Annotated in this window: 218 protein-coding genes, 2 tRNA genes and 1 riboswitch (2 of these 221 cut by a window edge); of the genes, 106 read left to right on the top strand and 114 right to left on the bottom strand. The window is 59.2% G+C overall.

The window, feature by feature from the left end:
• The 3 genes in view from VL130_RS17215 to fabI are tightly spaced (each overlapping or abutting the next) and all read left to right on the top strand, a layout consistent with a single transcriptional unit that may run on beyond the window.
• Positions 1-834, top strand: the 3' portion of a protein-coding gene (locus VL130_RS17215; protein ID WP_325364802.1) for a bifunctional enoyl-CoA hydratase/phosphate acetyltransferase. Its footprint begins 156 nt before the window's first position; the window shows 834 of its 990 coding nt (coding positions 157-990); its start codon lies beyond the left edge, outside the window; it ends in the stop codon at positions 832-834.
• Positions 831-1,946, top strand: coding sequence for an acetate kinase (locus tag VL130_RS17210; RefSeq protein WP_325364800.1), 1,116 nt, complete (start codon positions 831-833; stop codon positions 1,944-1,946). Before VL130_RS17215 ends, VL130_RS17210 begins: the two co-directional genes overlap by 4 nt.
• A complete protein-coding gene (fabI, locus tag VL130_RS17205; protein WP_325364798.1) occupies positions 1,943-2,701 on the top strand; it encodes an enoyl-ACP reductase FabI in 759 nt (252 codons plus the stop codon). Before VL130_RS17210 ends, fabI begins: the two co-directional genes overlap by 4 nt.
• 129 nt (positions 2,702-2,830) lie before the next feature.
• Here the strand turns inward: fabI and VL130_RS17200 are convergent, their stop codons facing one another.
• On the bottom strand, positions 2,831-3,307 hold the full coding sequence (locus VL130_RS17200; protein WP_325364796.1) for a hypothetical protein: 477 nt from the start codon (positions 3,305-3,307) through the stop codon (positions 2,831-2,833).
• A gap of 573 nt (positions 3,308-3,880) precedes the next feature.
• Positions 3,881-4,783 (bottom strand): universal stress protein, encoded by a 903-nt coding sequence (locus VL130_RS17195; protein WP_325364794.1) that lies wholly within the window; start codon positions 4,781-4,783, stop codon positions 3,881-3,883.
• 141 nt (positions 4,784-4,924) lie between these two features.
• On the opposite strand from VL130_RS17195, the gene VL130_RS17190 reads away from it, so the two are divergent.
• On the top strand, positions 4,925-5,824 hold the full coding sequence (locus VL130_RS17190) for a universal stress protein (RefSeq protein ID WP_325364792.1): 900 nt from the start codon (positions 4,925-4,927) through the stop codon (positions 5,822-5,824).
• A gap of 125 nt (positions 5,825-5,949) precedes the next feature.
• Here the strand turns inward: VL130_RS17190 and VL130_RS17185 are convergent, their stop codons facing one another.
• Positions 5,950-6,354 carry a cytochrome c family protein gene (locus tag VL130_RS17185; RefSeq protein ID WP_325364790.1) on the bottom strand — a complete coding sequence of 135 codons (405 nt, stop codon included), beginning with the start codon at positions 6,352-6,354 and terminating at the stop codon, positions 5,950-5,952.
• Positions 6,355-6,548: 194 nt separating this feature from the next.
• Here VL130_RS17185 and VL130_RS17180 point away from each other — a divergent pair, with 194 nt between their 5' ends.
• Positions 6,549-7,565, top strand: a complete 1,017-nt coding sequence (locus VL130_RS17180; protein WP_325364788.1) for an alcohol dehydrogenase catalytic domain-containing protein — start codon at positions 6,549-6,551, stop codon at positions 7,563-7,565.
• On the opposite strand, the gene VL130_RS17175 is transcribed toward VL130_RS17180, so the two are convergent.
• The 4 genes from VL130_RS17175 to VL130_RS17160 all read right to left on the bottom strand — a co-directional run bounded on the left by VL130_RS17175 (position 7,492) and on the right by VL130_RS17160 (position 11,985).
• Positions 7,492-10,023 carry a cation-translocating P-type ATPase gene (locus VL130_RS17175; RefSeq protein WP_325364786.1) on the bottom strand — a complete coding sequence of 844 codons (2,532 nt, stop codon included), beginning with the start codon at positions 10,021-10,023 and terminating at the stop codon, positions 7,492-7,494. The two genes, VL130_RS17180 and VL130_RS17175, sit on opposite strands and share 74 nt — an antisense overlap.
• A gap of 107 nt (positions 10,024-10,130) precedes the next feature.
• Positions 10,131-10,478 carry a carboxymuconolactone decarboxylase family protein gene (locus VL130_RS17170; protein ID WP_325364784.1) on the bottom strand — a complete coding sequence of 116 codons (348 nt, stop codon included), beginning with the start codon at positions 10,476-10,478 and terminating at the stop codon, positions 10,131-10,133.
• 11 nt (positions 10,479-10,489) lie between these two features.
• A complete protein-coding gene (locus tag VL130_RS17165; RefSeq protein WP_325364782.1) occupies positions 10,490-10,693 on the bottom strand; it encodes a DUF2892 domain-containing protein in 204 nt (67 codons plus the stop codon).
• 2 nt (positions 10,694-10,695) lie between these two features.
• Entirely contained in the window at positions 10,696-11,985 is a 1,290-nt protein-coding gene (locus tag VL130_RS17160; protein ID WP_325364780.1) for an FAD/NAD(P)-binding oxidoreductase, read from the bottom strand.
• Positions 11,986-12,214: 229 nt separating this feature from the next.
• Between VL130_RS17160 and VL130_RS17155 the strand changes: the two genes are divergently transcribed.
• The 6 genes from VL130_RS17155 to VL130_RS17130 all read left to right on the top strand — a co-directional run bounded on the left by VL130_RS17155 (position 12,215) and on the right by VL130_RS17130 (position 19,168).
• A complete protein-coding gene (locus VL130_RS17155; RefSeq protein ID WP_325364779.1) occupies positions 12,215-12,541 on the top strand; it encodes a rhodanese-like domain-containing protein in 327 nt (108 codons plus the stop codon).
• A 21-nt stretch (positions 12,542-12,562) separates the two neighbouring features.
• Positions 12,563-13,618, top strand: coding sequence for an efflux RND transporter periplasmic adaptor subunit (locus tag VL130_RS17150; RefSeq protein ID WP_325364776.1), 1,056 nt, complete (start codon positions 12,563-12,565; stop codon positions 13,616-13,618).
• Positions 13,615-16,935 (top strand): efflux RND transporter permease subunit, encoded by a 3,321-nt coding sequence (locus VL130_RS17145; RefSeq protein ID WP_325364774.1) that lies wholly within the window; start codon positions 13,615-13,617, stop codon positions 16,933-16,935. Before VL130_RS17150 ends, VL130_RS17145 begins: the two co-directional genes overlap by 4 nt.
• Entirely contained in the window at positions 16,932-17,246 is a 315-nt protein-coding gene (locus tag VL130_RS17140; RefSeq protein ID WP_325364772.1) for a metalloregulator ArsR/SmtB family transcription factor, read from the top strand. The genes VL130_RS17145 and VL130_RS17140 overlap by 4 nt, the downstream gene beginning before the upstream one ends.
• A 283-nt stretch (positions 17,247-17,529) precedes the next feature.
• Positions 17,530-18,045: an Hsp20/alpha crystallin family protein gene (locus tag VL130_RS17135; protein ID WP_325364770.1), complete on the top strand. Its 516-nt coding sequence runs from the start codon at positions 17,530-17,532 to the stop codon at positions 18,043-18,045.
• Between the two features lie 214 nt (positions 18,046-18,259).
• Positions 18,260-19,168, top strand: a complete 909-nt coding sequence (locus VL130_RS17130) for a CHAD domain-containing protein (protein WP_325364768.1) — start codon at positions 18,260-18,262, stop codon at positions 19,166-19,168.
• Between the two features lie 112 nt (positions 19,169-19,280).
• Here the strand turns inward: VL130_RS17130 and VL130_RS17125 are convergent, their stop codons facing one another.
• The 5 genes from VL130_RS17125 to VL130_RS17105 form a co-directional block, all read right to left on the bottom strand.
• A complete protein-coding gene (locus tag VL130_RS17125; RefSeq protein WP_325364766.1) occupies positions 19,281-20,183 on the bottom strand; it encodes a carbamate kinase in 903 nt (300 codons plus the stop codon).
• Positions 20,184-20,186: 3 nt separating this feature from the next.
• On the bottom strand, positions 20,187-21,323 hold the full coding sequence (gene aguA / locus VL130_RS17120) for an agmatine deiminase (RefSeq protein WP_325364764.1): 1,137 nt from the start codon (positions 21,321-21,323) through the stop codon (positions 20,187-20,189).
• 3 nt (positions 21,324-21,326) lie between these two features.
• Complete coding sequence (locus tag VL130_RS17115; RefSeq protein ID WP_325364762.1) at positions 21,327-22,751, bottom strand: APC family permease; 1,425 nt, start codon at positions 22,749-22,751, stop codon at positions 21,327-21,329.
• Positions 22,752-22,764: 13 nt separating this feature from the next.
• The gene (ptcA, locus tag VL130_RS17110) at positions 22,765-23,829 is read right to left on the bottom strand and encodes a putrescine carbamoyltransferase (protein WP_325364760.1); all 1,065 of its coding nucleotides are present in this window, start codon (positions 23,827-23,829) and stop codon (positions 22,765-22,767) included.
• A 194-nt stretch (positions 23,830-24,023) separates the two neighbouring features.
• Complete coding sequence (locus tag VL130_RS17105) at positions 24,024-24,635, bottom strand: hypothetical protein (protein WP_325364758.1); 612 nt, start codon at positions 24,633-24,635, stop codon at positions 24,024-24,026.
• A 150-nt stretch (positions 24,636-24,785) separates the two neighbouring features.
• Between VL130_RS17105 and VL130_RS17100 the strand changes: the two genes are divergently transcribed.
• The 4 genes from VL130_RS17100 (at position 24,786) to VL130_RS17085 (ending at position 28,169) form a co-directional block, all read left to right on the top strand.
• Positions 24,786-26,381, top strand: a complete 1,596-nt coding sequence (locus VL130_RS17100) for a PAS domain S-box protein (RefSeq protein WP_325364756.1) — start codon at positions 24,786-24,788, stop codon at positions 26,379-26,381.
• The gene (gene fixJ, locus VL130_RS17095) at positions 26,378-27,010 is read left to right on the top strand and encodes a response regulator FixJ (RefSeq protein ID WP_325364754.1); all 633 of its coding nucleotides are present in this window, start codon (positions 26,378-26,380) and stop codon (positions 27,008-27,010) included. Before VL130_RS17100 ends, fixJ begins: the two co-directional genes overlap by 4 nt.
• A gap of 44 nt (positions 27,011-27,054) precedes the next feature.
• Positions 27,055-27,423, top strand: a complete 369-nt coding sequence (locus VL130_RS17090) for a hypothetical protein (protein ID WP_325364752.1) — start codon at positions 27,055-27,057, stop codon at positions 27,421-27,423.
• An 83-nt stretch (positions 27,424-27,506) separates the two neighbouring features.
• Complete coding sequence (locus tag VL130_RS17085) at positions 27,507-28,169, top strand: helix-turn-helix domain-containing protein (RefSeq protein WP_325364750.1); 663 nt, start codon at positions 27,507-27,509, stop codon at positions 28,167-28,169.
• A 204-nt stretch (positions 28,170-28,373) separates the two neighbouring features.
• Here the strand turns inward: VL130_RS17085 and VL130_RS17080 are convergent, their stop codons facing one another.
• Positions 28,374-29,024, bottom strand: coding sequence for a BON domain-containing protein (locus VL130_RS17080; protein WP_325364748.1), 651 nt, complete (start codon positions 29,022-29,024; stop codon positions 28,374-28,376).
• A gap of 116 nt (positions 29,025-29,140) precedes the next feature.
• Here VL130_RS17080 and VL130_RS17075 point away from each other — a divergent pair, with 116 nt between their 5' ends.
• Positions 29,141-29,611, top strand: a complete 471-nt coding sequence (locus VL130_RS17075; protein WP_325364746.1) for an NUDIX domain-containing protein — start codon at positions 29,141-29,143, stop codon at positions 29,609-29,611.
• 28 nt (positions 29,612-29,639) lie between these two features.
• On the opposite strand, the gene VL130_RS17070 is transcribed toward VL130_RS17075, so the two are convergent.
• Both VL130_RS17070 and VL130_RS17065 read right to left on the bottom strand, forming a co-directional pair.
• Positions 29,640-30,572: a L,D-transpeptidase family protein gene (locus tag VL130_RS17070; RefSeq protein ID WP_325364744.1), complete on the bottom strand. Its 933-nt coding sequence runs from the start codon at positions 30,570-30,572 to the stop codon at positions 29,640-29,642.
• 59 nt (positions 30,573-30,631) lie between these two features.
• Positions 30,632-31,183 carry a DUF882 domain-containing protein gene (locus tag VL130_RS17065; RefSeq protein ID WP_325364742.1) on the bottom strand — a complete coding sequence of 184 codons (552 nt, stop codon included), beginning with the start codon at positions 31,181-31,183 and terminating at the stop codon, positions 30,632-30,634.
• A gap of 103 nt (positions 31,184-31,286) precedes the next feature.
• On the opposite strand from VL130_RS17065, the gene mgtA reads away from it, so the two are divergent.
• Positions 31,287-33,950, top strand: coding sequence for a magnesium-translocating P-type ATPase (mgtA, locus tag VL130_RS17060; RefSeq protein WP_325364740.1), 2,664 nt, complete (start codon positions 31,287-31,289; stop codon positions 33,948-33,950).
• Positions 33,951-34,199: 249 nt separating this feature from the next.
• Here mgtA and VL130_RS17055 read toward each other — a convergent pair whose 3' ends face one another.
• The 4 genes from VL130_RS17055 to VL130_RS17040 form a co-directional block, all read right to left on the bottom strand.
• Complete coding sequence (locus VL130_RS17055; RefSeq protein WP_325364738.1) at positions 34,200-34,862, bottom strand: DUF6629 family protein; 663 nt, start codon at positions 34,860-34,862, stop codon at positions 34,200-34,202.
• Between the two features lie 205 nt (positions 34,863-35,067).
• A complete protein-coding gene (locus tag VL130_RS17050; RefSeq protein ID WP_325364736.1) occupies positions 35,068-35,424 on the bottom strand; it encodes a ChaB family protein in 357 nt (118 codons plus the stop codon).
• Positions 35,425-35,573: 149 nt separating this feature from the next.
• Positions 35,574-36,446, bottom strand: coding sequence for a universal stress protein (locus VL130_RS17045; RefSeq protein WP_325364734.1), 873 nt, complete (start codon positions 36,444-36,446; stop codon positions 35,574-35,576).
• A 122-nt stretch (positions 36,447-36,568) separates the two neighbouring features.
• On the bottom strand, positions 36,569-37,462 hold the full coding sequence (locus VL130_RS17040; RefSeq protein WP_325364733.1) for a universal stress protein: 894 nt from the start codon (positions 37,460-37,462) through the stop codon (positions 36,569-36,571).
• 192 nt (positions 37,463-37,654) lie between these two features.
• On the opposite strand from VL130_RS17040, the gene VL130_RS17035 reads away from it, so the two are divergent.
• Both VL130_RS17035 and VL130_RS17030 read left to right on the top strand, forming a co-directional pair.
• Positions 37,655-37,930: a metal-sensitive transcriptional regulator gene (locus tag VL130_RS17035; RefSeq protein ID WP_325364731.1), complete on the top strand. Its 276-nt coding sequence runs from the start codon at positions 37,655-37,657 to the stop codon at positions 37,928-37,930.
• Between the two features lie 36 nt (positions 37,931-37,966).
• Positions 37,967-40,393: a copper-transporting P-type ATPase gene (locus VL130_RS17030; RefSeq protein ID WP_414636323.1), complete on the top strand. Its 2,427-nt coding sequence runs from the start codon at positions 37,967-37,969 to the stop codon at positions 40,391-40,393.
• On the opposite strand, the gene VL130_RS17025 is transcribed toward VL130_RS17030, so the two are convergent.
• From VL130_RS17025 to VL130_RS17015, 3 genes are all read right to left on the bottom strand, one after another.
• On the bottom strand, positions 40,388-40,591 hold the full coding sequence (locus tag VL130_RS17025; protein WP_325364884.1) for a DUF4266 domain-containing protein: 204 nt from the start codon (positions 40,589-40,591) through the stop codon (positions 40,388-40,390). The genes VL130_RS17030 and VL130_RS17025 overlap by 6 nt on opposite strands.
• A gap of 341 nt (positions 40,592-40,932) precedes the next feature.
• On the bottom strand, positions 40,933-42,672 hold the full coding sequence (locus tag VL130_RS17020; protein WP_325364727.1) for a SulP family inorganic anion transporter: 1,740 nt from the start codon (positions 42,670-42,672) through the stop codon (positions 40,933-40,935).
• 390 nt (positions 42,673-43,062) lie between these two features.
• The gene (locus VL130_RS17015; protein ID WP_325364725.1) at positions 43,063-43,326 is read right to left on the bottom strand and encodes a helix-turn-helix transcriptional regulator; all 264 of its coding nucleotides are present in this window, start codon (positions 43,324-43,326) and stop codon (positions 43,063-43,065) included.
• Between the two features lie 555 nt (positions 43,327-43,881).
• Between VL130_RS17015 and VL130_RS17010 the strand changes: the two genes are divergently transcribed.
• Together VL130_RS17010 and VL130_RS17005 are read left to right on the top strand one after the other, a co-directional pair.
• Complete coding sequence (locus VL130_RS17010) at positions 43,882-44,118, top strand: alkylphosphonate utilization protein (RefSeq protein WP_325364724.1); 237 nt, start codon at positions 43,882-43,884, stop codon at positions 44,116-44,118.
• 21 nt (positions 44,119-44,139) lie between these two features.
• Entirely contained in the window at positions 44,140-44,889 is a 750-nt protein-coding gene (locus VL130_RS17005; RefSeq protein WP_325364722.1) for a YoaK family protein, read from the top strand.
• Positions 44,890-45,001: 112 nt separating this feature from the next.
• Here the strand turns inward: VL130_RS17005 and VL130_RS17000 are convergent, their stop codons facing one another.
• The 8 genes from VL130_RS17000 to VL130_RS16965 all read right to left on the bottom strand — a co-directional run bounded on the left by VL130_RS17000 (position 45,002) and on the right by VL130_RS16965 (position 52,225).
• Complete coding sequence (locus VL130_RS17000; RefSeq protein ID WP_325364720.1) at positions 45,002-45,760, bottom strand: fused MFS/spermidine synthase; 759 nt, start codon at positions 45,758-45,760, stop codon at positions 45,002-45,004.
• 118 nt (positions 45,761-45,878) lie between these two features.
• Positions 45,879-46,223 (bottom strand): hypothetical protein, encoded by a 345-nt coding sequence (locus VL130_RS16995; RefSeq protein ID WP_325364718.1) that lies wholly within the window; start codon positions 46,221-46,223, stop codon positions 45,879-45,881.
• Positions 46,220-47,773, bottom strand: coding sequence for an IS66 family transposase (tnpC, locus tag VL130_RS16990; protein ID WP_325364716.1), 1,554 nt, complete (start codon positions 47,771-47,773; stop codon positions 46,220-46,222). The genes VL130_RS16995 and tnpC overlap by 4 nt, the downstream gene beginning before the upstream one ends.
• A 72-nt stretch (positions 47,774-47,845) precedes the next feature.
• The gene (gene tnpB / locus VL130_RS16985; RefSeq protein ID WP_325364714.1) at positions 47,846-48,193 is read right to left on the bottom strand and encodes an IS66 family insertion sequence element accessory protein TnpB; all 348 of its coding nucleotides are present in this window, start codon (positions 48,191-48,193) and stop codon (positions 47,846-47,848) included.
• Entirely contained in the window at positions 48,190-48,567 is a 378-nt protein-coding gene (tnpA, locus tag VL130_RS16980; protein WP_325364712.1) for an IS66-like element accessory protein TnpA, read from the bottom strand. Before tnpA ends, tnpB begins: the two co-directional genes overlap by 4 nt.
• Positions 48,568-48,729: 162 nt before the next feature.
• Positions 48,730-49,566: a hypothetical protein gene (locus VL130_RS16975; RefSeq protein WP_325364710.1), complete on the bottom strand. Its 837-nt coding sequence runs from the start codon at positions 49,564-49,566 to the stop codon at positions 48,730-48,732.
• 8 nt (positions 49,567-49,574) lie between these two features.
• Positions 49,575-51,854 (bottom strand): NADP-dependent malic enzyme, encoded by a 2,280-nt coding sequence (locus tag VL130_RS16970; RefSeq protein WP_325364708.1) that lies wholly within the window; start codon positions 51,852-51,854, stop codon positions 49,575-49,577.
• Positions 51,855-51,913: 59 nt separating this feature from the next.
• A complete protein-coding gene (locus tag VL130_RS16965) occupies positions 51,914-52,225 on the bottom strand; it encodes a helix-turn-helix domain-containing protein (RefSeq protein ID WP_325364706.1) in 312 nt (103 codons plus the stop codon).
• Positions 52,226-52,371: 146 nt separating this feature from the next.
• Between VL130_RS16965 and VL130_RS16960 the strand changes: the two genes are divergently transcribed.
• Entirely contained in the window at positions 52,372-52,641 is a 270-nt protein-coding gene (locus tag VL130_RS16960; protein WP_325364704.1) for a hypothetical protein, read from the top strand.
• A 201-nt stretch (positions 52,642-52,842) separates the two neighbouring features.
• Positions 52,843-53,202 carry a DUF983 domain-containing protein gene (locus VL130_RS16955; protein ID WP_325364702.1) on the top strand — a complete coding sequence of 120 codons (360 nt, stop codon included), beginning with the start codon at positions 52,843-52,845 and terminating at the stop codon, positions 53,200-53,202.
• Positions 53,203-53,371: 169 nt separating this feature from the next.
• Here the strand turns inward: VL130_RS16955 and VL130_RS16950 are convergent, their stop codons facing one another.
• Together VL130_RS16950 and VL130_RS16945 are read right to left on the bottom strand one after the other, a co-directional pair.
• Positions 53,372-53,884 carry an A24 family peptidase gene (locus VL130_RS16950; protein ID WP_325364700.1) on the bottom strand — a complete coding sequence of 171 codons (513 nt, stop codon included), beginning with the start codon at positions 53,882-53,884 and terminating at the stop codon, positions 53,372-53,374.
• Positions 53,871-54,689: a tetratricopeptide repeat protein gene (locus VL130_RS16945; RefSeq protein ID WP_325364698.1), complete on the bottom strand. Its 819-nt coding sequence runs from the start codon at positions 54,687-54,689 to the stop codon at positions 53,871-53,873. Before VL130_RS16945 ends, VL130_RS16950 begins: the two co-directional genes overlap by 14 nt.
• A 592-nt stretch (positions 54,690-55,281) precedes the next feature.
• On the opposite strand from VL130_RS16945, the gene VL130_RS16940 reads away from it, so the two are divergent.
• The 5 genes from VL130_RS16940 (at position 55,282) to VL130_RS16920 (ending at position 60,864) form a co-directional block, all read left to right on the top strand.
• A complete protein-coding gene (locus tag VL130_RS16940; RefSeq protein ID WP_325364696.1) occupies positions 55,282-56,313 on the top strand; it encodes a cyanophycinase in 1,032 nt (343 codons plus the stop codon).
• The gene (locus tag VL130_RS16935) at positions 56,310-57,866 is read left to right on the top strand and encodes a D-aminoacylase (RefSeq protein WP_325364694.1); all 1,557 of its coding nucleotides are present in this window, start codon (positions 56,310-56,312) and stop codon (positions 57,864-57,866) included. The genes VL130_RS16940 and VL130_RS16935 overlap by 4 nt, the downstream gene beginning before the upstream one ends.
• Complete coding sequence (alr, locus tag VL130_RS16930; protein ID WP_325364692.1) at positions 57,866-59,158, top strand: alanine racemase; 1,293 nt, start codon at positions 57,866-57,868, stop codon at positions 59,156-59,158. Before VL130_RS16935 ends, alr begins: the two co-directional genes overlap by 1 nt.
• A 615-nt stretch (positions 59,159-59,773) precedes the next feature.
• Positions 59,774-60,175, top strand: a complete 402-nt coding sequence (locus tag VL130_RS16925) for a hypothetical protein (protein ID WP_325364690.1) — start codon at positions 59,774-59,776, stop codon at positions 60,173-60,175.
• Positions 60,172-60,864 (top strand): relaxase/mobilization nuclease domain-containing protein, encoded by a 693-nt coding sequence (locus tag VL130_RS16920; protein ID WP_325364687.1) that lies wholly within the window; start codon positions 60,172-60,174, stop codon positions 60,862-60,864. Before VL130_RS16925 ends, VL130_RS16920 begins: the two co-directional genes overlap by 4 nt.
• 534 nt (positions 60,865-61,398) lie before the next feature.
• On the opposite strand, the gene VL130_RS16915 is transcribed toward VL130_RS16920, so the two are convergent.
• On the bottom strand, positions 61,399-64,047 hold the full coding sequence (locus VL130_RS16915) for a TIM-barrel domain-containing protein (RefSeq protein WP_325364685.1): 2,649 nt from the start codon (positions 64,045-64,047) through the stop codon (positions 61,399-61,401).
• 92 nt (positions 64,048-64,139) lie between these two features.
• Positions 64,140-66,611 (bottom strand): beta-galactosidase GalA, encoded by a 2,472-nt coding sequence (gene galA / locus VL130_RS16910; RefSeq protein ID WP_325364683.1) that lies wholly within the window; start codon positions 66,609-66,611, stop codon positions 64,140-64,142.
• 295 nt (positions 66,612-66,906) lie between these two features.
• Between galA and VL130_RS16905 the strand changes: the two genes are divergently transcribed.
• The 4 genes from VL130_RS16905 to VL130_RS16895 all read left to right on the top strand — a co-directional run bounded on the left by VL130_RS16905 (position 66,907) and on the right by VL130_RS16895 (position 70,195).
• Positions 66,907-67,284: a hypothetical protein gene (locus tag VL130_RS16905; RefSeq protein ID WP_325364681.1), complete on the top strand. Its 378-nt coding sequence runs from the start codon at positions 66,907-66,909 to the stop codon at positions 67,282-67,284.
• A gap of 380 nt (positions 67,285-67,664) precedes the next feature.
• Positions 67,665-69,122, top strand: a complete 1,458-nt coding sequence (locus tag VL130_RS16900) for a cobaltochelatase CobT-related protein (protein WP_325364679.1) — start codon at positions 67,665-67,667, stop codon at positions 69,120-69,122.
• Positions 69,123-69,275: 153 nt separating this feature from the next.
• A complete protein-coding gene (locus VL130_RS19575) occupies positions 69,276-69,629 on the top strand; it encodes an FG-GAP repeat protein (RefSeq protein WP_414636310.1) in 354 nt (117 codons plus the stop codon).
• Positions 69,590-70,195, top strand: a complete 606-nt coding sequence (locus tag VL130_RS16895; protein WP_325364882.1) for an AraC family transcriptional regulator — start codon at positions 69,590-69,592, stop codon at positions 70,193-70,195. Before VL130_RS19575 ends, VL130_RS16895 begins: the two co-directional genes overlap by 40 nt.
• 231 nt (positions 70,196-70,426) lie before the next feature.
• On the opposite strand, the gene VL130_RS16890 is transcribed toward VL130_RS16895, so the two are convergent.
• The 3 genes from VL130_RS16890 to VL130_RS16880 form a co-directional block, all read right to left on the bottom strand.
• Entirely contained in the window at positions 70,427-71,461 is a 1,035-nt protein-coding gene (locus VL130_RS16890) for a response regulator (RefSeq protein WP_325364677.1), read from the bottom strand.
• Complete coding sequence (locus VL130_RS16885) at positions 71,365-71,862, bottom strand: histidine kinase dimerization/phospho-acceptor domain-containing protein (protein ID WP_325364675.1); 498 nt, start codon at positions 71,860-71,862, stop codon at positions 71,365-71,367. The genes VL130_RS16890 and VL130_RS16885 overlap by 97 nt, the downstream gene beginning before the upstream one ends.
• 1,140 nt (positions 71,863-73,002) lie before the next feature.
• A tRNA-Arg gene (locus VL130_RS16880) sits at positions 73,003-73,079 on the bottom strand.
• Positions 73,080-73,265: 186 nt separating this feature from the next.
• Here VL130_RS16880 and VL130_RS16875 point away from each other — a divergent pair.
• Both VL130_RS16875 and VL130_RS16870 read left to right on the top strand, forming a co-directional pair.
• On the top strand, positions 73,266-75,008 hold the full coding sequence (locus VL130_RS16875; RefSeq protein WP_325364673.1) for a gamma-glutamyltransferase family protein: 1,743 nt from the start codon (positions 73,266-73,268) through the stop codon (positions 75,006-75,008).
• Positions 75,005-75,679 carry an NAD-dependent deacylase gene (locus VL130_RS16870; protein ID WP_325364671.1) on the top strand — a complete coding sequence of 225 codons (675 nt, stop codon included), beginning with the start codon at positions 75,005-75,007 and terminating at the stop codon, positions 75,677-75,679. The genes VL130_RS16875 and VL130_RS16870 overlap by 4 nt, the downstream gene beginning before the upstream one ends.
• Here the strand turns inward: VL130_RS16870 and VL130_RS16865 are convergent.
• Positions 75,672-76,202: a hypothetical protein gene (locus VL130_RS16865; RefSeq protein ID WP_325364669.1), complete on the bottom strand. Its 531-nt coding sequence runs from the start codon at positions 76,200-76,202 to the stop codon at positions 75,672-75,674. The two genes, VL130_RS16870 and VL130_RS16865, sit on opposite strands and share 8 nt — an antisense overlap.
• A gap of 24 nt (positions 76,203-76,226) precedes the next feature.
• Positions 76,227-77,720: a HAMP domain-containing sensor histidine kinase gene (locus VL130_RS16860; RefSeq protein WP_325364667.1), complete on the bottom strand. Its 1,494-nt coding sequence runs from the start codon at positions 77,718-77,720 to the stop codon at positions 76,227-76,229.
• A gap of 250 nt (positions 77,721-77,970) precedes the next feature.
• Here VL130_RS16860 and rpmH point away from each other — a divergent pair, with 250 nt between their 5' ends.
• The 7 genes from rpmH (at position 77,971) to VL130_RS16825 (ending at position 83,545) form a co-directional block, all read left to right on the top strand.
• On the top strand, positions 77,971-78,111 hold the full coding sequence (rpmH, locus tag VL130_RS16855) for a 50S ribosomal protein L34 (RefSeq protein ID WP_018080783.1): 141 nt from the start codon (positions 77,971-77,973) through the stop codon (positions 78,109-78,111).
• 129 nt (positions 78,112-78,240) lie between these two features.
• Positions 78,241-78,615: a ribonuclease P protein component gene (gene rnpA / locus VL130_RS16850; protein WP_325364663.1), complete on the top strand. Its 375-nt coding sequence runs from the start codon at positions 78,241-78,243 to the stop codon at positions 78,613-78,615.
• Positions 78,612-80,474, top strand: coding sequence for a membrane protein insertase YidC (gene yidC, locus VL130_RS16845; RefSeq protein WP_325364661.1), 1,863 nt, complete (start codon positions 78,612-78,614; stop codon positions 80,472-80,474). Before rnpA ends, yidC begins: the two co-directional genes overlap by 4 nt.
• Positions 80,471-81,124, top strand: coding sequence for a ribosome biogenesis GTP-binding protein YihA/YsxC (gene yihA / locus VL130_RS16840; protein WP_325364659.1), 654 nt, complete (start codon positions 80,471-80,473; stop codon positions 81,122-81,124). The genes yidC and yihA overlap by 4 nt, the downstream gene beginning before the upstream one ends.
• A gap of 61 nt (positions 81,125-81,185) precedes the next feature.
• Positions 81,186-81,788: a hypothetical protein gene (locus VL130_RS16835; RefSeq protein ID WP_325364657.1), complete on the top strand. Its 603-nt coding sequence runs from the start codon at positions 81,186-81,188 to the stop codon at positions 81,786-81,788.
• Between the two features lie 48 nt (positions 81,789-81,836).
• A complete protein-coding gene (argB, locus tag VL130_RS16830; protein WP_325364655.1) occupies positions 81,837-82,778 on the top strand; it encodes an acetylglutamate kinase in 942 nt (313 codons plus the stop codon).
• Between the two features lie 122 nt (positions 82,779-82,900).
• Positions 82,901-83,545, top strand: coding sequence for a pyrimidine 5'-nucleotidase (locus VL130_RS16825; protein WP_325364653.1), 645 nt, complete (start codon positions 82,901-82,903; stop codon positions 83,543-83,545).
• Here VL130_RS16825 and VL130_RS16820 read toward each other — a convergent pair.
• The gene (locus VL130_RS16820) at positions 83,542-84,033 is read right to left on the bottom strand and encodes a hypothetical protein (RefSeq protein WP_325364651.1); all 492 of its coding nucleotides are present in this window, start codon (positions 84,031-84,033) and stop codon (positions 83,542-83,544) included. The genes VL130_RS16825 and VL130_RS16820 overlap by 4 nt on opposite strands.
• A gap of 208 nt (positions 84,034-84,241) precedes the next feature.
• Between VL130_RS16820 and dapD the strand changes: the two genes are divergently transcribed.
• Together dapD and VL130_RS16810 are read left to right on the top strand one after the other, a co-directional pair.
• Complete coding sequence (gene dapD, locus VL130_RS16815; protein WP_325364649.1) at positions 84,242-85,105, top strand: 2,3,4,5-tetrahydropyridine-2,6-dicarboxylate N-succinyltransferase; 864 nt, start codon at positions 84,242-84,244, stop codon at positions 85,103-85,105.
• Between the two features lie 74 nt (positions 85,106-85,179).
• Positions 85,180-85,254 (top strand) — tRNA-Glu (locus VL130_RS16810).
• A gap of 50 nt (positions 85,255-85,304) precedes the next feature.
• Here VL130_RS16810 and clpB read toward each other — a convergent pair.
• Complete coding sequence (clpB, locus tag VL130_RS16805; protein ID WP_325364647.1) at positions 85,305-87,887, bottom strand: ATP-dependent chaperone ClpB; 2,583 nt, start codon at positions 87,885-87,887, stop codon at positions 85,305-85,307.
• A 162-nt stretch (positions 87,888-88,049) separates the two neighbouring features.
• Between clpB and VL130_RS16800 the strand changes: the two genes are divergently transcribed.
• Genes VL130_RS16800 through VL130_RS16785 form a run of 4 tightly spaced genes read left to right on the top strand, consistent with a single transcriptional unit; the run spans position 88,050 to position 91,580 of the window.
• Positions 88,050-88,322 (top strand): hypothetical protein, encoded by a 273-nt coding sequence (locus VL130_RS16800; RefSeq protein WP_325364645.1) that lies wholly within the window; start codon positions 88,050-88,052, stop codon positions 88,320-88,322.
• A complete protein-coding gene (locus VL130_RS16795) occupies positions 88,319-89,167 on the top strand; it encodes an SDR family oxidoreductase (RefSeq protein WP_325364643.1) in 849 nt (282 codons plus the stop codon). The genes VL130_RS16800 and VL130_RS16795 overlap by 4 nt, the downstream gene beginning before the upstream one ends.
• A 28-nt stretch (positions 89,168-89,195) precedes the next feature.
• Positions 89,196-89,996, top strand: a complete 801-nt coding sequence (locus VL130_RS16790; protein WP_325364641.1) for an SDR family oxidoreductase — start codon at positions 89,196-89,198, stop codon at positions 89,994-89,996.
• Positions 89,997-89,999: 3 nt separating this feature from the next.
• Positions 90,000-91,580 (top strand): GMC family oxidoreductase, encoded by a 1,581-nt coding sequence (locus VL130_RS16785; RefSeq protein ID WP_325364639.1) that lies wholly within the window; start codon positions 90,000-90,002, stop codon positions 91,578-91,580.
• Here VL130_RS16785 and VL130_RS16780 read toward each other — a convergent pair.
• Positions 91,577-92,335, bottom strand: a complete 759-nt coding sequence (locus VL130_RS16780) for an alpha/beta hydrolase (RefSeq protein ID WP_325364637.1) — start codon at positions 92,333-92,335, stop codon at positions 91,577-91,579. The genes VL130_RS16785 and VL130_RS16780 overlap by 4 nt on opposite strands.
• Positions 92,336-92,506: 171 nt before the next feature.
• Here VL130_RS16780 and VL130_RS16775 point away from each other — a divergent pair, with 171 nt between their 5' ends.
• The 3 genes from VL130_RS16775 (at position 92,507) to VL130_RS16765 (ending at position 94,893) form a co-directional block, all read left to right on the top strand.
• A complete protein-coding gene (locus VL130_RS16775) occupies positions 92,507-93,667 on the top strand; it encodes a glycosyltransferase family 4 protein (protein ID WP_325364635.1) in 1,161 nt (386 codons plus the stop codon).
• A gap of 142 nt (positions 93,668-93,809) precedes the next feature.
• Positions 93,810-94,331 (top strand): translation initiation factor IF-3, encoded by a 522-nt coding sequence (gene infC / locus VL130_RS16770; RefSeq protein WP_026172629.1) that lies wholly within the window; start codon positions 93,810-93,812, stop codon positions 94,329-94,331.
• Positions 94,332-94,542: 211 nt separating this feature from the next.
• Positions 94,543-94,893 (top strand): cupin domain-containing protein, encoded by a 351-nt coding sequence (locus tag VL130_RS16765; RefSeq protein ID WP_325364633.1) that lies wholly within the window; start codon positions 94,543-94,545, stop codon positions 94,891-94,893.
• On the opposite strand, the gene VL130_RS16760 is transcribed toward VL130_RS16765, so the two are convergent.
• The 3 genes from VL130_RS16760 to VL130_RS16750 form a co-directional block, all read right to left on the bottom strand.
• Positions 94,880-95,773: a DMT family transporter gene (locus tag VL130_RS16760; RefSeq protein WP_325364631.1), complete on the bottom strand. Its 894-nt coding sequence runs from the start codon at positions 95,771-95,773 to the stop codon at positions 94,880-94,882. The two genes, VL130_RS16765 and VL130_RS16760, sit on opposite strands and share 14 nt — an antisense overlap.
• Before the next feature lie 171 nt (positions 95,774-95,944).
• Positions 95,945-96,502 (bottom strand): hypothetical protein, encoded by a 558-nt coding sequence (locus VL130_RS16755; RefSeq protein WP_325364629.1) that lies wholly within the window; start codon positions 96,500-96,502, stop codon positions 95,945-95,947.
• A complete protein-coding gene (locus VL130_RS16750; RefSeq protein WP_325364627.1) occupies positions 96,499-97,233 on the bottom strand; it encodes a hypothetical protein in 735 nt (244 codons plus the stop codon). The genes VL130_RS16755 and VL130_RS16750 overlap by 4 nt, the downstream gene beginning before the upstream one ends.
• Before the next feature lie 344 nt (positions 97,234-97,577).
• Between VL130_RS16750 and carB the strand changes: the two genes are divergently transcribed.
• Entirely contained in the window at positions 97,578-100,880 is a 3,303-nt protein-coding gene (gene carB / locus VL130_RS16745; RefSeq protein ID WP_325364624.1) for a carbamoyl-phosphate synthase large subunit, read from the top strand.
• A gap of 58 nt (positions 100,881-100,938) precedes the next feature.
• Here carB and VL130_RS16740 read toward each other — a convergent pair whose 3' ends face one another.
• Positions 100,939-102,417 carry a DUF1593 domain-containing protein gene (locus VL130_RS16740; RefSeq protein ID WP_325364622.1) on the bottom strand — a complete coding sequence of 493 codons (1,479 nt, stop codon included), beginning with the start codon at positions 102,415-102,417 and terminating at the stop codon, positions 100,939-100,941.
• Positions 102,418-102,584: 167 nt separating this feature from the next.
• Between VL130_RS16740 and VL130_RS16735 the strand changes: the two genes are divergently transcribed.
• From VL130_RS16735 to VL130_RS16720, 4 genes are all read left to right on the top strand, one after another.
• On the top strand, positions 102,585-103,181 hold the full coding sequence (locus VL130_RS16735) for a hypothetical protein (RefSeq protein ID WP_325364620.1): 597 nt from the start codon (positions 102,585-102,587) through the stop codon (positions 103,179-103,181).
• A 178-nt stretch (positions 103,182-103,359) separates the two neighbouring features.
• The gene (locus VL130_RS16730) at positions 103,360-105,675 is read left to right on the top strand and encodes a DUF6311 domain-containing protein (RefSeq protein WP_325364618.1); all 2,316 of its coding nucleotides are present in this window, start codon (positions 103,360-103,362) and stop codon (positions 105,673-105,675) included.
• Between the two features lie 220 nt (positions 105,676-105,895).
• Positions 105,896-106,369 (top strand): transcription elongation factor GreA, encoded by a 474-nt coding sequence (gene greA / locus VL130_RS16725; RefSeq protein ID WP_325364616.1) that lies wholly within the window; start codon positions 105,896-105,898, stop codon positions 106,367-106,369.
• 155 nt (positions 106,370-106,524) lie between these two features.
• Positions 106,525-107,511 carry a mitochondrial fission ELM1 family protein gene (locus tag VL130_RS16720; protein ID WP_325364614.1) on the top strand — a complete coding sequence of 329 codons (987 nt, stop codon included), beginning with the start codon at positions 106,525-106,527 and terminating at the stop codon, positions 107,509-107,511.
• Positions 107,512-107,561: 50 nt separating this feature from the next.
• Here VL130_RS16720 and VL130_RS16715 read toward each other — a convergent pair whose 3' ends face one another.
• On the bottom strand, positions 107,562-107,822 hold the full coding sequence (locus VL130_RS16715; protein WP_325364612.1) for a GlsB/YeaQ/YmgE family stress response membrane protein: 261 nt from the start codon (positions 107,820-107,822) through the stop codon (positions 107,562-107,564).
• 236 nt (positions 107,823-108,058) lie between these two features.
• Between VL130_RS16715 and trxB the strand changes: the two genes are divergently transcribed.
• From trxB to VL130_RS16700, 3 genes are all read left to right on the top strand, one after another.
• Positions 108,059-109,105, top strand: coding sequence for a thioredoxin-disulfide reductase (trxB, locus tag VL130_RS16710; RefSeq protein WP_325364610.1), 1,047 nt, complete (start codon positions 108,059-108,061; stop codon positions 109,103-109,105).
• 143 nt (positions 109,106-109,248) lie between these two features.
• A complete protein-coding gene (locus VL130_RS16705) occupies positions 109,249-109,731 on the top strand; it encodes an Hsp20 family protein (protein ID WP_325364608.1) in 483 nt (160 codons plus the stop codon).
• Between the two features lie 268 nt (positions 109,732-109,999).
• Positions 110,000-110,794: a MipA/OmpV family protein gene (locus VL130_RS16700; protein WP_325364606.1), complete on the top strand. Its 795-nt coding sequence runs from the start codon at positions 110,000-110,002 to the stop codon at positions 110,792-110,794.
• On the opposite strand, the gene VL130_RS16695 is transcribed toward VL130_RS16700, so the two are convergent.
• The 7 genes from VL130_RS16695 to prfA form a co-directional block, all read right to left on the bottom strand.
• The gene (locus VL130_RS16695) at positions 110,791-112,044 is read right to left on the bottom strand and encodes a pentapeptide repeat-containing protein (RefSeq protein WP_325364603.1); all 1,254 of its coding nucleotides are present in this window, start codon (positions 112,042-112,044) and stop codon (positions 110,791-110,793) included. The two genes, VL130_RS16700 and VL130_RS16695, sit on opposite strands and share 4 nt — an antisense overlap.
• Positions 112,045-112,106: 62 nt before the next feature.
• On the bottom strand, positions 112,107-112,724 hold the full coding sequence (locus tag VL130_RS16690) for a bifunctional diaminohydroxyphosphoribosylaminopyrimidine deaminase/5-amino-6-(5-phosphoribosylamino)uracil reductase RibD (RefSeq protein WP_325364601.1): 618 nt from the start codon (positions 112,722-112,724) through the stop codon (positions 112,107-112,109).
• Position 112,725: 1 nt separating this feature from the next.
• A complete protein-coding gene (gpmA, locus tag VL130_RS16685) occupies positions 112,726-113,439 on the bottom strand; it encodes a 2,3-diphosphoglycerate-dependent phosphoglycerate mutase (protein WP_325364599.1) in 714 nt (237 codons plus the stop codon).
• A gap of 45 nt (positions 113,440-113,484) precedes the next feature.
• Positions 113,485-114,288, bottom strand: a complete 804-nt coding sequence (locus VL130_RS16680) for an MOSC domain-containing protein (protein ID WP_325364596.1) — start codon at positions 114,286-114,288, stop codon at positions 113,485-113,487.
• A complete protein-coding gene (locus tag VL130_RS16675; protein WP_325364594.1) occupies positions 114,285-114,491 on the bottom strand; it encodes a hypothetical protein in 207 nt (68 codons plus the stop codon). The genes VL130_RS16680 and VL130_RS16675 overlap by 4 nt, the downstream gene beginning before the upstream one ends.
• Positions 114,491-115,066: a hypothetical protein gene (locus VL130_RS16670; protein ID WP_325364592.1), complete on the bottom strand. Its 576-nt coding sequence runs from the start codon at positions 115,064-115,066 to the stop codon at positions 114,491-114,493. The genes VL130_RS16675 and VL130_RS16670 overlap by 1 nt, the downstream gene beginning before the upstream one ends.
• A 30-nt stretch (positions 115,067-115,096) precedes the next feature.
• Positions 115,097-116,170 (bottom strand): peptide chain release factor 1, encoded by a 1,074-nt coding sequence (prfA, locus tag VL130_RS16665; RefSeq protein ID WP_325364878.1) that lies wholly within the window; start codon positions 116,168-116,170, stop codon positions 115,097-115,099.
• A gap of 351 nt (positions 116,171-116,521) precedes the next feature.
• Here prfA and VL130_RS16660 point away from each other — a divergent pair, with 351 nt between their 5' ends.
• Complete coding sequence (locus tag VL130_RS16660; RefSeq protein WP_325364590.1) at positions 116,522-118,759, top strand: putative bifunctional diguanylate cyclase/phosphodiesterase; 2,238 nt, start codon at positions 116,522-116,524, stop codon at positions 118,757-118,759.
• Between the two features lie 77 nt (positions 118,760-118,836).
• Here the strand turns inward: VL130_RS16660 and VL130_RS16655 are convergent, their stop codons facing one another.
• Positions 118,837-120,108 (bottom strand): DNA-directed DNA polymerase, encoded by a 1,272-nt coding sequence (locus tag VL130_RS16655; RefSeq protein ID WP_325364588.1) that lies wholly within the window; start codon positions 120,106-120,108, stop codon positions 118,837-118,839.
• A 124-nt stretch (positions 120,109-120,232) separates the two neighbouring features.
• Here VL130_RS16655 and VL130_RS16650 point away from each other — a divergent pair, with 124 nt between their 5' ends.
• The 9 genes from VL130_RS16650 (at position 120,233) to VL130_RS16610 (ending at position 130,275) form a co-directional block, all read left to right on the top strand.
• Complete coding sequence (locus VL130_RS16650) at positions 120,233-121,573, top strand: MFS transporter (protein ID WP_325364586.1); 1,341 nt, start codon at positions 120,233-120,235, stop codon at positions 121,571-121,573.
• Complete coding sequence (locus VL130_RS16645) at positions 121,566-122,225, top strand: DUF3885 domain-containing protein (protein ID WP_325364584.1); 660 nt, start codon at positions 121,566-121,568, stop codon at positions 122,223-122,225. Before VL130_RS16650 ends, VL130_RS16645 begins: the two co-directional genes overlap by 8 nt.
• A gap of 173 nt (positions 122,226-122,398) precedes the next feature.
• Entirely contained in the window at positions 122,399-122,596 is a 198-nt protein-coding gene (rpmI, locus tag VL130_RS16640; RefSeq protein ID WP_325364582.1) for a 50S ribosomal protein L35, read from the top strand.
• Between the two features lie 15 nt (positions 122,597-122,611).
• Positions 122,612-122,971: a 50S ribosomal protein L20 gene (gene rplT / locus VL130_RS16635; protein ID WP_325364580.1), complete on the top strand. Its 360-nt coding sequence runs from the start codon at positions 122,612-122,614 to the stop codon at positions 122,969-122,971.
• A gap of 129 nt (positions 122,972-123,100) precedes the next feature.
• Positions 123,101-124,174: a phenylalanine--tRNA ligase subunit alpha gene (gene pheS, locus VL130_RS16630; protein WP_325364578.1), complete on the top strand. Its 1,074-nt coding sequence runs from the start codon at positions 123,101-123,103 to the stop codon at positions 124,172-124,174.
• Between the two features lie 51 nt (positions 124,175-124,225).
• Entirely contained in the window at positions 124,226-126,625 is a 2,400-nt protein-coding gene (gene pheT, locus VL130_RS16625) for a phenylalanine--tRNA ligase subunit beta (protein WP_325364576.1), read from the top strand.
• A gap of 203 nt (positions 126,626-126,828) precedes the next feature.
• On the top strand, positions 126,829-128,574 hold the full coding sequence (locus VL130_RS16620) for a DUF1800 domain-containing protein (protein ID WP_325364574.1): 1,746 nt from the start codon (positions 126,829-126,831) through the stop codon (positions 128,572-128,574).
• Positions 128,575-128,583: 9 nt separating this feature from the next.
• The gene (locus VL130_RS16615) at positions 128,584-130,002 is read left to right on the top strand and encodes a DUF1501 domain-containing protein (RefSeq protein WP_325364572.1); all 1,419 of its coding nucleotides are present in this window, start codon (positions 128,584-128,586) and stop codon (positions 130,000-130,002) included.
• 57 nt (positions 130,003-130,059) lie between these two features.
• Positions 130,060-130,275 (top strand): flagellar basal body rod C-terminal domain-containing protein, encoded by a 216-nt coding sequence (locus tag VL130_RS16610; RefSeq protein ID WP_325364570.1) that lies wholly within the window; start codon positions 130,060-130,062, stop codon positions 130,273-130,275.
• Between the two features lie 100 nt (positions 130,276-130,375).
• Here the strand turns inward: VL130_RS16610 and VL130_RS16605 are convergent, their stop codons facing one another.
• Positions 130,376-131,089 (bottom strand): DUF1013 domain-containing protein, encoded by a 714-nt coding sequence (locus VL130_RS16605; RefSeq protein WP_325364568.1) that lies wholly within the window; start codon positions 131,087-131,089, stop codon positions 130,376-130,378.
• A gap of 172 nt (positions 131,090-131,261) precedes the next feature.
• On the opposite strand from VL130_RS16605, the gene VL130_RS16600 reads away from it, so the two are divergent.
• Together VL130_RS16600 and VL130_RS16595 are read left to right on the top strand one after the other, a co-directional pair.
• On the top strand, positions 131,262-131,861 hold the full coding sequence (locus VL130_RS16600) for a DUF6348 family protein (protein ID WP_325364566.1): 600 nt from the start codon (positions 131,262-131,264) through the stop codon (positions 131,859-131,861).
• A gap of 79 nt (positions 131,862-131,940) precedes the next feature.
• A complete protein-coding gene (locus tag VL130_RS16595) occupies positions 131,941-132,420 on the top strand; it encodes a VOC family protein (protein WP_325364564.1) in 480 nt (159 codons plus the stop codon).
• Between the two features lie 183 nt (positions 132,421-132,603).
• Here VL130_RS16595 and VL130_RS16590 read toward each other — a convergent pair whose 3' ends face one another.
• The gene (locus tag VL130_RS16590) at positions 132,604-133,596 is read right to left on the bottom strand and encodes an NAD(P)H-quinone oxidoreductase (protein ID WP_414636321.1); all 993 of its coding nucleotides are present in this window, start codon (positions 133,594-133,596) and stop codon (positions 132,604-132,606) included.
• Positions 133,597-133,707: 111 nt separating this feature from the next.
• On the opposite strand from VL130_RS16590, the gene VL130_RS16585 reads away from it, so the two are divergent.
• The 4 genes from VL130_RS16585 to hisN all read left to right on the top strand — a co-directional run bounded on the left by VL130_RS16585 (position 133,708) and on the right by hisN (position 136,283).
• A complete protein-coding gene (locus VL130_RS16585; RefSeq protein ID WP_325364560.1) occupies positions 133,708-133,923 on the top strand; it encodes a DUF1192 domain-containing protein in 216 nt (71 codons plus the stop codon).
• Between the two features lie 161 nt (positions 133,924-134,084).
• Complete coding sequence (locus VL130_RS16580) at positions 134,085-134,612, top strand: DUF1465 family protein (protein WP_325364558.1); 528 nt, start codon at positions 134,085-134,087, stop codon at positions 134,610-134,612.
• Positions 134,613-134,801: 189 nt separating this feature from the next.
• Positions 134,802-135,185, top strand: coding sequence for a helix-turn-helix transcriptional regulator (locus VL130_RS16575; RefSeq protein ID WP_325364556.1), 384 nt, complete (start codon positions 134,802-134,804; stop codon positions 135,183-135,185).
• Between the two features lie 270 nt (positions 135,186-135,455).
• A complete protein-coding gene (hisN, locus tag VL130_RS16570; RefSeq protein ID WP_325364554.1) occupies positions 135,456-136,283 on the top strand; it encodes a histidinol-phosphatase in 828 nt (275 codons plus the stop codon).
• Between the two features lie 64 nt (positions 136,284-136,347).
• Here the strand turns inward: hisN and VL130_RS16565 are convergent, their stop codons facing one another.
• The 5 genes from VL130_RS16565 to VL130_RS16545 all read right to left on the bottom strand — a co-directional run bounded on the left by VL130_RS16565 (position 136,348) and on the right by VL130_RS16545 (position 140,211).
• Positions 136,348-137,508 carry an alpha/beta hydrolase gene (locus VL130_RS16565; protein ID WP_325364552.1) on the bottom strand — a complete coding sequence of 387 codons (1,161 nt, stop codon included), beginning with the start codon at positions 137,506-137,508 and terminating at the stop codon, positions 136,348-136,350.
• A 16-nt stretch (positions 137,509-137,524) separates the two neighbouring features.
• Positions 137,525-138,463, bottom strand: a complete 939-nt coding sequence (locus VL130_RS16560; protein ID WP_325364550.1) for a methyltransferase — start codon at positions 138,461-138,463, stop codon at positions 137,525-137,527.
• Between the two features lie 93 nt (positions 138,464-138,556).
• Positions 138,557-139,042: a bacterioferritin gene (gene bfr, locus VL130_RS16555; RefSeq protein WP_325364548.1), complete on the bottom strand. Its 486-nt coding sequence runs from the start codon at positions 139,040-139,042 to the stop codon at positions 138,557-138,559.
• A 142-nt stretch (positions 139,043-139,184) separates the two neighbouring features.
• Complete coding sequence (locus VL130_RS16550) at positions 139,185-139,370, bottom strand: (2Fe-2S)-binding protein (RefSeq protein WP_325364546.1); 186 nt, start codon at positions 139,368-139,370, stop codon at positions 139,185-139,187.
• A gap of 127 nt (positions 139,371-139,497) precedes the next feature.
• Positions 139,498-140,211 carry a glycine zipper 2TM domain-containing protein gene (locus VL130_RS16545; RefSeq protein WP_325364544.1) on the bottom strand — a complete coding sequence of 238 codons (714 nt, stop codon included), beginning with the start codon at positions 140,209-140,211 and terminating at the stop codon, positions 139,498-139,500.
• Positions 140,212-140,404: 193 nt separating this feature from the next.
• Between VL130_RS16545 and thiE the strand changes: the two genes are divergently transcribed.
• Complete coding sequence (thiE, locus tag VL130_RS16540) at positions 140,405-141,046, top strand: thiamine phosphate synthase (RefSeq protein WP_325364542.1); 642 nt, start codon at positions 140,405-140,407, stop codon at positions 141,044-141,046.
• Positions 141,047-141,200: 154 nt separating this feature from the next.
• Here the strand turns inward: thiE and VL130_RS16535 are convergent, their stop codons facing one another.
• Positions 141,201-141,911 (bottom strand): hypothetical protein, encoded by a 711-nt coding sequence (locus tag VL130_RS16535; protein WP_325364540.1) that lies wholly within the window; start codon positions 141,909-141,911, stop codon positions 141,201-141,203.
• Between the two features lie 62 nt (positions 141,912-141,973).
• Positions 141,974-144,292, bottom strand: a complete 2,319-nt coding sequence (metE, locus tag VL130_RS16530; protein ID WP_325364538.1) for a 5-methyltetrahydropteroyltriglutamate--homocysteine S-methyltransferase — start codon at positions 144,290-144,292, stop codon at positions 141,974-141,976.
• A gap of 100 nt (positions 144,293-144,392) precedes the next feature.
• Positions 144,393-144,588, bottom strand: a riboswitch (cobalamin riboswitch).
• A 164-nt stretch (positions 144,589-144,752) separates the two neighbouring features.
• Here metE and efp point away from each other — a divergent pair.
• The 3 genes from efp (at position 144,753) to VL130_RS16515 (ending at position 147,253) form a co-directional block, all read left to right on the top strand.
• A complete protein-coding gene (gene efp, locus VL130_RS16525; RefSeq protein ID WP_325364536.1) occupies positions 144,753-145,319 on the top strand; it encodes an elongation factor P in 567 nt (188 codons plus the stop codon).
• Positions 145,320-145,418: 99 nt separating this feature from the next.
• Positions 145,419-146,222 (top strand): inositol monophosphatase family protein, encoded by an 804-nt coding sequence (locus VL130_RS16520; protein WP_325364533.1) that lies wholly within the window; start codon positions 145,419-145,421, stop codon positions 146,220-146,222.
• Between the two features lie 86 nt (positions 146,223-146,308).
• Positions 146,309-147,253, top strand: a complete 945-nt coding sequence (locus tag VL130_RS16515) for an SMP-30/gluconolactonase/LRE family protein (protein WP_325364531.1) — start codon at positions 146,309-146,311, stop codon at positions 147,251-147,253.
• On the opposite strand, the gene VL130_RS16510 is transcribed toward VL130_RS16515, so the two are convergent.
• Complete coding sequence (locus VL130_RS16510; protein ID WP_325364529.1) at positions 147,250-148,083, bottom strand: LysR family transcriptional regulator; 834 nt, start codon at positions 148,081-148,083, stop codon at positions 147,250-147,252. The two genes, VL130_RS16515 and VL130_RS16510, sit on opposite strands and share 4 nt — an antisense overlap.
• Before the next feature lie 99 nt (positions 148,084-148,182).
• Here VL130_RS16510 and VL130_RS16505 point away from each other — a divergent pair, with 99 nt between their 5' ends.
• Positions 148,183-149,154: a zinc-dependent alcohol dehydrogenase family protein gene (locus VL130_RS16505; protein WP_325364527.1), complete on the top strand. Its 972-nt coding sequence runs from the start codon at positions 148,183-148,185 to the stop codon at positions 149,152-149,154.
• Positions 149,155-149,181: 27 nt separating this feature from the next.
• Here the strand turns inward: VL130_RS16505 and VL130_RS16500 are convergent, their stop codons facing one another.
• The 5 genes from VL130_RS16500 to VL130_RS16480 all read right to left on the bottom strand — a co-directional run bounded on the left by VL130_RS16500 (position 149,182) and on the right by VL130_RS16480 (position 153,263).
• On the bottom strand, positions 149,182-149,616 hold the full coding sequence (locus VL130_RS16500; RefSeq protein WP_325364525.1) for an SRPBCC domain-containing protein: 435 nt from the start codon (positions 149,614-149,616) through the stop codon (positions 149,182-149,184).
• The gene (locus tag VL130_RS16495) at positions 149,609-149,944 is read right to left on the bottom strand and encodes a metalloregulator ArsR/SmtB family transcription factor (protein ID WP_325364523.1); all 336 of its coding nucleotides are present in this window, start codon (positions 149,942-149,944) and stop codon (positions 149,609-149,611) included. The genes VL130_RS16500 and VL130_RS16495 overlap by 8 nt, the downstream gene beginning before the upstream one ends.
• A gap of 70 nt (positions 149,945-150,014) precedes the next feature.
• Complete coding sequence (locus VL130_RS16490; protein ID WP_325364521.1) at positions 150,015-150,359, bottom strand: VOC family protein; 345 nt, start codon at positions 150,357-150,359, stop codon at positions 150,015-150,017.
• Positions 150,360-150,395: 36 nt separating this feature from the next.
• Positions 150,396-151,406, bottom strand: a complete 1,011-nt coding sequence (locus VL130_RS16485) for a hypothetical protein (RefSeq protein WP_325364519.1) — start codon at positions 151,404-151,406, stop codon at positions 150,396-150,398.
• Positions 151,407-153,263, bottom strand: coding sequence for an ABC transporter transmembrane domain-containing protein (locus tag VL130_RS16480; protein ID WP_325364517.1), 1,857 nt, complete (start codon positions 153,261-153,263; stop codon positions 151,407-151,409).
• A 131-nt stretch (positions 153,264-153,394) separates the two neighbouring features.
• Between VL130_RS16480 and rpmE the strand changes: the two genes are divergently transcribed.
• Complete coding sequence (gene rpmE, locus VL130_RS16475; protein ID WP_325364515.1) at positions 153,395-153,619, top strand: 50S ribosomal protein L31; 225 nt, start codon at positions 153,395-153,397, stop codon at positions 153,617-153,619.
• 87 nt (positions 153,620-153,706) lie between these two features.
• Here the strand turns inward: rpmE and VL130_RS16470 are convergent, their stop codons facing one another.
• Positions 153,707-154,894 (bottom strand): glycoside hydrolase family 27 protein, encoded by a 1,188-nt coding sequence (locus tag VL130_RS16470; RefSeq protein WP_325364514.1) that lies wholly within the window; start codon positions 154,892-154,894, stop codon positions 153,707-153,709.
• Positions 154,895-155,289: 395 nt separating this feature from the next.
• Here VL130_RS16470 and VL130_RS16465 point away from each other — a divergent pair, with 395 nt between their 5' ends.
• The 3 genes from VL130_RS16465 to pncB all read left to right on the top strand — a co-directional run bounded on the left by VL130_RS16465 (position 155,290) and on the right by pncB (position 159,173).
• Positions 155,290-156,165 (top strand): UTP--glucose-1-phosphate uridylyltransferase, encoded by an 876-nt coding sequence (locus VL130_RS16465; protein ID WP_325364512.1) that lies wholly within the window; start codon positions 155,290-155,292, stop codon positions 156,163-156,165.
• Positions 156,166-156,263: 98 nt separating this feature from the next.
• The gene (locus VL130_RS16460) at positions 156,264-157,766 is read left to right on the top strand and encodes a phosphomannomutase/phosphoglucomutase (protein WP_325364510.1); all 1,503 of its coding nucleotides are present in this window, start codon (positions 156,264-156,266) and stop codon (positions 157,764-157,766) included.
• 102 nt (positions 157,767-157,868) lie between these two features.
• A complete protein-coding gene (gene pncB, locus VL130_RS16455) occupies positions 157,869-159,173 on the top strand; it encodes a nicotinate phosphoribosyltransferase (RefSeq protein ID WP_325364508.1) in 1,305 nt (434 codons plus the stop codon).
• Between the two features lie 22 nt (positions 159,174-159,195).
• On the opposite strand, the gene VL130_RS16450 is transcribed toward pncB, so the two are convergent.
• Positions 159,196-159,507, bottom strand: coding sequence for a type II toxin-antitoxin system RelE/ParE family toxin (locus tag VL130_RS16450; protein WP_325364506.1), 312 nt, complete (start codon positions 159,505-159,507; stop codon positions 159,196-159,198).
• A complete protein-coding gene (locus tag VL130_RS16445) occupies positions 159,504-159,773 on the bottom strand; it encodes an antitoxin (RefSeq protein WP_325364504.1) in 270 nt (89 codons plus the stop codon). Before VL130_RS16445 ends, VL130_RS16450 begins: the two co-directional genes overlap by 4 nt.
• A gap of 160 nt (positions 159,774-159,933) precedes the next feature.
• Between VL130_RS16445 and VL130_RS16440 the strand changes: the two genes are divergently transcribed.
• A complete protein-coding gene (locus VL130_RS16440; RefSeq protein WP_325364502.1) occupies positions 159,934-160,857 on the top strand; it encodes a VOC family protein in 924 nt (307 codons plus the stop codon).
• 18 nt (positions 160,858-160,875) lie between these two features.
• Entirely contained in the window at positions 160,876-162,036 is a 1,161-nt protein-coding gene (locus tag VL130_RS16435) for a Gfo/Idh/MocA family oxidoreductase (protein WP_325364500.1), read from the top strand.
• Here the strand turns inward: VL130_RS16435 and VL130_RS16430 are convergent.
• Positions 162,031-162,795 (bottom strand): RNA methyltransferase, encoded by a 765-nt coding sequence (locus VL130_RS16430; RefSeq protein ID WP_325364498.1) that lies wholly within the window; start codon positions 162,793-162,795, stop codon positions 162,031-162,033. The two genes, VL130_RS16435 and VL130_RS16430, sit on opposite strands and share 6 nt — an antisense overlap.
• Positions 162,796-163,028: 233 nt before the next feature.
• Between VL130_RS16430 and VL130_RS16425 the strand changes: the two genes are divergently transcribed.
• From VL130_RS16425 to VL130_RS16415, 3 genes are all read left to right on the top strand, one after another.
• Positions 163,029-164,429, top strand: coding sequence for a glutamine synthetase family protein (locus VL130_RS16425; RefSeq protein ID WP_325364876.1), 1,401 nt, complete (start codon positions 163,029-163,031; stop codon positions 164,427-164,429).
• A gap of 84 nt (positions 164,430-164,513) precedes the next feature.
• Positions 164,514-165,800, top strand: a complete 1,287-nt coding sequence (locus VL130_RS16420; RefSeq protein WP_325364496.1) for an FAD-binding oxidoreductase — start codon at positions 164,514-164,516, stop codon at positions 165,798-165,800.
• A 159-nt stretch (positions 165,801-165,959) separates the two neighbouring features.
• Positions 165,960-166,985, top strand: coding sequence for a methyl-accepting chemotaxis protein (locus VL130_RS16415; protein WP_325364494.1), 1,026 nt, complete (start codon positions 165,960-165,962; stop codon positions 166,983-166,985).
• A gap of 20 nt (positions 166,986-167,005) precedes the next feature.
• On the opposite strand, the gene VL130_RS16410 is transcribed toward VL130_RS16415, so the two are convergent.
• The 13 genes from VL130_RS16410 to VL130_RS16350 form a co-directional block, all read right to left on the bottom strand.
• A complete protein-coding gene (locus VL130_RS16410) occupies positions 167,006-167,737 on the bottom strand; it encodes a site-2 protease family protein (protein WP_325364491.1) in 732 nt (243 codons plus the stop codon).
• A 56-nt stretch (positions 167,738-167,793) separates the two neighbouring features.
• On the bottom strand, positions 167,794-169,200 hold the full coding sequence (locus tag VL130_RS16405) for an aspartate aminotransferase family protein (RefSeq protein WP_325364489.1): 1,407 nt from the start codon (positions 169,198-169,200) through the stop codon (positions 167,794-167,796).
• 119 nt (positions 169,201-169,319) lie between these two features.
• A complete protein-coding gene (locus VL130_RS16400; protein ID WP_325364487.1) occupies positions 169,320-170,087 on the bottom strand; it encodes a gamma-glutamyl-gamma-aminobutyrate hydrolase family protein in 768 nt (255 codons plus the stop codon).
• Between the two features lie 89 nt (positions 170,088-170,176).
• The gene (locus VL130_RS16395) at positions 170,177-171,292 is read right to left on the bottom strand and encodes an ABC transporter ATP-binding protein (protein WP_325364485.1); all 1,116 of its coding nucleotides are present in this window, start codon (positions 171,290-171,292) and stop codon (positions 170,177-170,179) included.
• 8 nt (positions 171,293-171,300) lie between these two features.
• Positions 171,301-172,179 (bottom strand): ABC transporter permease, encoded by an 879-nt coding sequence (locus VL130_RS16390; protein WP_325364483.1) that lies wholly within the window; start codon positions 172,177-172,179, stop codon positions 171,301-171,303.
• On the bottom strand, positions 172,176-173,084 hold the full coding sequence (locus VL130_RS16385; protein ID WP_325364481.1) for an ABC transporter permease: 909 nt from the start codon (positions 173,082-173,084) through the stop codon (positions 172,176-172,178). The genes VL130_RS16390 and VL130_RS16385 overlap by 4 nt, the downstream gene beginning before the upstream one ends.
• 67 nt (positions 173,085-173,151) lie before the next feature.
• On the bottom strand, positions 173,152-174,264 hold the full coding sequence (locus VL130_RS16380) for a spermidine/putrescine ABC transporter substrate-binding protein (protein WP_325364479.1): 1,113 nt from the start codon (positions 174,262-174,264) through the stop codon (positions 173,152-173,154).
• 157 nt (positions 174,265-174,421) lie between these two features.
• A complete protein-coding gene (locus VL130_RS16375) occupies positions 174,422-175,489 on the bottom strand; it encodes a spermidine/putrescine ABC transporter substrate-binding protein (protein WP_325364477.1) in 1,068 nt (355 codons plus the stop codon).
• A gap of 9 nt (positions 175,490-175,498) precedes the next feature.
• Entirely contained in the window at positions 175,499-176,941 is a 1,443-nt protein-coding gene (locus VL130_RS16370; RefSeq protein ID WP_325364475.1) for a glutamine synthetase family protein, read from the bottom strand.
• Positions 176,938-178,272 carry an aspartate aminotransferase family protein gene (locus tag VL130_RS16365; protein WP_325364472.1) on the bottom strand — a complete coding sequence of 445 codons (1,335 nt, stop codon included), beginning with the start codon at positions 178,270-178,272 and terminating at the stop codon, positions 176,938-176,940. Before VL130_RS16365 ends, VL130_RS16370 begins: the two co-directional genes overlap by 4 nt.
• Before the next feature lie 138 nt (positions 178,273-178,410).
• Positions 178,411-179,862, bottom strand: a complete 1,452-nt coding sequence (locus VL130_RS16360) for an NAD-dependent succinate-semialdehyde dehydrogenase (protein WP_325364470.1) — start codon at positions 179,860-179,862, stop codon at positions 178,411-178,413.
• A 3-nt stretch (positions 179,863-179,865) separates the two neighbouring features.
• Positions 179,866-181,383, bottom strand: coding sequence for an aldehyde dehydrogenase (locus VL130_RS16355; RefSeq protein ID WP_325364468.1), 1,518 nt, complete (start codon positions 181,381-181,383; stop codon positions 179,866-179,868).
• A gap of 169 nt (positions 181,384-181,552) precedes the next feature.
• Positions 181,553-182,272 (bottom strand): GntR family transcriptional regulator, encoded by a 720-nt coding sequence (locus tag VL130_RS16350; protein WP_325364466.1) that lies wholly within the window; start codon positions 182,270-182,272, stop codon positions 181,553-181,555.
• 153 nt (positions 182,273-182,425) lie between these two features.
• Between VL130_RS16350 and VL130_RS16345 the strand changes: the two genes are divergently transcribed.
• Positions 182,426-183,754 carry an aspartate aminotransferase family protein gene (locus VL130_RS16345; RefSeq protein WP_325364464.1) on the top strand — a complete coding sequence of 443 codons (1,329 nt, stop codon included), beginning with the start codon at positions 182,426-182,428 and terminating at the stop codon, positions 183,752-183,754.
• Here VL130_RS16345 and VL130_RS16340 read toward each other — a convergent pair.
• Positions 183,751-184,029: a hypothetical protein gene (locus tag VL130_RS16340; protein WP_325364462.1), complete on the bottom strand. Its 279-nt coding sequence runs from the start codon at positions 184,027-184,029 to the stop codon at positions 183,751-183,753. The genes VL130_RS16345 and VL130_RS16340 overlap by 4 nt on opposite strands.
• 136 nt (positions 184,030-184,165) lie before the next feature.
• Between VL130_RS16340 and VL130_RS16335 the strand changes: the two genes are divergently transcribed.
• Complete coding sequence (locus VL130_RS16335) at positions 184,166-184,735, top strand: hypothetical protein (RefSeq protein ID WP_325364460.1); 570 nt, start codon at positions 184,166-184,168, stop codon at positions 184,733-184,735.
• A 40-nt stretch (positions 184,736-184,775) separates the two neighbouring features.
• Here VL130_RS16335 and VL130_RS16330 read toward each other — a convergent pair whose 3' ends face one another.
• The 3 genes from VL130_RS16330 to VL130_RS16320 form a co-directional block, all read right to left on the bottom strand.
• Entirely contained in the window at positions 184,776-184,976 is a 201-nt protein-coding gene (locus VL130_RS16330) for a DUF3126 family protein (protein ID WP_325364458.1), read from the bottom strand.
• 194 nt (positions 184,977-185,170) lie between these two features.
• Entirely contained in the window at positions 185,171-185,998 is an 828-nt protein-coding gene (gene cysE / locus VL130_RS16325; protein ID WP_325364456.1) for a serine O-acetyltransferase, read from the bottom strand.
• Positions 185,999-186,019: 21 nt separating this feature from the next.
• The gene (locus tag VL130_RS16320) at positions 186,020-186,649 is read right to left on the bottom strand and encodes an NUDIX hydrolase (protein WP_325364454.1); all 630 of its coding nucleotides are present in this window, start codon (positions 186,647-186,649) and stop codon (positions 186,020-186,022) included.
• A gap of 49 nt (positions 186,650-186,698) precedes the next feature.
• Here VL130_RS16320 and VL130_RS16315 point away from each other — a divergent pair, with 49 nt between their 5' ends.
• Positions 186,699-187,319, top strand: a complete 621-nt coding sequence (locus tag VL130_RS16315; RefSeq protein ID WP_325364452.1) for a nitroreductase — start codon at positions 186,699-186,701, stop codon at positions 187,317-187,319.
• On the opposite strand, the gene VL130_RS16310 is transcribed toward VL130_RS16315, so the two are convergent.
• The gene (locus VL130_RS16310; RefSeq protein WP_325364450.1) at positions 187,316-187,750 is read right to left on the bottom strand and encodes a hypothetical protein; all 435 of its coding nucleotides are present in this window, start codon (positions 187,748-187,750) and stop codon (positions 187,316-187,318) included. The two genes, VL130_RS16315 and VL130_RS16310, sit on opposite strands and share 4 nt — an antisense overlap.
• A 6-nt stretch (positions 187,751-187,756) precedes the next feature.
• Positions 187,757-188,218, bottom strand: coding sequence for a preQ(1) synthase (queF, locus tag VL130_RS16305; RefSeq protein WP_325364874.1), 462 nt, complete (start codon positions 188,216-188,218; stop codon positions 187,757-187,759).
• An 86-nt stretch (positions 188,219-188,304) separates the two neighbouring features.
• On the opposite strand from queF, the gene VL130_RS16300 reads away from it, so the two are divergent.
• Complete coding sequence (locus VL130_RS16300; RefSeq protein WP_325364448.1) at positions 188,305-189,261, top strand: nitronate monooxygenase family protein; 957 nt, start codon at positions 188,305-188,307, stop codon at positions 189,259-189,261.
• A 130-nt stretch (positions 189,262-189,391) separates the two neighbouring features.
• On the opposite strand, the gene metC is transcribed toward VL130_RS16300, so the two are convergent.
• The 3 genes from metC to VL130_RS16285 form a co-directional block, all read right to left on the bottom strand.
• Positions 189,392-190,570, bottom strand: a complete 1,179-nt coding sequence (metC, locus tag VL130_RS16295; protein ID WP_325364446.1) for a cystathionine beta-lyase — start codon at positions 190,568-190,570, stop codon at positions 189,392-189,394.
• Between the two features lie 144 nt (positions 190,571-190,714).
• A complete protein-coding gene (locus tag VL130_RS16290) occupies positions 190,715-192,934 on the bottom strand; it encodes a 3-hydroxyacyl-CoA dehydrogenase NAD-binding domain-containing protein (RefSeq protein WP_325364444.1) in 2,220 nt (739 codons plus the stop codon).
• Positions 192,935-192,955: 21 nt separating this feature from the next.
• Complete coding sequence (locus VL130_RS16285) at positions 192,956-194,173, bottom strand: acetyl-CoA C-acetyltransferase (RefSeq protein WP_325364442.1); 1,218 nt, start codon at positions 194,171-194,173, stop codon at positions 192,956-192,958.
• Between the two features lie 202 nt (positions 194,174-194,375).
• On the opposite strand from VL130_RS16285, the gene dgoD reads away from it, so the two are divergent.
• The 4 genes from dgoD (at position 194,376) to VL130_RS16265 (ending at position 198,211) form a co-directional block, all read left to right on the top strand.
• Positions 194,376-195,557, top strand: coding sequence for a galactonate dehydratase (gene dgoD, locus VL130_RS16280; RefSeq protein WP_325364440.1), 1,182 nt, complete (start codon positions 194,376-194,378; stop codon positions 195,555-195,557).
• Between the two features lie 118 nt (positions 195,558-195,675).
• Positions 195,676-196,536 (top strand): SMP-30/gluconolactonase/LRE family protein, encoded by an 861-nt coding sequence (locus tag VL130_RS16275; RefSeq protein ID WP_325364438.1) that lies wholly within the window; start codon positions 195,676-195,678, stop codon positions 196,534-196,536.
• Positions 196,537-196,670: 134 nt separating this feature from the next.
• On the top strand, positions 196,671-197,573 hold the full coding sequence (locus tag VL130_RS16270; RefSeq protein WP_325364436.1) for a 2-dehydro-3-deoxygalactonokinase: 903 nt from the start codon (positions 196,671-196,673) through the stop codon (positions 197,571-197,573).
• Positions 197,570-198,211, top strand: coding sequence for a 2-dehydro-3-deoxy-6-phosphogalactonate aldolase (locus tag VL130_RS16265; RefSeq protein ID WP_325364434.1), 642 nt, complete (start codon positions 197,570-197,572; stop codon positions 198,209-198,211). The genes VL130_RS16270 and VL130_RS16265 overlap by 4 nt, the downstream gene beginning before the upstream one ends.
• Positions 198,212-198,264: 53 nt before the next feature.
• On the opposite strand, the gene VL130_RS16260 is transcribed toward VL130_RS16265, so the two are convergent.
• The 3 genes from VL130_RS16260 to VL130_RS16250 all read right to left on the bottom strand — a co-directional run bounded on the left by VL130_RS16260 (position 198,265) and on the right by VL130_RS16250 (position 202,950).
• On the bottom strand, positions 198,265-199,854 hold the full coding sequence (locus VL130_RS16260) for a TadE/TadG family type IV pilus assembly protein (protein WP_325364432.1): 1,590 nt from the start codon (positions 199,852-199,854) through the stop codon (positions 198,265-198,267).
• A gap of 147 nt (positions 199,855-200,001) precedes the next feature.
• Positions 200,002-202,389: a membrane-bound PQQ-dependent dehydrogenase, glucose/quinate/shikimate family gene (locus VL130_RS16255; protein ID WP_325364430.1), complete on the bottom strand. Its 2,388-nt coding sequence runs from the start codon at positions 202,387-202,389 to the stop codon at positions 200,002-200,004.
• 132 nt (positions 202,390-202,521) lie between these two features.
• Complete coding sequence (locus VL130_RS16250) at positions 202,522-202,950, bottom strand: helix-turn-helix domain-containing protein (protein WP_325364428.1); 429 nt, start codon at positions 202,948-202,950, stop codon at positions 202,522-202,524.
• Positions 202,951-203,050: 100 nt separating this feature from the next.
• On the opposite strand from VL130_RS16250, the gene VL130_RS16245 reads away from it, so the two are divergent.
• Positions 203,051-203,911, top strand: a complete 861-nt coding sequence (locus VL130_RS16245) for an SDR family oxidoreductase (protein WP_325364426.1) — start codon at positions 203,051-203,053, stop codon at positions 203,909-203,911.
• Between the two features lie 103 nt (positions 203,912-204,014).
• A complete protein-coding gene (locus VL130_RS16240; RefSeq protein ID WP_325364424.1) occupies positions 204,015-204,527 on the top strand; it encodes a GNAT family N-acetyltransferase in 513 nt (170 codons plus the stop codon).
• Here VL130_RS16240 and VL130_RS16235 read toward each other — a convergent pair.
• The 7 genes from VL130_RS16235 to VL130_RS16205 all read right to left on the bottom strand — a co-directional run bounded on the left by VL130_RS16235 (position 204,524) and on the right by VL130_RS16205 (position 209,034).
• The gene (locus VL130_RS16235; protein WP_325364422.1) at positions 204,524-205,396 is read right to left on the bottom strand and encodes a LysR family transcriptional regulator; all 873 of its coding nucleotides are present in this window, start codon (positions 205,394-205,396) and stop codon (positions 204,524-204,526) included. The two genes, VL130_RS16240 and VL130_RS16235, sit on opposite strands and share 4 nt — an antisense overlap.
• Before the next feature lie 9 nt (positions 205,397-205,405).
• Complete coding sequence (locus tag VL130_RS16230) at positions 205,406-206,407, bottom strand: YeiH family protein (RefSeq protein ID WP_325364421.1); 1,002 nt, start codon at positions 206,405-206,407, stop codon at positions 205,406-205,408.
• A gap of 94 nt (positions 206,408-206,501) precedes the next feature.
• The gene (locus VL130_RS16225) at positions 206,502-206,948 is read right to left on the bottom strand and encodes an NUDIX domain-containing protein (RefSeq protein WP_325364419.1); all 447 of its coding nucleotides are present in this window, start codon (positions 206,946-206,948) and stop codon (positions 206,502-206,504) included.
• Positions 206,935-207,945 (bottom strand): hypothetical protein, encoded by a 1,011-nt coding sequence (locus VL130_RS16220; RefSeq protein ID WP_325364417.1) that lies wholly within the window; start codon positions 207,943-207,945, stop codon positions 206,935-206,937. The genes VL130_RS16225 and VL130_RS16220 overlap by 14 nt, the downstream gene beginning before the upstream one ends.
• A gap of 36 nt (positions 207,946-207,981) precedes the next feature.
• Positions 207,982-208,311, bottom strand: coding sequence for a 2Fe-2S iron-sulfur cluster-binding protein (locus tag VL130_RS16215; RefSeq protein ID WP_325364415.1), 330 nt, complete (start codon positions 208,309-208,311; stop codon positions 207,982-207,984).
• A 103-nt stretch (positions 208,312-208,414) separates the two neighbouring features.
• Positions 208,415-208,768 carry an Hpt domain-containing protein gene (locus VL130_RS16210; protein WP_325364413.1) on the bottom strand — a complete coding sequence of 118 codons (354 nt, stop codon included), beginning with the start codon at positions 208,766-208,768 and terminating at the stop codon, positions 208,415-208,417.
• A gap of 71 nt (positions 208,769-208,839) precedes the next feature.
• Complete coding sequence (locus VL130_RS16205; RefSeq protein WP_325364411.1) at positions 208,840-209,034, bottom strand: hypothetical protein; 195 nt, start codon at positions 209,032-209,034, stop codon at positions 208,840-208,842.
• Positions 209,035-209,240: 206 nt separating this feature from the next.
• On the opposite strand from VL130_RS16205, the gene VL130_RS16200 reads away from it, so the two are divergent.
• On the top strand, positions 209,241-210,200 hold the full coding sequence (locus tag VL130_RS16200; RefSeq protein WP_325364409.1) for a class 1 fructose-bisphosphatase: 960 nt from the start codon (positions 209,241-209,243) through the stop codon (positions 210,198-210,200).
• Here VL130_RS16200 and VL130_RS16195 read toward each other — a convergent pair.
• Positions 210,197-212,545 carry a glycoside hydrolase family 127 protein gene (locus VL130_RS16195; protein ID WP_325364407.1) on the bottom strand — a complete coding sequence of 783 codons (2,349 nt, stop codon included), beginning with the start codon at positions 212,543-212,545 and terminating at the stop codon, positions 210,197-210,199. The two genes, VL130_RS16200 and VL130_RS16195, sit on opposite strands and share 4 nt — an antisense overlap.
• Before the next feature lie 101 nt (positions 212,546-212,646).
• Positions 212,647-213,312: a hypothetical protein gene (locus tag VL130_RS16190; RefSeq protein WP_325364405.1), complete on the bottom strand. Its 666-nt coding sequence runs from the start codon at positions 213,310-213,312 to the stop codon at positions 212,647-212,649.
• Positions 213,313-213,512: 200 nt separating this feature from the next.
• On the opposite strand from VL130_RS16190, the gene VL130_RS16185 reads away from it, so the two are divergent.
• Complete coding sequence (locus VL130_RS16185) at positions 213,513-214,331, top strand: IclR family transcriptional regulator (RefSeq protein WP_325364403.1); 819 nt, start codon at positions 213,513-213,515, stop codon at positions 214,329-214,331.
• Here VL130_RS16185 and VL130_RS16180 read toward each other — a convergent pair.
• The 3 genes from VL130_RS16180 to VL130_RS16170 form a co-directional block, all read right to left on the bottom strand.
• Positions 214,328-216,466 carry a malate synthase G gene (locus VL130_RS16180; RefSeq protein ID WP_325364401.1) on the bottom strand — a complete coding sequence of 713 codons (2,139 nt, stop codon included), beginning with the start codon at positions 216,464-216,466 and terminating at the stop codon, positions 214,328-214,330. The genes VL130_RS16185 and VL130_RS16180 overlap by 4 nt on opposite strands.
• Positions 216,467-216,603: 137 nt before the next feature.
• A complete protein-coding gene (locus VL130_RS16175) occupies positions 216,604-217,365 on the bottom strand; it encodes an SDR family NAD(P)-dependent oxidoreductase (RefSeq protein WP_325364399.1) in 762 nt (253 codons plus the stop codon).
• A 9-nt stretch (positions 217,366-217,374) separates the two neighbouring features.
• Positions 217,375-218,175 carry an IclR family transcriptional regulator gene (locus VL130_RS16170; protein ID WP_325364397.1) on the bottom strand — a complete coding sequence of 267 codons (801 nt, stop codon included), beginning with the start codon at positions 218,173-218,175 and terminating at the stop codon, positions 217,375-217,377.
• A gap of 122 nt (positions 218,176-218,297) precedes the next feature.
• Here VL130_RS16170 and rhmD point away from each other — a divergent pair, with 122 nt between their 5' ends.
• The 6 genes from rhmD to VL130_RS16140 all read left to right on the top strand — a co-directional run bounded on the left by rhmD (position 218,298) and on the right by VL130_RS16140 (position 224,508).
• Complete coding sequence (gene rhmD / locus VL130_RS16165; protein ID WP_325364395.1) at positions 218,298-219,497, top strand: L-rhamnonate dehydratase; 1,200 nt, start codon at positions 218,298-218,300, stop codon at positions 219,495-219,497.
• Positions 219,498-219,597: 100 nt separating this feature from the next.
• Complete coding sequence (locus VL130_RS16160; protein WP_325364393.1) at positions 219,598-220,470, top strand: fumarylacetoacetate hydrolase family protein; 873 nt, start codon at positions 219,598-219,600, stop codon at positions 220,468-220,470.
• A gap of 1 nt (position 220,471) precedes the next feature.
• Positions 220,472-221,215: an SDR family NAD(P)-dependent oxidoreductase gene (locus VL130_RS16155; protein ID WP_325364391.1), complete on the top strand. Its 744-nt coding sequence runs from the start codon at positions 220,472-220,474 to the stop codon at positions 221,213-221,215.
• 12 nt (positions 221,216-221,227) lie between these two features.
• On the top strand, positions 221,228-222,115 hold the full coding sequence (locus VL130_RS16150; protein WP_325364389.1) for an amidohydrolase family protein: 888 nt from the start codon (positions 221,228-221,230) through the stop codon (positions 222,113-222,115).
• A gap of 19 nt (positions 222,116-222,134) precedes the next feature.
• Positions 222,135-223,208 carry an L-rhamnose/proton symporter RhaT gene (gene rhaT / locus VL130_RS16145; RefSeq protein ID WP_325364387.1) on the top strand — a complete coding sequence of 358 codons (1,074 nt, stop codon included), beginning with the start codon at positions 222,135-222,137 and terminating at the stop codon, positions 223,206-223,208.
• 205 nt (positions 223,209-223,413) lie between these two features.
• Positions 223,414-224,508 (top strand): PHB depolymerase family esterase, encoded by a 1,095-nt coding sequence (locus tag VL130_RS16140; protein WP_325364385.1) that lies wholly within the window; start codon positions 223,414-223,416, stop codon positions 224,506-224,508.
• On the opposite strand, the gene VL130_RS16135 is transcribed toward VL130_RS16140, so the two are convergent.
• The 3 genes in view from VL130_RS16135 to VL130_RS16125 are tightly spaced (each overlapping or abutting the next) and all read right to left on the bottom strand, a layout consistent with a single transcriptional unit that may run on beyond the window.
• Entirely contained in the window at positions 224,475-226,022 is a 1,548-nt protein-coding gene (locus tag VL130_RS16135) for a glycerol-3-phosphate dehydrogenase/oxidase (protein WP_325364383.1), read from the bottom strand. The two genes, VL130_RS16140 and VL130_RS16135, sit on opposite strands and share 34 nt — an antisense overlap.
• Entirely contained in the window at positions 226,019-227,515 is a 1,497-nt protein-coding gene (gene glpK / locus VL130_RS16130; protein ID WP_325364381.1) for a glycerol kinase GlpK, read from the bottom strand. Before glpK ends, VL130_RS16135 begins: the two co-directional genes overlap by 4 nt.
• On the bottom strand, positions 227,512-228,056 hold the final stretch of the coding sequence (locus tag VL130_RS16125) for a carboxylesterase/lipase family protein (protein ID WP_325364379.1). Its footprint extends 1,138 nt past the window's final position; 545 of the gene's 1,683 nt are visible here — the last part of the coding sequence; its start codon lies beyond the right edge, outside the window; the stop codon is at positions 227,512-227,514. Before VL130_RS16125 ends, glpK begins: the two co-directional genes overlap by 4 nt.

Raw genomic sequence — 228,056 nt, 5'->3', positions numbered from 1 at the left:
GCCACGGCAGACGCCGAGGCCACCGGGCTGATCGCGCCCATACTGATTGGCCCGAAAGAGCGCATTCAAAAAATTGCACAGGACGCCCGCATCGATATATCCGGCTGGCCGCTGATCGATGTGGAGCACAGCCATGCGGCCGCGGAAGCCGGCGTGGCGATGGCGGCCCGTGGTCAGGTCGATGCCCTGATGAAGGGATCCTTGCATAGTGACGAACTGCTGACGGCGGTCGTGGCGAAGACCTCTGGCCTGCGCACCGAAAGGCGGGTATCGCACGCCTATATTCTTGATATCCCGATGTATCATAAGCCTCTGATCATCACGGACGCAGCCGTCAATATCGCGCCCAATCTCGACGAAAAGGCCGACATCTGCCGTAACGCCATCAGCCTGTGGCACAGCCTGTTCGGTAACGACCGCCTGCCAAAGGTGGCGCTGCTGTCGGCGGTAGAAACCGTGATGAGCGCCTTACCCTCGACTATCGACGCCGCCGCCCTTTGCAAGATGGCCGATCGCGGCCAGATCACCGGGGCTATTCTTGACGGTCCCCTCGCCTTCGACAATATCATCAGCCTCGAAGCCGCCGCCGATAAGGCGCTTGTGTCTCCGGTTGCGGGTGATGCCGACATCATCGTTGTGCCCAATATTGAAGCCGGCAATGCCCTGGCCAAGGAGCTGATCTACCTCGGTCATGCGCAGGCCGCAGGTATCGGGCTTGGCGCGCGGGTGCCGATCATCCTGACCAGTCGGGCCGACTCGCTGCGGACGCGTCGGCTGTCCTGCGTGGTGGCGCAATATCTGGTCGATGCCCGTCAAAAAGGCCGCTTGAAATGAATGACGCCCTGCTCGTCCTCAATGCCGGTTCTTCGAGCCTGAAATTCCGCCTGTTCGGTTTAACGCCCGACCTGCCCGTCATCGCGGGTGGCAAGGTGAGCGATATCGGTGGCCGGCCGGTCTTTCAGGCACATGGAACCGGCGACGGGACGGCCGCTCTGCCGCTTCAAGCGGACGCCGGCGAAGCCCTGGCCTATGTCCTTGGCTGGCTGAAGACCCATGCCGGACAATGGACGCTACGCGCCTGCGTTCACCGGATCGTGCATGGCGGGCCGGATTTCGTCAGAGCGACCGAACTGGATCGTCGAACGGTCGATGAACTGCGCCAATTCAACAGTCTGGTGCCCCAGCATCAGGCGCACAACCTGTCGGCCATTGAGGCTCTTTGGGCGGAGGCGCCGCGACTGCGCCAGTTCGGCTGTTTCGACACAGCCTTTCACGCCCGTATCGATCCGCTTCACCGAGCGTTTGCCCTGCCGGCCGACTTGCGCAACAAAGATATCAGACGCTACGGGTTTCACGGTCTTTCCTATGCCTGGATTGCCCACCGGCTGAAATGCGACCATTCCGCCCTTTCCAGGGGGAGGGTCGTCGCCGCGCATCTGGGTAACGGGGCCAGCCTGTGCGCGATGAAAAATGGCCAGAGCATCGACACTACCATGGGCCTGACAGCGCTTGATGGCCTGCCCATGGGTACGCGCTGTGGCGCGCTCGATCCCGGCGTCGTGCTTTATATGCAACGAAATCTGAACATGACGCCGGAAGACGTCGAAGAGGTGCTTTACAACCAGTCCGGCCTCAAGGGCCTGTCCGGTATCAGCAATGACATCAAGACCTTGTTGGCAAGCCCCCTGCCCGGCGCCGCCTTCGCGCTCGACTATTTTGCCCTGAAAACCGCGCAGCAAATCGCCGCCATGGCCATCAGCCTGGGCGGTATGGACGGACTAGTCTTTACCGGCGGCATCGGAGAAAACGCCGCCCCGATACGTGACAAGATCCTCCACCATCTCGCTTGCCTGCCAACTTTTGAAACCCTCATCATCGCCGCCAATGAGGAGCGCCAAATGGCGCTTGAGATCATGGCGGCCTTCTATCAGGAGACTGTCTCATGACTGACGCCCCCAAGGGTCTGGTTATCGGCATTGCCAACGAAGACTCTATCGCCTGGGCCTGCGCAAAGGCTTTTCATGACCAAGGCGCCCAATTGATCCTCACCTATCAGGGGGAAGAGACCCGGCGCGCGGTTGAAGCCCTCGGCGCCCGGATTGGCATCACAGGTTTCTATCCGCTCGATGTCACCGACACTCAGCAGATGGATGCTGTTTTCACGGCGATCTCGGTGGAATTCGGCCATCTGGATTTTCTGCTGCACTCCATCGCCTACGCCCCGGCGGCCGACCTTCTTGGCGAACTGACCAATGCCTCTGCCAGCGGATTTGCCACGGCTATGGACGTGTCATGCCACTCTCTCATTCGGTTAGCGAAGCGTGCAAAACCGTTGATGACGAAGGGCGGGTCGATCCTCACCATGAGCTACTACGGTGCTGAGAAAGTCATGCCGCATTATAATCTGATGGGGCCTGTCAAGGCGGCCCTGGAATCCAGTGTTCGTTATCTTGCGTGGGAACTGGGTACGTGCGAAATTCGCGTCAACGCCCTGTCGCCCGGTCCGGTCCGAAGTCGGGTTTCTCCCCATCCCGGACGGTTTGATGAGATTATGCAGGAAGACGTGTTCCGCACGCCCCTGCACCGGGCCATCACCTTGCAACAGATCGGCGATGTCGCCGCCTTCATGGTGTCGCCGAAGGCCTCCGGCATCAACGGACAGGTCATTCATGTCGACAACGGCTACACCGCAACCGGCTAACACCGTTCCGAACACCATAGTAAAACGAAAGCGTTTTGATCCCGGTCAGACCCCCTGTTTCTGCCTCATGCGATCATGTCGCCTACCCTTAAAAACAAAGGAGGCTCTGATGCCCGCAGATACCGCCTGTTATAAAAGACAAATCATCTGCTGGTGACCGTCCCGGCTCCGACATCCCGTGTATAGAAAGCCAGCGGCAACGAGCCAGGTCGCGAGTTGCTGGTCTGTAGCGCCATGATCCGCATGGACGATAAAACAAATATCATGCACGCGCAGCCAGTCGAGCAGGCCCTGAATCGCTTCAGGCACATACGGTGCATATTCGACGTCCCGTCGACATGCCGGCGCCAGGTGCGGACCGAAATAGCAGTCGAAATCAGGAGACGACGGCGTCGCGTTCAGGGCCATAAAGCCTAAAGACTCTCCTTCGACCGTCGCCACCGACCACATCCATCCCGTGTCGTCGCCTGCCCTTCCGTCCACGGCACGATAGGCATCTGGCAATATCGCATCGCCCCCCTGGCCCGTATGGACCAGTTCCAGCCGCAGGTTCGTGGTTTGGATGAATATCGGTACTGGCTTCATCGAAAGAGCGTCCGGCTTCAACCGTTGCACCGCGATACTATGAGAGCGTACCTCAATGGGGACAAAGCAAAGGGTCATTGTAAACCTCTCCATCAAGACATTTTGTCAATCAGTGGCGTGATCACAGATGTATTTCTGCTCCGGGGTCAGCTCCAAACGATCGTCGGTCTTTGGGCGTCTGCGGGCTTTCCTTTCCGTTGTCTGCTGGGCTGCCGGTGCGTCACTGTTCGCAGGCCGACAAGTGACGGTTAATTCGCAACCATCCCCTCCGACCTCACGCTCGAAAATCAAATCCTTCGGTGTCTGGCCTGGCATAGTGGCCTCCTCTGTTTATCGTAAAGGCTTTGTAAATCGTTGCTATATGTCCGGGTTTGACCGTGATCAAAGCCGACAGACAATATCGAAGAAATCCGCGCGGCGAGGATGAAACAACCTGGCTAATTCGAAGCGTGGTCGGCAGTAGATCGCATCGATAATCGTCATGACACAGCGTACGGAACCATATGCTGCGCGCGACACATCGCCGTTCGTCACCAGCCTATGGCTGAGGCGGATTGAAGCACGGGTATGCCTCCCGAACTCATTTGCCATCCTTTAATGTGACAGCAAAAGGGGAAGATGAGAGTGTTGAAGGACATGGCGCGTCGCCCCGCCCAGAACGGCTTCTTCCAAGTGCCCCCGACCATAGCCCCCCATGATCAGGAGCCCGGCCCCGAGTCCGCTACTCTTTTCAAGCAACCGCGCACCAACCCCTTCACCATCGCGTGGGATATGTACACATTTGGCGAACACTTCGTGGCTTTCCAGGTAACTTGTGAGATCGGCCTCGTGGCTTTGGGCTGGATAGCCGCCATCTTCTTCTGCCATAAACACGTAGACGTCCTTCGCCCGTAAGAGAAACGGCAGTCCATCCCGCATGGCTCTTGCTGCCGACAGACTCCCGTCCCATGCCAGGACAACGGTCTGCGGAAATCCGCTAGCCGACAACACAGCACCGGGAAGCCGCGGCAACAGAAGAAGTGGCCGTGCTGTTTTGTAGAGCGCCGCCCGGATCGTCTCCTGATCACCATCGCTGCTATTGTCAAAGCCGGCGATGATCAGATCGACCGTACGTCCCTCGGCATTCAGGCATTCGGCAGGCGCACCGACGCGGGCACGAAAAACAACCGTGGTGCGACTGGCGTCGGGATGCGCTCCCTCATCTTCCTGGATCACGGTCATCGCATTCTTCCCGGCCCATTCCCGCGACAGCTCTATCGCTGAACTGTACAGGTCGCGTGCGCCCTTCTCCAGGATATCGACAGATGTCGCACCGCCATAGGTAGCAAACCCATAGCCCCCGATCCCGAGGGTTTCCGCCGCCAGTATCGGCGGCTCGGCAATATGCAGGATGCGCAGGCGGGCGTGACCTTCCCGAGCCAGGGTGAAGGCGGTGCTGAGTGCATTGAGGTCGTAGCGCTCGCCACTGAACACACACAGAATGGACTTGATAGACATAGTACAGCTCCCTGCATGGCCCTTGCCAATAGCTTCCCAGGATACTGCCAAAATGGACAGGACAGTTTGACCGCGATCAAACAGACATGCCATCAAAAGATATAGGCTTTGATCAGCCATTCAGGCCAAGGAATGTCTTCCATGTCGATCAAATCGATTCTTTGCGTCTATGGCGGCGCGTTGTTCGAGCAGAATGCCCTTTGCACCGCCCTGTCGCTGGCGGACCATTTCAAGGCGGAAGCGCGGTTTCTGCACATTTCCATTCCGCCTGATGTTTATCCGGAACTCTACGGCATGACGCTTTACGGGCAGGCCGTCACCGGCGATGCCGGGGGACTGGAATCGATCGCCGAAGCCAATGAAGAGCAGCGAAACATCGCCCAGACAAGGGTTATAGCGGCTGCCAAGGCGGGGAATATTGCCTTTAGTCGCGAGGATTGCCTCGATGGCGCAACCGGCGCGGCCATCGCCGTCTTCTGTCCTGTTACCGCCCGCACCCGACACTGCCTTCCACCCGTCGGCCGACTGGCCGATCTGATAGTCATAGGACGCGAAACATCCAGATTCGCTGGCGATCTCGAAACGGTGATGTGCGGCTTGTTCGACACCGGTCGCCCCGTCCTCGTTATTCCACATGCCGACGATCACCCCACCCCACTCTGTTTAACGCGTAAGGTCGCCGTCGCCTGGGATGGCAGCCTGCCAGCGGCGCGGGCGCTTTATCATGCCCTGCCATTGCTGCGCCAAGCTGACCAGGTCCAGATTATCTGTGTCCGCCCAACAAACGCAGGAACTGAATTCGAACCGGAGGGTGGCCTGGCGCACTGGCTCGATTTACATGAGCTGACAGCACACATTCACCGCGTCGAGCGGTATGAGCGTACGAGCGGCGAGGCCATTCTGAGCGATGCAACGGCCTTCGGCGCCGACTGGCTGGTCATGGGCGCATACGGTCACAATCATATTGGAGAAATGATTCTGGGTGGCGCGACCAATCACATTCTCAAGCACAGTGACATGCCTGTCTTCCTGGCACACTGAGGCCAGCTAAGAAGCCTTGCCGCCCAGGCGGTGTCCAGATGTCGCGCCGCGTGGCGGAGCTTTGTTCTATCATACCCAGATAACTCGCGCACACAGGCTTGAACCCGCTTTGTCTTCGCCGGAGATCAAGGCTTCGCATGTAGGGTTTTGAGATAGGCGATGACGCCTGCCCGGTTCTTTGTCCCTTTGATCATGAAAGGCATACCTGTACCGGGACGCACATGATGCGGATTGGTCAGGAAGCGATCAAGGGCAGACGGGGTCCACACATCCCCATCGTCATAGGCTTTCACCAGGGCGGGAGAATAGTTAAATCCGTCGACAGACCCGACGCGACGCCCCACCACACCGAATAAGGCAGGGCCGATGTCGTTGATCATGTGCTGGCTGTTGTCATGACACAAGCTGCATTTGCTCGTGTAGATTTGTGCCCCCAGCGCCACCCGGCTTGCGCTGACTGGCTTAGCCGCCAACGCCGGTGATGCCAGCAGCACACCAGCCAACGCCGCAACTGTCAGTACATGGTTCATGGCGGCTCTCCAGTTTTTTCTCAGGTTCGCCAAAGCATAACAGCCACTTTACATAAGTGATTTGACGTCGATCAAATGCCTGCTGCCACCTTCCGCCTACCCTGAAGCCAAATGGAGCCGAAAAGATGCGTGCCATGCAGCTATCAGGAACAGGGCCTCTACATGACAGATCGCTTGAACGCGTGGAGGTCCCCGTGCCCGTGCCAGCCCCCGGCGAGGTCCGTCTGCGTGTCCTCGTCTGCGGAGTCTGCCATACCGAACTGGACGAGATCGAGGGCCGAACGCCCCCACCCCACTTGCCGGTCATTCCCGGGCATCAGGTCATCGGGCGCATAGATGCCATCGGTCACGGAGTTGAAGGGCTATCCATCGGTGATCGGGTCGGCGTCGCGTGGATATTCCACGCGTGCGGCCGCTGCCGCCATTGCGTCAAAGGCGAAGAAAACCTCTGCGCCAATTTCCAGGCCACCGGCCGCGACGTCAATGGCGGCTATGCTGAACAAATGGTCGTCTCCGCCCAATTCATTCATGCCATTCCGCAGGGCTTCAGCGACGTCGAAGCCGCGCCCCTGCTCTGTGCCGGCGCGGTCGGCTTTCGCGCTCTGCGCCTGACAGGCCTGATCGACGGCGAACAGGCCGATCCGGCCCTCGGTTTTAGCGGTTTCGGCGCCTCGGCGCATCTGGTCCTGCAACTGGCTCGCCTGCGCCTGCCATCATGCCGCTTTTACGTCTTCGCCCGCAGCGCCGAAGAACGCGCCTTTGCTCTAGACCTCGGCGCCGACTGGGCGGGCAGCTTCGATGACACGCCGCCTTATCCGCTGGACGCCATCATCGACACGACGCCGGCCTGGCGCCCGGCGGTTTCCGTGCTGCGCCATCTCGCACCCGGCGGCCGGCTGGTCATCAACGCCATTCGCAAGGAAGAGGCTGACAAGGCTGCGTTGCTGGAACTCGATTATGCCCGTGACCTGTGGCTGGAGAAACAGGTCCGCAGCGTGTCCAATGTCACCCGCGAAGATGTCCGCGAATGTCTCCTATGGGCGGCCGAAGCGGATCTCCACCCGCAGGTCGAGGTTTATGACCTCGAAGACGCCAATCAGGCCTTGCTGGATCTCAAGCAAAAGCCGGTACGCGGCGCTAAGGTTTTGCGTGTCGCCGCGGATACCACTGCCCCGTCAGCCATTTTAGTCCCTCCAGCGCCACGAGCATGACGGGTCCGGCGAACAGGGCCAGGGCGATCATTGGCAAGGACGGCGCTTCGAAACTGAAGAGATGGCGGGCGAACGGCAGGCTTAAGCCCACGGTCAGGATCACCGCCACGGCAAGGAAGACAAGAACCAGCGCCCGGTTTGGTCGGCTTACCGCCGCCAGAATGGAGACCGCACGCGAGCGATTGACCAGCACCAGGCTGAGAATGACCGCGACCAGGGCCACGAAGGTCACGGCCCTCACCGCATCAACCGGCAGTCCGGCCCACAAGGCAAAAAACAGCACAAGCACGACCACACCCAGGGCGAGCCCGCCCTGCATCACGCCACGGCTGATAAAGGCGAAGGAAAACATCGGCCGTTCCGGATCACGCGGCGGGCGGCGCATGACGTCGTCCTCCTCGGTTTCCGCCTCGAAGACGAGCGTACAGACCGGATCGATGATCATTTCGAGAAAAGCGATATGCACCGGCCCCAGCAGGATCGGGAGGCCAAAGATCAGCGGCAGCAGCGCCAGGCCGGCAATCGGCACATGAACCGCCAGGATAAAGGTCACCGCCTTGTGCAGGTTGTCATAGATGCGCCGTCCCAGCCGGATCGCCTTGACGATCGAGCCGAAGTCATCGTCAAGCAGTACGATCGCCGCGGCTTCCCGCGCCACATCCGTACCACGCTGCCCCATGGCGATGCCGATATGCGCCGCCTTGAGCGTGGGGGCATCATTGACGCCATCGCCGGTCATCGCCACCACCTCGCCCTGCGCCTTCAGCGCCTCCACAATGCGCAGTTTCTGTTGCGGCATGATGCGGGCAAAAACGGTCGTGTGCTCGATCCGGCGGCTGAGATCGACATCCCCCATCGCCGCCAGTTCGTCGCCGGTCATCACATCGGTGGCATCGATCCCGGCCTGGGCCGCGATGGCCCGCGCCGTCACCGGATAATCACCGGTGATCATCACCACGCGGATACCCGCCGTCCGGCATTCCGCCACGGCCGCCGGCACAGAGGGTCTCAGGGTATCGGCCAGCCCTACCAGGCCGAGAAATTCAAACGCGAAGCCGCGCTGATCCTTAGTCTGTAACGGTCGCGCCGCGCCCGCCCGCGCTACCCCCAGAACGCGTAGCCCTTCCGCCGCCATGGCGTCGGCGTCACGCAAGAGCCGCGCATGGTTGTCTTTGTCCAGCCGGCAAAGTCCGGCGATTGCTTCGGGCGCGCCCTTGCCGGCGACCACCAGATCTTCGCCCTCCTCTGCCTGCCAGACATTGGTCATGGCCAGCAGATCCGGATGCAGGCCAAAAGTCTGAACCAGTTGTACATCGCCACCGCCCGGACGAAACTTATGCAGCGCCTTTTCCATCGGATCGAACGGCTCACGCGCGCTGGCCAGGACGCTGAAATGCGCGAGATCGTGAAAGGCCGGCGGCAGCGCCCCTTCAGAGGCATTGAAAATCGCGCCATCAGCCCGCCGCAGTTCGGCCACCCGCATGATGTTCTCGGTCAGGGTGCCGGTCTTGTCCGTGCAGAGGACCGTGGCCGCGCCCAATGTCTCGATGGCCGCCGCCCGACGAGTCAGCACCCGGGCGCGGGAAATCCGCCAGGCGCCCATCGCCATGAAGATGGTGACGACAACGGGAAACTCTTCGGGCAGCATCGACATGCCAACGGCGATGCCCGCCAGCAGCGCCTCCAGCCAGGTGCCGCGAAACAGGCCGTAAAGAATCATGACCGCCAGGCTGATTGCGCCGCCACCGATGGCGAAGATGCGCACAAGCCGGCCCATTTCACGTTTCAGCCTGGGTGGCTCCGTCGTGAGTTCGCCCAGGCTCTGGCCGATGCGCCCGATCTGGCTGCGCGGCCCGGTGGCGATCACCTCGGCCAAACCAGCGCCACCCACCACCATCGAACCGGAATAGACATAGGGCAGGTCATCACCGCCCGGCGGCGCAAAGGCGCCCCCAGCGGCCGAGGCCACCTTCCTTACCGGCACAGATTCGCCGGTGAGCAGGGATTCGTCGGTTTGCAGGCTCTGGCACTCGACCACGCGGCCATCGGCCGGCACCCGGTCGCCTTCGTTGAGTACCAGCAGGTCGCCGGCCACCACGTCCCGGCCGGCGATCCTTAGTCGCTCGCCATCACGGATCACCAGAGCACGCGGACTGGTCAGATCGCGCAGCGCCTCAAGCACTCGCTCGGTGCGCGCCTCCTGCACCACGGTGATCACCACCGAAAAGAGGGCGAGCACCATCAGAATGATGGCTTCGCTCAGATCACCAAGGAAGAGATAGATCACACCGCCAGCGATCAGCAAGGCCAGCATCGGTTCGCGGATGACCTCCAGTGCGATCCGAAAAGGGGTGCGTCTGGCCTGACGCGGCAGTTCATTCGGCCCGTCCCGTTGCAGCCGCGCCTGTGCCTCGGCCGCACTCAGACCGGAGTTTGTCTCGTCTGTCGGCCTCGACATGGCGTCTCCTGATAAAATACCGGCGCGGCACTCTTTAGTTCTGTGGTATAATTACACAGGAATTGCCTTGATCTGGATCATACGACTTCAGACTAAGACTGACAATCTCAAGCTGGTCCGGCAAACTGTTCATAAGCCATCATGGCATCAGCGGCATACATCAGCGAAGGGCCGCCGCCCATATAGATGGCCATACCCAGGCACTCCTCGACCTCGGCCTTTGTCGCGCCAAGCCGCACCAGCGCCTCCATATGAAAGCCGATGCAGCCGTCGCAGCGGGTGGCGATGCCAATGGCCAGCGCGATCAGTTCCTTGGTCTTTTTATCGAGCGCGCCATCCTTGCCGGCGGCCTGGGCCATGGCGGAAAACCCGCTCATCGTGTCGGGAATATCCTTGCGCAGGGTCTTGATGTTGGCGGAAATGCGTTTGGTGATGTCAGGATAGGACTTGGTCATGGCATACTCGTTTACTTGAAGCTGACGCCCGGCTTGACGCCCAGCTTCTTGAAGATCATGGCGGCCGGGCAGAAACCGGTAAAGGCTGCCTGGAACATGTTGGCGCCGGCAAAGGCGGTCAGCCAATACCACAGCGGGTTGACGAAGTAGCCAAGTGCCAGACTCGTCAGGACGACGAAACCGGCAAAGGCCATAACGGCTTTATCGAGAGTCATGATTATTCACCTTTCAGCTTGTGGGCGCCCATCAGATCGAGCGCCATTTTCTCGAAAAACATTTCACTTTTGCCGGCCCTGACCTTGCCCAGGAAGTAGCTTTCGAACGCCGCCTTCGCCATGTGAACCCACTTGCCATGCGCCGACCAGTTGATGTTGCGCGGCGGGATCTGCGGCTGGGCGAAGAAAGCCACGCCGCCATCGCCGAAATCGGCCAGGCAGATGGCGTTCCACGTGGCCTCATGCGTTGGCGGCTTACCGGCCAGAATGTCCTTCAGATTATGGGCAATCGCCGTACACATGGATTCGATCATGAAGCCGGTCTTGGGGACGCCTACCGGCACGGCGGTCTTTCCCATGGGCGGAATAGCGACGCAGACACCGAGGCCGAAAACATTAGGGAATGTCGGGTTCTGCTGGTGCTTGTCGATCAGGATGAAGCCGCGCGGATTGGTCAGGCCCTCGATGCCCTTGACGGCATCGACGCCACGAAACGCGGGCAGCATCATGGAAAAGCCGAACGGCAGGTCATGGTCGGCCTTGTGCGCGCCGTCCTCCGTCAGTTCTTCAACGAACATATGCCCCGCTTCAACCTTCGACACCTTGGCATTGGTGATCCACTTGATATGGCGGTTGCGCATCTCGGATTCGAGCAGGCCCTTGGTATCACCGACGCCATCGAGGCCGAGATGGCCAATATAAGGCTCGGAGGTCACGAAGGTCATGGCCACCCGATCGCGTACCTTGCGTTTACGCAGTTCGGTATCAACGATCATGGCAAATTCGTAGGCCGGGCCAAAACACGACGCCCCCTGTACCGCACCGATCACGACAGGTTTCGGATCGGCGGCCAGAGCATCAAATGCCTTCGCCGTTTCGACAGCGTGATCGACATGACAGACCGACGAGGTAAAGCCGTTTGGCCCTAACCCCTCGATTTCATCAAAGGCTAGCTCAGGCCCGGTGGCGATGACCAGATAGTCATAGACCAGCTCCATATTGTCGTTCAGGATCAACTGGTTCTTGCCCGGCTCGACAGCCTTTGCCCCCATGCTGTGAAAGACAATCCCCTTCTTCTTGAAGACGGGCGCCAGCTTGACCTCGATGGCCTCGCGGGTACGCCAGCTTACCGCCACCCACGGATTTGACGGTACGAAATGATAGGTGTCGCCTTTATTGACGACGACCACTTCGGCCTTTTCGCCGACCGCTTCCTTGATTTCAAACGCGGCGATCGAGCCGCCCAGACCGGCGCCCAATATGACAATGCGAGGTATCTTCCCGGTATTCATAAGCCCTTATCCTTCATTTTTTCGGCCTTCGTCTGGCCAGCCCATAATCCTAGGATCAAAATAGCGGGTGCGATTTGATCCACGTCAACCCGGAGGTCCCTGATTGATGCCATTTCTTGACCGGGACGCCGCGAAATGCGGTGAAAGGCCTTGATTGTATATTTTAATTACCTTATATTCGATTTATCGAAAATACAAATGTTTTTTAAAACCCACTGGAGTCACTCCCATGTTCAGTCAGTTTACCGTCAAAAATCTTACACCGGCCGAAGTGAGTGAGGGACTCAGCCGCGGTGAGATCGTGCTTGTCGATGTCCGCGAGTTGGACGAGCACAATGCCGAGCGCATCAAGGGCGCGGTCAGTGTTCCCTTGTCACGGCTGGAAACCGCAAAACTGCCCGATGCCGACGGCAAGCGGATCGTCATGCACTGCGCCGGTGGTGTACGTTCAGCAAGGCCCGTGACATTGTGCCGCAAGCGCGGCCTGACAGTCGACCATCACCTGGCGGGCGGTATCGCCGCGTGGAAGGCCCACGGCCTGCCGACCATACGATAATATATAAAAGGGGTGCGCCACATGCTTCGATCAGGCCAAATACTGCGGACAGGACTGTCCATTATTGCCATATCCATTGCCGTGTCAGGCATGGGGCTGGCCTCGTGCGGCCGGAAGGAACCCGCTCCGGCGGTGACCGCCTACAAAGGCCCGACCCTGCACATTACCGCCCAGACGATCGACGATGTGAAGCCGCTGGCCGCCACCCTGACCACGCGCCAGACCGGCGAGGCGACGGCGCGCGTCTCCGGCATCCTGACCAGCCTGAAGGTGCGCGAAGGCGACACGGTAAAGCAGGGTCAGGTGATCGGTTTCGTGCAGGACCAGAGGCTGAACCTGCAAACCGGCGCCTATGATCAGGCCGCCGTGGCCGCCGAGGCTCAGGCCAACCTGGCGCGCGCCGCCCTGAAACGCACCCAGACCCTGTTTGACAAGGGCATATACGCCCAGGCGAAGCTTGATCAGGACAAGGCGGCAGCCGATGCCGCCGCAGCCAATGCCCGCGCCGCCCGCGCCCAGACCTCCGCCAGCGGCGAGGCGGCGCGGCAGGGCGCCATCCTGGCCCCGGCCAGCGGCCGCATCATCCACGCCACCGTGCCGGTCGGATCGGTCGTCATGGCCGGCCAATCCGTCGCCACCGTAACGGCCGGCGCCCGCGTGGTGCGCATCGAGCTACCGGAAGCCCAGGCCACGGCGCTCAGCCTTGGCCAGAATGTGCTTCTGGACGCCAATGGTGTGCGTAGCGCAGGCGTCATCAACGAAATCTATCCATCCGTCACCGCCGGACAGGTGGTGGCCGATGTCGCGCCCCAGGGGCTGGAAAACGCCGTGATCGGCCAGAAGGTCACCGCCTATGTCGGCGTCGGTCGGCGCAGCGCGATCGTCCTGCCACGCGCTTATGTCACGACGCGCTATGGCCTCGACTACGTCCGCCTGATGCAAAAAGACGGCACGGTCATGGAAACCACGGTCCAGACGGCTCCGACCGGAGATCCACAAAACCTCGAAATCCTCGGCGGCCTGAACAGCGGCGATGCCGTCGCCCCCTATGGCGCTTCTTCGGGAGCGGCCCAATGAGCGACGCAAAGCTGGGCCTTTCCGGCCGCCTGACCAAGGCCACCCTGACCTCGCCGCTGACGCCGCTGTTCCTGATCGTCGCCATTCTTGTGGGCCTGCTCGCGGTCATGTCGATCCCGCGTGAGGAAGAGCCGCAGATCAGCGTGCCGATGATCGACATCAGCGTCGGGGCGCCCGGGCTGAAGGCCGTCGACGCGGCGCAACTGGTGGCCAAGCCGCTGGAAACCATCGTCAAGAGCGTCAATGATGTCGACCATGTCTACAGCTTCATCGATGACGACCGCGTGCTGGTCACGGCCCGCTTCAAGGTCGGCACCGATCCGGACAACGCCGCTATCCGCATCCGCGAGAAGCTGGACGCCAATATGGACCGCCTGCCGGTCGGCATCGCCGCGCCGCTGGTGCAGACGCGCGGCATCAATGACGTGCCGGCCATGATCATCACCCTGTCACCCAAACCCGGCAGCGGCGACGCCTTAAGTGACACGGCCCTGTATAATCTGTCCGCCCGCCTGCGGGTCGAACTGGCCAAGGTCGATAATGTCGGCCTGACCTTCATCGTCGGCGGCCGCCCGGAAGAAATCCGCATCGAGCCTGACGCCGCCGCCATGAGCGCGCGCGGCATTTCGCTGGACACCCTGATGAGCGGCGTCAAGGCCGCCAATACCAGCTTTCCGGCTGGCAGCATCCGCCAGGCCGGGCAGGCTGTGACGGTCGGCGCCGGCCAGACCCTGCAGACGGCCACGGATGTCGGCCTGATCACCCTGCCCTCGGTGACGGGCCAGAATGTCCTTGTCCGCGATGTGGCGACCGTCATCCAGGCGCCGCGCGAGGACCAGTCCCATGTCTTTCGCTATGCCCGCCTGAAGGACGGCTCCTGGGGGCAGTCGCCGGCCGTCTCCCTGGCCATCGCCAAGCGCAAGGGCGCCAATGCGGTGGTGCTGTCCCATGCCGTACATGCCCGTGTCGAGGCCCTGCAGGGAACGCTGATCCCCGCTAATGTGCAGGTCTCGATCACGCGCGACTATGGCGAGAGCGCCAATGAAAAGGCCAATGAACTGCTGTTTCACTTGGGGCTGGCCACGGTCTCCATCGTCATCCTGATTGGCTTTACCATCGGCTGGCGCGAGGCGGCCGTTACCGCGGTGGTTATCCCGACCACGATCCTGCTCACCATGTTCGCCTCAAACCTGATGGGCTATACGATCAATCGCGTCAGCCTGTTCGCCCTGATTTTCTCGATCGGCATACTGGTCGATGATGCCATCGTCATGATCGAGAACATTTCGCGGCACTGGGGCATGAATGACGGCAGGACGCGGCCCCAGGCGACCATCGACGCCGTGGCCGAGGTCGGCAATCCGACCGTGATCGCCACCCTGACCGTCGTGGCCGCCCTGCTGCCCATGCTGTTCGTCTCTGGCCTGATGGGCCCCTACATGGCGCCGATTCCGGTCAATGCCTCGGCGGCGATGATCTTCTCCTTCTTTGTCGCCGTCATCCTGGCGCCGTGGCTGATGATCCGCTTTGCCCGCAAGGCCCTGAAAGCCGGCGAACACGGCCATTCGCATGATAATGAAGGCTTTATCGGCGCCATTTATCGCCGCGTCGCCGGGGCCATCATCAAGGATAAAAAAAACGCCGGCCGTTTCCTGGCGGCGGTCGGCATTGCCACGCTCCTCGCCTGTTCCGCCTTCTATTTCAAAGCCGTGACGGTCAAGCTCCTGCCGTTTGACAACAAGTCCGAGCTTCAGGTCATCGCCGACCTGCCGCGCGGCACATCGCTTGAAACCACCCAGCGCATCCTTAACCAGGCGGCGCAGATCACCACGCAACTGAAAGAAGTCGAGGCCATCGATTCCTATGCTGGCACGGCCACGCCCTTCAATTTCAACGGTCTGGTGCGCCATTACTATTTCCGCAACCTACCGGAACAGGGCGATCTCAATGTCCTGCTGGCGCCCAAGGGTGAGCGTTCGCGTGCCAGCCATGCGATCGCGCTAGACCTGCGTCAGCGCCTGAAAGCCATCCCCCTGCCGGCCAATGGCGTGCTGAAGGTTGTTGAAGCCCCGCCAGGCCCGCCGGTCATGGCCACCCTGCTGGCCGAAATCTACGGCCCCGACGCCGCCACGCGCCGCGCTGTCGCGGAAAAGGTCAAGGCGATCTACAAGTCCATCCCCTATATCGTCGATGTCGATGACAGCTATGGCGTGGCCGCGCCGCGCCTGGATATCGTCGCCGACCGGCAGCGGCTTGAAGCGCTCAATGTCTCGGACGGTCAGGTCTACGCCTCCTTGGGCGCCCTGATGAACGGACAGGTGCTCGGCTATTCCAACCGCGGCGATGGCCGCGATCCGCTGGAAATATCCCTGCGCCTGCCGCAATCGCAGCGCACCTATGACCAGGCCCTGCAATCCATGCCCGTAGCGACCTCGGTATCAGCCGCCGGCACGCGCCTGGTGTCGCTCGGCGAAGTCACCACCGCGAAACAGGGCCTGACCTCGCCACATATCTTCCGCCGTGACGGCCGCGACGCCGACATGATCCTGGGTGAAATGGCCGGGCAGTATGAGGCGCCGATCTACGGCATTCTGGCGGTGGACAAGGCCATTAAAAATGCCGACTGGGGCAGCATTATGCGCTCAGAGGCCGCGCAGGCTCCCCGCACGAGCGGGGGCGGGCTTTCGCCCTTGCCAAATTCCAAGGAATTTGGAGTACCGGCCATTCGGCTCAACGGCCAGCCGACGGATGAAAGCCACGCCACGGTCCTGTGGGACGGCGAATGGGAAATCACCTGGGTCACCTTCCGCGACATGGGCGCCGCCTTCGGCGTGGCCCTGCTGGGCATCTATGTACTGGTCGTTGGTCAGTTCAAGAGCTTCAAGCTGCCCCTGGTCATCCTGACGCCGGTGCCCCTGACCCTGATCGGCATTGTCATCGGCCACATCCTGTTTCGCGCCCCCTTCACGGCAACGTCCATGATCGGGTTTATCGCCCTGGCCGGGATCATTGTGCGCAACTCGATCCTGCTGGTCGATTTCATCCGCCATGCCGACAAGCATGACGCGAATGGCCAACCCCGCCGCCTGCAGGATATCCTGCTCGACGCCGGCGCCACGCGCTTCAAGCCGATCCTGCTGACGGCCCTGGCCGCAATGATCGGCGCGGCCGTGATCCTGACTGACCCGATCTTCCAGGGCCTGGCCATTTCGCTGCTGTTCGGACTTTTATCCTCAACCCTTTTGACTGTTCTGGTTATTCCCGCCATCTATGTCGTCATGCGTGGCGATTCGGACAGCAGAGACAAGACATCATGAGAAAAGACCTGTCACCGATGATATTGGCCGCAAATGCCCAGAAGGCGACACGTCTGCTGAAGCTGATGGCCAGCGAACAACGCCTGCTGATCCTGTGCAAACTGGGCGAAGGCGAGCAAAGCGCCGGCGAACTAACCGAACTGGTCGGCCTCAGCCAAAGCGCAGCCTCTCAGCATCTGCAAAAGATGAAAGCCGAAGGCCTGGTCGATACCCGGCGCGACGCCCAGACGATCTATTACCGGCTTGCGGACGATGCCGCAGGACAGGTCATAGACCTGCTCTGTAAAATCTATGGCGCCAAGGTGCAATAACGCAGCTGCACAGTAATCAGACGCCAGCATCGGTTCGCGGATGACCTCCAGAGCGATCCGTAAAGGCGTGCGCCGGGCCTGGCGCGGTACGCCTCTATGACTGTCTCCCGGACGAATGGCCTTGATCCGGACCAAAGCGATAATGGCAAATAATCTGGCGCTTGACGCCGATCAAATCTCCATCGCCCGATACGACCTAAGCTACTCTGCGCATTACCTGAAATTTAAAACCCAATCCCTGACGCTTGTAGATTTAGATTCAAAATCGAAAGGAGAGTAACTCATGTCCAATCAATCCCTTACCCCCTCCCGCAAGGAAGCTGTAGCCGTTAGCCGCGGCGACAATCCCATTCGCGGTCTTCAGAACGACGTCAACCGTCTGTTTAACGAGTTCTTCGGCGATCTCGCGTTTCCCGCCTGGGACCGCTTCCTGGGAGACCGGTTTGCCGCTACTTTTGCGATGAAGGCGCCGGCCATCGACCTGCGCGAAAGTGATAAAGCCTATACCCTCGTCGCCGAAGTCCCAGGTATGCAGGTCAAGGATATACAAATCTCGACTTCGGACGGCTGCCTCACGCTCGCCGGCGAGAGGAATGAGGAAAAGGAAACGCATGACAAAGGCTATATTCGTCAAGAATGCAGCTATGGCAGCTTCAGGCGTGTCGTCCCGATGCCTGCGGATGCCGATATCGATGCGGTGAAGGCCGAGATGAAGAACGGCTTGCTGACCCTCACGATCGCCAAAAAAGCGCCGGATACAACGAAGACCCGCAAGATCGACATTCGAGAAGTCGCATAGGCTAAGCGGTGCCGCCGCGTTTCGACCGCGCCCGCATATTGGCCACCCAAGCGTCTTGATGATAACCGCCTCGCTCTGAGAGTAATGCCTGGTTTCGTGTTGCCAATGGCGTAATTCTTGCCCGCTTTTGATCCGGATCAAGGCATGTCGCCCGTGGGACTATTCATATATAATAATCACAAGCATGTGCATTCAGCCGGCAAAGGCAAGAGTGATGAAAAGACCGAAAGAACCTACAGGACTGGCATCTCTCCTCGATGGAGCGTTCCAGCGCCAGGTCAATCTAATCCTGGCGACCAGCGTATCGGGCGAGTCCGCTGTCCATACGGTACGCGTGTGCACAAAGAAAATCCGGGCTTATCTTCACCTCCTGAAAAAGCCGCTGGGCAAGGTCCGTTTCGACACAACCAATCTTGTTTTTCGTGATGCTTCGCGAACCTTGCGAACATATCGCGAGACAGAGGTTTTGTACGAGACGATATCCTATGTCGAAGGACTACATGACCGAGACTTCACCCCGGGCAATGCTGAAAGGCTTCGTTTGGATTTGCGGCTTGGCGAGCCCCAGTCGGGCCTCGATGAGGCATTGGCGAGCATACACAACGACGTCCATGCCGAGCGCGAAGCTTTGCCCATTGCCACCCTGAACGTCAAATGGTCTTACATTGCGTCTGCTCTGAAGCGCACCTATCACCGCAATAAGAACGCCTTCGCCAACGCCGTTCGCCAACCCAATAGCGTCAATCTGCATGAATGGCGAAAACAGGCAAAAAGGCTGGAATACCAGATTGCGATACTGCAACCTATCTGGCCGAAGGATATTGACAGATTGAAACACGAGCTTGCCCAACTCACCGATACCCTCGGGCATATTCATGATCTCTCGATACTTAAAAAGCGCCTGGCCGCTCTTGATGAGGCTGGAAGTACCGAAGCGACGAAGCGGGCAAGACACCTGATCCGGAATCATCGGCGCAAACTGCTCCGTGACGTCTTTGACAAAGGGCACTCAATTTGTGCCAAGCCGGCATCTGAGTTTGAGACCGATCTCAACCGCCACTGGGAAGATCAAAAAGGGTTACGCGCCCCCCTGGTCCCGGTCCCGACGAAAATGGACGCATGACGGTAAAGTTTAGCCGGATTTTCGGCTACACCGTCCTCTCCCTGATCTGCCCCCCTAAATGCCTGTGGGTGACGCTAATCTCCTATTTTGTCCTGGCGTCAGAAAAACGCGGTCAAATCTCGATCCGGGTTCCGGCGAACCCGGCGATTACCCTGGCTGCGTCCTGAAGATTGCCGATGAAAGCCGGTTTGCCGGTATTTGAGACAAACTGGCAGGCGGCCTCTACCTTGGGGGCCATAGACCCTTCGGCGAAGGTCAGCCCCCTGAGCTCGGCCACCGTGGCCACCGGAACCAATTTTGGGTTCGGCGTCTCCCAGTTTTGGTAAAGCCCGTCCACGTCCGTCAAAATGACGAGACGATCGGCCGATAGCCTTTGTGCCAGGAGACAGGCCGCCCGATCCTTATCAATAACCGCTTCGATTCCCGTGACGTAACCGGCGTCGTCCCGTTGAACCGGCACACCGCCCCCGCCGCAACAGATCGTCAGGACGCCGGCGGCGACCAGGCGCTCGATGACCGGCAGTTCCAAAATCTCCACAGGCATTGGGGATGCAACAACGCGCCTGATTTTGCGGCCATCAGCGGCGAAAGCCCATCCGTGCCTTGCCTCCAGTCCGGCGCCCTCGTTCGCCTCGTAAACCGGCCCAATCGGTTTGTTCGGGCGGGCGAACGCGGCGTCGGAGGGATCGACCACGACCTGCGTCACCATCGCCGCGATCTGGCGATCTGGCATAACCGATCGCAGCGACTGAGCGATGATATAGCCGATCATGCCTTGAGACTCCGCCCCAAGGACATCAAGGGGATAGGGTGGAACCGCCTTATAGAGGTCCGCCTCCAGCGCCAGCAGGCCGACTTGCGGGCCGTTGCCATGGACAAGGGCAATTTCGTGACCCGCACAGCCTTCGGCCAGACCCAGGGCCGCAGTGGTCATGTTGGCGCGCTGGTTGTTCGCGCTCATGATTTCACCGCGCTTCAGCAGCGCGTTCCCCCCGATGGCGATCACCAGGCGCACGCTTCAGCTTCCCGCCGATTGCAGGCCTGCATGACTTTTATGTGTGAATGCAGATGGTTGTTGCTGCGTGATGCAATGGATATTGCCGCCGCCCAGCAGAATTTCGCGGCCGGGAACCGCGATAATTTGTCGTGTCGGGAAGAGGTCTCCCAAGGTCGCTTGCGCCTCCGCGTCCATCGGATCATCGAATGCGGGCATGACGACCACACCATTCCCGATGTAGAAATTTACATAGGAGGCCGCCAGCCTGTCACCCACCATCCGCGGCAGCGTTCCCTCAACGGGGGCGACGCCGGCTGCTTCTTCCGCCGAAATCAGGACAGGTGCGGGCTGGTGCAGTTTGTGGACCACCAGTTTGCGGCCGCGCGCATCGCGCATCTGGCCAAGACGCGCCAGCGCCTCCGCCGAAATGGCGTATTGAGGATCATTACGGTCTTCGGTCCAGGTCAGGACGACCTCACCCGGCGCGACAAAGCGGCAGAAATTATCGATATGTCCTTTTGTCTCGTCGCGGTAGACGCCCGCCTTTAGCCACAAAACGGTATCGCAGCCGAGATAATCGCGCAGATTGGCTTCGATCTGTCCCCGTGTCAGGTCGGGATTGCGATCGTGATTGAGCAGACATTCCTCGGTGACCAGAACGGCGCCCTCGCCGTCCACATCGACCGATCCGCCCTCCAGAATAAAATCCGGGGCATATCGGTCGACCCGTTCAAGCTCGATCACCTTTTCCCCGACCAGATCGTCCTGATCCCACGGGAAATAGAGACCGTCATCCAATCCGCCCCAGGCATTGAACTTCCAGTCGACACCGCGGACCTGCCCCTTTTCGTTGATAAGGAAGGTTGGGCCGCAATCACGTATCCAACTGTCATTATTTGTCATTTCAACCAGACGGATCGCCGGATCAAGCATCTGGCGCGCCACGAGATATTGCCCGGGCGAGACACAGACGGACACCGGTTCGCCCTGAGTGATGGCCTTGGCCACCGCGGCAAAGGCATGTTGAGCCGGTTTCGCCCCGTCCCGCCAGTTGTCGGAGCGCTCGGGCCATAGCATCCAGCAACCCACATGTGGTTCCCATTCGGCCGGCATATGGAATCCGTCCGCCCGCGGGGTTGAGGTGAGACGTCGCGACATGAGCTAATCTTTCTTTTTTGAGCGGCTGAGCGCGCCACGGACCAGGATTTCACCCACCACAATTGTCACGACTACGCCACCAATGATGGACAGGGCATAGTTCAGATCAAAGGCGCCCGGCTTGTAGATGAGAAAGACGATGCTTTGGGCAATGAAAGCCATGCAGATGAGGCTAAGCGTAACGGCAACCGCGTAGCCGCCCGGAACCCTGTAGGGTCGCGCCAGGTCGGGCTCGGTCCGGCGCAGTTTTAGAAACGAGCCGAACAGCAGGAAATAGGGGAGAAGAAAGACGACGGATGAAAAGGCGAAAGTCGACCAGAACAGGTCTTCAGCCGATTTAGCGAGGAACCCGTACAGCAGCAGGACCAGTGTCCCAATCAGGCCGCCCAGAACGGCTGAACTGGTCGGCGTCTTGAACTTGGGGTGCAGCCTGGAGAAAATAGCCGGCAGGTCCCCACGGTTTGCCGCCTCCGCCGCCGAGCGGTTTGCGCCAATCGTCCAGGTCGCCATATTGGCGATCAGTGTATAAAGCGCCATGCCGCCGAGCAAAGCGACGAAGGCCGTCCCGACCGGTGAACCACCGAACAGCCGGCGGAAGGTATCGACCAGGCCATCGATCAGACCAATGTCCTTCGTCGGCAAGGCGAGCAGAATGCCGACCGTTGCGAAGATATAGAAGAAAGAGATCAAAAGGCCGGAGATGAGTATCGACTTGGGGACATTGTGGGCGGGGTCTTTCATTTCTTCGCCGGCGCCAGACATCAGCTCGAAGCCAAGAAAATTGTAGAGAACGACCGGCAGGAAGGCGAGGCTCACGCCCCAGTTGGGCGCCATGGCCCGCAGTGTGAACGGATTGGCGACGCCATGCGCCAGGGCATAGGTGATCCCGCCGATACCTATGGCCAGCATGATCACGACCTTGAACACCGCGCCGAGATTGGGCACCCATTTACCGACCTGAAGGGTAACAATATTGATGCCGACGGTCAGCCAGGTCAGTCCCAGCGTGATGGCCATCTTTGTCAGAAGGCTCATATCCGGGTATATCAACTGGGCCAGAATGCCGGCGAACAGAATATAGACCGACGGCATCCACAAAGCGACATTGACCCACCAGAGCCAGGCTGTCCGTCCGGCCCAGAGCGGACCGAAAGCGCGACGTACCCACGAATAGATGCCGCCTTCCTGGGGCAGCGCGCTGCCCATTTCTGCCGTGATCAGTCCGTAGGGTATGAAGAAGAGGACGAGTGTGAAAACCCACCAGAAGATCGACTGAACCCCGATCGATGCCGAAGCCGCCAGTTGGTCGATCACCAGGATCGCGCAGACGGTAAAAAGGGTCATATCCAGGCCGCGCAAGACCTTGGTGAAGCGCGGAATGATCTTAGCGGGTGCCTTGACGGCATTTGGTTGAGCTATATCGGTCATGAGGTATCTCCGCTTAACGGCTGAGGAAATCAGCAATCCGACCGGCGTGCCACGACATAAGCTCGGGCGAGGCGCGTTTCAGGCCGGGAAGGACAAAATGGACAAGCAGGGCTTTTTCCGTGTGCAGCCGGTTTTCGGCCTGGTCGAAAGCAATCGACCGCGGGCCATCCAGGACCGCATCGGTCACCTCGACGCCTCGCGAAGCCGGCAGGCAGTGCATGAATTTCGCATGCGACGGGGCTTTGGCGAGCAAGGCGTCATTGACCTGATATTTCGGCATGAAGGCCTGGGTACGGTCGGGGATTTCAGCCTCCTGCCCCACCCACCACCACAGGTCGGTGTAGATGAAATCGGCTTCGCGCACGGCCTCGACAACGTCGTCGGTCACCGTCACCGATCCGCCCGAGGCCGCGGCATTTACCCGCGCTATGGCCTGCCACGCTTCTGGCGCCTGATAAGGCTGCGGGGCCGCATGGGTAAAATGCATACCCATCTGGGTGCAGATCATCATCAGGGAAGAGCAAACATTCGTGGCGTCACCGACAAAGGTGACGCGCAGGTCGGTCATCGGCTTGCCGGGTACGCTGTGTTCCAGCATCGTGAAGACATCGCAAACGACCTGAGTCGGATGATTATAGTCCGTGAGACCGTTGATGACGGGAACCGTGGAATAGGCGGCCAGATCCAATACGGTCTTGTGCTTCAGGGTGCGCGCCTCAATCACGTCGACCATGCTTGAAATAACTTTGGCGGTGTCTTTCAGGCTTTCTCTTACGCCAAGATGAATTTCACCGGGACGCAGGAACAGGGCATGACCGCCCAGTTTCGTCATCGCCACTTCAAACGACACGCGTGTGCGGGTGGAAGGCTCCTCGAATATCATCCCCAGAGAAGCCCCTGCCAGAAGTTTCGGACAGGCACCGACCTTGTCGGCTTCCTTAAGCAACCGGATCAGGTCAAGTATCCGCAGCAGTTCGTCTTTGGAAAAATCCTGCGTGTCCAGGAAGTGTCGCAAGGGCTGCATGTCCCCAAGCGCGTGTATCACTCGCTCTGGCTCAAGATCTGAAATGCTATCCATAAGGTCAATCCTGTGACGGAGGCGGTAACAGCCGCGAATGTCCTGATTGTATTAGAGACGTTCTGGCTTTTCGGATTTGATCTGTGTCAACACCACAGTTTTCCGGAGGCTTCTCCGGGATTGGCGGGTCTAGTGACAGGCGTGCGCCAGCAGCACGGTTATAATTGCCCTTTGAACGGGACACTGACGGCTGCCTATCGGGGCAAGGCCTTACCTGTCTGACTGCCAGCGAAATCCAGGACGAGGACCGCCATGGCGACGGGGAAGGTGATCAGCCATAGGGCGCCAACCCAGATGAGTACCGGCCAGGCCAGTTGCGCCACAAGAAACGGCGCCAGTACGCCATTGGCGACGAGCCACCATCGACTCCGTTGGCTGGCAACCGCCGGGGCAGCCAGTAGCGTCGACACGCTCATAAATGTATAGCCGAGAAGATCCAGACCGGTCGTGAACTGGTGTTGTTCGCAGCAGGCAAGAAAGGCAACACTATCCCCCTCCCCGTTCAGGTCGTGCGGAATAACGACACCGAGCTGCGTGATGTAAACGATGCTGACGAGCACGGCATACATGACCGCCAGCGCCAACGCCGACAGGCTGAATACCGACCGGGCGGGCGGAGCTGCGACATGAACGGCCACCATGGTAAAAACAAACAATGGCGCGAGGACAAGCGAAGGCGCAAAGATAAATATGCGATCCCATGGGTCATGAAGGATACCCAAGACTTGCAGCACCTGCGGAACACCGTAGGCAAGGCTGGCCAGGCACGCGCCCGCCGCTGCCCATACGCCAAATCGGTTACTCATCAGCGATCTCCTGCCAAAGATTTGCGACTCCATTTAACGGTCGTGCGTCTCGCCGCCTTGATTTCGCGCAAATTCAGGGAAACTTGACCACCCTGCGGCTCAAGATGTGGCAATAACCCGCGTTGACTTATTTCACTTTATCAGCGCTCAATGAAATTCGCCCCAAAAGCGAGTGTTACTTGCTGCCACAACTTCACTCCGGCGGATGGTTTCTACGTGAAAGATGTCTTTGATCATTTGCGCCAGCGTAGAGCGCATTTTTATGATGGTATTCTCGTCGGCCGGTATACGGGATGGCCGAGCTATGGCTTTGCCGTCCTCAGCAGCGCCGCCGCATTCGGTATCCGTCAGGGACTTGGACATTTGGTCGGTGATCGAGCGGCCTTCGCCATCTTCGTACCCGGCATTCTCGCCAGCGCGATTGTCGGCGGATTCGGTCCCGGGCTGACAGCCGCGGCGCTTTCGATTATTCTGGCGCTGCAACTCAGCAACCATGCGGACACACTCACCCAGAGTATCGGCGTTATCGCGATCTATGCTGTTATCGGCGGTCTGATTGCCTGGATGGGGGAGATGCTTCATCGCATGCGACATGATGCGGTGATGACCGAAGAAAAGCTCGATCGGCGTGATGAGCAGATCCGAGCCATTTTCCGAACCATTCCGGACGCCGCCATTGTGATCGATGATGCGGGCCTCATCATCTCCTTCAATACGGCCGCCGAACGGCAATTCGGCTACTCTGAAACAGATGTGCTCGGCCAAAATGTCAAACTACTCATGCCGCAGCCTTATCAGGGGGAACACGATGCCTATCTCCTCCGGTACAAGAACACAGGGGAGAAACGCATTATCGGAAAAGGCCGCGTTGTGGCGGCCCAACGCCGCGACGGATCGACCTTTCCGATATTGTTGTCCGTTGGCGAGGTCCGGTCGGGCGGCACGGTGTATTTCACGGGCTTTATCCGCGACCTGACCGAGCGCGCCGATGTGGAGGCTCAACTGGAGCAACTGCATGGGGAACTGGCGCGACTGTCCCGAATCAACGAACTCGGAGAAATGGCTTCAACACTGGCGCATGAACTGAATCAACCACTGTCATCAATAGCCAACTACGTGCAAGGGTGTGTCCGCATGTTGCGGGACTCTACCGACGAAACGATTGTCAACGTCCGCAATGCGCTTGAAGAAGCCGCGAAACAATCGTTGCGGGCCGGAAAGATTATCCATCACTTGCGTGAGTCAGCGACGCACGGCACTACGGAGATGAAGCGTGAAAGCCTGCGTTCGATCATTGAAGAGGCGGCCGCCCTCGCTCTCACCGGCTGGCGCGAAAAAGGCATCAAGGCTGTATTTGACTACCAGGCTGATTCCGATGCCGTATTCGTCGATCGCGTGCAAATCCAGCAGGTTCTCATCAATCTGATGCGCAATGCCGGCGAAGCCATGGGCCAGTCGATGCGCCGGGAACTCACCCTGTCCACAGTGCTTGTTGATGAGCGCACTGTCGCCGTAGAGATTGCCGACACCGGACCGGGCATAAGTGACGAGGTCGCGCAACATTTGTTCCAGCCGTTCGTCAGTGGCAAGCCCGGCGGCATGGGGATCGGCCTTGCCATTTCCAAACGTATCATTGAAGCTCATTACGGCCAGATCAATGTCGGCGGCAATACCAATGGCGGCGCCACTTTCCGCTTCACGCTGCCCTTGGTGAACGATAAAATCGACGATGAGGGTGAGACATGAGCATGGATCGCATTATTCACATTGTCGATGACGAAGCGCCGGTCAGGGCTTCACTGGCTTTCCTGTTGATGTCGGCGGGCTTCGCCGTGCGGGCCCATGACAGCGGCCGCGCATTTCTCGCTGCATTATCGGATACTTCGGGCGTTTGCCTCGTGACGGATCTTCGTATGCCGGAGATGAACGGCGTCGAACTGTTGGAAGCCCTGACTCGACGCGGGCACAAGGTCCCCGCGATCGTTGTGACCGGCCACGGCGACGTGCCCATGGCGGTGGCCGCAATGAAGGCCGGCGCCATTGATTTTATTGAGAAGCCTTTTGCTGACGACGTGATTATCGACGCCATCCATCGGGCCTGCGCAACGGCAGACGTCCAGGAAAACGTTGATAATGACAAGGCAGAAACCTACGAGCGTCTCAAATATCTCACCGCCAGGGAACAGGAGATCCTGGTTGGCATCGTGACCGGTTTGCCCAACAAGACGATCGCCTATGATCTCGAAATCAGCCCTCGCACCGTCGAAGTGCATCGCGCCAATATCATGAGTAAAATGCAGGCCAAAAGCCTGCCGGAACTGGTGCGCATGACGCTCCTCATCGACCTGGCACGCGACACGTCCGGTGGCAATTGATCCCGGTCAATTTAATCCGGCATCATCTGATTTAAGTTCGAGGCATGAAACCTTCCCCTTCCGATTTCGCGCCAGGTGTACTTGTTATCGCCCCGGACCCCGACTTGAAACATTCGCTTGCCTTCATGCTGAAGGCAGAGGGTTTCTCCGTTGAAACCGGAGTCACATGGCCGTCCGAATACCGCGCCAATCGGCCCGATGCCATCGTCATTGATCATGCCGCCTTTCCAAAAGGCTATTCCGGCGATGAAGAACTGACCGCTCTTGGCAGAAAAGTCGTGATCTTGGCCGGTCGGAACCGGTTGTTGCCGCCGCTGCCGGAGGCAACTGTTGTTCGCAAACCCCTCCTCGACCGTGCCCTCATCGATACGCTTCGCGCACTCGTGCCGGAGCAACCGGAACGGTCTAAGTAGAATCCCGTACGGATAAAACCGAATACCGAGCTTAGAGTTTTACGGGCATTGATGTCTTAACGCTTGTTAACGGAGAGACATCAATGTTTGACGCAGTTCCTGCCTACAGCCCCGTCCCCCTCCATCGCCATCCGGCGACTTCCGTCGAAATCGGCGGCCGCCTCGACCACCTGCTGAGTGGTCCTATGGCCGTCTTTAATCCCGGCGCCGAAATTTACGCCGAGGGCGACAAGTCCGGTGCGCTTTATCAAGTCGCCTTCGGGGTCGTCCGCATTTACCGCCTGCTGGCCGATGGCCGTCGTCAAATCTGCGCCTTTCAGATGCCCGGCGAAATTTTCGGTTTCGAGTCGGGCGCCGCGCGTCACTTTTTCGCGGATGCCGTCAATCTCGTGGGACTTCGCGTCCTGCGTCCCGGCAGTGAAGCCGAATTGTCCCATGAACTTTTCAAGCTGGCCTTGAGTTCTCTCAATCGTGCACACGATCACTTGCTGACTGTCGGCCGCAATGATGCCGCTGGCCGGGTCGCCGCCTTCCTTATTGAAATGGCCAGTCGCCAGGACTCGCGCGACCATGACGTCATTGACCTGCCAATGTCGCGCGCTGACATGGCCGACTATCTCGGGCTGACAATCGAGACGGTTTCACGCGTCCTCACCAAGCTCAAAGCAGCTCGCATTATCCGTCTGGAGACGTCGCGCCATCTCGATGTGTTGCGCTGGGACATTCTGGAAGACATGACCGCCTAGGGGGCTAGTCGGCTGAAAGCCGCGGTTGGGGTTACGTTTTGGGCTGCGCTTGCGCTGGCCGCCACCGCCGGCATCGGACACCTGTTTGGGGCAGCGGTATGATCGCCCAGCCAGAGTAGAAGTTGAAATAAAAAGCATGGGGCCGAAAAAATCGAGCAGCGGGCACAGTTTAGGTGCGCCCGCTTCTCGAGTGTTTTCGCTACTTCAGGTGAACATCAAATGATCTTCAACGGCGCGGACGCCCGGCGCCGACCAGGCCGCGCGTTCTGCGGCATTGCGTTCGGCCCAGTCGTGGACCTTACCTTCGAGCTTGATCTTGCCGCCATCGACGACATTGACGTGGATCCCAGCGGCCTCAACAGAGGCGGAACGCTTCAGGGCATCTTCAATGCGCTTTTTTACATCCGCGACCGATACCTGGGGCGTGAGTTCGATGCTGTTGGTCACACCGATAACGCCGGCCAGCCGCCGAACCGCATCTTCGGCTTCGGTGCGCTGGAACTGCCATTCCAGCTTGCCTGTCAGGGTGACCCAACCCTTTTGCACCTTCACCTGCACGGCATCGTTCGGAACGAACGTGTTCCAGTTGATGATATTAAGCGCGCGCTTCGCGATGTTTTCGTCAGAATTAAGGGGGTCACCAAACGGACGCACCTCGATTTCCTCGGCGATGCCATGCACCCCCTTTATATGTTGAACGGCTTTTTCAACCAGTATCTTCTGGCCATAGGTCGTGACATGCCCCGTCAGGGTGACGATGCCGCGGTCTACAGCGACCCCAATGTGTGCCGCGTTGACGCCCGGTTCGAAGTCCAGCTGGTCGATAATATTCTGTCTCAGGTCCTTGTCAGACATGACGATCTCCTTGTCTTGCGAAGCGGACCATCCGCCTCGTCGTTTGGCGGCAACACTTTGCGCCGCCTGTCCGCGACGACATTGACGCAGGTCAAATCGAATGATCATGATGCGACATGGCCATCCTGAGCGCAGGCATAATTCTTTTTGAAACGGGCAATAAAGGCCTTCGGGTGCTGCTCGTTCATCCCGGCGGACCATTCTGGTCAAAGCGGGACTTGGGTGCGTGGTCGATCCCGAAGGGCGAATATACGAGCGGCGAACCCGCCGAAGACGCCGCTCGCCGTGAACTGGCCGAAGAAATCGGACTCGTATTGACAACGCCCCTGACGTCCCTCGGTGAAGCCAGGCAGCCGTCAGGCAAGCGTATCACAGCGTTCGCGGCTGAGGCGGCATTCGACATTGCCACACTCCGCAGTAACCGCTTCGAAATGGAATGGCCCCCTAAGTCTGGACACAAGCAAAGTTTTCCGGAGATTGATCGAGCGGCCTGGTTTTCGACTGCCGACGCCCGCCGGCACATAATCCCCGGACAGGCGATTTTCCTCGACCGTCTCGCAGCATTGCTTCCCTTGGGACTGTCTTGAGCAAGCGTTTCCTGCGCGTTGGTTCCCTTTAGAAAGCCTTCACCGCCCCAGACCAGGTCCCGACAATGACGGGAATACCGTCATGCACCAAAAGCGCCGCCTTCGCCGCGACCCAATCAATGCGAACGCCCTGCAGTTCCATTCTCAGAAGGGTGGCTTCCATTCCTCCTGTATCTATAGGCGCAGGGGCGCGGTATCGCACAACGTCACGCGCCTGGGCCTGAGTGGGGGTCACTTCCATGTACAGGCTGTCACCGACCCATCCGAACTTGACCGGCGTATCGACGATAGTGACAGGCGTGCCCACCCCGACCAGGTTGAACAGGACCGCGATGTCTTCCGGGTACATTCGCATGCAGCCATGACTGGAGGGTTTGCCAATGCTGGACGGCGCGTTGGTGCCATGAATGGCGTACCCTGCCCAACCCAGGCTGAGCGCGTATTGGCCAAGCGGATTGTTCGGTCCGGCAGGCACAATCGCTGGAAGTTTCGGATCTTCGGCGCGGATCGACGCGGGCGGCGTCCAGGTCGGGTTCTTGCGTTTCAGAACTATCTCGGTCGTGCCCGTCGGTGTGAGCCAGCCCTCTTTCCCGATGCTGATCGGGAAGGTCGTTACGTTTCCGTCCGGTCCATAATAAAATAGGCGCAGTTCCGCCAGATTAATCACAACACCTGCGTGCGGCGCCGCCGGCAGAATATGAGACTGCGGGATAGAGAGCTGTTGACCAACCACCAATTTTGCGGACGTTACCGCCGGATTTGCAGCCAGCAATTCAACAACGCCGATATCAAAATGGCGAGCAACGGCGCTTACACTGTCACCCTTTTGCACGGTGTAGTTTTGAGCGATGCCAATAAGATCACCATCAGGCATCGCGGCTTCGGCGTTACAGACGCTGAAAATGACGAGACAGGCGAGACAAAGAGGACGGATGTAGCGGCTAAGGGGCGTATGAGACATGCCCCCCTTTTAGGCAGTCGGGGCCCGCCTACCTTGATCTGCATCAAATCAATGCGAACCTAGCTCCAGTAGCGCACGCCACCGGTATCCATATGGATGAAGTCCGAAGCGGGATAATAGCCCACCCCGCCAGCCCTGAGACTGACCGCGGCTGCATGGAGGTGCGCAAGGTCCTTGCCAGGCAGGCTGAGATCCATGGCGCGCCCCTCCATATGCAGACTATGCTTGGCGACGCCATCGGAACGCTCATGCAGCATTTCATTCGTCGCGGGCGAACGGTAACCGCAAATGATGTTGAAGGCTCCCGGCGTTTCGACCTTCGTCTGCAAGGCGTAAAGCTGGTCGAGCAGACCGGGGGCAATGTCATGAACCGCGCCTGTCCGCCAGTCGCGCATGAAATGGTTGAGTTCGGCGAGCGCGTCAGGCTGATATTGCCCGCCTTCGAAATAGGCCAGGCTTATATTTTCGCCCGTATGTGTATGGTAGAAGGCGAGCTGTCTCGTGGCGTCCTTGCTAACAGGCGCCGAAGGATCGCCAGCGCGTGCGACAAGAGGTGCGGCGGCAAGCGTCCCGATAGCTGAGGCAATAAGGTGACGGCGGGAAATCATCATTCGCCTTACCCGTTAAAGGGTCTTTTGGGCAAAAAGAAGTCTGAACTTACGCCAGTTTGATCAGGCTCAATTGCAATGGCTCCGGTTTGCGCAAGCTGCGCTAATGAACCATCCATTGAAGCCCTCCGCTCTGTCCCTGCATACCATTTCGGCTGCGAGTAACAATTCGCCCACCACGCCGCCATTCTGGTCGCAGGCGGCTGGGGATGTGTTGCAGTCATTAACGTCCAGCGTTCGCGGCCTGCCCGCAGACGTCGCCGCCGCTCGTTTGAAAACCGTTGGACCGAACCATCTGAAACCTGCCCGCCGAACCTCGCCCTTCGGCCTTTTCCTACGTCAGGTGCGCAGCCCCCTGGTCCTGATCCTGATCGTCGCGGCGATGATTTCGGCGGCCGTCGGGCAAGGGCATGAAGCCTTCATCATCGTGCTTATCGTATTGGCCAGTTGTATCCTCGGCTTCACCCAGGAGTATGGCGCTTCGCGCGCCGTGCAAGCCCTGCAAAAAAGGCTATCCCATAAAGTCGAAGTCCTTCGTGACGGGGTCGCCGTGACAATAGCGGCCGACGACGTGGTACCAGGCGATGTGGTGCGGCTGGCAGCCGGCGCCCTTATACCCGCCGACGGCCTGATCCTCGAAGCCTGCGACTTCAACGTCACCGAAGCCGTTTTGACGGGCGAACCCTTCCCTGTCCTGAAGTCTGCGACTATTTCGGCGCCTGGAGCCACGATGGCGGCGCGCACCAATGCCGTTTTCGCAGGCACCTCAGTCCGCAGCGGTACGGCCCTGGCTGTCATGGTCGCTACCGGCACGCGGACGGAATTTGCGCGCATCGCCGAAGCCGTCGAGAGAAAAATACCGGAGACGGACTTCGCACGCGGCATCCGCCAATTCGGTGCGCTGATGACCCAGATCATGCTGGTGATGGTCCTGGTTGTCTTCGCCGCCAATCTGTTCCTGCATCGGCCATTCATCGACTCTTTGCTGTTTTCACTGGCGCTCGCCGTCGGCATTACGCCAGAGCTCCTGCCGGCCATCATCAGTGTCACGCTGGCGCGAGGGGCACGGCGAATGGCGAAAGATGGCGTGATCGTCCGCCGCCTGGAAGCCATCGAAAACCTGGGCAGCATGGACGTGTTGTGCACGGACAAGACCGGCACCTTGACCCAAGGGGTCATCAGGCTCGATGCGGCGTTCGATGCGTCCGGTCGCCCTTCCACCTCTGTTCTGCATCTGGCGCGGCTTAATGCCGGTTTGCAGACGGGTTTGAAGAATGCCCTCGATGACGCGATCCTCGCGGCTCCGATTTCCAGCGATGAAAACGCTGATTGCGTCAAGATGGGGGAGGTTCCCTACGATTTTTCACGAAAACGCCTGTCGGTCCTGGTTCGGGAACACGGCGCCACCAGCGGCGATGTGTTAATCTGTAAAGGCGCCGTGCAACCCGTACTGGGGGCCTGTACGCATTTCCAGGCGGGCGCTGGTCTCAGATTGCTGGAGCAGGCCGATCGTGATGCCATCGACGCACGGTTTCGGTCCTGGAGCGCGCAGGGGTTCCGCGTTCTGGCCGTGGCGTCTCGCGAGATGACCGGCATCACGCTTGATGGCCCTGCAACCGAGACTGCCATGACGCTGGCCGGTTTTCTTCTGTTTCTCGACCCACCCAAGGCGGGAATCAAGGAAACTCTGGTTTCGCTGGCGAACCGGGGCATCCATATCAAGATGATTACCGGCGATAACCGCTATGTCGCCTGTCATCTGGCCGGGGCAATCGGCTTCAAGGCGCCGGCTGTTATGACGGGCGCCGATCTCAGCCAGATGACGCGCGAAGCCCTGTTCGCGGCGGCGCCCCGCACCGACATCTTTGCCGAAATCGACCCCAACCAGAAGGAGCGCATAGTCGCCGCCCTGCGACAGGCCGGCCATGTGGTGGGTTATCTCGGCGATGGCATCAATGATGCCCCCGCCTTGCATGAGGCCGACATCGGCATCTCTGTCGACACGGCCGTCGAGGTCGCGCGGGAAGCGGCCGATATCATCCTTCTAAAGCAGGACCTCGGGGTTCTGCTGACGGGTGTCAACGACGGGCGCAAAACCTTCGTCAATACCCTCAAATATATCTCGATCACCACCAGCGCCAATTTCGGCAATATGATCAGCATGGCTGTGGCGTCGCTCTTCCTGCCCTTCCTCCCTCTTCTGGCGAAACAAATCCTTCTGAACAATTTTCTCTCCGATGTGCCGTCCATGGCCATCGCCACCGACACGGTGGAGAGCAGCGTTACGCGATCCCCCAAGCGTTGGGACATCGGCTATATCCGTCGTTTTATGGTCTGCTTCGGGCTGATCAGTTCGGCGTTCGACCTGGTCACCTTTGTGTTTCTGCTTCATATTGCAAATACCTCGGCGAGCCGCTTTCAGACCGGCTGGTTTGTGGAATCCCTGATTACCGAACTGGCTATTGTTTTCGTTGTCCGGACGCGGCAACCAATCTGGAGAAGCCATCCCGGCGCCTGGCTGACACGGCTAACGGCCGGCGTCGCCGTTCTCGCTGCGGCTCTGCCTTTCACACCGGCGGCGGCCTGGTTCGGTCTCGTGCCCCTGCCGCTTCCTGTCATGGCCGGCCTTGGTCTGATCACCCTGCTATATCTGGCCACGACCGAAGCCGCCAAGCACTGGTTCTTCGCCTACCAACAGCATCATCCCACCCGTCGGATGGGAATGCGTGGCGGGCATATCCAAACACATATTCGCAAGAGCCTGCCATGACATCACCGGACATTTGCCCCGCTCCCACCCATTGCAGGCGCGGCACAAACGGATGCCCTCCATGGTTTGAGCGAGCAAACCGATCAGACAGTCCGGGGGCTGGCTTTCTTTCCATAGCTGCATATCCGCGATGATTTCGATGGCTGTGGCCGATTGCGGGACACGCGGTTTGGTTCCGACCTGCGGTGCCGGTGGCCGTGGAACCAGTGCGTTCACACCTTCCGCGGCGGAGGCCTCCATCAAAGTGCCCTAAGCCTGGCTCTCCCGCCTAGCCGTTCTCGTCGGTTCGTCCTGCCTGACATAGAGGTAGATCAGGCTACTGATGAGCGCAGCAAAAAAGCACCAGACGGACGGAAAATTGAGTTGAAAAAAGCTGAGAGCGACGCCGAATCCTATGACATTGGCGATTCCGATCCATCGTAGATGCTCGTCACTCGCAATAAAGAACGCCCCACACGTCGCCACCAGATAAACAGCAATCATGCCCGGCCAGATGCCGGCGGGATTGCCATAGACGAGGCATTGATTGTCCACGTGGACAGTAAAACCGTAAAATCCCATGACCGTCAGGGTGTAGACCGCTGCGACAAGCCCAAGACCTAGCATCAGGCGCATCGCCCTCATGCGCGAACATCGCGGTTCAATCAGGATTAGACTTAAAGGGATAAGGATTGGCCAGGATACACCGACAAAAAAGGCATAGGCTTGGGTGAGGCCGTGAACCAGCGCGCCATTGGGTGCGAGGGGCAAGGCAAGCCAAAGGGCACCCTCAATGGCCTGCTGAATTCCGAACAACAATGGGATACTGGCAAAAAGGCGTTCCCGTGGACGATGAACGGTGCGCAGGGCTAAAAAGCCGACGCCTGACACCAAAGCACTGGCAGCGAAACTAACCGGGGCCGAAAAGCACATAGGTCGCTTCCTGTCTAAAGCTTGCCTTCGTTATGTAAACGCACGGCTTTGCTCTTTTACCGGAAGACCCCCCGCTCCGATTGATTTCAATCAAACGACCCAACTTCTAAAGCGCGATAAGGCAATCCATCATTAGCGAGCCAACCGAAAGGTGTTCATGATCGGCGCTTAAAACGCGGATCTACTGGTGAAAATCAGAAACAGGTCAGTTCGCCGTACGGCGCACCCATGTGCCTTCGCGTTGAACGTAGAGACGACGGACTGCCGCCCATGCGGCGCGTTTGGCCGCCTCGTCGTGACGCACCGTAAATGAACGACGCAAGGGCATGACATGGTGTGCCCAGGTGTGATTATAGATTTCTCGATATAGAGTCTGGATGTATAGGGGAAGGCTGTGACGAATCTCGTCGGGCAGGTCTTCGTTTGCCGTGTATGCCACGGTTTTCGCTGGTGATGCACGTGCCCGAGCCGACCCCGCCAGAATACAAATGATGCTGAGTTCGCGGTCTTCGCCACTGGCGATGCACTCAAATTCAATGGGCTGAGAAATCGTTTCGGTCACAATCAGTCTCCCTGAAATGTCTCAACAAAAATCGTTGCAATCGAGGCAGGACAAATAGCTCCCGCTCCAGATCGGTCCGACACTGACTTTCCAGCCAGGCGCCTCGCCATCAGGAGCCGAAAGTGTCGCTTCCACCATATTTGATCCCTTCACCGTGACAACAGGAGCGGGAGACGGGCATGTTTAAGTACGTGGTCCGTCGCACCACCCAGAAACATTTCGCCCAGGTGCCCGGAGCCATAGGCGCCCATAACCAGCAGATCGGCGCCAAGACGAGCGGCTTGCGTTAGCAAAACTGCGCCAACGTTTTGGACATTTCTCGGCAATCGAAGCCTTTCCGCTGAAATGGAATGGCTATGCAGGTAGGCCACCATATCGGAAGTTGAAGATTCGCCCGGAATCTCCGCCCCTTCCTCGACACACAGCAGATAAACGGCATTGGCGTGCTGCATCAACGGAAGCGCGTCGCGTATCGCTCGCGCGGCCGCGACACTGCCATCCCAGGCCAAAGCCACCGTTCCGGGATGCCCCGATGAGGCAAAGGGGCGTTCGAGATTGTGCGGGACAACGAGAACGGGCCGCCCGGCGTGGAACAATACAGAGAAAACAACCTCGAATTCGCCTGTTGGGCGGTTATCGCCCGCAACCACAATCATATCGGCTGTACGGCTTTGCGCAGGGAGCAAATCACTGGCGCCGCCAATCAAAGTCTGAAACCGCGCCTGTAATGGCGGCATATCTGGCGAGCCGTCTATATGCAGCTTGATTGCGTACCGCGCGGCATAATCGGCCGCATAGGCCTGGGCGGCTTCGCTCAGGTGCCGCGCATCCTTTTCAAGCACGTCCAATCCAGAGGCTGCCACGCCATAATCAGTGATCGCCTCATAGAGAATGGGCGGGTCCGCCAGATGCAGGATACGCAGAACCGCAGTATGCGCCCGCGTCAATGTAAAGGCCGCCTCCAGGGCGCCAAGCTCACTGGCCTCGCCGCTGAACACGCACAGCAGGGTTTTGATCGACATGACCTCGCTCCGGTATTTAGGTATTGAGGTAAGCTATGCCAGACTGTCACGTCCGACATTGACCTGGGTCAAATGGCTTGTGCAACAGACAGACGGCGCAGGCCTGCCCCGACGCTCCAGGTTTAATGCGCCAACAGAAGCGGCAGGTTCGCGTGCTTCAACACGTAATCAGTTACGCCGCCCAACAGCATTTCGCTGATATGACCGCGACCGTACGCTCCCATCACCAGCATATCGGCTTTGAGACGCGTCGCTTCCTGCAGCAGAATTTCGCCGACCTTTCGCTTGTCGCGCTCGACGAACAGAAACTCGGCGTCAATGCAGTGGCTGCGCAGGTAGGTTATCAGGTCTGATCTCACCTGTTCGTCAACCGCCCCATCGTCAGACATTACCCTTACGACGAAAATGTTCGTAGCATGCAGCATATGTGCCACCGCTTCGCGTAGAGCCTTGCCGCTGGGCACGCTACCATCCCACGCGAACATGATTGTCTGGCAATATCCCTCGGTTCGCACGGCGGACGCTGGCTGGCGGGGCACCGCCAGTACAGGCCGATCCGCATTGAATAAACCCGTCAAAATAACACTAAGGTCTCCCTCGGGCCGGTTGTCGTAGTCGGTGACGATGAGATCGGCGGTAGAAGCCTCACGTGGCAAATTATCGCGTACATCCCCTGTGACCGCCCGAAAGAAAGCCTGGGCCTGCCCCATTGTGACCTGCGTCCCTTCACTCAGCAAAGGGACATTCTGATGATGGCAATATGCCTCGGCATAGGTTTTCGCCGCCTGCGTCAGGGCCTTCGTCTCCTGATCCACGCGCTCAACCGTCGCAAGGTCACCGTACACCAAACCACTGTAGATGCCGATGCCTGTCACGTCGGACACAACAGGCGGCTCAACGAGATGCAATATTCGCAAAGTGGCCCGGCTCGTGTGCGTGATGGCGAGCGCCGCAGTCAGGGCGTTCAATTCGTAAGCCTCACCGCCGAATATATTGAGAATGGACTTGATGGACATGGGTTGCCTCCTGTGATTGACCACAAATATCTGGAAACAAAACCGTCGCCTTGACCATGATCAAATCAAGTTTTCGATTGGCTCGCCGGTTGCGCATACGTGCACAGGTGATGATTTTTGGACCAGGTGGGAACCGCGCTTGCAATATACCCCCATAGGGTATATTCCGACAACATGTCCAATGAGGTCACTATGACTGAACATCCATCACATGCCGGGCAACTCGCCCGCTTAAACCGGGCCGCAGGTCAGATCGAAGGCATCAAGCGCATGATCGGCGAAGGTCAGTATTGCGTCGATATACTCACCCAGCTTCGCGCTGTGCGCAGCGCTATCAAGACCATCGAGCTTGGCGTGCTGGAAACGCACATGAAATCCTGCCTCGCCAAATCCTGCGCGTGCGGCGACGAGACGACACGCGACAAGCAACTCGCCGAAATCATGGTTCTTCTCAAGAAGTACGAATAGGAGGCAACGATGTCGCACGAACACGCAACCGGCTCCATGCCAGAGGCCGGCAAGGCTTCGGGCTGCCAGCACGGCAAGTCGGAGACGGCGGCCGGAAAACATTATACCTGCCCGATGCACGCTGAGGTCAGACGAGACGGGCCTGGATCATGCCCGATTTGTCACATGACTCTCGTGCCCATCGAGAGCGAGACGAAAGCCACAGGCACTAATAAAGAAACGGAATCCGATGTTTCCGCCTCGTGTTGCCATTCAAAAACGGACGCGGCCATGGTTCGGGAAAATGACCATGAAGGTCACAGCCATCGCGCTCATCATGACAAGGCTCATGTCGGGCCGCCGCCTGTGCCCAAGGCGGGTGAAGCCGTCATCTATACCTGCCCCATGCACCCGCAAATCCGTCAGGAGGGGCCAGGTTCGTGCCCCATCTGCGGCATGGCGCTGGAACCTGAACTTATAACCCTCGAAGAGCCGGAAAATCACGAACTGAAGGATATGTCGCGCCGGCTTTGGATCGCGACGGCTCTGAGTGTGCCTGTCGCCATCCTCGCCATGGGAGCGCACATCGGCCTTTCAAAGTATGTATCCGAACCGGCATCGCTGGGGATTCAAATGATCCTGGCAACGCCTGTCGCCCTCGGTTGCGGCTGGCCCTTTCTCGTTCGCGGTTGGGACTCGCTGAAAACACGCCACTTCAACATGTTTACCCTGATCGCCCTCGGCGTTCTGGTGGCCTGGGCCTACTCTGTTGTGGCCGTTTTTGCGCCTGGGCTTTTCCCTCATCCTATGGGGGCCGGATCAATGACCATGCGGCCGGATGTCTATTTCGAAGCCGCCGCCGTCATCACCACCCTTGTTCTCGTCGGCCAGGTGCTTGAACTTAAGGCACGGGCGCAGACCGGCAATGCGATACGGGCGCTATTGAAGCTGGCCCCCGCCACGGCGCATCGGCTGAACGGCCAGGACGAAGAAACTATACCGCTCGAACAGGTGAAGATCGGCGATCTATTGCGCGTTCGACCCGGTGAGAAAATCCCGACGGACGGCGAGGTGACCGAAGGCACGAGTCACGTCGATGAATCCATGCTGACCGGCGAAGCCATGCCAGCCACGAAAGGCCCCGGCGACAAGGTCACGGGCGCCACCGTCAATCAGTCGGGCGGCTTTGTTATGAAGGCCACCCGCGTCGGCAACGACACCCTGCTGGCCCAGATCGTCAACCGCGTCGGCCAGGCGCAGCGCTCGCGCGCGCCAATTCAGCGCGTTGCTGATATCGTGTCCGGATACTTCGTGCCGGCTGTGATCGCGGTCTCGCTTGTAACCTTTATCGCCTGGATTGTCTTTGGGCCAGAACCGAAGCTCGGCTACGCGATTTTGAACGCCATTGCCGTGCTGATCATTGCCTGCCCGTGCGCGCTGGGGTTAGCTACGCCCATGTCGATCATGGCCGGCACGGGCCGTGCCGCAAAAGAGGGCATTCTGGTGCGGGACGCAGCCGTGCTTGAAGCTTTTGAAAGCGTCGATACGCTGGTATTCGACAAGACCGGCACCCTGACGGAAGGCCGCCCCAAACTGATCGACGTGAAGACCATCGGCGGGTTCGATCCTGACAGGCTGTTGTCACTGGCAGCTTCCCTGGAAGCGGTCAGCGAGCATCCGATCGCTGATGCCATCGTCAAGGGCGCGAAGGCAAAAGGTGTGCCTGCCTTTGCCGTTGCGAATTTCAAAGCACCTTCGGGTAAAGGGGTTACGGGGTTTATTGACCGGACCGAGGTGTCACTTGGGAATGTGGCTTTCATCAGCGATGATGGTACGCTCGCGGCACTCGCCCAGCCCTATCGTGACAAAGGACAGACCGCCATCTACGCATCCGTCGATGGTAAGCCTGTCGGGGTCATTGTCGTCGCTGATCCGATAAAGCCATCGACCGTCGCGGCCCTTAAAGCTTTGAAGGGCGAGACTCTGCGCCTCGTGATGCTGACAGGCGACAACGCAATCACCGCGAAAGCGGTAGCGAAAGATTTAGGCATAGACGAGGTTGAGGCCGATGTTCTGCCGGATGGCAAGGCTGACGTCATCGAGCGCCTGATCAAGGAAGGTCGCAAGGTGGCAATGGCCGGCGATGGCGTCAATGACGCCCCTGCCCTTGCCGCGGCGACCGTGGGCATCGCTATGGGCAACGGAACCGACATCGCCATGGAGAGCGCGGGCATCACCCTGATCAAGGGTGACCTCGACGGAATCGTTCGGGCGCGCGCCCTGAGCCGCGCCGTCATGCGCAACATCAAGCAGAACCTGGTCTTCGCTTTCGCCTACAATCTGATTGGCGTGCCGATTGCCGCAGGCGTCCTCTATCCGGCGTTTGGTCTTCTTCTCTCGCCCATAATCGCGTCAGCCGCTATGGCCTTCAGTTCCGTTTCCGTTATCGCCAACAGCCTGCGAATCCGGAACGTAAAGCTATGACAATGTATGCCGCAAGCGGCCAGTCATAGTGAGCGGCTGCCGGCTTGGACGATGTGCGCATCCACGATCTCCGTCATTCGTTCGCCCGTGGCGCCTTGGCCTTGGGCGAAGGCCTGCCAATGGTCGGGAAGCTACTTCTTTACTGAAATAAATGTGGTCATCGGCGGCGGCGATGTGGGGATGGGTGTTCAGCGCCATCGCCTTGGTCGCCAGCAGGTCGCGGTCCCAGAGCTTGGCGCCAAGCGAGGCGCATCCGGCAAGGGAGGCAATTGCGGACAGGGCAAGCAGTGCGCCCGCCAGACGGACAAATCGGAGGCTATTTCTCATGGAGCCATACCTCCACCTGACGGCCATATTCTGCGGTCTGGGCGGGAAAGAAGCCTTTGTGGACGTAACGCACCATGCCATCCCGATCGATCAGAACAGATGTCGGCATATCCTTGACATGTTAGGCCGTCGCGATTTCACCCTTAGGGTCGTAAACAACGGCAAGATCGCTGCCCTGCCCCAACTTAACGGACACAAGGCGAACGCGTAAGCTACGCGTTGCCGGGATGCACTTTTTGCCGAGCAACAGCATGCGCGACATCGACAGCCTCGCGGAGTTCGTCACAAAAAATGGCCATGGAAGCGTCGACCCCACGCGTTTCAAGGGCTCGGCGGACATCTGCCGCAGCCCCGGAAATCACGACAGCCACCTTACGACCGTGCGCATTGCGGACGACGCCGGCAATCGAATTGGCGGCGGTCGTATCGATGAAGGGCACGGCTGAGAAATCCAGGATAAAGGCCTTGTGGCGGTCGGCGATACCGTCAAGCACGGCGCTGACTGCGCCGGCGGCGCCGAAGAAGAAGGCGCCTGTGATCCGGTAGATTACGACAGCAGGATCTTTCGCCAAACTCGCGTCGTAAGGGACGCGTTCGTCGTCCGTGTCGTCCGCCAAATCATCCGGCACCGGCGGCACATGTGCCTCGACGCTCGTTGCGGTTGACATGCGGTGAATGAATAGTAAGGCGCCCAGCGTAAAGCCAACGACGATCGCTTCGCTTAAGGATCGGAATACCGTGAGGCCTATTGTTACCAGCAGGACGATGGCATCCCCCCTGGACGTGCGGATGAGGGTAATGATTTCGTGCTTTTCCGCCATATTCCAAGCCACCACGGTCAGGACGCCGGCAAGTGCTGCCAGCGGAATATAGCGGGCGAGCGGTGCCGCGACGAGCATGGCCAGGAGGATGAACAGGGCGTGCAAAATGCCGGAGACCGGACCGCGCGCGCCGGAGCGGACATTGGTTGCTGTCCGGGCGATAGTTCCGGTTACAGGGATACCACCGAACAAGGCAGAGCCGATATTGCCGATGCCTTGGGCGACCAGTTCCATATTGGAACGGTGACGTCTGCCGGTCATGCCGTCTGCGACCATTGCCGAAAGCAAGGATTCAATGGCGCCCAAAAGCGTGAAACTGACGGCATCGGGCAAAACGGCTTGCAATTTTGCAAGTGATATATGCGGCAGAATGGGCATCGGCAGCGAACTCGGGATGCCCCCGAAACGCGTGCCGATGGTCTCCACCGGAAGCTTTAACAAGAAGGCTACAAGGGCACCAAGGCCGACGGCGATCAGCATGCCCGGCCAGGACGGCCGCCATCGTTTTAAGCCGGAGATCGTGACGATGGTGCCTAGCGAAATGCCTACGGCGTAGGGGTTGACAGAGGATATGGCGGCGCCGATCGCCGCAAGTTTTGGGATAAAACTGGGTGGTTCCTTTCCCGCCAGGGTGAGCCCCAGCAGATCATGAACCTGTCCGGCCAGCAGGATGACGGCGATCCCGGAAATGAAACCGACGGTCACGGGGTAGGGGATGAACTTTATATAGCTGCCCAGGCGCAGCAGACCGAGCAGGATAAGGAAGGCGCCTGCCATCAAGGTGGCGAGGAAAAGACCATCCAGGCCATGCCGGCTGATCGTTGTTGCCACGATAACCGTGAAGGCTGCTGCCGGTCCGCCGATTTGAAAACGGCTTCCCCCCAAACAAGAGATCAGGAAGCCGCCGACCACTGCGGTAAACAGACCGCGCTCGGGCGTTGTGCCCGAGGCGATAGCCAAGGCCATCGACAGCGGCAGGGCCACGATGGCGACTGTCAGCCCTGACATGACGTCGGCCCGAAAATCCCTTATTCGGTAGCCTTCGCGTAGGATAGTAATGAGCTTGGGCGTGAAGAGCTCCCAGAACGTCGGGCCCCGCGCCACCGGAAACTTAGCTACTGGACGTTCCATTGTGCCTGCACCCCGTTCTCATAACGCGGATTTGTCGGCTCGCCAGCAATCGATCCCAAGGAAGGCCGGTCGAATCCGATCAGCCTTCGCCTTCTGCACGAAGCCATAAAACTCAGGTATAAATTAGTCATAGTTAAGGATCAAGCGTCATGCCTGCTGGATGGCGCGTCTATCCTGTCGGCGGTCGTATTCGTGATGGCGTGTTTTGTCATCAACATCCTAACCGCCAGTATCTGATTTCAAAAGACGTCACCCCATGCAGAGGTACCCGCCGTGTGAATGAGGGGGCAGTCGGAACGCTTTGACTTGGTGTGTCCATGAGATGAGAGGCGCTCCTTACCCCGGAGCTTATTGTGCGACCTACGGCAGGGCGCGACGTCTGGAACTTATCTAAAGGGGCGAATCGTCGGCCAGTTTAAGTCGTACGCCACGTCCGCCATTTTGGCTTTGCGCGTTGTCATTGATCAATTCAACTCCACGCCGGTTAAGGGCTTCAACGACTTTGGTCAGCGACTCGACAACGCCACGAACATTTCCGTCGCTGGATTCCATACGTTGGATGGTCGCAATGGACACCCCGGAGATCTCGGCAAGCTCCCGCTGATCAATTCCCAAAAGTGCGCGAGCGGCTCGCAGTTGTGCCGAGGTCATCATGTGGAATAAGCCCTTAAGATTAGGCTCATGCGTAGACCATCACCCTTGAAAGTTCAATTATCAATCTGGGCAATCCATATTGCATCGCGGTTGTGGTGACAGGTGGCCGTGCCGGACAAGCGTTTCGCAGTTTTACTTACGGGAAGGTCACAGGATATAGCCTATCCCCAAAGGTCTGGCAATTGGGCTGGTCGGGATGAGGAAGATACTGGACAGGTGATGTTTTAAACATTACTAAGGCTGGGTTGATTTGCAATAATGACATTCTATATATCTACATGGCGTTTAGCACTATGGATTGGCTACGGCTCGGCGGTTTTCCCGCTTTTGATCTCTGCCTTTTCCATTCGGGGCCTTGTATGTCAGCGCCGTGTCATCGATCTGGTCCGTCCGCCAAGTGCGTATTGTATGGCCAACCACAGAGGGCATCGCAAATTAAACTCCGACGCGGGTTCTGACAGCCCTAATGATCATTTCGTAACTTAAACGGAAACTGAGAGACCGGTAACATTGCCCAATTGGCAAGTTGCTGGAAAACTTTTAAGGACATTCTACATGGCAAATGAAGACAGTGAGTTCGTTGTAAAAGATTCAAACGGAACCCGTTTGAATGACGGCGACAGCGTCACCCTGATCAAAGATTTAAAGGTTAAGGGTTCAGGCGGAGTCACGCTCAAACGCGGCACGCTGATAAGGAACATCCGACTGACCGAAGATGAAGCGCAAATTGAGTGCAACGCCGATAAAGTCAAAGGTTTGGTGTTGCGCACTGAATTTCTGAAAAAGGCTTGATGCCGAAGGAGAGACGCAAAGATGTTGGTCGGCCAAGGAAGTGCGCGAAATTTCGCCAGTGATCAATGGCTGGCCTGCACGCTTGCGGGCGTTGCGGGTGCGCTGAATGCGGCTGCCTTCAACGCCTTGGGCTTTTTTTCCGCCAATATGACCGGCAACGTCTCCGCCCTATCCGATCATCTTGCCATGGGGCAGATCGGATCTGCGTCTGTCTACGCAGCTATCGTTGTCGCTTTCGTTTTCGGCGCGTTCTGCTCGACATTGTTAATCAGTCGCGGCCATCACAGCGGTTTTACAGGTATTTACGCCTTGGTCATTCTGGTGGAAAGCGTTGGGATGGCCATCCTCGGCGGCACCCAGGTTTGGCTTAATCCGGAGTTGCGCAATGCTTTTATGATCTTTGGGCTTGCCTACCTTATGGGGTTGCAAAATGCCGTCGTCACGAGGATCTCCGATGCACGCGTTCGCACGACGCACGTATCTGGAATGGCTACCGATATTGGCATTGAAATGGGTCTTTTGATCGATGCGGCGGTGAAACCCAGGTCGGCGGCAGAAACGGCGGCCATTGGCGCGCGCCTCAGGTTGCATTTACAGACCATCATCGCGTTCCTGGTGGGCGGATTGGCGGGCGTTGCTCTTTATCACTTCATAGGTGGTGGAGTTTTCTGGATTGCCGCAGGAGTCCTGGGCGTTATTTCGGTGCATGGCCTTCACAAAGCCAGGCATGTGAGCCCCCCCCCTGCGCCGCCAGAGGCCAACGATCTTTAGCGCTTAGAGATGTGAAGCTTCGATCAGCGCCTTGTGGCGCGAACATTGAGCATTTCAGCAATTGATCGACATAATGGCGCGGGCAGAAGCCCAATATTCCCGAACAAACATATTAATAATCGGAGGCGTAGAATGACTCGAAAGTTTCAAATTGCGGAATATCTACCCCGTTAAGTTCTTTGATTTCAAGTCGCAGGCGATCATTCTGGGCATCATCGATAATTTTTAAAAGACTTTTCCGCGCAACGACTATGTAATTGCCACAGTCTTCGATGAAAGCAATCAGGCAATTGCCATAGAACGTCTCTGATATCCTCTCCAATATGCGATAGAGTCTGTGATCGCTTTGAATGAGGTTGATGACAACTATTCCATCCACCCGGAGCGCCTCATAGCAATTCTCGTAGAATTCCCACGAGCACAAATCTTCCGGTAAGCCTTTGGAAGTGAAAGCGTCCAGTAGAATGACGTCTTTGGTTTCCCTGACCAAGGGCAGGTAAGAACGCGCATCTGCCTGGACGATCTGGAAGCGTTCACTATTTTGGGGGATATAAAACTTATCCCTGAGGGCAATCACGTCGTGAGATATTTCTATAGTCTTAATTCGGGCATCTGGGAATCTAACATGACAGTGTTTTGAGAGTGATCCGCCCCCCAGGCCGACAATAAGTATATTCTGAGGATTTGAGTTGAACAGCTTGAACGCCATCATTGCCTGAACATATGAAAAGCAAAGCTTGAACGGTTCATCGATCGCCATCATCGATTGAATATGAAATCCATCAAAATGCAGGCAGAGGTATTTTCCATTATCCAGAGTGAAGACGTCGCCTTCGGCGCCATCGATGACCGCAAGATCAATTTTACTCAATTTTGCTTCCTTTCATTGACCTTAAAGTAGCTCTTCAAAACCTGAAACAAAAAGCGTTCAGCCAAATTCAGAGATACAGCTTTTCGACGCTGCCGTTTTACTGTAAGCGTCCGGTGAGCTAGCTAGGATTGGGGCTCGTTCTATTTATCACCAGCCAGGCACCTTCAATTCCTTGTGCCTTTGCGAGTGTTAGGCCGTATTTCATGCCATTGAACAGGATAGCCGCGATTAAGGTGGCACAAGCGAGTGCAATAAGACCTTGCGTCCATTTTATTTGGAATCCGGCAATGATCGTGCCTGAGTTCACGCCGAAATAAATAACGGTGCAGTAGAAGGCTATTTCTAGTGCGTCGTTCCAAAAAATTGACCATAGGGCGAGGTATAGTGCGGCTGATCCGGCGGCCACGATCAGAGAATATTTCAAATAAACTCGAGCAGCGAAAGCCGCTTCAGATAATTTCATGTGACACCGTGGCTATTATACCGTCGAACCCACGGCAGCAGGTCTTCAAGCCGCTCCGTAGCTGTGCTGCCGACCCGACTGATAACTTCCATCAGATATCGCTCCGGTTCAAGCCCATTCAGCTTTGCCGTCTCGATGAGCGTAAGGATATTGGCGGTGCGCTCGCCACCGGCATTGGAGCCGGCGAACAACCAGTTGTTGCGGCCGACCGCGATTGGGCGGATGGCGCGTTCCGCGGCATTGTTGTCTATCTCGACCGTACCGTCATCGAGATAGACCTCCAGCGCCACCCAGCGGGATAAGGCATAGCGCATCGCTTCCGCCAGGGTTTGCTTCTGCGGGATGCGCTTAAGGGTATCCTTGATCCAGACATGCAAAGCATCGACAACTGGCCGGGCATGTTCCTGTCGGATTGCCCTGCGTTCGTCCGGCAGCATGCCTTTGACGCGGGCCTCGATATCGTACAGCGCCCCGATGCGGGCAAGCGCCTCTTCAGCCAGCGGCGACGACTTGATCTTGACGACGTCGTGGATCTTGCGGCGGACGTGCGCCCAGCAAGCCGCTTCAGTGATGCGGTTGCCGTAGAGTTTCTTGTAACCGGCGTAGCCGTCTGCATGGAGCACGCCGCTGAAGGTAGAGAGATGGGCCTTGGGATGATCCCCCTTGCGGTCTGGGCTGAAGGCATAGGCGACCGCAGGCGGCGCCTGATCCTGATAGCCGCGGCCATCTCGCACATAGACCCAAAGGCGGCCGGTTTTCGTGCTGCCCTTGCCTGGTTCCAGCACCGATACCGGCGTGTCATCGCTGTGTATCCGATCCCCAGAGAACACATGGGCTTTGATCTGTTCGACCAATGGCGTTAGCAGGTGCGAAGCCTGTCCCACCCAGTCGGCCAGGGTCGAGCGGGAGATGTCGACGCCTTCACGTGCGTAGATCTCCGACTGGCGATAGAGCGGCAGGTGATCATCAAACTTCGCGACCAGAACATGAGCAAGCAATCCAGCACCGGCCTTGCCGCGCGTAATTGGTAGTGGCGGCATCTCACCCGTCAGGGTCTTGTCGCAACCCTTGCAGATCAGCCGCTTCTCGATATGCCGAACCACCTTGAACGAGGCCGGCACATAGTCGAGCACCTCGTGCACGCTGTCAGGCGCCTTGAGGAAAGCAAAACCCCCACAGTCGGGGCAGGTGCATGGCGCCTCGTAGATCTTGTCTTCCCGTGGCAAGTGATCAGGCAAAGGTTGGCGCGAAGGTTTGTCCTTCGCGGCGCTATCTCTCATACGCGGCGGCAGAGCGACCAGTGCCTCCGCGCGGTTGGCTTCCAGATCCTCCAGCATCAGCTCAAGCTGTTCGGCCTTCTCTGATGATGGACCGTATTTGCCATGGCGCAGGAGGGTCAACTGCGCTCGCAAAAGATCGATGATCGAGTCCCGCTTGACGATTTCGGCGCGGAGTTCCGCCTGGCCTTCGTCCAGTTGCAGGGCCTGCGCGGCGATGATTGCCCTCAGGGTTTCTACGTCTGTAATGTCAGCCAGAGCCTGCGCATCCATGGCGGTCAGACTAGCTGATTTGCTCGTCTTTTGCCAGACCAACTCGCTTAAAACGCATATAAAATAAGGCTTCTAGCCTGTTCGTGAAGGTGCTGATGTCCATGCCGGCCGTCGCCAGTCCATACCTTCGATCAGCATCCCCAGTTGCGCTGACGTGAGCCGAGCCACACCATCCGTGACGGATGGCCACGGGAAGCGACCACGCTCAAGCACTTTGTAAAAGAGGCAATATCCCTGTCCGTCCCACCAGAGAATCTTCAGTCTATCACCCCGCTTGCCCCGGAAGGCAAAGACGGCGCCTGAGTTCGGCACCTGACGGATTACCGTTTCTGCCTGGCTGATCAAACCCTCAATGCCTTTGCGCATGTCTGTCACCCCACACGCCAGGTAGACACGCACATTGCCGGCCGGCCCAATCATGCGACCTCTACGCACGCAATCAACGACGCCAGGCTACTGCGCTCAAGATCAGCAGGCACTTTGAGGACCCGGCCATTGCGCAGCGCGATCTCGACCGTCGCCGATCGCTTTGGCGTTCTTGCCGTATGAAGCACGTCGGTGGAGGCGCCATCCGTCAGTGACACAGGTACGAAGCTCGTTACCGGTACTGGCGCCTTGGGCTCCAAAAGCTCCTTACGCCACCGCCGTATTTGCTGGGGAAGAATATCGTATCGGCGAGCCACCTCGCTGATCTTCACACCAAACGCATCGGCTTCAGCCAGGACCTGATATTTCTCCTCATCCGACCAGCGTCTGCGCCGCTCGCCACCCGTTATAATCTCCATCCGCGCCATGATCGCCAAGCTCCGTAGATATCCCCGAAGATAGCTCCGGATTTATCTCCGGAACTTCGCTTAATTCGACCGCGACACAAAATCAGCCGATCGGACGCTTACGTTTTACTTGGGTCGAAACAATTGTGTTCCCAAATTAAGCTCCCGATAAATGTCTCCGCATTATTCGGCGAAACTGTCGTTCCTGAAAAAGGTCTCAAACGTCTCGAAATGAGGGATGGACAGGTTCTTTTTTGTTTTCACTACCAGGCGACGGATGTCGATCTGAACATCGTCAAACAGACGGCGCGCACTCTTGCTGGCAATCACGATGTAGTTTCCACAATTCTCGGCGTAGCCGATCAGGCAATTGCCATCGAACACAGTGGAAATGCGATTGAGCTGGGTATTAAAGCGAAGATCTTCGCGGTGAAGATTTGCGACCAGAAGGCCATCTTCTTCCAGCGCATAATAGCAGTCGTTATAGAACTGGAGGGAGCATAAATTATCGGGTAAACCGTCGGAGGTGAAGCCGTCTAACAGTAGGACATCCGCAACTTCGTGTTGGTTCGGCATATATACGGCTGCGTCTGTCTTAATCACCTTAAAGCGCTCGCCGTCGTCGGGAATGTGAAATTCCTGCCGCAAGGCCAAGACCTCTTCAGAAATTTCGAGTGTCGTCGTGCGCGCCTTTGGGAAGCGCTTATGGCAGTATTTTGAGAGAGAGCCGCCACCAAGACCGACAATCAGGATATGGTGAGGATGAGGCTTAAAGAGCTTGAATCCCATCATGGCCTGAGTGTAGGACAGGTATAGTTTGTAGGGCTCTCTAAGGGACATAAGTGACTGGATGTTCAGGCCGTCAAAATGCAGGCACAGGGCTTCAGGTGTCGCAACCGTGAACGTGTCGCCATTTTTTTTTGACAAAACGTAGTCATTGTCCTGGTCGCCACCCATACTCAATATTTCCTTTTTAACTGCCCAAAGCACTAACCGGCTCAAGAAAGAATCTTCGCGCATTCTTGGCCTCATACCGCACCTTGATACGCATCATTTGCCGCGAAGGTGGCCATCGTCAGAATTTTGGAAACCGAGTCGGAAAGCTGACAAATCTGGACGGAGCGTGACAGCCCCAGTAACAGCGGGCCAACGACGGTAGCGCCGCCCAATGACTCGACCATTTTGGTAGCAATGGACGCCGAGTGGATGGCCGGCATGATCAAAATATTCGCCGGCGCCGTGAGTCGAATAAACGGGTAGTTGGCCCACAAGCTGGCATCTAATGCCACATCTGGTGGCATTTCCCCCTCAAATTCAAAATCGACGCCATGTGCCTGAAGAAGCGCTACGGCCTCGCTAACCCTGTCCGAGTGCTCGCCGGATGGATTTCCAAACGTCGAATAGCTCAGGAAGGCAACCCGCGGCGTATGCCCCATTCGCCGCACCGTCGTTGCGGCTTCAATGGCGATATCACAAAGGTCCTCAGGGCTCGGTAATTCGCTGACTGTCGTATCCGCCACAAAGACGGTGCGGCCTTTGGCGAGGACGATTGACAGGCCCATGACACGGCCGCCGGGCGCCGGATCAACAACCCTGAGAATGTCACTCAGAGCTTGATCGAAGCTCCGCGTCACACCTGTCACCATGCCATCCGCATGGCCGGATATAAGCATGGCTGCGGCGAAAGAATTGCGATCAAGGTTGATGAGGCGTTCGACATCACGCTTCAGGTAACCCTGTCGACCCAACCGGCCATATAAAAGCGCGGCATAGGTATCGCGCCGGTCTGACAAGCGTGCATTGATGATTTCAATACCCTCTTCAGCGGGGTCGATACCGGCGGCGCGCATGTTGGCTTCAACGAGGTTTTCCCGGCCGCACAGGATTGGCGTACCAAGGCCCTGCAATTTGAACGCATGAGCGGCGCGAATAACGCGCATGTCTTCACCTTCAGCGAAAACAATGCGCTTCATTGGCCTGGACCGAACTGACGAAATAATAGTTTGCAGGAAGCCGGCCGACGGGTCCAGACGCTGTTCCAGCCTCTTACGATATGCGTCCATATCCTCGATCGGCGTGCGGGCTACGCCCGTATCCATAGCGGCCTGCGCAACAAACGGCGGCACATACCAAATCAATCGGGGATCGAACGGGGACGGGATTATATAGTCGCGTCCAAACTTCAGATGCCTGCCCTGGTAGGCGGCCGCCACCTCGTCAGGCACGTCTTCACGCGCTAACTGAGCCACAGCTCTGGCGGCAGCCAATTTCATTTCATGGTTGACCCGGCGCGCACGGACATCAAGGGCGCCTCGGAAAATGTAGGGAAACCCAAGGACGTTGTTGACCTGATTGGGATAGTCAGCCCTTCCCGTTGCCATGATGGCATCGCTGCGAACCTTCAGGACGTCTTCCGGCGATATCTCAGGATCAGGGTTGGCCATAGCGAAAATAATGGGGTCGGGCGCCATGGAAGCGACCATTTCCGCAGTTAAAACGCCCTTAGCGGACAAGCCGAGAAAGACATCCGCGCCCACCATCGCTTCAGCCAGGGTTCGTTTGTCAGTATTCGTAGCGTGGACGGCTTTCCATTGATCCATGTCGATGGTCCGGCCAGCATAAACGACTCCGTGAATGTCGACGACAGTCGTATTCTCTGATTTCACGCCCAGCGATTTCATTAATCCGAGGGACGACAGGCCCGCCGCGCCCGCGCCACACAAAACAAGCTTGATGTCTTCAATCCGTTTGCCCGTGACTTCGAGGGCATTCAGGAGACCGGCCGAGGCGATAATGGCCGTCCCGTGCTGATCGTCGTGGAAGACCGGCACGTCGGCCAAATCCTGAAGGGCCGCCTCGATTATGAAGCACTCGGGACTCTTGATATCCTCAAGATTCACCCCGCCAAACGTCGCGGTAATGTTCTTGACTACGGTAATAAATTCATCGGGGTTCTGCGTGGACACCTCAATGTCAAAGGCATCAATATCGGCAAACCGCTTAAACAGAACAGCCTTGCCCTCCATCACCGGCTTTGAAGCCAGAGCGCCAAGATTCCCCAGACCCAGGATAGCCGTTCCGTTAGAAATGACGGCAACCATGTTCCCTTTGGAGGTGTAGTCATAAGCTGCGTCCGGGTTCTCGGCGATCTTTAGCACTGGCACGGCAACACCTGGCGAGTAGGCCAGAGCCAGATCGCGCTGTGTCGCCATCGGCTTGGTCGGTTGAACCGCGATTTTACCCGGTGCGGGCAGTCGATGAAGATCCAGGGCCTCCTGATCGGTGAATGTGTGCTTGCGGTCCGGCATATTGTTTTAGTCTTTTCGATTGTGTCTTTGCAGCAGCCTACGGCTGGCCTGTGTTGCGCTTAGTTGACGACGGAACTCTGTGATCCTGGGGCCAAACTGTTTTCGGGCATCATCAAATGCACATCCTGGACTTTTAAGCGCACACCACGCCCGCCTCGTTCGCTTCGTTGGTTTTCATCAAGCAATTCAATGCCTGCTCTGTTTAAAGCCTCAACGACCCGGGTCAGGGACTCAACCACCCCGCGCACATTACCCTCGCTGGATTCCATTCGCTGGATCGTGGCAATCGATACACCCGACAGTTCCGCCAGGTCCTTTTGATCAATACCCAGCATGGCTCGGGCGGCTCGTAGCTGCGCTGAAGTTATCACCGGCTCACCTCATTTTTAAACTGGACATATGATGTTTAAAACATTATAAATGATATTTCAATAGCTAAACATGTCGCTTGAGTCGCTATAGGCATAGCCACTTGCCACCGCGCCGATGTTTAGGCCTCAGTGCAGGAAGGTAGTTGGTGGAAAGCAAAATTCTTCAGTTGCCGATTGAGGCGAATATAAGGGCGTTGCAGCGCTTCCAGCGCACGGGGCATTTTCCGACCGACACGCACAGAAACGAGATATATTCGTCGATTATGGCAGATTCAGATTTGCTGGATGCCGAAATTGCCCGAATTAACCTGCATCTCGAAGTTAAGTTCGACGAGAGAACCAAGGAAGTTGTTCAGCATCTGGAATCCGTCGCCAAAACCCTTCGCCAACTGGCTGATACCGCGAACAAAATCTGAATGTCATAACTAACGGGGATTGTCGTCACTTCAGGACGTTAAGTTGAAAGCCGTGAAGCGACAGGAAACAATCTGCTACGGATCAAAATTAAATGGGATGGGGGATATCCAAATGTCGCGCAGTTACCACCGACTGAATTTTCAGCCTCAGCGCCTTGCCCGTACAGACGGGCTCAGCCCACGTCATCGGGCCAAGACACAATGACCGATCCAGCGAAACCAGATGTCAGCTTCCTGAACGCGGCCATGGGGCGTTGCCCGGTCTGCGGCAAAGGCAAACTATTCAAGTCCTACCTTAAGGTTGCGGACTCCTGCAAGTCGTGCGGACAAAACTTTAAGTCTGCGGATACGGGCGACGGTCCGGTTGTGTTCGTTATTCTCATCGCTGGATTTATCGCGTGCGCGGGCCTGTTAGTAAGCTTTTTGAGCTGGAACTGGGCCATAACAACATTATTGATCGTATGGCCGGCAACCGCAGCCATTGTTAGCCTGGCTCTCATGCCTGTATTGAAAGCCCTGATGATAGCGTCTCAGCTAAAACACGAGGTCCGAGATCAATAGCCCCTTCAAGGCCGTCTCCTGACGATCAATCCGTTTTATCCTGTAGGGCGGCGTGCTTGTAACACTATGGATAGATGATGCTATGCGCGTCATCAGAGACGTCAGTTGGAGTTGATTACGGCCTCGCCTTCCCCAATCTTCTGGATACGGAAGCATCAAGGATCAGAGCTTATCCTCCCGTAATGGTAAAACCCATAACCGCTCCCCATGTGACGCTTATTCCACCAATCGCAATGGCAACGCCATAGGGCACGTCACGGCCCATCTCTCTGCCCTGCAGGGCTAGCATGGCCTGAGACAGATAGGGACGGACGAACATATTGATAACAGCGACCAGCCCGCCGCTGATTGCGGTTGCCAGGGCCAGGAGCAGCAGGTGGTCCAGGCCGGCGAACAGGGCGACCGCCGCGAACAGCTTGACGTCGCCCGCCCCCATGATCCGGAACAGGTAAAGGATATAGCCGACGACAAATGACAGGACGCCCGCGCCCAGTGCCGGCCAGAGCCCGGCGCCGCGCGCCAGCACCAGCACCAGCACCAGCCAGACGACATAGAGACAAAGGACAGCGATGACGGCCTGGTTCGGGATTCGCAGGGACATGACATCCGTACAGGCCGCCCAGATCAGGACGCCCGTCAGAACCGCCAGAATACCGTAACGCAGAACATCAGCGAGCGGCATTCGATCCGCCTTCATTGTGCGCCGAAAGCGCCCGCACGATCTTCAGATTGTCGGAAGCGACGGCATAATATTCGCTTTTCAGCGCCAGCGCCTTGTTCAGCAACTGTTCGGCGTTCGCATAGTCGCCGCGCATGGCGGCGGCGAAACCGGCATTGTTCAGCAGGGCCGCCTGATCACTCGCCGTGCCGCCGGCAATCGCCCGGTCATAATCCCCGCCCATGGCCAGAGCCAGGCGCAGATTGGTCCGCGCCTCGACCAGATCCGGTTTCTTGCGCAGGGCCGCCACGAAATCCGTCACCGCCAGATCGCGCTGATGTTGCAACAGGCGGGAATAGCCGCGGTTATTGAGCACGATGGCCGCGCCACCCGAAGTGGTCATGGCCTGTTCGTAGGCGGCATTGGCCTCGGCCCACTGGCCCCGGCCATCATAGGCGCTAGCCAGCGCGTTCCACGCCCGCCAGGCCGCCGGATTGGCCGCCACCGCCGCCTGCAGGACCGAAACGGCCTTGTCGGATTCCCCTGTGAGCGAAAGGGCAATGCCCTTGCCTTCAAGGGCGGCACCCCTGGTTTCCGGCGCGCTTTCTGCTGCGGCGAAGGCGTCCAGCGCGGCCTGAAAATGGCCTTGCGTCAGGTTGAGATTGCCGTCCAGCAGGTTGAGGCGCGGGTCTTTTATGCCCGCCAGGAGACCCTGATTGAGATAGCGGCCGGCATCGAGCAGGCGCTGTTCGTCAATGGCGCGCTGAATATCAGCCAGGGCCGCCGGACTGAGGGCCTGCGCTTTCGCTTCCCGCTTGAATATGGCCATTCCAGCAAAATTTTTTTCTAGCCATGCGGTCGGGGAACCATCAATTCAGGCGGTTCAGTTACTGGGGCGGTTTAATTCTCATGATCCGAAAGTCTTTATGGCCTCCCTCCGGTATGTCTTTAATATTATTCTGTATCTCCCTGACTGCGGAGGCCAGATTTAAACTGACGACCTTCAGGTTATGAGCCTGAGATAATTTTTCATAACCTCATGAATTTAAATATCATTTTGGCTGCAAAAAAAATAGTTGTGTTAAATCTTGTGCTAGAAATGAGAAGTTATTCCGCCCGGGCCAAGCGTGCTCAAACGTAGCAAACGCTAGCTAGATGACCGCAATACCCCCCTTTATTCAATTGCCAGATTTGGGACCATTGGCTGACGACGGACAATTCGGATTACAAAGACCTGGCTCATCAGGGCGGCTCCGCAACAGGCGGAGAATTTTGAGGCAACCGAATCAAAATGTCCATTTACGTGGCCATTTCGACTATATTTTGCAACATTATGCCTTTTTTAGCAGATAATTTGTTTCATGCTGGAATGATGTGTGTAAGTAAATAGCACTATTGATAAAATTTGATGGAGCCGAGACATGATGAAACGTCACACCCGGATTCTGATGGCGATTGTCGCCTGTTTCGCTGCCAGTTTCATAGGAACGCTCACAGCACAGGCGAGGCCCACCGGCTATAAGCATTATGAACTGGGCGATTTGAGAGCGCCGACTCCGGATCCGGTATCTGGCGGCCTGCTCCTCATGGGCGGTGGCGACCGAAACATCGATGCCATGAAGTGGTTTTTCGCCAAGGCCGGGCATGGTCACATCGTTATCCTGAGCGCGGCTTACGGTCCCGAAATCGGCAAGGAATTCAAGCGCGAGGTCGGCGGCATCCTTTCCGCGGAAACCTTCGTGTTCAAAACTCGCAACGCGGCCTACGATCCGAAAGTCATTGACGCCCTTAAGCGCGCGGATGGCATCTTCATCTCGGGCGGCGACCAGTCGGACTATGTCAAAATGTGGCGCGGTACGCCGGTCGCCGAAATTATGGACGCACATGTCTTGGCCGGAAAGCCGCTCGCCGGCACCAGCGCGGGTCTCGCGATGTTGGGTGAATGGCTCTATGGCTGCATGGACAGCACCAGCCTGACTTCACCTGAAGGTCTGGCTGATCCTTTTAGCGCCCGTAACACGATCGAAGGCGATTTCCTCCACCTCGCCCTGCTCAAGGGTGTGCTGACCGACAGCCATTTCAAGGAGCGCGACAGACTGGGCAGACTGTTTGCCTTTCTGGCCAAGGCGCAACTCGGCCGGCCGGCCGACGCCACCCCGTTATTGGGCCTGGGCGTCGACGAAAGTGCAGCCCTCGCCGTCGAGCCGGACGGTTCGGCGCGCATCTACGCCACTGAGGCAGACGGTGGCGCCTGGCTGGTGGATGGTGCCTCATTGCGAGTAGCCAACAAGTCCGGTCCGCTGGAAGTGCCCCGCATCCATGTTATCGGCATTGGGCATCAATCCATACTTCATCTGCCGGACGGCAAGGTCGAGCGCCCGTCTTTTGATCGCTACTACTCTGTCAGCGGTGGGAAGATGGTTCTTTCGAGCGACGAGGCCGTAGCACCATGATGACCTTGCCTTTGCTCGTCTTTTCGCGTCCCGCCATGCTGAGAGGGTCCGGGCTCGCCGCCGCGGTACTTCTTTTGTTAGGCAACCCCGCAGCGGCCTCTACCCTAATTACAGGCGCCATGGTCTATGACGGTTCCGGCGCCCCTGCCAGGCAGGAATCTGTGAGGGTTGAGAATGATCGCATAGTCGCGATCGGTAAACTGCGCCCCCATAAGGGGGAAACCGTGATCGAGGCGAAGGGGCTGGCACTGGCGCCTGGCTTCATCGACAGCCACAGCCATCATGATCGCGGCGATTACGCCAATCGCGCCATGCCACAGTTATTGGCGGAAGGCGTCACGACGATTGTTATCGGTCAGGACGGCGAGAGTTCGGGCGCTTTTGCCGACATATCGAAGCAATTCACGGCGCGCCCTGCGGCGGTGAACGTGGCGGCCTATACCGGCCATGGGTATCTCCGCTCTCAGGTGATGGGCCAGGACTACAAAAGAGTGGCCACCGTGTCAGAGATACAGGCAATGCAGCGCCTGCTTGACGTGGACATGAAGGCCGGATCTCTCGGGCTGTCGACAGGTCTGGAATATGATCCCGGCATTTACTCAAACCACGATGAAGTGGTGGCACTGGCCCAAACGGCGGCCGACGACGGGGGCCGCTATATCAGCCATATGCGCAGCGAAGACACGGGTTTCGACGCGGCGCTTGATGAGTTCCTCGACATAGGCGCAAAGACGGGTATCCCCGTCCAGATTTCCCATCTCAAGCTGGGAATCGTCGATCGCTGGGGCGACGCCAAGGCCGTGCTGGCCAAGCTCGACGCCGCGCGCGCGGGCGGCATCAAGGTCACGGCCGACGTCTATCCCTACGAATATTGGCAGTCGACCCTGACGGTCTTGTTTCCCAAGCGCGATTTCACCGATCTTTCGGCAGCGCGCTTCGCCCTGACCCACCTCACAACGCCTGAGGGCATGCGGCTTGGTGTCTACGCACCCGACCCGTCATTGGTGGGTCATACGATCGCCGAGATCTCGGCGCAGCGACACGAGGAGCCTGCCGCCACCTACCTCTGGCTGATCCAGACCGCTGAAGCCTGGAGATCGGCGCACCCCGGCATAGAACCTGTCGAAGCGGTGATAGGCACCGCGATGGCCCCGGAAGATGTCGCTGACTTCATCGCCTGGCCTTACAGCAATCTCTGTTCGGACGGGATGATCGTTTCGCGCCATCCGCGCGGCGCCGGCGCCTTTGCCAAGATGCTGCGGGTTTATGTTCGAGAGCAGCACCGGCTCACCTTGCCCGAGGCGATCCGCAAGATGACCTCGCTGGCGGCGGAGAATGTGGGCCTGAAGGGACGCGGCCTGATCCGTCCGGGCTACAAGGCCGATCTGGTGCTGTTCGATCCCGATCAGATCGCAGACCGGGCCACGGTGGAGGCTCCGGGTGCCCTGGCCGTCGGCGTTTCCGATGTGATGGTGAATGGTGTGCTGGTTTACCGCAAGGCTCAGCCCACGGGCAACTATCCCGGAGAATTTCTTAAGCGGGAGGGGAAATGATGCAGAGACGATCCTTTCTGGCGGGGGCGGCTGGCCTCACTGCGCTAACGGCGGTGCGGACCGCTGCCGCCCCGGTTCTCACTGCCAACAATTCTGGCCTGACCCTGAAACAGGCCAGACGCCGGAACGGCTGGATTGAAATCGACGCCGAGGCGTTCGAGGCCAATATCGACACGGTTAGCGGCTTGCTCGGTCAGGTGCGCCTTTGCGCCGTCATGAAGGCGGATGCCTATGGCAACGGTATCGCGCTTTTGATGCCATCCATTATCAAGAAGCGGATCAGCGATGTCGCCATCACGTCCAATGATGAGGCCCGGGTCGCCCGCGAACTCGGCTATCGCGGCCGTCTGATCCGGGTGCGCACGGCAACACCTGACGAGATGGAGGATGGACTGCCCTTCGCCATTGAAGAGCTGATCGGCAATTTTGATTCCGCCGCCTTCCTTCAGGCCCTGGCGAAAAGGCAGACCGGGCAAGCCAGTCTTCCGATACACCTGGCTCTCAACAGCGGCGGCATGTCGCGAAACGGCATTGAGCTTTCCACGGACTATGGCCAGAGGGATGCACGGACTGTCATCTCATGCGACAAACTTCGGATAGCGGGCGCCATGACGCACTATCCCAGTGAGGACGCCGCCGACATTCTTGGCCAATTGCAACAGTATCATGCAGATCTGGCCTGGCTGAACGCTCAGGGCGTGAAGTCCGGCAAGCTGACACGCCACACGGCGAACAGCTTTGCGACCCTGGAGCATCGGGACACATGGCTGGACATGGTGCGCGTCGGCGGGCTTCTCTACGGCGATCCCGGTTCTGTAAAGACAAATGCCTACCTCCCCACCATGACGATCAAGTCCCGGGTTGCCGCGATCAACCATTATCCGGCCGGCCAGACGGTCAACTATGACCGCACCTATCGGCTGGAACGGGAAAGTTGGCTCGCCAATATTCCGCTCGGTTACTCGGACGGCTACCGGCGCGGTTTCAGCCATGCCAACAGGGCCGAATTTCCTGCCGAAGGTCGAAACCATACCGAGGTGCTGATCGGCGGCAGGCGCTTCCCCGTCGTTGGCCGTGTGACAATGAATACCCTGATGGTCGATGTGACCGACAGCCCGAACCTGGTGCATCAGGCTGACGAAGTCGTGCTTTTCGGCGTGCAAGGCGGCGAGCGCATCACCCAGGCTGAATTCGAAGCCAATGGTTCCGCCTATGGCCCTGAGATGCTGGGCATACTGGGGGCCGCCCTGCCCCGCGTGCTTGCCAAAGACGACACACGACCGGCGGCTTGATAGACTGAACACGACGTCATTGAGATTTAGCCTTGGCGATGCAGGCTTGAACCGCGAGGCCGTCTTGCCGTAATCGGTAAAGCGCTCCTTGCCTTATTGTATGATTTTTTCGAGACCAAGATAAGGACCAGCTGGTCTGGACGGTTCCTCCGCAAACCCAACACCTGTAATGAGGATTTGGGAACAAAAAAGCCCCCCGAAGGGAGGCTATTTAATCTCTTGAATGGCGCACTCTGTGCTACTTCCATCGAACGATCCAAAACTAACCAACGGGGGCATACAACCCGGCCAACATGCCAATTATTCTGAACTTTTTCAAGTACTTTCCCAGTGGAACATCGTTTTGAGGGACTGCCCATCCCAGCCAGCCAATATGGAAATTGATACGGCAGTAGCGTCAAAAGACTGCGGAGTCAGAAAGCGACAGAAAGCAGGTTCGTGAGGGAGGCGTATATGAGAAAAACGCCATATAATTCCTCACCAGCTTCAATCCAGCCAATATTCCAGTTCGCCGCTGAGGGTGGCGCTCCGATGGTTTCCGGCGACTTTCCCCCACGGGCTGATGCTCATGCGATCAATATCCCTGCCTCAGATAGGAGGCGGATTGATAGGCGAATGGGCGAAGACGAAAATGGTGTTGCGCCGAAGCAAGTCCTTTATCCGACTTCAATTAGGATCACCGAAACCGAAAAAGAATGGATCGACGCGGCGCGCGGTGATCTTTCGATCTCGGATTATTTCCGGTCGCTTGTCCAGGTTGCCTATAGTGTGTCTCCTGATATGCGAAAGCGGCGACGCCGCGAGCCTGTGAAGAACCAGGCCGAGTTAGCTCATGCTCTAGCTTTGCTTGGCCAGTCACGCCTTTTCTCAAACCTGGCCCAGGCTACCGAACACCTGAACAAAGGCACGTGGTTTCCGGACATGGATACGGAAGCATTGATACGGCAGGAGTTGGAAGAAATGCGCAAGCTACGTCACCATCTCTTGGCCGCTCTCGGCAAGGAAACCACTCCATGATCCTGAAAGGTTCACAGCGTGGCGGATGTCGTCAACTTGGTTTGCACCTACTCAAAACTGAAGAAAATGAGCATGTGGAAATCCATGAGATTTCTGGTTTCGTGTCCGATGATCTCCTCGGAGCGATGGATGAAATTGATGCAATATCTAAGGGCACGCGTTGCAAACAACCCCTATTCTCTGTTTCTTTGAGTCCGCCTCAGTCTGAAAACGTCCGGGTCGGCGTTTTCGAACATGCTATCGCAATGATCGAAGAACGGATGGGTTTACAAGGACAGCCCCGTGTAATTGTTTTCCACGAAAAGGAAGGACGCAGGCACGCGCATGCCGTATGGAGTCGGATCGATCCCGAAAAGATGACGGCAGTAAATCTTCCATTTTTTAAGACGAACCTCAAGGATATCGCGAAACAACTTTTCTTGGAAAATGGCTGGAAAATGCCGCAAGGCTACGTTGACTCAAAGCTGCGCGACCCGCGCAATTTCTCCCTCGCCGAATGGCAGGAGTCAAAACGCACCGGCGTTGATCCTCGCGACGTCAAAGTTGCAATCCGCATCTGCTATAATCAAAGCGACGATCTGAACTCATTTGCGCGAGCGCTTGAGGAAAGAGGACTATTTCTTGCGCAGGGCGACAGCCGGGCATTTGTAGCATTGGGTAACCTCGCAACTCGCCACGACAACCTATGACTGCGTGATCATAGGCGGGGGACTGAGATTGCCGCCGAAGAGCCTGCTACTGTTCGAGGCCGTTGTGAACGCTGTACACAAAGGGGCGCCGGACGCTACGATTGCGTTCAACACCCGTCCTGAAGATACAGCAGACGTCGCAGCCCGATGGATCAAGGAAACCTGACGCTCGAACGTGAGAAGGGTGGCGTCTACAAACTCAAGGTTGGAAGCGCCGCCTCTTTTCCGTCTGCTACGATGCGTTCCTTGCCATTAACCTGCCGTCCAGCCTCCAAATTACTTATAGCAATGCCCTAGACGAATTGCCGATGCGTCTACAAGACTTTGCCTGTGAGCCCAAAAACGACCTTTCCCCGCCGATTGCAAAGCAAGCCCGAAAGCGGACATAGGTGATACAGCGCGTCCTACTTCGCACGACGGATAAAATTTTTGGAGCAATGTCGCGTTCTTTATCGCGTGTTATTTCTCGCTCGGTCTGAAGAGTTTTAGGGAGGAAGTGGCGGTGACGTGCAACATAAATTTATGTTTATAGGGTCAGGTCAAGAGAAGGCTCTTTGACCGGCCAAGATAGTCGATCGAGCGCTGGTGCTGGTGCCACAACGAAGCCTTCCCCGGCGTGGTTATTGTGAAATTGAAACGACGGGAGGCTGACATACCGTCGTACCGTCCCATGCGAGTACCTATTCTCAATCCCTTGCCGTAGTTTTCCCACGTCATCTCGATCAGGCTGTAGCGTCCCTTTTCGTAGCCATAATCGAGCCCTGCATCCTCGTAGAGCGTGAAATGGCCGTCTTGTCCCGAAAAGACATGCAGGTCGATCTCTTTGTCAGTCACCTCCGCCGTAGACTGGATCACGGCCCCCATCGGCAAGATCGTACCCGCTTTGACATGCACGGGAATTCTATCGACCGGTGCCGGTACGTCGTGTGTCTTCCCACCCTCGCGGTGTTCACCAGTCCAGAAATCGTACCAGCCGCCTGGGTTTTCCGGCAGGTAGACGGGCCAGCTAGTCACGCCCTCAGCTAGAACCGGTGCGACATGCAAGGCACGCCCAAACATGTAGGCGTGGCTTTCCTCAAGTGCCCTGGCATCATGGCGGAAATCAAAGACCAGGGGGCGCATGATAGGGACGCCTGTGCGCCACGTCTCACCGGCCGCGCTGTAAATATACGGAAGGAGACGGTAGCGCAGTTCAAGATATTTACGTGACACGGACTCGACGGTGCCTCCGTAGCGCCAAAACTCGGTTTTGGTCTGATAGCCGTGCACCCGCTGAAGCGGCAGGAAGGTACAGTACTGAAACCAGCGCAGGAAACGTTCGTGATAGGCAAGGTCGGTGTATTGTCCTTCCCCCGGACGAAAGAACCCACCCCCGTCCACCGTCCAGTAAGGATAGCCGGCGGCCGCCATGTTCAGGCCGGCAGGTATTTGACGTTTAAGGGTCTCCCAGTCGTTACCGATGTCGCCCGACCATGTCGCGGCGGCATACCGCTGCTGGCCGATTGCAGCTGAACGGGTCAGGATCATCACGCGCCGATCAGGTGAGAATTGCCTCTGGCTGTCATAAACGGCCTGGGTTATCTGGAGGGGATAGACGTTACGCACGCGCTCACCGGCGCCTGCGGCGGTCATACGCCCTTCTAGGTCATCGTTTTCTGGCTCGGTTGCATCCTGCCACCAGGCGTCGATACCCAGGGTGGCGAGGCGCTTGTTTTGGTTTACAGTATAAAACGCGGATGCGTTCGGATTGAAGAAATCGACCCATTCGGTACCCGGAATAATATACCCCTTTTCAGCGGCCTCTTTGCCCAATTGCGTACTGTTAGGCAGCTTGGCCCATACCGACACCATTAGGCGGGCATTAAGCGCATGCAGATCCTTCACCATACCGGCCGGGTCAGGGTACTGATCCTCGTCGAACCGCATGGCGTTCCAGCCATACTTGCCCCAATACTGCCAGTCTTGAACCATTACATCCATTGGCAGGTTGCGGCGGCGGAATTCGCGCGCGGTGTCCAGAATTTCCGCCTGGGAGCTGAAGCGCTCACGACAATGGATATAACCATAGGCCCAAATCGGAAACATAGGGGTTTCACCGCATAGCTGACGGTAGCCGGCCATGATTTGATCCGCCTCAGGCCCTGCAATGACCACATAGTCGAGCGCCATTGCCACTGGTGAACGCCATTTTGTACGGTCTTGCGCCGCGTCCCAATACAGCACCGGCGCATCCTTATCGTTGGCGAAGACGCTAACACTGTGCTCCCCGGCCAGCAGATGTTTCAGGAAGCTTGTTGTCGGTGGAAGCCATTGGCTGTTGAAGTCCACGCAGGGTACGCCATCGATTTCGACGTAATGGCGCGAGGCCATCTTGCGCCCGATGTCCATTAAAAAGGCAAAGTCGCCGTCTTTTTCCGTAGTGAATTTTCCCTCAAACGCCGCGCCCATGCGTGTTATTCGGGCATTGCCGGCGGTCGTGGTGACATCGACGCTTTCAGATTTCGTCTGAGTGTTTACCTTTTCCAGAACCAGCTTCCGGGTTGGCATATTGAACTCACTCATACCCGGATTATTCCAAAGCAGGCCATAACCTTTGTTGGAAATTACGAATGGCAAGCTGATTTGTGTATTGACCTGAGTCAGTCGCCGGGGCAACCTCCGGATGTTCAGGGCGCCGTCCTGGAAGCAGCCGGTGCCGAAAATACGCTCATCCCCGCCGGAGTCAAAAGATTGCGATACGGCAAAAGCGGAGCCATCGCTCAGTTCGACACTTTCAATGGTTCGTCCGCCCACAGTTTCACTTAATAGCAGGTTGCCTTTCTTATCGAAGATTCGAACCTGGCCATTTTGCGTATCTACGTCGCAGACCGCATGGGCGATTTCAAGGCGAACTGAAGTCCCGCGCCGGGTAAGATGAACGTTGACCACAGGCATTCGCGGCAGAAGTATCTGGCTTTCAAAGGTGTGTGCACCGGTGTCCAGCCCACTGGACAAGGGCGCCAAGAACACTCGAAAGGCACGATCATTCATCGCGGTGACTCTGAGAATGCCCTGAGGGGTTTCAAGCAGAATGTCCGGCTGCCGGACCTTCGTCGGGGAAGCTTTCGCAGGCGTTGTTGCTGCAAAGCCTATAGCCGCGCCGCCGAGCAATACTTTCCTGCGTGAAAATTCAGGTTTTCCCATTGACTCATCTCCCATGAAACGCCTCAATCTGGTTAATTAGCGAGATCGGCATACCAGACCTCCGACAAAGCTAAATCTGCCGGAGAATTGGCTCAGGACCGCGTCAGTTGCGACCGCGGGATCGGTCCGGCCTTGACCGGGATCGACAGGTCCGCCGGCTTCAATCCGGGCGCCGTGGCGTGCAGCTTGAGCGTTCCGGTCTGTGCCTCGATCGACTGCACGATGACTTGGCCCAGGCCGTTGAACAGCGAACGGCGGTTGCCTTTTTCCGGCTCAAGCGAGATAGGATCGCCGTTACCGAGGCCGATGATGGCGCCACCCGAAATCTCATAAGTGATCATGTGGTTGGCCAAAGGCACCATGCGGCCTTTGGCGTCCACGGCCTCAACCATGACCGGCTGGGCGTCGCGGCCATCGGCAGTCAGCGCCGGGCGATCCTGCGTCAACCGCAGTGCCACCGGCTCGCCGGTGGTCTCATTGATGACTGTCGACACCACCTTTGCGCCATTGTAGGCGCGGGCTTCGATACGGCCGGCCGCATAGGGCACGGTCCAGCGGTTCATGTCGTATTTATCGGTCTTCTGCCGGCCGGCTGATTTGCCGTTGACGAACAGTTCCACTTCTTCGGCATTGGTGCAGGCCATGACCATGATGGGCTTGCCTTCACTGCCGGCCCAGTTCCAGTGCGGCACGAGACCGAGCACGGGCTTGTCCTTGATCCATTGTGCGCGGTGGATGTGGACGGCGGTCTTGTCGAATCCACACAGGTCCATGATGCCGAAATAGGAACTGTTTGACGGCCAATTGAACGGCTTCGGCTCGCCGTGGTAATCAAACCCGGTCCAGACAAAGGTGCCGGCGACGAAATCGCGCGTGTCGATCTGCTTCCAGGCGTCGCGGTGCGTCTCGCCCCAGCCGGCCGCTTCGTCGTCATAGCTGGCGAGGACTTGCGTCTTTTTATCTGTCACGAACGCACCGCGCGTCATGAGGGCGGAGCTGTCCTCCGATGAGAACACTGGCTTGTCCGGATGCGCCGCGTGGAAGGGATCATACTGGCCCTGTTGATAATTGATGCCAACGACATCGACAGCGTGCGACACGTTGAGCGGGGTGAACAGGCCGCCGCTCATTGCTGCGGTGACCGGCCGCGTGGTGTCGAGCGACTTAACCACAGAACTCATGCGCCGGACCATTTGATAGCCGGCCGGGGTACCCTGCATCGGCTCCTCGTTGAACACCGACCAAAGAAAAACGCTGGGGTGATTGCGGTCGCGCCGCACCAGCCATTCAAGCTGGGCCATGTAGTCCGGCGAGGCGTTGAAATTGCGGTTCTCGGCCATGACAAGGAAGCCATGGCGGTCGCATGCCTCCATCAGTTCCTTGCTTTGCGCATTGTGCGAGAAGCGGATGGCGTTGCAGCCAAGCGATTTCAGGCGGCGCAGGCGGAAGTCGTTCACACCGTCCGGTACGGCGGTTCCGACGCCGGCATGATCCTGGTGCAGACACACGCCCTTGAGTTTCACCGGCTGGTCGTTGAGGAAAAAGCCTTTTTGCGCATCAAAACGCTGAGTACGGAAGCCGGCATGGGTTGCAACCTGATCAAGCACGGCATCGGTCACGCTCCTGAGCGATGTCGTAACCTGATAAAGATGCGGCGTCTCCACGCTCCACAATTGCGGATTGGCAAACGGGATATCGTAGTTGACCACGGTTGAACTGAGCGGCGCGACACTGACCTGCTTGGTCACGCCGGGACGCCCGCCGGCCGGCGATTTTTCGTCGCCTATGTTGGTGTGAACACGGACCGTCTCGGTCTTGTCGCCGGAATTGTAGATCGTGACCTCGACCGGCACATGCCAGCCCTTCTCGTCCTTTACCGGATGAGCGAAGACGCCGTCAGTCTTGATATGCACCGGATTACGCTTGACGATCCAGGCGTCGCGATAAAGCCCACCGCCTTCGTACCACCAGCCTTCCATGGCGTCGGCATCGACGCGCACCACCAGCGAATTAAGCTGATCGCCATAGGTGGCGTAGGGCGTCAGGTCGATATAGATCGAGTTATAGCCGCTCCAGTTGCGGTTGACGAGCGTACCGTTGAACCACACGGTGGCGAAGGTGGCGACGCCGTCCAGTTGCAGTTCGATATGCTTGCCGTCGTCCTGCGGCTCGAAGCGCAGCACGTTGCGATACCAGGCCACGCCGCGGCGGCGGTAGCCCTGATCGACATTGCCGCTCTCCTCGATCGGCTGGAAGCTGACAAAGTCGTGCGGCAGGATGACTGGCTGCCAGGCGCTGTCGTCGAACTTGGGCGAAGCCGCGCCGCGCGCCGCGCCGGCCTTGGCCGCATCATAGGTCGCGTCATGTCCGATGATCGGCGGGAAGGGAATGTCGCCGGCAAAGAAGCGCCAGCCCTTGTTAAGCAACAGTACCTGGCGAGGCGAGGCAACGGGAGCGGCAACGGCCGGAGACGTTGTCGCGGCGACGGCGCGCGACACAAAACCCGGAGTCGATGCGGCCAGACCGAGCGCGCTCGCGCCCTTGAATAATTCGCGGCGGTTCATGCTTATATCCCTGATGATATTTTCTTTTATTAGTGCAATAGCCTGCAGAGGCGCGCAAGGAGAAAGTGCATGGTTCGGAATGACAGGAGTTAACCAAACACCCCATCCCGTCTGCCGTTTAAGCTATAAGCTAGTTTCATCGAGTTGACGCTGGACATCGTGTGGTATCCCCTTGGGTGCGACTAACACTGAATACGGCCTGAAGGCCTCATTTTCACCACCAATATTGCGGAGACTTTCAACGTGGCGGCTCGAATCCAATCAGACATGTGCCACATCAATGGCACCACCGTGCATGACGAAAGTCCAGATGCCATTTGGCGGCATCAAAGCATCCGGTTACGCCTTCGTCCTGGTGATCCTTTTGCCGATCCGGTTCATCGGCATTGGAGGCCTTAACGAAACCGAAGGCGGCCGCATGATGATGGCCTTGTCGGCACCGCTCCTCGTACTGCCTTTACTTGCAGGGCGCCTGGCACGACATTACGCGCCTGCCACCATATGTGGGGCCGGTCTTTTGTTGTCGGCCATCGGCCTGTTGTGGCTTAGCTACGTGCCCGTTGAGTCCGGCCCGGTCGCCGCTCTTGCGCCCATTCTATCAACTCACATGCCTCTCGACTTGCGGCATACCTCCGCGCTCGTCGGCAAACTAAGGCGTCGGCTACGTGACTAGGTGAACGCCAATGGCTTCACGCAACCCAAGGGTGTCAATGCAGCTTCGCCTCGAATAAGATGGCCCGGCGACCGTCTCGACTTTGGCCTGGGCGGACGGCATGCGCCCACTATCGATGGCACAACCATGGCCTCCCTCGAAGCCGCAGGGCGACTAAGTGGCGAATGCTTTCTGCCCAATCCGGTTTCTGCTTCGGCTTGTGTTTCGGCTTCGCCTCAGCGCCCGATGCGGACATCTCATTGATGATTGCATGGCACGCCCGAAACCGGACATCGACGTCGGTCAACGTCAAAGGTGACCAGGTCTTGGCATGCTGACAAGCGCAGGGCCACCGGCTCAAGCTTTAGTTGATCTCCACGGCGGGAGTGGTATCAATAAGCATGGGGTTTTGGGATGTCATTTTAGGAAAACGGCGGCGTGCAGCTTCAACAGCGGTGCCGTACAAACGTTATACCAACGTATTTGATCGAGAAGTCGCCGCCAAAGACCTTGATAGCGTGATCGGTTCTCTATCGAATCCAGCCGAAATCGCACTTAAGGAAGCCTGGGCGCATTTTGAAACTGGTCTTACAGGATGGAAAGCGAGCACACAAATCCTCGCTCTAAACCACACTGGCGTCATTCGATCGAGCGTGCCTCTTCACGTCCTTGAAGATTGCTGTTTTGTTCTCTTGATTGATCAATCGGGATCGATGCGTGGGCAAAACATGTTGCTCGCGACGGCTGCCGCCGATTGTCTTCAAGACTTCGCGCGTAATCTCGGCTGCACGGTTGAGGTTCTGGGTTTCACCACTACCACCTGGAAAGGTGGCCGATCACGCCAGAAATGGCTCAATCGTGGCCGTGTCCCATCGCCGGGTCGACTTTGCGACCTGCTCCATGTTATTTATCTCGATGCTAACAGCCACATGAGTGGTACGGGTTCTTGGGCCTTCCGTCCCATGCTCCGCCCGGATCTGCCAAAAGAAAATATTGATGGGGAAGCCGTCGAATGGGCACGGGATCGTTTAAAACGCCTGACGCAGAGCCGAAAGTTTTTGATTATCATTTCAGATGGTGCACCGGTCGATGACTCCACGCTGATGGAGAACGGTTCGGATTATTTGTTGCGGCATCTTAGGTCTGTTGTCGGCGAAATCGAGGCCGAAGGTGAGATACGCTTGTCGGCCATCGGGATTGGTCACGATGTCACCTCTTATTATAGCGATGGGATTACCGCCGAATATCTTACGCTTTCCGCGTTCGGCATAAAGGTTGAGCCGTTACTTCTCGTGCGCGAAGCCCCGAATGCGTCGATGGGTAGCTGGGATCAAAACCAGACCTACCCTACCTCACTTTATCGGGCAACCAATGTTGAGATGACTGCTATCTTCGACGCTGACCAAACTAGCCGTCAAACCTGGCCACCAAAGGACTTCGCAATGCAAAGCGAAGCGGATCGCCAGCGCCGGGTCCGTACCGGTGAATTGCTTGATCAAGGTCTGCTGCATAGTGCCGACGACCTCTATCACGCGGCCTTTGTATACCAGCATGGTGACAATGAAGCAGATTATTTGAAGGCCCATGTCCTAGCAACAGCTGCTGTTGCACGTGGGAAAGCCGCTGCGAAGTGGATTGCAGCCGCGACACTTGACCGTTATCTCCTTGCTATCGGTCGACCTCAGGTCTTCGGCACGCAGTACATGACGCCCAAAGACAAAGCCACTACGCAAGAACCATATGATCGTACCGCGATCTCGGACGCATTAAGAGCTGCAATGGGCGTACCATCACTCAACTTGCAAACTCAAACGCTGATCCAGATGAAGAATGCCGAGCCGGCTAAAAAACCTGAATGATGGCACCTGTGCGCCCAATCCGGACATTTTAGCCATTATCCGCCCGATCCAAAGCGGACGTGCAGCCAATTTACTTTGAGGGCAAATCATACAGCGGTTGCCATCCTTGTAATCTTACGTAGTAATCATTTAGGCGATACCGCGAGGAACGATATGAATTTGTTGGCAGCAACTCTTATCTCGGCGAATGTCATACTTGCCATTTACGGAAATGACTCGATTCCTGAGTTTATTTCCAACGACGCAGAAGCTGCTTTAACTCCATGGTTCGCAAAACATCCTAGCTATCATTTGCTTGTTGACGATGATTGTCGGTGCGACGACGATCTCAAAGCGATAAGGTCACACTCGATAGGAGCTTGGAAAGCTCAATCAGATTACCATCCTTATTTCACAGTCGGTGACTTCAATGGTGATGGCCAAGCCGATTTGGCCGTTGGCGTCGCAGAGCGAAACCAAGGTGGGTACTGCTTTGGCATCCGGTCAGAACGTCGGCTATGCTCGTAGGTCGGTTGGCGTTCGGCTCGCCGGACGCAAACCTTCTGGTTTCTCTTCTGCCGCGCCTGATACATGTACGGGGAGAGGAGCGTTTCGCGGCACTGGTGAACTTCGTCAGAAGCGAGGCCCAGCATGATCGACCAGCGCGGGATATGGTTCTTCAACGCCTGCTGGAGGTTCTCCTCATCGAGGCACTGCGCTCGTCTCCCGGCATCGACGTGTCGTCCGGTTTGATGCGGGGACTAGCCGACGACCGACTAGCCGTTGCAATCCGACGCATGCATGCGGATCCACGACAACATTGGACCATTGAACAACTGGCCCGCGAAGCAGGACTCTCCCGATCGGTATTTTTCGAACGCTTCAAGAAGCTCGTAGGCATCACGCCGATGGAATACCTTTCGGACTGGAGGATCGCACTGGCGAAGAACATCTTGCAGCGTGGCATGGGCGGCCTGGAGGCGATCGCCGATCGTGTCGGGTATAGCTCCGCTAGCGCTTTCAGCGTGGCGTTCGCGCGCAGCGCCGGAATGCCGCCAATGCAATATGCACGTCAAAGTAGCGCGAAAGCGTGAACACTGAGTGCAGTGTGGAAAAGGCTCGAATGTCCGTTTCGGGCCACAACCCGATTTCGTCTTCGCGCCCAAACGAGACATTCAGCTGTGGGAGATAAAAAAACCAGAAGCGGACATACAGCCGCTAGGCAGTCGCTTTGATCGGCTGCGCAGGATCGGTCTGATGCTCGGATGCCTGCCGGCCGACATCATGACTTATGGCAAGGACGAAACCGCCCCTGCACTTAACGGCTAGACCGTCAAGTTGTTAACTGGCAGGGCGCTCATGGCCGGAAAGGCAATCTTGTCAATTGCAAACAGATAACCGGACAATTCACCCACCCAGCGTTGTGAGCCTATAAGGTCATAGTTGCCGGCCGTCCGCACGAGGGCGGTGCTGAAGTCGGTCAGGCTCTGGAATCCGTACGCGCCGCCCGAGCCGCTCAGATTGTGGGCAAGGAACTTGATCGAGTCGAAGTCCTCGCGCTCCAAGGCGTCGGTCATGGCGGCTATATTGCTGCGACAATCGATAAGGTATTTAGGCGCTAGGAGGGTCAACTTGGCATTAATGGCGGGCGAAAGCCGGTCTCGGCGGACCCGCTCGTCTGACGACATGTGCAGTTCCGGTAGATTCTGCTTGATGGCGTTCAGCAACACATCTTGCTTGATCGGCTTGGTCAGGAAGGATGTGCAACCGGCGGCCAGGCACATTTCGCGGTCTCCTTTCAGCGCCGACGCCGTTAGCGCCAAGATCGGAATGGGCGGGCGCTCATTGTCCTTTTCCCACTGCCTTATCCATCGCGTCGCCGTCAGCCCGTCCATCACTGGCATCTGCCGATCCATTAGGACGAGATCGTAGTCACCAGTTTCGAACATGTCGCAGGCGATGGCACCAGTGCTGGCAATATCGACAACATAGGGCGTGTGTTCGAGATAGGCGATGGTGATGACGCAGTTGTCGGGACTGTCTTCGGCCAGCAGGATACGCAGCGGCGGCAGTTGCGCATCGGCGGCGCTGTCGATCTGCGGCGTGACGGGTCGGTTGTTGATCGGCCAAATTTCCAGCGGTGCCGTAAAGGCAAAGACACTGCCCCGGCCCAGCTCGCTTTCGACCCAGATACGGCCGCCCATCAGCTCGACCAGACGCTTGCAAATGGTCAGGCCAAGGCCGGAACCGCCGAAGCGCCGCGTCATCGATGAGTCCGCCTGGGTGAAGCGTTCGAACACTTTGCCGAGCTTGTGTTTGACGATGCCGATGCCAGTGTCAGTGATGGCAAAGCGCAGCACGGTCTGCGATGACGATGTCTCGTCGAGATCGACATAGAGAGAGAGACGCTGCCCGACGCGGTGAACTTGATAGCGTTGCCGATGAGATTTAGCAACACTTGGCGCAAGCGCGTCGGATCGCCGATCAAGTCTCCTGGCACATTGGGTGCAATGTCAAAAATGAGCGCCAAGCCTTTTTCCTGCGCCCGCGCCGACACCATCTCCATAACCTTTTCAAGATGGCCCACCAAGGTGAAGCCTGTGCGTTCGAGTTCCAGTTGCTCCGCCTCGACCTTTGACAAGTCGAGAATATCGTTGATCAGGTTGAGCAGATTGTCGCCGGCTCGCTGGAAAATCTGGACGTACTTTTCCTGCTCCTCGTTGAGCGGTGTCTTTGCCAGTAGGTCAGCGATAGAGGCCATTCGCATGCGCCGAATTGCTGGCGGATGGGAGCCCGAAGAGTTCGCTGGGGGTGGCGCCGCCGCCGCCGAGACTGGCGTACCCAGCATCATGATGGCCATGCTAATTCGCGCAGGCCTACCATCTCGGAAGGCGGCACTCGCAGCGATCCAGTCGGCAAAACCATCGTTTACCGACTCCGCTGGCCTACGGGAATGGTTACTCGGCGAAGACGTCGAAGCTCGAACGGCGAAAGTAGATTGGCCGACAGCCGATACATCCGCTTTGTGGCGACGGTTTCGCGGTGAGGTCACCGGTGCAAGTGCTCCAGCCTGGAAGATTCTAAACTACAGGCGTCTACTAAAGCTCGAGGATGGGCAAGCGCGACCTGCCAGCGGTGTTTACCGCGTGGAACTTGACTCTGCGACTGAACTGGCGTGGATCGTGTCACCCGATTTTCAACGGATCGCACCTCTGCGGCGATCCATCCTCGACAAAACCTCTGCCTTGTATCGCGCCACCTTTATCGACGATGATGAACGAGCGTATGTCGAGAGGTTAGGGCCAGGAAAACCCGATTGGGATGTTGAGCTCTGAGAGTTCCGTCTTCACTATGAGCGAAATTTCATCAAACCGTGAAAATGGATTTTTCGGGTTGGAGTAGTACTTCGAGCACAGAATAAATTGCAAAATGGCTTTCAGTTGAGCTATCGGCGGTCCATGCGCGCCCGTTGCTGCTAAAACGAGAATGCCGCTATGGATGTCCGCTTTTTGCCGCGTCAGAACGAAAGCCGATGTCGCCTAAGGGCCAAATGCGGAAATTAGGGTCTGCAAGGGCGCCCCGTAGGCGGCACCTATAGGCGCATGTGCAACGCCACGAAGGGGCAACTGGATCGCTTTTTCTGATTTCGAACGGACTCGGCAGTCAACCCGAAAATTATCCACAGATTTCACCACACCCCGCTACCCCCGTACAAACCCTCGTACAGTAAATTTTCCGAACGAAATGGGAAAATTTCCGAACAAAATATGCACGCGCTTAGGGCGTTCACCGCCAACGAGCCAGGACCGAAACGCCCGCTTTTAACTTATTTTACAAGAGTTTGTAGACGTTCATGCAATAAAAAAGCCTCCCCGAAGGGAGGCTATTTAGTCTTTTGAAGTGGCGCACTCGGAGCGATTCGAACGCCCGACCCTCAGATTCGTAGTCTGATGCTCTATCCAGCTGAGCTACGAGTGCGCATCTATTCAAAGCCTTCAGAGCGAACCCTCCGGCAAGGCGCGGACATTTAGTTGAGCTTCACGGCAAAGGCAAGGCCGGATCGGCACTTTTTCCACCGAATTGATGATTTTTTGTTGATCGCCCTGCCAGTGACGCTTCATACCCCTATATAGTGCCGGTAAATACTGCCCGTTGGAGTGCCCCATGCGACCCGTCCCCCTGAAATCGTTCCTAATCGCAGGCCTGGGGTTGATCCTGACGGGCTGCGCTACCCTCCCCGCGAACGATACATCGCATATCGAACCGATCATCGTCGCCGCAGAACCGGAAGCAGCCCAGGCCGGCATGGATATACTCAAGCGCGGCGGAACGGCCGCCGACGCCGCCGTGGCGGTCCAGACCGTTCTGGGACTGGTCGAGCCGCAAAGCTCCGGCCTCGGCGGCGGCGCCTTCATGCTTTACTACGACGCCAAAACCGGCCAGATCAGCGACTATAACGGCCGTGAAACGGCGCCCGCCGCCGCCACACCTGATCTCTTTATGGGCGCAGACGGTAAACCACTCGCCTTCAAGGATGCTGTTGTTTCCGGCCGCGCCACGGGGGTGCCGGGCGCCATGTTCCTGCTCGACCAGGCGCAGAAGGACCACGGCAACCAGGACTGGGCCAGCCTGTTCGTGCCCGCCACCACACTAGCCGATAACGGCTTCACCATCACAAACCGCCTCGGCAATTATCTGCAAAATGCCGATTTTGCCGAAAAGCACACACCCGATTTCATCGCCTATCTGGGTGACGGTCAGGGCGGCTATCGCAAAACCGGCGACATCGTCAAAAACCCGGCCTATGCCGAGACCCTGCGCGCCTTCGCCCACCAGCGCAGCGAGGTTTTCCGCAAGGGGCCGATCGCCGAAGCCATCATCGCCAGGACGCACGAAGCCCCCCTGCCTGGCGGCATGGCCCTGGGCGATCTGTCGGCCTACAGGGTCAAGGTCACCACCACCGCGCCCTATGCCACGGTGGGCGGTTATGCCGGCAAACCGGTCTGCATCACCTATCACATCTATATCGTCTGCTCGAATAATGTGCCTTCCGGCGGCATCGCCCTGTTGCAGGGCCTGAAAATCGCCGAGGCCCAGCCCCTGGCCGAATGGGGCGTGCATGATCCGCGCGCCTGGCAGGTCGTTATCGAGGCCGAGCGTCTGATGTATGCCGACCGCGACCAATATGAGGCCGATACCGCGCTGTTTAACTCGCAGCAGGACGCCTATCTGAACCCCGATTACCTCAAGGGCCGTTCGGCGCTGATCCATATCGGCACCGTCAATGTGGCCCCAAAAGCCGGTGACCTGGCCATGAAAGTGGCGATGGACAAGACGCTGGAACCCGGCGGCACCACGCATTTCGTGATCCGCGATAGTTACGGCAATGTGCTGAGCATGACGACGACGGTCGAGAGCTTTTTCGGCACCGGCCGGATGGTCGGCGGCTTCTTCCTCAATAACCAGCTCACCGACTTCTCGTTCAGCCCGCAAACGATCGATGGCCTACCGGTGGCCAATAGCGTGGCCCCCGGCAAGCACCCGCGCTCGTCGATGTCACCGGTGATCGTGTTTGATTCCACCGGCAAAAAGGTTATCGCCGCGGTCGGTTCGCCTGGCGGTTCGGCGATCCTGGCCTATAATTTGAAAACCCTGATCGGGATTCTGGACTGGAAGCTGTCGATGCAGGACGCCATCAATCTGCCCATCGTGGTGGCGCGCGGCGACATGATCCGCATCGAGCAGACCCGCATGGAACCAACGGTTTGGGACGGCCTGACAGCGATGGGCTATAAACTGTCGCCACTGGCTGGCGAGGAATCGGGCCTGAACGGCATCCTGCTCCAGCCGGACGGATCATTCGATGGCGGTAGTGATCCGCGCCGCGAAGGCGTGGTCGTAAAATGAAGATTGTCGTCCTGACCGGTGCGGGCATTTCGGCGGAATCGGGCGTACCGACCTTCCGCGCGTCGGATGGCCTGTGGTGCGGCCACCGCGTCGAGGCCGTGGCGACGCCGGAGGGCTTCGCAGCCAATCCGGCCCTGGTGCAGGAGTTTTACAATCAGCGCCGCCGGCAACTGGCCGAAGTTCAGCCCAACGCCGCTCACCATGCGCTGGCCCGGCTGGCGGCGAACCCGGCGCATGAGGTGCTGGTGGTGACGCAGAATGTCGATGACCTGCACGACCGCGCCCATGTAGCCGCCGACGCCGCACCGCCGCTCCATATGCACGGCGAACTGCTGAAAGCGCGCCATGTGGTCACCGGCGCTGTGCAGGACTGGCATACGGATATCCCGGTCGAATCGGACCTGCGTCCGCATATTGTCTGGTTTGGCGAGATGCCCTTAGAAATGGACAGGGTCGAGCGGGCGTTGGAAGCCTGCGACCTGTTCCTCTCCATCGGCACATCGGGCAATGTCTATCCGGCGGCGGGCTTTGTCTCTGCCGCCAAACACGCCGGCGCCCATACAGTGGAACTCAATCTGGAGCCGTCACTCGGTCACAGCCTGTTCGATGAGAAGATTTTAGGCCCCGCCACGCAGGTGGTGCCCGACTATATCGAGCGTCTGCTCAGTTAACCGTCAGCGACTGGCAGCCGAGGCTTTCAAAGCGCATCAGCAGATCGGCCAGAGCAGTGATCGGCGCGGTGCCGAAATCGACCGTCACCTGCGTCGAATCCACCTTCAGCGAATGGATGCAGGCCGAGAATCGCGTGTCCGGATCAAACGTGGTCTCTTCCGGATCGAACCAGGTCTCGAACCATTCGGCGAAATCGCCGGCCAGCAAGGTACGGTCATTGGAAGCTATGGTGATGTCGTTCCACACCAGCCGGTTGATCGTTATCTCCATATTGCCGAGCGACACTTCGACCGGATCGAAGGTGACCTCCTCCTCGGCCGCCAGTTCGACAATATGACCGTCATCGTCATTCGAAGCGAAATCGGCGCAGAAATAGTTACGGTAGTATTCGCTGTCGCCCGAAATCTGTAGCTTGACCTCGGCCGCCCCCTTGTCGAACAGGGCCGCCTGTTTATCGACAAAATCGGCGAACTGGCCGACATAGCTGTCACGCGCCAGTTCCAGCAATTCCTCAAATTCCACGATCTACTCCGTTAAGGCTGCTTTTTAGGGCTTTAGGGGCAGACGCACTTCAAACGTCGTGCCGTCCGCGTCGCTGCTGACCAGACGGACATCGCCGCCGTGCAGTTGCGCCAGTTCACGGCCAATGGCAAGGCCAAGCCCGGAACCGCCCGGCGTGGTGCTGGAGGTAAACGGCTGGAACAGTTTCTCGCGCAGTTTTTCGGGGATGCCGGGGCCGTTGTCCGAGACGATCAGCAGGACTTCCTCGCTGGTCTTGATCGCCGTCAGGGTGACGCGACCGCGCACCTTGCGGTTGGGCTGCAATTCGATCGCCTGGCGAGCATTGCGCATCAGATTGACCAGCATCCGGTGCAGTTGCTCAGGGTCAACCTCCAGATTGAAGCCCTTGGCGACCTTGGAGATAAACCGCACGCCTTCCGGCGCCAGTCCGGCATCCTCGGCAGCCGCTTCAGCCAGTTCTTTCAGCCGGACAATCTGTATCTGCGGCGTCTGCTCGTCGGACTTGCCATAGGTCAGGACATTCTGCGCCAGCGATACGGCGCGATCGAGCGCCCGTTCGAGACGCGGCAGCGCCTTGGCGACGGTCGGATCAGCCGAATTGGCCAGCCGGTCCGAGGCCATCTGCGCCGCCGTCAGCATGTTGCGCAGGTCGTGATTGATCTTGGAAACGGCCTGCCCCAGCGCCGCCAGCCGGGCGCGCGAGCGCAGGGCCAGACGCACCTCATCCTGCATCGAGGCCATTTCACGCTCGATCTGGCCGATTTCATCCGGACGATCCGAAGGCTTATGCCTGGCGGTGGCGTCTTCGGGATTGGATTTGAAACGGACAATGCCCTTGGTCAGCTGGCGGATCGGCCGCACGATAAACACCGACAGACCGATAAAGACCAGGAAGCCGGCGAGGAACGAAATGCTGAGCGATACCCGCAACATGCTGCCGAGGCTGGACTTGAGATAGGTCTTAAGCGGTTCCGCCCGGACGACGATTTCGATCTCCTGGCCGCCACGCACCTTGGGCTGGGCCACCACATGGATCAGCCGGTCGGGCTGGCCCATGAAAGTATTCCACGGCGCCCACAGATAAAGGATGTCGTGGATCAGGTTCTTGTGCGACTGGCGCAGGTCCAGCACCTCATCGGGCACGCCGACCTTGGAATCGTAGAGCCGGAAGCTTTCGCCGTTGATCTCAACCGCCAGATAGAGCACGCCGGCGCTGCGGCGAAGCTGGTTGGAAACCTCCTTGGAAACGGCATTATTTTGCGCCACGTCGATCGACTGCGACACCAGTTCGGCCTGACGTACCTTGTCGAGCAGCCAGCGCTCATGATCCGACGCCAGTGACGGGATGACGATCACCGCTTCGACAATGGCGATAAAGACGACGGTGAATATAAGGAGCTGCCCGGACAGGCTGAGCACGAAATCGCGGGCGAGATTGAAGCCGATCAGGCCATATTTCACGGAAAAACTGGCGATGACACGCGCCGCATGGCTCAGGCGTTCGGCGTAGAATCCCACGCGCCTTTCCGGCCGGCGAGGCTTCTCCGGTCGCAGGTAGTTTCCGCCTGATTTGCCCTGATCGAACACGTAAACCTTTGATCCTGATATGGCTTCGTTGTATATATAGCAGAATTCCGGCGCGATAGCCGCATTTTAGCCAAATCGCCCCAAATATTATTGACAAGGCTCCGTGGCTGGACTATCCACGCGCCTCTTTACGCAATTCCGGCTCTTTTACAGTGCCCGCCTAAACCAATCGGAGTCCCCCATGGGAACGAAACGTACCTATCAGCCGAGCCGCCTCGTGCGCAAGCGCCGCCACGGCTACCGCACCCGCATGGCCACCAAGAACGGCCAGAAGATCGTCGCCCGCCGCCGCGCCAAGGGCCGCAAGCGCCTGACGGCTTAATCGCGTCCTCGCACTGCTGAATTTTAAGAAGAGTCCTTAAGCCGCTTAAGGACTCTTCTTGTATTTCCGGCATGGCTCATCATCTATTGCGCTCAGGCAGCGCAGCGGTAGCGCAACAAACAAGCATCCATGATCCCTCGCCTCAAAGTCCGCGCAGAATTCTTAGCCGCCGCCAAGGCCGCCTGGCAGGCGCGTCCCGGCGTGGTCGTGCAGGCGAGGCCGCGTGATGACGACGCGATCAAGGTCGGCTTCACCGCCACCAAAAAGATTGGCAACGCCGTGGTGCGCAACCGCGCCAAGCGCCGCCTGCGCGAAGCCGCCGAGGCGATGATCCCGCAATTTGGCAAGCCCGGACATGACTATGTGCTGATCGCCCGCGCCGATACGGTTTCGCGCGATTGGCAGGCTTTACTTGACGATGTTAAAGCGGCCCTGATAAGGCTTGCCCGCCCCAAGGCCGAGAAAACTGTAGAATCTTCCCAGGAAACAAAGACCGTTCGATGAATAAAGATACCGACAACCGGAATATGATCTATTTCCTGATCGTCAGCATGGCTTTGCTGGCCTTCTATCAGTTCTTCGTCTTCGGACCGCAACAGAAGAAACGCGAAGCCGCACAGGCCGTGGCCGCCGCTTCCGCCTCTTCCAGCGCCGCCGCCAGTCTGCCAATGGGCGGGGTCTCGACCGCGCTCACCCGCGAACAGGCCCTGGCCGCCTCGCCGCGCGTGATCATCAATACGCCGTCGCTCAAGGGCAGCATCTCTCTCAAGGGCGCGCTGATCGATGATCTTTATCTGATCAAGTACGATCAGACCGTCGATAAGAAAAATGATCCGGTCGAGTTGCTGACGCCCGCCGGCGCTAAGAACGCCTACTATGTGCAATCGGCCTACTTCGCCCAGAACGTCCCCGGAATGCCGGATAACAACACCGTCTGGACCCAGACGGGCGGCAGCGTGCTCAGCCCCGGCCAGCCGGTCGTGCTCAGCTATGTCAACGGCACCGGCCTGACCTTCACGCGCACCCTGAGCATCGACGCCAACTACATGATCACCGCAGACGACGCGGTGACCAATACCGGTAGCACGCCCGTCAGCTTCCAGCCCTTCTCGGTCGTCATGCGCAGCGGCATGCCCGAACATGCCGGCAAGGAGGCCGTGGTCCATGAAGGCGCCATCGCCACCTATTCCAAGATCATGGACAAGCCGAAACCTGGCGATTACCGCACGGCCTCCCTGAAATATAAGGACATGGCCAAGCCCAAGGGCGGCAAGGCGCTTGAAAGCCAGGATTCGATCGGCGGCTGGTATGGTATAACCGATAAATACTGGATGGCGGCCGTCATCCCCAGCCAGGCCCAGGCTGTTTCCTACACCGCAAAGGCGATCGTCACCGATGGTGTGCCCGTCTTCCGCAGCGGCTATGTCGACGCCCCGGTGACCCTGGCGGCCGGCACAACCTGGAAATCGCAATCGCACGTCTTCGCCGGCGCCAAGCAGAACACCCAGCTCCAGATCTACGAAGACAGTCTGCACATCCCGCGCTTCCACTGGGCGGTTGACTGGGGCATGCTCAGCGTCATCACCTATCCGATGTACTGGCTGCTCGACAAACTTTACAGCCTGATTGGCAATTTCGGCCTCGCCATCCTGTCGCTGACCGTTATCGTCAAGCTGGTCTTCTATCCGCTGGCTCATAAGTCCTATGAGTCGATGACCAAGATGAAGCAGGTGCAGGAACGCCTGAAGCCGAAGCTGGACGCCATCAAGAAACGCTATGAGGGCGACGCTCAGAAGACGCAGGAAGCGACCATGGCCCTCTACCAGGAGGAAAAGGTCAATCCGATGGCAGGCCTCGGTGGCTGCCTGCCCATGTTGCTGCAACTGCCGGTCTTCTGGGGCCTGTATAAGGTGCTGATGCTGGCCATCGAAATGCGTCACGCGCCCTTCTTTGGCTGGATCAACGATCTTTCGGCCCGCGACAGCACCACAATCTTCAATCTGTTCGGCGCCCTGCCTTACGACCCCGCCACTGTGCCGATGATTGGCACCATGCTCAATGGCCCACTGCATATCGGCGTCATCGCTATCCTCTATGGCTGCTCGATGTGGCTGAGCCAGCAGATGACCCCGATGACCGGCGTCGATCCGATGCAGAAGAAAATGATGAGCTTTATGCCGATCATGCTGACCTTCTTCATGACCCAAGTCGCCGTTGGCCTGATCATCTACTGGATCTGGAGCAATATCCTGACCATTCTCCAGCAATATTCCATCATGCACCGCCTCAAGGTCTCGAACCCGATCGATACCGGATTCCAGAAGCTGAATGCGCTGATGAACAAAGGCAAAAAAGCCGCGTGACCGAATCTGAAGCCGAACAATACGCCGCTGAGATCGAGGCCGCGCGGGTGCTTTTCGCCCGCCCGGTTTCTTTCGTCATGGGCGCTGTAAGCGTCGATCAGTTGCCCTCCGCCGAACTGCCGGAAGTGGCCTTCGCCGGCCGCTCCAATGTCGGCAAGTCATCACTGATCAACGCGCTGGTTGGGCAGAATCATTTGGCGCGCGCCTCCAATGAACCCGGTCGGACACGCGAACTGAATTTCTTCCTGCTCAACGACGCCCTGCACATGGTGGATCTGCCGGGGTATGGCTGGGCGCGCGCTTCCAAGGTGGCGGTCAAGAAGTTCCAGAACCTCGGCCGTGATTATCTGCGCGGCCGGCCGAACCTCAAGCGCGCCTATTTGCTGATCGACGCCCGCCACGGCCTGAAAGAGGTCGATAACGAGCCGATGGATGCGCTCGACAAGGCCGCCGTCAGCTATCAGATCGTGCTCACCAAGGCCGACAAGATCAAACCTGCTGAACGGGCCAGGGTGATCGAAGCGACGCAAGCCGGCATCAGGAAACGCCCGGCCGCCCACCCGATCGTGCTGGCCACCTCGTCGGAAACCGGCCTCGGCATTCCGGAATTGCGCCTCGAAATCATGCAGACCTGCGGCGTGACCTTGTAAGGCCGTCATAATTGCGGACGCTGCCAGACGTGATAATCTCACGTCTGAAAGAGGTGCCGTCATGGGTCTGGAAGCCGAAAGCGAAGTGCGGGTCGGGCACGAAAGCCACCACGCTCATGCCCTGCTGGAAAGCCGAGACCTGATTCTGCGTGGCGCGTTTCGCAAAACCTTACCCATCGCCGAACTGAAAGACCTGCGTGTGGTCAATCATGAACTGCTGTTCGAACACAGCGGCCTGCCCTATGCTCTGGCGCTGCCGGAAGGCCAGGCGGTGAAATGGCTGGAAAAGCTGACCACCGCCCCGCCCTTGCTGGCACAGAAACTCGGTGTCGATGCCGCTCACAAGGCGCTGGTCTGGGGCCATACCGAGGACGCCGCCCTCAACAAAGCCCTGCTGAACGCCGTCACCACCGATCCGATGCAGGCGGCCTTGTCGATCGCGGTGGCGCGAAAACCGACCGAACTCACTGCCGCCCTGTCCGAACTGATCCAGCACCTGCCTCACGCTCCGATCTGGATCGTCTATCCCAAGGGCGCGCAATCCACCCTGCCGGAATCGGCTGTGCGCAGCCACATGCGGGCGCTGAACTGGATCGACAGCAAGACCTGCGCCGTCTCCGACACGCTCACCGCCACGCGGTTTTCTCAGCGGAAATCGGCGTAACCTGAAAAAATTCATGACAGCGACATACATATCCGCTAATGCGCGCGCATGATTATTCAGACCGAGATCGACTCCTCCGAGGAACGTGGCTGGGCCACCGCGAAGCAACTCGCCGAGGCCCTGCCCTATATTCAGATCTATGACCGTGAGATCGTGACGATCAAATACGGCGGCCACGCTATGGGCGAAGCCGAAACGGCGAAGATTTTCGCCTCGGATATCGTGCTGCTCAAGCTGCTCGGCATCCACCCGGTCGTGGTGCATGGTGGCGGACCGCAGATTTCGGCCATGCTCGGCCGCGCCGGTGTCAAGTCGACCTTTATCGACGGTCTGCGCGTAACCGATGACGCCACGATGGAGATCGCCGAAATGGTGCTCTCCGGCGCGGTCAATAAGGAAATCGCCAACTGGATCACCCAGGCGGGACGCGAAGCCGATGTGCGCGGCGTCGGCCTTTCGGGCAAGGACGCCGGCCTGATCACGGTCGAGAAGGCCACCCGGATCAAACGCGATCCGGATTCGATGATTGAACAGGTCGTCGATCTCGGTTTCGTTGGCGAGCCGAAAAACGTCGATGACAAGCTGTTGCGCACCCTGATCGACGATCCGAACCACGATTACGTACCGGTGATCGCCCCGATCGGCGTGTCGGATGACGGCCATACCTTCAATATCAACGCCGATACCGTAGCCGGCGCCGTCGCCGGCAAGCTCAACGCCAAACGCATGTTGCTGCTGACCGATATCGCCGGTGTCATGGACGAAAACAAGAACCTGATCCGTCAGATGACAATTTCCGAAGCGCGTAGCCTGATCGCCTCCGGCGTCGCCAATGGCGGCATGATCCCCAAGCTGGAAACGGCGATCATGGCGGTCGAGTCCGGTGTCGAGGCCGTGGTTATTCTCGATGGCCGCCGCCCGCACGCCATGCTGGTCGAACTATTCACCGAACATGGCGCCGGTACGCTTATTCAGGCCGATCCAGCCTGATTATCTCCTTTTCTTATACCTCCCCAACGTGTTGGGGAGGGGAACCGCTCGACACCGGGAAACGGTTAGATGCGGTGGTGGGGTTTCTTGCTTTTCCGGCCATCCCCACCTAGACAAAGTTCATGCAACCAGAACTCGCCCATATTGATACCTGGATCTTCGATCTCGACCAGACGCTCTATCCGCATGAAGCGAACATCATGTCGCAGGTCGAGGCGAAGATGGCCGCTTTCATGATCCGCGAGACCGGCCTGCCGCCAGCGGAGGCCGCACGCTTACGCGATCAATATCTCCATGAACACGGCACCACCCTCGCCGGACTGGTCGCCTATCACAATATCGATCCCTACATCTTCCTCAACGAGGTGCATGATGTCTCTCTCGACACCCTGGCGCCAGATCCAGACCTGAACGGCATGATCCACGCCCTGCCCGGTCGCAAACTGGTCTTCACCAATGGCGACGAGCGCCACGCCATCCGACTGCTCGATCACATGGGCATGGCGGAACTGTTTCACGGTGTCTTCCATCTCGAACACGCCGAATGGATTCCCAAGCCTGCCCTGAAAACCTTCGAGAAAATGATGGCCGTCCATGCGGTAAAACCCGAAATGTCAGCCTTCTTCGAGGACAGTCCGAAAAATCTGAAACCGGCCCATGAACTCGGCATGAAGACGATCCTCGTCGGCCCCAAAGCGCTCGACAACAGCGACAGCCACGTCGATTTCCGCAGCCCGTCGCTGAAGGCTTTTTTGACGCAGCCTTAACCGCAGTCTGTCCGGCTGTGGCCACCGCTCTTATCTTCCCAAACACCTTCAAGGCTCATCGCATCATCGACAAGGTTTATGTAGTAGGTAATGCGATCCAGATCGCGCCAGCCAAAACCCTCCGGCAGATTATCGCGGGATATGAGCGTAAAATTATCGATCACAACCCCGACCTTGCCATCTTCATCAAATTCATAGCCTGAGAAGGTGTAACGGCGATTAAACTGGCCCTCACCGTATGGCAGGCTGGTCGACATGAAACCGGTAAACCGCCCGTTGCCATCCATATCAAACTTAAGCGCGCTGGTGGTGTCATGAAGCCCCCCTTCAGCGCCGTCAAAAGCGAAGCGATCGTCACACTCCCACGTCACGTTGCCTAAAAATTTGAACTTTTTCTCCGTCAGTTCATCGGCTGCGGCGATACGAATATTCATCGCAAAGGCGATAAAGATAATGACAGAGATCAGTTTTGTCAGGAATTTCAACATCAAGCGCCCCACAACCGTTATATTAACTTCACCTTATTCACATTTACGCCGCGGTAAATGGGTATATGCACGTTAACAGCAATTGTAATTTTGAAAGTCTCTTAAGCCACCCCAGAGGAGACCAGGTGCGCAATCGCGGCAATTAAGGCTTGATCCTCCCGTCATTGCCCCTTATGCCCTGAGCCGAATTTAACATAAGGGTTCCGCCATGTCCGACCTCGCCGCCTTCAAGGATGATATCGAAGCCGCCTGGGAGGTCCGCGACACCCTGTCTCCGTCTTATCATGGTCGTTTCCGCGAAGCGGTTCTGGGCGCCATCGACCTGATCGACAGCGGCCGTTTCCGCGTCGCTGAGAAAAAAGACGGTCAGTGGATTACGCATGACTGGCTGAAAAAAGCCGTGTTGCTGTCCTTCCGCCTCAATGGCAACGAACTTATGCACACCGGCCGCGGCCTGTTTGAGCAGGCACCGATCGGTCCCTTCTGGGACAAGGTGCCGAACAAGTTCGCCAAGTGGAACGCAACGGACTTCACCGAGGCCGGCTTCCGTGCCGTGCCGGGCGCCATTGTCCGCGCCGGCGCCTTTATCGGCAAAAACGTCGTGCTCATGCCGTCCTTCGTCAATATAGGTGCCTATGTCGATGAAGGCACCATGGTCGATGCCTGGGCCACGGTCGGCTCGTGCGCCCAGATCGGCAAGAACGTCCACCTGTCCGGCGGCGTCGGCATCGGTGGCGTGCTGGAGCCGTTGCAGGCCTCGCCGACCATTATCGAGGACAATTGCTTCATCGGCGCCCGCTCGGAAGTGGTCGAAGGCTGTATTATCCGCGAAGGCTCCGTGCTCGGCATGGGTGTCTTTATCGGCAAGTCGACCCGCATCGTTGACCGCGCCACCGGCGAAGTCACCTATGGCGAAGTACCGCCCTATTCGGTGGTCGTGGCCGGTTCGATGCCGTCCTCCAATGCCGCTGCCAATACCGCTGCACCAAATCTTTACTGCGCGGTTATCGTCAAGCGCGTCGATGCTCAGACGCGTTCCAAAACCGGCATCAACGAACTGCTGCGCGACTAATTCGCCTGTGTAAAACGGCTGACAAGACTTGACCGATTCACACGGATCGGTCAAAGAACCGCCTCTGCCGATGCGGTCCCTTCGTCTATCGGTTAGGACGTCAGGTTTTCAACCTGAAGAGAGGGGTTCGACTCCCCTAGGGACTGCCAGCAGACCTCCGTAAACATATGGGGTTTGGGGTCCATGACCCCAAACCCCATTAATTCACGGTGGGCTTGCCGATCCTCAGCGCCTCGCCATCGAAGCCGACATGGATGACATCGCCATCCGTTACCTCGCCGCTGAGGATCTTGCGGGCAATCTCATCGACCAGCAGCTTCTGGATCACCCGCTTCAACGGCCGCGCGCCATAGGCCGGATCATAGCCCTTGTCCGCCAGGTAGTTCAGCGCGGCATCGTCGATGCTGAGCGTCATTTCCCGGTCGGCCATCAGCTTTTCCAGGCCCTTGAGCTGGATGCGCACGATGTCGTGCATGTGCGCCTTGTCAAGGCGATGGAACAGGATCATCTCGTCGATCCGGTTGAGGAATTCCGGCCTGAAATGCTTGCGCACGGCATTGAGCACCAAGGGCCGGATGACCTCGATATCGCCGCCTTCCTCCATGCTGACCAGCACATCGGAACCGAGGTTCGAGGTCATGACGATCAGGGTATTGCGGAAATCGACCACACGTCCCTGCCCGTCGGTCAGGCGGCCATCATCGAGCACCTGTAACAGGATATTGAACACGTCCGGGTGCGCCTTTTCGACCTCATCGAACAGTACAACCTGATAGGGCCTGCGGCGGACAGCCTCGGTCAACGCGCCGCCCTCGTCATAACCGACATAGCCCGGAGGGGCGCCGATCATGCGCGAAACGGAGTGCTTTTCCATATATTCCGACATATCAAGCCGAGTAATCGCCGTCTCGTCATCGAACAGGAATTCGGCCAATGCCTTGTTCAGTTCGGTCTTGCCGACGCCCGTAGGCCCCAGAAACAGGAACGAACCGATCGGACGATTCGGGTCTTTCAGGCCCGCCCGCGCCCGGCGCACAGCATCCGCCACAGCGGACAGGGCTTCATCCTGCCCGACCACGCGTTTGCGCAGCACGTCTTCCATGCGCAGCAGCTTGTCGCGCTCGCCTTCCAGCATCTTGTCGACCGGAATACCAGTCCAGCGTGACACGACCTGGGCGATCTGCGCCGAATCGACCACTTCCGGCGTCAGCGGCGAAACCTCGTCCTGTGATGCCTGCTCGGCCCGTTCCAGTGCTTTTTCCAGCGCCGGAATGATGCCGTACATGATCTCGGAAGCCTTTTGCAGGTCGCCGGCGCGCTGGGCATTGGCCAGATCGATGCGGGCGCGCTCCAATGCTTCGCGGGAACGCGCGGCCGAGCCAACCTTGTCCTTCTCCGACTTCCAGCGTGTGGTCAGGGCCAGGGACTTTTCTTCCAGGTCTTCCAGTTCTTCGGAAAGTTTTTCGAGGCGCGTCTTCGAGCCGGCGTCGGTTTCCTTTTGCAGGGCCTCACGTTCGATCTTCAACTGCACGATCCGGCGGTCGAGTTCATCCAGTTCTTCCGGCTTGGAATCAACCGCCATGCGCACCCGCGATGCCGCCTCATCGATCAGGTCGATGGCCTTGTCGGGCAGGAAACGGTCGGCGATATAGCGGTTCGAGAGCGTCGCTGCCGAAACGATGGCCGAGTCGGAAATGCGCACGCCGTGGTGGACCTCGTACTTTTCCTTCAACCCACGAAGGATCGAGATGGTGTCCTCCACGGTCGGCTCGGTGACGAACACCGGCTGGAAACGCCGGGCGAGCGCCGCGTCCTTCTCGACATGCTTGCGGTATTCATCCAGCGTGGTGGCGCCGACGCAGTGCAGTTCGCCGCGCGCCAGGGCCGGCTTGAGCAGGTTGGACGCGTCCATCGCGCCGTCGCCCTTACCGGCGCCGACAAGCGTGTGCATCTCGTCTATGAACAGTACGATCTGGCCCTCGGCCTGCGTCACTTCATTGAGTACGGCCTTCAGGCGTTCCTCGAACTCACCGCGATATTTCGCGCCGGCGATCAGCGATCCCATGTCGAGCGAATAGAGTTTCTTGTCTTTCAGTGATTCCGGCACGTCACCATTGATGATGCGCTGCGCAAGGCCTTCGACGATGGCCGTCTTGCCGACGCCGGGTTCACCGATCAGGACCGGATTGTTCTTGGTGCGGCGCGCCAGCACCTGAATGGTGCGGCGGATTTCTTCATCGCGGCCAATAACCGGATCGATCTTGCCGTCGAGCGCGGCCTGGGTCAGGTCGCGGGCATATTTCTTGAGCGCGTCAAAGCCGGCTTCAGCCGAAGCGCTGTCGGCTGGCTTGCCCTTGCGGAAGGCGGCCTGCGCATCTTTCAGCTTTCCGAGCGAAATGCCGGCCGCTTTCAGGGCTTCGGCGCCTTCCTTGTTGTCGGCGGCGGCGACCAGCAGGCGATCGGCGGTGACAAAGCTGTCGCCGGCCTTGTTGGCGTCGTTTTCGGCGTCATTGAAAAGCTTGGCGGTTTCATTGGCCATATAGAGCTGCGCACCGCCGGTCACCGAGGGCAACTTGCTCAAGCCCAGGTCAACCGAGGCGGCGAAGGCATCGGCGCGACCGCCGGCAAGCTGGATCAACTGGCTGGACAGCGAGTCCTTGTCCTCGGTCAGCGCTTTGAGCACATGCACCGGGCTGAAATACTGGTGGTTGCGGGCTTGGGCGATACCTTGCGCGCTCTGGATAAGCTTTTGAGTTTTCTCGGAATATTTTTCGATATTCATTGTGGTTGGTTCCCCATTTCGGCGGATTGAGTGTCCGGCCGCCCCTCAAAAGGCGACAGCCTGATGGTTCCGATATGGTGTGGTATCGGCATCACACAAGAGGGTATCTTATACAATAAAAGGGGCTGGCGCCGCTCCGTTGAATTGCCTATAAAAGCCGCCATGAACGCCAAGATATTCTATCCCGCCGCCGCCCTGATCGCGTTGCTCATGATCGCGCTGAGCTTCGTCTGGCCACAGGGTCAGGGTACGCGTTCGCCGGGGCCGTTTGGTCATGCCATCGAGACACCGGATTATTACCGCATGGTGCGTGAACGCGATGCCCGCCGCCATAAGCAGGCCGTGGAACGGGCACAGCGTGAGAAACTCACCGCCGCTCATCAGGCCGCCGCGTCCGCCACCTCGGCGTCCGTTTTCGCTACCGACGCCCCTTGAACGAAAAGCTGCTGATCTTTGGCTATGGTTTTATCGGCGCCGCCTTCGCTGATGCCGCCCGCGCCGCCGGTTACGATATCGCCGCCACCGCGCGCACAGCCGAAAAACGCGACACCCTGACCGCACAGGGCCTTACAGCAATCGATCCGGCCGATCACGCCGCGTTGGCAGAAGCCTATGCTTCCGCAAACGCCGTCCTGATCACGCCCGCCCCCGATGATGCCGGCTGCCCGGCCTTTGCGGCGCTTTCACCCGCACCGGCGCAAAAGTGGATGGGTTATCTCTCCACCACCGGCGTCTATGGCGACCGCAATGGCGGCTGGGTGTTCGAGGATTCATCTCTGGAACCGACCTCCGCCGAAGGCCGCCGTCGCGTATTCGCCGAAAGCCAATGGCTAAGTGCCGGCGCGCAGGTGTTTCGCCTCCCCGGCCTCTATGGCCCCGGCCGCAATGTCATCGAGCGGCTGATCGACGGCACCGCGCGACGCATCCATAAGCCCGGCCATGTCTTCTCTCGTCTGCACCATGACGATTGCGCCACCGCCCTGATGGCCAGCCTGAAACAGCCGCGCCCCGGCGGCATCTATAATCTCTGCGATGATGAACCCGTCTCGGCCGATACGGTGCTGGAATACGCGGCTGAGCTATGCGGCCTTCCCCTGCCGCCGGTGATCGCTTGGGATGATCCAGCTTTGAGCGGCAAGATGCAGCGCTTCTACAATGATAACAAACGCGTCTCCAATGCCCGCGCCAAGGCCGAATTGGACTGGCGGCCGCGTTATCCAACCTACCGCGAAGGCCTGAGCGCCATCCTCACCTCTGTACAAGCCGGTAAAAAGGCATAGCGTCAAACAACGACTCAGGGAGCGTTTCATGCCGGCAAAAACATACCTGATCACCGGCGCCTCTTCCGGTATCGGCGCGCAGTTCGCCCGGTCCTATGCGGCGCGCGGCTGCAATCTGGTTCTGGTGGCGCGCCGTCTCGACCGGCTGGAGGCGCTGGCGGCTGAATTGCGCGAACGTCACGGCATAGAGGTTCTGCCTTTTGCCGCCGATCTCGGCAAACGCGAATCCGTGCAGGAACTGCTGATCTATCTGAAACTGTCCGGGATCAGTCCCGACGGCCTGGTCAATAATGCCGGCTATTCGCTGGCCCATACCTTCGCCGCCACGACAGCACAGCAACAGCTTGACTTTATAGAGGTCTGCGTCACTACCCCGACGCTTTTGGTGCGCGAACTGCTCGATCACATGCTGTCTCAAGGCTATGGCCGGATCATCAATGTCTCCTCCATGGTCGCCTTCTCGCCCGGCGCATCGGGCCATACCCTCTATCCGGCCGCCAAAGCCTACATGTTGAAATTCTCGCGTTCGCTCGCCGCCGAAGTGGCCGATAAGGGCATTAACGTCACCGCCCTCTGCCCCGGTTCGACCGAATCCGAATTTCAGCACTCAAATGGCATGGACGCGGTGCTGAAAACCAACCCCGCCCGTTTTGTCCAGACCGCCGAAGCCGTGGTCGAGGCCGCCATCCGCGCCAATGAAGCCGGGCGCGAGGTCATCGTCACCGGCCTGTTCAACAAGATCGCCGTCGCCGCCATGACGCTTTTACCCGATGGTCTGATCACCCCGCTGATCCGCTGGGGCGCCAAGAAATATCAATTAAAAGAGTAGCCTATGCCTCAAGCGACCGCTGCGACCGAATCCCGGCATTACGACCTGATCATCATCGGCTCCGGCGCGGGCGGCGGCACCCTGGCCTATGCCCTGGCCAATACCGGCAAGAAAATCCTGATCCTCGAACGCGGCCAGGAACTGCCGGTTGAGCCGCAGAACTGGGATTCAAAAGCTGTCTTCATCGACCACCGCTACCGCACCAAGGAACAATGGCTCGACAAGGCCAACAAGCCTTTCACGCCCAATACAAACTATTGGGTCGGCGGCAACACCACCTTCTATGGCGCCGCCCTGATGCGCATGAAAAAACGCGACTTCGAGTCGGTCGAACACTCGGATGGCCTGTCGCCGGCCTGGCCGCTCTCCTACGCCGACTTCGCGCCGTGGTATGACAAGGCCGAGGCCCTGTGGCGCGTTCATGGCGAGCGCGGCATCGACCCCAATGATCAACCGGACGATCCGCCCTTCCCATACCCACCGCTGATGGACGACCCCGGCGTCGCCAAACTCAAACAGCATTTTCAGGATATCGGCTGGCATCCCTCGCCCTTGCCGCTGGGTATCAACCGCGACGACGCCAATCCCCTGACCTCGCATTGCGTCCGCTGCACCACCTGCGGCGGTTATCCCTGCCTGCTCAAGGCCAAGAGCGATGCCCGCAGCATCGTCATCGATCCGATCCGTAACCTGCCGAACGTGACGATTCTGACTGGCCATAAGGTCAAGCGCATCGAAGCGCACGGCAAATCAGTCACCGGTGTGGTGACAGAAAACGAAAGCGGCACCCTGCAAACCTTCGCCGCCGACCTCTATGCCCTGTCAGCCGGCGCCGCCAACAGCGCCGCCATCCTGCTGCAATCGGAAAGTGCGTCGCACCCCAATGGCCTCGCCAACAGTTCCGGACTGGTGGGGCGTAACTATATGTTCCACACCACCTCGGCGGTCATTTCGATCATGGCCGACCATTTCGATTCGACCTTCCCCAAGACCTTCGCGGTCAATGATTTCTATTTCGGCGCGCCCGATTATCCCTACCCGATGGGCCAGATCCAGTTACTGGAATATATGTCCGGCCAGACCCTTGAAGGCCAGATATCAGATATCATCCCGCCGGCCCTGCTTCCCGATTTCCTGACCAACGACCTCGCCCGCCATATGGTCGCCTTCCTGACCATGACAGAGGACCTGCCACGCGAGGAGAACCGTGTCACCGTCACTGAAACCGGCCAGATCAAACTGACCTACACGCCGAACAACCTGCCGGCCCACCTGAAACTGACGCAAAAGCTCGAACACGCTCTGAAGAGCTTTTCCCTGCGCCAGCACACGCTGTTTGAGCCGCACTTCCAGATCGATTCCTTGCTGCCGCTTTACGGCACGGCGCACCAGTGCGGCACACTTCGCTTCGGTCGCGATCCCTCGACCAGTGTGCTCGACATCAACTGCAAGGCGCACGATCTCGACAACCTCTATGTCGTCGACACGTCCTTCTTCGTCTCCAGTTCGTCAGTCAACCCGACCCTGACTGCGGTGGCGAATGCGCTCAGGGTTGGAGAGCATTTGAAGGAACGGATGGTCTAGTCGCGCAACTCCGCCACCATATCGACCAACAGGTCCAAATCCTGCGGTCGTGACAGACGATGGTCACCATCCTTGATCAAATGGATATGCGCATCCGGCGTCGTGACCGTTTCCAGCAGGCGCAGGCCATGTTGCCAGGGCACCACGTCATCCTTCATCCCGTGCAGGATACGCACCGGCCCCTCAAACGGGATCGCCGCGTTCAATACCTCGTGATCCGCCGCCTCAGCGAAAAAGGCCTGCGACAACGGCACCGGCCGATCATAGCCCGGCATCATATGGACGCCGGACACCTCAAGCTGGCGACGTTCCTTCGGCGACAATGACGGCAGCATCAGGGCCGTGGCGAAATCGGCCGCTGGCGCCAGAAAGCCCGCCGCCTTGATGCGATCCGGCCGCGCCTTGATCAGCAGCGATAGTATATGCCCGCCCATAGAGGAACCGACCGCCACCACAGGGCCTTGCGTCAGATGATCGAGAACCGCCAGCGCATTGCCAAGCCAGCGCCCGACGCGCGCTTCATTGAAATCACCACCGGTTTCCCCATGCGCGAAATAGTCGAAACACAGGCAATCCCAGCCGCGCGCCCTGGCCTCTTCGGTCAGGCGCGTGATCTTGCTGCCGGTCATATCGGACAGAAAGCCACCCAGCCACAGGACGGTCGGCCCCTCGCCCCGGACGCGCCGATAAGCGAGGTGGTCGCCCTGCGGTGTATCCAGCCATTCGGCAGGCTCTTGAACAGAAGGTATATCCATGCGCATTGCCTACTCTATATTTTACGTTTTCCGCCTCTCATCTTCAATTTGCGAACCAAATTGAAGATGAGAGACTTTGGTGATTTAAAAGACGTATTGCCACTTTTTCGCTGGAATTTGCGTTATGATAAAATGGCTTAACCGCGCCGTATCCCTCCCGCAAGAGTCTTGATGCCCAAATCCACCTTCTCAGCCAGCGTTTTGCAGGTCGTCCCCGAACTCGATACCGGTGGCGTCGAGCAGACCGTGGTCGATATCAGCGAGGCGATCATCGCGGCCGGCGGGCGCTCGATCGTCGCCACGAAGGGTGGGCGGTTGGAAGACAGACTGCTGAAAAAAGGCGCCACGGTCATTCACCTGCCAGTCCACAGCAAGAACCCGTTCGTGCAGTGGCAGAATTACCAGGCGCTCCGCCGCCTGATCCGGCGTGAAAGCATCGATATCGTTCACGTCCGTTCGCGGGCGCCGGCCATGGCCGCCATCAAGGCTGCGAAAGCCGAGGGCGTCCGCAGCGTCGCCACCTATGCCGGCATCTATAACGCCAAATCGGCCCTGAAACGCTGGTACAACAGCCAGATGACCCGCGCCGACACGATCATCGCCAATTCGGATTTCACCCGCGCCCATATCCTGAAAGCCTATCCGAAGGTCTCGCCGGAAAAGGTGATCGACATCCCGCGCGGCATCGATATGAAGCGTTTCGATTCCGAGGCCTTCGATGTCCGCAAGATCATGAAACTTGAACAGGAATGGGGTGTGCTGTCCGGCGACGGCCGTATCCGTTTTCTGCTGGCCGGCCGCCTGACCAAGTGGAAAGGCCAGGCGCTGATCGTCGAGGCCGCCAATATGCTGCGCCATGAGGATATCGACAATTTCCTGATCGTCATGGTCGGCGATGACCAGGGCCGTAGCGACTATACCAAGGCGCTCAGGGACAGCATCCACAAATACGGCCTTGAGGAACGGGTCAAACTTGTCGGCCATTGCGCCGACATGCCCTCGGCCTATACCGCCTGTCATTATGCGCTGGCCCCTTCGCTCGAACCGGAAGCTTTCGGCCGTACCGCCGTCGAGCCGCAAGCCATGCAACGTCCGCCGCTGGCCTCCGACCATGGCGCCACGGTCGAGACCGTTCTCCCCGGTGAGACGGGCTGGCTGGTCAAGCCGGGTGACGCCCATGCCTGGGCCGACGCCATGAAGGCCGCCATCGCCTTGCCGGAACACGATCGATTCGAGATGGGCCACCTTGGTCGTGAACACGTCAAAGACCAGTACAGCCTGCCTTTGATGTGCGAACGCACCCTTGATGTTTACCGCACATTGCTTACATAGACACTTGCGCGGCTCAAATCCCGAAATATAAGCGGCTATTTAACCTTTCCGGTGCATAGGGGATTGAAACCAACCCCTTGTTTCGTCATAATCCGCGCAATTCGTATCAATAGACTCAGGAGAACGACCTATTCGTCGCCCAATCCAAACCCCGCCTCCCAAAGACGGCCCCCGAATCAATCAGGACATCAAAGTCCCTCGCGTCCTGTTAATCGACGCCGCCGGCGAGAAGCAAGGCATCATGCCGACCTCCTCCGCCCTGGAAGCCGCTGAAGAAGCCGGTCTGGACCTCGTCGAAGTGTCTCCCACCGCTGACCCGCCTGTCTGCAAGATCCTCGATTACGGCAAGTACCGTTTCCAGGAACAGAAGAAAAAGGCCGAGGCGCGCAAGAAGCAGAAGGTCGTCGAAATCAAGGAAATCAAGCTTCGCCCCAATATCGATATCCACGATTATGAGGTGAAGGCCAAGGCGATGACGCGCTTCTTCGAAGAAGGCGACAAGGTCAAGGTAACGCTCCGCTTCCGCGGCCGTGAAATGGCGCACCCCGAACTGGGCATGAAACTGCTCAACAAGGTGAAAGCTGATTTCGAGCCTACCACCAAGGTCGAATACGAACCGAGGATGGAAGGCAAGCAGATGATCATGATTTTAGCGCCCAAATAGGCACCTGATCCTTCACAAGAAGCCCCGCCCGCGCGGGGCTTTTTTGTGGTATCTTTCTTGTACCTCCCCGACTTGTTCGGGGTTTGGCGTCAGCGAAAGTACAGCTTTCGCAAGCCATGGAACCGACGCGCTCTTGTGCGTTGGTGGTGGGGTATCTTACTTACTTTGCAGACCAGCCTTACTTTGCAGACCAGCCATTGAAAGACCCGCCATGACCCGCTTCCTCAAATTTGACCGTTCGACGGTCACACCGGAACACGAGCGTCCCAAACCAGAGCGCTTGATCAACGGCGACCCGCAGTTCACCTCCTGGCTGCTGGAAACCACACCGGACGAAAAAACCTATGCCGGTTACTGGGCCGCTACGCCGGGCACATGGCGCGTCAGTTACGACGAATGGGAATATTGCACCATCCTTGAAGGCCACGCCATCGTCACCGAAGACGGACAACCGCCGGTAACGCTGAAAGCCGGCGATCATATCGTCTTTCGCAATGGCTATCAGGGTCAGTGGCAGGTCATCGAACCGGTGCTGAAAACCTTTGTGATCATTCTGCCGTAACCTGCCGCCTTTTCAGCAGGGTGGACGGCGAGAACCCAGTGATCAGGGCGGTGCCGGTAATGATCAGGATACCGCCGATTACGCTGATCCAGCCGACGTGCTCATGCAGAATCAGGCTGCCCCACAGCACCCCGAAAACCGGCACGAGGAAGGTCACGGTCGTAGCCGGAGCGGCGCCGATCTCGTCGATCAGTTTGAAATAGAGCACATAGGCGATGCCACTGCACACGATGCCGAGCATCAGCACGCAAATCACCACCCAGATATTCGGCACAGATAGCGCCGGAAAGAATGGCGTGGCCGGCGCCACCATCAGGGTCGCGGCCCACATGCTGCCATGCGCATTTGCAAAGGCGTCGACGCTTTTCGCCACCTTGGAATAGAGTGCGGCGACAGCGTAACAGGCCGCCGCGACCAGACCGGCGCCGACACCCAACAAGGCCGTCGGCGACAACTGCCCACCATCAAGTCCGACCAGCACGGCCACGCCCGTAATCCCCAGCGCCAGCCCGGCGAGGGTCTTGAGTGACAGGGGGTTGCGCAGCCAGATCGCCCCAAACACCGCGCCCCAGATCGGCGTCGTAGCGTTCAGCACCGACATCAGCGAGGCCGGCAGGCTTTTGGCCGCCCAGGCGAACAGCAGGAAGGGCACCGCCGTATTGAACAGGCCGAGGATGACGAAATGCTTCCAGTCGGATTTTAGATCGAGCTTTTTCTTCCACAACAACGCCAACGCGAGCAGGAACACCGCCGCCAATGCCACGCGCAACTGGATTAGCAGGACCGGCCCCAGCACCGGCGCCGCGATGCGCATGAACAGGAACGATCCACCCCAGATCGCCGCCAGTCCGATCAGTTTGGCAAGGCTGGATAGAGGCATGATGGAGCTCCTTAAAGGCTATCGCTTCGATATGCCATGAAATAGGAAGCGCCTCTCTCCGTTTCTTGCGATCAGCGTTGGTTTGTCAGGATTGCTGCGCCATTTGGCGGTTTTGTTACGCCAAGGCCACATCTTGCAGGCCATGAGACCTGAGCAACCTGATAGCCCCGCCTAACGCAGCGCCAATGGTTGAGCAAAGCGATGTTCGCCAGGCAGGTCGAGCGTTTGCAAATCCTGGCTGACCACGGTCCGGCCCGCCACCTTGATTTGCAGCGACAGGCTGCACGTGCCCGAACCGGCCGACACCAGCTTTGACTCGCTGATCGTCAGTTCGACGCCCTTGAAATTGCCCGCCAGACTCAAACCGATATCGAGGGCAAAGCTTTTTTCACTGCCGAGATCGACCGTGACCGCCGGCTGCATATCGCGTTCTATGCTGTGCGCGCCCAGTTTCAGAATCACCGGTTTGCCCGTCGCCTTATCGGCATTGCGGCAGGCGCGGATATCACGGGCGGTACACCAGCCATCGGCGAGCAGGGCCAGCGGGTCGAAATGCAGACAGGCCATGACCGCGCGGATGATCGCGCCGCGCAGAATGGGCGTTGCCATCACAAGGTTACGCAACACACGATCCTTATCGATCGCCCCGGCCAGCTGCTTTTCGATATCGACGCGCGTTGGACCATCAAGCAGGTCGTCAAGCCATAGGGCCTCTGCTGTCAGGGTCATTGGCCGCCCTCCTTGCCGACGATCAGCGGACCGTTTGCATTCAGACGGCCAGGGCCATATTCGAGACGCGCCGTGACCTTGGGTACGCGTTCATAACCGTATTCCGGCCGGCTGCGCCTGCCGCGTAAGGTCAGGATGAGGCCGATTCCAAACACCACGATGCTCAACAACGCCCACAAAAGGCCGGGCCGCCGAAGATAGGCCAATGATGGCAACTGTATACGCGGCAATAAAGCAGACGCCGCAGGAGTTTCCGAAGCGGCTACAAATTCCGTTATTTCAATCGGCGCCTCTGATACGCTGGAAGCGGAAGCCACGTCCGGCGACGCCTGTTGCGGTTGCGTGGTTTCCGCAACCACGGGGGTCTCGGTTTCGACCGGCGCAACCGCGCCCGCCGGCGCTTCCGGCTTCACCGACGGACCAACCGCTACGTTCAGAGCCAGTTGTCCGCCTGCCGCGAGAGGCTCCCCCGCCGCCGGCGTTTGTTCAAGAATGGTGCTGGTGGCTTCGCTGCCGGGCGTCTTGGTCAGGGCCGGAAATATCGAGAAATACCGCACCAACGGTACGGCGACCTCATCATAACGGCAACCCACCAGGTTCGGCGCCACCTGCTTTGCCGCCGCCGCCCGGATGACCGACGGCGCGCACGACCGCGATGTCTGCGCCGATGCGGAAACAGGCACGCTCAGCATGGCACAGACGCATAGTACCTGAAAAACAAAGGGCCTCATGATATCCCCCTACATGCGGCATTCTTGCGGCATAACGCCGTTTTAGCATTAATTATACACAGGCGCCAGCAGGCGTTAACCATTTGCAATCAGTGGGGCGCAGCCGCCACAGCCGGGAATTTTCGTTTCCCGATATTTCAAACCTTCACACATTGCTGATGAGCCTCAGATTCTTGAGATCAAGGGTTGCAACAGGGGGGGATAGCCTCTAAAGCACCCGCTTAGCCATAAAACACGCTGAGCCCGCAGTGGCTCGCTTCTCCGTAAGGACTGTGATCTGTCACAGCCCGAACTTTACTTGCGCCCCATTCCTGATGGGTGTTGCGCGAACCGAAAGAGTGACGATGCCCAAACGCACAGATATCAAGTCCATTCTCATTATCGGCGCAGGCCCTATTGTGATCGGCCAGGCCTGTGAGTTCGATTATTCCGGCGTGCAGGCCTGCAAGGCCCTGCGCGAGGAAGGCTACCGCATCATCCTGGTCAATTCCAATCCGGCGACGATCATGACCGATCCGAACATCGCCGACGCCACCTATATCGAGCCGATCACTCCGGAATTTGTTGAGAAGATCATTGCCAGGGAGCGCCCGGACGCGCTGCTGCCCACCATGGGCGGCCAGACCGCGCTCAACACCGCCCTGGCGCTCGATGCTTCCGGCGTGCTCAAGAAATACAATGTCGAGATGATCGGCGCCAAGGCCGAGGTCATCGACAAGGCCGAAGACCGCCAGAAGTTCCGCGACGCCATGGATAAGCTCGGCTTAGAATCGGCCAAGTCGGCCGTCGCCCACACCTGGGAAGAAGCTGTGGCCGGTCTCGAAGCCATCGGCGGCCTGCCGGCGGTTATCCGCCCGTCCTTTACCCTGGCCGGCACCGGCGGCGGCATTGCCTACAATCAGGAAGAATTCAAGGATATCGTCACCAACGGTCTCGACCTCTCCCCCACCAGCGAAGTGCTGATCGAGGAATCTATTGTCGGCTGGAAAGAATACGAGATGGAGGTGGTGCGCGATACCGCCGATAACTGCATCATCGTCTGCTCGATCGAAAACGTCGATCCGATGGGCGTGCACACCGGCGACTCGATCACCGTCGCCCCGGCGCTTACGCTCACAGATAAAGAATACCAGATCATGCGTTCGGCCTCGCTGGCCGTGCTGCGCGAGATCGGCGTCGAGACCGGCGGCTCGAACGTTCAGTTCGCGCTGAACCCGAAAGACGGCCGCATGATCGTCATCGAAATGAACCCGCGCGTCTCGCGCTCTTCGGCGCTGGCATCGAAGGCCACCGGCTTCCCGATCGCCAAGATCGCCGCCAAGCTGGCCGTCGGCTATACGCTCGACGAACTGCAAAACGACATCACCAAGACGACGCCAGCCTCCTTTGAGCCGTCGATCGATTACGTCGTCACCAAGATTCCGCGCTTCGCCTTCGAGAAGTACCCTGGCTCCGAGCCCCTGCTTGGCACGTCGATGAAGTCGGTCGGTGAGGTCATGGCCATCGGGCGGACGTTTGCCGAATCGATGCAGAAGGCCCTGCGCGGCCTGGAAACCGGTCTTTCCGGCTTCGATGACATTGAGATCACCGGCGTGAAAACGGCCGAAAACCCTGACGCCATCCGCGACGCTGTCATCCGCGAACTCGGCCGCCCGACGCCCGACCGCATCCGCGTCATCGCGCAGGCCTTCCGTCACGGCCTGTCAGTCGAGGACATCCATGCCGCCTGTGACTACGAGCCGTGGTTCCTGCGTCAGATTGAAACCATCGTCTCCGAAGAGGCCAAGATCGGCGCGCTCGGCCTGCCGACCTCGGCCACGGCCTTCCGTACGTTGAAAGCCATGGGCTTCTCGGATATCCGCCTGGCCAAGCTGACCGGCAAGACCGAAAAAGAGGTCCGCGCCCTGCGTCAGGAGTTGAACGTCCGTCCGGTCTTCAAGCGCATCGATACCTGCGCCGCCGAATTCGCCTCCAGCACCGCCTACATGTATTCGACCTATGAATCGGGCGCGCTCGGCCAAATTCCGGAATGTGAAGCCGAGCCGTCGGATCGCGCCAAGGCCATCATTCTCGGCGGCGGCCCCAACCGGATCGGCCAGGGCATCGAGTTCGACTATTGCTGCTGTCACGCCGCCTTCGCCTTCAAGGACATGGGCATCGAGGCGATTATGGTCAACTGCAACCCCGAAACCGTCTCGACCGACTACGATACCTCCGACCGCCTCTATTTCGAGCCGCTGACGGCCGAAGATGTGCTGGAACTGATCCACGTCGAGATGTCGAAGGGCGATCTGCGCGGCGTCGTCGTGCAGTTCGGCGGCCAGACCCCTCTGAAGCTCGCCCAGGCGCTCGAAGATGAGGGTATCCCCATCCTCGGCACCTCGCCGGACGCCATCGACCTGGCCGAAGACCGCGAGCGCTTCCAGCACCTGCTGCGCGATATCGACCTCAAGCAGCCGATCAACGCCATAGCCCGCACGCCGGAAGAAGCCTTCAAGGGCGCCCATGAGGTCGGCTACCCGATCGTCATCCGTCCGTCCTATGTGCTGGGCGGCCGCGCCATGGAAATCATCCGCGACGACGAACAACTGACGCGCTATGTCCGCGAGGCCGTGCAGGTGTCGGGCGACTCGCCGGTGCTGATCGATCAGTACCTGTCGGCCGCCATCGAAGTCGACGCCGACGCCCTGGCCGATGGCTCAGGTAATGTCTTCGTGGCCGGCATCATGGAACATATCGAGGAAGCCGGCGTTCACTCCGGCGATTCCGCCTGTTCGCTGCCGCCCTTCTCGCTCCAACCGGCAACCATTGTCGAACTGGAACGCCAGACGGTCGAACTGGCCCGCGCGCTCAAGGTGCGCGGCCTGATGAACGTCCAGTTCGCCATCCTGCAACCCTATTCCGAAAATCCGGAAATCTTCGTGCTCGAAGTCAATCCGCGCGCCTCGCGCACCGTGCCCTTCGTCGCCAAGACGCTGGGCCAGCCGCTGGCCGGCATCGCCGCCAAGGTCATGGCGGGCGTGCCGCTGGCCGACTTCCATCTCAAGCCGAAGACCTACAGCCACGTCGCGGTGAAAGAGGTCGTCTTCCCGTTCGCCCGCTTCGCTAATGTCGATACGGTGCTTGGGCCTGAAATGCGCTCGACCGGCGAGGTCATGGGCCTCGACTGGGTGCGCGACGGCGAAGGCATGAGCCATGCCTTCGCACGCGCCTTCGCCAAGGCGCAACTCGGCGCCGGCGTGCGCCTGCCGACCGCCGGCAAGGTGTTCGTGTCGGTCAAGGACATGGACAAGCCGACCATTGTCGAGTCGATTCGCACCCTGCTCGACCTCGGCTTCAAGGTCGTCGCCACCGGCGGCACCGCCGATTACCTGAAAGCCCAGGGCCTCGCTATCGAACCGATCAAGAAGGTGCTTGAGGGCCGTCCGAACATCCTCGACGCCATCAAGAACGGCGAGATCGACCTGGTGTTCAACACCACTGAGGGCAAGCAGTCGCTGGCGGATTCGTTCTCGCTGCGCCGCGCTACCCTGATGCAGAAGATTCCGTACTACACCACGGCTTCGGGTGCCGTTGCCGCCACCCACGCCATTAAGTCCGGCGCCAACGAACTGCTCGATGTCCGCCCGATTCAGGAATATGCCTAGACGCATGAACCCGCGGCGATCCTGAAATCGCCGCGGGTTCAAATCCGACGTGAAATGATCAGGGCAGGACTTTCACCGTCACCCGCTTATAACGCGTCAAAGGTGGCGTACCCTTGTCCGTTACACGGACAATAAATTCCGCCGTTTCCGGCCGGGTGACGGTCGCGCCGTCAACCCAGACGCCCTGAATGTCCTCCGCAGACATTTTCATCACTGTCTTGATTGTGCCGGCTTCGGGATACTGAAACCAGAGATAGGTCAGGCTGTCGCCATCGGGATCGGTCGTTCCTTTGGCGCTGAGCGCGAAGCCCTGACCGGATTTCACTGTCAGGACTTCAGGTACATCGAGGCGCACGACGGGCGGATGGTTCGTTTCCTTTAAAGGTTTCGTTGTCCATGCCATGCGCGCGGCGAAATCGTTCTGGAAATCATCCCGCCAGCGCCACAGGCTGACCTTGTCGCCTGAAAACGTCTTGCTGCCGAAATGTATGGCCCGGTTGTATTCACCCTTTTCCGGCGGCGCATAGTCGTCGCTCGCATTGGTCCAGATGGGTCGCGTTTCCGGCATATAAGGCACGCCCCCCGGCATATTCCCCGCCGCATCGGCATAGGGCTGCGGCTTATAAAGTTCATAACGGCCGCCCCAGCCCCCTCTGTCCGGATGCTCAGGTTCATTCAATCCATTGGGGATGAGAGACAGGAAGGAGGGCGTATCGCCTTCCATGCCATAGCCGACATCGGGATAGATGGCGCCCAGCGGGCCATGCCCCTGCTGGATATTATCCGCCAGCCATTTATTGCTGATAGTTGTGTTATCTATGCCGGGAATGACCGAGTTGATCGCTATCCAGGTCGATGCGCCATAGTCGCCGGGGCTGATGATATAGAACAGGTCAGGGAAATTCGTCCGGATCCACGTACCCGAATCGTCCTGGTCGGAGATGGTATGAACCCTGAGTTTGGCGATAAGCCTGACTGCTTCGGCTTCGCTCATGGTGTGCTTAATCTTGTAGAGCGCCTGAGCCAAAGTATTGGTGCCGCCCCAGGCCGTAACCCAGACCGGGCGGTCGTCCTTTTCCTGCAACACCTGGATGATGCGGTCAGAACCGGGCGAATCCCTGCCTTCGCCGACGCCGGCCATGCCATATACCGGCAGCCCCTGACGGACGACCGAGAGCAGGTCTTTCGCCTGCGGATAGCCCTTGTCATGCAGAAGCAGATTGTCCCGGACCTGACCATAGGCGCCGATTACCTCACGAACGGACTGCGGATTGATAGTGGCTTTCATCCAGACGGAGGTGGTCGCTATCAGCCCCTCGATATCGATCTCGTTTGAATAGAGCATGAGACGGACAAGCGATTCCGTATCGTCCGGATCGGCGCCGACATCGGTGAGCACAATCAGCCGCTGTTTGCCGGTCTCCGCCGGGGCATTCGCCGCTACCGTTGCCGCCTGAGCCGCCTGGGCCAGAGGCAGGATTGATCCGGCCAGCCATACCGACAGGGCAAGGGGTATGACGGTTGTTTTCCTAAGCATGTTATCGCTCCCATTTATGGGGCCAAGCTAATCTAAATGCACCATCATGCAAGCTCCCGTTTGTCTCGCCCTTGCCAGCTCGGTCATTCACAAAAATGCGGCCCTCTTAAAAAGCCCTTAAGGCTGACGGCATAAGGTGACGGGCGGGCACTTCAGGTGCCATCCTTTTGCGCAGGAGCCGGTCCATAGAAATCACGCCCGTCCCGTCCGTCAATGCCTCGCTGGCGCCACTGCGCGTGCAGCCGGTCACGGCCGCGCCAGACCGGATTTTGCCGGATAGCCGCTACGCCACCGCCTTTTCACTCAATCAGGCGCAATTTAACGCCCTGACCGCCTTCCTCGGCAGCGCCGAAGCCGGCACGCAGCTCGATAAACGCCTGAAAGCCATGCAGACCCTGCGCGGTCTGGCGGCGCGCGGACAGTTGCGCGGTATCGATTCCAGAAACGCCCGCCTGTTTCATCAGTTGACGGATCAAAGCGATCTCGGCCAGCGCGAAGCCGCCATCCAGCAGGATGAGGTCGCCGCCATCACGGCCGCCCTCGCCCACCAGACGCCACCGGCCCAGGCACAACTGGCCTTCTTCGATCATCTGTCTGCGGATGATCAGGCGATCCATTTCGAGCTGAACATCAATGCGGTCAATATGCACGGTTTCCAGCGCTACAATTCGCTCGACGCCTACCGCCGCAAGCTGGCCGCTGACGCCGCACAGGCTTCCATGACGGCCCTGCCACCGGCGGCGCTCACGTCAAGCGTCATCTGACCCCGTAACAAAAAGTCACCGATCACACGCTTGTGAAGCCCGCCAAATGCGTTATGATTGCGCTGCAAAAAATTGCCACCTGAAGCGCCATTTCGCCGTAAAAAAGTCACGCGATGACGGCAAATGCTGGGCACTATTGATGCACGCATAACCGCCCTTACCTTGAGTTTAAGACACAATGACCTTGCCGAACTGGCTCCGTCCCGGCCTGCTATACGCGAAACTCGAACAGACCCCGCCCGCCGTCTGGACCGGCCTGCACCGCGGCCTGTGCGTCATCGCGCCGCTTCTGCTGTTCGCCGCCTTTTTCGACGTCAATGTCGTCAATCCGACGCGCATCGGCTGGCTGATGGAGCATGACTGGGGCCAGCATGTGCTGGGCTGGAACGCCTGGCGCCGGATGCCTTGGTCAAGCTTCAACCACGAAAACCTGCTCGGCGCCCCGGTCGGCAACACCATTTTCTCGACCGACTCGAACCCACTGTTCGCCTTTATTTTCAAGCCATTCCGCCAGTGGCTGCCGGACAATTTCCAGTATATCGGCCTGTGGTTCCTGTTCTGCGTAGTGATGCACTTCACCTTCGCCTACAAACTGATCCGCCCGCACGCGCCAGGTCGTTGGACCGCGGTCGGCGGCGCCATCGCGCTTTCGGCCCTGCCGATGCTCTATTACCGGATGCGCCACGATACCCTGGTGGCGCAATGGCTGATCCTGTGGGGCCTGCACCTCTTCATCAACATCAAGGACGACACCCTGCCCGAAGGCAGCGGTTTGAAATTCGTCCTGAACTGGTTCAAAAACGGCCCAAAAATGCGCGGCTGGTGCGCCCTGCTGTTCGTCACCGGCATGGTCCACCCTTACCTGTTATTCATGATCGCCGCCATCTGGGGCGGTGACTGCATCAAGCGTTTTTTCAGCGGCCTGCACATCGCCGATCGTCGGCTGCACGCCGACTGGAAGACCCTGCTCGACGCCGTGATCCGCGCCATCCCGCCGCTCGCCCTCGCTATTCTGGCCCTCTATATCGGCGGCAGCTTCAACAAGGGCATGAGTCCCGGCGCCGGCGGTTATGGCTACTATTCCTTCCCGCTCGATGGCTGGTTCAATCCGGTCAAGCCGGAATTTTCCGCCGTGCTCAAGGCGTGGCCGCTCGATGGCGGTCAAGCCTTCGAAGGCTATCAGTATCTCGGTTTCGGCCTGATCGTGCTGGTGATCGCCGCCGTCGTGCTCTACATCACCACGCCGGAAGCCAAGGCCTCGCGCGGCTTCATCGCCCGTCTGCGCCCGCTGGCCATCCCCTTTCTGCTGCTGTTGCTGATCGCCGCGTCCAATCACGCCCAGTTCTACGGCTACGACATCTGGAAGTTCAAACTGCCTGACGAACTGCGCAACCCGGCGGCCATCCTGCGCGCCTCCGGCCGCCTGACCTGGCCGATCACCTACCTGCTGGTCGCCACCGCGCTCGTCGTCCTGTTCGAGAGCCGCCCCAGGGCCATCGCCATCCTGCTGCCGCTTGTGCTGGTCGTGCAGGCCTATGATATCGCAGGCATGTCGAAGGCCATGCGTCAGGCCACCAGCCTCGCCAGTTCGGACCAGATCTATTACGAAACGCCCAGCCCGGAATGGAACCAACTGGTCACCGACTCCAAAGGCGTCGATTTCTACCCGGCCAACGTCCATATGAATGACAAGCTGTTCTATGAACTGACCTGGCGCGCCACCTCGCAGGCCAAGCCGGTCAACACCATGTACGCCGCCCGCGAAAACCTGATCCAGATCGCCAACCAGGAAGCCGGCATGGATGCCTTCAAGCGCGGCGAGGTCAAGTCTGACCATCTGTTTGTCTTCCTCAAGCAGTGCGATGCCCCGCAGGAACTGTGGCCGCGCCTGCGCATGCTCGACGGCGTGTGGATCATTCCGCCAAAGGACAGCCATATCGACCTGCCGAAGCCCGAATGGTCGCCCCTGCGTTCGGAAGTGCGCTTCGGCTGGCTGGATCAGGGCACCTGCCTGCTCGATGAAAACTGGTCGCGTCCGGAATATGACGGCGTGTGGAGCGAAGGCCCGGCCGCCAACCTGCGCATCCCGATCAAACACGTTCAGTTCGATACGCCCAAGCCCAAGGAACTGGACATGACGATGAAGGCCAAGAGCCGCCAGCCGGTCCTGGTCAGCGTCTTCGTCAACGGCGTCAAGGTCGGCGAGGTCAATCTCAGCAACCATACCTCGATAAACACCCTGCCCCTGCCGGCCTCGGCCCTGAGCCGGGAAAACCTCAAGATTCGCTTCCTGGTCGAAGAGCCGGCGAAGGACGAGGATGAGATCGTCGCCACCAGGGCCGCAGAAAAATACAGTGGTCGCGGCGCCGCCTTCAAGGCAGCCAAGGCCGCCGCCGCTATTCCGGTGGATGCCCGCGCGCTCGGCATCAAGCTGATCGATATCAAACTGAGCGATCCAAATGCGCCGGTCCCCGCTCCACCGCTCGCAGGCTGAATCGGTCCGAAACCGCTTGATTACCGGCGGCCCTCGAAAGTTCTTTTAAATCACGGCAAATAGAACTATAAGGGCTGCCGGTTTCAATTTGTGCGCCGCATTATGCGGGCCGTTTGCAAGCCAATCATCGCCGATATTCGTCCTGACCGGTTGTTGTCCCCCTCAACCGACGTCAGGATTTTTGTTATTCCTCAGGGCGGAAATAAAGATTTTAATCGACATGGAAAAAGTGCCGATGACCGTCGCGGGCTATCAGGTTCTCGACGATGAACTGAAACGTTTGAAGTCGATCGAGCGCCCCAGCGTGATCGCGGCCATTTCGGAAGCGCGCGAACATGGCGACTTGTCGGAAAATGCCGAGTATCATGCCGCCAAGGAGCGGCAGGGCTGGGTCGAAGGCCAGATTGCCGATATCGAGGACAAGATCAGCCGCGCTCAGGTGATCGACGTCTCCAAGCTGTCAGGCAGTAATATCAAGTTCGGCGCCACGGTCACCGTGGTCGACGAAGACACCGAGGAAGAAGGCCGCTACCAGGTGGTCGGCGATCACGAGGCGGACGTGAAATCGGGCAAGATTTCGCTCTCGTCGCCGTTGTCGCGCGCCATGATCGGCAAGGAAGTCGGCGATGTCGTCGAGGTACCTACGCCCGGCGGCGTCAAGGCTTATGAAATCCTCAAGGTTGAATGGCTCTAACGTCATTTCCAAAAATTTTGCTGCTATGCAGCATTCCTTTTGGAGTCTATAAATACAAGGACTTGCAGGGGCTCGCCAATTTCGGCAATTCCCGGCAAGTCTTTAGTGTTTGCTATGAACCGCCCGGCGAAGCCGCGTGGGGATGGGAGTGAGGAATGCCTCTGCCGCTCATAATCTGGGCCGTTTCCGACGGACGCGCGGGAATCGAAAACCAGGTTCTGGGACTGGCTGAAGCCGTGGCGCGGATCAGCCCGGCCAAGATCATCAAGAAACGCATCCGCTATACCGATTTTTTCGACCGCCTGCCCTCGGCGCTCAAGATTTTTCCCGACCGCATGTTGTCCCCCAGCAGCGATTCGCTCGAAGCGCCCTGGCCGGATATCTGGATCGCCGCCGGCCGCGCCACAATTCCGCACAGCAGTCGGATGCGCGGCCGTTCCAGAGGACAGACCTTTGTCGTCCAGCTTCAGGACCCGCGTCACAATCTGAACGCCTTCGATCTTGTCATCGCGCCGGAACATGATCACGTCGATGGCGGCCATACCCTGTCGATCATCGGTTCAACCAATCGCATCGAGGCGACCAAGCTTGCCAACGCGCACAAGGCCTGGCGCAACAAGCTGAAAGGCCTGCCAAAGCCGCGTGTCTGTGTGCTGATCGGCGGCCGCTCGAAAGCCTACGACCTGGATGCCGTCCATGCGCAGATACTGGCTGAGGAGGTGCGTGGCGCAATTCTTCAGGCCAGGGGTTCGGTATTGCTCACCGTCTCGCGCCGCACGCCGATCGAAGCCCGCGTGGTGATCGAGGACGCCCTGAAGGACCTACCGGGCCTTATTTATGACGGCCAGGGCGATAACCCTTACTTCGCTTTCCTAAAAGCCGCCGATCATTTCCTGGTCACCGAGGATTCGGTCAATATGGTCACCGAGGCCGCCGCCACCGGTAAGCCGATCCAGATTCTCAGCCTGGTACGTCGTGCGCTCAATACCGGTGAAAAGTTCGAGGATTTCCACGAGACCCTGCGCGCCAAGGGGATCACCCACCCTTTCAACGGCGTCCTGGCGGGCACACCCTATGCGCCGCTCGATGAAACACGCCGCGCCGCCGCACACTTGCTTGAGATGTATCACAATAAAAAATAGCCGGCGAAGCTCTCACGCTTCGCCGGCTATTTTTGAGGACGGGTTCGCTTTTAAACGCGGCGGCCCCGCACCATCCGGCCCAGCGCGATCAGGATACAGGCGCCGATAACGCCGGCGATCAGGTAGCCGATAACACCGCCGAAGCCGATGCCAAGCAGGGAAAAAAGGGCGTTGGCGATAATCGAACCGACGATACCCAGAATAATGTTCATCAAGAGGCCCTGATTGGACTTCATGATTTGCTCGGCGATCCAACCGGCGGCCGCCCCGACGATAATGGCCAGAAGCCAGCCAATTCCTTGTTCCTGCATGATATCACCTCTCTGATTGAAAAACCGCGAACAGCCTGCGGTTGGCAACCAGCCTAAACCGCCGTGAAAAGGTTTGGGATACGGGTTCGGCGGGAAACTTGTAAAATTTCGGAAAGGAACGAAGCGCTTTAAAAACCTTGGGAAAACCGGCGGCAGCGCGCAATTCCTGATGACAACGGGGCCATCACTACCTATCTAATGACCGTTAACTTTTTCGATTCCAGTCAGGTCTTCCCATGTCCGCATCTGCTCCCCGCCCCCTTCGCTGCGCCATCATCGGCACTGGCCCCGCCGGCTGGACCGCCGCCATCTATGCCGCGCGCGGCCTGTTGTCGCCGGTTATCTTCACCGGCCCGCAGGACGGCGGACAACTGACCATCACCACCGATGTCGAGAACTATCCCGGCTTTGCCGAGGTCGTTCAAGGCCCGTGGCTGATGGACCAGATGCGCGATCAGGCTGTGCATATGGGCACCGAAGTGATCGGCGAGATCGTGACGAAGGCTGACCTGTCTAAACGCCCGTTCCTGCTGGAAACCGAGAGCGGCGCGCAGTTCCTGGCTGAAACGGTCATCATCGCCACCGGCGCGCAAGCCAAATGGCTGGGGCTTGAGTCAGAAAAAACCTATCAGGGCTTCGGTGTTTCGGCCTGCGCCACCTGCGATGGTTTCTTCTATCGTAACAAGGTGGTGGCCGTCGTTGGTGGCGGCAATACGGCCGTCGAGGAAGCGCTGTTCCTCACCAAGTTCGCCTCGAAAGTCTATTTGATCCACCGCCGCGAAAACCTGCGCGCCGAGAAGATCCTGGTCGAGCGCCTGCTCAATGATCCGAAGATCGAACCGATCTGGAATGCCGCCATCGATGAAATTCTTGGCGAGACCAACGCATTCGGCGGCATGGGCGTCACCGGCGTGCGCTTGCAGGACGTCAACACGACCGAACACCGCGTTATTGATCTTGATGGCGTCTTCATCGCTATCGGCCACGCGCCTGCCTCATCGCTGTTCGAGGGGCAACTGGAAACCAAGCAAGGCGGCTATCTCGTCGTCGAACCCGGCACGCCCAAGACCTCGATCACCGGTGTCTATGCGGCTGGCGATGTCACCGATGACGTCTATCGCCAGGCCGTTACGGCCGCCGGCATGGGCTGCCAGGCGGCGCTGGAAGCCGTCCGTCTGCTGGCGGAAGAGGATCACCACCACGCCCTGCTCACCGCGAAAGAAATCGATGAAGATTTTTCGCACCTGACCCTTGAACAGAAAAAAGTCGCTACTAAATCATAAAGCGAAGGCGCCGCTGATCGGGCCTTCTTGGAAAACACATCGCCCATTTGGGGATGCAGATGTTTTTCAAAATCAAACCTTTACGGGTTATTTTGCAGCGTGTCTGCATGCCCGTAAGGCCTCGCTTTTTGAAGGAGAGCCCTATGCGTACCGCAATCGATTTTTCCCCCCTTTACCGTTCCGCCGTTGGCTTTGACCGTCTGGTCAACCTGCTTGACAGCGCCGCCCGCACCGAAACTGCGCCGGGCTGGCCCCCCTATAACATCGAGCGCCTGCCGACTGCTGAAGGCGAAGACCAGGGTGATTCCTACCGCATCGAAGTGGCGGTCGCCGGCTTCCGCCCCGACCAGCTCAATATCGAGGTGAAGGAAAATGTCCTGACAGTCACCGGCAAGAAGGACGACGACAGCGCAGCCCGTACCTTCCTGCATCGCGGCCTGGCCGAACGGTCTTTTGAGCGCCGCTTCCAGCTCGCCGATCATGTCAAGGTGACCGAAGCCGACCTCGCCAACGGCCTGCTCGCGATCACGCTCAAGCTCGAAGTACCGGAAGCCAAGAAGGCAAAGACCATTGCCATCAATACGGCGTCTAACGACTCTGCTGCGGTCCTGACCGCCGCCGAGTAAGATACCGCTTTCCGGGGATAGGCGTCTCCGGAGAGCACCTTGTTTCTCCCTGAACTGATGTGTGTTGCGCGGTCCCCCGATAGTGTGATCGCGCTTATGACCCCCGGCCCCTCTGATCTCCGCCTGCCATCCCTCGGGCGTTTGACGGTCAGGCGACAAGCCGGGGGTCTTTTTATTGTGCAAATGCGAATATGCGACTTGATCCATACTGTACGGTACGGTATTAATTGTGGTCAGTAATAGCGGCCACGCCATACCAGGATATTCCATGCGCACTCTGCTTTTCACCATTTCCGCCGTCTTGCCGCTGCTTTTCGGCGTCGCCCATGCCCAGACCCAGCCTTACAAACCCGTGGGCGAACAGCATGACTGGACGATCGATCTCGGCGCCGGCGCGGTCTATGGTTTCAGCGCCAATGGCGGCGATCCGGAAAAGGTCAACGTCATTCCGTGGGCTGGTTTCAATTACAAGAACCGTTTCTACGGCGACGCCCTCAATGGCATCGGCTACAACCTGATCCTGCGTGATCGCCTGCGCGCCGGTGTTCAGGTCCGGCCGCATTTCGGCGGCAATGCCGACGGCATGGAAGGCCTTGATGTGCCTGGCCTCGGCGCCGATCTCGCCGGTTACGCCTTCTATCGCGTCGGTGAGAATTTCAGCCTCGGCGGCCGCCTGATGCACGATATCAGTGGCGTTTCCAACGGCTCATCGCTGATGCTTTCCGCCGGCCATCAGGACATAACGAAGGTCGGCCTGCTGCAAACCCTCGTCTATACGCGCTTCGGCGACCGCAAGACCAACCAGGCCTATTATGGCATCGACGCTTCCGAAGCCGCCACCACCGGCCTCAGCCCCTATGCGGTCGGGGCCGGCCCGCAGAACATCGGCATCGCCTTTTTGATGATGACGCCGATCCGCAAGCACTACGCCATCGCCACCTTCATCAACGCCGAACGCGCGCTCGGTGACGTGGCCGATAGCCCCTTGATCCAGCTCAAGCAGAACCAGGAAATGAGCTATCGCGCGGGAATTCTCGTCGTGCGTCGCTTCGGCGGGAATTAACTCGCTATCCATCCGCGCAGGGCCACACAGGTCGCATGTTCCAGCGCTTCGAGGTTCATGCTGGCCCCCTGCATATTGGAGCGCGAAATATCGGCGCCATCGAGCCGCGCCAGCTTCATGTCGGAATCGGTGAAATTGACATTGCGCATCCGCGTTTCGCGCAGATCGGCCGGCAGGAAACGCGTGGCGTCGATCTTCAGCGCACCGAGATTGGCGCCTTCGAGATTGGCGCCATCGAGCCTGGCCTTGAACATACGCACGCCGCGCAGATCGGCGCCGGCGAGATTGCAGTTACGCAGATCAGCCTCTTCAAGGTGAGCCCCCTGTAGCTGAACGCCGCGCATATCGAGACCATAAAACACCGCGCCCTTGGCTGAAAGCGCCGCCAGGTTCAACCCCTTGATTGACCCCATGCCGCGCAGGTCGGCATTGTCGAATTTCGACGGCGTGCCTTCCTTGCCGAGCGTATCGACCCACAAGGCATGATCCCGCAGCATCTGGCCATAGGGCAGGTTTGTCACATCGACGCCCTGAGGTTTATCCGTCAGCATCCCCGTCATATCGGTTTGAGAAGTGCGCCACATATCGGTTTTCGCGCCGATCAGCACGGCGTCACGCAAGGACGCGCCGGAAAGGTCGGCGCCGGACAGATCAGCCCCCGCCAGATCGACATTATCCATGATGCACTGCTTGAGATTGGCACGGATCAACTTGCACGACTTCATCGTGGCGTCGGTGAAATCGGCCTTCATCGCCTGGATGCCGGAGAGCTTGGAGCGATCGAGATTGGCCCCGCGCAGGTTGGCATAGGTCGCTTCCGACGAGCGCATCGAGATTTCGACGTAGGATAGTCCGGCCTGCTTATCCGGCAGGGCCAGCGCACCTTCGCGCAGGTCGGCTTCATAAAGATCGGCTTCGGACAGATTGGCACCCCGCAGGGACGCCCCGCGCAGATCGGCCCGACGCATCGAGGCGCCCGTCAGATTGGCCAGTTGCAGGTCGGCGCAATAGAGATTGCAGGTATCGAGCACCGCCCGGCTAAGGTCACATTCCATCAGAACCGCGGCGGTGAAATCGGCGTCATTGAGCACGCGTCCCGAAAGGTTCAGACCCGACAGGTCGCACCAGGCGAAAACCGCCCTCGCGCCGCCCGGCTTCATGGCGCGCAGCCGTTCGTGCTTGGTGCAGATCGCATCGACCTGGGCCTGCGTCAGCTTGGTATAGCGTGTGTCGCCGGCGGTGGCGGTCATGCGAAAAGGCTTTCACTCGAAAATGGAATGAAAGTTTCGCACAAAAACCTTAAAAATTTGGGTTATCCGGCCATTAAGCCTGATGCGCGCAGGGCATGGGCAATGTCAGAGCCTGCCGCGACCGACAAATGGCGGTATCCACGCCCAGCCCAGGCGACCAGTTCGGCTTCCAGATCATCGCTTTCCGGATTAAATTCAGCGTCAAACCCTGCCCCCTCCGCCTCGGTCTGGACGAGCGGACGGCCGGTGCGATGATAGTGGGCGGTCGGCGCGATGAGCCTGTCCGCTTTATCCGCCATCAGGCCATTTTCGATCGCAATCCCCGCCGCGGCCATACGTTCGATACCAATATGCGAGGCGAAGGGCGACGGGTCATCACAGGCATAAACCACGCGCGCCACACTGGCCTCCAAAAGCCTTTGCGAACAGGAACAGCCGCCGTTCGAGCGCTGTCCGCACGGTTCGAGCGTGACATAGGTAGTCGCGCCGCGCGCCGCCGCGCCAGCCTTATCAAGCGCGACTTCCTCGGCATGAGGTCGGCCGCCGTCTCCCGTCGCCCCCTCGGCGATGACCACGCCGTCCTTTATGATGACACAGCCGACCGCCGGATTGGGCCAGGTCCGGCCCATCTGCGACAGGCCCAATGCCAGGGCCTGCTTCATGAAAGCAGCGTCGGTCACCTTAGCCAATCGCCGGCAGCGGATTGGCGCGGGCCGTATCGAGATATTTGGCCGAAAGCGGCTTCAGATTATCGTCCAGCTTCACCACCAGCGGGTTGCCGGTCGGGACCTCGATCTCCAGGATCGCCTCGTCCGACAGGTCGAACAAAGATTTGATAATGGCGCGGATCGAATTGCCGTGGGCGGCCACCAAAACCGTATCGCCTGCCTTCAGCGCCGGCACGATATCGCCCGTCCAGAACGGCATGACGCGATCAAGCGTCGTCTTCAGGCTTTCGGTATTGGGCAGGTCGGCGCCGGCATAGCGACGGTCGCCGTTGAAATCATAGGCGCTGCCGGCTTCCAGCGGCGGCGGCGGCACGTCATAGGAGCGGCGCCAGATCTTGACCTGGTCCTCGCCGTGTTTCGCGGCCGTTTCCGCCTTGTCGAGGCCGGTCAGGCCGCCATAGTGACGCTCATTGAGACGCCAGTCCTTGACCACCGGCACGAACGACTGGCCAGCCGCTTCCAGCGCCAGGTTGCAGGTGCGGATGGCGCGAGTGAGGACGGAAGTGAACGCCTTGTCGATCTCGATGCCCTCGGCCTTGATCAGTTCACCGCCGCGCGTCGCCTGGGCCTCGCCTTCCGCCGTCAGGTTGACATCGACCCAGCCGGTGAAGCGGTTTTCCAGGTTCCACTGGCTTTGGCCGTGGCGCAGAAGGACGAGTGTGGGCATGGGATGTCTCCGGTCTGTGAATATCGGCAAGGCTATAGGATGACTTTACCAGACACGCAATACGTCTCCGGCCCGCACAGCGCCGCCTTTGACGATCCGGGCATAGATGCCGCATTCCTTATGGCCGTAAGCCTCCCACAGCGCCTGACACAGATCGATATCGTGTTCGGCGGTTTGCGGGTTCACATGAGTGGCGACGCAGCGAACGATCGTTTTCAGCACCTCAAATTCCGGCCCCTCTTCCCCCAGACGGATACGCTTGCCCACCCAGTCGTGATCCTCAAAGGCTGCCTGATCCTCGACCCAGATATTGGCGCGCAGCCGCAACGGATCGAGGTCGCGACCGATATGCTGGGCAAGATCGCGCAGGCTATTGAGATTAAGAAACGACACAAACCCCTTGGCGGAATCGGTGAAGCGGAAATGCGAATGCACCTCGTCCCAGTTTGGCGCGCGGAGCAGTTTCAGAGGGAAGGCGACCGGATCATAGTCCTCATGACGCGCCAGCATGGTCTCGACATGCCGCGCCAGACTGTGCCGCCCGGCTTCGCTGGCCATATCAAATAACCAAGACTTGCCGTCCTCATCCATCACCTCGAAAACATCGTCGATCTCATCATAACGCGTACGCAGACGCGCCACGGCCGCAAACCGCGCCAGCACGGCGAACTTCATCTTGGAGATGGTTTCGGGGTTTTCTGCGTCGAAGCCGGAGTGCCCGACCTCCAACGCATAGAGCCGGTCGAACGGAAAGAAATCGCCCGGAAACAGCAGCGCCTCACTCACCGGTTCCGGCGTAAAGCCCTTTACCGGATGCCGCCACATCGAAGAGACGATGCCGCGGCTCACGGCCTGTTCTTATACTGCAAATACGTGATCAGGAACAGCATCAGGCTGACGCCGGCCAGGACCGGCTGCATACTCAGCAGGGCATTCAGCAAGGGCACGCCGGCCATCAGGCTTTGATAGACCACTGCCGCTGCCAGCAGAAACTGACCGATCAGCAGCATGGCCCACAGGATCAGAACTTTACGCAACAAGGGCTTGGGCACTATTCTTTTCCTTTTATTTTCCGGCTTTCCAATTTCCGGGCAAGCCAAAGCGCGCCCAAAAAGATCGGCAAGTAGATGATCACCAGGGTGAGGCCCCAGTTGCTAATTATGCCATGCCATGTGATGCCCATATGCGTCACGGCCGAAATCACCGAAATGGCGAAAATGATCGCCAAGGCGATCACAGCCGCGGTTCCGGCGATAAGCCGTGCCTTAGGTGAGAGTTTGGGCCACCATTTTCTGTAAGAAAACTCGCAAAACCAGTAAACAAATCCAATAATCAAGGCGCATGCGAATCCAAAAAGGATCGGATCGTGCCTTTCAGGCGGCACAAGACGGAAATAAAACCACCCCCAGCTTATCCCCGTTAGCAGTCCCAATATCCAGATAACTGAACGTAATCTGCTTTTACCTTGTGGCAGTAGCAAAGACGAAAACATCAGCACCAAAGGCGCAGCGTTTACAGTTCGCAAAATTTTATCGTCAGATGGATGATGGAGCAGAACAACCGTCAGCCATATCAGATATCCGGCCAGAATGAGCCCTGACAGCGCATATCGCAGAATATTTATCATGACCTTCCCCCTGTGGAGTCAAGCCTATACCTAACCCAACTCCTCGGCAAGCATGGCCAGGCGCTCGGCCTGGTCCTCGTTGATCAGGGCATTGATCATCTGATCCATATCGCCTTCCATGAATTGCGGCAGGTTATAGAGCGTCAGGTTGATGCGGTGATCGGACACCCGGCCCTGCGGATAGTTATAGGTGCGGATGCGCTCGGAACGATCGCCCGAACCGACCTGCGACTTGCGCGCATCGGAGCGCGCCGTATCGAGCGCCGTGCGCTGCTGGTCGTACAGGCGGGCCTTGAGGTTGCGCATGGCGATGGCGCGGTTCATGTGCTGTGACTTTTCCGATGACGTCACCACGATACCCGACGGCATGTGGGTGATCCGCACAGCGGAGTCGGTCTTGTTGACGTGCTGCCCGCCCGAACCCGACGCGCGATAGGTATCGATGCGGATATCCTTGTCCAAAATCTCGATCTCGACATCGACGGCTTCCGGCAGCACCGCCACAGTCGCCGCCGAGGTATGGATGCGACCGCCGGCTTCGGTGGCCGGCACGCGCTGCACCCGGTGGACACCGGATTCAAACTTCAGCTTGCCGAAGACGCCATCCCCCGTCACCGAGGCGATGATTTCCTTGTAACCGCCCATTTCACCTTCGGAAACGGAATCGATCTCGACCTTCCAGCCCTGCGATGAGGCATAGCGGCTGTACATGCGGAACAGGTCGCCGGCGAAGATAGCGGCCTCATCCCCGCCGGTGCCGGCGCGCACTTCCAGAATGGCGGAGGCGTTGACGTCCTTGTCCTGCGGCGCCAGCAACAGCGCTACGCCGTGCTCCAGCTCCGGCAGGGTGGTCTTCAGCTCGGTCAGTTCTTCCACCGCCAGCGGCGACAGGTCAGGATCGTTCAGCGCCGCCATCTCTTCCAGTTCGGGCACCGACAGGCGCGCCTTGTGCAGGCGAGTCACGGCGTCGAAGACCGGTTTAAGCTCGGCGTGTTCCTTGGAGAGCTTGACGATCTCGCTGCCATCGCTCGCCGATTCCATGCGCGCTTCGATCATGCGGAAGCGGTCCATGACCTGGTCCAGCTTGGCGTCGGGGAGGTGTATCAAAGGTTTATACTCATGAAAAGACAGAAGATGGCGGCCGGAAGTTGGCGGAACGTGGCGGTCTGACTAAACCTATTTCGGACAGGTTTCAATGAAGCTCTGCCGGCGGCCCCAAACTTCATGGAGCCTGCAAATAACTTCATAACTTCGTTATTCGGTTAAGGTTTGAATTTCACCGTTCCGGGTGTGGAAAACCTTGACCGTCAAAGACACTGAAGCATATTCCGCCCTGGCTTCGAGTACGGACCTCTTAACAATCCTTTAAATAAAAATGACAAGCGTTTGTCTTAATTTAAGATATCTACAGTAACCTTACCCTCGATAAACAACTCACCTCAGAACGAGGACCTGGTGAAACGTAATTCAGGCGAATTAAAACTGCTTGCCCCTATGGCCTTGATTGTCGTGGTGGCGGTATGTGCTTTGGTGGGCAGTTTGTGGGTGTGGGCCGAACAGGCCGATGACATGTCCCGTGCCCGTGAGGAAAAACTCGTCATGCTGGGATTGAACCAGATGGCGGACGATCATTCACAACTGATGACCCCTATCACCATCTGGGACAAAGCCGTCGAAAGCACCGCCGTCCGCTACGACAAAACCTGGGTAAAAGACAATATCGGCGACTATTTCCGCGATTTCCTCAATTTTGAGTCCAATGTGCTGCTGAACGACAAAGGCGAAATCGCCTTCGCCTATCAGAACGGCAAAGAGGTCGCGCCCGCCTTTTTCACCAACATCCTCCGCCAGACAAACAGCCTGATCACCGGCCTGCGTCAGACCTATGACGATCGCCGCATCAGGGGACTGCCGCATACCACCGGCACCAACCATACGGGCCGCCTGATGGCGATGAACGGCCATATCTATATCGTCGGCGCCAGCCTCCTGCTACCCGACAAGCAGGATACCCCCCTGCTGAAATACAAACCCTTTGTCGCCATCGGCCTGCATGAACTGTCGAGCGACGAACTGATCACGCTGTCGCAACGCTACATGGTGTCCGACATCAAGGTGCTGCACCCCGGCCAGCCGCGCATCAAGGGCGCGGCTTCGGTTGCTTTCCATGATGAAAACGGCAAGGTGCTGGCGGAACTGAGCTGGATGCCGGATACGCCCGGCCACACCCTGTTTATCCGCACCCTCGGGCCGGTTTTGATGATTTCGCTCGGCCTCGGCCTGATCGCGCTCGTCCTGCTGCACCAGAGCCAGCGCGCCGCCCAAGGCCTGATCGCCTCGGAAGCCAAGGCCAAGCACATGGCCCTGCATGACAGCCTCACCGGCCTGCCCAACCGCACCCTGTTCGCCGATCGCCTGCATCAGGCCAGCGAACGCCTGAAACGCCAGGGCGGCCATGTCGCCGTCATGTGCATCGGGCTCGATCGCTTCAAGGATGTCAACGACACGCTCGGCCACCTCGCCGGTGACGAACTGATCCGCAATAATGCGCACAAGATCACCGGCATGATTCGTTCCGGCGATACCCTGGCGCGCCTCGGCGGCGATGAATTCGTCATCATCCAGACCGATACCGATGGCTCCAGCGCCGCTTCGCTCGCCAAGCGCATCCTCGAAGGCCTCACCGGCACCGTCAATCTCGAATCCGGCCAGGTGTTTTCCTCCTGCTCGATCGGCGTCACCCTGATCGGCGACGGCGATATCGAACCCGCCGAAGCCCTGCGCCAGGCCGACCTCGCCCTTTACCGCGCCAAGGATCTCGGCCGCGGCCAGTACGCCTTCTTTGAAATCGAGATGGACGCCACGATCAAGCTGCGCAAGACACTGGAAACCGGCCTGCGCGAAGCCATCCACGTCGAGGATATCGATGTCGTCTACCAGCCGCAGGTCGATCACTCCGGCCATATCGTCGGTGTCGAGGCCCTGTGCCGCTGGACGCACCCGACGCGCGGCCCCGTTTCGCCGGCCTATTTCATTCCACTGGCGGAAGAATGTGGCCTGATGAATGAACTAGGCACCTTCGTCATGCGCCGTGCCATGCAGGATTCGCATCGCTGGCCCGGCCTGAAGGTCGCCGTCAACGTTTCGGCCACCCAGATGCGCTGCGCCGGCTTCATGAACACGATCAAGGGGCTGCTGGCGGAAACGCGGACCGCCGCCGAGCGGATCGAGATCGAGATCACCGAAGGCGTGCTGCTCAACGACGATAACACCACCCAGATGATGCTGCGTGACCTGCGCCACATGGGCTTCACCATCGCCCTTGATGATTTCGGCACCGGCTATTCGTCGCTTGGCTACCTCAGCCGTTATCCGGTCGACAAGATCAAGATCGACCGGTCGTTCGTGTCCAACCTTGGCGTCGATCCGGAAGCCGAAGCGGTGATCCGCGCCATCGTGAAGCTCAGCAAGGCGCTGAACCTGAACATCGTCGCCGAGGGCGTGGAAACGCGCGCGCAGAAGAATATCCTGCGCCAGACGGGCTGCAATATCATCCAGGGCTTCCTGTTCTCGAAGCCGGTCGCCGCGCATACGATCGATGATATGATGAAAAGCGAGCGCAAGCTGGCGATCATCGACGAAGAGGGCTATGTGCCGCCCAAGGCGATCCGGATGACGCCTCGCATGTCTTAAGACGGAAGGAAGTCCCCCTTCAAGCGCCTGGGCTTGCGACCAAGGCCCGCTTTTGATCATATGTGGATAAACTTCTCCTATTCCCAGAATTCCGGCTGTTCGGGAATCCGGTTGAAAGCGATCTTGGCCCCAACAAACCCATGCAGTTTGGTCCGGGGGCCGATCGTTATCGCATCCTTGCCGAACCGCTGATTGAGGCCGTCCAGCGCGCCGAGCAGTTTCATGTGTTTCGTGTCCTCGTGCGCTTCCGGCGTCCAGCCGAACAGGTCCGGCGGCGCCTCGGCCGGCACCAGGCCCAGGCAGGTCACACCGATCTTCTTGATCTTCTGCCCGCTCAATCGCGCCGCGCACATCTCCCACAAGCCGTCCACCGCTTCCAGCATCCGAAAGCTGTCCGAGGTGACGGTAAAATGCGCGTCAGCCTGCGCCTTTCCGCTCATTCCGCGCAGGCTCAGGTTCAGGCCCGTACATTTATAACCCATTCGCCGCAGACGCGAACCGCACTTGGCCGTCAGCCGCCGCGCCACGCCGCGCGCCGCGTCCACCCCACGCAGTTGCGCCGGCAGAACGTGCGAATGGCTGATCGAGGCGCGCACCGTTTCGATTTCCGGCGGATCGACGCCATGCAGCGCATAGCAGAAATTCTCGCCCATGATGCCGCCCCACACCTGGCGCATCCGCGATGGCGACAGATCCCACAGCCCCCTCACATCATAAACCCTGGCGTCATTCAGCCTCTTCTTCATCGAATGCCCGATACCGGCGAACTCATCGATATCGAGATCCAGCAAGGCCCCCGGCAACTGGTCCATGCGCAATACCGTCAGGCCCAGCGGCTTCTTCATATCCGCCGCCGTCTTGGCCAGCAGGCGCGACGGCGCGATGCCGATCGAAGCCGTCAGGCATTCGCCGACATTTTCGAGAATGCGCCGCTGGATGCGATGGCCTAGGGCACGCGCCGGCGCCTCCAGCCGTTGCGGCCCCATCAGCCGGCACGCCACCTCATCGATCGAACACACCTTCTCGACGGGGATGACGTGATCGACCTGCTCCAGAATCCGGTCATGCAGATCGACATAACGGTCCGGCCTGGCTTCCCGGATGATCAGGCCCGGAATCTTCTCCTTCGCTTCCTTCACCTGCGTGCCGGTTTTGACACCGAACGCCTTGGCCTCATAACTGGCGGCGATGGCGCAGGTGTAGTCCGACATCACCGGCACGACGATCACCGGCTTGCCACGTATCGCCGGCTCGTCCTGCTGGGCGCAACTGGCGAAGTAGCTGTTCATGTCGAGATAGAGCCAGCGCAATTCGCCGCCGTCGCGCCAGCGTGGGTCCAGATCCTTCATGTCAGCATTCTGCGCCATACCGGAACATAACAAGAACATTATCAGCAAGTCAAGTCACAGGCATCACGCACTTGCGATAAAGAAACTGTCGCAATCGATCGCAAATCATTTATAACCGCTCGTCATGTCAAAACCCGATACCCGCATTGCGTCCACGGACGAGTCCTCTTTGTCCGAACCGGATCAATTGCGCTCAGATGAAGATGAACGCGACACGCGCACCTTCCTCCACGGCCGTCTGTTGAATAAGATACGCCTGTTCATGGACGAAAACGGTCCGTTGGCCGCCATGTTCGCGGTGGTTTTCGTCAACCTGGTCGGCTTTGGCATCGTCGTGCCGCTGATGCCCTTCTTCGCACAAAGCTTGCAGGCGCAGGCGTGGCAGGTGACCCTGATGTTCACCACCTATTCGCTCGGACAGTTCTTCGCCGAACCCTATTTCGGCCGCCTTTCCGATCGCATCGGCCGCAAACCGATCCTGATCGTCACCACCGCCCTAAGCGTTCTTTTCTATATCCTGCTGGCTTTTTCACCGAACATCTGGGTCGCTATCCTGATCCGCTTTTTCAGCGGGTTAAGCTCCGGCAATATCTCGACCATCCAGGGCTATGTCTCGGATGTGTCACCACCCGAAAAGCGTTCCGGCCGCATGAGCCTGATCGGCGGCGCCTTTTCGCTCGGCTTCATTATCGGCCCCTTCATCGGCGGCGTTCTGAGCCACGAGACCACCGCCGGCGGCAACCAGTTCCAGTTGCCCCTGCTCGGCGCTGCGGTCCTTTCGGCGTTCGCCTGCCTGGGCGTCATGCTGTTCATCCGTGAAAGCCGCCAGCGTCGCACCAAGGTCGAGGCCGCTCAGCCCAATATGCTGAAAACGGCACAGGAAGCCCTGCGCAACCCGGTCTTGTCACGCCTGATCCTGTCCACTCTCTGTTATATGATGGCCTTCGCCGGGCTGGAATCGACCTTCGGCCTGTGGGCCGAAGCGCGCTTCCACTGGGGGCCGAAGGAGATCGGCGCCATCTTCCTGCCGCTCGGCATCGCCGCGGCCCTGATGCAGATGGTCTTCATGCGTCCACTCACCCGGCGCTACGGCGAAAGCAAGGTGCTGGCCTCCGGTCTTTTCATTTTCGGGTTGAGTTTCGTGCTTCAGGGCATGAACCCGTTCGGCTGGCTGATCACCCCCATCGTCATGCTGGGCGCGCTCGGCCAGGCGGTGATCTTCTCCTCGATCTGCGCCATCATTTCGATATCGACCCCACCCGACAAACAGGGCGCCATGCTGGGCCTCAATATGTCGACCGGCGCTATCGCCCGCATCACCGGCCCGATGATCGCCGGCTATGTCTTCAGCCTGTGGGGGCCTAACGCCTCGGTGTGGATGGGCGCGGTGACCACCCTGCCGGCGGCCCTGCTCGCCTTGCAGGTCGGCAAGTACCAGAAACGCGGAGCCAGGGTGCATGGATAGTTTTCAGGCCGACTGGCTGCGCTTTCATCCTGGCACCCACCCCCTGGGCCATATGCTGCATTATGAAGGCAACTGGAACATAACCCGCTTCCATCTGCTGCCTGACGGCCGCAACAGCGCCAATAATCATGCTGAACTGCGCGCCCTGCTTGAGCGCTTCAATACGGTGGCCACCGCCACGCTGGGTGAGGATTCGCCATGCTATCTGGTGGCGCTGCAATCACCCAATCAGGACAAGCCCCACCGCTACCGCACGAACCGGCTGAAAAAGCGCTACAATCTGACCGCCGGTTGGGAATTCTTCAGCACCAGCGACGCCCTGACCTATACGGTCTGGTCGGGCGATGTGACATGGAAAACCAATGGCTTCAACCGGTTGCTGCTGCACATCTACCAGTCCGATTTCTGGGATATTCTGTGGGTGAACAAGGAAAACGGCGCGGTTTTCCGCCCTTATGACGCCGGCGCCGATATCAGTCAGCCGACGCCCGAAGCACTGATGGCGCGGATTTCGTCGTTTTACGGCTGGATGCCGCAAGACGGCACCGGTTTCGTCACCTTTAACCAGGCCCAGATGGCGACCTCGAAATTTCAGGTGACCAAATCCTGCGCCGAAGCGATTCAGACCGTCATCGCCCTGCAAAAGAAATAGGCGCGGCCTTCCACCCCCTCTTGCGCTTGCAAACCTTTTCCTGTAACACCCGCCGTTCTTGCGCGTGGCTCTACCGCTCCGCTGCTTGAGAGCTTCCGACCCGACGGGCCAAAGGCATGCCTTGGCGGGTTTTAATCCTTATAGAGGGCGGCTTTAATACAGCCGTACATGAAATGCCCAAGTTGAAGACTAAGTCGGGCGCGAAAAAGCGTTTCCGTATCACTGCCTCTGGCAAGGTAAAGGCTGGCGTCGCCGGCAAGCGTCACCGTTTGATCTCGCACAATGCGAAGTATATCCGTCAAAACCGCGGCACCCAGGTGATGTCGGCGCCGGATATCATCAAAATCAAATCTTACATGCCTTACGCCTAAGAGGAGCAGACACACATGGCTCGCGTTAAAAGAGGCGTTGTATCCCACGCCCGTCACAAAAAAGTTCTGAAACTTGCCAAGGGCTTCTACGGCCGCCGCAAGAACACCATCCGCACCGCCAAGGCCGCCGTCGATCGTGCCGGCCAGTACGCCTACCGCGACCGCAAGGTCAACAAGCGTAACTTCCGCGCCCTGTGGATCCAGCGCATCAATGCGGCTGCCCGCATCGAAGGCTTCACCTATTCGCAATTCATCCATGGCCTGAACGTGGCCGGCATCGACATGGACCGCAAGGTTCTGTCCGATATCGCCATGCACGACATGGACGGCTTTAAGGCCGTTGCTGACAAGGTGCGCGCAGCCCTGGCTGCCTAAGGCTTTCAAGCTATCGAAAAAGCCCCGCACCTTCACCGGTCGCGGGGCTTTTTTATTGCCTAAATTTCCGCTTCCCGCGCCGCCCGCTTTCGCCTAAACACACGCATCCCTTTCTTTGAAGATACGCATATGACCGCCTATACCGACCTGCAAAGCGAAATCGAAGGCGAGATCGCCGCCGCCTCTGACCTGGCCGCCCTTGACGCCGTGCGCGTTTCGGCGCTTGGCAAGACCGGACGCATTTCAGGCCTGCTCAAGACGCTGGGCGCCCTGCCGCCGGAAGAGCGCAAAACCACCGGCGCGGCGATCAATGCCGTCCGCGATGTGATTTCCGAAAAACTGGAAGCGCGCAAGGAGATGCTGGAAGCCGCTCACCTGGCCGAGCGTCTGGCCAGGGAGCGCATCGACCTCTCCCTGCCCTCGGCCCCGCGCCCGAAAGGCGGCGTCCACCCGACGCTCCAGGTCATGGACGAGATGATCGCCATCTTCGCCGATATGGGCTTCGAGGTCGCCGAAGGTCCGGATATCGAGGACGACTTCCATAATTTCACCGCCCTGAACTTCCCGGAAAAGCATCCGGCGCGCGAAATGCACGACACGTTCTTCTTCAACCCCGATGAGAATGGGGTCAGGAAGCTGCTGCGTACCCATACCTCGCCGGTGCAAATTCGTTCGATGATTTCCGGCAAGCCGCCCTTCCGCCTGATCGTGCCCGGCCGCGTCTTCCGCTGCGACAGTGACCAGACCCACACGCCGATGTTCCACCAGATCGAAGGCCTTGTGATCGATAAAACGGCACACATGGGCCATCTGAAATGGGTGCTGGAAACCTTTATTTCGCGTTTCTTTGAAACCGACAGCGTCACCACCCAGTTCCGCCCGCACCACTTCCCCTTCACCGAACCCTCGGCTGAGATGGATGTGCGCTGTTCGTGGGAAAAGGGTGAACTTAAGGTCGGCACCGGCGACTCGTGGCTGGAAATCCTCGGCTGTGGCATGGTCCATCCGAACGTACTCAAGTCTTGCGGCATCGATCCGGACGAATATCAGGGCTTCGCCTGGGGCATGGGCGTCGATCGCCTGACCATGCTGAAATACGGCGTGCCGGACCTGCGCGATATGTTCGCCGCCGATACGCGCTGGCTCGGCCACTATGGCTTTAGTGGCTTTGCCGCGCCGAACAGCGCTTCCGGCCTCTCGTAAGAATAAGACGAGGAGGCACAGCCTCCTCGACCTCGAAACAAAGACAAGAACATGAAATTCTCGCTCTCCTGGCTTAAAGATCATCTCAAGACCGACGCCACCATCGATGAGATGGCCGCCGCCATGACCATGGCCGGTCTTGAAGTCGAAGATATCCACGATCCGGCCAAGGCGCTGAAACCCTTCTCCGTCGCCAAGGTCATCGAAGCCGCCAAACACCCCAATGCCGACAAGCTTCAGGTCCTCCAGGTCGATACGATTGACGGCCGCAAGGAAATCGTCTGTGGCGCGCCCAATGCCCGCGCAGGCATGACCACCATCTATGCCCCGATCGGCGCCTATGTGCCCGGTCTCGGCGTCACCCTGGTCGAAAAGCCGGTGCGCGGCGTCATCTCCAACGGCATGATGTGCTCCGGCGCCGAACTGGAACTCGACAGCGATGCCCACGGCATTCTCGACCTGCCGGACAGCCTGGCGGTTGGCACCCCGGCCGCCGAGGTCTTCGGCGCCGAGCCGGTGATCGATTTCGAAGTTACCCCCAACCGTCCCGACTGGCTGGGCGTTCACGGCATCGCCCGTGATCTCGCCGCCACCGGCCTGGGCACTTTCACAGAATCAACCGTCACCCCGGTCAAGGGCAGCTTCCCCTCATCGATCACGGTCAAGGTCGATGGCGACGCCTGCCGCCATTTCACCGGCCGCGTTATCCGCGGCGTGAAAAACGGGCCCTCGCCCAAGTGGTTGCAGGACAAGCTCAAGGCCATTGGCCTGAAGCCGATCTCAACCCTGGTCGACATCACTAACTACCTGTCCTTCGATCGCGCCCGTCCGCTGCACGTCTATGATGTCGCCAAGCTCGTCGGCACGACGCTGGAAGCCCGCCTCGGCCATCATAACGGTGAGCACGACGAACAACTGATCGCGCTCGATGGCAAGACCTATGATATTGGCCCGGATATGTGCGTCATCGCCGATGCCGAGGGCCAGCGCCCGATCGGTCTCGGCGGCGTCATGGGCGGCGAAAGCACGGGCGTCGATGATACTTCCACCGAGATCTTCCTCGAATCCGCCTGGTTTGAACCGATCCGCATCGCCCAGACCGGCCGCACCTTAAGCCTCAATTCCGATGCGCAGTATCGCTTCGCCCGCGGGGTCGATCCGCAATCCACCCGCCCCGGCCTCGAACTGGCGACGCAACTGATCCTTGAGCTGTGCGGCGGCGAAGCCTCCGAAGTCGTCGAAGCCGGTGCGCCCGTTGAGGGCCGTTCGGATGTGGTTTTCGATCCGGCCTATGTGGCGCAACTGACCGGCCTTGACGTACCTACCGACAAGATCGAGCAGATCCTGACCGCGCTGGGGTTCGGCGTCACCACCGGCGCAAGCTGGACCGTAACTGTGCCTTCGTGGCGCCGTGATGTAGACGGCAAGGCTGATCTGGTCGAGGAAGTCGCTCGCATCTACAGCTTCAACCATATCCCGGCCACGCCCCTGCCGGTTCTCGCGCCACGTCCCGGCGGCGTACTGACCGCGCAACAGGCGAAAGCGCGCACCGCCCGCCGTGCTCTGGCCGCTTTCGGTTACTCAGAGGCCGTCACCTGGTCGTTCATGCGCCAGGACTGGGCCAAATTGTTCGGCGGCGGTGACGACACGCTCGTCCTCGCCAACCCGATCGCTTCCGAACTGAACTGCATGAGGCCATCCGCCCTGCCGAACCTGCTGGAAGCCGCCGGCCGCAACGCCGCGCGCGGGTTTTCCGGCGTGCAGCTATTCGAGATAGGGCCTATCTATCAGGGGCTGGAACCGAACGACCAGAAGACCACCATCACCGCCATCAAGGCGCCGGACAAGTCGCGCCACTGGCAAGCGCGAGGTGAAGATGCCCTGTTCGCGCTAAAGGGCGATCTGATGGAACTGCTGGAGGCCATGGGCGCCCCTGTCACCTCCTTGCAACTGGTGCAGGGCAATAACAATGGCTGGTGGCACCCCGGCCGCTCGGCGCGTTTGCAACTCGGCCCGAAGCAGATTGTCGCCGAGTTCGGGGACCTGCACCCGGCCGTCCTCAAGGCGTTGAATCTTGACGGCGCACATGTCGGCTTTGAAATCCGCCTTGACCTGCTGCCCTCGCCCAAGGCGAAGTCCGGCAAGTCGAAGGGCGCGCTCAGCCTCTCCAACCTGATGCCCCTGACCCGCGATTTCGCTTTCCTGGCTGATGCCGGACTGGCTGCGGGCGATCTCGTCCGCGCCATCAAGGGGGCTGACAAGCTGTTGATCGGCGATGCGCAGGTCTTCGATGTCTATACCGGCGCCGGCGTGCCCGAAGGCCAGAAGTCGCTGGCCGTCGAGGTGACCATCACCCCGACCGACAAGACCCTGACCGAACCGGAGATCGAAGCCCTGAGCGGTAAAATTATCGCAGCGGCTCAAAAGGCTGGCGCCACCCTGCGTGGCTGACCTTTACGATTTGACCACGGATACCTCATCCGTGGTCAAACCTTACCTGCACAAGTGTTCACGATTCTGTTTTTCGGAGAACAAGGTTCCCCTATTTAGGAAAACGTTAATAACTGGCCAACATAGCTTTGTTTCAGACCTGAAACAGCGACAGCATCTTGGCGAGGGGTAAAAACGTGGATTTCCAGGATACGCGCCCAGAAATGCGCGACGAACCAGCCCCTTCGCCGGAAGCGGCCCCAGATTCCATCCAAAGTACGTCCCTACCAGGCATTGGCTTACTCGGCGCGCTCTCTGTTGCATTGGCCGCCTGTGGTGGCGGCGGCGGAGGTGGAGGCAGCACCGGCGGTGGCTCAACAAATCCCACACCGGTTAATTACAACTATACCCCAGCCGATGCCGCCCGCTTCTTGTTGCAGGCGCAGTTCGCCTTCAAGGATACCGACCTCACCACCCTCAATTCCAAGGGCTATGACGGCTGGCTGACCACCCAGTTCAACGCCCCCATCAGCCAGACCGGCGCCCAGTGGCTGACCGCCCAGGGCTACGGAACCCCTAATCACGGCGCGAACTATTTCGACCTCAACCCCGGCGACTTCATGGCCTGGCGGATGTTGATGACCGGCGATGACCAGTTGCGAAAACGTTGCGCCCTCGCCGTTTCGGAAATGATGGTCGCCTCGCTCAATCCGATCGGCGGTTTCTGGCCACCCTATGTCATCGCCGGCTACTGGGACATGCTCAACGCCAATGTCTTCGGCAATTTCCGCACCCTGCTGGAAGAAGTGACGCTCAATGCCGCCGTAGGGTATTTTCTGAATACAAAGGGAAATCTCAAGGAAGACACAAGCACCGGCCGCGAACCCGATGAAAACTATGCCCGTGAGGTGATGCAGCTCTTCACTATCGGCCTTTACGAACTCAATAATGACGGCACGCCGAAAACCGACCTGCTGGGTAACAAGACCGAAACCTACACCCAGTCGGATATCAGCAATCTGGCGCGCGTCTTTACCGGCTACGATTGGGACTATTCGGCCGTTACCTGGCTGGACGGTTATGAGAGCTATGGCGTTGCCACGACTGAATTCGCCAGCGCCCGCATGGTGCTTGATCCGAGCGAGCATTCTCTGCTGGAGGTAAAATTCCTCGGAACCACTATTCCGGCCAATACCCTCGGCAAGGATGCGCTGAAAACCGCGCTGGATACCCTCTACAATCATCCGAACGTCGGACCGTTCTTTGCCAAACAGATGATCCAGCGACTGGTGACGTCCAATCCCTCGCCTGGTTATGTGTCGCGCGTCGCCGACAAGTTCAACAACAACGGCTCCGGCGTGCGCGGCGACCTGAAAGCCGTGTGGCGCGCCATTCTGATGGATAGCGAGGCGCGCACCCTCCCCACCAACACCACCGCCGGCAAGCTGCGTGAACCGATGATCCGCCTGGCGCAATTCGCCCGCACCTTCGATGCCTACAGCGCCACCGGTAAATGGGAAATCTACGACCTGTCGAGTGCCGACTGGGGGCTGGGCCAAAGCCCGCTGCGCTCGCCTTCGGTGTTCAATTTCTTCCGGCCAGGCTATGTACCGCCGCAGACCGCCATAGCGACCGCCGGTGACGTGGCCCCGGAATTTCAGCTCCACAATGAAACGACCGTCGCCGGATTCATCAACTTCTTTACGTCCGTCATGCGTGACGGCTACAGCGATGTGAAACCCGACTATACCGCCATTCTGGCCAAGGTAGCGGATTCGCAAAGCCTCCTCGACTGGCTGAACCTCCATCTCAGCGCCAACCAGGTATCCCCGGCCACCATCGCGCGGATCAAGACGGCCCTAGACGCCAACGCCATCACCGCTACAAGCACCGATGATGAAAAGCTGGATCGCATCTGCAACGCCATTCTGCTGCTGATGTGCAGCCCTGAATACCTGATTCAGAAATAGGGAATTCATATGTACAACAACCGGATCCCCGACCTCAATCGCCGCGCCTTCATGAAGCGCGCCGCCGCCATGGCCGGCCTTGGCGCCGCCGCTCCCATGGCGCTCAATCTCGCCTCGGTCGGTGAAGCCGCCGCCATGGACGCCACTGATTACAAGGCCATTGTCTGCTGCTTTTTTTACGGCGGCAATGATTACGGCAATACGGTCATTCCCTATGACCTGCCAAACTATGACCTCTACAGTGCCATTCGCGGCGGGGCCGCCGGTCGCAAACGCGGGGGCGTGGCGCTTGCCCACAGCGAACTTGACGGCACAGCCCTGACAACCCTGACGCCGCAAACCCTGACCAACAATATTCAGTACGCCCTTGCTCCGGAACTGACCGGTGTGGCCTCACTGTTCAATACCGGCAAGGCCGCCGTCCAGCTTAATGTCGGTCCGCTCGTGGTGCCCCTCACCCTGGCCCAGTATGAGAGCGGCAGTAAATCCTACCCTTTGCCGCCCAAGCTGTTCTCGCACAATGACCAGCAATCGATCTGGCAATCGCTCGGTTCCGAAGGCTCGACCGTCGGTTGGGGCGGCCGCATGGGGGATCTGGCCCTGTCGTCAAACGGCCAGAGCCTGATGACCTGCATCTCGGCCTCCGGCAATGCGGTCTTTGTTTCCGGCAACAACACCCTGCAATATCAGATCAGTCCGGACGGTGCGATCCCGATCTGGCCGGCCAAGGGCTGGGTGTTTGGGTCTTCTGATGCTTCCAACCTGCTGAAACAACTGATCACCGAGCCACGCACCCACGTCATGGAAAATGCCTTCAACGCGGTGACGAAACGTTCGATGGACATGGAAACCATCGTCAACGCCGCACTTGACCCGATCACCCTGACGACGACCTTCGACCAGACCAACTATTTCGCCCAGCAGCTTCAGGTGGTGGCCAAGCTGATCGCCGCACGCAACACGCTCGGCACCAGACGGCAGGTCTTCTTCGTCTCCATGGGCGGGTTCGACAACCATGACGGCCTGATGACCCAGCATCCAGGCCTGATGGCCACCTTCAATTCGGCAGTAATGTCTTTCTATAACGCTACGGTCGAACTGGGGGTCGCCAATAAGGTCACCACCTTCACGGCGTCGGACTTCGGCCGCACCCTGGCCTATAACGGCGATGGCTCCGATCACGGCTGGGGCTCGCACCATTTCGTCATGGGCGGTGCGGTCAAGGGCGGGCAGTTCTACGGCACGGCGCCACACATTTCGCTCGAAACCGACGATCAGGTCGGCCAGGGCCGCCTCCTGCCCTCGACCTCTGTGGATCAGATGGCCGCGACACTCGGCAAATGGTTCGGTCTGTCCGGTTCGGAACTGACGTCGGTCCTGCCCAATATCGGGAATTTCGCCACGGCCAACCTGGGCTTCATGGGTTAAGGCGCATTAACCGCGTTTCTAAAATCCGCCTTAAACTTTGACGCGCATAGTGTGAACATGTCCGCGATCAGCACAGCCACCGCAGGGATTATTTCGGCCACGCAGCGCTTCGAAAAAGCCGCCGCGAGCACCGCCCGCAATGCGACCAACGGCCAGGATATCCTGAGCGATCTTGTCGAACAGATCAATTCGCGCAACGCCTTCAAAGCCAATATCAGCGTCATCAAGACCGCCGACGAGATGCTCGGCAGCCTGCTCGATATCAAGACCTGAGCCTCAGCTTTCTGACTGTTCCTGAGTGCGTTCCCTGCCTGAAACTCAAAAGCCCGCCGGATGATCCGACGGGCTTTCTTTAGGCTCGTTGTAGAGACGATCAATAGTCTTCGTCTTCTTCCGGTTCGGACAGCTTGCCGCCGCCCTTGCCAAAGACGTCCTCGACCGACAGATCGTTCTTCTTGGCGTAGGGACTGTCGTCTTCTTCCTCAAAGGCGGGCTGCACGGTGACCGCCGGCTTCAGCGACGGATCATCGAGCGGGATGCCGAGCTTCTCGGCCTGCTTGCGCCTGGCGTCGGTGCCCTTCTTGACGGCGGCGTCCAGTTCGATCTGGCCGATCAGGCCGAGCGTCACCGGATCGACCGGCTTGATATTGGACGAGTTCCAGTGCGTGCGCGAACGGACCTGCTCGATCGTCGACTTGGTGGTGCCGAGCAGCTTGGAGATTTGCGCGTCGGTGATTTCCGGATGGTTCTTGACGAACCACAGGATGGCGTCCGGGCGGTCCTGGCGGCGCGACACCGGCGTATAGCGCGGGGCCTTCTTGGTCGGCTTCAGCAGCTCGGCGTGACGAGACACCAGCGCCTTCATGCGGTAGGCCGGGGTGGCCTCGGCCTTGGTCAGTTCTTCGCGGGTCAACTGGCCATTGGCGATCGGGTCGGCGCCGCGGATATCGCGCGCCACTTCACCGTCGGCGATGCCCTTGACTTCGAGCAGGTGCAGGCCGCAGAAATCGGCGATCTGGTCGAAACCGAGCGAGGTATTGTCTACGAGCCAGACGGCGGTCGCCTTGGGCATCAGGATATCAGACATAGGCTTATCCTTTGTGTGAGGGGTCGCACCGACCCTTCAGAAATGGCTACGCCCGGCCTTTTCGGCCGGGCGCGGGTGTTGTGGGGGATGGTATAGTGCGATTTCGGGCGAAAGGGAAGCCGTTTCATAAGCCCTATGGATAAGATGTCGAGGCGCGCCTATGGTACGGGTGATGAGCGATTTCACACCCCTGCAAGCCGATCTGGCGGCCTTGTTTGACGCCCACGGCCTGAGCCCTGAGGTGCGTGGTGACTGGCTGTTGGTCGATGGCCTCTACCCGGCGATCCGGGCGCGTATCGCCGGCCGTCTGCTCTATATCGAACTGGCCCTGACCGAAGATGGCAGCCTGACCGAACTCTATACGGTCGATGGCGGATTGGAGATGTTTCGTGATGGCGTCTTTCCGCTTTTGCTGAGCGCTTTCTGGAACCGGCATAATCCTGGCATGGTGACGCGCCAGATCATTAAACGCGATGATGGCCCGTGGCAGGTCTTTGTCGGCCTGTATCTGCGCCGAATCGAGGGTGAGCGCCCGCCGGTGCCTTACCTGCTGTTCGAGACGATTGAGGTCTTTTTACGTGAACAGCCGCTGGATGGCGATATGCACTGGCTGTCCACCGGCGTCACAGTCGATGAAGACGGCCCCGCCGCTGATATCAGGCTCGATGGTGTACGTCAGCCCGCGCTGGAAAATCAGATTTGCGCGCTCGACTGGCTATATGACAGCCGCGACTACACTCTGCGCAACGCCATACTGTTGGTGAAGGCCTAAAAAAGACACCGGATATTTATTGGCAGAATTGCCCGTCTTTCTATAATTTCGCTGACCATAACAAGCAAGGAGAGGAACGATGAGCAAGAACACCATCTGCCTGTGGTACGACCATGACGCGGAAGCGGCCGCGCGCTTCTACGCCCAAACCTTTCCCGACAGCTCTGTCGGCGCGGTGCATCGGGCGCCGTCAGACTTTCCCGGCGGCAAGGCGGGCAATGTCCTGACGGTTGAGTTTACGGTGTGCGGCATACCATGCCTTGGCCTCAACGGCGGGGACGCATTCCGGCAAAGCGAAGCCTTCTCCTTTCAGATCGCCACGGACGACCAGGCGGAGACCGACCGCTATTGGAACGCCATTGTCGGCAATGGCGGCGCGGAGAGCGCGTGCGGCTGGTGCAAGGACAAATGGGGCCTGTCGTGGCAGATCACCCCGCGCGTCCTGACCGACGCGATGGCCAAGGGCGGGGATGTAGCAAAGCGCGCCTTTGAGGCCATGATGGAGATGGGCAAGATCGACGTCGCCAAAATCGAGGCGGCAGTGCGCGGCGAAGCATAAGCCTTCAGTACTCGCAGTGCTCTGCTTGCCACCTGCCGCCACTGTTCAGGCAGGCGGCTTGCGGGTCAAACACCTTGGCGACACCCCAGGCCGCGCCCGCCACCACACAGATCGATATAACCAGCCAGATCATCCACTTCTTCATATCACACCACAAAAATGAACATTGTTCAATTTGCTATATCACGCTGAAACGCGCAGCACAACCTTGCCCTTGTGATCGCCGGCATCCATCCAGGCATGGGCGCTGGCGGCATCGGCGAAATCGAACGTCTCCGCCAGGATCGGCTTTATCTGACCGCTTTCGATCAGCGGCCACACGCGTTCATGCACCTTGGCCGTGATCCGCGCCTTTTCATCCGGTGAGCGCGGCCGCAACATCGAACCGGTGACGATCGCCTGTTTGGCCATGATGCGGCGCAGGTCTACTTCGACCACCGCTTCCTTGCCGAAGCCGACCTGCACGATCCGCCCGTGCATATTGAGGCAGGCCAGGTTCCTGGCGAAGAAGTCCCCGGCGACGATATCGAGCACCACATCGGCCCCGCCGAACGCCTTCACCGCCGCCACGAAATCCTCGGTCCCGGTATCGATCACCAGATCGGCGCCCATCGATTTGGTGTAGGCGCATTTATCCGCACCGCGCGCCGTGGCGACAACCTTGGCGCCAAACGCTTTCCCCATCTGGATCGTCATGGCGCCGATGCCGGAATTGCCGCCATGCACCAGCACGGTCTCACCCGGTTGCAGCGCGCCATGTTCCATCAGGTTGGCGTAGACGGTCAGGATATTTTCCGGCAGGGACGCCGCCTCTGCCAGCGACAGACCACGCGGCACCGGCAGCAGATGACGGATATCCACAGAGACATACTCGGCATAGCCCCCGCCATTAACCAAGGCGCAAATTTCATCCCCAACTTTCCAGCCTATATCATCGCTATAGTTAACCGGCGGATTAAGGCTTTCGATGACGCCGGAGACTTCCAGCCCAAGGATTTGCGACGCGCCCTGCGGTGGCGGATAATTGCCTTTTCTTTGAAGGATATCCGGCCGGTTGACGCCGGCGAAGGCGGTTCGGATCAGCACATGTCCGGGCGATAGTTCCGGTTTTTGTGTTTCATTCAGGAATAGATCGGCTGAATTTTTCCCGTCGCCGCGGACTGAAATGGCTTGCATGACTGATTCGTTTTCCTTGATTTCTTCGCGCAAGAGGCGTTTCATCTGTGACCGGACGATGGCGCGGAACGCCGCCTGATGTCCAGAAAGATAGGTCAATGGGATATAAGCATGGCGATGCAGGATGACAATGAAGCCCTGGCTCGGCAAAACGCCGGACCGTTGCACGGCCTTGTCCGCGAGGACCTGGACCCTTACAGCGTCGAGGATCTCGAAGCGCGCGTAGAGGCGTTGCAAGCCGAGATCACGCGCACGAACGACGCGCTGGAGCGCAAAAAAAATCGCCGCTCCGACGCAGACGCTTTATTCTCTTTTAAGGATAACTAACGATTAATAACCGTCATGTGGCTTACCTGACTGGCACAAGCGTTGCAGTGCCTGCCTGAGGTTTCAATGATGGTATGTCCGGTGGGTCAGAGGCCCGCCAGGACTTACGTGGGTCAGAACAGACCTTCGCCGACCAGATTTCAGCATAAGGCTAACAGTATATGTCCGACAGCACCGCCCCTAACGCCCGCGTCAGTATCGTGCGTGATTTTGCCTCCTCCGATCTGTTTGATCGCACCTTCAAGGAAGGCATGGCGCTGGTCGAGGAAACGGCCGCCTATCTTGATGGCGACGGCCGCCGCGATTCCCGTCTGCTGCCACGTGAAGACGCCCTGCTCTACGCCGGCGAAAGTATGCGCCTGACCACCCGCCTGATGCAGATCGCCTCGTGGCTTCTGGTGCAGCGCGCCGTCCGCGAAGGCGATATGCCGGCCCAGGACGCCTGCGACGAAAAATATCGCATCGCCGCGCTCAATGCCGACGGCACGGAAAAGCCCCAGGCCCTGCCCGGCGGTCTGCTCAACCTGCTCGATCGCTCCAACCGCCTTTACGAGCGTATTTCGCACATGGACAAGCGCATGTTCGTTGATGGCGAATCCGAAGAGACCCCGGTCAATCAGGTCATGAACCAGATGGCCATGCTGCAAAACGCTTTCGCCAGCGAGACCTTCAGCGGCCAGGACGCATAAATTCTGTAAATGCTGAAAAAGGCGTGACCTTCCGGGTCACGCCTTTTTTATGGGCGGTATCCAGCCCCGGATTCCCCTTCCGGCAGACCTACACCTCCCTGTTTAAACGTGTGGCACGAGTTGTGAAACCTATAAGGCGAGCTGTTTCACTCTGACACAGCGCCACAAGTCTGTTTAGGGGTTCCAATCATGGCCACCGATATCGATCTGCACCTGGGTAAGCGTCTGCGCCGTCGCCGTCGTCTGCTTGGTTTGACGCAACAACAACTCGCGCTGGCGGTCGGTATCCGCTTCCAGCAAATCCAGAAATACGAATGTGGCGCGAACCGCATTTCGGCTGCCCGCCTGTTCCAACTGGCCAAGGCGCTGGAAACCCCGATCAACTACTTCTATGACGGCCTGACTGACGACACGACCGAAGTCGCCGCCGTCAATAACGAAGGCATCGAAGTGTTCTCGCGCAAGGAAACGCTCGACCTGATCCAGGCCTATTACCGCCTGTCCGAGCGCCCGCGCCGTCGTCTGCTGGACCTGGCGAAGTCGCTCAATGGCGATAACGAACAGGCGGCTTAAGCCGCCTGATTCCTTCGTAAGAGGTTACGCGCAAACGTGCGCGGCGACCGGTCGGCCTTGCCAGAATTCTATGAATGAATTTTGGAGTCTATCTTGTACCTCCCCGCTTGTCGGGGTTTGGCACCAGCGAAAGTATAGCTTTCGCCAGCCATGGGATCGCACGAAGGCAGCGCTTGCGCTTGCGCTGGCGAGATGTGGTGGGGGGTATCTTACTGACCGGTTTCACCAAAACATCTGGACCCGCATGACCGCTCAGGCTATGCGGGTTCTATGTCTGAAAACGCCCCAAATTACGCAGAACTGGAAACCTTCGCGCTCGAACTGGCCGTCGCCGCCGCGACCGTCGCCGTGCCGCTGTTCCGCCAGAAAGATCTCAGCGAGATTAACAAGGGCAATGCCAGCCGCGCCGATGTCCATTTCGATCCGGTGACCGAGGCCGACAAGGGCGCTGAACGCGCCATCCGCACCCTGATCAACCGGCATTATCCCCATCACGGTATCATTGGCGAGGAATACGGCAGTGAAAACGCTGACGCCGATTTTGTCTGGGTGCTCGATCCGGTCGATGGTACCCGCGCCTTCATTTCCGGCCTGCCGCTATGGACCACCCTGATCGGCCTGCGCTATCAGGGGCGTCCGGTGCTTGGCCTGATCGCCCAGCCCGTGTTGCAGGAGGTCTATCTTGGCTCGCCGCTTGGTTCGCGCCTGATCACCCCGCAAGGCAGCATACCGTTATCGGTTCGTGCTTGTCCGAACCTGGCCGACGCCGTTATAGGCACCACCGATCCGCATCTTTATGCCGGTGATGAGGTCGCGGCCTATACGTCCTTGCGTCAGGCTACCAAGCTTGTCCGCTACGGCTGCGACGCCTACGCCTTCGCTATGGTGGCGGCGGGCACGATGGATATCGCTTTGGAAACCGGTCTCAAGCCGTGGGATATCGAAGCCATCATACCGGTGATCGAGAATGCCGGCGGGATCGTCACCAACTGGAATGGTCAGCCGGTCGGCCCGGAAGCCGGTCAGGTCATCGCCGCCGGTTCACAGGCCTTGCTTGAAAAAGCCTTGGCGCATCTGAAACCGGCCGCGACATTTTAGTTTGACGCGCAACTATTCCCGAAAACCGGGCCGCCGGTGCGGTGCAACACTCTTCGGATTGCGCTTAAGCGCTCTTTTGGCCTTCCGGATCGGGCATATCCGGCAGGATTTCCTCTTCCGCGATCAGGCTTTCCGGTGAAATCCCCTCCGGCAATTCCGAAGCGACCTCGGCGACATCAGCCACCGCGACTCCGAAGCCATAGTCAGCGTGATTATCCTGAACAGTCGCCTGCGTCTGGTGGCTGAAGGCGTGCGGCGCCACGAAATCCGCCAGGGCGTCGAATTCCTCCATCGCCTGCCGGCGGTATTCATCGGCCTCGATCAACACCTCATGCTCGGCGCCGGCGATTTCGACATACTGCCCCTTGCCGAGTTTCTTGGTGAATCCCTTGGTCGGCAGCTTGTTGATGACGTGATCATCGCCCGAACAGACGATGCTGACAGGAAGTTTGAGCTTTTTCAGCACCTTGGCCTTGTCGAGCAGCAGCCCCTCGCCCAGTTTGAGCGCGAATTGCAGCCAGCCCCAGGTCGGCGATCCGACCGCCAGGTGCGGGCAGGCGAACAATTGCTCATGCCACACCGAATAACGCTCGGCGTCATGCGTCAGGGCGTCCTCCTCGAAGGTGTGCATGAACGGATCATCGAACAGTTCCGGCACATAATCCGAACCCCGGCCGTGATTGACCTGCCAGTTGACCTGGAAATTGACCGACCACAGCGAATGTTTGCCGGTTTTGACGCGCAGCATCGGGTTGGTGAAGAAGGCGCCGACGATCCGCTGTTCCCCCTTGGCCAGGGTGGCGAGATTGAGCGCCGCGCCCATGGAATGCCCCAGCATGAGCCAAGGCTTGGGTGCGCGCTCCTCGAAGGTATCGAGCAGGCGCTGATAGTCGTCGAGAAACTCATCGGCCGAACGCGCGTGGCATTTCAGGCGATCCGGCAGCAGGCGGGCGGAAAGCCCCTGCCCGCGCCAGTCATGCGCCACAACGCAGAAATCACGCGCGATCAGATCGCGGATAATTTCATAATATTTTTCAATTGGTTCTGAGCGCCCCGGCGAGATGAAAACCGTGCCGCGCGCCGGCTTGACCGTCTGCCAGAATCCCAGTCGCAGGCGCAACCCTCCGGCGCCGCGATACCATTCACCGACCCCGCCTTCGGGCACCCGCGATTCCGGCGTGAACATCAGCGGTGCGCTGGTCGAAAGGGCGGCTATCCGGCTCACGTGTGCAATTTCCCCATCATTGCGGTTTCCTGAACTTCAACGTCATACGATCGCTCTCGCCAATCGATTCGTAAAGGCTGCCGTCGAATTCCGGATTAGGCGCCTGTCCGCGCGGCGCTGTCAATCTCTGTGGCGGCAAAGTCCAGACGCCGAACGGATGATCCTTGTCGTCCTTCGGGTTGGCGTTCATCTCGCTTTCGGCGACGAACTGGAATCCGGCCTCTGTCGCCAGTTGCTTGACGAGCGGTTCCTGCACATAGCCCGTGGTGGCGCCGGGGTCCTGTACATTGCCGATATCAGCGCGGTGCTGCTCGACGCCGAGAATACCGCCGGGACGCAGAGCCGCAAAAGCGTCGCCGAACGCTTTTTCGGCGATTCCCTTGGCGATCCAGTCATGAATGACCAACAGGAACAATACGCAGTCAGCGCCACCGGCCTCAACCAGCGCCCCGCTGGTTTCACCAAAGGCCGCGTAGGTCAGTGTGCCGTAAAGCTTTTTATCGGAATCGAAATGCGCCCGGTATTTGTCTTCCAGGGAAGCGGCGGCGGGTTCCGGCACGGCGCTCGCCTCGATCAGGGCGGCGACATACTGCCCCTTGCCCTTGTTCAGGTAGGGGGCCAGGATCTCGGTCATGTAGCCGGCGCCTGGCCACATATCTATGACCATATCCTTCGGCTTGACCTCGAAGAAATTGAGCATATCGACGGGATGGCGGTATCTGTCGCGGCCCTTGTCGACCGCATTGCGCCAGTTGCCACTGACCGCCCATTCGAGCGTGCCTTCCTGCGCGGCGAGCTTGGGATCGATGACCTGCGACGCATCGGCGTCAGGATCGATCACCGTATCCCGATCGCGTTTGCGGCCACAGGCGGCAAGGCCCGCCCCCAATCCGGCAAGCGTGACCGCCCCGGCCAAACCCAGCCTGGCAAACTCTCTGCGGTTATAAACGCTCAAAACGACCGGTCCCAGCTCAGCAAATCCGGCTTGATTTGCCGCGGCACGTTAGGAGGTTCGTCAGGAAAGGTCAAAGGCCATTATAAGAAGATATTAACCTTCCCCTTCGATTTCCTTCATGGCGCTCTGGATGTAGTTCGGCTCGCCCATCAGCTTGATCAGGTTGAGCTGGGTTTCGAGGAAATCGATGTGGTGCTCGGTGTCTTCCAGGATGCGGCGCAGCAGTTCGCGGCTGACATAATCCATGTTGTCGTCGCAGAACTTGACGCCGGGCACCAGCGTTTCGCGGCCGAGCAGTTCGAGGCGCAGATCCGATTCCAGGCATTCCGTGATAGTTTCACCGATCTTCAGCTTGTGCAGATCCTGCAGGTTGGGCAGGCCGTCGAGGAACAGGACGCGTTTGATGAGCAGGTCGGCGTGCTTCATCTCCTCGATCGATTCTTTGTAAACGATGCGGCCGAGGTGATACATGCCCCAGTTCTCGATCATGCGGGCGTGCAGGAAATACTGGTTGATAGAGGTCAGCTCGTTGGTGAGCACCTTGTTCAACAGCTTAATGATTTCGGGTTGGCCCTTCATGGCGCGCTCCTGTGCGGTATATTGCAGCGCGCAGCATAATCCGCAGGAGAGAACCTGTGAAGCTATTCTTTTAATTAAAACAAAAACTTACTGCGAATGAAAATAGGATTTAATCGCAGGACCAAATGCCGGATTATAAAGGCTATTCCGCCGCCATCGCCATGGTAATCTGCGCGTTGTCGATCATGTCTCGGATATCGCACACACATTTGGCGCATTGCGGACGGGTCTGGCAATGATCGAAGACGGCCTTGACCGTGGCGGCGCCGGACTCAATGGCATTACGGGCGTCACGTTCTCGGATGGCGTTACAATTACAGACGTACACGGCAAACTCAGGCTGAACAACAATGCGAATGCGTCTCAAATAACATAAGTGCGATTCAATTGCAAGTCATTCGCACCACTTGGCTATGAAAAAACCCTCCGGAAAATCCGGAGGGTTTATAACCTGGCTAGTTGTTGTTGTAGCCGTAGCCCTGGGCGCCGGTTTCGTGCCATTTGCCGTTGCGATCCTTGTAGCCGTAGGTCTGAAGCTGACCTTCATGCCACCTGCCTCGGCTGTCTTTCCAGCCAAAGGCGACGGGCTTGTCAGTATGCCAGGTGCCGGCGGTGTCGCGCCACCCCTGGGTGCCATTTCGGGCGTCATTATAGGCATTGCCATTATTATAACCGCCGTTTGAGCCATTATTGTAGCCGCCTTGATTGCCGTTATTATTATAACCGTAAGCCGGGCTGGTGTGGCGCTGCGTATCATAATAGACGACGTCGTACATCTTGCTGTCGGGACGTGACTTGTAATAAACGATATTATAGCCTTCCGGCGCATAGGCGGGGGAGTAAGACCCGCTCTGATAGGAATAATATTCGCCGTTCAGGCAGGTGTCGTTGGTCTTGCCGACCTGATTGCCGATAACGCCCCCCAGAACTGCGCCGGCGATCGTGCCAAGGCCCTTTTCGTTCTTGGATACCTGACTGCCCAGTGCGCCACCGGCCACCGCGCCGACAACCGTACCCGTCGTGTTCGATCCCTTTTTCACATAGCAATAGCCATCATATTGCGAATTGCTCTGGCTTTGATACTGCGTTTGAGCCATGGCAGCCGGCGCAACGGTCGTTGCAGCCAATATTATAGCGGCCCCCGCTAAGGTCATTTTCGTTAAGGCCATCTAAGTCACTCCTCGTTCGTGCATAGCTTCCGGCCGAAATTTTCCGCCGGTCAGTTAAGCGACATATTAGGCAGAGGCCTGAAGGGCACAATGAGGAAGGTTGCCGCTTAGGTAAGGGAACGGTAAGCCTCAGCCCTTAGGATTTACTTGTGTTCTGCTTGCTCTGACGCCGCATTTAAGGCAAACCACCGCCATGACCCAAAATACCCACAAGGCCCGCCTTTATCTCATCACCCCACCCGCTATTCCTGACCTCGATGCGTTCACGCGCGAACTGGAAGCCGCGCTCGATGCCGGTGATGTGGCGGCCCTGCAAATCCGCCTGAAAGACCTGAGCGATTACGATCTGATCGCCGTCACCAAGGTCATCGCGCCGATCGCCCAGGATCGCGGCGTCGCCGTACTGATGAATGACCGCGTGCCACTGGTGAAGTCGCTGAAGCTCGACGGCGTGCATATCGGTCAGTCGGACATGCCGCTGAAAGAGGCCCGCGCCCTGCTCGGCAAGGAGGCCATGATCGGCGTCACCTGCCATAACAGCCGTGACCTGGCCATGGACGCGGCGGAAAATGGCGCCGATTACGTCGCTTTCGGCGCCTTCTACCCGACCACGACGAAAGAAGTCGAGCACATGGCGGACCTCGAAACCCTCAGCATCTGGCAGGAATCGATCGAAATCCCCTGCGTCGCCATCGGCGGCATCACGGCGGAAAATGCCGGTGAAGTGGCCGCTGCCGGCGCCGACTTCATCGCGGTCTCTGGCGCGGTTTGGAACCATCCGCAAGGCGCCAGCGCAGGGGTAAAAGCACTGCTCGCGGCGATTTCTACAACCTGACAGGGTTGTAACTTGGCATTTTCAGGAAATATGGCATCCTCCGCGCGTTCTGGCGGGGGCCATTAATGAATTACAAACTCAAATATACGGTCGCGTTTGCGGCCCTGGGCTTTTTCTTTATCGCCGGCCTGGTTCTGGCGGCCGGACTGCTGTCCTACTGAACGTCGTCTTCCTGGACGGCTTCGGGCTGTGGCCAGCCGACAGACAATTCCTGCACCACCGGCTTCGCGGCGATGACCGCAGGATCGGTCGAGATCAGCGACCGATCCCCTTCGATGGAGTCCGCCACAGGCCCGCCATTTTCCGGGATACCCAAACGGATACCCAATGTGCATTTGCCCTTGATCTTCGCCAGCTTACCCCGGTTCAGGTCCGTTACATAACCACCGTAATCCCAGTCAAAACCACCGAGCCTGAATGGCTTTTCATTGGCAGCCTCTAAATCGGCCAAGGCGCTGCCGAGATGCAGTCCCTTGGGGCCCGACCATTGCGAGTCGCCCCGTATCAGCACGGTTGATACCTGGGTCATCGCCTCATCATAGAAGAAAACCTCGACCTTGCGGCGGGGATCGTCGCCATAAAGGACAACGCCCTTTTCTTCCGTGCCTTCAGCACCGGGAATAGTTGCCACCTGAGCATAGCTTTTATAGGTCGCCAGCAGACTTTCGGCGGTGTCAGTCTTCTTCACCGGCCAGTCGCAGGTCATGACATTGGCGAGCGAGGTATAGTCAGCCGGCGGTAAGCTCGATGCCATAGCCTCCGATGCCGCTTCAGAGGACGCCGGGGTTTCCTCAGGTGATCGCGGCGAACAGGCCGCAACAGCCAGCAGGCTTAGAACCACAAATCCAGTCAGATAACGCGACATAAGCCCCCCGAGTAAGATCAGGTCCGCACCCTAACGCAAGGATGCGGACCTGAATAGTCACCTTACACCCAAACAGGATGCGTGGCGCGCATGGCCTTCGCCGCTGCGACCAGGCGTTCCAGAGCCGGCTTTGTCTCGGCCCAGCCGCGCGTCTTCAGGCCGCAATCCGGATTGACCCAGATCTGTTCCGCCTTCAGGCGCTGACCGGCCTTGGCCAGCAAGCGCACCATTTCGTCGGTTTCCGGCACACGCGGGCTATGGATATCATAGACGCCCGGCCCGACCTCATTGGGGTATTTGAAGTCGATAAAGGCTTCCAGCAGTTCCATGTTCGAGCGCGAGGTCTCGATGGAGATGACGTCGGCATCCATGGCTGCGATGGCCCGGATAATGTCGTTGAACTCCGAATAGCACATGTGGCTGTGAATCTGGGTTTCATCAGCGACGCCGGCGGAAGCGATCCTGAAGCACTCAACCGCCCAGTCGAGATAACCCTGCCAGGCTGCCGGATCGATCGGCAGGCCTTCGCGGAAGGCCGCCTCATCGATCTGGATGATGCGGATGCCGGCGGCTTCAAGATCGAGCACCTCATCACGAATGGCCAGGGCGATCTGACGACAAACGGCCGAACGCGGCAGGTCATCGCGCACGAAGGCCCATTGCAGCATGGTCACCGGGCCGGTCAGCATGCCCTTCATCACCTTATCGGTCAGGGATTGCGCATAGACCGCCCAGTCTACCGTCATCGGTTTCGGACGGGACACATCGCCGAAGATCACCGGCGGACGGACGTAACGCGAGCCGTAGGACTGCACCCAGCCGTGCTGCGTGAAGGCATAGCCCTCAAGCTGCTCGGCGAAATACTGCACCATATCGTTGCGCTCGAATTCACCGTGGACCAGGGCATCGAGACCGATTTCTTCCTGCCAGCGGATGGCTTTTTCAGTCTCGGCCTTGAGGAAGACCGTATAGTCGGCGTCGCTCAGCTGCCCCTTGGCATTCTGCAAACGCGCGGCGCGAACCTCGGCAGTCTGCGGGAAAGAACCAATAGTCGTGGTCGGGTAAAGCGGCAGGTTCAGGCGCTTGCGCTGCTTGAGGATACGCTCGGCGAACGGACTTTGGCGTTCGGACATCGGCGGAGTCAGGGCAGCGACACGTTCAGCGACAGCCGGATTATGGATACGCGGTGAGGCTTTGCGCGCCGCAATCGCCGCCGCATTGGCCGCCAACGCCTCAGCCACGCTGTCACGGCCATTCTCCAGCGCCGACTTGAGCACCGCCAGTTCCGTCAGTTTCTGCTCGGCGAAGGCCAGCCAGGATTTCAGGTCAGCCGCGAGCTTTTCTTCCTGCGCCAGATCGATCGGCACATGCAGCAGCGAACAGGACGGCGCCAGAATGACCTGATCAAGCCGGCTCACCACCGGTTCCAGATGATCGAGTACGGCCGTCAGGTCGGTTTTCCAGATATAACGGCCGTCGATGACACCCAGCGACACCACCTTGCCACCAGCCAGCGTCGGCAGTCTGGTCAGCAAATCTGGCCGAACCGTCAGATCGATGTGGACACCCGCCACCGGCAAGGAAAAGGCCAGTTCGATATTGGCGTCATGGGCGTCGAAATAACTGGTCAGCAGCAGGTTAAGGCCCGGCACTTCGCGCGCCAAATGGGCATAGGCCTCGGTCAGGGCCAAAGCCACCTGCCCGTTCGGCGCCCTGGCCAGCACCGGCTCATCGATCTGCACCCAGTCGGCGCCGGCATCGCGCAGGGTCCGCAGCACTTCGGCATAGACCGGCAGCAGGCGCGGCAACAGGCTCAAGGTGTTGAAACCGCCGATCGCCGGCTTGGCCTGCGACAGGAAGGTCACCGGACCGACCAGCACCGGGCGGGTCTGGTGGCCCAATGCCTTCGCTTCAAGATAGTCGGCCAGTGGCTTGTTGTGCGTCAGTTCAAACATCTGGCTCGGCTTCAGTTCGCTGACCAGCACATGATAGTTGGTGTTGAACCACTTGGTCATTTCCAGCGCCGTGACACCGGTTCCGTAGTCATGGCCGCACGCCGAGCGTTCGTCGCCCGAGCCGCGCGCCATCAGGAAATAGGTGTCGAGATCGGACTGGCCAGCGGCCTTGTGTCCTTCCGGAATAGCGCCAACCATGAAAGCCGTATCGAGCAAATGGTCATAAAGCGAGAAGTCGTTCGAGGGCAGGATATCGATGCCCAGTTCCTTTTGCCGCAGCCAGTTTTGCGCCCGCAGACCGGCGGCGGTCTCCAGCAGGCTGGCTTGATCGGCCTTGCCCGACCAGAAGGATTCGAGCGCGGCTTTCAGTTCGCGCCGCTTGCCGATCCGGGGAAAACCGAGATTGGCGGTTTGGATGATAGTCATTTTTGGTTCCTTTGAAGGAAGCAAAGGTTCATTGAGCGCAACGATACAAACGCGCCAGATGGCACGGTGTTTCTGCGCCCCACTGGAAACCCCGCCCGTGGTGAATATGAGAACTGGGGCAGGTCTCCTGGCTTACGCATCACAGCCCCGAAGCACCTTCCCAGGCTGTCACCCAGTGGATACCGCGCCGGAACTCCGCGCTTACAGTTGCGGGAACAGCGCCGGCGTCTCACCGGCTTCCCTCTTAGCTCCGGACACGCAAAGCACACCCGCAGACCTCAGTCAGAGGCAAACTAATCCGCATTTTCAAGCAAGTCAATAAAGATATAAAGATATCTTTATATGATTATATCGAATCGCCATCCCTCCGCCCCTCCTCTTTTGTCAGCCCCCTTGCGCTTGACAGCCATTCCGAGTAGTAACGCCGCCACCAAGTTTCTCTTTTGACAAGTCATATCCCATGAAAATCAACGTTAATCAGATCAAGCCCGGCATGGTGCTCGAATATCAGAAGGGCCTGTGGTCCGTCGTGAAGTCGCACCACGTAAAGCCCGGCAAGGGCGGCGCCTTCGCCCAGGTCGAACTGAAGAACCTCATCACCGGCACCAAGCTCAATGAACGCCTGCGCTCCGAAGAAACCGTCGAGCGCGTCACGCTGGAGCAAAAAGACCACCTCTATCTCTACACCGAAGGCGAAATGCTGGTTTTCATGGATCAGGAAAACTACGAGCAGATTTCCCTGCACGAAGATTGGGTCGGCGAAGACCAGATCCAGTACCTGCATGACGGCATGGTCGTTACCCTGGAATTCCACGACGAGCGCCCGATCTCCATCACCCTGCCGGACAGCGTTGTACTGGAAGTGATGGAAACCGAGCCGACCATCAAGGGCCAGACCGCCTCATCTTCCTACAAACCTGCCAAGGCCTCCAACGGTATGCGCGTCATGATCCCGCCTTTCATGGGTGTGGGTGAGCGTATCGTCGTCTCGACCCTCGACGGCGAATATATGAAGAGAGCCGACTAATTTTCTCCTCCCCTGCTTGCGGGGGAGGTGGCCAGCTTGTCTGGCCGGAGGGGGCATTCCCCCGCTACACATTGTAAATCCAGTTCAAAGGCCTTTCCCATGGTTGCCATACTTCAATCCTCCCTTATTCAGGTTATGGTCGGCGCGGTGCGCAAGGGCTGCAAGGGCGTCGCCCGCGATTTCGGCGAAATTACCGAACTGCAAGTCTCGCGCAAAGGCCCGGGTGATTTCGTCACCGCCGCCGACAAGCGCGTCGAGGCCGCCCTCAAGGAAGAACTGCTGCGCGTCCGCCCCGGTTACGGCTTCCTGGGCGAAGAAACCGGTGAGGTCATCGGCACCGACAAGACCCACCGCTGGATCGTCGACCCCATCGACGGCACCACCAATTTCATGCACGGCATCCCGCATTTCGCCTGCACCATCGCGCTGGAGCGTGACGGCGAGATCGTCGCCGGCGTCACCTTCAATCCGGTGACCAGCGATCTGTACTGGGCCGAGAAGGGCAAGGGCGCCTATCACAACGACCGCCGCCTGCGTGTCTCTGGCCGCAAGACCCTCGACGACGCCCTGATCGGCACCGGCCTGCCCTTCATCGGCAAGTCCGGCCACGCTCAGGCGCTCAAGGAACTGCACCAGATCATGCAGCGCACGGTCGGCATTCGCCGCAATGGCGCCTGCTCGCTCGACCTCGCCTATGTCGCCGCCGGTCAGCTTGACGCCTTCTGGGAACGTGGCCTGAAACCGTGGGACATGGCGGCCGGCCTGCTGCTCATTCATGAAGCCGGCGGCAAGTTTGGCTCGCTTGATAGCGAAGATCGCGGCCCGCTCCTGACCGGAGACCTGATCTGCGGCAATCTCGAAATCTACCCCCTGCTGCTGGAAAAACTGCAACTGGCCAAGTAGACCATTGATATTATAAATGAAATGACTTGACGGCGGGCGATGTCCGGACATTACTCTCTGAAAAACAAAATCAGAGAGAAGACGCCATGAATATAACCCGCCGTTTTGCGCTGACCGCCAGCGCCGCCGCTTTCGCCTTGCCCGCCTTGGCTCGTGCTGAAGACGTGCCAGTCGCCCGCTCTCCCGGCGGCGCCATCCTTGGCGAAGGGCCGTTGTGGTCGGCGGCGGATAATACCGTCTATTGGGTCGATATTCGCGGCAAAAAACTCAATGCCCTGCGCCTGGCAGATAACAGCGCACAAAGCTGGGACATGCCCGATCTGATCGACTGGATCGTGCTGCGCAAATCCGGCGGATTCCTCGTCGCCATCCTGCGCACTGTCCATGCCCTGACGCTGGAGCCTTTCACTCTAACGCCACTGTTCACCATCGAGGCCGACAAGACCGACAACCGGCTGAATGACGCCAAGGTCGACGCCAAGGGCCGGCTGTGGACCGGCACCATGCACATGCCCTTCTCGCAAAAAACGGCGGCGCTCTATCGGGTCGATGCCGATCTTAGCGTTCATCAGGCCGATGCACCCTATCTCTGCACCAATGGCCCGGCGTTTTCGCGCGATGGCTCGCGCATGTACCACAACGAAACCAGCGAAGGCCTCGTCTACGCGTTCGATGTCGCGCCGGATGGCAGCCTGTCGGGCAAGCGCGTCTTCACGAAATTCGCCGATGGGGTCGGCCTGCCCGACGGCCTGACCACGGATGCTGACGACGGCATCTGGGTGGCGCACTATAATGGCGGCCGGATCAGCCGCTATACGCCCGACGGCAAGCTGGATTTCGACGTGATGATACCCGCGAAACAGGTCACCAGCATGACCTTCGCCGGTGCCGGTCTGGATCGGCTGTTCGTCACCTCGGCCGCCCAGCCGCCGGTCGATGCCGATGATCCGCATGCCGGGACGCTGTGGGAGGTGCCGAAGGCGCTGCTCCGCGGCCACAAAGGCCTGCCAACCAACGCCTTCGCGGGCTAATCCCACAAACGCTCGGTGACAAGCTGTACAAGGGCCCGCAGCCGCGCCAGTTTCGCCAGGTCGCGGTGATAGCCAAAATACAGGTTTCGCGGCGGCGGCACCTCGCCCAGGTCAACTACCTCCAGCCCGTCGAGCTGATCCGCGAGGCGACGCGGCAGGACCGCAAGCCCGGCACCCATCCGGCACATTCGCGCCTGGGCCTCGCGGTTGTTGCTGCGGAATATGACCGGTGCATCCGGTCGCTTCGTCTTGAGCCAGGCGACATCCGGCAGATGATCGAGGGCCGTATCCATGAGGATCAGCCCCATGTCGCGGTGATCGCTGCCGGCCTGTTTATAGACATCATAGGTCTGGACCAGCAGCCGGCGCTGCCGGACATCCGGTTCATCGAAGGCGCCGATGCGAAAAACCAGATCGGCTTCCCGCCGCGACAGGCTGTAAAGCCGCGTATCGGTTACCAGTTCAACCGTCACGTCGGGATGCCGTCGGCTGAATTCGGCCAGAACCGGCGCCAGCACATAGGTGCCGAACCATTCCGAAGCCGACAGACGCAGAAAGCCACTCAGACGATCCGGCTGGCCGCTGACCTGGCGCGCGATGCCCAGCGCCGCCTCTTCCATCCGCTCCGCATGGGCCAGCACAGCCTGGCCTTCGTCGGTCAGGACAAATCCGCCGGACGTACGCTGGAAAAGGCTCTGTCCCAAAGCCCCTTCCAGCGCTCGAAGACGGCGCCCCAGGGTCGGCTGGGTCTGGCCGATTTGCCGCGCGGCTGCGCCAAGCGTGCCGGCGCGGGCAATCGCCAGAAAGATTTTCAGGTCACTCCATTCCATGACGACTCAAATAATTTTGCATGACACATATGCACCAATAATTATTTTAAATCAAATTTGCATGGATTAGAGTCCCGGCAGTCACGAAAGGATACTGTCATGCGCGCTGCCCTCCTCACCGCCGCCCAGGCCGATTTCACCCTTGCCGATCTGCCCATTCCGGATCCCAAAACCGGCGAAGTGCGGGTGCGCATTATAGCCAGCGGCGTCAATCCCCTCGACACCAAGATCCGCGCCGACGTGGCGCGCCATGCACGCCAGCCCTTACCGGCCGTTCTCGGCATGGATATGTCCGGCGTGGTGGAAGCGGTCGGCGATGGCGTCACCACCTTCAAGCCCGGCGACGCGGTTTACGGCATGGCCACGGGCATTGGCGGCCTGCCGGGTTCCCAGGCGGAATATGCCGCCGTCGATGCCGACTTCCTGGCCCTCAAACCCGCCGCGCTTGATTTCCGCCAGGCCGCCGCCTTGCCGCTGGTGGTGATCACGGCATGGGAAGGACTTGTGGATCATGCCCGCCTCCAGCCCGGCCAGACGGTTCTGGTTCTGGGCGGCGCCGGCGGAGTCGGCCATGTGACTGTGCAAATCGCCCAGGCAATGGGCGCCAAGGTCTTCGCCACGGCCTCCCAAAAGGATTTCGACTACCTGGCCTCTATTGGCGCCACGCCGATTGACCGCGACATGCCGGTCAGCGACCTGGTCGCGCAATATACGGTCGGCGAAGGCTTCGACATTGTCTATGATACGGTTGGCGGCCCGGCCATCGACATGGCCTTTGAAGCCGTCAAGGTCCGTGGCCACGTTACAAGCGCCTTGGGACGCGAGGCGCACAATCTGGCGCCCCTCTCCCTGCGGGCCGCCACCTATTCGGCGGTCTTCACTCTGCTGCCCCTGCTGACGGGCAAGGGCCGCAAACATCATGGCGATATCCTGCGCGACATCGCCATGATGGCCGATGCGGGACAGATTATACCCCGCCTCGATCCGCGCCGGTTTGGATTGGAAGACATTACCGCCGCCCATGCCGCCGTCACCGGCAAACCGGCCGGCAAGGTCATCATCGATATATAGATGGTGCGCTTGCCGGCAGGCCGAAAGTCAGGCGGGGACCAGGCTATCCGCCAGATAGCCCAGGATCGCCGTCCAGCCCTTGATATGGCCGTCGCGGGCGTCTTCGCTGCGGAATTTCACCTGTTTCAGGGTAATTTCGGTCTGTCCCGGCGCCGGTTCGCCAAAATCGATCGTCACCACACTGTCATCCAGCGAATGCGGCGACTCCCAGGTGAAGGACAGCCGTGAATGGGGCGACACCTCCAGATAGGTGCCGGAATGCGGGATTTCGCGCTCCGGCGTCACCATAAGAATTGAAAAGCGCCCGCCCTTGACCGGATCGGTCGTGACATGGGCGGCTTCTACGCCATCGGCGGCGGTGCGCATGAATTTCGCCAGGGTTGCCGGCGACAGCCAGGCATTGAAAACGGCTTCGCGCGGGGCGGCGATGGTACGGTTTACGGTCAGTTCTAACTCACTCATTAGGTTTCTCCTTTGAAACAAGTATATTTTCCAACGCGGCAAGGCGCAGGTCCCAGATCGACTTCAGTTGCCCGAACCAGCCTTCAGTCAGCTTTAACGGTTCGAGCGCCGCAGCGATAAAATGCTCGCGGCCCAAGGTCTGGCGCGTGACAAGCCCGGCCTCCTCCAGCACCTTGATGTGTTTGGAGACGGCATTCAGCGACATGTCGAAATGAGCGGCGAGCGCGGTCACTCTCAACGCCCCTTCCTGAACAAGAAGCGTGAGGATTTGCCGTCGCGTGGTGTCACCAACGGCCTTCAGTATGCGTGACAGATCATCGTCGTTCATTTATTCACCCAAACAGTTGAATATACCCGCGCAATTAAATAGTCAACCATTTGGATGAATAACTTTGCAATCACCGTTTTGAGGTTGGCCATCCGATACGGATCAGCGTCTCGTCAGGATCGGAGACAATGGCTTCGTACATACCCCACGGCTTGTCCTCCCCCGTGGCGCCAACGGCGGCGGCCAGTTCATCGACGTTTTCGACATAGAGATACATGCCGAAGGGATTACGGCCGGGAACCAGCCAGCCCTCGACCGCCCGGGTCAGGTGCAGGGCCGCGCCGTTATCGTGACCGAAGATGATATAGCCGTCCTGCTCGTGATAAACCTTGAAACCGAGCTTCATATAGAAGGCCTTGCTGACCACCAGATCATTGCACGGCAGGATGGGTGTCAGAACCTGATTATCGGACATACTCATTCCTCTAAACGTAGCCGGACGTCACGCTCTTTAGTGTGGTAAATATTTCATGAGCGAATTCACGAGTCTGCTCCGCTGATACCATGGCAAGACAATGGGCGGCGTCAGCACATCATTGAGAACCGACCAGAATTCAGGTCCGGCACCAATCTCAGAGCCGTTGATGAAGGGAATCAACAGAAAGCGCCGGGCTTCGGCATCGCGCAGGCTGGCATTAAGAAAACGCTCAACCTGCTGGGTCAGCACATGTGTTGGTCGCATCATGTCGACCATCTCTTTATGAAAATAACCGGATCGACAAAATAATATGTCGGAAAAGAAAACCGACAGGAAATTGCACAGGCTATGACCGAACGAATCGCCGAAAACCAGCAACCGGCGCTTTGGCCCTGCGGCATTTCGGAAAATATGGATTAAGCCATCGTTCCATCCGCCCAAGGGCGTAATAGAATGGCTTTTCATCCAGCGTGTACGCAGATCGCTGCGAAGTTCGGTTTCTTGAGGTTCAAAACGGATACCTAGATCCCCGCAAAATCCGCGCGTTAGGGGCGTTGTGTTCTCGGTAAGAAGGGCACGGCGCTCGGCAATCTCCCCTTCATTCACGCCGAATGCCCGCACAATGCGCAAGGCCGCATCCATTTGCAATGGCAGCGCCCAATGCGTATCTGTGCGATAATAGGCGCCGGCGATCGGCGCCTGAGGTCTGAGATCGAGAAATGGCGCCTTGCAGTTTTTTTGATACAGGTCGATAAACGAAGTCAAATTTAGAGCGCGCAGAGGCTCTGTGACCACCGATTCCTTGTCAGGCGCAATGGCATGAACATATTTGATGTTTCGCCTGGACGTATAGGCGATGCGCCCAATAATATTAGTGTCGAAATCGACAAATGACTGGGGGTTGACCGTAAGCTTGCCCAGCTTGTGCGCGAACACTTCATGCTCACCCCGGCCGAGATAAAGCGTGCCATCCGGCGTCCTGACGATATAGCCATGATGAACCTGGATATCCGGCGCAATTTCAGCCAGCCACTGTTCCAGCATTTATTGCCCCGCTCTATCGTTAAATTGCAAACTCGCCAGCCGCTGATACAGCCCGCCGCGTGACACCAGCTCGTCATGCGTGCCGATATCGACCACCTTACCGGCTTCCATCACCACGATGCGGTTGGCCTTGAGCACGGTGGCCAGCCGGTGAGCGATCACCAGCGTCGTGCGTTCGCTCATGGCCTCATTGAGCGCCATCTGGACCAGGCGTTCGTTCTCGGCATCTAGCGCCGAGGTCGCCTCGTCGAGCAGCAGGATCGGTGCCTGCCGCACCAGCGCACGGGCGATGCTGAGGCGTTGCTTCTGCCCGCCGGAGAGCGACTTGGCGCGTTCGCCGAGGGGCTGCCTGAAGCCTTCGGGCAGGGCTTCGATGAAGGCGCGCGCCTGCGCCTTGTCGGCCGCCACGCGGATTTCGGTATCGGTGGCATTCTCGCGGCCGAAGCGGATATTGTCCTCGGCTGAACCGGAAAACAGCGCCGTATCCTGCGCCACGAGGGACAGGCGCTCACGGACATCCCTGGGATCGGCGGCCTGGATATCGACGCCATCGATCTGGATGATCCCCGACTGATAATCATAATAGCGCAGCAGCAGCTTGAAGACGGTCGATTTGCCGGCGCCAGAAGGTCCGACCAGAGCCACCGTCTCGCCGGGCTTAACAATCAGCGAGAAACCATCGAGTACAAGCTGATCCGGGCGTGACGGATAGGCGAAGGTGATATCCTGAAAACGTATCTCGCCGCGTGCCGGCACAGGCAGGGCAACCGGCTTTTCTGGCACAGTAATAGTCGGTTGCGACTCCAGCAGTTCATCGATCCGCATCATGGCGCCGGCGGCCTTCTGCACGTCGCCCCAGGTTTCATTGAGATTGGCGACCGACCCGCCCGTCAGGATAGCCAGCATGACGAACTGGACCAGGGTGCCGTTCGACATCCTGCCGTGCAGCACGTCCTGCGCCCCCAGCCACAACACAAACGCGATGCCGCCGAAAACCAGCGTAATGACCATGGCCGTCATGGTGGCGCGGGTCGCCATGCGGCCGACCGAGGTGCGGTAGGTCTGCTCAACCCCCTCATCGAAACGCTTGCGGGTAAAGGCTTCGCGCACGAAGGCCTGTACGGTTTCCAGCGCATCGAGCGATTCGGAGGCGAATCCGATAGCGCGGGCAAAGGCGTCCTGTGTATCCCGCGTCGCCTTGCCGACCTCCCGGCCGAAGACGACCAGCGGCACCAGCACAAATGGAAAGATGCAAAACACCATAAGGGTCAGTTTCGGACTGACGAAGCTCATCATCACCAGGCCGGCGATAAAGGTCAGCATATTGCGCAGGGCGATCGAGATCGACGACGACACCAGGGTTTCGATGATCTGGATATCGGCGGTCAGGCGTGAAATCACCTCGCCGGTGCGGATTTTAAGGAAATAACCCGGATCAAGCTTGAGGATATGGGCGAAGACATCTTCGCGCAGATCCGCCACCACGCGCTCGCCCATGCGGGTGATGAAATAGTAACGCAGAGCGGTGGCGAACGCCATGACCAGCGCCACGGCGCCCAGTACCAGGAACCATTGATTGAGCACGGCGATATTGCGCGAACCGAAACCGTCATCGATCAGCTTCTTCGCCACCACCGTCATGGCCGGGGTCGAGGCCGACGAGATCAGCAGGAACAGGATCATGGCGGCCCCCGCCGCCTTTTGCCGCCACAGATAAGGAATCAATCGCGCCAGAGGGCGCAGATTGCGGGTCTTGCCGCGTGTCCCCGCCGCCTGGCGGATATCGGCGACCAGCTCGGCGCCGGAACTGGGGCGGCCATCTGTAGAATCGGGTTTTACGGGAGTTGAATCAGCCATGATGCTGAGCTTTATACAGTCAGGACTTGCCTAGCAAGGAACCTTGATGTATGAGCGCGCCTTCGGCACTTATGCCCCATATTTTTTAGCGTCCGCACATATGCTGGCTGGACGTACAAAGGAAGATGACGATGAAAAAAGAAGGTCACCCCGATTATCACTGGATCACCGTCACCATGACGGATGGCACGACCTATCGCACCCGTTCGACCTACGGCAAGGAAGACGCCGTGCTGAACCTCGACATCGACCCGCGCACCCATCCGGCCTGGACCGGCGGCACCGGCACCATGCTGGACCGCGCCGGCCGCGTTTCGCGCTTTAACAACAAGTTCGCCGGCTTCCTCAAGAAGTAGGGCGGGGCCGCCCTGTTGCGGCTACTTGTTACAGTTTGAAAATCCGGTTTGGGGTCACCCAAACCGGATTTTTTGTGCCTCAATATATCAAACCGTCGGCGTGATCCGCACCATCACAACACCGTGCGGGGCAACCTCGGCGCTGTAGCTGCCCTTGACGCCCTTTTGCACCGACTTCGACCACAGGTCTTTCACGCTGGCCTTGAGACCGGTCGGCAGTTGCAGGGCATCCCAATCGACCGATACGGTCTTGGCGTCCGCCCCGCGATTGAACAGCACCACGGCGCGATCGCCGCCAGTCAGCGGACGCACCCAGACCTCGGTGTCGCCATTTTGAGCGACGCGTCGCGCCTGTTGTCCCAACTTGTCCTGATCGACCGCGATGACGTCCTTATTTGTCAGGATGTCGAGCGTCGCCTTGTCCATGTTCGACAGATCGTTTCCGGCAATCAAGGGCGCCGCCAGCATGGCCCACAGGCTGAAATGCGAGCGGTATTCGACGTCCGTCATGCCGCCGTTGCCGACTTCAAGCATGTCCGGATCGTTCCAGTGGTTCGGGCCGGAATTGGCCCACAGGCCGGCATTATGATCGAGAATCCACAGGAACGAATGGCTGTAGCCCTCGTCCTTGTCCCACGAGTCACGGATATCACCGGACGTGCGCCACAGATGACCAAGCCCCGCCGCCCATTCTTCCGGCTTGTTATCGCCCCATTCGCAGATGGAGAACACGATGTCGCGGCCCGATGCCCGCAAGGCCTTGGCCATGATGGTGTAGGACGAGGACGCCTCGCTCGAACCGGTATAGCACCAGTCCACCTTCACGTAATCGACGCCCCACGACGCCCAGGTGCGCGCGTCCTGGAATTCATAGCCCCGGCTGCCTGGCCGGCCGCCGCAGGTCTTCACACCGATATCTGAATAGAGGCCAAATTTCAGCCCCTTCGAATGGACATAATCCGCCAGGGCCTTGATCCCCGATGGAAAGCGTTCCGGATCGGCCTGGATGGCGCCATCGGCGGCGCGGTCTTTCTGCCAGCAGTCATCGATGACAACATACTGATAGCCGGCGTCCTTCATACCGGACGATGCCATAGCGTCGGCCGCGCCGCGAATTTTCACTTCATCGATGTTGCAGGCGAACTTGTTCCACGAATTCCAGCCCATTGGCGGTGTCATGGCGATTTCAGGTTTGGGCGCATCCAGCCCCAGGGTTTCGTGCGCCGAAGCCTCGAAAGCCGGCACAAACAAACAGGCGGTCATACAGACTGGCATGAAGCCGTTTCTTAAAGCTCTGAAAATGTCCATTGCCTGCTCCCAAATTGGCGACTGCGCCGTACTTGACGCAAATAAATATTACAAATTTGACTTTGGCAAGCGCTCGCCACCGATTAAATAAAAGAAATTACATTATTAGACCTGGTGGCGCGTTATCTCGGTCCGCGGTTGCTTTTCTAATTTTACGTCTGAAGTTTCGCCAAACAGGTTATTTTTTAACGTTTTTTTCGTCATAACGCCGTAATAAATTTTTATGAAGGGGCGTAAATGTCCGTCCGGGCGGTTGCCCTATGCCTCACCACCCTTTAACGTGGCGTACCAACGCGGGGCCTTACCCCTTCATGTAAATTTCAAACCCGAAACGGGTTAAGCCCTTCATATCCGAGGTTCTTTTGACACATAAGCGCGTTCGTAAAGCGGTCATTCCGGTCGCCGGCCTGGGCACCCGTGTGCTGCCTGGCACCAAGGTAGTGCCCAAGGAATTGCTGAATGTGGTCGATCGGCCGATCCTGTCCTATGTCGTCGCCGAAGCGCGCGCCGCCGGGATCGAACATTTCGTCTTCGTGACCGGCCGCTCCAAAGGCGCCATCGAGGACTATTTCGATCATCAGGTCGAACTCGAAGCACAACTCGCCGCCAAGAACAAGACCGCCATCCTCAACGACCTGCTGGCCGAATTGCCAAAGCCCGGCGAGATGAGCTTTGTCCGCCAGATGCAGCCGCTGGGCCTCGGCCATGCGGTATGGTGCGCCCGCGATATCATCGGTGACGAGCCTTTCGCCGTCATCCTGCCCGATATGGTGATGGATGCCGAGGTGTCCGCCCTCAAGCAAGCGATCAATGCTTATGATGAGGTCGGCGGCAATATCATCGTTGTCGAACCCGTCCCGCACGACCAGACGCATCAGTACGGCGTGGTGGCTATTGACGCCAAAGGCGGCCGGCTGAACAGGATGTCCGGAATGGTCGAAAAACCTGCGCCCGGCACGGCGCCCTCCAACCTGATCGTTTCCGGCCGTTATATCCTTCAGCCCGAAATTTTCACCCTGCTGGCCGACCAGGGCGCCGGCGCCGGCGGTGAGATCCAGCTCACCGACTCGATGTTCCGCCTGATGGAAAGCCAAGGCTTCCATGCGTTGGAATATGATGGCGACACCTATGACTGCGGTGACAAGATCGGCCTGCTGCGCGCCAATGTCGCCCTGGCCCTGAAGCATCCGGAACTGGGTGACGCTGCCCGCGCCGCGCTCCTGCCCTTCTTTAAGTAAAAGCATATTCGCCTTTTTCACGAGGCACTTTGAATTTTTATACGTTTACATGGCATAGCAGGCCGCGCCTGCGCCAAACCATTTGAGGACTCGCCTGAATGCCTATGCTGCCCAAAGCTGATATCGCCGAGAACACCTATGAATACGAAACCCAGGCCAAGGTGAAGGCCACCGGTTTCCGCGAATATGACGCGCGCTGGGTCTTCGGCAAGGAGATCAACCTGCTCGGCATCCAGGCGCTGGGTTTGGGCCTTGGCACCTATATCCATGAGCGTGGCGTGGCGCCGAAACTCGTCACCGGCCACGATTTCCGTTCCTATTCGACCAATATCAAGAACGCCCTGATTCTCGGTCTGATGCAGGCGGGCATCGAGGTCATCGATATCGGCCTTTGCCTGTCGCCCATCGCCTATTTCGCCCAGTTCGACCAGGACGCGGCCTGTGTCGCCATGGTCACGGCCTCGCACAACGACAACGGCTGGACCGGCGTCAAGATGGGCTGCCAGGCGCCGCTGACCTTCGGTCCGGAAGAAATGGGCCGCCTCAAGGAAATCGTGCTGGGCGGCCTCGGCGTCGAGCGTCCCGGCGGCAGCTTGAAACGTGTCGAAGGCGTGCAACAGCGCTATATGGATGACATTTCATCGCGCCTGCAATTGAAACGTAAGCTGAAGGTCGTCTGCGCCTGCGGCAACGGCACGGCCGGCGCCTTCGCCCCGCAAACCCTGCGGGCCATGGGGGCGGAGGTCATCGAACTCGACACCAATCTCGACTCGACCTTCCCGAAATACAATCCGAACCCCGAAGACCACGAAATGCTGATGGACATGGCCAAGGCCGTGAAAGAGCATGGCGCCGACCTCTGCCTCGGCTTCGACGGCGATGGCGATCGCTGCGGCGTGGTCGATGATACCGGCCAGGAAATTTTCGCCGACAAGATCGGCCTGATGCTGGCGCGCGACCTGTCGGAACTCTACAAGAACGCCACCTTCGTCGTCGATGTGAAATCGACCGGCCTCTACGCCACCGACGAAGTGCTGAAAAAGAACGGCGCCACCACCGTCTACTGGAAGACCGGCCACTCCTACATCAAGCGCAAGACCGCCGAACTGAAGGCGCTGGCCGGCTTCGAAAAATCGGGCCACTTCTTCCTCGCCGACCCGATCGGCCGCGGTTACGACGACGGCCTGGTGGCCGCGCAGGTTATCCTGGCCATGCTCGACCGCAATCCGGGCAAGAAGCTGTCCGACCTGAAGAACGCCCTGCCGGTCGCCTATACGTCGCTCACCATGTCGCCTCATTGCGGCGACGAGGTGAAGTACGAAGTGCTGGAACGCATCGTCAAGGAATACGAAGACCTGCTGGCGGCTGGCGGTTCGATCCTCGGCCGCAAGGTGACGGAAGTCATCACGGTCAATGGCGCCCGCGTCCATCTGGAAGACGGCTCATGGGTGCTGGTCCGCGCCTCAAGCAACAAGCCGGAACTGGTGGTCGTGGTGGAAAGCCTGCGCTCGGAAGACGACATGCGCGACCTCTTCCGCAAGGAAGTGAAGCCGCGCCTGGCGAAGTATCCGGAAATCACGGACTACAATCAGGAAATCTAAAGCCATTTGCATGAGCACCGGCTCATGCAAATGGCTTTAGATTATTCTTTTCACGCGCTTTTTAATCCAAAAAGTGCGTCACACTTTTTGGAAAGCGCTCTTGTGGCCATCACGGATCTCGCCACGCGTACCTATGACCACAACTGGCGGCTCGATCCGATCGTCCGCAGCCTGCTCGATACCGACTTCTACAAACTGCTGATGTTACAGATGATCCGGCGCCTCTATCCCGAAGTGCCGGTGACTTTCGCCCTGATCAATCGCAGCCGCGCGGTGCGGCTTGCTGACGACATCGACGAAGCCGAACTGCGCGCCCAGCTTGATCATGCCCGCACGGTGCGCTTCACACCAAAGGAACTGATCTGGCTGGCTGGCAACAGCTTCTATGGCAAGGCCCAGATGTTCAGCCCGGACTTCATTGCCTGGCTGAAGGATTTCCAGCTTCCGGAATATGAACTGACCACGCACGACGGCCAGTATGAGCTGCGCTTTCACGGCCCGTGGACGCACACGACCCTGTGGGAAATCCCGGCCCTGACCATCATCAACGAACTGCGCTCCCGCGCCGCCATGCGCAAACGGGGCCGGTTCGCGCTCGATATCCTCTACGCCCGCGCCAAGGCGAAACTGTGGGGCAAGGTCGAGCGCCTGCAAGCCCTGCCTGATCTGGTCATTTCCGATTTCGGCACCCGCCGCCGCCATAGTTTTCTGTGGCAGCGCTGGTGCGTTGAGGTGCTCAAAGAAGGCCTGGGAAAGCGCTTTATCGGCACCTCGAACGTTTTGCTGGCTATGGATAACGACCTGGAGGCCATCGGCACCAATGCCCATGAACTGCCGATGGTGCTGGCGGCTCTGGCTGACACGGATGCCGACGTGGCCGCTGCCCCCTACCGCGTACTCGAAGACTGGCGCGCTCATTATGACGGCAATCTGCTGATCGCCCTGCCCGATGCTTTCGGCACCACCGCCTTTCTGGAGCGCGCGCCTGACTGGCTGGCCGGCTGGACCGGCTTCCGTCCCGACAGCGCCCCGCCCATTCTTGCCGGCGAACAGATCATCCGCTGGTGGCAATCGAAAGGCGTCGATCCGAAGGAAAAGCTGCTGATCTTCTCCGATGGCATGGACGTCGACTCAATCGAGGCTACCTATCGCCATTTCCACGGCCGGGTGCGCCTGAGCTTCGGCTGGGGCACCAACCTGACCAATGATTTCCGTGACTGTGCGCCGTTCGACGGCAATGGCCTCGACGCCATTTCCCTTGTCTGCAAGGTGATAGAGGCGGATGGCCGCCCGGCGGTCAAGCTGTCGGATAATCCCAAAAAGGCCACCGGCGACCCGGCCGAGATCGCCCGCTACCTGCGCATCTTCGGCAACGCCGGACGAGAGACCGCTTCCGTACGCGTTTAAGATGTGGTGCTGAAATCGTCCATTAATCCAGCCGATCCGTTATCCGGGCTATCAAATCCATCCGTTCGTGCAGGATCGCAACGATTAGCGATGGCGCATCTTCACGACACAGGCAGAAAATGTAGTGGTGCTCGCAGCGCGTAATCCGCAACGCAGGATGGATGTCTTCCAGGATTTTGTACGTGCCCTGACCGTTCACCAATCGCTGAATACCGGTATGCAGTGTTTCGGAATAAGCGCGCGCCTGGACCTCGCCCCATGTTTTTCGAGTATATCGAACGATTGAGCGAAGATCATCGGCCGCCCCATCCTGAAGAACAAAAGGCGTCGTCAAGAAATGGAGCCTTTTCCAGAATCTTCCCCTGTAGAAAGTTCTTCGTCTACAATCTGATCAAACGACTTAGGCGTCACATTGCCATTCAGCCCTTGCTCGATTCGTTTGTTGAGAAAGTTTTTCAGTTCAGACCAGGCTTGCTCCTCCCCTGACGCCGGCAACAAGCGTTCAAGGGCATACTGCTTTATGCTCTTTCCCTGCAAAGCGGCGAGCGCCTTCAGGCTCTGATGTTGTTGATCTGTCATATCAATGGTTAGGCGGCTCATCATTCCAACTCCATATACGCTTCCCACATTATCACAAATGTGGGTAATCTTACAGCATATTTGCTTGGCATGGGAACTCCGGAACCGCTTTTCTATTTCCGGAAGCGTGTTAATGTGAGCGCTAACAAAAAGCGATATGAGTCGTTACAGGGAGATACGCATGAAGGCCATAACCTGCCTGATCACCTGCCTGGCGTTTGCTTCGCCGGCACTGGCGGCTGATCCTGTGCGGCCACCGATTACCGGCGTCTCCCATATCGGACTCTATGCCGCCGACGCCAGCAAGAGCGAAGCCTTCTATGCCCACGATCTCGGCGCCACCAAAGGCGGTGATCCGGAAAACGCCGCAGGCACGCGCTATTATTTCTCACCCGTCCAATTCGTCGAGATTTTGCCCCTGCCGCCGGGACCGGCATCGAAAAACCGCCTCGATCACGTCGCCTTCGCCACGACCGACGCCGAGGCCTTGCGCCTCTATCTGGCCAGCCGTCAGGTCTCTGTGCCCGCAAAGGTCAGTACAGGGGGTGACGGCAGCCGATGGTTCAGCGTCACCGACCCTGAAGGCAATCGCGTCGAATTCGTTCAGGCGCCCGCCAACCTGCCGAATGTGCCGGTCAATACCCTATCCAGCCGTATCATCCATGTCGGTTTCGTCGTCCACAACCGATCGCGCGAGGATGCCTTCTACCGCGATATCCTCGGTTTTCGGCCCTACTGGTTCGGCGGCGTCAAGGCTGATGAACCATCCTGGGTCAGCCAGCAGGTTCCCGATGGCCCCGACTGGCTGGAATACATGCTGGTCAGCGGCCGGGAAACCACTGGCATCCCGGCCGACATGAGCCAGCAGGCCGCCGGCGTGCTCAACCACTTTTCTCTGGGGGTACCGAATACGCGCGATACCTACACCGTACTATGGAACGGCGACCGGCTGAAAGACCAGACCGGCACGCCCAAGATCGGCCTCGACGCCAAGTGGCAGCTCAACCTGATCGACCCGGACGGCACCCGCGCCGAGGTAATGGAGTTCCATGCTATCGGCAAGCCCTGCTGCTCGCCCTTCACCGCCGCCGATCCCGAAAAATAACCGCAGGAGTCAAAGCTTATGACCGGTTTTACAATTGATCGCCGCAGTCTTCTCGTCGGCGCCGGCGCACTACCCCTGGTGGTGTCCCCGGCGCGCGCCGCCACGCCTGAGGCGCAGGGCCAGCCACTTCCCGGCACATTCAATCTGCCCGATCCACCGGCCAAACGGTTGAAATGGGCCGTGGTCGGCCTCGGCACCTTCGCCGTTGGCCAGATGCTGCCCGGCTTTGTCGCCTCCCACCGGGCGCGCCTGACCGCTTTTGTTTCCGGCAGCCCGGACAAGGCGCACGATCTCGGCGCGCGGTATGGCGTTTCGCGTTTCTATGATTACAGCAATTTCGACCGCATCGCCGACGACAGCGATATCGACTGCGTTTATATCGCACTGCCCGTGGCGCTCCATGCCGAATACGCCATCCGCGCCCTCAAGGCTGGCAAGCATGTCCTGTGCGAAAAACCGATGGCGTCTACCGTGGCCGAATGCGAGGCGATGATCGCCGCGGCAAAGGCGGCCAACCGCCAACTCGGCATCGCCTACCGCGTCCACTTCGAACCAAACAATGTCGACGCCATCAAACGCCTGCGCGCTGGCGAGATCGGCGACCTGCGTTATTTCTCCGGTGAGGCCGGTTTTGTCGTCAATCCGAGCTATCCGCCGCACAAATGGCGTCTGCAAAAGGCCCTGGCCGGCGGCGGATCGATGTACGACATCGGCATCTATGCGCTGAACGCAGCCTTATGGGCGATGGATGAAGTGCCGGTGTCCGTCACCGCCGTCTACTCAACCCCCGCCAATGATCCGCGTTTCAAGGAGGTCGAGGGTGGCGTCGAATGGCGTCTGCGTTTCCCCTCCGGCATCAGCGCGCAAGGGTCGTCGTCCTATTGCTACACCTACGCCACCCGGCAGAGGTTCTTCGCCTCGCAGGGCAGTATCAGCATGGACCCGGCCTCCGATTACAGCCAGATCAACATGACCATGCAGCACGCCGACCTGACGCCGGCGATTATCCGCGCCGGCAGCCCGACGGTCCAGTTCAGCGCTCAAATCGACGCCTTCTGCGCCGCCGCCGCCGCCAACCAACCGCACCTGACCTCCGGCGAAATGGGGCTGCGCGATATCCGCCTGATCCAGGCGATTTACCGCAGCGCCGACGCCGAGGGCCAGATCATCAAATTATAACCGGCACATCTGGTAGAGAACGATTCCCGAAGTCGTCGCCACATTCAGACTATCAAACCCGCCGCGCATCTCGATCCGCACCGTGGTGCAGGCGGCCATGACATCAGCCGAAAGCCCCGGCCCTTCGGCGCCGAACAGCATGGCCGACCGCGCGACGGGCTGCACCGCATCCAGCGTCAGTTCGCCCGCCGGGCTTAGCGCATAAGGTGTCAGCTTATGCGCCAGTAACGTTCCTACCAGATCATCAACCTGATAATGCGGCGCCTGCAAAACGCCACCGACGCTGACCCGTATGGCCTTGCGATAGAGCGCATCGCAGCAGGTCGCATCCAGGATCACCGCATCAACGCCGAAGGCTGCCGCGTTGCGCATCAAGCCGCCCATATTGTCGGTATTGGCGATCCCTGAAAGCACCAGAACCCGCACACGCTCCCCCGCCAGAGTCTCAGCCAAGGTCAGCGGCGGCGCATAACGGCCCAGCGCCAGATAACCGCGATGGATGGGAAAACCGGCCACCGCGTCCATGATTTCCTGCGCCACCACATAGACCGGCGCCTGGGGCAGATGCGCCAGTCCGCGCAGGCGTTCCGGCGTCGTCAATACACTAACCGTTTGCGCCAGCGGCGATGAAAACAGCCGCTCCAGCACCACCTTGCCCTCGGCCATGAACAGGCCATCCCGCCCGGTCAGGTCACGGTCCTTCACATCGCGGTAAAGCGCCAGACGCTCATCATGCGGATTGTCGATTTCGATTATCATCCGCCTCCACTACCGCCCGCGCCGCAAAGGTCAAGACGCAAATCATGCCCTCCCGCTTGCCATTAGACGGATTTCGGCATATTGTGATCACAATTCATCACGATACCCCGGCGGCCGTGTTTTTTTGGCCGTGGACCTCGTCGCATTTTTGTTAACGCGAAATGCTCTGGCTGGTGTCATGATCCCAATGACGGTTAGCCATAAAGACGAGTCCCATGTCACACGACAGCTATATGAAGTCCAAGAACAAGCGCAAGATCGTGTTTTCGAAGCGCGGCGCCAAGGATCTGGAAGAGGCCACCGCCTGGCTGGCCAGCCAGAATATCGAGGAGATCGAGTGCATGGTGCCCGATCTCGCCGGCGTGGCGCGCGGCAAGATCATGCCGTCGAAAAAATTTCTCAACGCCCCCTATATGAATCTGCCTTTGGCGGTGTTTTATCAAACGATTACCGGCGATTACCCCAATCTCGAAGGCGTGGTCGGCGCGGTGCAGGCCGATACCGACATCTTCCTCAAGCCCGATTTCGCCACTCTGGCCGCCGTGCCCTGGGCGCATGACCCGACCGCGCAGGTGATCCATGACGCCTTCCATCCCGATGGCCGCCCGGTCGAGGAAAGCCCGCGCCAGGTGCTGCGCCGTGTGCTCGGTTTTTATGAGGCCAAGGGCTGGAAGCCGGTCATCGCCCCGGAACTGGAATTTTATCTCGTCGAGAAGAACATCGACCCCGATTACCCGCTGAAACCACCGATTGGCCGTTCGGGCAGACCTGAAACCGGTCGTCAGGGCTATTCGATCTCGGCGGTCAATGAATTCGACGCGCTTTTTGAAGATATGTACGAATATTCCGAAAGCCAGGGGCTGGAAATCGACACCCTGATTCACGAATCCGGTGTGGCGCAAATGGAAATCAACCTGCTGCACGGCGACCCGCTCGAACTGGCCGACCAGGTGCTGATGTTCAAGCGCACCATCAAGGAAACCGCGCTCGAACACGACATCTACGCCACCTTCATGGCCAAGCCGATGGCCAATGAACCCGGTTCGGCCATGCACATCCACCAGTCGATCGTAGACGCCAAAACCGGCCAGAACCTGTTCTCGAACCCTGAAACCGGCGAACCGACTCCGGCCTTCTTCCACTTCATCGCCGGCCAGCAGAAATACATGCCGGCCATCACCGCGCTGCTGGCGCCTTACGTCAATTCCTACCGTCGCCTCGCCAAGGGGTCCGGCGCCCCGGTCAATACCCAGTGGGGCTACGACAACCGCACCGCCGGCCTGCGCGTACCGCCTTCCGATCCGGCCAACCGCCGTCTGGAAAACCGCCTGCCGTCATCCGACGCCAATCCGTACCTGGCCATCGCGGCGGTGCTGGCATCGGGCTATCTTGGTATGCTGGAAAAGATGTCGCCAGCCGATCCGGTCGATCAGGACGCCGCCACCCTGCCGCAGGGCGACCTGCCCTATTCGCTGGTGCAGGCGATCATCAAACTGGAACGGTCGCAGCCGATCATCGATATTCTCGGTCCGCAGTTCGTTACCGCCTATTCGCGCGTCAAGCTGCACGAATACGAGACCTTCATGCAAACCATCAGTCCGTGGGAACGCGAATTCCTGTTGCTGAATGTTTGATGTCTTGTACCTCCCCAACTTGTTGGGGAGAGGGACCGCGCCCGCCTTCGGGCGTGGTGGTGGGGTTTCTTGCTTCGTAATGCCATGAAAAATACCGGCCACCCCGAAAATTCCTGGTACGTCGCCACGGCGGATATCCCCGCTTACCCGGCGCTCACCGGCGCTCATCACACCGATGTCTGCATTATTGGCGGTGGCTATACCGGCCTCGGCGCGGCCATCGAACTGTCGCGTCAGGGGATTGACGTTACGCTGCTCGATTCCGCCCAAATCGGTTCCGGCGCTTCCGGCCGCAATGGCGGGCAAATCCATACCGGCCAGCGGATTGATCCCGAAAAGATGGAATCGCTGCTTAGCGCGGATCAGGCCCGCCAGCTCTGGGATATGTCCGAAGACGCCAAGGCCAGCCTGTACGATCTGATCAACACCCACGCCATCGATTGCGACCTGAAACACGGCCTGATCCACGCCTGGCACAGACCCGCCTTCGCGCAGGATGACCGCGACTATGCCGCCTTTGTCAGGAAATACGGCTATGATAAGCTCTCATTCCTGAGCAAATCTGAGGTAGCGCAGGAACTCGGCACCGATGTCTATCACGGCGGCTCGCTTGACCGCGGCGGCGGCCATCTCCATCCGCTGAAACTGGTGTTAGGCCTGGCGCGTGCCGCCTCAGGCCAGGGCGCGAAACTGTTCGAAAACAGCCACGTCACAAGCTACCGCAAGATCGCTAAAGGCATCCATCTCCATCTCGAAAATGGCGCGACCATTACCTGCCAGCGCCTGCTGATCTGCGGCAACGGTTATATGGAAGGGCTATCCGAAGAGATCGACAGCCACGTCATGCCAATCAACAACTTCATCCTGACCACCGAACCGCTCGACGATGCTAATGGCGGTTTTGGCATCCTGCCGCACGATTACGCGGCAGCGGACTCGCGTTTCGTGGTCAATTACTGGCGCAAGACGCCGGATAACCGCCTGCTGTTCGGCGGCGGCGAAAACTACACGCCATGGTTCCCAAAGGACATCAAGGCCTTCGTGCGCAACAACATGCTCAAGGTCTATCCGCAGTTCGCGGATGTCAAAATCTCGCACGCCTGGGGCGGCACCCTGGCCATCACCATGAGCCGCGCGCCGTTTGTCCGCAGTCTGGCGCCGAATGTCTGGACCGCCGCCGGCTACAGCGGGCAAGGCGTGGTGCTGGCGCCCTATTTCGGCAAGCTGCTGGCGCGCGCGGTCACCGGCGACGCCCGCGATATCGAGCTTCTGAGCCATCTGCCCACCCCTGCCTTCTTCGGCGGCCGTGCCCTGCGCTGGCCGGCTCTCGTGGCCGGCCTCAGCTATTACGCCCTGCGCGACCGACTGTAGTATCGCACCTGCCACAGCCGGTGGCGAAATGGTTGCCGCAGAGATCACATGGTTGACGTAATTTGATAGATTACGTGAAAATTGACCGGAATTCAGATATGATTAACCCTATGAACGGCATTCAGATGACGGGTAAGGCGCAGTTTCTACAGGGGCTTCATGCAGACGGTCAGCGTTCGTGATATAATCGAGCATACCGCCAAGGCAAAATCCGTCACCACGGAAAACCTGCGCGACATCAAGGGCGTGACGGGCATGTTGCGCATCCTGGCGCTCAATGCCCTGATCGAGGCCAAACGCGCCGGCGACATGGGCGCCGGATTCGCCGTCGTCGCTGACGAGGTGCGCCAGATATCCACGCAGGTCGAAACCATTTCCAACATCATGGCCGAGGGTCTGGGCCGTGAAATCGCTTCGCTGGAAAAGCTGACCGAGGACATGGCCCGCCAGAACCAAGGGGCGCGCCTGATCGATCTGGCACGAAACGCCATCGAACTGATCGATCGCAATCTCTATGAGCGAACATGCGATGTGCGCTGGTGGGCGACCGACGCCGCCATGGTCGAGGCCGCGGCTGACCACGCGCGCCATGCCCACGCCTCGCGCCGCCTCGGCGTGATTCTCGATGCTTATACCGTCTATCTTGATCTGTGGCTGTGCGATCTGAACGGCAATATCATCGCCAATGGCCGGCCAGACCTCTATAACGTCAAGGGCGCCGATATCGCCGGCAGCGCCTGGTTCACACGCGCCCGTCAATTGGCTACAGGCAATGACTTCGCCGTCGCCGACATTAGCGCAGATCCGTTGCTGAAGGGCGCACAGGTCGCCACCTACGCCACCGGTGTCCGCGCCCATGGCGATGCCAGCGGGGCATTGCTCGGCATCCTGGGTGTTCACTTCGACTGGCAACCGCAGGCACGATCCATTACCGAAGGCGTGCGGCTCTCCGAAGACGAACGCAAGCGCACCCGCGTCCTGCTGGTCGATGCACAAGGCCTGATCATTGCCGCTTCGGATGGCAAGGGTATCCTGCAAGACCGCCTGATCCTGCGCAGCGAAGGTCGCACGTTCGGTCACTATACCGACGCTTCGGGCGCCATGATCGCCTACCACCGCACGCCGGGTTATGAAACCTATGCCGGCCTTGGCTGGTATGGCGTCATTGTCCAGAAGAACGATTAGAGCGAACTGCTCCGCGCGGATCAGCGCCAGAAATGGAAGCGGTCGAAGCCGCGCCAGACCGGTTCCATGTCGATATCGAAGGGGCTGATGATCATGGCCATTATCGGCATGATGATACGATAGCCCATGAAGAATATCAGGGCGAACAGGATCAGGTTCAGCACCGCCAGACGTTTGCCGGAAAGCAGCCGTTGGACGCCATCGGGCATATAGGGTTCGATCACACCAAAGCCATCGAAACCGGGTACGGGCAGCATATTGAGCACGAACGCCATCAGTTCGAAAAAGGCCAGCAGCATCAAGGCGTCGCGCAACAGTCCGGCCCCCGCGATTTGCGCCGCCAGGAAGGCCACGACCGCCAAAAGAGCCGTGATTGCTGGTCCGGCCAATGACACCAGGGATTGCTGCCAGCGATTACGGATCAGGTCGGTACGGATCATCACGGCGGCACCCGGCAAGGCGATGCCTCCCAGAACCAGCGCGATGACGGGAAAGACCAGACTGCCGGTGCTGTTGATGTATTTGACCGGGTTAAGCGTCAGATAGCCCTGCTCGATGATCGAGGAATCGCCAAAGCGCGACGCCGTGGCCGCGTGAGCATATTCATGCAGGCATACGCTGACGATCCAGCCGATCAGCACAAAGGCGAAGGTCAGGATCGGTGCCCCCTGCGGCCACAGGACCAGCGCCGCGCCTGTCACTGCGAAGGCAGCCACAAGGCCCAGAAAATTTCCGCTGATTTCGGTCTTCATGAATGTCCCATTCTGTCGCCCCGGACTATGGCGGCCGGCACAACAGAACTCAAGCCCTACAGCGCCCGCAAAACCGGTTCGGCCTCATTCAACGCCTTTTCGATGGTATCGACAATCTGGTCGATCTCGGCCTCGGTAATGATCAGCGGCGGACACATGACGATGGAGTCGCGGATACCACGCACCATCAGGCCATTCTTGATGCACAGGTCGCGCACGATCGGCCCGGCTGTGCCCTCCTTGCCGGTGAAGCGCTTGTTCGTGCCCTTCTCCGACACGATCTCGACCGCGCCGATCAGGCCCAGGCTGCGCGCCTCGCCGACCAGCGGATGCGCATCAAGGCGCTTCAAGGCCTTGGCCAGGTATGGCCCTGTGACGTCGCGCGTGCGCTCGACCAGACCTTCGTTCTCCATGATCTCGATATTGGCCAGCGCCACGGCGGCGCAGGTCGGGTGGCCGGAATAGGTGTAGCCGTGGACGAAATCGCCGCCCTTTTCCAGCAGCACGTCGACGATCTTTTTCGACACCCCGACGGCTGAAATCGGCAGATAGCCCGACGACATGCCCTTGGCCATGGCGATCATATCCGGCTTGATGCCGTAATACTGATGGCCGAACCAATAACCGAGACGCCCGAAACCGTTGATCACCTCGTCGCAGACCAGCAGGATACCGTATTTGCGGCAGATGGCCTCGACCTTCGGCCAGTAGGAGGCCGGCGGGATAATCACGCCGCCAGCGCCCTGCACCGGCTCACCGATAAAGGCGGCGACCTTTTCCGGCCCGACAGCCAGGATGCGCGCCTCGATCGAATTGGCAACGCGTGTGGCGAAGGCGTCCGGGTCTTCGCCAAAGCCTTCACCGAACAGATAAGGCTGCTCGACATGCTCGATGCCTGGCACCAGCGGCCCGCCCTGCGCGTGCATGAAGGACATGCCGCCAAGCGACATCCCCGCCACGGTCGACCCATGATAGGCGTTCTTGCGCGAGATAATGATGTTGCGCTCAGGTTCGCCCTTCAGTTCCCAATAGTAGCGCACCAGACGCAGAATGGTGTCATTGGCTTCCGAGCCGGAGCTGTTGAAAAAGACGTGCGTCAGGTCGGGATTGCCGATCGCCATCTTCTCGGCGATCTTGGCGGCCAGCTTCACCGGCGGCGGCGTCGCGGTCTTGAAGAAGGTATTGTAATAGGGCAGTTCCAGCATCTGCTCATAGGCGACACGCGCCAGTTCCTCGCGGCCATAGCCAACATTGACGCACCACAGGCCGGCCATGCCGTCGAGCAGTGAATGGCCTTCGGCATCGGTGATGACGCAGCCATCGGCGCGGGTGATGATGCGCGATCCACCAAGTTCATGCTGGAGCTTGTAATCGGATTGCGCCGGCAAATGGTGCGCCATGTCGAGTTTCTTCAACTCGGCCATATCGTAGTTGCGCAGGGGGGGCTTGGCAGGGGCGTTCATACTGGAGCTCCTCGGAGACACGCGCGCTCTGCCTTGACGGCGGCGGCGAAGGAAATTGAATTGCCCGCTATCTCATCGAAATTACGGCAAAAGTCAAATATTGTGATCACAATTTTGCGTTAACTGGTTTGCGTTATTTGGCGTAGCGGCAGGCCGCGCAACGCCTGTCCCATCATCTGGAAATAGGCCTGGCTTTCGGAATATTTGTCCGTTTGCCACTCCGGGTGCCACTGCACACCTATCACCTGCGAACCGCTGATATTGGCGCTGAAAGCCTCGATCAATCCATCGCCGGCCACGGCCTCCACCGTCAATCCATCACCCAGCCGTTCAATGCCCTGATAATGCACGGAATTTACACGCAAGTGATCACGGCCATAAACCGCTTCCAAAATGCCGCCGCCGGTCAGTTCAACCTCGTGATAATTCTCGAACTGCCCGAAAAAATCCGTGCCATCCGGCGCATGGTGATTGATGCCGTTGGCGCCATCTGCCGCACCATATCCGACATCACGGCGCAGGCTCCCGCCCAGTACGACATTGATCTCCTGGAAACCACGGCAGATGCCGAAGACCGGCTTGCCCATCGTCACCATACACTCGATCATGCCAAGCGAAACGGTATCGCGCCCTTCATCGAACGGCCCGTCTCCGCCTTCGCTGCCGTAAAGGCTCGACTGTACATTCGATGGCGAGCCGGTCAGCATCAGGCCATCAAGCCGCGCCGTCAGCGCGCCTGAAGAAAAGCCATCGGCCAGCGGCGGGATCAGCAAGGCGTTGCAGTCGCCGTAAATCATCGCCGCGCGGACATAACGCTCCATCACCGCATGGGCATTTTCCACCCCGACCGTGCGGTTGCACGCCATGATGCCGACAACAGGTTTCACGATCTCCCCCTGTTGCAGGGGGAGCTTGAGAAATCGTTTTTTGATTTTTCAAGAGCGGGGAAAGGCCGCAAACTCCAATGCCTCATGGGTTAACTCAGCAATACCGCCGGCGAACACGCGTGGAAGCTGATCCAGACCTGCTCGCCCAGTTCAAAATCCTCCTGGTCCCAGCGCGTCAGATTGGGGCGCACCACCTTGATCAGGCGACCGCCGGCAATTTCGATCTCATAATTCGTCTCGGAGCCAAGATAAACCATATGCCTCACCGTGCCGGCGATGACATTATAGCCTTCCGGGGCATCGTCCACTTTCGGCGGTGTCTCGGTACGCTTGTGCATCTCGATCTTTTCCGGACGCACCGCCGCCCAGACCGTCGTGCCTGTGCCACCGGTGACGCCGTGGTCAAGATAGACTGGTCCCGCCTCGGCGGTATTGATAATCGCGTGGTCCGGTTCATCGACATCGAGCGTGCCCTCGAACATGTTCACGCTGCCGATGAAATCCGCCACAAAGCGCGAATTGGGGAATTCATAGAGATCGGAGGGCGTCGCCACCTGTTGCAGCAGGCCGCGGTTCATCACCGCGCACCGTGTCGCCATCGCCAGGGCCTCGTCCTGATCGTGCGTCACCATGATGAAGGTGATCCCGACCTTTTGTTGCAAGGACGTCAGTTCGCTGCGCATTTGATCACGCAGCTTGGCGTCCAGCGCCGACAGCGGTTCATCAAGCAGCAGCACGCGCGGTTTCTTGACCAGCGCCCGCGCCAGGGCGACGCGCTGCCTTTGGCCGCCGGAAAGCTGGTCCGGCTTGCGCGGACCGTAGCCGGCCAGTTGCACCAGTTTCAGCGCCTCCTCGGCGCGATCCCGGCGTTCGGCGGCGCCTACCCCGTCCATTTTCAGGCCATAGGCGACATTATCCAGCACGCTCATATGCGGAAAGACGGCGTAGGACTGGAAGACCATATTGACCGGCCGGTGATTGGGGGGCGTCAGGCTGACATCCTGGCCATCGATCAGGATACGCCCTTCGGTCGGCATTTCAAAACCGGCCAGCATCCGCAGAAGCGTGGTCTTGCCGCAGCCCGAAGGCCCCAGCAGCGAGAAGAACTCGCCCTCGTTGATGGTCAGCGACACATTATCGACCGCCGTCGTCTTGCCAAAGCGCTTGGTGATATTTTCAAAGCTGATGATCGGATTGCCGGACATGTGAAACCCTATTTATCGTCTGCGCCGTGGCCGGCGGTAAGCGCCTGTGAACCCTGGAATTTGAGCGCCAGGAAGGTGAGCAGGACGGTGACCACGATCAGGATGGTCGAGGCGGCGTTGACCTCCGGCGTCACCGAGAAACGCACCATGGAATAGACCTTGACCGGGAAGGTGATGGTATCCGGGCCGGCCGTGAAGAAGGTGATGACGAAATCATCGAGCGACAGGGTGAAGGCCAGCAAGGCCCCGGCGATCAGCGACGGCTGGATATGCGGGATCACCACATCCATAAGAGCGCGGAATTCGGACGCCCCCAGGTCCTTGGCCGCCTCCTCCATTTCGCGGTTGAACGAGGCCAGCCTGGCCCGCACCACCACGGCGACGAACGGGAAGGAGAAGGAGACGTGGGCGATGATGATATTGCCGAGATTGAACGGCCACGGCATTTCCTGCGGCCAGGGCAGGACCTTGGCGAAGAAGACCAGCATCCCGACGCCCATGCAGATTTCCGGCACAACGATGGGGATGGCCAGGGCGCCATCGAATGCCGTCTTGCCGACGAAACGGAAACGCCACAAAACGATGGCGGCCATGGCGCCGAGGATCAGCGACAGGATGGTCGAAAAGAAGGCGATGACCATCGAATTGCTGAAAGCCTGTATCAGGCTGTCGTTATGCAGGGCCTTGACGTAGTATTTCAGGGTAAAGCCGCGCCAGACGACATTGGCCTTGGAATCGTTGAAGCTGAAGATCATCAGCGTGATCAGCGGCGCGTAGAGGAAGACCAGCACGGCCCCGACGCTGAGGCGGATCGGCCAGCGACGCAGATATTCCAAGGGCGCCGGCGGCAGTTTCCGGGCGCGGACCACAGGGGCGATGTCACTCATGCCTGCCTCCTGCGATTACGGCTTTCGATCACGCCTTGCAGCGCCACGCCGATAAAGGTCATGTAGACGAGAATAAACGACAGGGCCGCGCCGAACGGCCAGTTATTGGCGCGCTTGAACTGGCTTTCGATGACATTGGCGATCATCTGCGAATCCGGCCCACCGAGCAGGTCGGGCGTCAGGTAGGCCCCCAGCGACGGAATGAAGGTGATCAGTATGCCCGACATGATCCCAGGTCCGGCCAGTGGCACCATGACGTTCCAGACAGTGCGGATATGGCCGGCGCCGAGATCAAGCGAGGCTTCGAGCAGGGAGCGATCCATGCGGTCGAGCGTCGAATAAAGCGGCAAAACCATGAACGGCAGGTTGACGAAAACCAGACCGAAGACGACGGCGAAATTGTTGTAAAGCAGGGCGGCGGGATGAAAATCACCCAGCGGCTGCATCCCCAGAAAGGTCATCAGGCCGCTCGTCCGCTCCCAGATAAACTGGTAGGTTCCGTTGACATAACCATTGGTGCGCAAAACGGCCATCAGCGCATAGGTCCGCACCAGCAGATTGGTCCAGAAAGGCAGCATGATCAGCAGCAGCAGCCAGCTCTTGGCTTTGTCGGGCGCGAAGGTGATGGCCATCGCCACGGGAAACCCCAGCACCAGGCAGAAAAAGGTGGTGACCACCGCCACCCCGACCGACTTGGCGAAAATGCCGAGATAGAGCGGATCGAAGGCGTGGGCGTAGTTCGACCAGGTGCCGGTGAAGGCGATATCGATCAGGCCCTTGTTTTCCCCGAAGCTGTAGAGCCAGACGATCCCCATGGGGACGATGAAAAACGCCACGAGCCAGAAGAGCGGCGCGCTGATCAGCGTCACGAATATGGACTTGGCCTGTCGCCAGCTTTGCTCCACTTCAGCCTCCCCGAAACAAACTCAGATAAAAACCCCGGCACACGCCGTGCGCCGGGGTTCGGGATTTTTAACCGCCGACGCCGGCCGCCTTGATGCGCGTCGCCATTTCTTCGTACTTCTGCAACCGCTCAGCGCCGGGAAACTGGGCGTATTCCGACTTGGCCAGCAGATCGGCAGGCGGAAAGATGATGTGGTTGTTGCGGTAGGAGTCCGGCATCAACGCCTTGGCCGCGTCGTTCGGCGTCGGGAACAGGATGGTCTTGGAAATTTCCGCCCCGGCCTTGCCGTCCAGAATGAAGTTGATGAACTTGTGGGCATTGTCCGGACGCGGCGCGCCGGTTGGGATGCACAGGGTATCCGAGGTCAGTTCGCTACCCTCCTTCGGTATCAGGAAGTCGAGATCGGGGTCCTCGGTCGCCTTTTGCGCCACGTCGCCGTTATATTCGATGACCAGATCGGCGTCGCCATTGGCCAGCAGGGTGTCGCCCTCGTCGCCGGTGAATTTCAGCAGATTGCCCGAGCGGACCAGCTTTATAAGCATAGCCTCAATCTTGACCAGGCCTTCATCGGGGATATTGTTGACGCTGTAGCCGAGATATTTACCGGCCAGGCGGATCAGATCGGCCGAGTCGCCCAGAATGGTAATGCGCTTTTTGAACATGTCGGATTCAAAGACATATTTCCAGCTATCGGGCACGATCCCCTTCATCTTCGACTTGCGATAGCCAAGTCCCAGGGCCAGCCAGGTATAGGGCATCGAGAACTTGCGTCCCGGATCGTATTGGGGATTGAGGAACTCGGCGTTAACGTTCTTGATATTGGGAATCTTCGCGTGATCGAGCGGCATCAGCAGACCAGCTTCGCTCAGGCGCGGCACATAGTCATTGCTCGGCACGATGACGTCGAAACCGGGATTGCCAGCTTTCAGCTTGGCGAACAGTTCGTCATTGCTGGCGAACAGGCTCATCGACACGTCGATGCCGCTTTCCGTCTTGAAATCGCTCAGCGTGGTGTCGCCGATATAGGTGTCCCAGTTGTAGAAGTTGAGCTTCGGCTCTTCGGTGGAGGCCGATGCCCCCTTCCCCGCCGGTTTGGAACAGCCGGCAGCGCCGAAGCTGATCCCCACGGCGGCAGCGCCAAGTGCGGTCAAAAGCGAGCGTCTTGAGGTTCTCGAACTCATAAGGCTGTCTCCTGTGAAGCTGTCTTCTAAAAAGTCCCGGCCAAAAAAGCCTGAACCTCAGAGGAATACGGGATCGGGCACCTGTCAATCCCAAAATGTGATCACAACTGGCCCAATTGTTAATAAAACAGTGGAAGTCGCAGAAACGCCGCAGATATTATCGTCCCGCTGCCAGCCTGATACGCGCGAACGCCTCATCGAAACGCTGCTGCATCTCCGCGCCCGGCCACAGGGTAAAGTCGCTGCCGGACACCACCGCTACGGGCGGAAAGATGACCTGATTGTTGCGATAGGCATCGTGGGTGCGCGCCCGCGCCGCCGTATTTGGCGTCGGATAAAGGATCGTCTCGCTGATATCGGCGCCCGCCTGCGCATCCATCATGTAGTTGAGGAACTGGTAGGCGGCATCGGGATTCGGCGCGGCTTTCGGAATGGCCCAGCAATCCACCGATCGCAAGCCGCCTTCACGCGGCACCACGAAATCGAGATCGGGATCTTCGCGCATGACCTGGGCGATATCGCCATTATATTCGATGACGATATCGACCTCGCCGGATTTCAGCAGGTCCTGGCCGTTGTCGGTATGGAAGGCGCTGACATGCTTCGCCTGTTTCGACAGCAGTTTCTCGACTTTGCGGACAACCTCCGGCGTTATGTCCTCGGAGCCAAAACCAAGATATTTGGCGCCCAGCCGGATCATGTCGGATGGTTCGCTCAGCCAGGCTATTTTATAGCGGTCGGAATCGAAAACCCATTTCCATGAGTTCGGCGCCTTGTAATCCTTCATTTTCGACCGGCGATAGCCCAGCCCCTGCACCACCCAGGTATAGGGCACGCTGTAGGCGCATTTCGGATCATAAGGCGGATCGAGGAACGGCGCGGCCATATTGGCCAGGTTCGGCAAGCGGGCGTGATCAAGCTTCGTCAGTAAATCGCGCTCGACCATGCGGGTGACGACATCACAGGACGGCACGATGACGTCATAAGCCTGGCCCTTCCCGGCGATCTGCGCAAACAGTTCGTCATTGCTGGCAAACAGCGACATCTCGACCTCGACGCCGGTCGCCGCCTTGAAGCCCTCCAGCGTATGCGCGCCGATGTAGGTGTCCCAGTTGAAGAAGCGCAGTTTGCCGGGCGCGGCACGGGCGCCCTCGAAACTAAAACCGGCAGCCACTGCTCCGGTCGCCGCTAAAACAGACCCAAGCACTGACCGTCGTGAATACATCGATGACCTCTATGCGTTGCGCAGATACCAGTCGTAGTCCAGTTCGGTAATCTCTTCGTAGAAGCGCGCCTGCTCGGTCCGCTTGACCTTGACATACATGTCGACAAAGCGCTCACCGAGATAGTCGCGCAAAACCTTCGATTTGTCGAGATAATCCACCGCCGCGAACCAGTTGGTCGGCAGGATGGCGCCACTTTCGGCCGCGGCGGCATAGCCGTTGCCGATGACCGCCGGGCCGGGGTTGGTCTTGTGGGTGATGCCGTGGTGCGCGCATGCGAGAATGGACGCCAGCACGAGGTATGGATTGGCGTCGGCGCCGGCCACGCGGTGCTCGACATGACGCGTGTGCGCCGGGCCGGCGGTGACGCGCAAGGATACCGTGCGGTTATTGACCCCCCAGGTCAGGCCGACCGGCGCATAGGAATTGGCCTTGAAGCGCTTGAAGCTGTTGGCGCCCGGCGCGAGGATGCCCATGACATCGGCCAGGTGATCCTTCATGCCGCCGATCATGGTGTGCAGCAGCTTCGAGCCTTGCGGATCTTCGGAGGCGCAGAGATTGTTGCCGTCCTTGTCGGCCACCGAAATATGGACATGGAAGCCCGAACCGGCACGGTCCGACCACGGCTTGGCCATGAAGGTGGCCTCAATTCCCATCGACAACGCCACGCCCTTGGCCAGCCGCTTGTACATCACCGCATCGTCGGCGGCGCGCAGGGCGTCAGGCTTGTGCTTGAGCGTCAGTTCGACCTGGCCCGGCGCGAATTCCGAGATCGCCCCTTCGAGCGGGATATTCTGCGCATCGGCGGTTTCCCACAGGGTGCGGAAAAACTCACCGTGCGCCTCAATTTCCGGCAGGCCATAAACCTGAATACCTTTGGGGTTTTCACCGGTGTTGAACGAGGTCGCCGGCAGCAGTTCGCCCTTGTGGCCGCGCTCGACATCGACCAGATAATATTCCAGTTCGCAAGCCACGACCGGTGTCAGCCCGTCCTTCGCATAGCGATCGAGCACACCTTGCAGCACATGGCGCGGATCGAGATCGTTCGGCGTGCCATCCAGTTCGTAGAGCGACAGCATGACCTGGCCGACATCATCGCCCAGCCAGGGCGCCGGCACCAGGGTGCCCGGCACCGGCCGCGCCACGCGGTCGGCATCGCCGTCTTCCCAGACGAGGCCAGTTTCCTCGCAATCGGCGCCGAGGGTATCGACGACCAGAATCGACCCCGGCAAGAAGCGGCCATATTCGTAGATCGGCAGAAGTTCATGGCGGCGCAGGCGCTTGCCGCGCGGCACGCCGGTCATCGAGGTGAACAGGATCTCGAAATAAACGATATGCGGATTGGCGTCGAGAAAAGCCTGCGCCTCCTCCACCTTCGCCACGCGCGGCGACGGCGGCAAACCGCGTTCGGATTTTCCCTTGGCCGGGCCGCTCGATTTGCCGAAAGTGCTCATGATTTCAGTTCCTGTGAAAAGCTGGCTACCGCCGATACCAGCCGGTCGATGGCGTCGAATCCGGTCTGCGGAGAGATAAGCATCATATTGTGGAAGGGCGCAATCAGCACGCCCTTATTGATCAGATAGAGATGGAAGGCTTCGAGCAGATCGGGATCGAGGTGCTGGCGCATGGCCTCTGCATTTTTCGGGGCTTGCGGCGCGAAAATCAGTTCCGCCCGCGCCCCGACATGGACGACGCACCACGGCAGGTCATGACGTTTGATAACATCGCGCAGACCCGCCACCAGATAGGCGGCGCCGCGCAGCATGTGCTTGTAAGCCTCCTCGGTCATGACCTCGGTCAGCATGGTCCTGATCGCCGCCATGACCAGGGCATTGCCGGATAATGTGGTGCCAATGCCGGACTGGCCGGAACCGATCTCGGCTTGGGCGATATCCATACGTGCTGCAATTTCCGCCGTCACCCCCCAGACCGCCGCCGGGATGCCGCCGGCGATCGCCTTGCCGACAACAAACATATCCGGCTTGAGATCGTGCGCCCCGGCATAGCCCGAAGGCCCGGAGGAAAGCGTATGGGTTTCATCCAGAATTAAGAGTGTTCCATGTTGCGTACAGAGGTCGCGCAAGGCTTCATTGAAGCCTTCGACCGGCTGGATCATGCCGCAATTGGTCATCACCGGCTCGGCCAGGACGGCCGCGACATCACCTGCCGCCAGTGCCTGGCTCAGGACCCGCAAATCATTGAAAGGGATAACCTTCGTGGTGCGCGTCTGATCCGTCACCTGACCGATCAGACCCCTTTTATTGGCGGCCACGCCGTCATAAAGCGCCACAAAACAGTCATCGACCATGCCATGATAGCAGCCGTCAAAGACCAGTATCTTGTCACGCCTGGTGATGGCGCGTGCCCAGCGGATGACGGCGCGGTTGGCGTCCGATGCCGTGGTCGCCACCTGCCATTGCGCCATGCCAAAGCGCTCGCGCAGCAGGTCGCCGACCTCATTGGCCAGCGGTGTCGGCAGCATGAAGCCGACGCCCTCGCCGGCCTGCTTGGTGATCGCTGCCGCCAGTTCCGGCCGGGCATGACCGAACATCGACGGCGTATCGCCGAGGCAGAAGTCATCATATTCGTAACCGTCGACTACGGTCAGTTTCGCGCCCTTTGCCGACTCTACATATAGCGGAAACGGCGTCGCCCAGTCACGCATCCAGTGCATCGGCACACCGCCGCGCCAGGCGGACGCGCTTAGCGCCCAGGTCCGAGATACATCGTGATTGGCGGTGAAAATTTCACGCTGTGTAGCGAGAAAGGACTGGAGATCGGACATTTTACCCCTCCGTCAAAGCCGCAAGCGGCTTCGCCACCTCTCCTCCAAGAGGGGAGGATCTACGAAAAAATCTCCCCCTGTTGGAGGGGGAGCTTGGAAAACGCGTCATGCGTTTTTCAAGAGGGGGTAAAAAACGGCTCAAATCGCCCCCAGACCACCATAGGAGATGTATTTCACGCTGAGATATTCCTCCATGCCTTCGATCGCGCCTTCGCGGCCGATGCCGGATTCCTTGACACCGCCGAAGGGCGTCACCTCGGTCGAGATCACGCCGTCATTCATGCCGACCATGCCGTATTCCAGCTTCGCCGCCACACGCATGGCGCGGCCGATATCGCGAGTATAGGCATAGGCCGCCAGGCCAAACGGCGTGTCATTGGCCATGCGGATAGCCTCTTCTTCGGTGTCGAATTTGAACAGAGGCGCCACCGGACCAAAGATTTCGGTGTCGAAAATCTCCATCTGACGGTTCACCTGCGTCAGCACTGTGCCCTGATAGAACAGCGAACCCTGGTCATCGACCGCGCCACCAGTCTCAACCTTCGCGCCCTGTGCCACCGCGTCATCGACCAGATGTTTCACCTTGTCGACAGCCTTCTGGTTGATCAGCGGCCCAAGCGTCGCCGCCTCGCGCCAGCCGGGCTCCAGCTTCATCGTCTTCACCTTCTCGACCAGAGCCGCCGCGAAGCGGTCATAGATGCCAGCCTGGACGAGTATACGGTTGGCGCAAACGCAGGTCTGGCCGGAATTGCGGTATTTCGAGGCGAGTGCCCCTTCTACGGCGGCGTCCAGTTCGGCGTCATCGAAGACGATAAAGGGGGCATTGCCACCCAGTTCCATGGACACCTTCTTCATGGTGGAGGCGCAGGCGGCATAGAGCAGCTTGCCGACCGGGGTCGAGCCAGTGAAGCTGAGCTTCTTGACGCGGGTATCGGAGGTCATGACCTCGCCGACCTCCTTCGCGTGGATGCTGGTGATAATGCTGATCACACCCTCAGGCAGGCCCGCCTGCTTCGCCAGGGCATAGAGCGCCAGGGCCGAGAGCGGCGTCTCTTCCGACGGCTTGATCACCACCGTGCAGCCGGCGGCCAAGGCCGGCGACACCTTGCGGGTGATCATCGAGATCGGGAAGTTCCATGGCGTGATGGCGGCGCACACCCCGACCGGCTGCTTGATCGTCTGCAAATGCTTGCCGGGCATGGTTGCCGGGATGGTGCGGCCATAGGCGCGTTTGGCTTCCTCGGCGAACCATTCGATGAAGGAGGCGCCGTAGGTCACCTCCCCGCGGGTCTCGCGGATCGGCCGCCCCTGCTCCAGCGTCACCAGCATGGCCATGTCTTCGAGATGGGCCAGTACCAGATCATTCCATTTTTTCAGGATGATCGAGCGCGCCTTGGCGGTCAGGCCCGACCAGGCCGGAAAGGCCGCGCTGGCGGCATCAATCGCCGTCTTCGTTTCGGCCGCCCCGTGTGCCTGCACGTAGCAGAGGGTCGAGCCGTCGGCCGGATTGAGCACGGCAAAACGGTCAGCCGCCGCATCGTCGAAAATGAAGCCCTTCAACAGGGCCTTTTGTGAAGCCGTTAATTGCATGATTTATGCCTTGAAACTGATCGAAACCGCCTTGAGGTCGGCATATTTATATAGGGCGTGAAGTGAGCGATCACGACCGAAGCCCGACTGTTTTACGCCGCCAAACGGCGATGTGATGTCGCAGGCATCCCAGCCATTGATCCACACCAGCCCGGCCTTAAGCGCCTTGCCGGCGCGCATGGCCTTGCCGATATTGGCCGTCCAGACACCGGACGCCAGGCCATAAATGGTGTCATTGGCGATGCGGTAGGCGTCGGCCTCATCCTTGAAGGTCAGCACCGACAGAACCGGCCCGAAGACCTCTTCCTGCGCCAGGATATTATCCGAAACGATATCGAGTATGGTCGGTTCAACATACGCGCCGCCGCTTTCGCTACGGGCACGCTCGCCGCCCAGCAGCAGCTTGCCGCCCTCGGCCTGGCCCTTCTCGATATAGTCGAGCGCGGTATTCATCTGGCGCGGCGAGATCATGGCGCCGAACTGCGTGGCCGGATCGAAGGGATCACCGACGGTGATGGTTTTGGCGATGGCCATGACCTTGGCGACAAAGACGTCCTTGATCGACTCCTCGACCAGCAACCGCGAGGCCGCCGTACAGACCTGACCCTGATTGTAGAAAACACCCCAGGCGGCATTGGCGGCCGCGCCATCGAGATCATCGCAATCGGCAAAAACGATCTGCGGCGATTTGCCGCCCAGTTCGAGCGACACGCGCTTGAGGTTTGAGTCCGCCGAGGCACGCATCAGCATCCGACCCACCGGGCCGGAGCCGGTAAAGGTGATCATGTCGACATCCATATGATGCGCCAGGGCATCCCCCGCCTCGCCGCCCAGACCGGGAACGACATTGAACACACCCGCCGGCACGCCGGCTTCCAGCGCCAGCATCGCCGTATAGAGCGCGGTCATCGAGGAATTTTCGGCGGGCTTCAGCACCACCGAATTGCCCATGGCCAGGGCCGGCGCCACCTTCCACATCGCCATATGCAGCGGGAAGTTCCACGGTACGATAGCGCCGATCACGCCCAGCGGTTCGTGGACTACGTAGGACAGACGATCCTCAGGCGTGGGCGCCACCTCGCCATAGATCTTGTCGAGCGCCTCGGCATAGTAGCGCGCGGTATTGATGGCGGCGCCGATATCGAAACCGCGCGTATTGGCGATGGGTTTGCCGGTATCCAGGCATTCCAGCAGAGCCAGGTTTTCTGAATGCTCGTTCATGAGATCGGCCAGTTTGTGCAGGATTTTCTTGCGCACCTTCGGCGCCAGTCCGCGCCACCGACCATCCGCGAAGGCGTTCCGCGCCGCATCGACGGCATAGTCGACATCGGCAGCATCGCAGGCGGTTATCCTGTTGATCAGCTTACCGTCGCGGGATGAGTAGTTATCGAAGGTCCGGCCGGAGATGGCGGCCACTTCAGCGCCATTTATGAAAGCCTTATCCGGCAGGTTCAGGGCCTTGAATGCGGCCAGCACGCCTTCCAGTGTATCGGCAGGGCTGAGTGGAGCGGAAATCGGCATGGGACGGCCTCAAAGCGGTTTTGTGATCACAATTAGACAATGCCACTTTGTATGCTGTCAAGGCACAGTTTTGTAATCCCTAAAGCAAGAAGCCCACCACCACGCCTTCGGCGCCGACTACCACGTTGACGTGCAAAGAATGGCTCGTGATGGTGGGGTTTCTGACTTCCTATCCCCGCCGTCTCCGCTTCGGCTCCGGCGCAACCTGCGCCTTGATCGCGTCCAGCATCAGTTCCATGCCTTCATGGATATCCGCCGCCATCGAGGTCTTTACCGCCTCAGCATCGCCGGTTTCCAGCGCACGAATCATATCCTGGTGGTGATCTTTCGGCAGATGCACCGTGCCCATGCGGCCGAACACCACGCGCATGAACGGCCCGACCTGAAGCCACAGGGTCCGCGCCATGTCATAGAACAGATCGGCATCGGCCAGACGATAGATCGAGAAATGAAAATCCTGGTTGGCCTGCATATAGGCCGAGACGTCGCCCTTGCCGAGCGCCGTCATCACTGCGGCGTCGTCCTCGCGCAGGCGTTTGATAACATCCTTTGTTACCCGCGCCGTAGCGAGATAAGCCAGTTCCGGCTCGACCCACTGGCGCGCCGTCATCAGTTGCATCAGGCGCTTTTCCGTCAGGTCCGGCACGCGCAGGCGCTTGTTGGAAGGCTGCAATTCCAGCGCCTTTTCGGCGATCAGCCGCCGCACGGCCTCGCGCACCGGCATAGGCGACACGCCGAGATTATGCGCCAGGGTGCGTAAGCTTACCGGCTTGAGCGGCGGAATCTTGCCCTGAATCAGGGCTTCGGACAGGGCATCGTAAACCTGATCGTGGATTTTAGCCTCATTCAGGCTTCCGCCGGATACGCTTTCCAGACTGACGACGACCATTTCACCAAACCTCTTTGCAGCCCCATTGCATGAGGCCTATTTTTGTGATCACACTTCGGCGATCTATCTTCCAGCCTAGCATAGTTCATCCGGAAACCGTAATGAAACTGCGCGGGTTAACCATTGATATCTGTGCAAACCGGACCCCGCCCCATGATGCCTGTACTTGAAAACATGACGCCCGTGCTCGAAAACTTCTGGATGCCCTTCACGCCCAACCGCGCTTTCAAGGCCAAGCCCAAGCTTTTGGTCAGCGCGAAGGACATGCACTATACCGACGCCGACGGCCGCCAGATTCTCGATGGCACCGCCGGGCTTTGGTGCGTCAATGCCGGACATGGCCGGGCAAAGATCACCGAGGCGATCCAGGCACAAGCGGCGATCATGGATTTCGCCCCGACATTCAACATGGCGCACCCACTGGCGTTTGAATTCGCCCATAAGCTGGCCGGCATATTACCCGGCGACCTGAAACGCGTTTTCTACACCAACTCCGGTTCGGAATCGGCCGATACGGCGCTGAAGATTGCCCTCGCCTACCAGCGCACCCGCGGCCATGCCTCGAAAACCCGCCTGATCGGCCGCGAACGTGCCTATCACGGCGTCGGTTTCGGCGGCATCTCGGTCGGCGGCATCGTGCGCAATCGCATGTATTTCGGCTCGCTGCTCACCGGCGTCGATCACCTGCCGCATACCCATGATCCGAAGCTCAACGCCTTTTCGAAGGGTATTCCAGAGCATGGCGCTGACCTGGCCGACAATCTGGAACGCCTGGTCGCCCTGCACGATGCTTCCACCATAGCCGCTGTTATCGTCGAGCCGGTCGCCGGCTCCACAGGTGTGCTGGTGCCGCCGAAAGGCTATCTCCAGCGCCTGCGCGCTTTGTGCGACAAGCACGATATCCTGCTGATTTTCGATGAAGTGATTACCGGTTTCGGCCGCTTGGGCGCGGCCTTCGGCGCTGATTATTTCGGTGTGACGCCCGATATCCTGTGCATGGCCAAGGGCCTTACAAATGCCGCCGTGCCCATGGGCGCCGTGGCGGTATCCAATCGGATCTACGACACCTTCATGCAGACTGCCGACGCGCCGATCGAACTGTTTCATGGCTACACCTATTCCGGCCATCCGCTGGCCTGCGCCGCCGGCATCGCTACGCTGGAGGTCTATGCCGAAGAAGGGTTATTCGCCCGCGCCAACGACATGGCGCCCTACTGGCAGGAAGCGGTGCATAGTTTGCGTGATGCGCCGCATGTCATCGATATCCGCAATCTCGGCCTGATCGGCGGCATCGAGCTTGAGTCGCGTCCCGGCGCACCGACCGCTCGTGCGCTGGAGGTCTTCGATCGCTGTTTCGACAAGGGGCTGCTGATCCGCGTCACCGGCGACATCATCGCCCTGTCGCCGCCGCTGATCCTCGAAAGGCCCCATATCGACCAGATGGTCGAGACCATCCGCGCGGCGCTGAAAGAGACCGCTTAAGCGATACCGGTCATGCCTTTGGCGTCGAGGATAACGATAAAAACGAAGAAGGCGGCGGACGCCGCGACATTAAAAACACCGGCGGAGACATAGCGTTTTACCACTACGAAACGCAGCAAAAACAGGCAGGCGACGAAGGCGATGCAGACCTGACCGGTGGCGCCACCCTTGCCCAGTTGCATCAGCCCGCCCCACAGGAAGGCCAGCGACAGCAGCCAGTAAAGCCCGGCGCATATCACCTTGGCTGAATGCCATATCGCCTGAAGAAAGAGCATGTCCCACCCTTGTTTTTGAACAGAAATTGTCTCTAGCACGCCCCTCCGGACACAACAAAGGGTGCTTTATTCATATTGTGCCTTTATATGGTTGTGCCATTAATTCGGATCATACCCACAACGCCCCGGAAGCCTGATGTTCAATTTCTCCAGCCAGCTCGAAAACCTGAAATCCTCAATCATCGGCCTTGTCCTGCTGCTGGCCAGCGCCATTATCGGCCTGATCTGGGTCAGTATCGGCCTTTACAGCCTGGCGGTGAGGTTGCTGGGCGATCTGTGGGGACCGTTGGCCCTGGGTGGTATTTTCCTGCTGCCGATCGCGATCTACCTGATCGTCAAGGCCCTGCCGCACAACAAGGAAAAGCGCCGCCAGTCGCTGATCGACGAGGCTTTCTCGAAATCGACCGTCGGCAGCATTTCCAACCTGATCGACAATCTGTCCGGCGTTTCGCCCGTGCTGGCGACGGTGGCCGCCATCGTCGCCGGATTCATGGCGACGCGCTTCCCGCAATACCTGCCGATGTTCTCGCAGATCGTCAGTTCGCTGGGGGAGGAATTCAAGCTGCACAAGGTGCGCCGCGCCGAATCGAAGGTACGCAAGGCCCGCGCCGAATATGAACGCGCCGCCACCCCGACACCGCCGGATGTAGAGCCGGTGGTCAAGCGCCGTCGCAAGAAGAACGACGACCCCTACGCGGATATGTAAACAAAAAGCCCGGCGGATGATCGCCGGGCTTTTTCATTTTTTAAAGATCTTCCTTGAGGATGGCCATCTCGAAAAGATAGGAGCCGGCCTCGTCTTCATCGACATAGACCACGCCGACAAAATCCTCGCCGATATAGACCTCGGCGGAATCCTTCTGCTTGCGCGGCTTGATCTCAAGCCCCTTGGTCTGGAAGGTCTTGAAGAGATAGTCCTGAACCTTGGCGATTTCGGCGGGGGTCATGATAGGCCTCAGAATAAATTTGCGGTTGCGATCCTCATCGCAGCCGGATGATGCGCAAACTTAAGCACAATTCGCCGGGCCTGAGGATAAACTTTATGTGTGGGCAGCTTTAAAGCCCCTGACCGCCGGGCGCAAATGCAAACGCCTGTTTTCCACAATGTCCGCGTTTTGGGGCCGCGTTTTGACCGCTGACCTCAGATCGAATAGTCGAGATCGATATCCGGCATGGTGTGGTCCATCTGGCGGGCCGGATCGTCGCAGGTCTTGCAATTGATCAGCTTGGCCGGCACGCCCGCCGCCGTGCAGTGGGCCGGCACTGGCTTCAAAACGACCGAACCCGAAGCGATCTTGGCGTAATCGCCGACGGTGATATTGCCGAGCACATTGGCGCCGGCACCGAGCAGAACGCCCTTGCCGATCTTGGGGTGACGGTCGCCGCGTTCGGCGCCGGTGCCGCCCAGGGTCACGCCTTGCAGGATGGAGCAGTCATCGCCCACCACCGCCGTTTCGCCGATAACGATGCCGGTGCCGTGGTCAAGGAAGACGCCCTTGCCGATGCGCGCCGCCGGATTGATGTCAATCTGGAACAGTTCCGACACCCGGCTCTGGAGGAAATGCGCCATGGTGAAGCGCCCCTGTTGCCACAGGCGATGCGACACACGGTAGATTTCCAATGACAGGAAACCCTTGAAATACATGAAGGCCTGCATATAACCCTTGGCGGCCGGATCACGCTCATAAACCGCTTGCAGGTCCGCTTCGGCGAATTCCACGAGGCTCGGATCGTCGGCGTAGATTTTCTGCACCATTTCACGCAGGGTAATGCCGCGCATGGCGTCGTCACCCAGCTTTCGGGCAATATGGTAGGACAGCGCGCTGGCCAGGTCATCATGCGACAGGATGGTGGAATAGAGCATGGAGGCCAGACCTGGTTCAGCCGTCAGGGCGTCGGACGCCTCCTGACGCAGGCACAGCCAGATCGGCTTGTCGTCCGGATTGATGACCTCGAAAATCTGAGCCATGAGAAGCGCCTTCAAAAAATTCTAGCTGAGTATAGCATCTCGCAGATGCGGGAGCAATTCGCCTGTGACAGCCATATGGTGTAGCCGCAATACACTGACAACGGTTAAGCCATCGCGAACCTGGCCTTTTATCACCGCGTCGAGCAGAATTTTGAACGGTACGCGGGCATATTCGAAAGCCTCGGTTTCATCCGGCGCCCGATCGCTCTGGCTCAGGCCCGTAGCGAGAAAACAAACCGCGACCTCGTTGGTGACCGAGTTGGACATATCGAACGACAGGATTTCATGCAGGTGCGCTGCCTCAAGGCCGGTTTCTTCCTTGAGTTCGCGGAAGGCGGCGGTGCGCGGGTCTTCATCGAACGGCCCGCCGCCTTCGGGCAACTCCCAGCTATAGGCATCGACCGCAAACCGCGCCTGACCGACCAATGACACCGTGCCGTCATCGTGCAGCGGCAGTACGGCGATGGCGCGATTGGCGAACTTCACCAACCCGTAATGCGCCGGATGGCCGGTCGGGGTGATCACGTCATGGCTCTCGATGCGAATCCACGGGTTCTGAAAGACCGTTTCCGACGTCACGCTTTGCCATTGCGGACGGACATCGGCGCGGTCTTCGCTGTCCCAGACCGGCAGCTTGGGTGTTTTATCCATCGCGCATCACCTATATGGTCGGGGCAGATTCGATTTTGAAAGCCTTAGCATGTCCCTCCCTGATTTTGACCAGTCACCGATCGAATTCGGCCAGCCCGTACCGCAAAAAAAGTCCGTCGAGGTGCTGGATGCCCTGTTCCATCGCCGCAGCGCCCCCGCACCGACGCTCGGCCTGCCCGCCCCTTCACCTGCGGAAATGGACCTGCTGATCAGGATCGGCTTCCGCGTGCCGGATCATGGCAAGCTCGGTCCGTGGCGGATCGTGCGCTTTACGCCTGAGAGCAAGGCGAAGCTGGTAGAAAAACTGAAAGCCCTGGCCGAGAGCCGCGATGATCGCCAGGCCGTGGGCGCCCTGCAAAAGCTGTCGATTCCCCCTGAGGCTTTGCTGGTGATTTCCAACCCGGTCTTTCCGTACAAGAAGCCGCTCTGGGAACAGCAGCTTTCCGCCGCCGCCGTCTGCCAGACCCTGCTGATCGCCGCCGGCGCCCTGGGTTACGGCGCCAACTGGATCACCGACTGGTATTCCTATGACGACGAAGCGAAAACGCTGCTGGGCCTGACCGAGGGCGAAAATGTCGCCGGCTGGATCTTCCTCGGAACGCCCACCGAAGCGCCGCTGGAACGCGAACGTCCGGATTATGATAGTCGAGTTAGCTGGTGGGAAGGCTAAAATTGCTTCGTGATTTCGCTCAAATTATCCGGTCTACGCAGCCATCTTTGCCAAATCCAGCCATATATTGCTGCAGGCAGGAAGCCGGCCAGTAATGAAAGCACCAGTGTAATCAGCAATGGCATGGCCGCTTTGTCAAGATGGCCGGCATACGCCAAAACCGCGCTATTAAAGGCAAGTTCCCATAGCCGAACAAGAGATATTTCGCAGCCGGTTATAAAAAGAATATAGCTTAGGAGCGGCGGTGCGGAACAGCGGTTACGCCCGATATAAATTTCCGTACCCGCCCATGCCAATAACGGTATGACCGCCTTACCGATCAGCGAGAAACCTACCCGGCCGATTGTATAGTGAAAGGCGCAAACAATAAGGCTTCCGGCTATCATCACGATCAAAGTGCGAAACCAGAAATTTCCCCAAAGCCCCCTCATCTGCACCTATCCCCGTCCGCGATAGGTTGGCACGCCGAAGTCGGGCACATAGACTCCCTTCGGCGCTTCACCCGTCTGCCAGAAGACATCGATCGGAATGCCGCCGCGCGGATACCAGAAGCCGCCAATGCGCAGCCAGCGCGGATCAAGCAGTTCCTTCAGGCGCTTGGCGATATAGATGGTGCAGTCCTCATGGAAGGCGCCGTGATTGCGGAAACTGGTCAGGAACAGCTTCAGCGATTTCGACTCGACCAGCCAGTCACCCGGCACATAGTCGATGACCAGATGGGCGAAATCCGGCTGTCCGGTCACCGGGCACAGCGAAGTGAATTCCGGCGCGGTAAAGCGCGCGACATAATCGACATCGCTATGCGGATTGGGCACGCGCTCAAGCGTCGCCTGGGCGGGATCATCGACAGGACGAGCATCGCCGCCTAGTTGGGTCAGGTTATCGGTATAATGGCTCATACGCTGGATATAGACCGACAGCCTCACACTTTCAACTTTACGCGAACGTCAATTTATGATGAGTTGCCCCAAACAGAGGAAACATCATGACTGTCCCCGCTTCGCTTACGAAAAACCTGCGTTTCCCAGCGGTCGCCGCACCGATGTTCCTTGTCTCCGGCCCCGAACTGGTTATCGCCACCTGCAAATCCGGCATGATCGGCACCTTCCCCGCGCTCAATCAGCGCACCACGGAAGGCTATGCGGAATGGCTGACGCAGATCAAGGCGGCGCTCGGCCCCGATGATGCCGCCTATGGCGTCAACCTGATCGTCCACAACACCAATACGCGCCTGATGGCCGATATTCAGATCACCGTCCAGCATCAAGTGCCGTTGGTGATTACCTCGCTCGGCGCGGTCAAGGATATCGTCGATGCCGTGCATTCATACGGCGGCGTGGTCTTTCATGATGTCATCAATGCCCGCCACGCCAAAAAGGCCGCCGATGCCGGTGTGGACGGACTGATCCTGGTGGCGGCCGGCGCCGGCGGTCATGCCGGCAACCAGCACCCCTTCGCCCTGATTAATGAAATCCGCCAGTTTTTCAGCGGCACCATTCTGCTTTCCGGCGCCATCTCGACCGGCGGTGATGTGGCGGCCGCTTTGATGGCCGGCGCTGACCTCGCCTATATGGGCACGCGCTTTATCGCCACCAAAGAGGCGCGCGCCGGCGACGATTACAAGGAGATGTTAGTCGAGACGACCGCCAAGGACATCACCTATACCGACGCGATTTCCGGCATCAACGCCAACTTCCTGACGCCCTCCCTGATCCAGAATGGCCTCGATCCAGCGGCGGCAAAAGACCCGCACCACAAGATCGACATGGCCGAGGAACTGAACAGCGAGGCCAAGGCGTGGAAAACCATCTGGTCTGCCGGCCAGGGCGTCGGGTCAATCCACGAAGTCCTGCCGGTGGCAGATCTGGTCGGCCGCCTGAAGACCGAGTTTCATATCGCTAACGAAGCCTTCGCCGCCAAGGCCAAGCCGTACGGCCTTTAAGACCTTCTCCTCCCTTGCGAAGCGGGGGAGGTGTCGCCACGCAGTCGGCGACGGAGGGGGCCGTTTTGTAAGTATAGCCCCCTCCGGCGAGACAAGCTCGCCACCTCCCCCGTTTCACAGGGTAGGAGATTTATGCAAATACGCTCAAAGCCTGCTCTAGATCGGCAATCAGATCATCCGGGTCTTCCAGTCCCACGTAAAACCGCACGGCCGAGCCTTGCAGATACGGATCAGGCTCGTCACTCAGGCGTGTACGGCCGCGGATCTGCGGTTCGGAATTGGTGGCCAGGCTCTCATAGCCGCCCCAGCTAAAGCCCAGGCCGAACAGCTTGAGTTTGTTGAGGAAGGCCTGTGACTGCTTGTCACCATTGCCCTTGAACAGCGCCATGAACAGGCCATTGGCGCCGGTGAAATCGCGCTTGAAAATCTCGTGGCCCGGATGATTTTCCAGCGCCGGATGGACCACTTTCAGCACTTCCGGGCGGCCTTCCAGCCATTTGGCGACCTTCAATGCGCTGTCACCCGATTGCTTCAGGCGCAGGTGCAGCGAGCGGATGCCGCGCGAGGCCAGATAGCTCTCGTCGGCCGAGGTAAAGAAGCCCCAGGCCTTGATATTATCGTGCAACACCTTGCCGAGCTTCGGGTCCGTGACCGACACCGAACCGATCAGCACGTCGGAGTGGCCGCCGACATATTTGGTCAGGGCCTGCATGGAAAGATCGACGCCATGCGCCAGTGGCTTGAAGAGCACGCCGGCGCCATAGGTGTTGTCGCACAGGGTCAGGATGCCTGCCGCCTTCGCCAGCCTAGCGATACCGGGAATATCCTGGATATCGAAGGTCAGTGATCCGGGGCTTTCGACATAGATCATCTTCGTCTGCGGCGTGGCCAGCGCCAGCACCTCTTCCGGCGACAGGCGCGGCTCATAATAGCGCGTGATGACGCCGAAACGCTTCATCTGGGTGTCTAGAAAACGGCGCACCGGGCGGTAGCAGGAATTAACCACCAGGATTTCGTCGCCGGCGGCAAGGAAGGCGAACATCGGCAGAGTCAGCGCCGCCAGACCAGACGGCAGGATAAACGACTCCTGCGCGCCTTCCAGTTCGGCAATCAGGCGGCAGAGTTCGTTCTGCGTCGAGAGACCATCCGTGCCATAGGTCGGCTTGATGTCGTCATTATAGAGCATTTCCGCGTTTTCAAACAGCACGGTAGAACCGCGCTCCACGGCCGTATTGACCGCGCGACGCGAGTTCTTGCGGCCCAGCGTGGCGCTGGTCAGGCGGGTGGTCTCTTTTGGGCTGTTGGGCATATCAGGCACTCGAAAAAGGCGGGAGAGTATACGATCTCTTCAACCGCGAAACGCCCACAAGCGCAAGCCATAAGAACTGAGGACACCGGTCAGTGGGACTGATCAGCAAAAGCCCCGCAGAAAATATCTGCGGGGCTTTTTGTTTCATGCGGCTTTCGTAGCCTTTTTATCGAACCGGCCGTAGAAGGTTTCCCCCTTCGCGGCCATGTCCCGCAGCAATTGCGGCGGAGCGAAGCGCTCACCATAGGCCCTGGTCATGCGATCCAGTTCCGCGACGAACTGCGCAATGCCAATCGAGTCCATCAGCGAGATAATCCCGCCCGACCATGGCGCGAAGCCCCAGCCAAGGATCGAGCCGACATCGGCCTCACGCGGATCGGTGATGACGCCTTCCTCGAAGCAACGCGCCGCCGTCACGGCCTGGACATAGAGCAGGCGCTTCTTCAGTTCCTCGACCTCAGCCGGATTGGCCTCGGCCATCGTCACAGGGAACATGTCGAGCGTGCCCGACCACAGGGTCTTGGGCGCGCCCTTGGCTTCCGGATAGTCGTAGAAACCCTTGCCGTTCTTGCGGCCGAGGCGGCCATCGGCGACCATCTGGGCCACTTCCTTTTCGCCGGGGATCGGCTGATAGGCATCGCCCATCGCCTTGGCAGTTTCGGAGGTGATCTTGGTCAGCAGGTCGAGCGCCACATCGTCCATCATTTCCAGCGGGCCACGCGGCATGCCGGTCATGCGGCCGGCATTGTCGATCAGCGCTGGCGCCACGCCTTCCGACCACATGATCATGCCTTCGGCGGTGAAGGGAATGAAACAGCGGTTGGCGAAGAAGAAGCGCGAGTCATTGACCACCACCGGCGTCTTCTTGATCTTGAGCGCGTAGTCGATCGCCTTGGCCACCGTGGCGTCTGACGTCTTTTCGCCGCGGATAATCTCGACCAGCATCATCTTGTCGACCGGCGAGAAGAAGTGGACGCCGATATAGTTTTCGGCATGTGAGGAAGCACCGGCCAGCAGCGAGATCGGGATGGTTGAGGTATTGGTGCCGAAGATCGGCGCCTCTTTGCCATTGGCATAGAGCGGCGCCTCGGCCTGCTTGGTCACCTGTTCCTTGAGATCGGTGTTTTCAAACACGGCCTCAACCACCAGATCCGACCCGGTGATGGCGGCATAGTCCGGCGTGGCGGTGATCAGGTCGAGCACGCCTTGCGCCTTTTCCTGGCTCATCTTGCCGCGCGACACCGACTTCTTTAGCAGGTCTTCGCAATGCGCCTTGCCCTTGTCGGCCGACGCCTGATCGCGGTCAAGCAGGATAGTCTTAATGCCGGCCAGGGCGCTGACATAGGCGATGCCCGCCCCCATCATGCCGGCGCCGATCACGGCCACCTGGGTGACGTCCGTCTTCGGCACACCGGCCGGACGACCGGAGCCCTTGCCGATGGCCTGCATCGACATGAAGAAGGTGCGGATCATCGCCTTGGCCTGCGGCGTCGCCAGGGTTTTGCAGAAGAAGCGGCTCTCGATCCGGATGGCGGTATCGAACGGCACCTGCAGGCCCTCATAGACCGAATGCATCAGGTTGAGGACGGCCGGATAATTGCCATAGGACTGTTTGCGGATCAGGGCGTTGCCCATCATGAATATCTGCGCACCGGCCGGATGGTAAGGGCCACCGCCGGGGATCTTGAAATCCTTCTTGTCCCAGCGCGCGACCGGATCGCCTTTTGTCTTGATCCAGGTCTTGGCAGCTTCCACCACCTTGTCGTCATCGGTGACTTCATCGACAATACCGGCGGCCAGAGCTTCGGCCGGCTTGAACGACTTGCCCTCCGACATGGCCATCAGCGCCGCCTGGACGCCGATCAGGCGCGGCAGACGCTGCGAGCCGCCGCCACCGGGGAACAGGCCGATCTTGACTTCCGGCAGGCCGATCTGGACTTTCGGCCCGTTCGACAGCACGCGGTAATGACAGGCGAGCGAGACTTCCAGCCCGCCGCCGAGCGCCAAGCCATTGATGGCCACGGCCACCGGCTTGCCGCAGGTTTCGAGCAGGCGATAGACGCGGTTCATCTCGAAAGCGGCGTCGAAACTGGCCTTCAGGACCGATTGCTCATCTGTTGCGCCGCCCTTAGCTTCCCACGCGCCCGAGAGCATTTCTTCCAGATCGGCGCCGGCGCAGAAGCCGGTCGTCTTGCCGGAGGTCAGGACCACGCCCTTGACGGCGGCATCCGTCTTGGCACGTTCGGCGATAGTGGCCAGATCGGCCAGCGCGCCCTTGGTGAAGGTGTTCATCGACTTGCCGGGCACGTCGAAGGTGCAGAGCAGGATGCCGTCGGCGTCGAGATCGGTTTTGAAGTTTTCCATGTGTGTCTCTCCCTGCTTTTCTTAAACGCGCTCGATCACGGTGGCCGTAGCCATGCCGCCGCCGACGCACAGCGTCACCAGCGCGGTTGATTTGCCGGAACGTTCCAGCTCATCGAGGACGGTCCCCAAGATCATCGCACCGGTCGCGCCCAGCGGATGGCCCATCGCAATCGCGCCGCCGCAGACATTGATCTTGTCGTGCGGGATATCGAGCACCTGCATGTAGCGCAGCACCACGGCCGCGAAGGCTTCGTTGAGTTCGTAGAGGTCGATATCACCGATGCCCATGCCGAGCTTCTTGAGCACCTTTTCGGTGACGTAGGACGGGCCGGTCAGCATGATTGAGGGTTCAGAACCAATCGAAGCCGTGCCGAGGATGCGGGCGCGCGGCTTGAGGCCGGTGATTTTGCCAGCCTCTAACGATCCCACCAGCACCGCGCCGGAGCCATCGACGATCGACGATGAATTGCCGGGCGTATGGACGTGATTGACGCGCTCGACTTCCGGATAACGCTGGTTGATGACCGCGTCGAAAGCCATTTCACCGAAGGCGGCAAAGGATGGATTCAGACCACCCAGGGTCTGCATGTCGGTCGCCGGGCGGATGGTTTCATCGTGATCCAGGGCAATAATGCCCATCTGATCCTTGATAGGCACGATGGATCTGGCAAAGCGCTTCTCGGCCCAGCTTTGCGCCGAGCGCTTGTGGCTTTCGACCGAATAGGCGTCGACATCGGTGCGCGAGAAGCCCCACTTGGTGGCGATCATGTCGGCGGATACGCCCTGCGGCACGAAGTGGCTCGGGAAAGCCGCCGCCACGTCTATGGCCCAGGCGCCGCCGTCTGAGCCCATCGGCACGCGACTCATGCACTCGACGCCACCGCCGATGGCCATGACCGCCTCGCCGGACACCACCTTGGCGGCGGCGATATTGACGGCTTCAAGCCCTGATGCGCAAAAGCGGTTAACCTGCGCGCCAGGAACCGTTTCGGCATAACCGGCGGCCAGCACTGCGGCACGGCCGATATCGCCGCCCTGCTCACCGACCGGCGTCACGCAACCCCACGAGACATCATCGACGATCGCCGTATCGAGTTGATTGCGCTCGGCCAGGGTGCGCAGCACCTGCGCCGACAGATCAAGCGCCGTAATCTGGTGCAGCGAGCCGTCCTTCTTGCCCTTGCCGCGCGGCGACCGCACATGATCATAGATATAGGCTGAATTTTCCGGACTGGGCATGGACAGGTTCCTCTGCTTTGGGGGCATTTTTTGATGACGCATAGATGCGCTTTGTTTACGCGAACGTCAAGATAAACGCTAAAAATAATCTACTGGAATCCGGCGGAAATTCGCGTCCCGCGCATCTAATTATCATACAATTTACTTGACCCGCTCCGCCTCACGGATTAGGTCAATTATACGATAATTTCGGGACACACATATGGATACCTCCGCGCCTCTCTCAACAATCGCCGCTAAAACCACAATCCGCAAGATAGAAACCTTCGCCGTGCCGCCGCGCTGGCTGTTTGTGCGGATCGAAAGCGATGACGGCGCCGTCGGCTGGGGGGAAGCCTCGCTGGAAGGGCATACCGAGGCGACACAGGCCGCCTTCGCCGAAATCCGCGAACGCTTTATCGGCCATGACGCCGACCGTATCGAAGATATGTGGCAGGTCTTCTATCGCCTCGGTTTTTATCGTGGCGGCCCGGTGCTGATGTCGGCCCTGTCCGGCTTCGATCAGGCGTTGTGGGATTTGAAAGCCCGCCGTCTCGGCGTGCCGGTGTGGCAATTGCTCGGCGGCCAGGTGCGCGACCGCGTTCAGGTCTATGCCTGGATCGGCGGCGACCGGCCGTCTGATGTCATCGACGCCGGCAAGTCGCGGCTGGCGCAGGGCTTCAAGGCGGTCAAGATGAACGCCTCGGAAGACATGGGCTGGCTCGATTCGCCGCGCGTGCTCGATGAGGTGATCGAACGCTTCACTTCGGTGAAAAGCCTTGGCCTTGATGTCGGCATGGATTTCCACGGCCGCGTTCATAAGCCGATGGCCAAGCAACTGGCCCATGCACTGGAACCATTGCGGCCATTGTTCATCGAGGAGCCGCTGCTTTCGGAACATATCGAGGCTATCGAGCAATTGTCGAAACTGACCACCACGCCGATCGCCCTGGGTGAGCGCCTGTACAGCCGCTGGGATTTCAAACCCTTCTTTGAAAAGGCCTGCGTCGATATCATCCAGCCAGACCTCAGCCACGCCGGCGGCATTTCGGAATGCAAGCGCATCGCTGCCATGGCCGAAGCCTATGATGTCGCCATCGCCCCGCATTCACCGCTGGGGCCGCTGGCCCTGGGCGCCTGTATGCAACTGGCGATTTCGACGCCGAACCATGTCATTCAGGAGATGTCACTCGGCATCCACTACAATACCAACGGCCACGACCTGCTGTTCTACATGAAGAACCCGGAAGTGTTCGACGTGAAGGATGGCTATGTCGAAGCCCTGCAAGGCCCCGGCCTCGGTGTCGAGATCGACGAGGACAAGGTGCGCGAAATGGCCAAGGACTGCCCGCCGTGGCGCAATCCGGCGTGGCGCGGCCCGGATGGCTACGTGCGGGAATGGTAGAACCTAAGCAAGATACCCCACCACCATTGCTGCGCAATGGTGGTGGGGTATCTTGCTTTTCTTTCCCAACCACTTATCCTAAAACGCCTTAACTCAGACAAAAACAGGATCAGGAACCATGACCGCCATTCTCCGCCGCTCCGCTCCCGGCGCCATTCTTGGTGAGGGGCCTTTGTGGTCGAAACGCGATCAATGCGTCTACTGGGTCGATATCCTGTCGCACAACCTGCACGCCTATTACCTCAGCGGCGAAAGCAAGACCTGGCACTTCCCCGAACCGATCGGCTGGGTAATCGAACGCGCGCAAGGCGGCTTCATCGCTGGCCTGATGTCGGGCTTCGCCGAGGTCACGCTTGAACCGTTGACGATCAAGCATATTGCCACGCCCTATCCGCACGAACCGGAAAACCGCCTGAACGATGCCAAGGCCGACGATCTTGGCCGCATCTGGGCTGGCTCCATGCACAAGCCGATCACCAAGGTTTCCGGCGCGTTTTACCGCCTGAACACCGACCTTTCGTGGCAGGAGGTCGATGGCCCCTACAAGATCGCCAACGGGCCGACCTTCTCGGCCGACCACGCCACCGTCTATCATACGGATACCGGCAAGAACGAAATCTACGTCTTCGACGTCATCGACGGCGAACTGGCCAACAAGACCTTGTGGCTGACCTTCCCGGAAGACTGGGGTGGCCCGGACGGCATGACCACCGACGCACAAGGCGGCATCTGGATCGCGCATTGGGGCCCTGGCCGCGTCACCCGCTTCAATCCCGACGCCACGGTCGATTTCTCCATCGACCTGCCCGCCAAGCAGATCACTTCGCTCTGCTTCGCCGGCGATACGCTCGACCGCGTGTTCGTCACCTCAGCGGCGGAAGGCCTGCCGGAAGACCGCGAAGGCGGCACCCTGTTCGAGATCCCCGCGCCGCTGCTGCGTGGCCACACCGGCCTTGCCCCCCAACAGTTCAAGGGCTGATCCGTGACCACCGGACATGGATTGCAACACCTTCTGAACGCCTCCGCGTACCGCCGGTAAAACTCCGGTGGATAAGGTGTCCGCGTGATGCTAAACCCGCCGCGTAAATATCGGATTCCATGAAGATTGATCACATGACCTACGCTGCACCCGCCCTGATAGCCGCTGACTGGGGCACTACAAATTTCCGCCTGTTCCTTTTCGGCACCGATGGCCAGATCATCGCCAAGCACACCGCTAATATCGGCCTGAGAAACCTCGGCGTCCTGACCTTCGAACAGGCCCTGCTGTCGGTCATGAAGGGCGATTTCGACCGCCCGGACCTGCCGATCCTGCTCTCCGGCATGGTCGGCTCGCGTACCGGTTGGGTCGAAGCGCCCTATCAGGCCTGCCCGTCGAGCCTGAAGGACATCGCCACCCATCTGGTCGATGCGCCATCCGAAAAACTGAAAGTGAAGATCGTGCCTGGCCTTCGCGCCCCGGCCGATCACGAGGGCCTGCTCAATGTCATGCGCGGCGAGGAAACCCAATTGTTTGGCTTAGGCGACGGCGTGTTCGTCCTGCCCGGCACCCACTCCAAATGGGCCGTGGTGGAAGAAAACGTCATCGAGGGCTTCAGTTCCTATATGACCGGCGAAATGTTCCAGGTCCTCAAACGCCACTCGATTCTCGGCGACCTGATGGATAATGACAAGGACGATGAAACCGCCTTCAAGCTGGGTGTTGATCGCGCCATGACCGATAAATCCTTCCTGTCGCTGATCTTTTCCGTGCGCACCGAAGGCCTGTTCGGCCACATCAAGCCGGAAAGCCTGTCGTCCTATATGTCCGGCCTGCTGATCGGCTCGGAAATCCGCGCCGAGAGCATCCGCCACGGCATTCGCCCGGTCGGCATTGTCGGCGACGGCACCCTCAGCAATCTCTACAAACGCGCCCTCACCCACACCGGCTTTACCGATATCACCATCCATGATGGCGATGCGGCGGCGGCGGCGGGTCTGTGGGCCATCGCCCATGAAGGAAAACTGGTATTATGACGTTAATGGAACAGTGGCAGGACGCCCTGAAAACCTTGCCCCTGGTGGCGATTCTGCGCGGCCTGCGTCCGGCGGAAGCGCTCGATGTCGGTGAAATGCTGGTACAGGCCGGTTTCCGTATTGTCGAAGTGCCGCTCAATTCGCCCGATCCGTTCGACTCGATCAAGCGGCTGGTTCAGACGCTCGGCAAGCGCGCCATTGTCGGCGCCGGTACGGTGCTGACAGTCGCCGATGTCGAGACGCTTCATGCGGCCGGCGGGCAAATCTGCATTTCGCCCAACGCTAATCCGGACGTTATCCGCCGCGCCAAGGCGCTCGGCCTGATTTCCTTCCCGGCCTTTTTCACGCCGACCGAGGCCTTTTCGGCGATCGATGCCGGCGCCGACGCCATCAAGCTGTTCCCCGCCGAACTGGCCGGCACCACCGGCCTGAAAGCGATGAAGGCGGTGTTGCCGAAGCATATTCCGGTCTTTCCGGTCGGCGGCGTCACGCCTGACAATATGAAGGATTTCCTTGAGGCCGGCGCTGCCGGTTTCGGTATCGGCTCGGCGGTCTTCAAGCCGGGCGATACGCCGGAGATCGTCTACAAGAAGGCCAGGGCCTTCGTCGAAGGCTGGGAAGCGCTTCACAAAGCATAAAAAAGCCGCCGGAAGCTAAATCGCTTTCGGCGGCTTTTTCATTCAGGTGAGACTTACTGCACGATCCTGAGTTTGCCGATCCGCATGAAGATATCCGCCATCGTGGCATTCAGTTGCGACGCCGATTTGAGATCGTAGTAATAGATCGTCTTGCTGGCGCATTTTTGCAACATGCTGCTGTTACCCTCCATCACGCGAACCACAAAGACGGTGATCCCCTTATCCTTCGCCGCCTGACACGCCAGGGCCGTGCGGGCATCGATGGAACTACTTTGGCTCTGACCGTACCAACGATCTCCCGTATTCTCGCCATCAGTGACAAGGATCATATACTTGTCCATCTTCGGATCGCCCCAGGCCACGCCTTCAGTATAGGGCGCCTCCGGAGACAGCAATTCCATGCCCATCTGCACGCCAATGGTGATGTTCGTACTGCCATTGGCCGTCAAGCCATTCACGTAGGTTTTCGTTTCGCTGATGCTTGTCTTCATATCCTGTATCACCTTAGGCGACGAACTGTTGCAGTCCACAGCCGGATAGGCGCTGTCGGGGATATCGGCATTGTAGGCGTCTGCCAGGGTATCATAGGGCTGACCGCGATCCACAAGGCAGCCGGTCCAACTGCTCGCATAATTGGTTTTTATCGGCGAGAAGGGTGTGTAATCCGTCGGGTTGTAGTTGGTATAGGCCGAATAATCGGGTTGATTCTTATTTGCCGAATATTCAGGAGGCGCGGACGTTATTTTGTGCGTTGCCGGATCGATGGTGACCGTGACCGTAGAGGTATAAAGCGTGTAATTATTCTTGGCGATTTTTTCATATGACCTGGCCGTCGCTGAATATGTGCCTGCGGAATTATCCAGCATGTAGAACATTTTTGACGCTGCATTTGACAGGCAACTGGATTTGTTGCTGGACTTGGCGTCGTTACATATCGCGTTATAGACCTGATATGCGGCCAGACAGGCGTAATAACGGCCCGTAACTTTATTTTCAGTCGTCGAGCACTTGGTATAATCAACATAGGCGTTGGTCGCGCTCGTCGGCATCCGCACCTGCGTATTGAACGGCACCACGCCGACCTTGACCTTGGAGCTGTTTTGGCCGTTGGCGTCGAGCAATGAATTCAGCACCGAAGTGACGCTCGATTTCAGGTTGGTCAGTTTGCTGTTATCGTTCATCGAACCGGTGACATCGAGTACGAACGCCAGCTCGAACGGATTGATCTCGGACTGGGCGGTGGAACTGACCGTCAGGGTCTGCGTGCCCAGACCGACCAGGCCAAGGAAAATCGGCTTGATCGTCGCCGTCGCCGTATAGTTCAGTTTCGAGACATTGCTAACGACGGTTTTCTTGAGGCTATGTTCGCCCAGCGTAACATCTTTATCATCGAAATTGTCATCAAAGGCCTGCTGCGCCGCTTTCCCGGAGATATCATCGCCCTGACTGGCGGTCAGAGCGCCGCGCAGGACGGCGATATCCGCAGCATCCTGCATCTTGTTGCGCGCGTCATTGATGCGTGAAAAATCGATGGCGCCGCCGGTTATGGCGACCAGAAACAAGGCGCTCAAACCGAAAATGATAGCGACGTTACCGCCCGTATGGCTTTGGAACCTGTTCCACAGCCCGGATTTTGCAGACATGACTGGCCCCATAAAAATTTCGCCCGTCAGCAGTCTTGCCATCATATGTTTAAAAAATAGAGATCACACGTAGTAAACGATCCAGCTATATTTATTAACCAGCCATGAGCGCCCGCCGAAACCACCGGTTCCGGACGGGCTTCTGGCTTACTTCTTTTCCGGCAGGGCGTAGGCGATCAGGTAATCACCTTCGGGCGTCTTCATGAAATGGTGCCCGCCGGCCATGATAACTACATATTGCCGGCCATTCTGCTCATAGATCATCGGATTGGCCTGGCCGCCAGCCGGCAGGGTAGCCTGCCAAAGGGTCTTGCCTGTGCGGATATCGATGGCGCGGAATTGATTATCCGTCGTCGCGGCGATAAAGATCAGCCCGCCCGCCGTCACCGCCGGCCCGCCATTATTCGGCGTGCCAATGGTGATCGGCAGCAATGACGGGATGCCGAAGGGGCCGTTGCGACGGGCATCGCCAAAGGCGTGATCCCACAGGGTCTTGCCGGTTTTCAAATCAAAGGCCCGGATGCCCCCGTAAGGCGGCTGCTTGCACAGCATACCCGTGAAAGGCAGAAGCCAGCCGGCATTGACATCGATGGCGAAGGGCGCGCCTTCCTGCGCACCGGCCCCTTCGGCGCCGCTCTTGCCGGTGTTCCTCGGATCGCCGACAGCGTAAATGCCGCGATCATCCGCTTCCTTGCGGGTTAGGAGGCGGTCATAGTTGGGCGTCAGGTTGTAGTTGGCGACCACCACCCCGCGACGCGGATCTACCGCCACGCTGCCCCAGTCCGAGCCGCCATTATAGCCCGGATATTCAATGAACGGCCGGTCAAGCGTCGGCGCCGTATAGGGACCGGTATAGCTCGCCTTGCGGAACTGAATGCGGCAGATCATCTGGTCGATCGGCGACATGCCCCACATCGACGCCTCCGTCATGTCCTTCTCACGGACATTCTGATACTTTGAAAAGGGCTGAACCGGGCTGCGTTCCTGCGGCTCGACGCCACCGACCTCAGCCTTCATCTGGCCGACCTCGGTCAGCGCCTTGCCGGTGCGGCGATCAAGCACGTAGAAATCGCCCTGCTTGGTCGGCAGCAGGATCGCCGGCACCATCTGGCCATTCACCGGGAAGTTGACGAGCGACACCTGCGAACCCTGGTCGTAGTCCCAGACATCATTGATCGCCGTGTGGAACACCCAGACCGGCTTGCCGGTCTTGACATCGAGCGCGACAAGCCCTGACGAATACATCTTCTCCGCCGGACGGCGCTGGCCGCTGAGATAGTCCGCCGCCGAATTGCCCATCGGCAGGTAGACATAGCCGAGTTGCTCATCGCCCGTGGCGGTGGTCCACATGTTGGGCGTGCCCCGTATATAGGTGTCTCCCGGCGGCGGTGCGCCGGTCCGGTCCGGGCGCATCATGTCCCAGGCGAAACGGAGCTGGCCGGTGATCGCGTCATAGCCCTGAATGACACCCGAAGGCGCCCATTTGTACTGGCCGTCCTGAACCTGATGACCGGTGACGACCACCCCCTGCACGATGGCCGGCGCGGCGGTGATGGCGACCATCGACGGGATAATCTTGCCCATGCCCTCGGTGATCTTCACCTGCCCGCCGGTGCCGAAGCCCTGACACGGCTGGCCATTACGCGCATCGACGGCGATAACGCGGCCGTCGAGCGTGCCCTCGAATATCCGTTCGGCGCACGGGCTGCCGGGAGCCGCCGCCGGCACCTTGTAATAGGTAACCCCCCGGCAGGCGGCGGTATAGGGAATGGCCTCGTTCGGCACCTTGGGATCGAAACTCCAGCGCTTCTTGCCGGTGGCGGGGTCGAGCGCGTACATCTCATTCATGCCGGTGCAGCCATAAAGCGTATCACCGACCTTGATCGGTGTGGTTTCTGCGCCCCATTTGTCGGGCTGATTGCCGGTGCGATAGGTCCAGGCGACCTTGAGGTTTTTGACGTTATCAGCATTGATCTGGTTGAGGTCGGCATAGCGCTGGGCGCTCGGTCCGCCGCCATAGGTCGGCCATTCCCTACCGGCCGCAGCCGCAGTATCGAAGGCCAGGGTGTTGCCCGCCTCGGCTACCGGAGACTGCACGCCCGACCGGTTAGTGATACCGACCGCCAGCCCCAGCAAAACGACAAACGCGGCGATGCCGGCAAAGCCCTGCCAGCGGCGTTTTTTGCCCTCGTCAGGCAGAAGCGACGGCAGAAGACCGACGACGAACAGCAGCAGCACCAGCGGCGCGATCACACGCGGCACCAGCGCCCAGCCATTGAGACCGGACTCGCTGAAAGCCCACAAAACCGTCAGGATAAAGGTGGCGATATAGACCCAGGCGCCGAGCACCCGCCCGGTAAAGATCAGGCCGCCGGATGCCGCCAGCGCCAAACCGGCCAGCAGGTAATACCAACTGCCGCCCAGCATGGCCAACTGGACGCCACCGACAATCAGGATCACCCCGATCACCGCCAGCACCACGCCCAACACCTTCGCGGGCCAGCCCGCCTCCACTTTTGACAATAGTCCCGTCATGGCACCCTCCGCTGGTTTCGGCGGTCCAACGGGCTGTCGAAACTCGTTTCAAATTCAACTATATCAGCGTAGGCTTTGAAAAATAAAAATTCAAAGTGTTACCGCTTGGCCGGGCAAAGCCGGAAGCAGTTATCAGGCGGCTTCAGTTTGGGCCTCCGCATAGACCAGCCGGGCGTGACGGATCTGATCATGATGATCGGCGGCCCATTTCATCAGCCCCATGAGAGCGGGCATCATCGATTCGCCGAGCGGCGTCAGGCGGTATTCGACCGAGGGCGGCAAGGTGGGGAAGACATGCCGGCTGACCAGCCCATCGCGTTGCAGATCGCGCAGGGTCTGGGTCAACATACGTTGCGAGATATCCGGCACGGCGCGTTTCAGTTCGCCGAAACGATGCGGGCGAGCACCGAGCGCTACCATCAGCAGGCTCGACCACTTATCACCAATATGATCGAGCACATCGCGCACCGGACACTTACTGCTGTCGACCTTCCCGCCGACCTGGATCATGATTCCCTGCATTGCTTCGCGCAGGACAGGCGTAATATGTGGTTCCTTCAAGGTAACTATCTCCCGTCAAACTGCCGTCTTTACAGACCGGCGCAACGCTCTATTTTAAATCAAGTCTCATTTAGTAACCATATATCACAAAGGAACCATCATGTCCAATCTGCTCGTCACCGGTGCCAATGGCAAGCTCGGCCGTCACGTCGTCAGCCTGCTGCTGGAAAGCGGTAAAGATCACATCATCGCTGCCTCGCGCGACACCGCCAAACTGGCCGATCTCGCCGCAAAGGGCGCCGAAACCCGCACCGCCGATTTCGATGACGCCGCTTCGCTGGCCGCCGCCTTCAAAGGCGTCGATCGCATCCTGATCATCTCGACCGACTCGCTCGGTTCCGGCCAACGTCTCAGGCAACACCTCGTCGCCGTCAAGGCCGCCACGGACGCCGGCGCCGAAATCATCTACACCTCTATGCCAAAGCCCGAAGGCTCGGCCGTCATCTTCGCCCCCGATCATGCCGGCACGGAAAAGGCCGTCATCGCCAGTGGCCGCCCCTATACGGTCCTGCGCGACGCCTGGTATCAGGAAAACCTGCTGTTGAGCCTGCCCGGCGCCTTTGCTTCGGGCACGCTCTATACCTCCGCTGGCGAAGGCAAGCAGGCGCATGTTTCTCATGCCGATGTCGCCCGCTCGGCCGCCGCCGCGCTCAGCAAGCCCTCGACCAACGAAATCCTGACGCTTACCGGCCCGGAACTGTTCACCACCAAACAGATCGCCGCCCTGGCGTCCGAAATCGCGGGCAAGCCGCTGGCCGTGGTCGACCTGACCGACGAACAACTGGCCGGCGGCATGAAGGCGGCGGGCGTGCCGGAAGTCCTCATCCCCATGCTGGTCTCGTTCGACACCACCACCCGCGAAGGCGGCTTCGATATCCTGACCGGTGATGTCGAAAAACTGACCGGCCGCAAACCCGAAACCCTGCGCGCCTTCTTTGAAGCCAACAGGGCGGCATTCTAAACTATACCTCCCCACCTTTGGTGGGGAGGAGGACCACGCGGGCATTGCCCGCGTGGTGGTGGGGTTTCTTGCCTAGGTCACGCACACAGGCTATCAAGCGACCATGCGCATTCTTCCCGTCGACCCCCGCCATATCCCGGCCCTGTCGCAACTGGCGATAGAAACCTTCAAAGAGACTTTCGGCCATCTCTATCCGCCGGAAGACCTCAGTGCTTTTCTGATCAAATCCTATGCGCCTGTGCAACTGGAAATAGATCTTGCCGATCCGGCGCAGTTCTGGCGCATCGTTTATGACGGCGATGACGCGGTGGCCTATCTGCAATGCGGGCCGGTCGGCCTGCCCCACCCCGATGCCGATCCGAAGCACGCGGGCGAACTGAAGCGCCTTTACGTCCATTCCAGCCAGCAGGGAAAGGGACTCGGCAAGTGGCTGCTGACCATCGCCATCGACTGGATGACCGAAACCTATCCCGGCAATCCCCAGTGGATCGGCGTGTGGAGCCAGAACCACAAGGCGCAGGCACTCTACAACGCCTGCGGTTTCGAACGGGTCGGAGAATACCAGTTCGCGGTCGGGCAGACGCTCGATGACGAATTCATCCTGCAGCGGCCTTAAGCTTTGCAAATATCCATGAAAGCCTGTTCCGCGCGAGTGCCGCTGCGCTCTTTCAAGCGGACCAGATAAAAGGATCGCGGCGGCAGGCCGATCTCTCGCCCCTGTAGCAAACCCGCCCGGATCGCCCGCTGCGCCACCAGTTCGGATTGCAGCGAAACACCCAGTCCGGCCTCGACCACGCCGCGCACCGCCTCGTTCGATGGCAGCTCCATAACGATATTGCCGGCATCGAGCTTTAAATCCATTCCGCCGAGATAATCTTCCAGAATATGCCGTGTGCCCGACCCCGCCTCGCGCACGATAAGGCGAAAACCGGCCCAGTCCGCCTGGGTCAGCCTGTCCGGTAAGGCAAAACCGACCGGCGTGATCAGCACCAGTTTGTCGCCGGTCAGCGGGGTTATGGCCAGGCGCGGATCGTCCGGCCGCCCCTCCACCACCGCGATATCCGCCTCACCCGCCAAAACCTGCACCACGGCGCGGTCAGTATTGCCGATCTCAAGCTCCAGGGTCAGACCAGGATAGGCGGCGTGAAACCGCGCCAGCCGTTCCGGCAGCCAGAAATTGGCGACCGTCTGGCTGGCGGCGATCTTCAATATCCCGCGCAGACCGCCGGTCACTTCATGCAGGGTCTGTTCGGCTTCCCGCGCCCGCGCCAGCACCGCCCGCGCCTCCGGCAGGAACAGACGCCCGGCTTCGGTGAGCGCGATGCCACGCCCGATGCGGTCAAACAGCTTCGTGCCGTAACGGGCTTCCAGTACCGCGATGGCCGAACTGACCGCCGATTGCGTCAGGTTGAGCACTTCCGACGCACGGGTCAGATGTTCGCGCTCGGCAACGGCGATGAAGATGCGTAACTGTTCTAAAGTCATCTTTCAGGTTTAGGCGAAAGCCAGGGTCAGGCCCAGTGTAAAAAGCGAGATAAACAGCGTCCCCAGTGCGCCGAGCACAAGCGGCGCCCAGCCCTTCGCTTTCAAGGCGGCGACATGTGTCTTCAAACCCATCGCCCCCAGGGCCACGGCCAGCAGGAACCCGGACACCTGCCCGCCTAGGGCCGTCAGTTCATGCGGCAGGGCAAACAGGCTGTTCACCGCCACCAGAGCCAGAAAACCGACAACGAACAAGGGCATCCCCACGCCGGCATTTCCAACCGCGGCTTTCCGCCGGCCGAAACGCAGCCCCATCACCAGCGGCGCCAGCAACAGGATGCGCGTCAGCTTGGCGACCGTGCCGGTTTGGGTAGCCTCCGGCCCGATCTGCGCCGTGGCGCCGACCACCTGCGCCACCTCGTGGATCGAAGCCCCGGCCCACAGGCCATAACGGCGCGAATCCAGCATCAGGAGATGATCAATCAGCGGATAGAGCAGCATGGCTGCCGTGCCAAACAAAGTGACCATAGCCACTGCGTAGGCGACGTCCTCATCCTCCGCGCCGGTCGCCGTGTTGACCCCCGCCACCGCCGAAGCGCCGCAAATGCTGGTGCCAGCCGCGATCAGTTCGGCCAGTTTGGGCGCCACGCCAAGCGCGCGGCCAAGCGCGCGGATCGTCAGGAAACTGACCGCCAGACCGATGGCCACAACGGCAAACCCGGTCCAGCCGATGGCCGCGATCTGTCCGAAACTGACCTGCAAGCCCAGCAAGGCGACTGCCCAGCGCAACAGGCTGCGTGAGGAAAAGGCGATGCCCGCCTCCATCCTTTCCGGTATTTTGACCGCATGGGCCAGGAAAAGCCCGAAGACGGCCGCCAGGATCGCCGGCGACACCACATTCATATGCGGTAATTGATGGAGCCCGAAGGCCAGCCCGCCGATCAGCGCCGCGATAACCACACCGGGAAAAATTTCCGGCAGGCGAGCCGGTTGTCGGGTGGCGATGTCGGTCATGAACGCGGCTTTCAGTCTGTCTGATTGCTCCGTTTCTAACCGCTTACCTTCATTCGATCCAATGGATTGAATTTATAAAATCGTTCGGTAAATTTTATTTATTACGCAACCACAGGATCAGCGGCCAGGCATAGCCTTCGTTTTTCAGGCTGGTGATCACCTGTAGCGGATTGAGCCAGACCAGTTCATGATCGACCTCACATTTCAGCGCCGGATTAATGCCGGTTTGCAGGACCTCGAAGATATGACTGTGGTTGTTATAGGGCGTGCCATCCTCGTGGATGATATAGTGCATCAGGTCGGCAACCGGACGGACCACCTCGACCACCAGCCCGGTTTCCTCGCCGAATTCGCGCACCACCGCCTGCGCCGGCGTCTCATCGCCATCCGCCGCGCCGCCGGGGAAATCATAGCTGTAATTGTCATAACCAATGCGAACGCAGGCGATCAGGCCGTCCCGCGCCAGTATGCCATAGCCGCCGGTGCGTGGTCTGTAGGTCAGAGACGGGTCAAAATGGCCGAACTGCTTAATCGTCGCCATACAGAACTTCCCACGGATCGGCGATCCTGCCACCAACGAAGTCATCATAGCTACCGGTCTTGTAACCCACCTGCATCGTCTTGGAATCGCGCCAGGCATCGAGCAGCGAGTCGCGCAGATCGCCGGCGCCACGTCCCAGGCGCTCCACCATGAAGGCCTTGCCCCGCGGATCACCAGCCCCGAAGCCGCCGTCCTTTTCCATCTGGTACATCGGCACCAATTTGGCGAAGCTCGGCTTGAAGCGGGCGGTGACGCAGGTCATGATCGGCGCCGTGCATGGCGTATAGTCCCCCATCGCCGCCTTGATATCGTCTTCCTTGACGGTATCGTGGATATAGGCGCCTTCAAGCGGTGAGTGGACCTTCTCCGTGGTAAAGCCGTTCGGATTGGGGAAGTCACCCCAGCCATTATAGTGGATGCTGAGGTGCATCGGATTGGTCGAGTCGCCGACATAGTGCGCCAGGATGCCAATATCACGCAGCGTCAATTGTTCGCGGCGGGCGAGATCGGCCTTGTACCAGGCCTTCTTCGCCCTGTCGGTTTCGCGCGCTTCGACAAAGGTCAGGACACGCCAGAAAGCCATGTCCTTGACGACCTGCTGATAGGCGTCAACCGTGGCGTAAGGCAGGTAACCGGCTTTGTACGGCTCAATGCCCTTGGCGCGAACGGCCGCCTCGTAATCGGCGCGATTGGCCGGCAGGTTATCGAGCGAAATGCCGGCCAGCGTATTGCTGTCGTCATCCAGATCGATGAAATGGGCGATATCGCGGTCGTTGTCGTGAACCTTGCCGGCGCCGCGCCAGCGGTCGGGCTCGCGGGCATATTCGCCAACATCGGCAACCGCCTGCGGCGTGCGCAGGAAGGTCGGCATATAGTCCGGCAGCGATTTAAGCGCCATTTCGCCGATCATGCGGTGGCCCGATGAGCCCCAGGCCCAGGCGCCGCCAGCCAGGGCCGAACCGATCAGCAAAGACGCCAGCAGAGTTTTAAAACGCATTGATTGCCCCTTTAAATGCCCCGGACATTTCGTAACTTAGTCCGTTTCAGGCGCCAGCGTGACCTCAAGACCGTTTAGATCATCGCGCATCAGAATCTGGCAGGAGAGACGTGAATTGCGCTTCACATTGAAGGCTTCATCGAGCTTTTCATCTTCCTCGTCGGATTTCGGCACCAGCTTGTCCTGCCACGCATCGGCGACATAAACATGACAGGTGGCGCATTCCAGGCAGCCGCCGCACTCGGCCTTGATCGGCAGACCGTTGTCACGGATGATTTCCATGATCCGCCAGCCTTCGAGCGCCGGCAGGGTATGGACCACGCCTTCGCGGTCGGTACAGATGATATGCAGCTCTTCGTCGCTCATGCCGGCTCTCTGGTTCACTGAAAGATAAGGTCTTGCGTGTGCGTTTAAAGAGCCGGCCCCGAAATGCCAAGCCATAAATGCCAGCCCTTTGCGTCAGCCAGGCTTAACCGCGCAAAGACCTCAGTTGCAGTTCGTGAAGATAGGCCGCCACGTCATGCTGGGCGGCGTTCATGGCCGATTTGATCTTTTCCAGCCGGAAATCCGCCCCCTCGGCGTCGCCGCGCTCGGCCGCTTCCGCCGCCGCCGCCAGCAGTCCCGCGCCGATCCCCGCTGCCGCGCCCTTGATGGTATGGGCCGCATCGCGCCAGCCGGCGTGACCCGTTGTCAGCAAGGGTGACCATAGCTCGCATTGTTGCTGGAAGATGCGCAAGACCTCCTCCATCACCACGGCGTCATTCAGGGTATAGGCTTCGAGGTGGCCGAAATCGACCGCGCCGGTGACGTCACGCAAGGCCATGTGTCTCTCTCGCAAGGAATCAGGGAGATCACTGTGGTACGTCCGACCGCTTGCGGCAAGCCGGATTGAGATCAGTGCATGAGGGTCGGGATATATTTTGCGGACAATACCGGCAGCAGGTAGATGAATTCCAGCAGCAGGACCGCATACATGGCCCCCAGAACCGGGCGTCCGCCACGGATATTATGCACGATGCCGGCCACCAGCGGACCACTGACAGGGCCGAGGAGAAAATAGGGCGCGAGACGCTTGATCCTGGCCAGCATGGGACAGCTCCTGATTACATTGGCAGGTAATCAGGTTTCGGGACAGCCCGCCACTCTTTGTTAACAACAGGTTAATAATTCTTGTGGAATACGCCCAAAACGGGAAATAGTTAACCTTAACATCGCCTGATCGATGTAAGCGGGGTAGCGTGTTTTGCGAATTTCGCTATGGTGCGCGGCAACAATAACAAGCCACACTGGATGCCATGCTCACGCCCCTCTCCCGTTTCCTTGCCGAACAATCCGCCCCAGACTCCCTGCGTCAACTGATCAAGGCCGTCGCCGACGCCTGCCGCGATATCGGCCATGCGGTCAATACCAGCGCCATCGACGGCCTGACCGGCGCGCTCGAACAGGAAAACGTTCAGGGCGAGGTGCAGAAAAAGCTCGATGTCATCGCCAATGACATGATGTTAGATGCCAAACGCTGGGGCGGCCATGTGGCCGCGCTCGTCTCAGAAGAAATGGAAGAGATTTATCCGTTGTCGGGTGGCGAATATCTGCTCGTCTTCGATCCGATTGACGGTTCCAGCAATGTCGATGTTAATGGTGTGGTCGGCACCATTTTCTCCATCCTGAAAGCCCCCGAGGGCGAGGTGACCGAAGCGGATGTGCTGCAACCGGGCCGCAGGCAGCTAGCCGCGGGATATGCCATCTACGGCCCGCAAACCACCCTGGTTCTGACTCTGGGCGCCGGTGTATCCGCCTTTTCGCTGGATCAGAAAACGGGCGACTGGCTGATGACCGTACCGCAGATGACCATCCCGGCCAGCACGCGCGAATTCGCCATCAACATGTCAAACCACCGCCACTGGATGCCGCCGGTCCGCCGCTATATCGACGAATGCCTGGCGGGAAAGACCGGCCCGCGTGAGGCCGATTTCAATATGCGCTGGCTGGCCTCGATGGTCGGCGATGTCCACCGCGTGCTGACACGCGGCGGCATCTTCATGTATCCGGTCGACAGCCGTAAGGGTATCGGCAAGCTGCGCCTGATGTACGAGGCCAACCCCATCGCCCTGCTGATCGAACAGGCCGGCGGTGCGGCGACTGATGGCGTCAATCCGATCCTCGATATCCAGCCTGACGCCCTGCACCAGCGCATAGGCGTAGTGCTGGGGTCACGCGAAGAAGTCGAACGCGTCGCCGCCTATCACAAAGCCTAGGCTGTCTCGATCTTTCGGGCGATGATCCGGCACTCATAGGCCGTCGTCCACTGATCGGTGGGGGTCTCGAAACGCACCGTCACCTTGCCCTTGCCCGCCAGATCGGGCATCGGATAGGTTTTGACTGTGCGCGCTACCGTGGCCTCGCCCGGCAGGGTTTCATGCGCCAGCACCTGACCGTCGATCAGGATGTTGAAGCTTTTGTTGTGATCGCTGCCATTATAGCTGACCTGTAAATCGAGCGGCCCCGGCTTTACGGCCATGACAAACTGGAAATAGCCCTTGTTGATCATGCGCCCGCGCTCAGCGATGTGGCTGACGGCGGCGGTGTTGGGCGTGCCCTCAAACGCGTGATCGGTTTCCGGCTGTTGTTCGCCCAGGCGGATGGAATCGACCGTGCGACGCAGAATATCCGCTTTTTCAGCGGCGGCGGCGCGATAGCCGGCTTCCGCTTTCGGCCATTCGGCGGGCGTGAAGCGGCGGAAATAGACAGCGGTGCGGTTATGGTGCTGACCATAGAAGGGCTTCACCACCAGTTTGTCCGGCTGTCCGTGTGTGCCGAGGCTGAAGGTCTCGCCTGCCCGCACCAATACGCCGTCATTGCTGTCGGCAACGACCGCCGGATCGAAGCCCTCCCACGGCTTGTCACTCGGCCCCAGATCGGCGGCCAGAACCAGTGGCCCATTGAGGAAGGCCACCATCCGGTCATCGTCGGGCATGGTTTCGGCATGGACGGCCATCGGCAGAGTGAGACCAATGACATCGCCGGCCTTGAGTGTGGTCAGGACAAGATAACCGTCCTGCGCCTGGGCGGGCACAGCCTTGCCGTTCACCGTCAGTTTTGGGGCCGCGCACCAACCCGGTACGCGCAGCGCCAGTTCAAACGGCGACCGGGCCTGGCTGACGCGCAAGGATACCGTCTCTTTCAACGGGAATTCCGTATCCATGTCTAGCTTGACGCCTTTTTCCGCCCAATCAAGGGTCGAGGCATAATAGAGATTGACCAGCACGCGGTTGTTTTTGCGCCACCAGATGCTCTCGCCGTGCTTGGAATGACTTTCCATCCCCGAACCGACACAGCACCAGAAATCATTATTCGGCGAGGAATGCACCCGACCATAGCCAGAGGCCAGCGGCGTGAAATAGGTGAACATGCCGGTCTGCGGGTCCTGCTGCGACATGATGTGATTGAGGTGAGCGCGCTCAAAGAAATCGAAATAGCGGGCGTCTCCCGACCAGCCGTACAGGTGGCGCGTCAGTCTCAGCATATTATAGCTGTTGCAGGCCTCGCAGGTCTGCTGGCCCAGGCGTTTGGAGAGCTTGCGCGGCTCGCCGAAATGTTCGTATTCCGAATTGCCGCCAATGACATAGGAGTGATCCTTGGTCACCGTTTCCCAGAAGAACAACGCCGCCTTGGCGCTGTCCTGACGGTGCTGGTCGGTCGGCGCCACTTCGTACAGGCGCGCCAGGCCGACGACCTTGGGAATTTGCGTATTGGCGTGCTTGCCGGCCAGTTCATCACGGCCCGCCGCCAGCGGATCAAGCACGGCGCGGTGGCGGATACGTTCGGCCAGGGTCAGCCAGCGCTTGTCGTTGGTGCGGGCATAGAGTTCGGCATAGCACTCATTGATGCCGCCATGTTCGGCCCGGAAGATCTCCTGAAGCTGAGCATCGGACAGGCCCTCAAAAATCCGGCCAAGATAATCGGCCAGCCCCAGGGCGACCTGAAGCGAGGCCAGATCATCGCAATAGTGATGGGCGTCCAGCGTGCCCGCCAGGACCTTGTGATAGGTATAGATGGGCACCCAGCCGCCATTGAGGTCGAACCCTTGCGTGCGGATATCGCCGCGGCGGATTTCCTCAAAGATCACCTTGCCATCGACGGTCTTGCCGTTACGGTCGACATTGGTGCCGCCGGCATAGCCATCGCCGTTTTTCGCCTGCACGGCCGCCAGTTCACTGGTAATATAGAGCGCGCGTCGTTTGAACTCAGGCTTGCCGGTCTGCGCATACATCAGGCTCAGGGCCGACTGATAATGGCCCAGGCTATGGCCGGCGATACCCCGCGCCTCCCAGCCGCCATAAAGCGCGCCCTTTGGCTCAAGTCCGGCATAGAGACGGAAATTATGCAGAAAGCGATCAGGATCGAGCGACAGGAGATAGCGCTGATTGGCTTCGATCGAGGTCAGAAAAAGCGAGGGTTTCAGCCGCACGGCCGACAGGGAAAACGGTGTGACCGCGGCCACATCGGCCTTGCCAGAGGCAAGTGCCTTGCCGGTAAAGCCGGCGACGGCCGTTAGTCCGGCGGCGGACGCCAAAGCGGTGCGGCGTGAAAATGTCAACATGAGGCAACTCCCTGCGACCGCGCTTTCCGCGCGTGTCCATAAGCCTATCGATCACGATACGGCCACGGGAGTCAATACTCATACAATTGAAGAAACGGCCTTCAATCTTCAGGTATATCATAAACCAGGCGGACCATGCCCGGAAAAAGACCGCGATAATACTCCGGGCCAAAGCGCGCCCTGACCTCGAAGCCGAGCCTGCCCATGGCGCGTTCCACGACAAGATTTCCGGCAACGCCCGTACTGCCAACGGATTTGTAGCCACGCGCCTTCGCCCGTTCGATGTGCGCCTTAACCATGTGGCGGTAGAGCAAACGCCCGCGCAGGTCGGCGCGAACGGCGCCGAATTCCAACAAATATTCCCCTGGATGCTGCAATTGCGGCGCTGTGCCAAAAAAGCCGAAAAACGATACATATTTACGCCAAAATCCCTGCGCCGTTTCCTTGGACCAGTTCAAATTTGCGGCAACGCGCTCGAAACCCTCGGCTGTCAGCGGACGTAAATCCGGCTGATTAGCAAAATAGGCGCCCATCACGCCGCCCGGCGCCCCGTCGTCATCTTCAAGGATAAAAAAGCTGTCAAGCTGCCCCCAGTTGCTGGCTTCGTTCAACAGCAGGGCTTCGTGAAAGGACACAGGGTCAACGCCTGTCCCCTCCAGGGCAGCATCGAACATACCGTGGCCCACAACCGGCAGCATGGATTCATACATCATTTCAGCCAGAAAACGATGATCGCTAACGACAGCAGGGCGAACACTGATTGACATTGGTTTTATTCCGATGAGGAGCTTTTAACGGATATGCCACAGAGTCGCAAAAGTTGCACTGCACAAACATAAAAAAATAACACCATATGCCTTTTGAGCGCGTGGCGATTCGACTTGACGGGCCAGCGTTTTGAAAACCATTTCCATTTTCCATTCTTCCGGATACAATATACTGCGCTATTGCCTCATAAGGAGTGTTCATGACTTCGCTTACAGGACGGCGGCTACGCGGGCGCCCGCGTGAGGACAAGCCGGAGGCAAAGACCAATCAGTCATTGAAAAAGGCGCTCGACCTGCTGAAATCGCTCTCCGATCATGATGGCTTGACCCTGACCGAGTTGGCCGACAAGACCGCCCTGCCGCCTTCGACGACCCACCGCCTGCTCAGCACACTGGCAGATCATGATCTGGTGACGGTCGATGAGGTCAGCCAGAAATGGTCGATCGGCATAGAGGCCCTGCGTATCGGCATGGCCTTCCAGCGCCGCAACAAGATTTTGCTGGCGGGGCGCCCCGCCATGACAGACCTGATGGAAGCGACCGGCGAAACCGTCAACATGGCGATGCTTGATGGTTACGAGGTCGTCTTCGTGTCGCAGGTCGAATGTCATGAGCCGATCCGCGCTTTCTTCGGCATTGGCCAGCGCCGCGCCATCCATGCGTCCGGCATCGGCAAGGCGCTGCTGGCGGAAATGCCGGCGGAACGGATCGAACCCTTTTTGCGTGGCCGACCTCTTGCCCGCTTCACGCCGGCGACGATTACCGATCCTGAGTTACTCCGCAACGAGCTGGAGACGATCCGCCGGCGCGGCTGGTCAATCGATGACGAGGAAGCCAATCCGGGGATGCGCTGCATCGCGGCGGCCGTGTTTAATGAATTTGGCGAGGCCCGAGCGGGGATATCGCTCTCCGGTCCTTCGGCGCGCCTGACGCCGGATCGTTTGCCCGAACTAGGCACGCACGTCCGCGCGACCGCCGACAGGATTACGCAACTGATTGGCGGCCATCTGCTGACCTAAGCAGGCACCATTGCTGCCTGTTTGGCTTCGCGGCGGCGCTTGTGCAGGATGAATTCAGTATAGCCGTTGGGTTGTGACGCGCCCTGAAAAACCAGATCGCAGGCCGCCTTGAAAGCGATGCCGTCGAAGCCCGGCGCCATGTTGATATAGGCCGGGTCACCGGCATTTTGCCGGTCGACCACCTGGGCCATGTGCTTCAGCCGCGCCAGCACCGTTGTCTCATTGATCAGGCCATGCCGGAGCCAGTTGGCGACATGCTGGCTGGAAATCCGCAAGGTGGCGCGGTCCTCCATCAGGCCGACATCGTGGATATCCGGCACCTTGGAACAGCCGACGCCCTGGTCGATCCACCGTACGACATAACCCAGCAAGCCTTGCAGATTGTTGTCCAGTTCCTCGGCGATCTCCTCCGGCGAATAGTTCCGATCGGCCAGCGGCGGGGTCAGGATATCATCGACCGAGGCGCGCGGGCGTTTGGCGGTTTCCATCTGAACCGCCGCGACATCGACCATATGATAATGCAGGGCGTGGAGCGTGGCGGCCGTCGGTGACGGCACCCAGGCGGTCGTGGCGGCGGCCTTCGGATGGCCGATCTTCTGCGCCAGCATATCCTTCATCATATCCGGCGCGGCCCACATGCCCTTGCCGATCTGGGCATGTCCCGGCAGGCCGCATAACAGGCCGATATCGACATTGGCGTCCTCGTAGGCCTTGATCCACCTGGCGTTCTTGATATCGCCCTTGCGCATGATCGGCCCCGCCTGCATTGAGGTATGGATTTCGTCGCCGGTGCGGTCGAGAAAGCCCGTATTGATAAAGAAAACCCGCTCGTGCGCGGCCTCTATACAGGCCATCAGATTGACACTGGTGCGGCGTTCTTCGTCCATGATGCCGATTTTCAGTGTGTTCGCCGGCAGGCCCAGCGCCTGTTCGGCAAAGGCGAAGGTCTCGACGACGAAGGCGACCTCCTCCGGTCCGTGCATCTTCGGCTTGACGATATAGGCGGAAGCCTTGCGGCTGTTATTGCCGGCATCGTGGCGCGCGATCAGAGCGGTAACCATCAGATCGACCAGACCTTCCGGCGCCGCCCTGCCCTCCGCATCGCGCACCATGTCGATATACATATGCAGGCCGACATTGCGCGACAGCATCAGACTGCGACCGTGCAGGGTCAGTCCGCTGCCATTCGGTGCGGTATAGGTGCGGTCCGGATTGAGGGCGCGCGTCAGGGTCTGCCCGCCCTTTTCAAAGCTTTCGCTCAAATCGCCCGTCATCAGGCCCAGCCAGTTGCGGTAAAGACCGATCTTGTCCGCCGCATCGACGGCGGCGACGCTGTCTTCCATATCCATGATCGCCGACAATGCGGCCTCCATGACAATATCGGCGACACCGGCCGGATCGTGACGCCCCACCGGACTATTCCGGTCGATCAGGATATCCATATGCAGTCCGTTATGGCGCAACAGGACCGATTTGGGCGCATCGGGCGCACCAGTATAGCCGGCGAATTGGGCAGGGATTTGCAGGCCGATAGCCTCATCCGGTGTTTGCGCGACCAGTGTACCATCGGAGACGGTATAGGCTGTCACATCGGCGTGGCTTGCGCCGGCCAGAGGCACGAATTGATCCAGCCACGCCCGCGCCTGTTTTTGCACCAGGGCGCCACGTTCGGCATCGTAACCCCGCGTGGCAACGGATGGCGCGATAGTGTCGGTGGCGTAGAGCGCATCATAGAGACTGCCCCAACGGGCATTGGCGGCATTCAAAGCATAGCGGGCGTTCGAGACGGGCACGACCAGTTGCGGACCGGCCAGCCGGGCGATCTCATCGTCGACATTCTGCGTGGAAACCTGAAAAGCCGGCGGTTCCGGTTGCAAATAACCTATTTCACGCAGGAAATCCTTATAGGCCGCGGCATCAAAAGCGTTACCACTATGCCAGTCGTCGATCCGCGCTTGCAAATCATCCCGATGCGCCAGAAGCGCGGCATTACGCCCGCTGAACGTCGCTAGCAATCCCGCCAATCCCTGCCAGAAGGCATCAGCGCTTACGCCTGAACCCGGCAAGGCTTCATCGGTAATAAAGCGATGCAATTCAGCATCAATGGCATAGCGATCAAAGGCGATATGGGCCATGGGATATCTCCGGAAACGTATTCAGGAGTATGAACCACATGGCCCAAAGGTCAATTTTTCTGAAAATTATTTCCGTTTTTGAAAATAAATACAAACAGATTGTATTTATTGCGGAATTTATTTTCCATAAATACCGTCTATTGCAGATTGACGAACAAGCCGCCATCGACCAGCACATGGGCGCCGGTCATATAACCCGCCAGATCGGAGGCCAGGAAGACCACGACCTTACCAATATCGGCTGGCTCGCCCAGGCGACCGAGCGGAATGCGCTTTTCCATATAGTCGCGCTTGGTGACATCGGCCAGGTCTTCCTTGTTGATGTCGGTTTCGATCGTCCCCGGCAGCACCGAATTGCAGCGAATGCCATATTTGCCCAGCGCAATGGCGGTCGATTGCATCAGCGAGTGCATACCGGCCTTGGTCGGCGTGTAATGGGTCTGCATCTCGCCACCGACGAGCGCTGAGATCGAACTGATGGCGATCAGCGAGCCGCCTGTTCCCTGCTTCACCATCTGGTTGGCGGCCGCCTGGCACATGTAATAGGTGCCCATCAGGTTGACATCGACCGTGCGTTTGACGACTTCCACCGGCATATCGAGGAAGCTGTGGAACGGGCATATGCCGGCGTTCGAGACCATGTGATCGACCCCGCCCAAACCTTTGACCGCCGCCTCGATAAAGGCCGGCGCGCTTTCCGGCAGCGACACGTCACCGATATAGACGACCGCCTTGCGGCCCAGGCCTTCGATCTCTTTTACAAGGCTATCGACGGATTCCGACGGCGCGGAGGCATTGATGGCGATATCGGCGCCATGCTTCGCGCACTCAAGGGCAGCGCCCCGGCCTATGCCGCGCGATCCGCCTGTGATCAGAATCCGTTGTCCCTGTAAAAGCATCTTAAGCCCTTATGATTTGAGGTTATTTTCGCTCCAGCCGAATTCATGCGAAATGGCGTGGACGGTGGCGAGCACCTGTTCGGTGAGCGCGGTCATGCGAGCGTCATCCATATATTGCGCGGCCGAGGAGACGCTGATCGAGCCGATGATCTTGTTGCCGGCGTCGCGGATCGGCGCGGCCACGCAGCGGATGCGATCCTCGTTTTCTTCGAGATCGTAGGCGTAGCCTTGCGCGGCGTAATCGCGCATCCGGTCCATCCAGGTCTCGAAATCGACGCGGTAGCCCGGCCATTCGCGGCTTTCTCGCATATAGACCGCCGCCATTTCGTCCTCGGTCGCGTCAAGCAGCAGGGCCTTGCCGATGCCAGTGGAACGCAGGGGCTGGCGTTCGCCGATGCGCGAACTGATTTCGATGCGGCGGCTGCCCTGCACCTTATCGAGATAGAGCGCGCGTTCGCCGTCGAGAATGCCGAGGTGGACCGTATCGCCGGTATCGAGCGACAGGGCCAGCAGGTGATCATGGGCGATTCGCGGCAGGTTCATCTGGCGCGAGGCGAGATGGCCGAGTTCGAGCAGTTTCGGGCCAAGCGAATAGCCGACACGGGGCGTGAAATTGAGGAAGCGTTGCTCCACCAGAGTCGTCGCCAGCCGATGCGTCGTTGATCGTGTCAGGCCCAGCACTTCGGATAATTGCGGCAGGCTGCGGGCATTGGCGGCGACCGCCATCATGACGTCGAGGCCGCGCACAAGCGTCTGCGCACCGGCGAGGGATTTGCCCGCGCCCGCCTCTGTTTCCGGTAAATTATTCATTGACGCGGTTTGTTTCATTATTTAATGCTCATATCTAAAGTATGGGATGAATTCAAGCCATCCAGCCCAAAATCGATGCAGGGATAACGGGATATGGCAAATTATCCCAAATGGTGAGATTAATGCGGAATTTTTCTAAGATCAAGCAAGTGCGCGCCAGCGTTATCAAGGGCGGCGAAGGCGGCGGCGGCGCCGACTATCACGATCAGGGCGAAGGCCACTGGATCGATAACCACATCGCCACCTCGATGGGGCGTTATCCCGAATATCGCCAGAGCCGCAAATCCTTCGGCATCAATGTGCTCGGCACCCTGGTGGTCGAGATCGAGTGCGAAGACGGCACTACCGGTTTTGCGGTCACCACTGGCGGCGAACCGGCCGCCTATATGGTCGAAAAGCATTTCGCCCGCTTCCTCGAAGGCCGCGACCCGTTCGACTATGAAACCATCTGGGACCAGATGTATTTCGCCTCGCAATATTACGGCCGCAAGGGTCTGGTGGTGAACGCCATTTCCGGCGTCGATCTGGCCCTGTGGGATCTGATGGGCCGCCTGCGCGGCGAGCCGGTCTATCATATGCTCGGTGGCGCCGTGCGTAATGAGTTACAATTCTATGCCACCGGCGCCCGTCCGGATCTCGCCAAGCAAATGGGTTTTATTGGTGGCAAGCTGCCTCTGTTGCACGGTCCGATCGAGGGCGATGAAGGTCTCAAGAAGAATGTCGAAATCCTCGCCGACATGCGCGCCAAGTGCGGCGATGATTTCTGGCTGATGTATGATTGCTGGATGGCGCTGGACGTAAACTACGCCACCAAATTGGCCCATGCCTGCGCCCCGCATGGCCTGAAGTGGATCGAGGAAGCGATTTCGCCCGACGATTACTGGGGCTATCAGCAACTGAAGAAGAATGTCCCGCCGGGAATGCTGGTCACCACTGGCGAGCACGAGGCCACCCGCTGGGGCTTCCGGATGCTGATGGAAATGGACTGCTGCGACCTCATCCAGCCCGATGTCGGCTGGTGCGGCGGCATCACCGAACTTTTGAAAATCTCGGCCATGGCCGACGCCAGGGGCATCATGGTCGTGCCGCACGGCTCTTCGGTCTATTCGTACCACTTCGTCATTACGCGCCACAATTCGCCCTTCGCCGAATTCCTGATGATGGCGCCCAAGGCCGATCATGTAGCCCCCATGTTCCACCCGCAATTGCTGGGCGAACCGGTGCCGGTCAATGGCCGTTTGAATGTCTCAGCTCTGGATAAGCCGGGCTTCGGGGTCGAACTGAACCCTGACGTCAAGCTGTTCCGCCCGTACACGCATTAGAATTTAACAACGAACCACACGAACCGTTTATCCATACCTTCCCCTCTCCCCTCACGAGGGGAGAGGGGAAGGCGAGTTGCAATACCTAAAGGACTAACCCATGAAACTCTGCCGCTACGGTCCCAAGGGCCAGGAAAAGCCCGGCGTCGTCGATGCCGATGGCCGCATCCGCGATCTGTCTGCCCTCGTCGGCGATATCACCGCCAATGAAGTCCGCCTGTCGCAACTGGCAAAACTCAGAGCCGCCGACCTGAACGCCCTGCCGGTCGTCGAAGGCCAGCCTCGCTACGGCGTGCCCGTGGCCAATATCGGCAAGATCATCGCCGTCGGTCTCAACTATGCCGACCATGCGGCCGAATCCAACCTGCCGGTGCCGCCTGAGCCGATCTATTTCACCAAGGCGACCTCCTCGCTCTGTGGCGCCAATGATGACGTCATGAAGCCGCTGGATTCGACCAAGATGGACTGGGAAGTCGAGTTGGGCTTCATCATCGGCAAGACCTGCCGTTATGTCGACGTGAAAGACGCGCTCGATCACATCGCCGGTTATGTGCTGGTCAATGACGTGTCCGAACGCGCCTTTCAGAAGGAGCGCGGTTCGCAATGGGTCAAGGGCAAGGGCTGCGATACCTTCTGCCCGACCGGCCCCTGGCTGGTCACCGCCGATGAACTGGGCGATCCGCAAAACCTCGACATGTTCCTCGATGTCAACGGCCAGCGGATGCAGACCGGCAACACGAAGACCATGATCTTCCCGGTCGCCGAAGCCCTGGCCTATATCAGCCGCTTCGTGACCCTCCAGCCGGGCGATCTGGTCATCACCGGCACCCCGCCGGGCGTCGGCGAAGGCAAGAAGCCCAATCCGATTTACCTGCAACACGGCGACACCATGCACCTGGGCGTTTCCAAGCTCGGTGAACAGAAACAGACCGTCGTGCCCTTCTCGTTGGCGGGCCTGGAGATTATTGAGTAACATGTACGCAGATCGTTTCAAGGGCCGCACGGCCATCGTCACCGGGGCCGCTTCGGGCCTCGGCAAGGCCGCCGCCGCCCGCATCGTCGCCGAGGGCGGCCAGGTCGTCCTGTGGGACCTCAATGCCGAAGCACTGGAAGCCGCCAAAATTGACACCGGTGCCATCGCTGTATTCGCCGTCGACGTCTCCAATCTAGAAGCCGTTTCCGCCGCCGCCAGGAGCAGCGCCGACGCCCTCGGCAAGATCGATATCCTGATCAATTCCGCCGGCATTACCGGCGCCACCGTGCCGGTGTGGGAATTCCCGGTCGATAGCTGGCTGAAGGTGATGGATATCAATCTCAATGGCCTGTTCTACTGCTGCCGCGAGGTCATCCCCTTCATGCTCGATCATGGCTATGGCCGCATTGTCAATGTCGCCTCGGTGGCCGGCAAGGAAGGCAATCCGAACGCCTCGGCCTACTCGGCCTCCAAGGCGGGCGTGATCGGCCTGACCAAGAGCCTTGGCAAAGAACTGGCGCAGAAGGGGGTGATCGTCAACGCCCTGACGCCCGCCACGTTCGAGTCGCCCATTCTCGCGCAACTGCCCCCGTCGCAGGTCGATTACATGCGCGGCAAGATCCCGATGGGCCGCCTCGGCGAAGTCGAGGAGAGCGCCACCATGGTCACCTTCATGGCCTCGGAAGAATGTTCCTTCACGACCGCTTCTGTCTTCGATACCTCCGGCGGACGCACAACCTATTAAAGGGGAGAGGACATGGCCATAAAGCGATTTGTGGACACCCATGTCCACCTCTGGCAACTGGAGCAGCTACGTTATCCGTGGCTGACCCCGCCCTTTGCCGATGATGGTCCGAATGGCAGCGTCGAGGCCATCGCCACGGATTACACGCTGGCTGACTATTTGGTAGACGCCGCCGGCTACCCGGTCGAAAAGATCGTTCATATCGACGCCGGCGCCCATGCCGATGACGCGCTGGCGGAAACGGAATGGCTGCAATCCCTGGCCGATGACGGCGGCAAGCCCAACGCCATCATCGCCTTCGCCGCGCTCAATGATCCGGATGTCGAACCGCTTCTGGCGGCGCACGCCGAGAACGCCAATGTGCGCGGTATCCGCCACATCCTCAACTGGCACGCTGATCCAAAGCGCACCTATACGCCGCGCAACGTGCTCGATGACGACGCCTTCGCGCGCGGCTATGCCCTGCTGGCGAAATATAACCTCTCTTTCGACCTGCAAATATACCCTAACCAGATGAAACAGGCGGCGGCGCTTGCGGCGAAGCATCCGGATATTCCCGTCATCCTCAATCATATGGGGATGCCGGTTGACGCCGACCTGGCCGAATGGCGCGAGGGGCTGGCCGCCCTGGCCGCCCTGCCCCATGCGGCGGTCAAGATTTCCGGCATGGGCTTTGTCGATCGCCAGTGGACGATGGACTCCGTGCGCCCGCTAATCCTGCAAACCATCGAGACATTCGGCCCTTACGCTTGCGCCTTCGCCAGCGACTTCCCAACCGACAAACTGTTCAATACCTACGGCAAGGCGCTGGACGCCTACGACGACATAACCAAAGACTTCAGCGACGACGAACGGGACGCCCTATTCGCCGGAACGGCTGAGCAAATCTATAAAATATAACAACATTCAGGAAACACAGATGAACCCCAACCCGCTCTTAGGCGTCTTATTTCACTGGCTAGGCGGCCTGTCTTCCGCCAGCTTCTATGTCCCCTACAAACGCATCCGCTTGTGGTCATGGGAAATCTTCTGGCTGACCGGCGGCATCTTCTCGTGGCTTCTCGCCCCCTGGATCGGCGCCTTTATCGGCAGCAAGGACCTGATCAATGTGCTCGCCTCCGTGCCATCGCACACCCTGCTGATCTGCTATCTGTGCGGCGCCGGCTGGGGCCTCGGCGGTTTGACGTTCGGCCTGACCATGCGCTATCTCGGCCTGTCGCTCGGCATGGCGGTGGCGCTCGGTCTGACGACGGTTATCGGCACGATGGGGCCGCCGATCTTCCGCGGCACCCTCGGAGCCCTGGCCTCGACCTCCAGCGGTCAGATCACCTTCCTCGGCATCGCCGTCGTCGTTGTCGGCATCATCATCGTCGCCCTGGCCGGCGGCGCCAAGGAAAAGCAACTGGCCAATGTGTCCGGCGATGCACAAGTGCCGGATCGCGGTGAGTTCCACCTGAAAAAGGGCATCCTGATCGCCCTGTTCTCCGGCGTCATGTCGTCCTTTTTCGCCTTTGGCCTCGATGCCGGCGGTCCGATCCGCGAAGCGACCGCCGCTGCAGGAACCGGCCCCTTGTGGGTTGGACTGCCCGTGCTGTGCGTGGTGCTGGCCGGCGGCTTCACCACCAACTTCATCTGGTGCGCCTGGCTGATCCTCAAGAACAAATCGGCCGGCGAATGGACCGGCAAGACAGCCGCCGCTTCCGATATCAAGACGCCGCTGCTGGCCAACTACCTGCTGGCGGCGCTCGGCGGCACTTTGTGGTACTTCCAGTTCTTCTTCTACACAATGGGCGAAAGCCAGATGGGCAAGTACGGCTTCTCGTCGTGGACCCTGCACATGGCCTCGATCATCCTGTTTTCGACCCTGTGGGGCTTCGCGCTCAAGGAATGGAAAGGCACCGCCAACAAGACCCAGTTCATGGTCTGGCTCGGCATCGGCACCCTGGTGATCTCGACCGTGATCATCGGCGTCGGCAATATGCTGGCGACTTGATCCGGCAGCCCACTTCAAATACATCTTGAAACAACCGGATATGGCGATATAGCCTTATCCGGCAGAAGAATCAGCGGGCGTGGCGAACGGCGTCATCAGAAAGACATTATTTTTTCGCCCATAGGTAAATGATCTCGCAGTGTGTGGCTATGCCGGGGCATGCCTTCTGCGGATACATTTCGAAAAACGGCGGGAATTCAGCGGCATGTCCATCGGGAAAAACATCATCATCGCCGGGCTTGGTCTTGGACTGGTTCTTCTGGCTGCCTGTGGCGGCGGATCGGGCGGCTCGGTGTCTTCCGGCGGCGGTTCCTCGTCGAGCAGTTCTTCCTCGTCCAGCAGTTCGTCATCGTCCAGCAGTTCGTCTTCGTCCTCTGCCTCCAGCAGCAGTTCCTCCTCCGCCTCGACAAGTTCCGCGGAACCGACCGATGGCGTCCTGACCCAGGTGTCGAATTTCGGCAGCGATCCCGGCCAGCTTGATATGTTCGTATATAAGCCCGCCGGCCTGACCGCTAACCGCCCGGTTGTCGTTTTCCTGCACGGCTGCGGCTCGCAAGCCTCGCAATATGACAACGAGACCGGCTGGTCGAAATGGGCCGACCAGATGAAATTCATCCTGATCTTCCCCCAGACCACCACGGCCCAACCGGACGACTGCTTCCGCTATTATCTGCCCGAACATCAGATGACCAATGCCGGCGAACCCCTGTCCGTCATCCAGATGGTCAATTGGGTGCAAACCCATTACAATACGGATCCGAAGCGCATTTTTGTGACCGGCTTTTCGGCCGGCGGCGCCATGACCAATATCATGCTGGCCACCTATCCGGATGTTTTCGCCGCTGGCGCGCCGGTTTCCGGCGTCCCTTACCAATGCACCGGAAGCACACCTGGCATTGACAATTGTCTGAAGGGGAACCTCACCCTCACCGCGAAACAGTGGGGCGACAAGGTACGCGCCGCCCGTCCGGGTTACAGCGGTCCGTGGCCCCGCGTCTCCATATGGCAGGGCGTCGATGACGGCGTGATCAATCCGATCAACGCCACCTGGACGATGGAACAGTGGACCAATGTCCACGGCCTCACCCAGACCCCGCAAACCAGCAACACCGTAAGCGGCAAGCCGCACAGGGTGTATGGCGCCAGCCAGGTTGAAGTCTATGATGTCATCGGCACAGCCCATCAGTTCCCCATCAAACCTGGGACAGGCACGGAAGACTGCGGCAGCGGAAATGTCGGTCAGAACAATGGCATCTGTGCGTCACTCTATATCGCCCGCTGGTTCGGGCTGGATAAATAGCCTGACGCCAGGTTTATGAAGGCCGAAACCTGCGCCGTCCGCCAGTCGGCATCACGGCCGAGTTCCGTCGCCATGATTTCAGCGACACGCGGCGCGATGGCCATGCTCACCGCCGCATCCAGCAGCAAGGCGCGCAGACGCCGGGCCAGGATATCCTCAACTGTGCGCGCCTGCTCGAAGCGCACGGCCCAGCGGACCTCGGCTTCATTATAGGGCAGGTCCGGATGCAGTTTTGTGTTCGCGCCAGACAAGGCCTCGACGGCGGTTCCGTCGCTGCCATAAATGCCGTCATTTTCCGCCCAGCCATGCAGGTGTAGTTCGGCGGTTACGCTTTTTCGCGGCGGCAGGCCGGCTTCGCTCATCGCCAGATCGATCGTATCCTCGCCCATGCGGCGATAGGTGGTCCATTTGCCGCCGATCAGGGTGATCAGGCCGCTGTCGGAAACCACCAGTTGATGTTCACGGGACAAGGATTTGGTATCTGCGGCGCCGCCCTTCACCAAAGGCCGCAAGCCGGCGAAAACGCTGAGGATATCCGAACGCTGCGGCGCTGGATCGAGATATTCGCCCACGGTCTTCAGGATGAAGTTAATCTCGGACTCCAGTGCACGCGGCTCCAGGCTGATTTCCGGCACCGGCGTATCCGTGGTGCCGATCAGGGTCCGGTCATGCCACGGCACCGCGAACAGCACCCGGCCATCGGCGGTTTTCGGCACCATCAGCGCCGTATCGCCCGGCAGAAAGCGGCGGTCCACAACAATATGTACGCCCTGGCTCGGCGTCAGCAGAGGGGCGATATCAGGCTCATCCAGTCGCCGAACCGCATCAACGAAGATGCCCGTGGCGTTGATCACCACGCGGCCTCGCACTTCCTGCGTTGTGCTTGTTTCGCTGTCGGTAAACCGTACCCCCGTCATCTTGCCCCCGGTTTTCAGCAAGCCGGTGACCGGTGCGGCATTGAGCGCCACCCCGCCCTGATCTTCCAGTGTGCGCATAAGGGTGATCGCCAGCCGGCTGTCGTCGAACTGGCCATCAAAATAGAGGAGGCCGCCCTTGAGATTCGCGCGTTTCAGAGTGGGAATATGCGCCAGCGTCGCCTTGCGCCCGAGCGGACGGCTGGGGTGCAGATTGAACTTGCCCGCCAGCAGGTCATACAGCTTGAGGCCGATACCATAGAAAGGCCAGCGCCAGAACTGATAGGTGGCAATCAGGAAACCGAGATCATGGACAAGATGCGGTGCATTTCGTTTCAGCAAACCCCGTTCATGCAGCGATTCATGCACCAGATGGATATGCCCCTGCGCCAGATAACGCACCCCGCCATGCACCAGCTTGGTCGAACGGCTGCTCGTGCCCTTGGCATAGTCATGCGCTTCCAGCAGCAGGGTTTTGTAACCGCGCGAGGCCGCTTCTAGCGCCGTGCCGAGGCCGGACGCACCGCCACCGATAACGATGACATCCCACAGGATATCAGCCGTCGCCCTGGCTAGCAGGGCGGGACGCGGATCGCTCAAACACCATCCTCCCAATGCGCGCTGCGGCTGACCGCCTTGCGCCATCGCGCCATCTTTGCCGTGCGCTCGTCCATGCTGATGGCCGGTTCAAAAACGCGATCGACCTGCCATTGTGCCCGTAACTCATCGGCAGATGACCAGTAGCCGACCGCCAGCCCGGCCAGATAGGCCGCCCCCAGCGCCGTCGTCTCAGTGATCTTCGGCCGCACGACCGGCACGCCGAGGATATCGGCCTGGAACTGCATCATCAGGTTGTTGTTGCTGCCGCCGCCATCAACCCGCAATTCACTCAAGATGACGCCAGAATCCGATCGCATCGCGTCAAGCACCTCGGCCGACTGGAAGGCTATAGCTTCCAGCGCCGCGCGGGCGATATGTGCTTTTGTACTGCCGCGTGTCAGGCCGATGATCGTGCCGCGGGCGTAGCTGTCCCAATGCGGCGCGCCAAGCCCCACAAAGGCCGGCACCAGGCACACCCCACCGCTGTCCGGCACCGATGCCGCCAGCGCCTCGACCTCGCCGCTCGACCGGATGATCCCCAGGCCGTCACGCAGCCATTGCACCACCGCGCCGGCGACAAATACCGAGCCTTCCAGCGCATAGGTGCGCGTCTCGCCCAGTTGCCAGGCCAGGGTCGTCAGCAGCTTGTTCTGACTGGGCACCGCCTCGCCCGCCGTATTCATCAGCATGAAACAGCCGGTGCCATAGGTATTCTTGGCCATGCCACGCTCAAGGCAGACCTGCCCGAAGGTCGCTGCCTGCTGGTCACCCGCCATGCCGGCGATGGGGATGCGGGCACCGAACAGGCCCTGCGCTGTCTCGCCATAGACCTCGCTGTTGGCCCTTACCTCCGGCAGCAATGCGCGCGGAATGTCGAGCAGCGCAAGCAATTCATTATCCCATTCCCCGCTATGGATATTAAACAGCAGGGTCCGGCTGGCATTGCTGGCGTCGGTGATATGCAGCGCCCCGCCGGTCAGGTTCCACACCAGCCAGCTATCGATGGTGCCAAAAGCCAGTTCACCGCGCACCGCCCGCGCCCGCGCATCCGGCACCGTATCGAGTAGCCACTTGATCTTGGTGCCGCTAAAATAGGCGTCCAGCCGCAGGCCTGTCTTCTGCTCGAACAGCGGTTCAAGCCCTTCAGCAATCAACTGATCGCAGATGCCCGCCGTCCGCCGGTCCTGCCAGACAATGGCGTTGTGGATCGGCTGGCCGGTGACGCGATCCCAGATCACCGTCGTTTCGCGCTGGTTGGTGATGCCAATGGCGGCGATGTCACTGGCCCGCAATCCGGCAGCCGTCAAGGCCTCCTGCGCCACGCCCATCTGGGTGCTCCAGATTTCGCGCGCATCGTGCTCTACCCATCCGCCATGCGGGAAAACCTGGCGAAATTCCTTTTGCGCGATTTTCATGATATTGCCGCCACCATCGACAATAATGGCCCGGCTTGAGGTCGTCCCCTGATCAAGGGCCAGGATATAACGGCTCAATCCGCGACCTCTTCCTGCCAGACCTTGCGCGCCGCGCCTTCGGGATCGTTCCCGACATGGCAGGTTGAATTGATCAGCATGACCGGGCGATCCGTGGTGTTGTAGCGCGGCCAGTCGGGCTGCCCGGGCGCCGACGGTTTGCCGTCACGGGCAAAGCTCGTCCAGAAGGCGCTCATATGCTTCGAGGCCTCCACCACACCGGGACCGGTGCCTTCCAGACCTGGCTGATCCGTATTGAAGAACATCGCAGCTATTTCGGTGGCGTGACCGGCCTTGAGCGTCGTGTTCGTGCCCGGTATCGGATAGTTGGATTCATAATCATAACGATAGCGATAGACAGGCGCCGGTTGCAGCGATTTGCGATCCGCCGCCGTAGCTGATTCCGCCCCAAACCAGCGCGCCGAGGCAATGGCGATGTACAGTTCGCTTGGTGTCGCTTTTGGGTAGATCGCGCGATAAACGGTCAGCAGCCTGTCGGCGTCGCCGGCGAATTCAATCGCCATTCGGGCCTTCAATCCGGCCTCGTCAAGCGTGAAAGTAT

Source organism: Asticcacaulis sp. (genome assembly GCF_035497195.1).
GTDB lineage: Bacteria > Pseudomonadota > Alphaproteobacteria > Caulobacterales > Caulobacteraceae > Asticcacaulis.
The sequence above is the reverse complement of the archived record's forward strand: the minus strand, read 5'-3'. Positions and strand labels throughout refer to the sequence as shown.

What these genes read in the sequence shown, in the direction of transcription:
- VL130_RS17210 (WP_325364800.1), top strand. Translation starts at nt 831, where the DNA reads ATGAATGACGCCCTGCTCGTCCTCAATGCCGGTTCTTCGAGCCTGAAA.
- fabI (WP_325364798.1), top strand. Translation starts at nt 1,943, where the DNA reads ATGACTGACGCCCCCAAGGGTCTGGTTATCGGCATTGCCAACGAAGAC.
- VL130_RS17195 (WP_325364794.1), bottom strand. Translation starts at nt 4,783, where the DNA reads ATGTCTATCAAGTCCATTCTGTGTGTGTTCAGTGGCGAGCGCTACGAC.
- VL130_RS17190 (WP_325364792.1), top strand. Translation starts at nt 4,925, where the DNA reads ATGTCGATCAAATCGATTCTTTGCGTCTATGGCGGCGCGTTGTTCGAG.
- VL130_RS17185 (WP_325364790.1), bottom strand. Translation starts at nt 6,354, where the DNA reads ATGAACCATGTACTGACAGTTGCGGCGTTGGCTGGTGTGCTGCTGGCA.
- VL130_RS17175 (WP_325364786.1), bottom strand. Translation starts at nt 10,023, where the DNA reads ATGTCGAGGCCGACAGACGAGACAAACTCCGGTCTGAGTGCGGCCGAG.
- VL130_RS17170 (WP_325364784.1), bottom strand. Translation starts at nt 10,478, where the DNA reads ATGACCAAGTCCTATCCTGACATCACCAAACGCATTTCCGCCAACATC.
- VL130_RS17165 (WP_325364782.1), bottom strand. Translation starts at nt 10,693, where the DNA reads ATGACTCTCGATAAAGCCGTTATGGCCTTTGCCGGTTTCGTCGTCCTG.
- VL130_RS17160 (WP_325364780.1), bottom strand. Translation starts at nt 11,985, where the DNA reads ATGAATACCGGGAAGATACCTCGCATTGTCATATTGGGCGCCGGTCTG.
- VL130_RS17155 (WP_325364779.1), top strand. Translation starts at nt 12,215, where the DNA reads ATGTTCAGTCAGTTTACCGTCAAAAATCTTACACCGGCCGAAGTGAGT.
- VL130_RS17150 (WP_325364776.1), top strand. Translation starts at nt 12,563, where the DNA reads ATGCTTCGATCAGGCCAAATACTGCGGACAGGACTGTCCATTATTGCC.
- VL130_RS17145 (WP_325364774.1), top strand. Translation starts at nt 13,615, where the DNA reads ATGAGCGACGCAAAGCTGGGCCTTTCCGGCCGCCTGACCAAGGCCACC.
- VL130_RS17140 (WP_325364772.1), top strand. Translation starts at nt 16,932, where the DNA reads ATGAGAAAAGACCTGTCACCGATGATATTGGCCGCAAATGCCCAGAAG.
- VL130_RS17135 (WP_325364770.1), top strand. Translation starts at nt 17,530, where the DNA reads ATGTCCAATCAATCCCTTACCCCCTCCCGCAAGGAAGCTGTAGCCGTT.
- VL130_RS17130 (WP_325364768.1), top strand. Translation starts at nt 18,260, where the DNA reads ATGAAAAGACCGAAAGAACCTACAGGACTGGCATCTCTCCTCGATGGA.
- aguA (WP_325364764.1), bottom strand. Translation starts at nt 21,323, where the DNA reads ATGTCGCGACGTCTCACCTCAACCCCGCGGGCGGACGGATTCCATATG.
- VL130_RS17115 (WP_325364762.1), bottom strand. Translation starts at nt 22,751, where the DNA reads ATGACCGATATAGCTCAACCAAATGCCGTCAAGGCACCCGCTAAGATC.
- ptcA (WP_325364760.1), bottom strand. Translation starts at nt 23,829, where the DNA reads ATGGATAGCATTTCAGATCTTGAGCCAGAGCGAGTGATACACGCGCTT.
- VL130_RS17105 (WP_325364758.1), bottom strand. Translation starts at nt 24,635, where the DNA reads ATGAGTAACCGATTTGGCGTATGGGCAGCGGCGGGCGCGTGCCTGGCC.
- VL130_RS17100 (WP_325364756.1), top strand. Translation starts at nt 24,786, where the DNA reads ATGAAATTCGCCCCAAAAGCGAGTGTTACTTGCTGCCACAACTTCACT.
- fixJ (WP_325364754.1), top strand. Translation starts at nt 26,378, where the DNA reads ATGAGCATGGATCGCATTATTCACATTGTCGATGACGAAGCGCCGGTC.
- VL130_RS17090 (WP_325364752.1), top strand. Translation starts at nt 27,055, where the DNA reads ATGAAACCTTCCCCTTCCGATTTCGCGCCAGGTGTACTTGTTATCGCC.
- VL130_RS17085 (WP_325364750.1), top strand. Translation starts at nt 27,507, where the DNA reads ATGTTTGACGCAGTTCCTGCCTACAGCCCCGTCCCCCTCCATCGCCAT.
- VL130_RS17080 (WP_325364748.1), bottom strand. Translation starts at nt 29,024, where the DNA reads ATGTCTGACAAGGACCTGAGACAGAATATTATCGACCAGCTGGACTTC.
- VL130_RS17075 (WP_325364746.1), top strand. Translation starts at nt 29,141, where the DNA reads ATGGCCATCCTGAGCGCAGGCATAATTCTTTTTGAAACGGGCAATAAA.
- VL130_RS17070 (WP_325364744.1), bottom strand. Translation starts at nt 30,572, where the DNA reads ATGTCTCATACGCCCCTTAGCCGCTACATCCGTCCTCTTTGTCTCGCC.
- VL130_RS17065 (WP_325364742.1), bottom strand. Translation starts at nt 31,183, where the DNA reads ATGATGATTTCCCGCCGTCACCTTATTGCCTCAGCTATCGGGACGCTT.
- mgtA (WP_325364740.1), top strand. Translation starts at nt 31,287, where the DNA reads ATGAACCATCCATTGAAGCCCTCCGCTCTGTCCCTGCATACCATTTCG.
- VL130_RS17055 (WP_325364738.1), bottom strand. Translation starts at nt 34,862, where the DNA reads ATGTGCTTTTCGGCCCCGGTTAGTTTCGCTGCCAGTGCTTTGGTGTCA.
- VL130_RS17045 (WP_325364734.1), bottom strand. Translation starts at nt 36,446, where the DNA reads ATGTCGATCAAAACCCTGCTGTGCGTGTTCAGCGGCGAGGCCAGTGAG.
- VL130_RS17040 (WP_325364733.1), bottom strand. Translation starts at nt 37,462, where the DNA reads ATGTCCATCAAGTCCATTCTCAATATATTCGGCGGTGAGGCTTACGAA.
- VL130_RS17035 (WP_325364731.1), top strand. Translation starts at nt 37,655, where the DNA reads ATGACTGAACATCCATCACATGCCGGGCAACTCGCCCGCTTAAACCGG.
- VL130_RS17030 (WP_414636323.1), top strand. Translation starts at nt 37,967, where the DNA reads ATGCCAGAGGCCGGCAAGGCTTCGGGCTGCCAGCACGGCAAGTCGGAG.
- VL130_RS17025 (WP_325364884.1), bottom strand. Translation starts at nt 40,591, where the DNA reads ATGGCGCTGAACACCCATCCCCACATCGCCGCCGCCGATGACCACATT.
- VL130_RS17020 (WP_325364727.1), bottom strand. Translation starts at nt 42,672, where the DNA reads ATGGAACGTCCAGTAGCTAAGTTTCCGGTGGCGCGGGGCCCGACGTTC.
- VL130_RS17015 (WP_325364725.1), bottom strand. Translation starts at nt 43,326, where the DNA reads ATGATGACCTCGGCACAACTGCGAGCCGCTCGCGCACTTTTGGGAATT.
- VL130_RS17010 (WP_325364724.1), top strand. Translation starts at nt 43,882, where the DNA reads ATGGCAAATGAAGACAGTGAGTTCGTTGTAAAAGATTCAAACGGAACC.
- VL130_RS17005 (WP_325364722.1), top strand. Translation starts at nt 44,140, where the DNA reads ATGTTGGTCGGCCAAGGAAGTGCGCGAAATTTCGCCAGTGATCAATGG.
- VL130_RS16995 (WP_325364718.1), bottom strand. Translation starts at nt 46,223, where the DNA reads ATGAAATTATCTGAAGCGGCTTTCGCTGCTCGAGTTTATTTGAAATAT.
- tnpC (WP_325364716.1), bottom strand. Translation starts at nt 47,773, where the DNA reads ATGGATGCGCAGGCTCTGGCTGACATTACAGACGTAGAAACCCTGAGG.
- tnpB (WP_325364714.1), bottom strand. Translation starts at nt 48,193, where the DNA reads ATGATTGGGCCGGCCGGCAATGTGCGTGTCTACCTGGCGTGTGGGGTG.
- tnpA (WP_325364712.1), bottom strand. Translation starts at nt 48,567, where the DNA reads ATGGCGCGGATGGAGATTATAACGGGTGGCGAGCGGCGCAGACGCTGG.
- VL130_RS16975 (WP_325364710.1), bottom strand. Translation starts at nt 49,566, where the DNA reads ATGCGCGAAGATTCTTTCTTGAGCCGGTTAGTGCTTTGGGCAGTTAAA.
- VL130_RS16970 (WP_325364708.1), bottom strand. Translation starts at nt 51,854, where the DNA reads ATGCCGGACCGCAAGCACACATTCACCGATCAGGAGGCCCTGGATCTT.
- VL130_RS16955 (WP_325364702.1), top strand. Translation starts at nt 52,843, where the DNA reads ATGACCGATCCAGCGAAACCAGATGTCAGCTTCCTGAACGCGGCCATG.
- VL130_RS16950 (WP_325364700.1), bottom strand. Translation starts at nt 53,884, where the DNA reads ATGCCGCTCGCTGATGTTCTGCGTTACGGTATTCTGGCGGTTCTGACG.
- VL130_RS16945 (WP_325364698.1), bottom strand. Translation starts at nt 54,689, where the DNA reads ATGGCCATATTCAAGCGGGAAGCGAAAGCGCAGGCCCTCAGTCCGGCG.
- VL130_RS16940 (WP_325364696.1), top strand. Translation starts at nt 55,282, where the DNA reads ATGATGAAACGTCACACCCGGATTCTGATGGCGATTGTCGCCTGTTTC.
- VL130_RS16935 (WP_325364694.1), top strand. Translation starts at nt 56,310, where the DNA reads ATGATGACCTTGCCTTTGCTCGTCTTTTCGCGTCCCGCCATGCTGAGA.
- alr (WP_325364692.1), top strand. Translation starts at nt 57,866, where the DNA reads ATGCAGAGACGATCCTTTCTGGCGGGGGCGGCTGGCCTCACTGCGCTA.
- VL130_RS16925 (WP_325364690.1), top strand. Translation starts at nt 59,774, where the DNA reads ATGGGCGAAGACGAAAATGGTGTTGCGCCGAAGCAAGTCCTTTATCCG.
- VL130_RS16920 (WP_325364687.1), top strand. Translation starts at nt 60,172, where the DNA reads ATGATCCTGAAAGGTTCACAGCGTGGCGGATGTCGTCAACTTGGTTTG.
- VL130_RS16915 (WP_325364685.1), bottom strand. Translation starts at nt 64,047, where the DNA reads ATGGGAAAACCTGAATTTTCACGCAGGAAAGTATTGCTCGGCGGCGCG.
- galA (WP_325364683.1), bottom strand. Translation starts at nt 66,611, where the DNA reads ATGAACCGCCGCGAATTATTCAAGGGCGCGAGCGCGCTCGGTCTGGCC.
- VL130_RS16905 (WP_325364681.1), top strand. Translation starts at nt 66,907, where the DNA reads ATGACGAAAGTCCAGATGCCATTTGGCGGCATCAAAGCATCCGGTTAC.
- VL130_RS16900 (WP_325364679.1), top strand. Translation starts at nt 67,665, where the DNA reads ATGGGGTTTTGGGATGTCATTTTAGGAAAACGGCGGCGTGCAGCTTCA.
- VL130_RS19575 (WP_414636310.1), top strand. Translation starts at nt 69,276, where the DNA reads ATGAATTTGTTGGCAGCAACTCTTATCTCGGCGAATGTCATACTTGCC.
- VL130_RS16885 (WP_325364675.1), bottom strand. Translation starts at nt 71,862, where the DNA reads ATGGCCTCTATCGCTGACCTACTGGCAAAGACACCGCTCAACGAGGAG.
- VL130_RS16875 (WP_325364673.1), top strand. Translation starts at nt 73,266, where the DNA reads ATGCGACCCGTCCCCCTGAAATCGTTCCTAATCGCAGGCCTGGGGTTG.
- VL130_RS16870 (WP_325364671.1), top strand. Translation starts at nt 75,005, where the DNA reads ATGAAGATTGTCGTCCTGACCGGTGCGGGCATTTCGGCGGAATCGGGC.
- rpmH (WP_018080783.1), top strand. Translation starts at nt 77,971, where the DNA reads ATGGGAACGAAACGTACCTATCAGCCGAGCCGCCTCGTGCGCAAGCGC.
- rnpA (WP_325364663.1), top strand. Translation starts at nt 78,241, where the DNA reads ATGATCCCTCGCCTCAAAGTCCGCGCAGAATTCTTAGCCGCCGCCAAG.
- yidC (WP_325364661.1), top strand. Translation starts at nt 78,612, where the DNA reads ATGAATAAAGATACCGACAACCGGAATATGATCTATTTCCTGATCGTC.
- VL130_RS16835 (WP_325364657.1), top strand. Translation starts at nt 81,186, where the DNA reads ATGGGTCTGGAAGCCGAAAGCGAAGTGCGGGTCGGGCACGAAAGCCAC.
- argB (WP_325364655.1), top strand. Translation starts at nt 81,837, where the DNA reads ATGATTATTCAGACCGAGATCGACTCCTCCGAGGAACGTGGCTGGGCC.
- VL130_RS16825 (WP_325364653.1), top strand. Translation starts at nt 82,901, where the DNA reads ATGCAACCAGAACTCGCCCATATTGATACCTGGATCTTCGATCTCGAC.
- VL130_RS16820 (WP_325364651.1), bottom strand. Translation starts at nt 84,033, where the DNA reads ATGTTGAAATTCCTGACAAAACTGATCTCTGTCATTATCTTTATCGCC.
- dapD (WP_325364649.1), top strand. Translation starts at nt 84,242, where the DNA reads ATGTCCGACCTCGCCGCCTTCAAGGATGATATCGAAGCCGCCTGGGAG.
- clpB (WP_325364647.1), bottom strand. Translation starts at nt 87,887, where the DNA reads ATGAATATCGAAAAATATTCCGAGAAAACTCAAAAGCTTATCCAGAGC.
- VL130_RS16800 (WP_325364645.1), top strand. Translation starts at nt 88,050, where the DNA reads ATGAACGCCAAGATATTCTATCCCGCCGCCGCCCTGATCGCGTTGCTC.
- VL130_RS16790 (WP_325364641.1), top strand. Translation starts at nt 89,196, where the DNA reads ATGCCGGCAAAAACATACCTGATCACCGGCGCCTCTTCCGGTATCGGC.
- VL130_RS16785 (WP_325364639.1), top strand. Translation starts at nt 90,000, where the DNA reads ATGCCTCAAGCGACCGCTGCGACCGAATCCCGGCATTACGACCTGATC.
- VL130_RS16780 (WP_325364637.1), bottom strand. Translation starts at nt 92,335, where the DNA reads ATGGATATACCTTCTGTTCAAGAGCCTGCCGAATGGCTGGATACACCG.
- VL130_RS16775 (WP_325364635.1), top strand. Translation starts at nt 92,507, where the DNA reads ATGCCCAAATCCACCTTCTCAGCCAGCGTTTTGCAGGTCGTCCCCGAA.
- VL130_RS16765 (WP_325364633.1), top strand. Translation starts at nt 94,543, where the DNA reads ATGACCCGCTTCCTCAAATTTGACCGTTCGACGGTCACACCGGAACAC.
- VL130_RS16760 (WP_325364631.1), bottom strand. Translation starts at nt 95,773, where the DNA reads ATGCCTCTATCCAGCCTTGCCAAACTGATCGGACTGGCGGCGATCTGG.
- VL130_RS16755 (WP_325364629.1), bottom strand. Translation starts at nt 96,502, where the DNA reads ATGACCCTGACAGCAGAGGCCCTATGGCTTGACGACCTGCTTGATGGT.
- VL130_RS16750 (WP_325364627.1), bottom strand. Translation starts at nt 97,233, where the DNA reads ATGAGGCCCTTTGTTTTTCAGGTACTATGCGTCTGTGCCATGCTGAGC.
- carB (WP_325364624.1), top strand. Translation starts at nt 97,578, where the DNA reads ATGCCCAAACGCACAGATATCAAGTCCATTCTCATTATCGGCGCAGGC.
- VL130_RS16740 (WP_325364622.1), bottom strand. Translation starts at nt 102,417, where the DNA reads ATGCTTAGGAAAACAACCGTCATACCCCTTGCCCTGTCGGTATGGCTG.
- VL130_RS16730 (WP_325364618.1), top strand. Translation starts at nt 103,360, where the DNA reads ATGACCTTGCCGAACTGGCTCCGTCCCGGCCTGCTATACGCGAAACTC.
- greA (WP_325364616.1), top strand. Translation starts at nt 105,896, where the DNA reads ATGGAAAAAGTGCCGATGACCGTCGCGGGCTATCAGGTTCTCGACGAT.
- VL130_RS16720 (WP_325364614.1), top strand. Translation starts at nt 106,525, where the DNA reads ATGCCTCTGCCGCTCATAATCTGGGCCGTTTCCGACGGACGCGCGGGA.
- VL130_RS16715 (WP_325364612.1), bottom strand. Translation starts at nt 107,822, where the DNA reads ATGCAGGAACAAGGAATTGGCTGGCTTCTGGCCATTATCGTCGGGGCG.
- trxB (WP_325364610.1), top strand. Translation starts at nt 108,059, where the DNA reads ATGTCCGCATCTGCTCCCCGCCCCCTTCGCTGCGCCATCATCGGCACT.
- VL130_RS16705 (WP_325364608.1), top strand. Translation starts at nt 109,249, where the DNA reads ATGCGTACCGCAATCGATTTTTCCCCCCTTTACCGTTCCGCCGTTGGC.
- VL130_RS16700 (WP_325364606.1), top strand. Translation starts at nt 110,000, where the DNA reads ATGCGCACTCTGCTTTTCACCATTTCCGCCGTCTTGCCGCTGCTTTTC.
- VL130_RS16695 (WP_325364603.1), bottom strand. Translation starts at nt 112,044, where the DNA reads ATGACCGCCACCGCCGGCGACACACGCTATACCAAGCTGACGCAGGCC.
- gpmA (WP_325364599.1), bottom strand. Translation starts at nt 113,439, where the DNA reads ATGCCCACACTCGTCCTTCTGCGCCACGGCCAAAGCCAGTGGAACCTG.
- VL130_RS16670 (WP_325364592.1), bottom strand. Translation starts at nt 115,066, where the DNA reads ATGATAAATATTCTGCGATATGCGCTGTCAGGGCTCATTCTGGCCGGA.
- VL130_RS16655 (WP_325364588.1), bottom strand. Translation starts at nt 120,108, where the DNA reads ATGAAGGATCTGGACCCACGCTGGCGCGACGGCGGCGAATTGCGCTGG.
- VL130_RS16650 (WP_325364586.1), top strand. Translation starts at nt 120,233, where the DNA reads ATGTCAAAACCCGATACCCGCATTGCGTCCACGGACGAGTCCTCTTTG.
- VL130_RS16645 (WP_325364584.1), top strand. Translation starts at nt 121,566, where the DNA reads ATGGATAGTTTTCAGGCCGACTGGCTGCGCTTTCATCCTGGCACCCAC.
- rpmI (WP_325364582.1), top strand. Translation starts at nt 122,399, where the DNA reads ATGCCCAAGTTGAAGACTAAGTCGGGCGCGAAAAAGCGTTTCCGTATC.
- rplT (WP_325364580.1), top strand. Translation starts at nt 122,612, where the DNA reads ATGGCTCGCGTTAAAAGAGGCGTTGTATCCCACGCCCGTCACAAAAAA.
- pheS (WP_325364578.1), top strand. Translation starts at nt 123,101, where the DNA reads ATGACCGCCTATACCGACCTGCAAAGCGAAATCGAAGGCGAGATCGCC.
- pheT (WP_325364576.1), top strand. Translation starts at nt 124,226, where the DNA reads ATGAAATTCTCGCTCTCCTGGCTTAAAGATCATCTCAAGACCGACGCC.
- VL130_RS16620 (WP_325364574.1), top strand. Translation starts at nt 126,829, where the DNA reads ATGCGCGACGAACCAGCCCCTTCGCCGGAAGCGGCCCCAGATTCCATC.
- VL130_RS16615 (WP_325364572.1), top strand. Translation starts at nt 128,584, where the DNA reads ATGTACAACAACCGGATCCCCGACCTCAATCGCCGCGCCTTCATGAAG.
- VL130_RS16610 (WP_325364570.1), top strand. Translation starts at nt 130,060, where the DNA reads ATGTCCGCGATCAGCACAGCCACCGCAGGGATTATTTCGGCCACGCAG.
- VL130_RS16605 (WP_325364568.1), bottom strand. Translation starts at nt 131,089, where the DNA reads ATGTCTGATATCCTGATGCCCAAGGCGACCGCCGTCTGGCTCGTAGAC.
- VL130_RS16600 (WP_325364566.1), top strand. Translation starts at nt 131,262, where the DNA reads ATGAGCGATTTCACACCCCTGCAAGCCGATCTGGCGGCCTTGTTTGAC.
- VL130_RS16595 (WP_325364564.1), top strand. Translation starts at nt 131,941, where the DNA reads ATGAGCAAGAACACCATCTGCCTGTGGTACGACCATGACGCGGAAGCG.
- VL130_RS16590 (WP_414636321.1), bottom strand. Translation starts at nt 133,596, where the DNA reads ATGCAAGCCATTTCAGTCCGCGGCGACGGGAAAAATTCAGCCGATCTA.
- VL130_RS16585 (WP_325364560.1), top strand. Translation starts at nt 133,708, where the DNA reads ATGGCGATGCAGGATGACAATGAAGCCCTGGCTCGGCAAAACGCCGGA.
- VL130_RS16580 (WP_325364558.1), top strand. Translation starts at nt 134,085, where the DNA reads ATGTCCGACAGCACCGCCCCTAACGCCCGCGTCAGTATCGTGCGTGAT.
- VL130_RS16575 (WP_325364556.1), top strand. Translation starts at nt 134,802, where the DNA reads ATGGCCACCGATATCGATCTGCACCTGGGTAAGCGTCTGCGCCGTCGC.
- hisN (WP_325364554.1), top strand. Translation starts at nt 135,456, where the DNA reads ATGTCTGAAAACGCCCCAAATTACGCAGAACTGGAAACCTTCGCGCTC.
- bfr (WP_325364548.1), bottom strand. Translation starts at nt 139,042, where the DNA reads ATGAAGGGCCAACCCGAAATCATTAAGCTGTTGAACAAGGTGCTCACC.
- VL130_RS16545 (WP_325364544.1), bottom strand. Translation starts at nt 140,211, where the DNA reads ATGGCCTTAACGAAAATGACCTTAGCGGGGGCCGCTATAATATTGGCT.
- thiE (WP_325364542.1), top strand. Translation starts at nt 140,405, where the DNA reads ATGACCCAAAATACCCACAAGGCCCGCCTTTATCTCATCACCCCACCC.
- VL130_RS16535 (WP_325364540.1), bottom strand. Translation starts at nt 141,911, where the DNA reads ATGTCGCGTTATCTGACTGGATTTGTGGTTCTAAGCCTGCTGGCTGTT.
- metE (WP_325364538.1), bottom strand. Translation starts at nt 144,292, where the DNA reads ATGACTATCATCCAAACCGCCAATCTCGGTTTTCCCCGGATCGGCAAG.
- efp (WP_325364536.1), top strand. Translation starts at nt 144,753, where the DNA reads ATGAAAATCAACGTTAATCAGATCAAGCCCGGCATGGTGCTCGAATAT.
- VL130_RS16520 (WP_325364533.1), top strand. Translation starts at nt 145,419, where the DNA reads ATGGTTGCCATACTTCAATCCTCCCTTATTCAGGTTATGGTCGGCGCG.
- VL130_RS16515 (WP_325364531.1), top strand. Translation starts at nt 146,309, where the DNA reads ATGAATATAACCCGCCGTTTTGCGCTGACCGCCAGCGCCGCCGCTTTC.
- VL130_RS16510 (WP_325364529.1), bottom strand. Translation starts at nt 148,083, where the DNA reads ATGGAATGGAGTGACCTGAAAATCTTTCTGGCGATTGCCCGCGCCGGC.
- VL130_RS16505 (WP_325364527.1), top strand. Translation starts at nt 148,183, where the DNA reads ATGCGCGCTGCCCTCCTCACCGCCGCCCAGGCCGATTTCACCCTTGCC.
- VL130_RS16500 (WP_325364525.1), bottom strand. Translation starts at nt 149,616, where the DNA reads ATGAGTGAGTTAGAACTGACCGTAAACCGTACCATCGCCGCCCCGCGC.
- VL130_RS16495 (WP_325364523.1), bottom strand. Translation starts at nt 149,944, where the DNA reads ATGAACGACGATGATCTGTCACGCATACTGAAGGCCGTTGGTGACACC.
- VL130_RS16490 (WP_325364521.1), bottom strand. Translation starts at nt 150,359, where the DNA reads ATGTCCGATAATCAGGTTCTGACACCCATCCTGCCGTGCAATGATCTG.
- VL130_RS16485 (WP_325364519.1), bottom strand. Translation starts at nt 151,406, where the DNA reads ATGCTGGAACAGTGGCTGGCTGAAATTGCGCCGGATATCCAGGTTCAT.
- VL130_RS16480 (WP_325364517.1), bottom strand. Translation starts at nt 153,263, where the DNA reads ATGGCTGATTCAACTCCCGTAAAACCCGATTCTACAGATGGCCGCCCC.
- rpmE (WP_325364515.1), top strand. Translation starts at nt 153,395, where the DNA reads ATGAAAAAAGAAGGTCACCCCGATTATCACTGGATCACCGTCACCATG.
- VL130_RS16470 (WP_325364514.1), bottom strand. Translation starts at nt 154,894, where the DNA reads ATGCCAGTCTGTATGACCGCCTGTTTGTTTGTGCCGGCTTTCGAGGCT.
- VL130_RS16460 (WP_325364510.1), top strand. Translation starts at nt 156,264, where the DNA reads ATGCCTATGCTGCCCAAAGCTGATATCGCCGAGAACACCTATGAATAC.
- VL130_RS16445 (WP_325364504.1), bottom strand. Translation starts at nt 159,773, where the DNA reads ATGAGCCGCCTAACCATTGATATGACAGATCAACAACATCAGAGCCTG.
- VL130_RS16440 (WP_325364502.1), top strand. Translation starts at nt 159,934, where the DNA reads ATGAAGGCCATAACCTGCCTGATCACCTGCCTGGCGTTTGCTTCGCCG.
- VL130_RS16435 (WP_325364500.1), top strand. Translation starts at nt 160,876, where the DNA reads ATGACCGGTTTTACAATTGATCGCCGCAGTCTTCTCGTCGGCGCCGGC.
- VL130_RS16430 (WP_325364498.1), bottom strand. Translation starts at nt 162,795, where the DNA reads ATGATAATCGAAATCGACAATCCGCATGATGAGCGTCTGGCGCTTTAC.
- VL130_RS16425 (WP_325364876.1), top strand. Translation starts at nt 163,029, where the DNA reads ATGAAGTCCAAGAACAAGCGCAAGATCGTGTTTTCGAAGCGCGGCGCC.
- VL130_RS16420 (WP_325364496.1), top strand. Translation starts at nt 164,514, where the DNA reads ATGAAAAATACCGGCCACCCCGAAAATTCCTGGTACGTCGCCACGGCG.
- VL130_RS16415 (WP_325364494.1), top strand. Translation starts at nt 165,960, where the DNA reads ATGCAGACGGTCAGCGTTCGTGATATAATCGAGCATACCGCCAAGGCA.
- VL130_RS16410 (WP_325364491.1), bottom strand. Translation starts at nt 167,737, where the DNA reads ATGAAGACCGAAATCAGCGGAAATTTTCTGGGCCTTGTGGCTGCCTTC.
- VL130_RS16405 (WP_325364489.1), bottom strand. Translation starts at nt 169,200, where the DNA reads ATGAACGCCCCTGCCAAGCCCCCCCTGCGCAACTACGATATGGCCGAG.
- VL130_RS16395 (WP_325364485.1), bottom strand. Translation starts at nt 171,292, where the DNA reads ATGTCCGGCAATCCGATCATCAGCTTTGAAAATATCACCAAGCGCTTT.
- VL130_RS16390 (WP_325364483.1), bottom strand. Translation starts at nt 172,179, where the DNA reads ATGAGTGACATCGCCCCTGTGGTCCGCGCCCGGAAACTGCCGCCGGCG.
- VL130_RS16380 (WP_325364479.1), bottom strand. Translation starts at nt 174,264, where the DNA reads ATGAGTTCGAGAACCTCAAGACGCTCGCTTTTGACCGCACTTGGCGCT.
- VL130_RS16375 (WP_325364477.1), bottom strand. Translation starts at nt 175,489, where the DNA reads ATGTATTCACGACGGTCAGTGCTTGGGTCTGTTTTAGCGGCGACCGGA.
- VL130_RS16370 (WP_325364475.1), bottom strand. Translation starts at nt 176,941, where the DNA reads ATGAGCACTTTCGGCAAATCGAGCGGCCCGGCCAAGGGAAAATCCGAA.
- VL130_RS16365 (WP_325364472.1), bottom strand. Translation starts at nt 178,272, where the DNA reads ATGTCCGATCTCCAGTCCTTTCTCGCTACACAGCGTGAAATTTTCACC.
- VL130_RS16360 (WP_325364470.1), bottom strand. Translation starts at nt 179,862, where the DNA reads ATGCAATTAACGGCTTCACAAAAGGCCCTGTTGAAGGGCTTCATTTTC.
- VL130_RS16355 (WP_325364468.1), bottom strand. Translation starts at nt 181,383, where the DNA reads ATGCCGATTTCCGCTCCACTCAGCCCTGCCGATACACTGGAAGGCGTG.
- VL130_RS16350 (WP_325364466.1), bottom strand. Translation starts at nt 182,272, where the DNA reads ATGGTCGTCGTCAGTCTGGAAAGCGTATCCGGCGGAAGCCTGAATGAG.
- VL130_RS16345 (WP_325364464.1), top strand. Translation starts at nt 182,426, where the DNA reads ATGATGCCTGTACTTGAAAACATGACGCCCGTGCTCGAAAACTTCTGG.
- VL130_RS16340 (WP_325364462.1), bottom strand. Translation starts at nt 184,029, where the DNA reads ATGCTCTTTCTTCAGGCGATATGGCATTCAGCCAAGGTGATATGCGCC.
- VL130_RS16335 (WP_325364460.1), top strand. Translation starts at nt 184,166, where the DNA reads ATGTTCAATTTCTCCAGCCAGCTCGAAAACCTGAAATCCTCAATCATC.
- VL130_RS16330 (WP_325364458.1), bottom strand. Translation starts at nt 184,976, where the DNA reads ATGACCCCCGCCGAAATCGCCAAGGTTCAGGACTATCTCTTCAAGACC.
- cysE (WP_325364456.1), bottom strand. Translation starts at nt 185,998, where the DNA reads ATGGCTCAGATTTTCGAGGTCATCAATCCGGACGACAAGCCGATCTGG.
- VL130_RS16320 (WP_325364454.1), bottom strand. Translation starts at nt 186,649, where the DNA reads ATGGATAAAACACCCAAGCTGCCGGTCTGGGACAGCGAAGACCGCGCC.
- VL130_RS16315 (WP_325364452.1), top strand. Translation starts at nt 186,699, where the DNA reads ATGTCCCTCCCTGATTTTGACCAGTCACCGATCGAATTCGGCCAGCCC.
- VL130_RS16310 (WP_325364450.1), bottom strand. Translation starts at nt 187,750, where the DNA reads ATGAGGGGGCTTTGGGGAAATTTCTGGTTTCGCACTTTGATCGTGATG.
- queF (WP_325364874.1), bottom strand. Translation starts at nt 188,218, where the DNA reads ATGAGCCATTATACCGATAACCTGACCCAACTAGGCGGCGATGCTCGT.
- VL130_RS16300 (WP_325364448.1), top strand. Translation starts at nt 188,305, where the DNA reads ATGACTGTCCCCGCTTCGCTTACGAAAAACCTGCGTTTCCCAGCGGTC.
- metC (WP_325364446.1), bottom strand. Translation starts at nt 190,570, where the DNA reads ATGCCCAACAGCCCAAAAGAGACCACCCGCCTGACCAGCGCCACGCTG.
- VL130_RS16290 (WP_325364444.1), bottom strand. Translation starts at nt 192,934, where the DNA reads ATGGAAAACTTCAAAACCGATCTCGACGCCGACGGCATCCTGCTCTGC.
- VL130_RS16285 (WP_325364442.1), bottom strand. Translation starts at nt 194,173, where the DNA reads ATGCCCAGTCCGGAAAATTCAGCCTATATCTATGATCATGTGCGGTCG.
- dgoD (WP_325364440.1), top strand. Translation starts at nt 194,376, where the DNA reads ATGGATACCTCCGCGCCTCTCTCAACAATCGCCGCTAAAACCACAATC.
- VL130_RS16275 (WP_325364438.1), top strand. Translation starts at nt 195,676, where the DNA reads ATGACCGCCATTCTCCGCCGCTCCGCTCCCGGCGCCATTCTTGGTGAG.
- VL130_RS16270 (WP_325364436.1), top strand. Translation starts at nt 196,671, where the DNA reads ATGACCTACGCTGCACCCGCCCTGATAGCCGCTGACTGGGGCACTACA.
- VL130_RS16265 (WP_325364434.1), top strand. Translation starts at nt 197,570, where the DNA reads ATGACGTTAATGGAACAGTGGCAGGACGCCCTGAAAACCTTGCCCCTG.
- VL130_RS16260 (WP_325364432.1), bottom strand. Translation starts at nt 199,854, where the DNA reads ATGTCTGCAAAATCCGGGCTGTGGAACAGGTTCCAAAGCCATACGGGC.
- VL130_RS16255 (WP_325364430.1), bottom strand. Translation starts at nt 202,389, where the DNA reads ATGACGGGACTATTGTCAAAAGTGGAGGCGGGCTGGCCCGCGAAGGTG.
- VL130_RS16245 (WP_325364426.1), top strand. Translation starts at nt 203,051, where the DNA reads ATGTCCAATCTGCTCGTCACCGGTGCCAATGGCAAGCTCGGCCGTCAC.
- VL130_RS16240 (WP_325364424.1), top strand. Translation starts at nt 204,015, where the DNA reads ATGCGCATTCTTCCCGTCGACCCCCGCCATATCCCGGCCCTGTCGCAA.
- VL130_RS16235 (WP_325364422.1), bottom strand. Translation starts at nt 205,396, where the DNA reads ATGACTTTAGAACAGTTACGCATCTTCATCGCCGTTGCCGAGCGCGAA.
- VL130_RS16230 (WP_325364421.1), bottom strand. Translation starts at nt 206,407, where the DNA reads ATGACCGACATCGCCACCCGACAACCGGCTCGCCTGCCGGAAATTTTT.
- VL130_RS16225 (WP_325364419.1), bottom strand. Translation starts at nt 206,948, where the DNA reads ATGGCGACGATTAAGCAGTTCGGCCATTTTGACCCGTCTCTGACCTAC.
- VL130_RS16220 (WP_325364417.1), bottom strand. Translation starts at nt 207,945, where the DNA reads ATGCGTTTTAAAACTCTGCTGGCGTCTTTGCTGATCGGTTCGGCCCTG.
- VL130_RS16215 (WP_325364415.1), bottom strand. Translation starts at nt 208,311, where the DNA reads ATGAGCGACGAAGAGCTGCATATCATCTGTACCGACCGCGAAGGCGTG.
- VL130_RS16210 (WP_325364413.1), bottom strand. Translation starts at nt 208,768, where the DNA reads ATGGCCTTGCGTGACGTCACCGGCGCGGTCGATTTCGGCCACCTCGAA.
- VL130_RS16205 (WP_325364411.1), bottom strand. Translation starts at nt 209,034, where the DNA reads ATGCTGGCCAGGATCAAGCGTCTCGCGCCCTATTTTCTCCTCGGCCCT.
- VL130_RS16200 (WP_325364409.1), top strand. Translation starts at nt 209,241, where the DNA reads ATGCTCACGCCCCTCTCCCGTTTCCTTGCCGAACAATCCGCCCCAGAC.
- VL130_RS16195 (WP_325364407.1), bottom strand. Translation starts at nt 212,545, where the DNA reads ATGTTGACATTTTCACGCCGCACCGCTTTGGCGTCCGCCGCCGGACTA.
- VL130_RS16190 (WP_325364405.1), bottom strand. Translation starts at nt 213,312, where the DNA reads ATGTCAATCAGTGTTCGCCCTGCTGTCGTTAGCGATCATCGTTTTCTG.
- VL130_RS16185 (WP_325364403.1), top strand. Translation starts at nt 213,513, where the DNA reads ATGACTTCGCTTACAGGACGGCGGCTACGCGGGCGCCCGCGTGAGGAC.
- VL130_RS16180 (WP_325364401.1), bottom strand. Translation starts at nt 216,466, where the DNA reads ATGGCCCATATCGCCTTTGATCGCTATGCCATTGATGCTGAATTGCAT.
- VL130_RS16175 (WP_325364399.1), bottom strand. Translation starts at nt 217,365, where the DNA reads ATGCTTTTACAGGGACAACGGATTCTGATCACAGGCGGATCGCGCGGC.
- VL130_RS16170 (WP_325364397.1), bottom strand. Translation starts at nt 218,175, where the DNA reads ATGAATAATTTACCGGAAACAGAGGCGGGCGCGGGCAAATCCCTCGCC.
- rhmD (WP_325364395.1), top strand. Translation starts at nt 218,298, where the DNA reads ATGCGGAATTTTTCTAAGATCAAGCAAGTGCGCGCCAGCGTTATCAAG.
- VL130_RS16160 (WP_325364393.1), top strand. Translation starts at nt 219,598, where the DNA reads ATGAAACTCTGCCGCTACGGTCCCAAGGGCCAGGAAAAGCCCGGCGTC.
- VL130_RS16155 (WP_325364391.1), top strand. Translation starts at nt 220,472, where the DNA reads ATGTACGCAGATCGTTTCAAGGGCCGCACGGCCATCGTCACCGGGGCC.
- VL130_RS16150 (WP_325364389.1), top strand. Translation starts at nt 221,228, where the DNA reads ATGGCCATAAAGCGATTTGTGGACACCCATGTCCACCTCTGGCAACTG.
- rhaT (WP_325364387.1), top strand. Translation starts at nt 222,135, where the DNA reads ATGAACCCCAACCCGCTCTTAGGCGTCTTATTTCACTGGCTAGGCGGC.
- VL130_RS16140 (WP_325364385.1), top strand. Translation starts at nt 223,414, where the DNA reads ATGTCCATCGGGAAAAACATCATCATCGCCGGGCTTGGTCTTGGACTG.